The sequence below is a fragment of the Ectothiorhodospira haloalkaliphila ATCC 51935 genome, assembly GCF_000633935.1.
GTDB classification, from domain to species: Bacteria; Pseudomonadota; Gammaproteobacteria; order Ectothiorhodospirales; family Ectothiorhodospiraceae; genus Ectothiorhodospira; species Ectothiorhodospira haloalkaliphila.
The window spans coordinates 619,844-850,529 of the sequence record NZ_KK214998.1 but is presented as its reverse complement, the minus strand read 5'-3'; the positions used below and the strand labels follow the sequence as shown (position 1 = coordinate 850,529).

Sequence of the window (230,686 nt, the reverse complement as noted above, 5' to 3'; positions counted from 1 at the left end):
GTCCGTGCGTAATTCACGACGCACCAACTGCCTCGCCACGGCGATGGCCAGTTGTGCCAGTTCATCCTCGATCACGGCGTCCAGTTCCTCGTAGGGACTGACCAGACCCTGGAGCAACCGATCCCAGGCCTTCGTCCGTTGCTCGATGATCTTCTCGCCCGCTTTCACACCCTTGGCTTCGCCGTCCTTGTACCCCATCTCGCGTCCGGTGTTCAGCCCCTCCTCATAACCCGCCTCTCGTCCCCGCTCGAATCCAGCCTGATAGGCCTGATCCTCAATCTCACGGATACGCTCCGCGGTGGGCAACGTGAGTTCGACTTCCTCCGTGGATTCGGTCTCTGCGCCGGCCTGGGCCTCTGGTTCGGGCTCCGCAGAAGGATCCCCCACCTCGGGAATCTTCCACAACTGGGCCAGGCCCGCCTGGGCCTGGGGAATCACGCGCTCGTTGCCGCCCATGCTCTTGCCTCCTTACACCATCTGCTCGGAGCCCTTGTTGCCAAGGACGATCTCGCCGGACTCGGCCATGCGGCGAGCAATGCCAAGGATCTCCTTCTGGGCCGCCTCCACTTCGCTCAGGCGTACCGGTCCCTTGGCCTCGAGATCGTCCTGCAGCATCTCGCCTGCCCGCTTGGACATATTCTTGAAGATCCTGTCCTTCACGGTCTCGTCGGCGCCCTTCAGGGCCATCACCAGGGAGTCCGTCGACAGCTCTCTGAGCAGGGACTGGATGCTGCGGTCGTCCAGATCCGCCAGGTTGGCGAAGACGAACATGAGATCCTGAATCTTCTGACTCAAGGACTCATCCACATCCCGGACCTTGTCAAGGATGGAGCCTTCCTTGGAGGAATCCATGAAATTGAGGATGGTGGCAGCGCTCTTGACGCCGCCCACACTGGAAGACTTGACGTTCATGTTGCCGGCGAACTGTCGCTCCAGGATCTCGTCCAGTTCCTGCAGGGCGGAAGGCTGCACGCCATCGAGTGTGGCAATGCGCATGAGGATGTCCGGCTGCGTCCGTTCCGGCAGGAAGGACAGCACAGCGGCCGCATGATCGGGATCCAGATACGACAGCACGATGGCGATGATCTGCGGGTGCTCCAGACGGATCACCTCGGCGACTGCACGCGGATCCATCCACTTGAGGGATTCAAGGCCCTTGGAGTTACGCCCCAGCAGGATGCGGTCAATGACGCCATCGGCCTTGTCCTTGCCCAGCGCCCAGGTGAGCACGTTGCGGATGTAGTCGTCAGACCCCATGCCCAGGGCCGTCTGTTCATCCACCGTGGCGACAAAATCATCAATCACCTGTGCCACGTCCGACTTGGAGACGTTGGTGAGTGAGGCCATGGCGGTACCGACACTCTGGACCTCCTTGGGACCCATGTGCCGAAGCACTTCCGCCGCCGCCTCCTCACCGAGGCTCATCAGAAAGACCGCGGCACGATCCGGACCACTCAGTTTGCTTTTAGGCTCCATCTTCCGCCACCCAGTTCTTCACCACTTGAGCCACCAGTTTGGGATCATCCTTGATCAATTCACGCACCCGTTCCAGGTTCGTTTCATAGTCTCTCGGCCCCTTGCCGGGCAGTGCCATGGGCTCATCCCCCTGGCTGGTCAGGCTGAGTTGATCCTCACCCACTTCGCCCTCGCCTTCGGCCGCAGCCCTGGCCTCTTCGTCTTCCTCTTTTCCGGCGGCGCCCTGGGCAGCCAGCTGCCTGAGCAAGGGCCGCACCACCAGAAGGATGGCCAGCAGTCCCACCAGAGCCAACAATGCCGTGCGGGCCAGTTCCTGTGCCCAGGCCTGCTCCCAGATGGGCGGCTCGGGCAGCGGCTCGGGCTCCGGTTCCACCCGGAATGGTGCACTGATCACATTAACACTATCACCGCGCCGGGCGTCAAAACCGACCGCCCGCTGCACCAACCCCTCAATGCGCGCCAACTCCTCCGGCGGCACGGGCTCACGCACCATCTCACCTTCTTCGTTCATCCGCTCCTGAAAGTCGACCACCACGGCCACCGACAGGCGCCGCACCGTACCGGGTGCCTCGCGCACGTGACTGATGGTGCGGTCGACCTCATAGTTTCGCGTGCCACTGCGCCGCGATGAACCGGGCATTTCCATGCCAGGCTCCATGACCCCTTCACCCTCGGCGCCCAATTCACCGCCGCCCGGGGGCTGGTTGACCAGCGCGCCCGGAATGCCCATGGGCCCCCCCGGCGCACCGCGGGTATCCTCTTCCGAGAACTGCTCGCTGCGCAGTGCTGTGAGCTCCGGGTCGTAGTTCTCGATGGTGCGTTCAATCCTGGAGAAGTCCAGATCCGCGGACACCCGGGCGCGCACGCCGTCTTCGCCGACGATCGGTGCAATGATATCCATCACCCGCTGCGACAGATTCTCTTCCATCAAACGGGTGAACTCCATGTTGCGGGTGGACAACGTCATGCCGTCATCCTCGCCATGCTGGGTCAACAGACGTCCCCGCTGGTCCACCACCGTCACCCGCTCAGGCTCCATGCCCGGCACACTGGAAGACACCAGATGGACAATCCCGGCCACACGGCGTTCATCCAGGGTACGCCCGGGGTGCAGGGTCACCACCACTGACGCGCTGGGCTGTCCGCGATCGCGCACGAACACCGTCTCACGGGGCATGGCCAGGTGCACGCGAGCCGCCTCCACGCTGGATAGCGTGGCCACCGAGCGGGCCAGTTCGCCTTCCAGGGCCCGGTGATAACGGGCGGTCTGGACCAGACGACTGGTGCCGATCCCCTGATCCTCCTGCATGAGCTCGAAGCCAAAGCCAGCGGCGCGGGGCAGCCCCTCGGTGGCCATTTGCAGACGGGCCTCGTGCACCGAATCGGCGGGCACGGTCAGGGCACCGGTGACCGGATCCAGCCGGTAGTTGATCCCGTGCTGATCCAGGGCCTGCATCACCTCGGCACTTTCCCGTTGCCCCAGGTCTGGGTACAGGATGGTGTAGTCGGGTCGATTGAGCCAGATGAACAGGCTCACCACCAGCGCAATCGCAGCGGCCAGGCCGACCAACAGGCCGATCTGGCTCTGCGCCGGCAGCCGGTTGAAGCCTTCTACCTGCTGATTGAGTGTGGTGGTCAGTGAAGTGGCCATGATGGTGTCCTACCGGTCCTCAGACCTGCATGTTCATGATGTCCTGGTACGCGGACACCAGGCGATTACGAATCTGGGTGGTGGCCTCAAAGGCCACGCTGGCCTTCTGTTTCGCCACCATGACCTGGGGCAGATCCACATCCGGGTCACCCAGTTCAAAGCGCGTGGCCAGCGAGTTGCTCGACTTTTGAGTCTCGCTCACCTTATCCAGGGACTCACGCAGCATGGCGCGGAAATTCGGCTGGCCGGGCTGTATCTCCCGACTCACGGCAGGCTGTGCATCCACTCCCGCACTCGCTGCCAGCGAGCGCATCTGTTGCAGTACCTGATTGATTTGCTGTTCGCTCATGACCATGTCCTCCACGTCACGATTCAATTCACTATTGGTGTCGTCTCAAGTCACCTGCCCTGATGAGGGCGGTCACGGAATGGCGACACCCGCCTCACGCAGCCTTGCCAGCTTGTAACGCAGCGTGCGCGGGCTGATGCCCAGCCTGGCGGCGGCATCCTTGCGACTGCCGTCCTCCACACGCAGCGCATCCAGAATCAGTTGCTCCTCGCGGGAGCGCAGGTTGTCTCCCAGACGCTGATCACGCAGCACCGGAGCCGGTGCGGACTCACTCAACCCGGCAAACGGGGATTGCGATCGTGCATCCATGCCCATACCCAGACCCATAGCCGAACCCGCCTCGAATTGAACGGCATCCGCTTCGATATTCACGCCTTCTCTCAGGATCATGGCGCGCTGGATCACGTTATCCAGTTCCCGCACATTGCCAGGCCAGGGGTGGTCCACGAGACGGGCTGCCGCCGCCTGGGTGAGTTGCGCATGATCGATGCCACGCCCATGCACATGAATGAGTCGCCGTGCCAGCGGCAGAATGTCGCCAGGGCGTTCACGCAAGGGGGGGATGACCAGAGGAAAGACGTTCAGGCGGTAGTAGAGGTCTTCACGGAACTGCCCATCGGCCACCGCGCCCTGCAGGTTGCGGTTGGATGTGGCCAGAACACGCACATCCACCGCACGGGGATGACGTCCGCCCAGGCGCTCCACCTCCCGCTCCTGCAATACCCGTAGCAACTTGGCCTGCAGCCCGTGATCCATCTCGGAAATCTCATCGAGAAGCAGCGTGCCGCCCTCGGCCAGTTCGAACTTGCCCGGCCGGGATTCGTAAGCGCCCGTGAAGGCACCCCGCTCATGGCCAAAGAGCATGGCCTCCAGCATGTTTTCGGGGATGGCGGCACAATTGAGTGCCACAAAGGGGCCGTCTGCCCGGGAGGAGTGGTTATGGATAAAACGGGCGAAGACTTCCTTACCCACGCCTGATTCGCCGTTGATCATCACCGTTGCTTCGGAAGCGGCAACGCGGCGGGCCAATGCCAGGAGATCCCGACTTCGGGGGTCTTCGGCCACCAGATCCGGAACCTCGTCATCAGGTTCCGTGGTCAAGAGGGTCATTTGACTCATTGCACCTGCTCCACATCGTGTCCTGTTGTGACCTGTCAGCAACATCGAGCGAGACAGGCCTTTATCAGGACTAAAGCAGGTTACATGCCAATCTATTTAAGCTTTATTAATCAGTGACTTGAAGTTTACAAAAAAGAAATCGTCAAGATTCCGCCGCGTCTTCCGCGCGGGTGATGCCAAATTTTCGCATCCGCTCCACCAGAGTGGTCCGACGCATGCACAGAAGCTTGGCCGCCTGAGCGACCACGCCACCCGACTTCTCCAGCGCGTCCCGGATCAGTCGCATTTCCAGCTCGCCCATGTATTCCTTGAGGTCGAGCCCCTCATCCGGGATGCTACCGGCAGCCCCACCCGCCATCGTCACCGGATTGACCAGCTGCCCGGCCTCTTCCAGTTCATCGTCACTGAGATCACCCCGGAACTTGCGAGGCAGATCCATGGGTTCGACGGTTTCCCCGGGGTGCATGATGGCCAGACGCTCCATGAGGTTGGCCAGTTCACGCACGTTGCCCGGCCACTCGTGCCGGGCCAGTACCTGGAGCGCACCGGGCGACAGGCGCACACTACCCCGCCCTTCAGCATCCATGCGGCGAAGCAATTCACTGATCAATAATGGCAGGTCCTCGATGCGCTCCTTCAGGGAGGGTACTTCGATGGGGAACACATTGAGCCGGTAGTAAAGATCCTCGCGAAAGCCTCCGTCTTCAATGGCCGATTCCAGATCCCGGTGGGTGGCGGCAATGATGCGGGCATCAGTGGTCAGGGTCTTGGTACTACCCACCCGTTCGAAGGTCCGCTCCTGCAACACCCGCAGCAGTTTGACCTGCATGGGCACGGGCATGTCGCCGATCTCGTCCAGGAACAGGGTCCCCCCCTGGGCCAGCTCGAAACGCCCGGGGCGCGCACTGATGGCTCCCGTGAAGGCCCCCTTCTCATGACCAAACAGCTCGCTCTCCAGAAGCTCCCCGGGAATGGCGCCGCAATTCACGGCCACGAAGGGCTTGCCCCGGCGGGCGGAACAATTGTGAATATTGCGGGCCACCACCTCCTTGCCGGTACCCGTCTCGCCCAGGATCAGCACGTTGGCATCCGTGATGGCCACCTGTTCGATGTGATCACGGATGCGTTGCATGTGCCGATTGCAGCCCACCAGGGACTGATAAAGCATCTGGCGTACCCGGCCACTCAGATCCACGCCATTCACCACCAGATGCCGGGCACGCTGCAGGGTGTCCGACCACTGCGTGACCCGAGGCGGGTAATCCAGGCGGCGCAGCAAACGGGGAGCCACCCACTCAGGCAGCGTGCCGAACTCGCTCTCATCGCCGACCAGTGTCACGGGCAGTGGCTGCCCCTCGTGGTCCTTGAGCGCCTCCAGGGGCTTGAAATCCCGGGCATCTTCCGCGCAGCCACTGACCAGCAGCATCAGCCACGTGGTGTCCGCATGAAGCCTCGTAGCCACTTCTTCCGGTGGCACGACAACCGGTTCGCATTCCATGAATTCCAGCACGGTTCTGAGCTGCTGAATACGTTCCGGCTGGTTGGCAAGCACCATCACGCTCTGCGGCACCTGCGGCAGAGGCGTATCAGTCATGTCGGGTGTGCTTGAATCGTCAAGTGCCATGAAATCATCAGCCGAAATAAATCCCTGGGCCCGCAGGATAAACCCAGACCCTCACTCATGTCCCGCCACGCCTGCCTCAGACAGGCCGTTGGGCGTTATACAGTACCATGTCACCGACAAACGGAAGGTGTGCCCGAATCAGCGGGCCCGCGACTGGGCCACACTGCGGCGGTGTCGCCTGAACACCAGCTTCTGAATGCCATCCTCAAGCAACGGGCTGAGTCCACGAAACCCCACGGAAATATCGAATCCATCCGCCACCGCCTGACAGGAGGCAACCTCACCATAGAGTTCCAATGGCCGCGGGAACTGCGGGCAAAGATGCCAATGCATGCGCAGCATCTGCCCCGGTTCCAGGCGCTCTGCCTGCACCCACCCCAGACCCTCGGCGGAAATCCGCATGGTCACCGGGTCCGGTGATTTCACCTGTGTGTGCAGCAGTGAACCCAGCATCTCAAGTATCACATTGAGCTTGGTCTCGATGCGGGCCAGTTCATGGGAAATCTCGCTCCCGAGCTCTTCATTCACCCGCGGAGAGGCGTCGTCCAGGCTGACATACACCCTCAGCAGGCCCTCATTGGCCTCATTGACGCGAGCCAGTTCCTCGCTCGGCGGCAAGGCTTCCACGGTGCTGTGCAGGATCGGCAGACGATCCTGAATCACAAGCACATCCTGAAATGGATCACCAAGAGTCATGAGTGCATTTCAGCAACGACCGGCACGGAGCGCAACAGGCCGGGCACTGCCCAGTGGTGAGTGCCCGGCCGCGACGGCCTAGAAGCTGTATTCGATATTGGCCCGAAGGAAATGGGCATCACCCGCCCCTCGTTCATGATAATCACCGGGGTCCAGAAACTCGGCCCACAGATGACCACGCACATTCTCCGCCAGATTCACGCCCAATACTGCTGTGAGCAGATCACCCCGTAAATCCCCATTGCCAGGGCCATCCTTTTCATCCGCGTACATCCGATGATAGCGAAGTTTCAGGGAAGTGCGTGGTGAAGGTTTCATGTCCAGGCCCACAAAGGGCGCCTTCAGATTGCTCCAGCCGGCCACCCCGAACTCGCTGCCGATAAAGCCATAGGCATACAGTTCGCTGAACTGGGGCCAGCGGGAGAACACGGGACGCCAGCCTTCGTTATTGTCGGTACCGGCGTCGTTACCGGACAGGTAGTAGTAGCCAGCGGTGAACGCCGGGCGGGTATCACCCCAGATATCGGGCCGGAAGGTGACCGAGGCATCCAGCAGTTCGCCCTTGAGATCATCATCCTCCTGGCTGCCCCGCTGCAGGGCCAGTTCCAGGTTGGCGGCCCACTGGCCCCGGTCCGGGGCGGCACGCACGCCCACGGTGTGGAAGTCGGCATCGGCCCGGGTGCCCAGGCGCGCGTAACTGCGATTCTTCTCCTGCTTGTAGATCCAGTAATACTCCAGGGGCGTATCCTCCACCCCGGCATAACGCCCATACACACCCGCCGCCGCCTCGTCATGCTCGATCAGCGTCAGTTGCGGCTCCCGATTGATGGTCAGCGAATCCTTGGCCTCGTTATAGATGGCCAGCAAATCCACACTGTGCGCCGGCCCCAAGTCCACACTGGCCTTGATGGCGTTGTAGAATAGGCTGCGGGACCCATCCCGCGGGGTGCCATTGAGGAGGATGTTCCCGGTGCCGTAGATGAGTTCCTGGCGGCCCAGGCGCAGATCCACCCGACCTTCTGCCAGGTTGTTGATGTCCACATAGAGCAGGTCGGGGACGATCTCGCCCAGAGGGTCGTGATCGCGGGTGTACCCCCGTCCCTTGTCGTAGAAGCGGAACTCGTTCATCAGCCGGCCCGTGAAGCTCACGTCCTCGCTGAAGGCGTAACTGGCCCACAGGCGGGTACGGTTGCGATTGAAAAGTTGGTCAACCGGGTCTGCGCCACGAACCGAAATGGGAATATCCATCAGATCCGTCACCCGCACCCGCAGATCGCCCCCCCAGTCCCAGTCCGCCGTGGCCGCACCCGTGCCCATCCCCATGGACAACGCCAGCGCGCCCGCCACCATCGAAACCGTCTTTTTCCCCATACTCCCCCCGATCGCTCTTATGCTGGGAAACAACCCCAATGTTGTTGGAATGATTGCAAGGGGGGAGGTATTACCATGGTATATAACGATTTTCCAGCGACTTATGCCCGTCCCTTGATCTGTCCCGCCTGCCTTCCCGCACCTGTCATTCCTGTGGGCCGGATGCCTGGCCCGACTGCATCTGCAGTCCCACCCGGGCGGCGCGCCGGATGCTCTCCAGCAACGCCTGCTTGCCCGTACCGGTGCAGGGGATCCAGGGTCGGGGCGGGTCATTCAGGGCCTCGCGCAGGGCACGGCCCAGGGTGGTGCGCATCATGGTCATCAGCACCACCGCGTCGGCATCCACCGCCTGACGCTTGAGCACATCCACATCCCGGCCCCAATTGGACGACCAACCCGTGTGACGAAACGACACCACCACCCCCGGCCACTCCTCGGCCAGGGTGCGGCTGATGGCATCGGTGTAGCGGGCCTGGATCTCGTTGCCCCCCACGAACAGCACCTTCACCGGGGCGCCCGCCCGCAACTGCTCCTCCCCGCCGGCATCCTCATCCTCTTCTGCAGCGGTGCCCGGCAGGTGCAGGTCGGCGTAATACGCCTCCGGGGCATCACACTCCCGGAACAGATCCAGTGTCTGGGACGCTTCCATGGGGCGGGTGTCACGCAGGGCGTAGAACAGGGCGCGTAACTGGGCGAAGGCCTCCGGGTCCCGCCCCAGGCGCCGGTACAGACGAAACCGGGAGCGCAGGATCTCCACCTCCGACCAGGCCGGATCCAGGCGCTCCGGATGCTCCAGCCATTTCAGCATGGGCTCGCAAAAACGCGAGTCCTGGGCCAGGGCCTCCATGGCATCCAGTCCCTCCTGGGCCACGTCCACATGCCCCGCCAACAGGGCCGCCGGCACCAGCAACGTCCACACGCGCCACTGCTGCGCCCCGGACTTCTCCCCGCTGCTGCGCGCCAGCCTGAGGACTTCCCCCTGCAGGTACGCGGACCCGGCCAGCCACTCGGCCCGTTCGATCATCGCCAGCGAAGACTCGCCCCCCTGACGCCAGACGCACTCGGCAATCTCCGTGGCCAGACGCGGCTCCACCAGGTCGGCAGATTCCAGTAAACGCTGCACCCCCCAGCGAGGCAGACGTTCGGCCTCCCCCGCGATGGCCCGCCACGACTCCATACCCGCCCGCGCCGAGCCCTGATCCAGGCGGGCCATCATCAGCACCGCCTGCATGAACCGGCATTGACCGAGCAGCCCCAAGCGCTCGTAGGCCGTGGAGGCGGTATCGCTCAGCATGCCGATCAGGGCCTCGTTCACATGCACCAGGGCCCGATCGCGCACCGCATCCTGCCCATCCGGCCCGGCCCAGCGCAGGAATTCCAGCACCGCCAGGGCATGATGGGCATTGATGGCCCGTCGTTCGAATCGCGCCACCGCCTCACGAAAGTAGGTCTCGCCGTTTTCCAGTTGCGCCAGGGTGTTGCGGCAGCGTTCGGGATCTTCCGGCAACACCAGATCCGCCAGCGACCGAAACCCGGCGCTTACCAGGCCCCGATCTGCCAAAAGGCAGGGGGTGTCCACCCGGTCCTCTTCGATCAGTCGCGCGAAAACCTCCCGGGCGCCGATAAAATTCCCCTGGGCCTGCAAGGCCTGCCCCAGGCGACGTTCCAGAAGGGTATCCATGTGCTCGCGCTCTTCCGGATCCATCTGCACATAGGGCAACCCCTGGCGCAGTTCCACCAGCAGCACATTGGCCAGGGCCGGATCGCCCTCGCGGATGGCCGTGGTGGCCTTGTCCAGTATCAAGGAGAAGGTGGCCGGGCTGAGATGGCAGCGCTGGCCCCGCAGCAACTGCATGGCCTCGCGGTCATAACCCTGTTCCAGCAGATAGCCATACACCTCGTTGATGAGCCCCGCCCCGGCACCGCCGGGTGTCTTGGCGGCCTTGCGGAATACCCCACCATGGCCGCTCAACGCCGCCTTGACGGCGTCGTCATCCCGCTGGCGCACATGGGCACTGAGCATGCCCGAGAGATACCACTGGCGTTGCTCGTCATCCATCTCCCGACGGGCCGCGTCGGTCTCCCGCTCCGGCAACAGGGCATCCATGAACCCCAGATGGAAATAGGTCCGCTGCCGGGTGGTGTCCAGGGCATGGACCGATTCCACCAGGTCCACCAGCTCGTTGGGCTTGAGCGCTCGTTCATCGCCGCTCAGGGTGGCCAGGATCTGATCCAGGATCACCCGATCCAGCTGGGTGAAGTCTTCCGACACCTCCAGGCTGTCGGCCACCTGGGCATCCATCACCACCTCGTGAGCACGGGCGGCCTCCTCTTCCTCCATGGCGAGGGTCAGTTCAGGCAACACCGGATCCAGGAAACGCCACAGGTCCGGATCCATCTGGGTGAGCACGCAGAAGTAGATGGCCACCTCGCGCACCCCGAACTCCTCCACCAGGGTCTGCGTGGTGGCCTGTACATCCTTGGGGGCACGAATACGGGAATCCCCGCCCACCACAAAGCCGCGCTCGTCGTGGGGCACGCCACACAGATCCAGAAACCGGCACATGATGGGCGACTTGTAATCGGCAAAATACCCCAGGAACAGCAGCGTCCACTCCCGGGCACCGAACAGGGCCGGTGCATTTGGCAGCAGCACGCCGGCCAATTGGGGGTTCTTCATGCGCCGCAGGGTCTCCACACGGAAACGCTTGCGCCGCGCCAGGGTCTTGAGGGTGGAGTCACAGACCATCTCCAGGCGCGAAGCGGGATCCCGCAGCCGTTCAAGGAAGGACAGCATGGCGCGATGCTTGTCCCCTGGCTCCAGTCGGTTCCAGATGGCCTTCCAGTCGCTCAGGCCCGTGCAGGCCATGGGCTCTATCGCTGTCCTGACCATGGGGCCTCCTCCTGACCAGTGGCTGCCGCCCCGTGCCCCGACCGATGACCCGGACCACCTGGCCGACGAAGCGTTTTTCCTGACACTGGGAATGGATACATGCCCCGATCATACTAAGCCCTGCTCCATACAAGCCAGCGTGCATCTACCGGAACGGGCACCAGGGCAACGATGGCGAACACAGCCCCGGACTCAGTACACTAACGCAGCGAAAAAGAGCCAAGGATTCAGCGATGAACCATGACGACCTGAGGGACTGGTCCAAGCAGGCGGCGGACTGGATCCATGACTATCATGAGGGCCTGCGCGAGCGGCCCGTGCGGTCCCAGACCCGTCCAGGCGACACCCGTGCCCAGCTAGCCGGCCAGGCGCCGGAACAACCCGAGTCCATGGAGGTCATCTTCGAGGACTTCGCCCGCATCGTGCCCGATGCCATGACCCACTGGCAGCATCCGCGATTCTTTGCCTACTTTCCCGGCAATGCCTCACCGGCCTCCATGCTCGCCGAGCAACTGGCCAACGCCATGGCCGCCCAGGCCATGCTCTGGCAGACTTCGCCGGCGGCCACGGAGATGGAAGAGGTCATGGTGAGCTGGCTGCGGGACGCCCTGGGGCTGGACCCGCATTTCACCGGCACACTGCACGACAGCGCCACCACCGCCACCCTTTCCGCCATCCTTACCATGCGCGAGAAGGCGCTGAACTGGCTGGGCAACTCCCAGGGGCTGCAGGGGCAACCCACGCTGCGTCTCTATGCCTCCGAGCATGTACATTCCTCCATCGACAAGGATGTGCGCATCGCCGGCATCGGCCAGGAAAGCCTGGTCAAGATCCCCACCGATGCCGGACATGCCATGGACATGAAGGCCCTGGATGCCGCCATCCGGGCTGATCGCGAGGCCGGCCATCTGCCCGCCGGCATCATCCTGTGTGTGGGCGGCACCGGGATCGGCGCCTGTGACCGTATTGCCGACGGTGTGGCCGTGGCCCGGGTGCACGGACTGCCCACCCATGTGGACGCCGCCTGGGCCGGTTCGGCCATGATCTGCCCGGAATACCGCCACCTGTGGGAAGGCATCGACGGTGCCGACAGCATCGTTTTCAACCCCCACAAGTGGCTGGGCGTGCAGTTCGATTGTTCGGTGCAGTTCCTGGCCGACCCTGCGCCTCAGGTGCGCACCCTGGGCCTGCGTCCCGAGTACCTGAAGACCCTGGGCAAGTCATCGTCCATGACCGACTTCAATGAATGGACCGTGCCCCTGGGCCGGCGCTTTCGCGCCCTGAAGATCTGGTTCACCCTGCGGGCATATGGCCTGGAGGGCCTGCGCCAGCGCATCCGCAACCATGTGGCCTGGGCCGAGGAGCTGGCCGAGACCCTGGCCACCCTGCCAGGCGTCCAGATCGTCACCCACCCGCAGCTGTCGCTGTTCAGCTTCGCCCTGGATTCGGGCGATGCCGCCACCGAGGCCCTGCTCAAGCGCATCAATGATGACGGGCGGGTTTACCTCACCCAGACCCGTCATGACGGGCGCCTGGTCATCCGCGTCCAGGTGGGGCAGTTCGACTGCACCCGTGAGGATGTCATGTGCGTGCACGAGGTCGTGAAGGAACTGCTTTGACCATGGACATGAACGCCCCCCACACGGACGCCTGGCCCACGGGCTTCATGCTCATCCAGGGGAATCGCCTCGAAGCCCTGGGGGACCTGATGACCACCTGGATGCGCAGCCACCCGCTGCGCCCGCTGGAGGATGAGGTCATCCTGGTGCAGAGCAACGGCATCGGACAATGGCTCAAGCTCGCCCTGGCCCGGGATGCCGGGGATGAGCAGGGTGGCTGCGGCATCGCCGCCGCCCTGCAGGTCACCCTGCCCGCCCGGTTCATCTGGAACACCTACTGCCAGGTGCTGGGAGACCTGCCGGATGTCTCTGCCTTCCACAAGGCCCCCCTGGGCTGGCGGCTTTATCGCATGCTGGGGGATCTGGATGCCCTGGCGCCCGAGGCCACCGGTGATCTCCAACCGTTGCGGGGTTTTCTGCACACGGACGACGATGTGCGCCGACGTCATCAGCTCGCCATGCGCCTGGCGGACCTGTTCGACCAGTACCAGGTGTATCGCAGCGACTGGCTGCAGGCCTGGCAGGCGGGCGAGGATGTCCTGATCCGCCCCGATGGCCGGCGCGACCCCGTGCCCGACACCCAACGCTGGCAACCCCTGCTGTGGCGAGCCCTGCTGGAAGACATCACCCGGGACGCCAACGACCCCGGCGAGAGCCGCGCGGCCATCCATCAGCGCTTCCTTGAGGCTTCCCGGTCCTTCAGCCCATCCCACCGCCCCCAGGGGCTGCCCCGCCGGGTGATCGTGTTCGGCATCTCTTCCCTGCCCCGGCAGACCCTGGAGGTGCTGGAGGGCATCGCCCCCATCAGCCAGGTGATGCTGTTCGTGCACAATCCCAGCTGCCATTACTGGGGCGACATCATCGAGGGTCGGGATCTGTTTCGCCGAGGTTATCGCCGCCTGAGCGCCCGCAAGGTGCCGGACGGGGTGGAACCCGACGAGATGCACCTGCACGGCCACCCGCTGCTGGCGGCCTGGGGCAAGCAGGGTCGGGACTACATCCGCCTGCTGGATGAACACGACCAGCGGGAACAGTACGAGGCCCACTTTCAGGCCCGGAGCCTGTCCATCGACCTGTTCGAGTCCCCGGGCCAGGGCACCCTGCTGCAACAACTCCAGGACGACATCCTGGAATTGCGCCCCCTGAACGAGCGCCGCGAACTGGCCACTGCCATCGACCCCGACGAGGATCGCAGCCTGGAATTCCTGGTGGCCCACGGCCCGCAGCGGGAGGTGGAGATCCTTCACGACCAACTGCTGGATGCCTTCCAGCAGGCCCATGACCAGGGTCGCCCCCTGCCCCCCCGGGACATACTGGTGATGGTGCCGGACGTGGAGACCTATGCCCCCCATATCGAGGCCGTGTTCGGCCGCATCGGCCCGGAAGACCCGCGATACATCCCGTTTCATATCGCCGACCAGGGTCAGCGACACCGCAACCCGGTGCTGATCGGCCTGGAGCGCCTGCTCAACCTGCCCCAGGCCCGTTTCGCGGTCAGCGAGATCCTGGATCTGCTGGACATCCCGGCGCTTCGGGCGCGCTTTTCCATCGACGCCGCCGACCTGCCCCGGCTGCGCCAGTGGATACAGGGCGCGAACATCCGCTGGGGTCTGGATGCCCGCCAGCGCACCCACCTGGGCCTGCCGCCCGACCTGGAGCAGAACACCTGGCAGTTCGGCCTGCGCCGCATGCTGTTGGGCTTTGCCAGCAATGACGCGGGCCCCTGGCGGGGCGTGGAACCCTACGACGAGGTGGGTGGCCTGGAGGCCAGCATGATCGGCCCCCTGGACCAGTTGCTTCAAACCCTGGGCGAAGCCTGGCAGGCATTGCAGCCCCCCCGGCCACCCCAGGAATGGATGAGCGTGATCCTCCAGCTCGTTGAAGACTGTTTCGCCATCGACAGCGACGCGGATCACCGGGCCGTCACCCGAGTGGGCCAGGCCCTGGAGCAGTGGGTGACCGACTGTCAGGCGGCCGGTGCCGATGCCGAGTCCCTGCCCCTGGAGGTGGTGCGCGACACCCTGCTCGGTGCCGTGGACGAACCCACCCTGAACCAGCACTTCCTGGGCGGGGCCGTGAACTTTGCCACCCTGATGCCCATGCGCGCCGTGCCCTTCCGTCAGATCTGGCTGCTGGGCATGAACGACGGCGACTACCCCCGCAGCCACCGCCCGGCCGATTTTGATCTGATGGCCCGGGACTACCGCCCCGGCGACCGCTCCCGCCGGGAAGATGACCGTTATCTTTTTCTGGAAGCCCTGCTCTCCGCCCGGGAGCGCATGGTGATCAGCTGGGTGGGACGCAGCATCCGCGACAACAGCGAGCGCCCCCCGTCCGTGCTGGTGGGGCAATTGCGGGACCATATTGCCGCCGGCTGGTGCCTGGGGCCATCCCGGGAAGACGCGCCCCAGGGCGGCGAGGGCACCGCGCTGGTCAAGGCACTGACCACGGAGCACCCCCTGCAACCCTTCAGCGCCCGGTATTTCGACCCGCAGCGCCCCCCGCGGGTGTTCACCCATGCCCACGAATGGCAGTCCCTCACCACGGCGCCCATGCCCGCCGTACGCCAACGGCCCCAGTTACCACCGCCGACACTGGATGCCCCCATCGATCTGGGGTCGCTGGGGCATTTCCTGCGTTACCCGGCCCGGCATTTCTACAGCCAGCGCCTGGGGCTGTATCTGCAGGAGGCGGAGCGCCCTGCCGAGGACGAGGAGACATTCCATCTGGATGGACTGGGCAACTGGTCACTGCGATCCGCCATGATCGAACACCTCACCCGAACGACGCCAGACGGTCAGGTACCGGACCAGCGCGCCATGGACCTGTCCGCCAGTTCACAGCGTCTCAGCCGGGCCGGTGAGTTGCCCCTGCCCCCCTTCGACACCCACTGGCGGGATGAACTGCTCACCCATTTGCAGCCGCCCGTTGAGCAGTTCCAGTCCCTGCTGCGGGCCCATCCCGACACCTGCCCGGCACAGGGCATCCGTGTGAAGGCCCAGGGCATCACCCTGGAGGACACCCTCACCGGTCTGCGCCAGGATGCCTCGGGGGCCCGGTTACGGTTGGTGCTGCAAGCCAGCCGGCTGGTGAAGAAGGACGACGACTACCAATGGCATCACCTGATCCGGCATTGGCCCACCCACCTGGCGGCCCAGCTACAGGCCCCCACCACCACCTGCCTGCTGGGCCCGCAAAGCCGGGTGATCCTGCAACCCATGGACGCCAGCGCCGCCCAGGCCATTCTGATCCAGCTCATGGAGGGCTACCGGGAGGGCCTGCAAAGCCCCCTGCCCCTGCCCTGCCGCACCGGGTTCGCGGCCCTGATCGAATCGGAGGGAGAGAGAGTGAGCCCCGATCCCCAGACGCTGTACGAAGGCGGGCATCAGTTGAGCAGCGAGCGAGATGAGCACGATGTCTTCGCCCGCTTCTGGCCCGATTACGCCCGCCTGACCGAGGACCCGGACTTTGCCCGGGCGATCGAAACCCTCTACCACCCGCTGTATAGCCATCTGATCGCACCCAAGGGGGTTCAGCCATGAGTGCGCCGGCCACCCTGGACCCCCTGGGCTTTGCCTTTCGTGACAGCCGCCTCATCGAGGCCAGCGCCGGCACCGGAAAGACCTTCACCCTGGCCCTGCTCTATACCCGCCTGGTGCTGGGGCATGGGGATGAACATACCGCCTTCGAGCGCGGGCTGATGCCACCGGAGATCCTGGTGGTCACCTTCACCGAGGCCGCCACCCAGGAACTGCGCGAGCGCATTCGCAGCCGTCTGGTGGAGGCAGCCACCTGGTTCGAGGCCACGCCGGAGGCGGCCGAGGACGCTGATCCCAAGACCCGGGCCAACCCCCTGCACCGACTGCGCAGCGACTTCCCCCCCGAACGCTGGCCCGGCTGCGCCCGCACCCTGCGTCTGGCCGCCGAATGGATGGACGAGGCCATGATCTCCACCATCCACGGCTGGTGTCAGCGCATGCTCAAGGAACACGCCTTCGAGACCCGGGGGCTGTTCCAGCGGGAGGTGGCCACCGACCAGACGGACCTGATCAACGAGATCCTCAGGGATTACTGGCGGGTGCATTTCTACCCCCTGCCCGCCGCCGAGGCCCGCTGCGTGCGTCAGTCCATCACCTCGCCGGAGCATCTGCATGATCAGCTGCGGCCCTGGCTGCACCAGCGGGATGCCAGGCTCTCCTTCCAGGGCCGCCCCCTGCACTGCCCGGACCTGCGTCCAGCGCTGGATAAGGCCCTGGAACGTCAGGCCCGGCAGGACCAGGTGGATGCTCTGGAGCAGGCCGCCCGAGACCAGTGGCAGGCCGATCGGCAGGCCATCGAGAGCCATTTATGGACGCTGCAGCCTCATCTCAATGGCACCCGCCATGGCAGCAGCCAACCGGAGAAATTCACCGTCATGCTCAAGGAGATCCAGGCCTGGAGCGAGGGTGAAGCGGCCCCCAACCGGCTGGGCAATTTTGCCCAGGGCGCCTTTCACTTCAAGGCCAAGGCCCCGGTGCAGGAGGAGATGCCCCACCCGGCCTTCGCCGCCATCGCCCAGTGGCAACAGGCAGCCAGCGCACTCAAGCCGGCGGATGGGCACACCGAACCGACCCTGGAGGCCTGCATCCTGGCCCATGCCAGCGAATGGGTAGGCCATGAACTCACCCGGCGACTGCGCCAGCAGGCACAGATGGGCTTTGACGACCTGCTGCGGGAGATGGACATCGCCCTCACCCCGGGCGGCGATGACAACACCGCGGACCCGGCCCGTCACCTGGCAGCCACCCTGCGCCGCCAGTTCCCCGTGGCCCTGATCGACGAGTTCCAGGACACCGACCCCATCCAGTACCGGATTTTCGACCGGGTCTATGGGGCCGCGGCCACGCAGGACGCCCGGGACCCCACCGCCCTGGTCATGATCGGCGATCCCAAGCAGGCCATCTACGGGTTTCGCGGCGCCGACATCCACAGCTACCTGGCCGCCCGCAAGGCTACCCGGGGCCGGCATCACACCCTGGCCACCAACTACCGTTCCACCCAGGGCATGGTGGAAGCCTGCAACCGGCTGTTCACCCATGCCGAGGGTCATCCCCGGGGAGCCTTTCGCTTCCGCCCCGAAACCGGCAGCGATGCCGAAAATCCCATCCCCTACCAGCCCGTTTCGGCCCATGGCCGCGGTGAGACCCTGATCCTGGAGGGGGCCCCGCATCCCGCCATGAACTTCTGGCTATTCGACCCGGGCGAGGGGCCCGTCGCCCCCGACACCTATCGGGAGGCCATGGCCGCAGCCGCCGCCTCGCGCATCGTGCAGTGGCTGGAGGCCGCCCGCCGCGGTGAGGCCGGGTTCCGCCACGGGGATGGCAAAGACGGCGAATGGAAGCCACTGCGCCCCCGGGACATCGCCATCCTGGTGCGCACCGGCACCGAGGCCGCCGTCATGCGCCAGGCACTGGCGGCACGGCAGATACACAGCGTGTACCTGTCCGATCGCAATTCAGTATTCCGCACCCGCGAGGCCCGCGACCTGCTGCACTGGCTGCGGGCCTGTGCCTGCCCCACCGACGAGGGCCTGGTGCGGGCGGCGCTGGGCACCAACACCCTGGATCTGCCCCTGGAAACCCTGGCCGGCTGGCAGGAGGATGAGCTGGCCTGGGAGGAACAGCTGGAATGCTTCCACGGCTATCAGCGCATCTGGCGGCGCCAGGGCGTGCTGGCCATGCTGCGCCGCCTGATGCACGACCAGGCGCTGCCCCGCCAGTTGCTGGAGCAGGAGGAAGGCGAGCGGGTGCTCACCAACCTGCTGCATCTGGCCGAATGGCTGCAGCAGGCCGCCCGCAGCCTGGACGGCGAACAGGCCCTGATCCGGCATTTGAGCGAGCACCTGGATGCCGATGACGAGGAATTCCTGGTGCGACTGGAGAGTGATGCAGAGCTCATCCAGGTAGTGACCATCCACAAGTCCAAGGGGCTGGAATATCCCCTGGTGCTGCTGCCCTTCATCTGCAGCTGGCGGGAGGTGAACGGACGCACGGCCCAGGTTCCACTGCGCCGGGACGAGGGTCGGTATATCGAGACGGCGGGCCGGGATGGCTATCGCCAAGCCTGGGACGATGCCGATGATGCCCGCCTGAGCGAGGACATGCGCCTGCTGTATGTGGCCATCACCCGAGCCCGTCACGGCGTCTGGCTGGGCATCGCACCCCTGAAAAGCGGCAACACCCGCAAGATTCAATTGGAAAAGTCGGCCATCGGGCATGTACTCAATGGCGGCCAGGCCTTCGATGGCACGGAGGCTCTGAAGCAGGCCCTTGAGACCCTGGGCCAGGACATGCCCCACATCCAGGTGGAGCCTGCCCCAGCGCCCGCCGACACGCCTCTCTCACCGCCACCGCGACCCGCCCTGGATCCGGCCCGACCGGCGCCGGATTTCCGTCACGAGCCCTGGTGGATCGCCAGTTATTCCGGGCTGCGCGTCGGCCCGCTCGGGGAAGAAGCACCCGAACCGGTGACGGCAGCGGAGACCGCCGATGATGAGCTGGGGCGGGAGGAAGGCCTGGCCAATGAGCCCCCATGGCCATCCCAGGCCCAGGTCGCCCGAACCCCCACCGGGCAACCGATCACACCCCTGTCCGGTCTGCATGCCCTGCCCCGGGGGCGCCAGGTGGGCAACTTCCTGCACGGCATCATGGAATGGGCGGCCACCGAGGCCCGGGCCCAAGACCCCGCCGATCGGGCAGCGGGGTTTGCCGCCGCCGCCCACTGCCCGGAGGCACGCCGGGACATGCTGGCCCGGCGCTGCCAGCTCAGGGGCCTGACCGACTGGATCGAGCCCCTGGATGCCTGGCTGGCCGCCTATCTCACCACCCCCTGGGCCCTCCCCACGGCGTCCGGATCCTCAACCACCACGCTGACCCTGGCCGATCTGGCGCCCGAGTCACTGCAGGTGGAGATGGAATTCTGGTTCGCCGCCACCCGGGTGGATACCCGGGACCTGGATCGACTGGCCCAGGCCCATTGTCTGCCGGGCCGGCGCCGACCCGGACTGGACCCGGCCCGGCTCAATGGCATGCTCAAGGGCTTCATCGACCTGGTCTTGGAACACCAGGGGCGCTATTACGTCCTGGACTGGAAATCCAACTGGCTGGGCCCGGACGATCCGGCCTATTCCACGACCGCCATGGAGGACGCTGTCCTGCATCATCGCTACGACCTGCAGTACCTGATCTACCTGCTGGCCCTGCACCGACAACTGAAGCTGCGCCTGCCGGACTACGATTACGATCAGCACATGGGCGGCGCCACCTATGCCTTCCTGCGCGGCGGCGGGGGACCGGCCCGGGGCATTCATGCCCATCGCCCACCCCGGGCGTTGATCGAGGCCCTGGATGCCCTCTTCAAGGGGCAGCGCCCCACCCGGATGGAGGATCTGGCATGATGGCGCAACACTCCGAGGCCCATCAGAAATACCCGCCCCACCCCACCCTGGCCCTGCTGGGTGATTGGGCCGCCGCCGGCGCCATCCGTGCCCTGGATCTGTCGCTGACACGCTTCATCCACACCCAGGCCCCGGAGGATGATCCCGCCGTGCTGCTGGCCATTGCGCTCACCAGCGAACGCAATGGCCACGGCCATGTGTGCCTGGATCTCGCCCAGGCCCTGCATCACCCGCAGACCCTGCTCACCCGCCTGCGGGACGATCAGCCCCTGGCCCAGGGCATCCGTCTTGCCCTGGCCCGTGAGCTGGGGGCGCTGACCCTGACGGACTGGGTGGCGCGCCTGCGGGCCAGTTCGGCCATCAGCCGTGCGGAAGATGCGCGGGACCCGGTCGATCCGCGTCCCCTGGTGCTGGATGGCGACCCGGAACGTCCCCTGCTCTACCTGCGCCGCTACTGGGCCTATGAGCAGCGCATCGCCGAAGGGATACAGGGCCGCCTGCAGCAACCGCTGCCCCTTCCCGAGACGCCGCTGGCCGGACTGCTGGACACCCTGTTCCAGCCGGCCGGCGATCAGGCAGCAGCGCCCTCGTCATCGCCAGGTCCGGGACCGGACTGGCAGCGCCTGGCCTGCGCCCTGGCGGCCCGCAGCGGCTTTTTCATCCTCACCGGGGGACCGGGCACCGGCAAGACCACCACCGTGGTGCGTCTGCTGGCCCTGTTGCAGCGCCTGGCCGCCGTGCAGGGCCTGCCGGCCCTGCGCATCGAACTGGCGGCGCCCACCGGCAAGGCCGCCGCGCGCCTGAATGAATCCATCAACGCCCAGGTGAATGCCCTGCCGCCGCCCGAGGGCATCGCCGGCGAAGTGGGCCCGATCCCCACCCGGGTGAAGACCCTGCACCGGCTGCTGGGGCCCCGCCCCGACAGCCGGCGTTTTCGTCACCATCCCGGCAACCCCCTGGCCGCCGACGTGGTGGTGGTGGACGAGGCCTCCATGGTGGATGTGGAGATGATGGTGCATCTGCTGGATGCCCTGCGCCCCGAGGCCCGGCTGATCCTGCTGGGAGACAAGGATCAGCTGGCCTCGGTGGAGGCCGGCGCCGTGCTGGGTGATCTGTGCCAGCGTGCCCATCGGGCCCATTACACGCCCGACACCCGGGACTGGCTGGCACGGGTCAGTGGTCAGGACGTGCCGGAGGCGATGGTGGATGCGAACGGGGGGGCACTGGACCAGGCGGTGGCCATGCTGCGCACCAGTCATCGCTTCAGCGATCAGGGCGGTATCGGCGCCCTGGCGGCCCGGGTGAATGATCCACAGCAGGACCCACGGGATCCCGATGCCGCCCTGGCGGCGGTGCGTGCGGTCTTTGAACGATCGGCCGCGGAGCCCGACAGTCAGTTGGGCAGGGTGGCGGCGATTCAGCTGCAGGATGAGGCCGATCCCCGTTTCGATGAACAGGTCAGGGAGGGGTATGCGGGCTACCTGCAACGCCTGGAACAGGCCCCGGATGATCCCGACGCGTCGGCACGGGTCGATGCCTGGGCCCACGACATCCTTCAGGCCCAGCGGCAGTTCCAGTTGCTCACCGCCCTGCGGGATGGACCCTGGGGTGTGACCGGGCTCAACACCCGCATCATCCAGGTGTTGCGCGCCGCCCGTCTGCTGCCCGGGGAGTCGGACGCGGGCGCCCCGGCCCAGCGTCAATGGTTTGCCGGACGACCGGTGCTCATCACCCGCAACGACTACACCCTGAACCTGATGAACGGGGACATCGGCATCACCCTGCCCGTACCGGTGCGCCAGAACAACGAGGTGCGCACGGTATTGCGGGTGGCCTTCCCGGGCGAGGCCGGTCAGGTGCGCTGGGTGCTTCCCAGCCGCCTGCAGGCGGTGGAGACCGTGTTCGCGATGACTGTGCACAAGTCCCAGGGCTCGGAGTTCGAGCACACGGCGCTGATCCTGCCGGATGCCCCCAACCCGGTGCTCACCCGGGAACTGCTCTACACCGCCATCACCCGCTCACGCCGCCGCTTCACCCTGCTCTACAGCCAGGCCTCGGTACTGGGCGAGGCCATCACCCGCCGGGTGAACCGGGACAGCGGTCTGAGTGGGCGCCTGCTCAGAAGGCATCCCCCGGCACCCGCACCCAGCCCTCCATGAGCACCCGGGCACTGCGGCTCATCACCGCCTTGACCACCTTCCATTCGCCACCCTCCAGGGTGGCCTCAGCCCCTACCCGCAGGGTGCCCGAGGGGTGGCCAAAATGGACCGAGGTGCGATCGCCGCCGCCGGCCGCCTGGTTGACCAGCGTGCCGGGAATGGCCGCCGCTGTGCCGATGGCCACGGCCGCCGTGCCCATCATGGCGTGATGCAGCTTGCCCATGGAAAGGGCCCGCACCAGCAGATCCACATCACCCGCCGCCACCTGCTTGCCGCTGGAGGCCACGTAGTCCCTGGGCGGGGCCACAAAGGCGATCTTGGGGGTGTGCTGACGCTGGGCAGCCTCTTCCACCGACTGCACCAGGCCCATGCGCACGGCCCCGTGGACCCTGAGCGTCTCGAACATCTCCAGGGCCTTGGGATCCCCGTTGATGTCATCCTGCAGTTCCGTGCCGGTGTACCCGATGTCCGTGGCATTGACGAACACGGTGGGGATGCCGGCGTTGATCATGGTGGCCTTCAAGGTGCCGATGCCCGGCACCTCCAGATCGTCCACCAGATTCCCGGTGGGGAACATGGACCCGCCGCTGTCATCGGCCGGGTCCATGAACTCCACCTGCACCTCGGCGGCGGGAAAGGTCACCCCATCCAGTTCGAAATCCCCCGTCTCCTGCACCGCCCCATCGGTGATGGGGATATGGGCGATGATGGTCTTCTGGATGTTCACCTGCCAGATGCGCACGATGGCGGTGCCGTTTTGGGGGATGCGCCCGGCATCCACCAGGCCGGCGCTGATGGCAAAGGCCCCCACCGCGGCGGTCAGGTTGCCGCAGTTGCCGCTCCAGTCCACGAAGGGCTTGTCGATGGACACCTGACCGAACAGGTAATCCACGTCATGATCCGGCTGGGTGCTGCGCGACAGGATCACCGACTTGCTGTTGCTGGAGACGCCCCCACCCATGCCATCGATCTGCTTGCCATAGGGGTCGGGGCTGCCGATCACCCGCAGCAGCAGGGCATCCCGGGCGGCCCCGGGGGTCTGTGCCACCTCGGGGAGGTCATCCAGGCGGAAGAACACGCCCTTGCTGGTGCCACCCCGCATGTAGGTGGCAGGGATCTTCACTTGGGGAACATGGCTCATCAGGCGCTCTCCGCTTCCAGGAAGTCCTTGGCAAAGCGCTGCAACACGCCGCCCGCTTCATAGATGGAGACCTCTTCCTTCGTATCCAGGCGGCAGGTCACCGGCACCTCCACCGTCTCACCGTTCTTGCGATGGATCACCAGGGTGAGGTTCGCCCGGGGAGCCAGTTCACCCTTCACGTCGAAGGTCTCGGTGCCATCGATGTTCAGGGTCTTGCGGGTGGTGCCCGCCTCGAACTCCAGGGGCAAGACGCCCATGCCGATCAGGTTGGTACGGTGAATGCGCTCGAAGCCCTCGGCGACGATGGCCTCCACGCCGGCCAGGCGCACGCCCTTGGCGGCCCAGTCACGGCTGGAGCCCTGACCGTAGTCGGCCCCGGCGATGATGATCAGGGGCTGTTTGCGCTCCTGGTAGGTCTCGATGGCCTCCCACATGCGGGTGACCTGGCCTTCCGGCTCGATCCGGGCCAGGGAGCCCTGCTTCACTTCACCATCCACCACGGCCATCTCGTTGATGAGCTTGGGATTGGCGAAGGTGGCCCGCTGGGCGGTCAGGTGATCGCCCCGGTGGGTGGCGTAGGAGTTGAAGTCCTCTTCCGGCAGGCCCATCTTCGCCAGGTATTCACCGGCGGCACTGTCGAGCAGGATGGCATTGGAGGGCGAGAGGTGATCGGTGGTGATGTTGTCACCCAGCACCGCCAGCGGACGCATCCCCTTGAGGGCGCGCTCACCCGCCAGGGCCCCTTCCCAATAGGGCGGGCGACGAATGTAGGTGCTCTGGGGCCGCCATTCGTACAGGGGGCTGATCTCCTGGGCGGCTTCGGTCTTCACCTGGAACATGGGCTCGTACACCTGCCGGAAATGCTCCGGCTTGACGCTGCTGGCGATGATGGCATCGATCTCCTCATCGCTGGGCCACAGGTCCTTGAGGGTGACCTCATTGCCATCGGCATCCACACCCAGTACATCCTTCTCGATGTCAAAACGAATGGTGCCGGCGATGGCATAGGCCACCACCAGGGGCGGCGAGGCCAGGAAGGCCTGCTTGGCATAGGGGTGGATGCGCCCGTCGAAGTTGCGGTTGCCGGAGAGCACGGCGGTGGCATACAGATCCCGGTCGATGACCTCCTGCTGGATCTTCGGGTCCAGGGCGCCACTCATGCCGTTGCAGGTGGTGCAGGCAAAGGCAACGATGCCAAAACCCAGCTTCTCCAGTTCCGGCAACAGCCCGGCCTCCTCCATGTACAGTTGCACCGCCTTGGAGCCGGGGGCGAAGGAGCTCTTCACCCAGGGCTTGCGCAGCAGGCCCCGGGCATTGGCGTTGCGGGCCAGCAGGCCGGCGGCCACCACGTTGCGCGGGTTGCTGGTATTGGTGCAACTGGTGATGGCGGCGATGATCACGGCGCCATCGGGCATCTTGCCGGGTTCGTTCTCCACCTTGCCGGAGATGCCCCGGGTTGCCAGATCGGACGTGGCCAGGCGCTTGTGGGGGTTGGAGGGGCCGGCCATGTTGCGCACCACGGTGGACAGATCAAAGCGCAGTCGGCGCTCGTATTCCACGTTCTTCAGGTCATCGCCCCACAGACCGGCCTCGCGGGCGTAGGTTTCCACCAGCTTCACCTGCTCGTCTTCGCGGCCGGTGAGCTTGAGGTAGTCGATGGTCTGCTCGTCGATGTGGAACATGGCGGCGGTGGCGCCGAATTCCGGGGTCATGTTGGAGATGGTGGCGCGGTCGGCCAGGCTCAGCTCCTTCACCCCTTCGCCACAGAACTCCAGGTAGGCGGAGACCACCTTCTCCTGACGCAGGAACTCGGTCAGGGCCAGGACGATATCGGTGGCGGTGATGCCCGGCTTGCGCTTGCCCACCAGTTCCACGCCGATGATGTCCGGCAGGCGCATGTACGAGGCCCGGCCCAGCATGACGCTCTCGGCCTCCAGGCCACCCACGCCCACGGCCAGCACGCCCAGGGCATCCACATGGGGGGTATGGCTGTCGGTCCCCACCAGGGTGTCGGGGAAGGCCACACCATCGCGGGCATGGACCACCGGCGACATCCGCTCCAGGTTGATCTGGTGCAGGATGCCGTTGCCCGGCGGGATCACGTCCACGTTCTTGAAGGCCTTTTTGGTCCAGTCGATGAAGTGGAAGCGGTCCTCGTTGCGGCGATCCTCGATGGCGCGGTTCTTCTCGAAGGCATCCTCGTCATAACCGCCGTATTCCACCGACAGGGAATGGTCGACAATCAGCTGCGTGGGCACCACCGGGTTCACCTTGGCCGGATCCCCGCCCCGCTCGGCGATGGCATCGCGCAGGCCCGCCAGATCCACCAGCGCCGTCTGCCCCAGGATGTCGTGACACACCACCCGCGCCGGGAACCAGGGAAAATCCAGGTCCCGCTTGCGTTCGATGTGCTGCTTCAGGGCATCGGTGAGCAGCGCCGGATCACAACGGCGCACCAGATTCTCGGCCAGCACACGGGAGGTATAGGGCAGCCTGTCGTAGGCCCCCGGCGCAATGGCCTCCACGGCCGCACGGGTGTCAAAGTAATCCAGCTGGGTGCCTGGCAGTGGCTTGCGATAATCAGTGTTCATCATGGGCAACTCAGTCAAGGGTGGTCTGGCTGGACACCGCAGATTGTCAACATCCAGCGCGGGTGCCCGGGAGTATAAACCTTCGCAGCGAGGCACAAAAAGTGCCACGCCTTCAAAAGCAAAACCGGGGCAGACACCTTTTCCGGGAGAATCCCCCGTGGGAGCAGCCCCCGGCCGCGAAGCCCATGCCAGAAAGGACTTCAGTGGCAATCCCGGCACCACTCGCGGGCAGGCCCGCTCCCACAAAAAAACACTCCCCCGAAAACACTCCCCGGGAAAAGATGTCCGTCCCCTTTATCGGGAGTTCTTGAAAAGACGCGACACAGGGGATTGCCGAAACTGGGCATCATCACGCAGGCGCGGATCGGCCAGGTGTCCAACGCTCGCTCCAGGGCCTGCGGTGACATCCCCTCCACCGGATCCGTCGTGATCTCCAGGGCCCGCATCCCCAGCGACTCGATGGCCTGTATCGCTCCCTGTCATCCACCCACAATAGCGCTCCCATTTCACACCAAGCCAACAAGGAGCTCTCATATGACCGAGGCACTCAACGCGAACACCGGCACTCACTTTACGCAATACACACGCAGTTTCGCCGAATACTGGGACGATCTGGTGGGCTGGGAAGCACGCCTGGCCCGGGAAGGTGCCTTCTACAATCGTCACCTGCACGCCCACGGCGCCAAGCAGGTCATCGATATCGCCACCGGGACCGGTGTCAACGCGGTGTCCCTGGCCCAATACGGGTTTGAAGTCACGGCTGTGGATGGATCTGAAAACATGCTGGCCAAGGCCCAGGAAAACGCCAGGCACTACGGCGTCAGCTTTGCCGATGCCAAGGCCATCGACGGGCTCTCATTGGACGAGACCCTGGGCACCGAGCAGTTCGATGCGGCCGTATGCCTGGGTAACTCCTTCACCCATTTGTTCGATCATGAAGATCGTCGAACTGCCCTCAGGGCCATCTTTCGCATCCTGCGCCCGGGCGGCATGCTGATCATCGACCAGCGCAACTACGATGCCATGCTCGACCAGGGATACAGCTCCAAACACGCCTTTTGCTACACCGGCAACAACGTGGACGTAGGCCCGGTGGAACTGCACCGCAGCCTGGCCAAATTCAACTACGTCTTCCCCGATGGCGCCCGCTTTGAACTCAACATGTACCCCTTGCGCCAGGACTACCTCACCCACCTGCTGGAAGACGCCGGATTCGTCAACGTGGAACGCTACGGCGACATGCGCCGCCCCTACGACACCAATGAAGTGGACTTTGTCCAGCAAATCGCCTTCCGTCCCTGATCACGTTTGGAGGGGTGAATTCACGCTTGCACGTCAGGCATGAATCCACCCTCTTTTTTTGTCTGCACCTGGCGCATGATGTGAGCCTTCACTTCCCCATCCAGCGCCTTCCCCCAGCGCTCCGGTATACCCTCCGGCCCGTAGAGCGCGCCGGCCACCATCCCGGCGATGGCGCCGGTGGTGTCGGCGTCCCCGCCCCGGTTGACCACATCCACCAGGCAGTCCTCGAAGGTGTCGGTGTCGAACAGGGCCTGGAACACGGCGCGCAGGGTGTGGACGATGAAGCCGCTGGGATTCTCTTCGCGGCGTTTGCGGAAGTGGAATTCCGGGTGCTGCTGGATGAGAGCCTTCACCGGCCCCTGCAGCAGATCCCGCTGATCGGCGCCCTGCAGGGCCATCTGCACCATGGCCACGATGCACTCGGTGCCAGCGTCGGACAAGGGGTGGTGATGGGTGATATGGGATTGCAGGCGGCAGGCGGCGTTCACCGTCTCGCGGGGCTGGCCCAGGGTGACCAGCGCAATGGGAAGCACGCGCATGCAGGCCCCATTGCCGGCGTCGTTGTCGTTCAGGGGGACCTGGGTCTCGCCGGTGCGGCGATAGTGGATGATGCCGCGGCGCACCGTGTGACCGATGTCCACGGGACGGGAGCGCATCCACTGGCTGAAGGCTTCGGCGATGGTGGGCGCGTGAATGTCGCCCGCCTGAATGATGGCGTCACCCAGTGCCAGGCTCATCTGGGTGTCGTCAGTGATGGCGCCGGGTTTGAGGTGAAGCCAGCCGCCGCCAGTGAGGTCTTTGTGGATGCCGTGCTGGGACTGGATCTCCCGGGGGGTCATGAATTCCACGGTGGCGCCGAGGGCGTCGCCGATGGCCAGAGCGAAGTAGGCGGCTTGGGCTCGGTGGGGCGCTCCCCTCACCCCAACCTCTGTCCCCGGGAAGGAGAGCGGCTCTTTGTCTGGGGGGACGCCGCCGCCCCTCACCCCAACCCCTCTCCCCGGAGGGGAGAGGGGCTTCAGGAGGGATTTCAAGGAGAGACTCAAGAGACTTCGGCCATCAGGCTGTTGCTGCCCTCCTCCACCGGGGCCAGCTGGCCGGACTCCATCATCTCCCGGTAGACGGCCAGGATGGCATCCTCGATGGGCTCCATGGCGTGATTGGGGTTGGGAGTGATGCCGGCGGCTTCCAGGGTGGACCAGGGTTCGATGCCGATGCGGGAGCACAACAGCACTTCGCAGTCTTCCAGCGAGCGCAGCGTGCTTGCCATTACCTGCTCCCGGTCACCGCATTCATCAGGGCCGGAGCAGTAGAGATCGGCGCGCCGATGGCCTTCAAAACGCACGCCTTCGGGCGAGGCCCGGTAGACCAGGAATTCCCGGGCATGTCCGAAGTGCTGATTGATCACGCCACCGCCCTGGGTGGCCACGGCCATCAGCACCGGACGGGAAGCGGCCTTGCCGGTCGCCGATGCCACGGGTGCCCGAGCGGTGCTGGCCAGCCGCTTGGCCCCCATGGACTCGCGTATGGCCGCCTGCACCTGGTCGCGCCGTTCACGGGCGGCCGGGTAGTCCACCTCCAGCTCGTCGATGCGATCAGCGGTGAACTCGGCTCCCCGGTCCTCCCCCAACCGACCCACGGCGTCGGCGCGGCATTGTCTGCAATGGCGCATCATCTTCATGTCAGTTCCACAGGCATCGCGCAGGGCAGTCAGCTCGGCCTGGGTGGGGCCGCGCTGGCCATTGAGGCCGAAATAGGTGCCGTGTTCCGGCTCGGAGATCAGCGGCATGATGTTGTGCATGAAGGCCCCCTTGGCCTTCACCACCCGCGACACCTCCTTGAGATGCTCATCATTGATGCCGGGGATCATCACCGAGTTCACCTTCACCAACACGCCACGCTCCACCAGCATTTCCAGGCCCTTTTGCTGCTGCTGGATGAGCAGACGGGCACCTTCCACGCCGAAGACCCGCTTCTTGTTCCAGATCACCCAGGGATGGATGCGGGCACCCACCTCGGGGTCGATGCTGTTGATGGTGATGGTGATGTGATCCACGCCCAGGGCCGCCAGCTCTTCCACATGCTCTGGCAGGGCCATGCCGTTGGTGGACAGACACAGCTTGATGTCGTCGGCCTGCTCGCGGATGCCCCGGAAGGTCTGGAAGGTGCGGGTGGGGTTGGCCAGGCCATCCCCGGGGCCGGCGATGCCCACCACGGTCATCTCGGGGATGCTGGCCGCCACGGCCAGGGCCTTTTTCACGGCCTGGTGCGGCTTGAGCACCTCAGAGACCACACCGGGGCGGGATTCATTGGCGCAGTCATACTTGCGGTTGCAGTAATGACACTGAATGTTGCAGGCCGGCGCCACCGCCACGTGCATGCGGGCAAAGTGGTGATGGGCCTCTTCCGAGTAACAGGGATGATCCTGAATCTTCTCGCGAATGGCCTGAGGCAGTTCCGGGGTGGGGTCGTTGGCGCTGCCGCAGCCACTGGTTGAGCAGCCACCCTGCGGAGTGACGGCCTCCTTGATGACGGGAATGTCGCTGAGCTTTTTGATTTTCAGGTCCATCACGGTCCTCCCGTTGAGGGTGCCCGCCGGTCTCGCGGTGGGAAAGGTTGGTCTTGGGAGGAGTGATGCAAACGCCGTGCCTGAAATCAAATAAAGACAACCTCATGATTTTTATAGCTTTACCATCCCACTCTCAGAAACATGTTGCACATGTCACAGACATGGCTGTGGTGAAGGGCACAATCAGAACTGCCTGACCCTGATCTTGAGGGTCTGAATGCGGTAGGCGATCTGCCGGGGCGTCATGCCCAGCAGGCGAGCCGCCTTGGCCTGCACCCAACCGGCCCGCTCCAGGGCGGCGATCACCCGTTCGCGCTCATCCAGGTCGGGGTCGTCCAGGTCCACCTCCACCTCGGGCTCCGGCTTGCGACTCAAGGGGAGCTTGTCCTCCAGGCCAGTGAGGTTGATGGCATCCAGGTCGATGGTGCCGGTCTCGCTCATGATGGCGGCCCGCTCCAGGCAGTTTTCCAGCTCCCGCACATTACCGGGCCATTCGTGGCGCATGAGTGTGCGAATGGCACTGTCGGTGATGTCCAGGGGACGACCCTGGGCCTTGGCCAACTTATCCACCAGGAATCGGGCCAGATCCGGAATGTCTTCGCTGCGATTGCGCAATGCGGGCACGAAGATGGGCATCACATTGAGCCGGTAGTACAGGTCCTCCCTGAAATCCCCCCGTTCCACCTCTTCCTCCAGAGGCCGGTTGGTGGCGGCGATGACCCGCACGTCCACCTTGAGGGTGCGCGTGCCCCCTACCCGCTCGAACTCACCCTCCTGCAACACCCGCAACAGCTTGGCCTGAAAGGCCTGGGAGATCTCGCCGATCTCGTCCAGGAAAATGGTGCCACCATCCGCCTGCTCAAAACGCCCCTTGCGCTGGGACACAGCCCCGGTGAAGGCGCCCTTCTCGTGCCCGAAGAGCTCACTCTCCAGCAGATTGTCCGGCAGGGCTGCGCAGTTGAGCTTGACGAAATGACCGTTGGCCCGCGGTGAGTTGTAGTGGATGGCATTGGCGATGAGCTCCTTGCCCGTGCCGGTCTCGCCGCGCACCAGCACCGTGGTGTGCCACTTGGCCACCTGACGCACTTGCTCGAACACCCGGCGCATTTCCTTGGAATGCCCCACCACATTGTCCAGGTGATAGCCGCCACGCACCTCGCGGCGCAGCCGGTCGCGCTCATCGGTCAGCGCCTGGCGCTCCTGCTCCAGATCCCAGGCGCGGCGCACGGTCTGGGCCAGCAGGTTGGCCACCATCTCCAGGAAACGGGCGCGCTCTTCCAGCAGGCCGTCATCCCCGCAAATGGGCTGCGCGGCCAGCACGCCGATGGGGTTGTCTTCGCCCACCCGGATGGGCACGCCCACAAAAGGCAGATCCGGGGCGTACAGCCCCATGCGGTCCAGAAACCGGGGCTCATCGGCAATACGACCGACCATGACCGTGTCACCCTCCTTGAGGATGGCCCCCATCAAGCCCTCGCCGGGACGGTAGCGCACCTTGTCCACCCTTTCCCGGGTGCCGGTATGGGCGGCCCCTACCATGAGTTCGCCCGTGCCCGGATCCAGCAGCGACACCATCCCGCAACGCATGTCCGAGGATTCGTGCAGCACATGCAGCACCCCGGAGAGGATGTCCTGTAATCCGGATGAACAACTGAGCACCTGGCTGACCTGATAAAGCGTGTCCAGATGCATTTCGATCACTTGGGCGCGCGAGCGCCGCGTCGTGCCGACTGCCGTAGGAGAGATCACCATGGATGTTCCTGGAGTGATGTCAGAGTTTGCGCTGTGAAGCGTTGGGGAACTGCAAGCGGATGCGGCAGCCTTCCAGGCAGGTGGGGTCCACCTCCACCAGGCCGGCGTGCTGGTTCACCACCTCCTGCACCATGGGCAGCCCCATTCCTGCTCCGCTGCCACCACGGCCCTTGGTGCTGACGAAGGGTTCGAACACCCGCAGCCGCATGGACTCGGGGATACCCGGCCCGGAGTCCTGGATGACCACCTGAACCGCATCATCCAGGGCCTGGGTGGCAATGCGGATCTCCCGGCGACCGGTGCCGCTGTCATCCAGAGCGTCCAGGGCGTTGTCCACCAATTGCTTGAACATGCCCCGCAGGCGCCCTTCCCGACCCAGCACATTGGGCAACACTGGGGCCGGATCCCAGTCCACCACCACACCGGAGGTGAGCAAGCGACGGGTGGACAGGCCCAGCACCTCACGCAGCAGGGCGTTGAGGTTCACCGGGATGATGGCCTCGTCCCGCTCCTCCGGGATGCAGTTCTCCAGGGTCTGCAGGGCCTGACGGCCGGACGCCAGGGCTTCCTGCAACACATTCAACAGGGGATCGGCGGTGCCCTCCCCCTGGCGCCGCTCCAGCAACTGGGTGGCGGCGGCGATCATGTTGACAGGCCCCTGCATCTGATAGACGGCGCCGGTCAGGGTCTCGCGCATGCTTTCCACCAATTCGCTCTCGGCGGTGAGCGCCCTCAGGGCATTCATGCGCATTTCTTCCTGCTGCCGCTTGAGCTCGGTGACCTCCTTGGCCACCAGCATGAGATATTCCACCTTGCGGGGTTCGAAGAAGGCATCGGCGCTGCTATCCCGCTCACGAATCCAGGTACCCGAGCAGGAGAACCAGCGGGGTGCGTGACCCGCGCCCGGATCGAACTGCACCTCGTGATCCACAAAACCCTGGCCACTGCTGCGGGCCTTCTCAAAGGCCTCCCCCATGCTTTCGGAGAGGGCAGAGAGGAAGGCCTCGGCGGGTTCCTGGCCGCGCATGTCCCCCGCCAGCTTCTTGTACTCCTGGTTGTCCAGCACCACCTGGCCCGATTCGTCCAGCAGGGCGATGACCACCGGCTCGGCATCCACCACGGACTCGATCAGGGCCTTTTGATTGCGCACCTGTTCTTCCAGTTGATGCATTTCGGTCACATCCCGGTGCATGCCCAGGTAATGGGTGAGATGGCCCTGGGCATCCAGCACCGGAGCGATGCTCAGTTCCGCCAGGTAGCGCCGGCCATCCTTGCGACGATTCACCAGCACCCCGGTCCAGGGCTTGAGTTGGCGCAAACGACCCCAGAGGGTCTCGTACACCAGACTGGGCGTGCGACGATCCGACAGCAGGGATTCATTCACACCCATGACTTCCGATGCCTCGTAACCGGTCACCCGGGTGAAGGCCGGGTTGGCATAGAGGATGTTGGCCTTGGCATCGGTGATGGAGATGGCCACGGAGGATTGTTCCACCGCCTCGAAGAACAACCGGGCCGGCAACGCGCCCTCGCCAACGCGAATGGTATGATCGTTGGCCGGTTGGAACGGGTGATGGGGTCGGGTCATGGCGAGGTCTCGTGGCGATGCAGCTGTGTGACTTTCACTAATGCAAGAGCCGGGCCATACATCACCCTGATACCGCCCTCTCACTCGGAATACTGCCCTCAGGCCCCATGGCTCCCGGTGGAGGCATTGTCGGTTACCTCACATCGAGGTGAACCGGCGGCTCTGCCTGTCGCGATCCTCACAGCACCCACTGCACCATCATGGTGCACGCCCGCCGCAAATCCCCATAAAGGGTGCGCCTAAAGAGTGCATCCCCCTTGGCACGCAAGATGCAGATACCCCCTCAATCCAAGCGAGGTGAACACCGTGACGGAGTTTATGCTGCTACTTTTGGGCACAGCCCTGGTGAACAACGTGGTGCTGGTGCAGTTCCTGGGGCTGTGCCCCTTCATGGGCGTGTCCAACAAGCTGGATACGGCCCTGAGCATGGGCCTGGCCACCACCTTCGTGCTCACCCTGGCCTCGGTGGCCGGCTGGCTGCTGGAGTACTTCGTGCTCGCGCCCCTTGATCTGGGCTTTCTGCGCATCCTCTCCTTCATCCTGGTGATCGCCGCCGTGGTGCAGTTCACCGAACTGGTCATCCGCAAGACCAGCGCGGCCCTGCATCGGGTGCTGGGGATCTTTCTGCCGCTGATCACCACCAATTGCGCCGTGCTCGGCGTGGCCCTGCTCAACATCCAGGAAGGTCATGGTTTTCTGCAAAGCGTGACCTTCGGGTTCGGTGCCGCCCTGGGTTTCACCCTGGTGATGGTCATCTTCGCCGGTCTTCGCGAGCGCCTGGCCGTGAACAATGTGCCGGCGGCCTTCGCTGGTGCCCCCATCGCCTTCATTGTCGCCGGGCTGTTGTCGCTGGGCTTCATGGGGTTTGCCGGCCTCGACTTCGCCTGACGCCCCCCCGAACAGGAGATCACACCATGTACGCAGCCATCGTTGTCCTGACCGCCATGGGTCTGCTCCTGGGTTATTCCCTGGGCATGGCCGCCAAGTATCTGAAGGTGGAAAAAGACCCCTTGGTCGATGAGATCGAGGACATGCTGCCGGGCACCAACTGCGGCCAGTGCGGCCTGCCCGGTTGCTCCAGTGCCGCCCAGGCCCTGGCCGCCCATGAGGCCCCCGTGACCCTCTGCCCACCGGGCGGCAAGGCCCTGGCCCAGCAACTGGCAGACAAGCTCTCGGTGAGCGTGGATCTGTCGGGCATGGAGGAGGAGGCACCCGCCTTTGCGCGCATCAAGGAGGATCAGTGCAACGGTTGCACCCGCTGTTACAAGGTGTGCGCCACCGACGCCATCATGGGGGCCAACCGACAGATCCACACGGTGTTCACCGAGGCCTGCAACGGCTGTGGCAAATGCGTGGAGGTGTGCCCCACCAACGGTCTGGTGCTGGTACCCGAAACCCCCACCCTGCGCACCTGGCGCTGGTCCAAACCCGAAGCCCGCTGAGGTGACCACCATGCTCTCATTCCTCTTCAAGCGCCGGGCATTCCAGGGTGGCGTGCACCCGGAAGACCGCAAGCAGGCCACCAGTCACCTGCCCATTCAGACCCTGCCCTTGCCCGAGCGCCTGTATGTGCCGGTGCAGCAGCACATCGGCGCTGCCGCCCAGCCCCGGGTGCAGACGGGCCAAAAGGTGCTCAAGGGAGAGATGATCGCCACCGGCAGCGGACCTGTTTCGGCGGCGGTGCATGCCCCCACATCGGGCACGGTGGTGGCCGTGGAACCTCATCCGGCTCCTCATCCCAGCGGTCTGCCGGTGCAGACCATCGTCATCGAACCCGACGGCGACGACCGGTGGGTGGACGAACCCGAGCCCGAGCACGCCCTCAACCTGGAGCCGGAAGTGATTGCCCAGCGCGTCGCGGAGGCGGGTGTGGTGGGCATGGGTGGCGCCACTTTCCCGGCCGCCATCAAGCTCAACCTGGGCAGTCGCCACACCATCGACACCCTGGTGATCAACGGCTCCGAATGCGAACCCTACCTCACCTGCGACGACCGCCTGATGCGGGAACGCACCCAGGAGGTCATCGATGGCGTGCGCATCATGCGCCATGCCCTGGGCGCCCGGCATACCCTGATCGTGTTGGAGGACAACAAGCCCGAGGCCCTGGCCGCCCTCCAGGAACACCTCTACGAAATGGATCATCTGGAGGCCATTTCCGTGCCCACCCGCTACCCCATGGGCTCGGAAAAACACATGATCAAGGCGGTGACTGGCCGGGAGATCCCCGCCGGTAAACTGGGCGCCGACATCGGCGTGATCGTGCACAACGTGGGCACGGCCTACGCAGTACACCGCGCGGTGCGCATGCGCCGGCCACTGGTGAGCCGCATCGTCACCGTGGGCGGCGGTGCGGTGCAACGACCCGCGAACCTGCAGGTGCCTCTGGGTACCCGGGTGGAAGAACTTCTGGCTTATTGCGGTGGCACCCGTGAGACCCCGGCACGGCTGCTCATGGGCGGCCCGATGATGGGACAGATCATGCCCCATGCCCAGGTGCCCGTGGTGAAGGGCACCAACGGCGTGATCGCCCTCACCGCTGCCGAGATCAACATCGACGACCCCATGCCCTGCATCCGCTGCGGGCGCTGCGTGGCCGCCTGCCCCTGCGGCCTGATGCCCCTGGAGATGGCCTCGCGCATCCGTAGCGAAGACATGGACGGCGCCGCAGCCTACGGGCTGATGGACTGCGTGGCCTGCGGCTCCTGCTCCTACGTGTGCCCCTCCCACATCCCCCTGGTGCAGTACTTCCAGCATGCCAAGGGCGTGCTGGCGGATCGGCGCGAGCAGCAGCGTCGCCAGGAGGAGTTGAAGGAACTGGCCCAGCAGCGACGCGCCCGCCAGGAGGCCGAAGCCAAGGCCAAGGCCGAGGCGGCAGCCCGCAAGAAGGCGGAGCGGGAAGCGAAAAAACGCGCCCAGCAGGCCAAGGCAAAGGAAAAGCCCGCGCCCGCAAAGGACAACGAAAAGGCGGAGGCCTGACCCATGACCACCACGACCCCCGTCAGCGGACCCCACACCCACGCGCCCGGCGGCGTGACCACCCAGATGGGCTGGGTCATCCTGGCCCTGCTGCCCGCCACGGCCTTTGGCGTGTATCTGTTTGGCTGGCCGGCCCTGAACCTTTTGCTGATCACCGTGCTGGCGGCCATCGCCTTCGAGGTGATCAGCCTGCGCATCGCCAAGCGCCCGGTCACCCCCTTTCTTATGGATGGCTCGGCCCTGCTCACCGGGCTATTGCTGGCCCTGACCCTGCCACCCTGGGCGCCCTGGTGGATCGCCGTGCTGGGGGCCGGCTTTGCCATTGTGGTGGGCAAGCACGTGTTCGGTGGCCTGGGGCAGAACCTGTTCAACCCGGCCATGCTGGCCCGGGTGGCCCTGCTGGTGTCCTTCCCCCTGGAGATGACCACCTGGGTGACGCCCCAGCCGATGTTCGCGGAAGGCTCACCCGGCTTCATCGAAGGGCTGGCCATCACCTTTGGTCTGGCAGCCATCCCCGACGCCATGACCGGGGCCACCGTGCTGGGGGAGACCCAGACCGGCTTCAGTCGTGATCTGGGCCTGTCCGAAACCCTGCCGGGCGTGTACGACCCCATGCAGCAGGCGCTGGGCTTCATCCCCGCCAGCATGGGCGAGGGTTCGGCCTTGCTGCTGCTTGCCGGTGGGTTGGTACTCATGGCCCGGCGCATCATCAGCTGGGAGATCCCGGTGGCCATGCTGGGCACCCTGGCGGGTCTGGCCACGATATTCATGCTCATCGACCCGGAGCGCTTCGCCGGTCCGGGCCTGCATCTGATTTCCGGTGGGGCGATGCTGGCGGCGTTTTTCATCGCCACCGACCCGGTCACCTCCCCCAGCACGATGCGCGGCCGCCTGATCTTCGGCGCCGGCTGCGGCCTGCTCATCTACGTGATCCGCACCTGGGGCGGTTATCCAGAGGGTATCGCCTTCGCCATCATCCTCATGAACGGCCTGGCCCCGCTGATTGACCATTATCTGCGGCCACGCACCTATGGCCGCACCCGCGGTGGCAAGCCCCTGGAGCCGAAGGCCTCAGCCCCGGCCGCCCCCGTCACGGAGAAACGCCCATGACCACCGTGGCACAACCCAGTTATCGTCAGCGCGTTGGCTACCACTCCGCCCTGCTGGGCGGCATCGCCCTGATGGCCAGCGCCGTGCTGGTGATCACCGACATGCAGACCCGGGACACCATCGCCGAGCGCCAGGCGGAGGATTTCCGCCAGACCCTGGAGCAGGTCATCCCCGCCTCGGTGCATGACAATCAGCCCCAGCAGGACACCTACCAGCTGCAAACGGCTGACGGCTCCAGTCTTGAAATCTACCGGGCCCGGCAGGAGGGACGCGTTTCGGCGGTGGCCTTCCAGGTGACGGGGCGCGGTTATGCGGGCCCCATCGAGATCCTGATGGGGGTGGATGCGGAGGGTGAGGTCCTGGGTGTGCGGGTCCTGAGGCACAAGGAAACCCCAGGCCTCGGGGACAAGATCGAGGTGGCCCGGGACCCGTGGATTCTCTCGTTTGACGGCCTGAGCCTTGGCGACCCGCCTCGTGACGACTGGGCGGTGAAGAAGGACGGCGGCATCTTTGACCAGTTCACCGGCGCCACCATCACCCCTCGGGTGGTGGTGAACGCGGTACGCGATGGCCTGGAGTTGTTTGAGCAGCATCGCTCAACCTTGCTGCAGCGCGGTGATGAATCGGCTCCGTCGGCCCTCGCCCCACCCCCTGCCCTGCTCTCACCAGAGGAGCCCACGTCATGACCCATCCGGCCAAACTGATACTGGACGACTACCGCCGCCTGTTCCGGGACGGCATCTGGGACAACAACGTGGTCATGGCCCAGATGCTCGCCCTGTGCCCCCTGCTGGCGGTCACGGGCACGGCCACCAACGGTCTGGGCATGGGCCTGGCCACCACCTTCGTCATGGTCGCCGCCGCACTGCTCATCTCCATGTTACGGGGCATCATCACGCCAGAGGTACGCATACCGGTATTCATCCTGCTCATCGCCGCCCTGGTGACGCTGGTGGACCTGGTGATGAACGCCTATCTCTACGAGATGCACAAGGCCCTTGGGCTCTTCATCCCTCTGATCGTCACCAACTGCGCCATTCTGGGCCGCGCCGAGTCCTTTGCCTCGCGCCAGCCGGTGCACCGCGCCGTGGTGGACGGCCTGGCCATGGGGGTGGGCTTCACGCTCATCCTGGTGGTGCTCGGCGCGGTGCGCGAGATCCCCGGCAGCGGCACCTTGTTCGCCGACGCCCGACTGCTCCTGGGGGATGGCTTTGCCTGGATGGAACTGACCCTGATTCCCGAATATCGCGGCTTTCTGCTGATGATCCTGCCCCCGGGCGCCTTCCTGGCCCTGGGCTTCATCCTGGCCGGCAAGCGGGTGTTGGATACCCGGCTGGCAAACCGGGCGGCGGCTGTGAAGATGGCGCAGGCTTGAACGAACGGTGCCCCATGGAGGCTGGGCACCCGCAGCCCCCCTCATCCCCGGCGCTTCTCCCCAGAGGGGGGGAGCAAAAGACATAGCCCCTCTCCCGCTTGCGGGAGAGGGGTTGGGGTGAGGGTCGTCTTTCAACACAACACAGGAGCACTCCCATGCGCGTCGGCGTAGCCTACAGCGACCCCAACGACCGGGCCTGGCTCAAGGTGGACCTCCCCGAGGGGGCCACCGTGCAACAGGCCATCGAGCAATCCGGCATCCTCAAACGGTTCCCGGACATCGACCTGGACACCCAGAAGGTGGGGATCTTCGGCAAGTTCTGCAAGCTGGACAATCCCGTCCAGGACGGCGACCGTGTGGAGATCTACCGCCCCATCACCGTGGTGGATGATGATGACGACGACGACGACGATGATGATGACTGACCGGCAGAGACATCCCTGTCGCACAGCCGCAGGTCATCGCGCTTAGCAGCCGCAGGTCGCCCTGCGTATCAGCCTTGCCAACGAAATGGCAGCCGGGAGCGTCGCTGGCGCTTCATCTTGTGTTAGCCTGCCGTGCTGACTCACCCTGCAGCTCACCGCCCGTCCATGTCAAAATCACGCCGTCGCCCACCCCTCACGCTGGATATCATCAAGAACGCTGTCGACCATCGCACCTTCCAGCGAGGCAAGAGATATTTCCAGGAAGACCGAGTCATCTTCGTGGATGTGATACAGGACGACCCGGACGAGTTGTATTTCATCGCGGAAACCGAGGGAGGGCGGGATGAAATCTACCACCAGACCGTGGTGGCCAAGCCCGGACGTGATCGGCGGACCCTGGGCCTGTTCGGCGACTGCACCTGCCCCGTCGGCATCCAGTGCAAGCACATGGTGGCAGCTTGTCTGGCCTACATCGATGGCGAGGCCATCATTTCCATGCCGGATGAAGGGCACAACTTCACCGACTGGCTGCTGGAGATGGCACCAGACGCCCCGCCCACCCCCGCCGAACGCACCAGCGACGATTTCCTCATTTACCAGCTGGACCGGATCGAGACCGGCGCAGGCACCGGGTTCGGTGTGAGCTTTCGCGTAGCCAAGACAAAAAAGAACGGCCAGACCGCCCTGGGACGCGAAGTGGGCATGCACTCCCTGATGAATCCTTACGGAGTGCCTCCGGAATATCTGTGCCCCACCGATCGGGATATTCTGAACCAGCTCCATGTCAGTGACCCACGCTTCCAGGCACCCGTCAAACTTCAGGGCCTGGCGGGCGGGATTGCCATGGACCTGATGCTGGACTCGGGACGGCTGTTCCTGGGGCGGGACCGTGTTCAACCCTTGCACCGTGGGGAGCCTCGACCGGTGGAGCTGACCTGGGTGGAAGAGGCCGGCGAGTTCCGCCTGGTGGCCCAAACCGACCCAAAGGGCGGGCTGCCCATCAACCTGCGTCCGCCCCGCTATGTGGACCTGGAAACCCACGAAGTGGGCGGCCTGGAGATTCCCGATGGTCTTGATGCCAACTGGCTCAGTCGCATCCCGGACGCCCCTCCCGTTACCCCCGAAGAACTGCAGCAGGTGAGCGAGACCCTGGCGGTCTACTACCCTCAATTACCCAAGCCCAAGGCACTGAACGTGCGCTCGGTAAAGGATGTAAGCCCGATTCCACTCCTGACCGTGCGGGTGGACACGCTGAACCTGACCCGTTCAGCCCTGAACCTGCAGTTCATCTACGAGAACCTGACACTCACGCCCGATCACCCGGGTGCCATCGCCATGGGCAGGGTGAATGGGGTGATCGTGGAGATACACCGGGATCTGGCCGGGGAAGAAAAGGCCATCGAACGCCTTGGCCAGGAGGGACTGGTGCGCAACCCCAAGGTGTCCGGTGAATTCACCCTGGCCACCCTGGGCATCAGCCAGCAGGTGATCATGACCCGCTGGCTGGAAGTACTCAACCAGGCACTCCCCCGGCTGAAGGAGGAAGGCTGGCGCATCCATCACGAAGAAGGGGACATCCCGAGACTGGACGTGGCCGAGGACGTCCACGCCCAGGTGGACGAAGGCAACGGCTGGTTCGACCTGCACTTCGACCTGGAGGTGGACGGTCGCAAGGTGCCCCTGCTGCCCCTGGTGAGCGAACTCATCGGCAGTTATCAACCCGGGCGTCTGCCACCCACCCTGGCCCTGCCCATGCAGGATGGCAGTTACGTGCAGGTGACCCGCGAGCAGATCGAGCCCGTGCTGCAGGCCATTATCGACCTGTACGACCACCTGGCACCCGGGCAGCAGAGCCTGCGCCTGTCCCGCCTGGATGCGCCCCGGCTGCTGGAACTGGGAGATGCCAAGGTCCAGGGTGGCCAGGACCTGCAACACATGGCGCGCCGTCTCACCCAGTTCGAGGCCCTCACCCCGGTCGAGCCACCCCGGGATTTCCGGGGAGACCTGCGCGCTTATCAGCAGCAAGGCTTGAACTGGCTGCAGTTCCTGCGGGAATATCAGTTGGGCGGTGTGCTGGCCGATCACATGGGCCTGGGAAAGACCGTGCAGACCCTGGCGCACCTGGCCATCGAGAAGCAGGCCGGTCGCCTGGACCACCCGGCCCTGATCGTCGCGCCCACCAGTCTGATGAGCAACTGGCGTCGGGAGGCCGAACAGTTCACGCCGGATCTCAAGGTGCTCACCCTTCATGGGCCGGACCGCAAACGGTATTACGAGCAGTTGCCCGGGATGGACCTGGCACTGACTACCTACCCCCTGCTTCCCCGCGACAGCGAGGAACTCCTGGCCCAGGATTTCAGCTTTCTGATCCTGGACGAGGCTCAGCAAATCAAGAATCCTCGTGCCCAGGCCTCCCAGGTGGTGCGTCGCATCAAGGCCACCCATCGCCTCTGTCTCACCGGCACGCCCATGGAGAACCACCTGGGGGAGCTATGGGCCCAGTTCGATTTCCTGATGCCGGGTTTTCTGGGCGGCCAGGAGCAGTTCTCCCGCACCTATCGCACCCCCATCGAGAAACACAACGATGGCGACAAGCTTCGGCGCCTTACCCGGCGCACCACCCCTTTCATGCTCCGGCGCACCAAAGACATCGTTGCCAAGGAACTGCCCGGCAAGACCGAACTACTGCGCAGCACCCCCATCAGCGGCAAGCAGGCCGCCCTGTACGAGAGCATCCGTCTGGCCATGGAGAAGAAGGTGCGCGACGCCATCGCCAAGCGCGGCCTGGCCCGCAGCCACATCACGGTGCTCGACGCCCTGCTCAAGCTGCGTCAGGTGTGCTGCGACCCGCGCCTGCTGCCCGCCAGCGCCCAGGCCGGCTCCGCGCCTTCGGCCAAGTTGCAGATGCTCATGGAGATGCTGCCGGAGCTACTGGACGAAGGCCGCCGCGTGCTGCTGTTCTCCCAGTTCACCACCATGCTGGGATTGATCGAGCAGGAATTGAAAAAGGCCCATATCGGCTATTCCAAGCTCACCGGGCAGACCCGCAAGCGCGAGGAGGCGCTGGATATCTTCCGCAACGGTCACGCCAACCTCATGCTGATCAGTCTCAAGGCCGGCGGCGTGGGCCTGAACCTCACCGAGGCCGATACGGTGATCCACTACGACCCCTGGTGGAATCCGGCAGTGGAATCCCAGGCCACGGACCGGGCCCACCGCATCGGCCAGGACAAGCCGGTGTTCGTGTACAAGCTGATCACGGAAAACACCGTGGAAGAGAAGATCCTGGCCATGCAGGCCCGCAAGCAGAAGCTGGCGGACAATGTCTATGGGGATGAGAAACGGGATGCGGATGAGCCCCCGATCGACGCGGACATGATCCATGCCCTGTTTGCACCCGAACCGGGGTAGAAGGCTAGAACAACTCGATGTCATCGTCCTTGGATGAGGGCTCGGAGAGCTTCAGTGCCTCTTCGATACTGGCACCGGCCAGCATGGCGTCAAACATGGCCCGATCCGCCTCGTTGGTGTACTTGGCACGGATGGCGCTTTGCAGCCCACTCCATTCATAGGGGTTGTACAGCCGCCTTGAGTCGGACACCAGTTCTGCCAGCCCCTCAAGGCTGTTACCGATGTGAGTGAGGCGCTGGGACAGTCGGTCGTAAAACTGGAACGCCACGATGGCGTCGGACATGCTGGACTCCACGGCGCTGCAGTTCTCCAGGATACTTTGTTTCTCCTGGCTATCTTCCAGGCTATCGGCGGCCGCGTGAATCACCTGGGTATTCCCCACCATATGGGTGAACGACGCAGTCAGGGTTTCGACGGAGTCGTTACCATCGCGCATTGTCCGCTCGATCTGCGCCACCGCCAGTTGCAGCATCATCACGGTCTCGCGGACCTGGCTCCAGTCCAGATCCGGCCGCGCGGCGGTGGACGGTGTCTCGGGAAGGTCGGGCATGTGGCTCCTCGCCAGGGTTTGCGTGGTTTTCCGGCAGTATTGCCCCCACGCTGCAAACGGTCAACACGCGGAAATCAAGGAACCACCCGAAAATTTCTCCCCTCCTGGGCTTGACGCGGGGGGCCAGGATGAACATAATGCGCGCTTCCAATTCAGCGCGCCCGTAGCTCAGCTGGATAGAGTACCTGGCTACGAACCAGGTGGTCGGAGGTTCGAATCCTTCCGGGCGCGCCATATAAATCAAAGGCTTAGCATCGACGAGGTGCTAGGCCTTTTTCGTTTTTGGCCGAAATTCAAGAATTACCCCCACTTCCCCCCCCCACGCTTGTCAAAGCTGGAGATCAAGTCTTTTGCCACCCGCGACGAGCAGACGGCGCACAGATCGGCATCGTGTTTCAGACTGCAACACCCTTCGATACGCCCCGCCTGATGACCAGGCATCCAAATTCCGCAGGCGCCGCCCATCCCACGATTCTCCCGTGTCCGATGCGTCGCCAGGGTCCGTGACCCCCTTCTGTCCCGGCCTGGCAAGCGCTACGATGACCAGGATTGGAATCCAGGAGAGCCCGCCATGAAGATTGCAGTGTTTGGTGGTACCCGCGGTGTGGGTGCCCAGGTGGTAGAACAGGCAGTCAAGCGTGGCCATTCCTGCCGGGTGCTGGCGCGCAATCCAGAGTCTGTACCGGATCTGCCCGAGGTGGTGGCCATCAAGGGGGATGTACTGGACCCGGACGCTGTGTCACGCGTGCTCGAGGGCTGCGAGGCCGTGGTGATCAGCCTCGGGCCCACCCGAAAGAGTCCGCCCACCGTCTGTAGCGAAGGCACCCGACTGATCATTGAGGCCATGCAACGCCACGGTATCCAGCGGGTGGTGGCGGTCAGTTCCATGGGCGTGGGAGAAAGCGCTCAGCAGGTCCCCTTGTTCTTCAAGATCGTCAGCGCCATCTTCCTGCGCGGCGTGATGAAGGACAAGGAGGCGCAGGAAAAAATACTCAAGGAGAGCCCCCTGGACTGGACCATAGTGCGCCCCGGTGGACTGTTCGATGGCCCCCCCACCGGGAATTATCAGGCTGGTGTGGATGTCGATACCATAGCAGCCCGGATTTCACGGGCCGATGTGGCCTCCTTCGTACTCATTCAGCTGGACGATGAGACCTATCTGCGGCAGGCCCCGCACGTGACCTGAACCCTCACCCGACGGGAACCGGCAATCATTCATCCATGGCAGGAAACACCTCCTTGAATACACCAATGATTCTCACTGCGGGTGGCGCGTCCGTCCTCTGCATCGGGATCGGCCTGATCAGCGCCAAGCTGCACGCCGATCTCGAAAGCCATGAGCGCGGGGAGATACCCCTGAGTGACGAGGAACGCAAGCAGTCGCCACTGTGGAGCGTGCGCCGGTTCCCGGAAGACCGACTCGAACGCCTGGTGTACCGCATGCCGGGAGTGGAAGTGGCCATGCTGGCACTGGCCTTCTTCCTCTGGTGGGCTGCCCACGGGCCCATCGCGGCGTTCATTGCCTCCTTCGCGGTCATCGTCATCCGGCCCACCCTGGCCAACGCGTTAGGGCTGAGGCATTCCGGTCAGGGGGAACTTTAGAACCCCTTGGCGCCTGCCACAAACCGACCATGATGATTGCCCGATCACACAGGAACCAGTGACATGAGCAACAGCGCCCCTTCCAAGACCATCGACCTTGCCCTGCAGGGGGGCGGCGCCCATGGTGCGCTCACCTGGGGGGTTCTGGATCGCCTGCTGGAGGATCCCCGTATCCACATCAGCAGCGTCAGCGGCACCAGCGCCGGGGCCATGAACGCCGTGGTCATGGCCGACGGGCTGGATCGGGCCGGCCGCGAAGGGGCTCGCGATGCGCTCACCGCCTTCTGGAAGGCCGTGAGCGATGGGGCCAGGCTCTCCCCCATCCAGCGCACGATCTGGGATCGCCTCAGCGGCCGCTTCAGCATGGACCACTCCCCGGGGTATCTGTTCTTCGAACAGCTCACCCGGCAGTTTTCCCCTTACGAACTCAACCCGCTGAACATCAACCCCCTGCGGGATCTGGTGGCCGCCCAGATTGACTTCGAGCGGGTCAATCACTGCAGCGAACTCAAGGTGTTCGTCACCGCCACCAATGTGCGCACGGGTCGGGGGCGTATCTTCACCCAGCCAGAGCTCACCGTCGACACCGTGATGGCATCCGCTTGCCTGCCCTTCATGTTCCAGGCCGTGGAGATCAACGGCGAGGCTTACTGGGACGGCGGCTATATCGGCAATCCGGCCCTCTACCCGCTGGTGGAGGACACCACCACCCGTGATCTGGTCATCGTGCAGATCAACCCGATGGTTCGGGAAGAACTGCCCCGCACCGGTCGGGACATCATCAATCGACTCAACGAGATCACCTTCAACGCCAGCCTGATCAAGGAACTGCGCGCCATCGAGCTGTTGCATCAACTGATCGAGGCCGAAAAACTGGAATCAGAGCGCTATCGAGACATCTTCGTGCACCTGATCCACGCCCACGAGGAACTCAAGGACCTGGATGCCTCCAGCAAGCTCAACGCCGAATGGGAATACCTCACCTACTTGAGGGACCGCGGCCGCAACTGGGCCGACGCCTTCCTGAATGAACACTTCGACGACCTGGGCCAACGCTCCAGCTTTGACCTCAGGGGCCTGTTCACCGACACCTTCGCCCCACCGGACCTGGATCAGGGGGGCAACAAAGACACCTCAGGGGAACCACGCTCATGATGGACATCCTGGTCATCCTGATTGCCCTGGGCCTGCTCATGTACCTGGCCTACCGGGGCATCAGTCTGTTGATACTGGCCCCGGCGCTGGCCACCTTTGCGGTGCTGGCCACCCAGGACGGCCCGGTACTGGGCAGCTATACCCAGATCTTCATGGGGGCGACGGGCGACTTCATCACCCTGTATTTCCCCGTGTTCCTGCTGGGGGCCATCTTCGGCAAGCTCATGGAGGACTCAGGCAGCGCCGATGTGCTGGCCCGCGCCATCATTCGCTGGCTGGGCAGCAAGCGAGCCATGCTGGCCGTGGTGCTCTCCTGCGCACTCATGACCTATGGCGGGGTTTCCCTGTTCGTGGTGGCCTTTGCCGTCTACCCCATCGCCGCCGCCCTGTTCCGTCAGGCGGACATCCCCAAGCGTTTGATCCCGGCCACCATCGCCCTGGGGGCCTTCACCTTCACCATGACCGCCCTGCCGGGCACACCCGCCATTCAGAACGCCATCCCCATGCCCTATTTCGGCACCTCGCCGTTTGCCGCACCCGGGCTCGGTGTGATCACGGCCCTGGTCATGTTCGGCCTGGGCATGCTCTGGCTCGGTTATCGGGCCCGCAAACTGGCCCACGAGGGCTATGGGGATCACCCGGACGCCGAGTTCACGCCGGACAAGGAACTGCGTGAACGCTCGGCCGGCGAGGGCTTTGACCTGATGGAACTGCCGGTTGAACAGCGTCCGGTCGCGCCACCGTCGGTCTTCCTGGCCATGCTGCCCCTGGTGCTGGTGATCGCCATCAACCTGCTGTTCACCTTCCTGATCATCCCGCGCATGGACACCGACTTCCTCGCCCTGCCGATATACGGCGAGACCAGCATTGAGCAGGTTCGGGGGATCTGGTCGGTGATCGCCGCGCTCGTGTTGTCACTGATGGTGGTGATCGCCTTCAACTGGAAACGCCTGCCCAAGCTCAAGCAATCGGTGGACAACGGCGCCAATGCCTCGCTGTTGCCCATCTTCAACACCGCCAGTCTGGTGGGATTTGGCGCCGTGATCGCCTCGCTGGGCGCCTTCATGTTGATCCGCGATACGGTGGTGGGGCTGGGTGGTGACAACCCCCTGATCTCTCTGGCCATTGCGGTGAACATCCTGGCCGGTATGACCGGCTCCGCCTCGGGGGGCATGAGCATCGCCCTGTCCACGCTGGGCGAGACCTACATGGAGATGGCTCGGGCCCAGGGCATCGACCCCGAACTGCTGCACCGGGTGACCGCCGTGGCCACCGGTGGACTGGACACCCTACCCCATAACGGCGCGGTGATCACCCTGCTGGCCATCTGCGGCCTCACCCACCGCCAGGCCTATTTCGACCTGGCCATGGTGGCCATGCTGGCACCCTTCCTGTCACTGATTGTCCTCATCACCCTGGGAACGGTATTCGGCAGTTTCTGATTTGTATATCAGTGTTTTCTTATTTATAGTGCGCAAGGAAATATGGACCCGAGGCCACCCTCTCGACCCACCGATGCCACCAGGAGTCCCGCACCATGGAATCCCCTTCCAGCCAAACCAGTGAAGCACCCGGCCCCAGCCACTGGCTGATGCATGTGCCCATCCCCCTGTTCGCCATGGTGATGGGCATCACCGGACTGGGGCTGGCCTGGCGCAAGGCCCACGACGTGCTGGGACTGCCGGCCGTCATCGGCGAGGCGCTGCTCATCCTGGGGGCGGCCATCTTCGTGAGCATCACCCTGCTCTATCTCGCCAAGGCCATGCGGCACTTCGACGAGGTGGTGGCGGAGTTCAGGCACCCCATCCGTGTGAACTTCTTCCCCACCTTCAGCATTTCCCTGCTGCTGCTGAGTATGGCGGCGCTGGATCACTGGCCAGCGCTGGCACTGGTGCTCTGGGCCGTGGGCACCACCCTGCATTTCATGGCCACGGTGTATCTGATCGGGCGCTGGATCAATCAGTCCCACGAAATCAACATGATCAACCCGGCCTGGTTCATCCCGGTGGTGGGCAACCTGCTGGTGCCGGTAGGTGGCGTACAACTGGGGTTCGTGGAGACCTCCTGGTTCTTCTTCTCCATCGGCATGATCTTCTGGATCATCCTGTTCACCATCGTTTTCTACCGCATCGTCTTCCACAATCCGCTGCCGGCCAAGTTCCTGCCCACCCTGTTCATCCTCATCGCACCACCCGCCGTGGGCATGATCGGTTACATGGGGCTGATGGGGCACGAGGTGGACATGCTGGTACGCATGCTGGTGTATGTGGGCCTGTTCATCACGGTGCTGAATGTCAGCCTGACACCGCAGTTCCTTAAGGTGCCCTTCTTTGTCTCGTGGTGGGCCTACACCTTCCCGCTGGCGGCCATGTCCATCGCCACCCTGGAGTATCTGGACGCGATGCGAGGCATCGGCCTCACCCTGGTGGCCGGGGCCGTGCTCACCCTGACCACCTTTGTGATCCTGGCGGTGCTCGCGAGGACGACGACGGCCCTGGTGACCGGGAAACTCTTTGTGCCTGATTAACCCCCAAGTCGTATTGAAAAACATAGCCCCTCTCCCCCTTGGGGAGAGGGGTTGGGGTGAGGGGAGAGGCCTCTCCCCTCCTTCACATCAGTGCCGAATCAAATGATCAAAGGCCCCCAGCGCCGCCCGGGCGCCCTCGCCCACCGCGATCACGATCTGCTTGTAGGGCACCGTGGTCACATCACCCGCAGCAAACACGCCAGAGATCGATGTCATGCCATGGGCATCGGTGACAATCTCGCCGCGACCACTGAGCTCCAGACCCGACTCACGCAGCCACTCGGCGTTGGGCACCAGGCCGATCTGCACGAAGATCCCTTCCAGATCAATGCGCTTGGTCTCGTCGGTGTCCCGATCCTTGTAGGTCAGGCCATTCACCTTGTTGCCGTCCCCGTTCACCTCGGTGGTCTGGGCGTGGGTGATGATGTCCACATTGGGCAGACTGCGCAGCTTCTTCTGCAGCACCGCATCGGCCCGAAGTTCCGTCATGAACTCCACCAGGGTGACATGGGCCACCACGCCGGCCAGATCGATGGCCGCCTCCACACCGGAGTTGCCGCCGCCGATCACCGCCACGCGCTTGCCCTTGTACAGGGGGCCATCACAGTGGGGGCAATAGGCCACACCCTTGTTGCGATATTCCTGCTCGCCGGGCACGTTCATCTCCCGCCAGCGGGCGCCGGTGGCCAGGACCACGGTCTTGCTCTTGAGGCGGGCGCCGGACTCGAACTCCACCTCGTGCAGCCCATTCTCACTCTTGGCAGGCACCAGCTTCACGGCCCGCTGCAGGTTCATGATGTCCACGTCGTATTCCTTCACGTGTTCTTCCAGGGCCGCGGCCAGCTTGGGGCCCTCGGTGTGCGGCACGGAGATGAAGTTCTCGATGGACATGGTGTCCAGCACCTGCCCACCGAAGCGCTCCGCCGCCACACCGGTGCGGATGCCCTTGCGTGCCGCATAGATGGCCGATGAGGCCCCGGCGGGGCCACCGCCCACCACCAGCACGTCGAAGGCGGACATGGCATTGAGCTTCTCGGCATCGCGGGCGGAGGCGTTGGTATCCACCTTGGCCAGGATCTGCTCCAGGGTCATGCGGCCCTGATCAAAGGGCTGCCCATTGAGGTAGACGCTGGGCACGGACATGATCTCCCGCGCTTCCACCTCATCCTGGAACAAGGCACCGTCGATGGCCACGTGACGAATGTTCGGGTTGAGCAGGGCCATCACGTTCAGGGACTGCACCACGTCCGGGCAGTTCTGGCAGGACAGGGAGTAGTAGGTCTCGAAGTGCAACTCACCTTCCAGGGCACGGATCTGCCCCACCACCTCTTCACTGGCCTTGGGCGGGTGGCCACCCACTTGCAAAAGGGCCAGCACCAGGGAGGTGAACTCATGGCCCATGGGGATGCCGGCGAAGACGATGCCGGTGTCCTCGCCCGGTCGATTGATGGCAAAGGAGGGGGCGCGACCATCCTGGCCATCGGTGCGCAGGGTGATCTTGTCGGTGAGACTGGTCACGTCCTCCAGCAACCCCTTCAGTTCCCGTGACTTGTCGCCATCATTCAGGGTGGCAACGATCTCCAGGGGCTGACTCACCTTTTCCAGGTAGGCTTTCAGTTGTGTCTTGAGATTTGCGTCCAGCATGCCGGTGATACCTCAGTAATGGTGTCCAAACAAAAACGCCCGGGCGAGTGATCACCCGGGCGCCGGATCCTGCAATCTGCAGTGGGGGCGTGAGTTAGATCTTGCCCACCAGATCCAGGGACGGAGCCAGGGTCTGCTCACCTTCCTTCCACTTGGCCGGGCACACTTCGTTGGGGTGCGCAGCCACGTACTGGGCAGCCTTGACCTTGCGCAGCAGCTCTTCGGCGTTGCGGCCGATGTTGCCGGCGTTGATCTCCATGATCTGGATGCGACCTTCGGGATCGATCACGAAGGTGCCACGTTCGGCCAGACCGGCGTCTTCGATCAGCACTTCGAAGTTGCGGGAGATGGTCAGGGTCGGGTCGGCCAGCATGGGGTACTGCAGCTTGTTGATGGTCTCGGAGCTGTCATGCCAGGCCTTGTGGGTGAAGTGAGTATCGGTGGAAACGCTGTAGATCTCCACGCCCAGCTTCTTGAACTCTTCATAGTTATCGGCCAGATCACCCAGTTCGGTGGGGCACACGAAGGTGAAGTCGGCGGGGTAGAAGAAGAACACCGACCACTGACCCTTGAGGCTTTCCTCGCTCACCTGCACGAACTCGCCATTGTGGTAAGCGGTGGCATTGAACGGCTTGACTTCGGTGTTGATCAGGGACATGGACTTAGCTCCTTGGTTGCTTAGGGTTGCACTGCGATTTCGAGTTAGACGCATTCTAATATCGCAGTGCAGCGGAGTGCAATCGCTTGTTTTGATTCTATTGATAGTTTTTAGCTATCTACTTCAGCGTGTCCCTGATTCCCTTGGGCCAGGAGAAGGAGCGATTCCCTCCCTTGCCCTTGGCCTGCCCCCCAAGCTCCCTACCCTTCTCGGTCAACTCCAGCCCGCCCTCCGCGGACCGCGCCAGATAACCCCGCTCTTCCATCATTTCCAGGAACTGCGGCGTCTTCATCTTCAATGAGGCGGCAATACGGGAAGATGGCAAGGATTCATGGGGGCTCTGATCAGTGCCCTTGTCAGTGGGTTTGGCCGCGGCAGCCTTCGCACCCTCCCTGGCCGCGGATTCTTTTGGATCAGCCACCCCGGCGATCTCCCCTGGAGTCTCCGTCGGCGCAGGCTTGGCCTGAGTGGCATCCGCATCCTGAGCCTTCGCGGAGTCATCACCGGATGTTGCCCCGGATGCCGACCTGGAGGCCGCTTTGGCAGTGGTCGCGGCCTTGTCCTTGGCAGTCTTCTTCCGGGGTGTCTTGCTTTGTGTGGCCCTGGACCCTTTGGTGCCCTTGCCCCCGGCGGCCTTGCCCGTTGTGGATCGGCTACCTCGCCCCTTGCCCTTCCTTGCGGGTGCCGGAGCCTCCTCGGCGGGAGAGATTTCACTGTCCCCATCCTGGGGCTGGACGTCCGTCGCGGGTACGGGCGCCGGTGGCGTCTGCGCAGCAGGCTCGGGCTCAGGTGCCCATTCCGGTTCACTCTCCGGAGTCTGCCCCTCCCAGGCCGCCTCCCCCTCGGGGGCCATCTCATCCAGGCTGCGCGGCAGTTCATCCAGTGGCATGAACTCATCCAGCGCATCGGGCAGACCATGGCGTTTGAGGATGCGATTTTGATCCATGTCGGACCCGGACAAGTCCAGTTCCAGCCCCAGACGTTCGGAGTAGTTGGCCGGCTCGAACTCATGCAGATCCAGGATCAATTTGGCGGCCTTCTCCATAGTGGCCTTGCTCACGCGGTTCAGCCCCGTCTGGATCACGTTGAGCGGACCGTAAGTGAGGGTGAACTTCATCTTCGTCTTCTCGTAATGACGGATGAAGTCGGTGATCTTCATCACCCGGTCTTCCCAGCGGGTGGGGTTCTCGATGATCACCTCATCCTCGTCCGACAGCACCACGCACACCTCCACCGGGTGGGCCAGGCGCATGCCCAGCCGCTTGGGCCAGCGCTCGCGATCCAGTATCCGCTCCAGCTTGGCGGCCTTGTCGAAAAGCTCCTGAAAGGCGGCGCGCACACCCACCCACTCGTCGCTCTCCGGGGAACGAATGAACGCCTCGCCCAGCCGGTTCACCTTGACCGACTCGGCCCCCATGAAGCCGGAGTCCACCAGGGTGATCTGCAGGCTGCGGTTGATGAGCAGATGATCAATCTCCACCACCTCGTCACCCAGCGGCAGACGCAGGTCATGCAGGACCACCACATCCTCCAAAGGCTCCGCCAGGTGCAGGTTCACGGTTTCCGCAAACATGCGTTGGGCGTCCAACAAATAGAGTCGCAGGATCAGCGGGTCGATCTCCCCCGCATGCTCCGGGTAGGCCTCCTTCAACTGTTCCAGCTCGAACAGATGAGGGGATCGATCATCCGGTTGCTTCATCAACATGCAAGACTCCTTAACCCACGTCGCGGTGTCCGAAACCCCACAAAGGGTCGGATTTATCACAGGACATTAAAATAATTTCCGCACCTAATCAATCACTTATCAATTTCATTTTCGGCATGCCTCTTGCAACAAAGGCCCGCGCGACACACAAACCAACCAAGACTCGAGGAGAGCACGCCGTGGCAAGAGCCAAACTGACCTTTAAAGACATCAATCTCACCGTGAACGCCCCCGTGGGCGCCCGCGTCATCGACATCTCCGAAAAGGTGGGCACAGGCATCATCTACGGCTGCCGCGAAGGGGACTGCGGCACCTGCATGATGCAGGTGGAGGAAGGCTGGAACAATCTGACCGAACCCTCGGTGGTGGAGCATAAGGCCCTCAAGGAGAACAACGCAGGCCGCCACCAGCGCCTGGCCTGCCAGGCCCAGATCCTCGGCGACGTGACCGTTCGTCCCGCCTGATCCTGCCCTATTCCGGAGACCACTATCATGCCAAACATCACTTTTTCGCATCCTGACTACAAAGACAAGACCGTTTACGCCGTGGCCGGCAGCCACACGGAAACGATCCTCAAGATCGCCCGGGAGAACAAGCTGCCCATTCAGTTCGACTGCCAGGACGGCGAATGCGGCACCTGCCTGGTGCGCGTCACCCACCTGGGCAAGACCAAGCCCAAGGGCGGCCCCCTCACCGTGAAGGAACAGACCGTGCTCCAGGAGTTGGGCAAGCTCACCGCCGAAGAGATCGAGCAGATGTCCGTGGACGATTTCCCGCCCCAGTGGCGCCTGGCCTGCCAGATGATCGTGCGGGATGAGGATTTGCTGGTGGAGTATGGGGTGAACTAAGCCCTGAGGCGGGGCGGTTCACACACGGGGACTACCCTGGGGACGCGAGGGGCGAGCCAGACACTCGCCCCTCTGCATTTTCAAGGTATAACCCTTAGGTTATCCAAACAATCACAACAATTGATTATTAATTATACCCGCACTTATTGTAGTCTTTCTCACGTCGAAGCAAATGTTGTTGAGCTCCCGACACCGGCTCTGCCGGCAAGGGGCGCGCCAGAACCATAAAATCCAAAGGAGTCGACGATGGCAGTCAAGACCTACAGTGCTGGTGTAAAAGATTACCGCCAGACGTACTGGACCCCGGAATACACCCCCCGCGATACCGACATCCTGGCGGTGTTCAAGATCACCCCGCAGCCGGGTGTGGATCGCGAAGAGGCTGCCGCCGCCGTGGCCGCCGAGTCCTCCACGGGCACCTGGACCACGGTGTGGACCGACCTGCTGACCGACATGGACTACTACAAGGGCCGTGCCTACCAGATCGAAGACGTCCCTGGTGACGATGAGTGCTTCTATGCCTTCATCGCCTACCCCATCGACCTGTTTGAGGAAGGTTCGGTGGTCAACGTGTTCACCTCCCTGGTGGGCAACGTGTTCGGCTTCAAGGCCGTGCGTACCCTGCGTCTGGAAGACGTTCGCTTCCCCATTGCCTATGTGAAGACCTGCGGTGGCCCCCCGCACGGCATCCAGGTGGAACGCGACATCATGAACAAGTATGGCCGCGGCCTGCTGGGCTGCACCATCAAGCCCAAGCTGGGCCTGTCCGCCAAGAACTACGGCCGCGCCGTTTATGAATGCCTGCGCGGTGGCCTGGACTTCACCAAGGACGATGAGAACGTGAACTCCCAGCCGTTCATGCGCTGGCGTCAGCGGTTCGACTTCGTCATGGAGGCCATCGACAAGGCGGAGCAGGAAACCGGCGAGCGCAAGGGCCACTACCTGAACGTGACCGCGCCCACCCCGGAAGAGATGTACAAGCGTGCCGAGTACGCCAAGGAGATCGGCGCCCCGATCATCATGCACGACTACATCACCGGTGGTTTCTGCGCCAACACCGGCCTGGCCAACTGGTGCCGCGAGAACGGCATGCTGCTGCACATCCACCGCGCCATGCACGCGGTCATGGACCGTCATCCGCGCCACGGCATCCACTTCCGGGTGCTGGCCAAGATCCTGCGTCTGTCGGGCGGTGACCACCTGCACACCGGCACCGTGGTGGGCAAGCTGGAAGGCGACCGTGACGCCACCCTCGGCTGGATCGATCTGCTGCGCGAGGACTATGTCAAGGAAGACCGTTCCCGCGGCATCTTCTTCGATCAGGACTGGGGCTCCATGCCCGGCGTCTTCGCCGTGGCCTCCGGTGGCATCCACGTGTGGCACATGCCGGCTCTGGTCTCCATCTTCGGTGACGACGCCGTGTTCCAGTTCGGCGGCGGCACCCTGGGCCACCCCTGGGGCAACGCGGCCGGCGCCACCGCCAACCGTGTGGCCCTGGAGGCCTGCGTGCAGGCCCGCAACGAAGGTCGCGAGCTGGAGAAGGAAGGCAAGGACATCCTCACCGCCGCAGCCGGGCACAGCCCCGAACTCAAGGTCGCCATGGAAACGTGGAAGGAGATCAAGTTCGAGTTCGACACCGTGGACAAGCTGGACGTGCAGCACCGCTGATCGAACCCGTTCATTGAACCCTGCGCGGGCGGCGCCTGGTCGCTCGCACCACCTGATCAAGAGAGGATGACACCATGTCCGATATTCAGAGCTTCAAGGCTGAACAGAAGTACGAAACCTTCTCCTACCTGCCGCAGATGACCGACGAGCAGATCCGCCAGCAGATCCAGTATCTGATCGATCAGGGCTGGAACCCGGCCATCGAGCACAGCGAGCCCGAGAACGCCTTCGGTTCCTACTGGTACATGTGGAAGCTGCCCATGTTCGGCGAGCAGTCGGTGGACACCGTGCTGGCCGAAGTGGAGGCCTGCAAGAAGGAGAACCCGGGTCACCTGGTGCGGTTGATCGGCTACGACAACTACGCCCAGTGCCAGGGCACCTCCATGCTGGTGCACAAGGGCTGAGCCCGGGGCAACCGCCCTGCCCTCACCCCAACCCCTCTCCCGCCAGCGGGAGAGGGGCTTACCAGGAGACACCCATGCACGAACAAGTTCGCGATTATCAGGTCACCCAGGAGCCCTACTACCGCGCCGTGGGTGACGAGGTGGATCTCTACGAAGCCGCCTATGCCGTGCGCATGCCCATGATGCTCAAGGGTCCCACCGGCTGCGGCAAGACCCGCTTCGTGGAATACATGGCCTGGAAGCTGGGCAAGCCCCTGATCACGGTGGCCTGTAACGAGGACATGACCGCCTCCGATCTGGTGGGGCGTTACCTGCTGGATGCCAACGGCACCCGCTGGCAGGACGGCCCGCTGACCCTGGCCGCCCGTCATGGCGCCATCTGCTATCTGGACGAAGTCGTGGAGGCCCGGCAGGACACCGTGGTGGTGATCCACCCCCTCACCGACAATCGCCGCGTGCTGCCCCTGGAAAAGAAAGGGGAGCTGGTGGAGGCCCATGAGGATTTTCAGCTGGTGATCTCGTACAACCCGGGTTACCAGAGTCTGATGAAGGATTTGAAGCAATCCACCAAACAACGTTTCGGCGCGCTGGATTTCGCTTATCCGGAGGCCGATGTGGAGAAGGAGATCGTCTCCCACGAGACCGGCGTATCTGCTGATGTGGCCGGCAAACTGGTGGGCGTGGCCGAGCGGGCCCGCAACCTGAAGGGTCACGGCCTGGATGAGGGCATCTCCACCCGCATGCTGGTCCATGCCGGCTCCCTGATCGCCCGGGATGTGGCTCCCCTGGCCGCCTGCCGCATGGCCCTGGTGCGCCCCCTGACCGACGACCCGGACATGCGCGACGCGCTGGATGCGGCGGTGACTACATTTTTCTGAGTGCCCGTGGAAGCAGGATCAGCGCCCTTTAGAACTCAGCTTCCCTGTGAAGCCTGGTATCCCCCTGTGGGAGCTCGGCCCCGGTAGGAACTCGGCCCCTGTGGGAGCTGGCCTGCCAGCGATGCGCTGCGGCAGCAGCGCCTGGAGGAGTAGCTGCCCACCGCCTTCGCGGGCGAGGCCCGCTCCCACAAAGGCCTGCCCCCAGCACAAGGGGCTGGTTACACAGGGGGCCGGCTCCGAAACAAACCGGCCAATGAAACAAGAATGATCATCAGACCCATCAGAGGGGACTGCCATGAGCATCGATCTGGAAGATTATCGGGATCTGCTGGATGACCTGGGAGGTCATGCCGAAGAGGTGATGGGGGCCGCCTGGCAGGAAGCGGTGCGCACCTTCAGTCCCTTTGGCCTCAAGCATTACTACCTGGATGGCGCCGAGGCCCTGAAGAGCCTGGGCCGGGGCAGCGAGCCCGTGATCGACTTCATCCAGGAGGCCCCCAGTGTGGCCCGGGAACTGGGCGAGGAGGCGGTGCGCCACCTGCTGGAAGCCGCCGCCCGGCTCTCCTCCAAGACCAGCGGCGCTGTGGTGGGCCTGGTGATCGCCACCAGCCCCATCGCCGCCCGTCGCCTGGGCGACCCGGATCTGTTCCTGCGCTACCTGGGGCTGCTGGAAAACCTGGTGGCCCAGGCCCCCCGGGGCATCCGTCCCATGCTGGAACACCTGGACGTGCTGCTCACCCATCTCACCCTGGGCGGACTGCGCCGCTGGGCCCTGTGGGGGGCCAAGGTTCATGGGCGCGATTTCAAGGCCCAGGTGGCCTACTTCGCCCTGGAAACCCCCGAATCCCAGTCCGTGTTCCAGAAGGAGCGTCGCGGCACCCTGTTCGTGGATGTACATCGACGCATCAACATGTACCTGCGGGCATTGTGGGCCCGGGACTTCTTCCTGCGTCCCACCAGTGGCGACTTCGAGTCCAAGGAAGGGGTACGCCCCTATATCGAGGGATTCACCGTCCACGTCCCCGATGCCTACGACGACGAGCATGGCCTCAGTGGCCTGCAGATCTATCGGGCCACCGCCGCCCATGCGGCCGCCCATGTGGTGTACAGCCGTGCCCGCATGCCCGCCGATAACCCGGGCGGTATCACCGGGATGCTGGTGGGTCTGATCGAGGACGCCCGGGTGGAAACCCTGGCTTTGAACGCCTTCCCCGGTCTGCGCCAGATCTGGGCGCCCCTGCACGTGACCACCCCGGAAGATGGCGACCGGGTCACCCCGCTGCTGGGCCGCACCGCCCGGGCCCTCCTGGATCCCGACTACCAGGACGACCACCCCTTCGTGATCCGCGCCCGCGAGGCCTTCGCCGCCCAGGGGGACAACCTGGAACGCCATGGCCTGGCCTGGGAACTGGCCTTCGAACTGGCCCCTCATTTCCCCGGCTCCGCCCGCTTTCACGCGGTGCACGACCACATCCCTGTGCTGTACCGGGATGACAACCGCGACATCTGGGCCCTGGGCTCCGAGGAGGACTTCGACACCATCCGCCTCGGGCAACCCCAGCAGGAGCGTGTCCACGTCTCATTGATGGAGATGATCAACGAGCTGGACGTGCCCTTTGCCGGCGACGATGCCCAGCAGATCCTGATCCTGAGCTCCGAGTTCTTCCGGGACTCGGAGGACGTGAGCCTCAATGAGCAGGAGGGCAAGCCGCCCGTCTCCCTCCCTTATCACTATCAGGAGTGGGACTACCAGATGCAGCTGGAGCGGCCCCACTGGTGCACGCTGCTGGAGCGCCGCCCGCTGATGGGCGACCCGGCCGTGATCGACGCGGTGGCCGACAAGCACAAGCCGCTGATCAGTCGCCTGAAGTACCTCATCGAGGCCCTGCAGCCCCAGGGCATGGTGCGCCATCGCCGCCAGCCCGAGGGGGATGATCTGGACCTGAACGCCCTGGTGGAGTCCATGGTGGACCTGCGCATGGGGCGCCAGCCAGACCCTCGGGTGCACATCCGCCATGAGCGCAAGGTGCGGGATCTGTCCGTTCTGGTGCTCATCGATCTGTCCGAGTCCACCAATGATCAGGTGCGCGGCACCGACAGCACCATCCTGGAACTGGCCCGGGAGGCCACCGCCCTGCTGGCCGGCGCCATGGATCGCATCGGTGATCCCTTTGCCATCCACGGCTTTGATTCCGATGGGCGCCACGATGTGGAGTATTTCCGCTTCAAGGATTTTGAGGATGCCTACGACGATAAGGTGAAGGGTCGCCTGGCCGGCATGAAGGGGCAGTTGTCCACCCGCATGGGCACGGCCATCCGTCATGCCGGGGAGGTGCTGCGGCGTCAGCCCACGCGCAAGAAGCTGATGCTCATCATCACCGACGGGGAGCCTTCAGATACGGATGTGCGCGATCCCCAGTACCTGCGCCAGGATGCGCGTCATGCGGTGGAAGAGGTGGCCAAGCACGGCGTGGATGCCTTTTGCATGAGCCTGGATCCTCATGCGGATGACTATGTGGAGCGGATCTTCGGGGCCAAGCGGTATATGGTGGTGGACCATGTGGCCCGGCTGCCGGAGACGTTGCCGACGCTATATGCGGGGTTGACGCGGTAGGGGGTAATCTCCCCCTACGACCGACTCTCCCGATTCCGCCGCCGCAGATCCAGCAGCTTCTCCCGGATGCGGATCTCCAGCCCCCGCTCCACCGGCTCGTAATACCGGGGCTCCCCCATCCCCTCCGGGAAATAGCAGGCCCCCGCCGCAAAACCATCCACCTCGTCGTGGGCATAGCGGTACCCCTTGCCGTAATCCAGCTGCTCCATCAGCCGCGTGGGGGCATTGCGCAGGTGCATGGGCACCTCCTGGGTGCCGCGCTTGCGGGCATCCTCAAGGGCGGTGTTGTAGGCCACATACACCGCATTGCTCTTGGCCGCGCAGGCCAGATAGATCACCGCCTGGGCCAGGGTGAGTTCCCCCTCCGGGCTGCCCAGACGATCGTAGGTGTCCCAGGCCTGCAGGGCCAGGGTGAGCGCCCGGGGGTCGGCATTGCCGATGTCCTCGCTGGCCATGCGCACGATGCGTCGGGCCAGATAGCTCGGGTCGCAGCCGCCGTCGATCATGCGACAGAACCAGTACAGGGCCGCGTCCGGGTCACTGCCGCGCACGGACTTGTGCAGGGCGGAGATCTGGTCGTAGAACAGCTCGCCCCCCTTGTCGAAACGGCGCAGGCCCTGGCTGGTGACCTCCTCCAGGATGCCCTGGTCGATCACGGGCCCCTGCCCTTCATCCCTGGCCAGGTCGGCGGCAATCTCCAGTAGGTTCAGGGCACGACGGGCGTCGCCGTCGGCCATCTGCGCCAACAGGTCCCGCAACTCCGGGGCCATGTGCAGGTGACGGTCGCCCAGGCCCCGCTGGGCATCGTCCAGGGCCCGGTCGATGATGGCACGAAGATCCGTCGGCTCCAGGTTCTTGAGCACATAGGTGCGCACCCGTGAGAGCAGCGCGTTGTTCAACTCGAACGAGGGGTTTTCCGTGGTGGCCCCGATGAAGGCCAGGGTACCGTCCTCCACATGGGGCAGAAAGGCATCCTGCTGGGACTTGTTGAAACGGTGCACCTCATCCACGAACAGCAGGGTGGGCCGGTGTTCCTCCTGCTGGGTCTGCCGTGCCTGTTCCACGGCGGCGCGGATGTCCTTCACGCCGCTGAGCACGGCGGAGAGGGTGATGAAGCGGGCGCCGCAGTAGTGGGCGATCAGTCTGGCCAGGGTGGTCTTGCCGGTGCCCGGCGGCCCCCAGAAGACCATGGAGTGCAGGTGATCCTCCTCGATGGACCGGCGCAGGGGCTTGCCGGGGGCAAGCAGGTGCTGCTGGCCGGCATACTCCTCCAGATGAGTCGGCCGCATCCGGTCTGCCAGCGGGCGGGCGGGGTTGATGGAATCGGATACGGCCATGGCGTCAGAGGATGGATCAGGCGCCCTGGGCACCTTAGTTGTGCATCACGTCCACACCCGGCGGGGGCTCGAAGCGAAACCGGGAGGCGGGAATGTCGGGATTGATATCCATGTCGCCAAAACGGATGCGGGTCTGCTGACCGAACTGGTCATACAGCACCATCATGCGCACCTGACGCCCGTCCATGCCAATGAGTAGTTGTTCGAAATCCGAGCCTGCTTCCCGCGGGGTCAGGGCCAGCCAGCTCAGGCCTTCGATCTCGCCCTGCTCTTCCACGTGGAAATCCTCTTCCAGGGGTCGAGGCTGGGAGAGCAGCATGACCGGGGTGCGGCCCAGCACTTCATCCATCTCCTGCACCGTGGCCTGGGCCAGGTCTTCATCGTAGGTCCACAGGAACTGGCCATCGGCGATGATCTGCTGGGTATAGGGCTTTTCGTAGTCCCAGCGGAACTGACCGGGTCGCTTGAGATACACCCGCCCCTCGGTGGCCTGCATGACCTCGTCCTGTTCCGTGAGCACCACCTGCTCGAAATCGGCCTGGAAGCTCTCCATCTCCTGAAAGAAGTGGTTGAGGCGCTCGCGGGCATTGTCGGCCTGGGCAGGGGCGGTCATCAGCCCCAGCAGGGCCAAGAGGATCAAAAATCTGCGCATGATGCACTACTCCTGTGGCGCGGGCGCCAGTACTTCCCGATTACCGTTGGATTGCAGGGGGCTGACCACGCCGGCGTTCTCCATGTCCTCGATCATGCGGGCGGCGCGGTTGTAGCCGATCTTCAGGCGCCGCTGCACATAGGAGATGGACGCCTTGCGCGACTCCAGGACGATGGCCACGGCCTGATCGTACAAGGGGTCGGACTCCTCGCCACTGTCCACCGGCTCCAGTCCTGGTACGACCGCCGAACCGGACTCGGGTTCCTCCAGGACCGCGTCCACATACTCGGGCTCGCCCTGAGCCTTGAGGAAGTTGACCACCTCGTGCACTTCATGGTCTGCCACGAAGGCTCCGTGCAGACGTACGGGGTGGCCGCTGCCCGGCGGCAGGTAGAGCATATCCCCGTGACCGAGCAACTGCTCCGCCCCCATCTGGTCCAGGATGGTGCGCGAGTCCACCCGGGAGGAGACCTGGAAGGCAATGCGGGTGGGGATGTTGGCCTTGATCAGGCCGGTGATCACGTCCACCGAGGGGCGCTGGGTGGCCAGGATCAGGTGAATGCCTGCGGCCCGGGCCTTCTGGGCCAGGCGGGCGATCAGCTCCTCCACCTTCTTGCCCACCACCATCATCATGTCGGCAAACTCGTCCACGACGATGACGATGAAGGGCAGCGGCTGCAGCTCGGGGGCCGGTTCATCCGGGTCCAGGGCCGCCTGGGGGTTGTAGAAGGGATCGCGGATGGGTTCGCCCTTGGCCGACGCCTCCTTGAGCTTGCGGTTGTAGCCGGCGATGTTGCGCACCCCCAGGTGGGACATGAGCTTGTAGCGGCGCTCCATCTCCGCCACGCCCCAGCGCAGGGCGTTGGAGGCCTCTTTCATGTCGGTGACCACCGGGGCCAGCAGATGCGGGATGTCCCCGTAGATGGACAACTCCAGCATCTTCGGGTCGATGAGGATCAGGCGCACCTCTTCCGGGCGGGCCTTGAACAGCAAGGAGAGCAGCATGGCATTGATGGCCACGGATTTACCCGAGCCGGTGGTGCCTGCTACAAGCAGGTGGGGCATCTTGGCCAGGTCGGCCACCACGGGGGAACCGCCGATGTCCTTGCCCAGGGCCAGGGTGAGCGCCGATCCGGCACCATCGAAGACCGGTGCGCGGATGATCTCCGAGAGACTGACCAGTTCCCGCTTCTGGTTGGGGATCTCCAGGCCCACGGTGGACTTTCCGGGGATTACCTCGACGATGCGCACGCTGATCACCGACAGGGCCCGGGCCAGGTCCTTGGACAGGCCGGAGATACGGCTCACCTTCACGCCGGCCGCGGGTTGAAGCTCGAAGCGGGTGATCACCGGTCCGGGGTGGACCTCGACCACCTCCACCTGCACACCGAAGTCCTGTAGTTTTTCCTCCACCAGACGGGAGAGTTGTTCCAGGTATTCCTCGGTGAAGCCGCCCTCCTGGGCCTTGGGCTCGTCCAGCAATTTCAGCGGCGGCGCGGCGTTGGGATCGATGCTGTCATCGCCAAACAGCGACAACTGCATTTTGGGTTTCCTGGCCTTGGGAACCGCGGGCTGGGGTTCGGACACCATCGGTTCCAGCACCGGCTCGATCCTTGGCTTGTCGTTCTTGCGGGTCTTGCGGGAGGCCTTCTCGGCAGCCTGTTTCTCTGCCTGCTGGCGCTTTTCCTCCTTGCGGGCCTCGGCCTGCTTGCGTTTTTCCTCCTTTTTCACCTCGGCCTCGCGGGCCTTCTCGGCACGCCTGAGGGCGCGGCGTTCCATGATGACGGCCAGTTTCTCCCGGCCACGGGCCACCAGCCACAGCACGCCCCTGCCCACGGCATCCATCAGGGCCAGCCAGGACAGCCCGGTGAACAGGGTCACGCCAGTGAGGAACAGGGCCAGCAGGAACAGGGTCACGCCCACCAGGTCCAGCATGGGCACCAGCCCCTCGCCGATCACTTCGCCGAGGATGCCGCCGGCATTGAGCGGCAGCATGCCGGGCAGAAAATGCAGGGTGGCCAGACCACAGCCGGCGGCCAGGGTGATCACGAAGCCAAACCAGCGCACCCCCAGGGTATGCAGATCCAGTTCACCGGTATCCTTGCGCCCCCGGAAGACCAACCAGCCGCTATACCCCACCATCACCGGCGCCAGATAGGCCAGATAGCCGAACAGATAAAAGAAGACATCCGCGAACCACGCGCCCACACGCCCGCCCAGGTTGCTCACCTGCATTCCGGTGCCGGTCTGGGACCAGCCGGGGTCGGCGGGGTTGTAGCTTGCCAGGGCAATGAACAGATAGGCCGCGGCCGCCGTGAGCACCAGCAGCGCACCCTCGCGCAGGCCCCGGCGCACATGTGCGCTCATGGGGCGTCGGGGCGTCGGCTGCTTGCCGCGTACGGTCTTCTCCGCCTTTTTCTTTTGCCGTGCCTGAGCCAATTTGGAGTCTGGGTTGAAGGCTAGCCGCCTAGTGTACCGTAGGAGCGCCAGCGGGCGCACACCCACCATCACCGCCGGCGCCTTTACGCTCGCGGTCGCTTTAAGTAGATTGGCCATACTTTGAGGGAGACAGTATACGATGAGTGACGCCAAACACTGCCGCCTGCTGATCCTGGGCTCCGGTCCGGCCGGCTATACCGCTGCGGTTTACGCGGCCCGCGCCAACCTGAATCCGGTGCTGGTCACCGGTCTGGAGCAGGGGGGCCAGTTGACCACCACCACCGACGTGGACAACTGGCCCGGCGACGCAGACGGCGTGCAGGGGCCGGAGTTGATGGCCCGCATGAAACGTCATGCTGAACGCTTCGAGACGGACGTGATCTTTGATCACATCCATACGGCAGAATTGAGTCAGCGGCCCTTTCGACTCACGGGCGATGCCGGCAGCTACACCTGCGATGCCCTGATCATTGCCACCGGGGCCTCGGCCATGTACCTGGGCCTGCCCTCCGAGGAGGTCTTCAAGGGCCGCGGTGTATCCGCTTGCGCCACCTGCGACGGGTTCTTCTATCGCGGCCAGAAGGTGTCCGTGATCGGGGGCGGCAACACGGCCGTGGAAGAGGCCCTGTATCTGGCCAACATCGCCGACCATGTCACCCTGGTGCACCGTCGCGACAAGCTGCGAGCAGAGAAGATCCTGCAGGACAAGCTCTTCGAGAAGGAACGCGAGGGAAAGGTCACCATCGCCTGGGATCATGTGCTGGACGAAGTGCTGGGGGATCAGACCGGCGTCACCGGGATGCGCATCCGTCACGTGAATTCCGGTGAGACCCGGGATGTGGATCTGCAGGGGGTGTTCATCGCCATTGGCCACAAACCGAACACGGATCTGTTCGAGGGTCAGCTGGAGATGAACAACGGTTACATCCGCGTGCAGAGCGGTCTGGATGGCAATGCCACGGCCACCAGCATCCCCGGGGTGTTCGCCGCCGGGGATGTGATGGACCATGTGTACCGCCAGGCAGTCACCTCGGCGGGCGCCGGCTGCATGGCGGCGCTGGATGCGGAGCGGTTTCTGGACGAGGTTTGAGAAAGGCGCCGGGGGTGGGGCGCCCATGACAGGTTGACCAAGGAACACCGGCCGCCCCACCCGGTCCTAATCAGGGTGCCCACATCAAGGCTCCGACATGGCTGACGCCTCCCACGCTGCGCTGGAACTTCGCATCATCGATGCCCTGGATCATATCCAGCCGCAGGAATGGGATCTGTTGGGTGGCGGTGACCACCCCTTCCTCAGCCATGCCTTCCTCTCCGCCCTGGAGAGGCACGACTGCCTGGGCTCGAAGTTCGGCTGGTATCCCCGCCACATGATCCTGCGGGAGTCGGACGGTACGCTGGTGGCCGCCCTGCCCCTCTACGCCAAGACCAACAACTACGGCGAGTTCGTGTTCGACTGGGCCTGGGAACAGGCCTGGCAGCGCTCAGGGCTGCGTTACTACCCCAAACTGGTGTCCTCCATCCCCTACACCCCGGCCACCGGCCCGCGGCTGCTGGTCCACCCGCAGCGCGATGCCGGGACACTGCGCCAGACCCTGATCCAGCAGGCCATGGAGTTCACCGGCAGCCAGGGATTGTCCACCACGCACTTTCTGTTCACGGATACCGGGGACACCCAGGCCCTCAGGGAGATGGGGCTGGCCCTGCGCCTGGGCTGTCAGTATCACTGGCGCAACGACGGTTACCGGGATTTCGATGACTTCCTGGACTGCTTCAGTTCCAAGAAGCGCAAGAACGTGAAACGGGAACGTCGCCGTGTGCAGGAACAGGGGCTGGATGTGCGCATCCTGCATGGGGATGAGGTGGATGATGCACTTTGGGCGGTGTTCCACCGTTTTTATCTGGCCACCTTCGAGCGCAAGTTCGGCATCCCCACCCTCACCCTGGACTTCTTTCGGGAAACCGCCCGCACCCTGGGCCGACAGGTGATCATGGTGCTGGCCGAGGAAGATGATCGGCCGGTGGCGGCGGCCCTGTGTTATCGGAGCCGCGATACGCTCTATGGCCGTTACTGGGGGTGCGAGCGGGACTATGACGGGCTGCATTTCGAGGCCTGTTATTATCAGGGCATCGACTACTGCATTCGCCACGGTCTGGACCGGTTCGAGCCGGGCGCCCAGGGGGAGCACAAGATCAGCCGGGGTTTCCTGCCCACCCGCACCTGGTCGGCCCACTGGGTGGACAACGCCGGCCTGCGCGGCCCCGTGGCAGATTTCTGTCGTCGCGAAGAGGCGGCCATGCGGGAGCAGTGCGAGCAGTTGATGAGTCTGTCGCCTTTCCGGCAAACATGATGGCCGCATCCCTTGTGGGAGCGGCCCTCGGCCGCGAATGGTGTGGCAGGGAGTTTGGTTGCCCTCTCATTCGCGGGCAAGGCCCGCTCCTACAAACAGCAGCCCCAAAGACAACCGGCTTCCACAGGAAGTCTTCCCTACAGGAACGCCTGCGGCGATACTGAGGAACTGACGTTGCAGACTCAAGAGAATGGAGACGCCATGTCTGGCAACAACCAAGTGCAATCCCTCACCTGGCTGCGTCCAGGCCAAACAGACGAACCCTTTCCGCCGGTGGACCGGGCCCTGCGCGAACCCAACGGTCTGCTGGCCGCAGGCGGGGACCTGAGCCTGCCGCGGCTGCTCAATGCCTACCGGCACGGAATCTTCCCCTGGTACGAGGCCGGCCAGCCCATCCTCTGGTGGTCGCCGGACCCACGCACCGTGATCTACCCCGAGAATGTGCGCGTCAGCCGCAGCCTCGGAAAGACCCTGCGTCGCGGCGAGTTCACCGTCACCTTCGACCAGGCATTCAACGAAGTGATCAAAGGGTGCGCCGGCCCCAGGCGTGGCGTGGACGGCACCTGGATCACCTACGGCATGCAGCAGGCCTTCACGCAGATGCATCGCACCGGCTATGCCCACTCGGTGGAAGTGTGGCGGGAAGGGGAACTGGTGGGCGGCCTGTATGGGGTGACCGTGGGCCGGGTATTCTTCGGAGAGTCCATGTTCAGCCACGCCACCGACGCCTCCAAGGTGGCCTTGGTGGTGCTGTGCCGACACCTGCAGCACTGGGGCTATCCGCTACTGGATTGCCAGACCCCCTCCGACCACATGACACGCATGGGCGCGGAATCCATCTCCCGGGCACGGTTCAGCGCCCGGCTGGATCAGCTGTGCTCCGTGCCGGGACGCCCAGGCCCCTGGGAGGTGGAACCGGGGATTTGACCACCCCGCTCCCTACTGCTTGTCCCCCAGGGTGATGTTCACCTCCAGGATCTCGCAGTCTCCCTCGCTTTCCAGGTTCATCTGTACCGCATCGTCACCCACCTGGACATACTTGCGGATCACCTCCAGCAACTCCTTGTGCAGCGCCGGGAGGTAGTCCGGTCCCGAGCGGCTACTGCGCTCCCGGGCCACGATGACCTGCAGGCGCTCCTTGGCCACCTTGGCGCTGGTCTGTCGTGGGCTCCGGAAATAATCGAAGATACCCTTCATGACGATCAACCTCTGAACAGGCGTCCGAAGATGCCCTTTTTCTGCGTGGTGATGAAACGGTGTGGGCGATCTTCGCCCAGGAACCGGGCCACGGCATCCCGGTAGGCCTGTCCCGCGTCGGATTCCGTGTCCAGCACCACCGGCATGCCGGCGTTGGAGGCGTTGAGCACCGCCTGGGACTCGGGAATCACCCCCAGCATGCCGATGGACAGGATCTCCTGCACATCCTCCACGCTGAGCATCTCGCCCTTCTCCACCCGATCTGCCGAATAACGGGTGATCAGCAGATGGGCGGGCAACGGATCCTCGCCCTGCTCGGCACGACGGGTCTTGCTGGAGAGGATGCCCAGCATGCGGTCCGAGTCACGCACGCTGGACACCTCCGGGTTGGTGACCACGATGGCCTCATCGGCAAAATAGGCCGCCATCAGGGCACCGCGCTCGATGCCGGCGGGGCTGTCGCAGATGATGTATTCAAATTCCTGGGACAACTCCTCCAGCACCTTTTCCACCCCCTCCTGGGTGAGGGCTTCCTTGTCCCGGGTCTGGGACGCCGGAAGGATGTAGAGGTTCTCGGTGCGCTTGTCCTTGATCAGGGCCTGACGCAGGTTGGCGTCGCCGTTGATCACATTGACGAAGTCATACACCACCCGTCGCTCGCAACCCATGATCAGATCCAGGTTGCGCAGACCCACGTCGAAGTCCACAACGGCGGTCTTGTGCCCCTCCTGGGCCAGTCCCGTGGCGATGGCGGCAGATGTGGTGGTCTTGCCCACCCCTCCCTTACCCGAGGTAATCACTACAATGCGTGACATAAAGCCTGCATCTCCTAAAAAAGTTCAGCGCTAGATTTCCAAAATCCTGATGGTCTCACCGGACAGGGTGATCAGGCGATTATCACCCCGCTCGGTGTCCAGGATATCCTCTGCAATACGGTAATGTCCGGCAATGGATACCAGTTCTGCATCCAGACGCCGACAAAAGATTCGTGCCGAATCCAGCCCGCGCACGCCGGCAAGGGCCTTGCCCCGCAGCGGGCCATACACATGGATGTGCCCATCGGCCAGCACTTCTGCCCCCGCCGACACCGCACCGGTGATGATCAGGTCTCCACCGCGTGCATACACCTGCTGCCCGGAGCGCACGGGCTGGTTGACCACCAGGGAGGGTGTATGAACGGCCTGTACTGGGGGCACCGGGGCAGCTTCCGACGTCTCTTGGGGGGCACTCTCGATCGGGGGCTTGGGTGCGGGTCGCAGTGGCACCTCGCCACCGGCACGGGGGCCCAGCACGATCAGTGGCAGGCCGGTGCGATCAGCCAGCGGCGCCGAGACCTGGCTATACAGCAATCCAATCAGTTTCAATCCGTGCTGGCGCACCGTCTCCAGCGCCGAAAGCAGGTCCTGAGCCGGCGTGTCAGCCATGGCGTCCATATCCACCACCACGGGCATGTCGCGCATCAGGTCCGGCGCCTCATGCATGCGCGCCTCCAGGGCCTCCTGCAGCGCCACCGGCTCAGCCGGGTGCAGCCTGAGGATGGAGACCAGGATCATTCGGCCCTTGAACTCGATGGGCTGGATAGGGCTGGGGTTCGCACTCATGGGAAATGGTCCGGCAGATCGGCCAGCGTCGCCAGCCTTTGTAGGTTTGTTGAGTCTGTCGAGGCGCGCATTGTAACGGTTTGCTGGATTGTTCGCGCCGACAACATGCTAATATGCTTATACTATAAAGCGAACATTTCAGCCGCAGTGGTGAGCGTCTATACCACGCCCCCCGGGCGTTCGTTCGACCACCCCGGCTGACCACCCCGAGGTATGGAGCGAAGTACCGATGAACCATAAAGATAAGCAGATCCAATCGGCGGTCCAGCGCGCGCTGGGCGACAAGGGCCTCTCCCGACGCGACTTCCTGCGCCTTTCCGGCGGCGGCGCCCTGCTGGCCGGCGCCGCCACCAGCGGCCTGCTCTACCCGGGTACGGCACGTGCCGTATCCACCAACGCGCGCATTGTCATTGTCGGCGCCGGTGCCGCCGGCCTGTCCTGCGCCACGCGCCTGAATCGCGAACTGGAGGGCGCCCAGATCACCCTGATCGATCGGCGCGAAGACCACTACTACCAGCCCGGCCTCACTCTGGTGGCCACAGGGGTGTGGAACACGGCCAAAACCCTCGACAGCAACCGTCGCTACGTGCCCTCCGGCGTGAACTGGATTCATGACATGGTGGCCGAATACGACCCGGACAACAACCGGGTGATCACCGACGACGGGCGCACCGTTGAATACGATTACCTCATGGTCACCACGGGCCTGCAGGTCAATTATGATCAGGTGGAGGGCATGTCGGAGGAGTTGATCGGCCAGCGTGGCGTGGGCTGCGTATACGACAAGCCTGAACTGGCCGAGCGCACCTGGCGGGCCGTGGACGAGTTTGTCGACAACGGCGGCGTGGGGCTGTTCACCCGCCCGCGGGGCGACATCAAGTGTGCCGGCGCCCCGCTGAAGGTCACCATGCTCACCGAGAGCCGCATGAAGGAACGCGGCACACGGGACAAGGCCGAGATGCACTACCTGCCACCGGGTGCCAGCCTGTTCTCCCAACCGGACGCCGACGATTTCCTGAGCAAGAACTTCCCGGAACGCGGCATCCAGATTCACTGGGACCATCCCCTCACGGCCATCGACCCGGACGCCAAGACCGCCACCTTCGACACCCCCCTGGGCGATGAAACCCTGGATTACGACTTCATCCACGTGGTGCCGCCCATGAGCGCACCGGATTCGCTGCGCGAGAGTGAACTGGCGGCTCAGGAGGCCCCGTTCAAGGGCTGGCTGGAAGTGGATCGCCACACCCTGCAGCACAACCGCTATGCCAATGTCTTTGGCGCCGGGGACATCAACGGCGTGCCCATCGGCAAGACGGCGGCCAGTGTGAAGTCGCAGGTCCCGGTGGCCGTGGAGAACATGATCCAGGCCATTCAGGGCCGTGAGAACTCAGCCAGCTACGATGGCTACACCTCCTGCCCGTTGATCACCGAATTGGGCAAGGCCATCCTGGTGGAATTCGATTACGACCTGAAAATGAAACCATCTTTCCCCGTCATCAGCCCCTACGAGGAACACTGGGTGCCGTGGGTCATGAAGGATCGTCTCCTGCTGGCCGCCTACCGCGCGATGCTGCGCGGCCGTATCTGATTCACGTTGCAAACTTAGGAGCAAGCAATGGCCTTTTCATTCGTAGGCATTCTGGCTGTGGTACTGGAGTTTTTCCGTGGGTGGTTCTGGCTGCTGATCCCGCTGATCGTGCTTGATCTTGTGCTGCTGGGGCTCTTCTTCAAGCGCACCTCCGGCCGCCGTCGCAAATTTTCCCTGCCCTTCAAGGCCTCCATCGGCTTTGGTGTATTCACCTTCGTGATGGCCTTGATCACACTGCCGGGGATCACCCGTTCCAGTTGGGAGATGCTGGCGGGGGCTGTGGATTACCTTTCGCTCATTGGCGCCAGTGTCGGTTTTGGTGTGCTGTTCGCCATCCTGGCCTTCCCGGTGATGCTGCACATGCTGGGCATCGGCCCGAAGCACAAGCCTGAAAGCCAGGCCACTCGGCAGTCCCCGGCCCCGGAGACGGAGACGGGGGCGGAGGCTGAGCCTTCAACAGCCTCCCAGCAACCCCAGGGCTGACCACCTACCTGTGGGAGTCGGGCTGCCGGCGATGCGCTGCGACAGCAGCGCCTTGCATGAGTTTGTTGCCCGCCGCCTTCGCGGGCAAGGCCCGCTCCCACAGGAACATGGCAACCCCACAAGCAAGAAGGTCCTTCAGGGGAGGGCAACCAACTGGGCACTGCTTGACAGCCCAACGCCCCCCGGCTAGCTTTGCCACACCCCTGCTGCCACCGGGCCTGTCATGAAGATCAGCCATCACGAACTGCCCCTTGTCACCGAGGCCCCCATCCAGATCCTGGATGTCACCGATGCCGTCCGTGACCTGCACGCCACCAGCGGCATCCGCAATGGCATCGTCACCCTGATCTCCCGTCACACCACCGCCTACGTGAATCTCAATGAGCAGGAGCCCATGCTCCAGCAGGACATGCTCACCCACCTCAAGCGCCTGGTGCCCCGCGACGGGGATTACCGGCATAACGAGAATCCAGTGGATGGCCGCGACAACGCCCACTCCCATCTCATGGGGCTGTTCATGAACGCCTCGGAAACCATCCCCATCGTTGATGGCGAACTGCGTCTGGGAAGCTGGCAGTCCATCTTTTTCATCGAACTGGACGGCCCCCGACCGGAGCGCCGTCTATCCGTCCATTTCATGGGGACCGAGTAACGCCCATGCAGGCCTCCGACATCGACGGCTTCTTTGCCGAACCCCACCAGATCGATCTGGAAAAACACCTCATCCTGGACTACACCCTGGAGTGCGTGGGTGACCCGCGCACGGCAGCGGCCCATCTGTGCAGCGAGCAATCCACGGCCCAGTGGAAACGGGTGGACGTGGATGAGGATCTGCGCCCGCGGTTTGGCGCCAAGGTGCTGGAACTGGAAGTCATTGAGCAACGTCAGGCTCTGAGCTATCCCGTGCAGCACGCCGCCCAGGGAGACATCTTCGCCTGCCGTGTAAAGATCGCCCATCCCCACGAGAACTTCGGGCCGCGCATTCCCAATCTGATCTCGGCGGTGCTGGGCGAAGGGCCTTTCTTCACCCCCGGCATCCCGTTGATCAAGTTGCAGGACATCCACTTTCCGGACAGCTTCCTGGCCCATTTCCAGGGTCCGAAATTCGGGGTGCAGGGGCTCAGGGATCAACTCAATGCTCATGACCGCCCCATCTTCTTCGGGGTGATCAAACCCAATATCGGTCTCCCACCGGATGCCTTCTCCGCCATTGGCCACGAGGCCTGGCTGGGCGGTCTGGACATCGCCAAGGACGATGAAATGCTGGCCGACCCGGAGTGGTCACCCCTGACCGAGCGCTGCGAACATCTGGGGCGCGCGCGACGTGAAGCCGAAGAGGCCACCGGCACCCCCAAGATCTACCTGGCCAATATCACCGACGAGGTGGATCGGCTGGTGGAGTTGCACGATGCCGCGGTGGCCCGAGGCGCCAATGCCCTGCTCATCAATGCCCTGCCCGTGGGTCTGTCCGGCGTGCGCATGCTGCGCAAGCACACCCAGGTGCCGCTGATCGCCCACTTCCCGTTCATTGCCGCCTTCAGCCGCCTGCCCCATTACGGCGTGCACAGCCGGGTGATGACCCGCCTGCAGCGCCTGGCGGGCTTCGACACGGTCATCATGCCCGGCTTCGGCCCGCGCATGATGACCACCGACCAGGAGGTGCAGGACAACATCCGCGCCTGCCTGGAGCCCATGGGCCGGATCAAGCCCTGCCTGCCGGTACCTGGTGGGAGTGATTCGGCGGCCACGCTCAAACGGGTGTACGACAAGGTGGGCAGCGTGGACTTCGGCTTCGTGCCCGGCCGGGGTGTCTTCGGCCATCCCATGGGCCCGCGCGCCGGCGCCACCAGCATCCGCCAGGCCTGGGACGCCATCGGCGCCGGGGTGGATGTGCACACCCACGCAGAGCAGCACCCGGAACTGGCAGCGGCGCTGAAGGCCTTCGGTTAAGGCTGAAAGCCTTCGGTTAAGAAAGGTGATCAACGCTCATGCATCTGTTGCCTTTCTTCAATGAATACGATCCCAGAATTGCCCGGCCAGCACTTCCAGGTGCTCGGACAACCGGTTGAGTTCCTGGGCGGCCTGCTCGATCTGAACGATGGCGTCGGCGTTGCCATCTGCTGAATGGCGGATATTGGTGATGCTGCGGTTGATCTCCTCGCTCACGGCACTCTGCTCATCCACCGCCGTGGCAATCTGTACGCTCATCTCGGTGATGGAGCTGACATTGCGAGCGATCTCCTCCAGTGACTGTGCCGCCTCGTCGGCCTGACGGACACTGCGCTCGGCCTGCTCCTGACTCTGGCCCATCACCTGCACCGAAGACTGCGCGCCCGCCTGGAGCTTTTCGATCATGCCCTGGATCTCCTGGGTGGCGTTCTGGGTGCGGGCTGCCAGGCTGCGCACCTCATCGGCCACCACCGCAAAGCCCCGCCCTTCCTCGCCGGCACGGGCCGCCTCAATGGCCGCATTCAGGGCCAGCAGGTTCGTCTGCTCGGCTATCCCCTGGATCACTTCCACCACCGTGCTGATCTCCTCGGTGCGCTGCTCCAGCTCATGGATCGCGTGGGTGGCCCGTTCCACCTCATCCGACAGGTTGCCGATGGCCTCGCCGGTGGACACCACCACCCGGCGTCCGCTATCGGCACTGGCATCGGCCTGTTCGGCTGAACGGGCCGTATGCTGGGCATTGCGGGCCACCTCCTGCACACTGGCGGCCATCTCGTTCACGGCAGTGGCCACCTGGTCGGTCTCGGCCTGCTCGCGGAGGATCTCCTGTCGTGTCTGCTCAATGACGCCAGCCATTTCCTTGATCTGCCGGGAAAGCCGACGCGCCGCCTCCGCCACGCGACCCACGGCAGCACCGGTCTCGGTGGCCAGCATGCGCATGGCAAACTGGATCTCTCCCACCTCGTCCACGCGACCGGTGTAGACGTACTGACACAACGGATTGTGCACCACCGCGCGAGCCTGTGCCTGCAGTCGGGCCAGGGGACGGGTGACCCACCAGGCCCAACCGCCTGCCAGGGCCACGAACAGCAGGATGGGTACCAGGGTCTGGCCGGCGGGCGCCCCCATCAGGGCACTACCGAGCCAGCCCAACAGGCCGGCCAGCCCCACGGCACCCAGCAGGCGCATGCGCAGACCGGGCAAGGACCCTCTCAAAGCCAGGGGGGGCCGGCCGGCCATGACCTGGGCATACAGCCTGTCGGCGCGCTCCACGCACTCCCGGGGAGGGCGGGTGCGCACGGACTGGTATTCGGTGATCCGCCCATTGTTGCGAATGGGAGTGACGTAGGCACTCACCCAGTAGTGATCCCCGTTCTTGCAGCGATTCTTCACCAACCCCATCCAGGACTGCCCACTCTTGATGGTGTCCCAGAGATTCTGGAAGGCTGCCGGCGGCATGTCCGGGTGACGGACGATGTTATGGTTCTGGCGCATCAACTCGTCCACCGAGAAACCGCTGATGTCCACGAAGTCATCGTTTACATCGGTGATCGTGCCCTTGGCATCGGTGGTGGACAGGATGTTGGTATTGGCGGAAAAGGTCTTCTCCCGCCCGGTAACCGGCAGATTCTTTTTCATGGTTTGCCTCCGGCATGGGAGGGGGCCGGGTGATGGAATGTGTGCCTCGCGTGACTCATCAGTTGCGGCGCTCCCAGAATTGTCGGGACAGCAGTTTGAGTTCAGCAGAGAGTCCCGCCACCTGGCTGGCCGCCGACTCGATCTGCTGACCGGAATCGGCGTTGCCATCGGCATAGCCACGGATGCGGGTGATGCTCTGGTTGATCTCCTCGCTGACCGATCCCTGCTGATCCACCGCCGTGGCGATCTGGGCACTCATATCGGTGATGGCAGCAACGCTACTGGCAATCTCTTCCAGTGACTGGGCAGCCCGACCCGCCTGCTGGACGCTTTTCTCCGCCTGCTTGCGGCTGTTCTGCATCACCACCACCGAGGAGTGTGCACCGCGCTGCAGCTTTTCGATGGTGCTCTGGATTTCCTGGGTGGACTCATGAGTGCGGGATGCCAGGCTGCGCACCTCGTCGGCCACCACAGAAAAGCCACGCCCGTGCTCGCCCGCCCGGGCCGCTTCAATGGCGGCATTGAGGGCCAGCATGTTGGTTTGCTCGGCGATGCCGCGGATCACCTCCAGGACCGCACTGATGGATCCGGCACTTTCTTCCAACTCGTGGATGACCCTGGCCGCGCGCTCCACCTCGTCGGCCAGTTGGCCGATCACCTGCTCGGTGGAGCTGACCACCTGACGACCCTGACTGGCGCTGACATCCGCCGCCGTGGCCGCCTCTGCGGCATTCTGGGCGTTGCGGGCCACCTCCTGAACACTGGCCGTCATCTGGTTGACTGCCGTGGCCACCTGGTCGGTCTCCGCCTGCTGCCGCAGAATCTCGTCCCGGGTCTTGCGCACCGAGTCCACCATGGCGTCGGCATAGTCGGCCAACTGGCTGGCGGCATCGGATACCCGCCCCACGGCGGCGCCGGTCTCGGATCGCAACATGCGCATGGCGAACTCGATCTCCCCGAATTCGTCCGCGCGCCCGGTGTAGACGTACTGCTCCACCGGGTTATGGGTGATCTCCCTCGCCTGAATACGCAATTGACCGAGGGGTTGCAGGAGCCACATCCCCAGGCCACCGGCCAGCACCAGGGCCAGCAATACGGGCACCAACGCGGTGAGTGCTGGCGTACCCAACAGCGCGCCAACCCCAAGCGCCAGCATGGCCGACGCGGCCATGCCTCCCACCAGACGCACCGCGACCGGCGGCATGGGCAAACGCATGCCAAGGGGAAGTCGATTGTTCATGAGCCCGGCATACACACCGTTGGCTCGATCCACCCAGTCCCGTGCGGGACGGGTACGCACCGACTGGTACTCAGCCACCTGCCCGTCCTTGCGGATGGGCATGACATAGGCACTCACCCAGTAGTGGTCGCCGTTCTTGCAACGATTCTTGACCAGCCCCATCCAGGCGCGGCCCGCCTTGACGCTGTCCCAGAGGTCCTTGAAGGCTGCGGGAGGCATGTCCGGATGGCGGACGATGTTGTGATTGCGCCTGAGCAACTCGTCCTCGACGAACCCGCTGATGCGAATGAAGTCGTCGTTGACGTAGGAAATGGCGCCCTTGAGGTCCGTCGTGGACAGAATATTGGCGTGATCCGCTACCGCCTGTTCCCGGCCGGTGACCGGCAGATTCTTCTTCATGGATCATTCAACCCCTGGTTATGCAACGCGCATCCCTGACGATGAATCATCCGTCCCCACGGCATCTAGCCCAACACCGGTGCCCCGCCCCCCTGAGCGGAGCACCGGCGGTATTCAGACCATCACCGGCTTGCCGATCAGCAGTTCATGCAGGAACAGCGAGAAGGCGAAGTAGCCCACAAGGCCCACGACCACGGTGATCGCGTCCGCCTTCAGGTTAGCGGCAGCAGGCGCCGTTCCCTGAGCGGAATCTCTCTTGCGCGCGGCGCGGAAGGACAACACGGCCCAGACCAGCAACGAACCGAAGAGGATCACATCCGCCAGCGTGCCGTTGGAGAACAGGTGGCCCAGGGCCCACACCTTGACGGCAATGACCATGGGGTGCCCCACCCGGGCCTTGATGCGGTTGTTGGGCACAAAGGCGGCCGCCAGGAAGATGAAGGCCACCAGACTGAACAGGGCGGTGACGTGGAAGGTCCACAATGGCGGGAACCAGAGCCAGGTGGGGTCCATCCGGGCCATGCCATAACCCCAGACGATCAGGATGAAGCCGATCAGTGAAACGACGGATGCAAACCCCGTCCAGGCCTTCTCGCCAAACTGATCGATCCGGGCACGACGCCAGTCGTCCGCGAAGATGCGGGTGGAGTGCATGCCCAGGAAGAGCACAAGACCAAGGATCATCACAAACACGGTAAGGCTTCCTTCTTGTTGAGTGGATGAATTAAGCAATCCCTAATAATGCCCTTTTCACGGGGCGTGGTCGAACACCAATTCCCCATCGCGCAGGAAAAAGGCACCGCCCACCACCTCCTGATCGACACGCCGCACCCGATCACCCACGTGAACCTCCACACCACCGTAGAGCCGCTCCCGCACAAGGATGCAGGCATCCTGGGAGCGTTCCATCCGCTGCACCAGGGCCTCGCGTTCCAGGGTGAGCTCGGCCATCTCCTCCCGTGCCTTCACCAGGGTGTTCTGCACCCGTTGCACGAAGTTTTCATCCACCCGCTCCGGGTGCTGTCCGGCAAAATGCAGGGTGCGGGCCAGCTCGTCGAGCAATTTCTGTTTCTCCAGCAGGCGCGCATCCACCTGTTCCAGATGGTCCTGCCCTTCCGGATCGACTCCGACCATCACCACGGTGTGGGGGGACGTCGGCGAACCCAGCAGCATGCACTCGATGAGTTCCCTGGCCCTGACCTGTCCTCCAACGATCTGTCCCTTGCGCGCCCCGGTGGCCCCCACCGTCACCGACTGATGGGCACTCACCTGGCAATGCACCAATTGTTCCTGAGCCACCACCGTGGCGGCCTCAACGCGGGCGTTTTCCATGAATCGGGCCCTGACCGTGCCCCCCGCCTTGATCACCGCGGTGGGTTGGTGGACCTCCCCATGTTGCAACTGCCCCACCACACCATGACGGATGATCACGTCGCCGCCGGCCTCCAGTGTGGCGCCCTCCACCATGCCGCCCACCTCGATATCGCCGGTGGACCTCACGCGCATGCCATCGGCCACATCGTTGCGGATGCGCACACTGCCCTCGAAGTTAAGGTGCCCGGAGGACAGATCCACCTGTTTTACATCCAGCAACTCCTCGACCATGACCCCGTTGGGCACCACCACAGGCATGCCGGCAGCGGCCGCCCGAAGCAGATCGGGGTCTTCAGGGTCACGCTCCACGTTTCGCAGCCGGGTGGCGAACGATCGCTCCCGGCCATCCCGGGCCGGGATGGGAGCACCGAACAGGTTCAGTCCGGGTGTGCCAGGGGTGGCATGATGGCGACGCATGAGGGGCGTACCGGGGGAAACCTGCACCAGTTCACCCAGGTCCCGATAATCGGCGCGTCCTCGGTCATCGATGCTGGGGATCCGTTCGCGGGCCTCGGGGACCAAGGATTCGAACACGGTATCCGTGCCGTTCACGGGCGCCGTCGCTCGAGCGATCACGGCAACATCCGGGGCCAGTTCCGGTTGCCTGAGCAGGGCGAGGATGGCGTCCTGGTCAACCCCATGGGTCACCCCCCGCTCGGCGAGGACCTGCAGCACCTGCTCCACAGTGGCGGGACTTCCCCCGCGAGGACCCTCAACATGCAATGACGCCTCCAGGCCCTTGGCATCCACCTTCAGGACAAACCGGCCATCCAGTGCCTCGGCCAGCAGGAAGGGCTCCTGATGGCCCGCAGGGGCCGGTTGGCGCAGGGCCTGGGTGAGCGCCTTCACCCCCTCATCCACCACGGCCCAGTGGCCATAGCCCGCCTCGCGCAGGGCCACCACCACGGATGCCGCTTCCAGATCAGGGCAGTGCTGACCCGGTTCCGGGGTGCAGTACACCCGGGTACCCGACTCATCAAGGCGAAGATCCAGATCGGGTATGGAGGCTTCCGGGGATGCGTCGCCGCTCATGACAACTCCGTGCAAGGGATTGAAGGGCAGTGTAACAAGCGCCGGAGTCGCCCACGAGCAGGCCGCACCTGTATTCCACCCATTGTTTTGACATGGATGGAAAGAAACAGATTGGGAACGTACGGGGGCGTGCGGGATGCCACGGGTCAAGCACCAAGAAGTCGACGCGCCAGCGCGGACTGCATGTCCCGGCGACCATCGGTGATCAAGTAACTAACGACCCGGTCGCCCAGGACGCGATGGACCGCCCGGTAGGGTTTGAATGCCGTCTGACGGTAATCCTTGATGCCCAGTTCGCCGTGAACAGCTTTCCCGGTCGCGCATAGCTGATGCGCTGCAATCCCCCGGATGCAAAATCGGTGTCCTCGATCTCGACAGCGTGAGGGTCAGAATAGGGATTGCTGGTGATCTGACAGGCAATCCAGTCGCCACGCCCGGCATGGGCAATCAGCAGCGCAGGCCGATATTTGCTGCGGCTGAGGTCGGAAAATGGGAATGGCAGGACAACTACTTGCCCGGCTGCAAATGTGCCCATGCCTCATCCTCTTCGGCTTTGGACCAATCCTCGGCCAGGGCGGCTTCGGCCAGCAGGGTCGCCTCATCGGCAGGCGGGGTGAGCAGTGTCAACAGGCCCCTGCCCGCCGGAAGTCGGGGCATCGGCTCCAGCGGTTGGATGTGGCCTTGGCTGTCGATTTCCACTTCAATGGTGTGCAGCATGGATTACTCCTGAATTCCTTAACAGGCAGGATAATGGCTTGCAGGAAGTATAAACTCTGCCTTTGGGCCACCGCATCCGGGCGTCCCGTGCCACCCAGACCCCGGAACAGCCAAGCAAGCGGCAGCCAGGATTCTCTACGACCGCCTCACGCCGACAACTCCTCAATCATCCGCTTGATCCTATCCGTGCAGGCCTTCAGATCCGCGTCGATCTCCTCCAGCGGGCGGGGCGGGATGAATTGGTAGAAGTGCCGGTTGAAGGGGATTTCAAAGCCGACAATGCCGATCTCCCCGTCCAGTTCGTCGCGCTTGCTCTCGTCGATCCAGGCATCGGGGACGTGGGGCTTCACCTCCCGCTCAAAGTAAGGGACACGGTCACGTCCTGGCTGACCTGCTGGATGTATTCGTCACTCTCTGAGAGAAAACCCCCGGTCCCTGCCGTGGGGTCATAGACGGTGACGATCCGGTGCGGGGTGAATCAACGCCACCTGCAAACCCGCATCTTGAGGCGTCACGATAATCAGCAGCATACAGTGCCCAGGTACCGTCCTGCAGCGTCCCGTCGAAGACCACAAAGGCCAATACCGAAGTGTGGGTTAAAGTGTGGGCCAGGTGACGTAAAAAAATGACAAATCCATAAAATTCATAAATTTACGTTATAAATATGGCGGAAGGGGTGGGATTCGAACCCACGGATGGTCGCCCATCGCCGGTTTTCAAGACCGGTGCATTCAACCGCTCTGCCACCCTTCCGTGAACGCTGATCAGCGTTGCGAGGTCATAGAAGGCGGGTATTTTAACCGGCTTGGTCATGAAGCCACAAGAAATGTCGATGGCATGCTTTGATCAACCGCATGGAATCAAGTACCTTACCGTCATCGTACACTGATCGTTTCCAACCACTTTTCCGGAGGATCACCCATGCAGACGGAGCGCGCGAGCACCGTAACCCAGCAGGCCCAGAGTCAGGCTCTGGCCACCAACAAGGTTATCCGCAACACCTACATGCTGCTGTCCATGACCCTGGCGTTCAGCGCCATCATGGCCTTCGTGGCCATGGCGGTGGGGGCGCCGCCGGTGCACTGGATCGTGATGCTGGCCATCTTCATCGGTATGCCCTTTGGCATCCACGCCCTGCGTAACAGCGTTTGGAGCATTCCGCTCACCTTTGCCTTCACCGGCATCATGGGCTTCATCCTGGGCCCCATCGTCTCCCTGTACCTGAGCCTGCCCAACGGCCCGGCCATCGTCGGTGGTGCCCTGGCCTCCACGGCGCTGGTGTTCGTGGGACTGTCGGCCTATGCCCTGGTCACGCGCAAGGACTTCAGCTTCCTGGGCGGCTTCGTGTTCGTGGGCTTCTTGGTGATCCTGGCGGCCATCATCGCCAACCTGTTCCTGGCCATTCCGGCCCTGTCCCTGGCCATCTCCTCGGCTGTGGTGCTGCTGGTGTCCGCCGCCATCCTGTGGGATACCAGCCGCATGGTGCATGACGGCGAGGCCAACTATGTGGTGATGACGGTCTCCCTGTTCGCCAACATCTATGTGCTGTTCCTGCACATGATGAACCTGTTTGCCATGCTCAGCGGCGATAACTGATCCCCTGACTGAACGGCAGCACACCCGACCCCTCTACCCTCCCGGGAGAGGGGTCTTTACTTTCCTGAGGCAAGGAAATCGCGACCGATGATCGAACAGGGCGTATTTCTCGATCTGGAAACCCTGGATCGGGGGGATCTGGATCTCTCTCCCCTTCACGACTCCCTCACCCGCTGGACCTTTCATGACTACACCCGACCACCGGAAACGGTGGAGCGCATCCAGGGTGCCCAGGTGGTGATCACCAACAAGGTGGTGCTGGATGCCGATGCCCTGGCGGCCGCCCCGGATCTGAAACTGGTCTGCCTGGCGGCCACAGGGACCAACAATGTGGATCTGGAGGCCGCATCGCGCCTGGGTATCACTGTGTGCAACGTGCGGGACTATGCCACGGCCTCCGTGGTGCAGCATGTGTTTGCCATGCTGCTCTCTCTGACCGTACGCCTGTCCCGGTACCATGATGATGTGCGCTCTGGCGCCTGGAACGACAGCCGGCAGTTCTGCCTGCTGGATCACCCCATCCGGGAGCTAGATGGTCGGCGCCTGGGCATCATCGGTTACGGAGTGCTGGGCCGGGCCACGGCACAGGCGGCGCAGGCCTTCGGCATGGACGTGGCAGTGGCACAAAGCCTGACCGGTCGGGGACCGGAGCCGGGGCGCCTGGCGCTGGATGAAGTGATCGGCACCAGCGACGTGCTCAGCCTTCACTGCCCACTGACGCCAGAAACCCACCAGCTGATTGATGAGCACCGATTACGCATGATGAAGAGTGATGCGGTGCTGATCAATACGGCACGGGGGGCCATCGTGGATAACGCGGCCCTGGCCGAGGCCTTGCGGCGCGGCGAGATCGGTGGCGCTGGAGTGGATGTGCTGGAGAAGGAACCGCCCGAGGCGGGTCATCCCCTGCTGGCAGCGGACATCCCCAACCTGATCATCACCCCCCATATCGCCTGGGCGGCCGTCGAGGCCCGCCAGCGCATGGTGGATGCCCTGGCAGCCAATATCCAGGCCTTCAAGTCCGGCCAGCCCACGAATCAGGTCAGCCCATAGGTATCCGGCACATGTCCACCACGCCCATGAACGATCGCGTGATCGATCTTGAAATCCGTCTGGCCCATCAGGATGCCCAGCTGCAGGATCTCAACGAGGTGGTCACCCGCCAGCAACAAGAGTTGTTTCAGATGCAGCGGCAGATGGAGGATCTGCGCCTGCGTCTGGCCGAGGTGCTGGCCACCCAGGGTGGCGGTCAGGAAGGCCCCGAGCCTCCGCCGCCCCATTATTGAAAAAGCGAGAAGCTGTAAAGGGGGCAGCCCTCATCAAGACCATCGCCTGCGATAGCGCCGCCGATCGCCCTCGTGCCGAGGCCCTGGCCCGTGCCCTGGGCCTGGAACTCGCCGAGACGGATCCCGCCCCCGACACCTGGCACCTGGCCGTCACCCCTGAGCGCCTGGAGTTGCGCCAGTGCGGGCCCAAGGCCCCGGGGCCGGTGTTCGTGGACCTGGCTGGCGGCCGGCTGGGGTATCGGGGGCCACGGGTCAGCGCCCGCAAGGAGCCCTTGGCGCGGGCCGTGGGCATCAAGGGGGGGCATCGCCCCCATGTGGTGGATGCCACGGCCGGGTTGGGCCGGGATGCGTTCATACTGGCCCTGCTGGGGTGCAAGGTCACCCTGCTGGAGCGCCATCCGGTGATTGCCGCGCTGCTGGCTGATGGACTGGACCGTGCCGCCCGTGAACCAGAGCTGGCTGAGGCCGCGGGTCGCATGAACCTTGTCAGGGGCGATGCCGCCCATTGGCTGGCAGATCATCCCTGCGACGTGGTCACCCTGGATCCCATGTACCCGCACCGGGACAAATCCGCGCTGGTGAAGAAGGAGATGCGGGCATTCCGGGCTGTGGTGGGCGACGATGAGGATGCCGCCCAGGTACTGGAAGCGTCTCTTCAGGCGGCGCGGGAGCGGGTGGTGGTGAAGCGCCCCGTGCGAGCCGAGCCCCTGGGAGGCCAGGCACCGGACTTCCAGATCCCCGGCAGCAGTACCCGTTTCGACGTCTACCTCACCCGCCCTTGAACGGCAACAGACACTGTGGGAGCTGGCCTGCCAGCGATGCGCTGCGGCAGCAGCGCCCGGAGTGTGTGCCCGCCGCTTTCGCGGGCGAGGCCCGCTCCCACGAAAAACTTGCTCACTACCCCCTCTGCTGAAGGCCCTCTGACTGACGCGCCCCCGGCAAAGGCCTCCTTCGGGACGACAGGCTGATCCTCTATGGGGTCTGCCCCAGGATGAGGCGGTCGTCGGGCAGCAATCGGTAGTTGGGCACTTCCAGGTTGCGGCGGGCGTGTTGATCGCGGTAGACACGACCGGACAGGTCGTAGCGGGAGCCGCGGCATCGGTCGACGAAACCGCCGCCCCAGCCCTCCTCCGAAGCAACCTCGGGCGGCACCCAGGTGAGTTCGCAAGCCAGATCGGTGCCCAGGGCCACCACCACCAGCACCTCGGGAGAGGCGGACCGGTGCGAGTTGCGGTAATCCCGGGGCTGGCGACTCAAACGGGAATCGGCATCGTAGAGCTGGTCTGAGAACGCCGCATCCGCCTCCAGCATCTCGGGGGTGCGCCCGACAATCCAGATGGGACGACCTTCCCAGGTCATGGCCTTGACCTCCCCCGGGGCCAGGTCGGAAATATCCACGGATCGGCCGCCGCTCTGGCCGCCGTCGTCGTCAGGGTCTCCCAGCACACCGCTGAGCATCACATAGGCCAGCATGGCCACACCCAGCAGTGCCAGCATCTTGAGGGCCACGCGATAATAAATTCGGCGCTGGTCCGGCGGTACGTTGAAGGATTCAGGCATCATGGGCGAAGATTATGGACCACAATTGAGGAACCAAGATGAATTCCAGAACACAACAGACCTACGTAGGCATCCACAACGACCTGCACGGCGGCATGACTCCCATCGGCGGCATCATCAAGGATGCCTGGATCTTCGAGCTCCTCCCGGAGACCGAGACCTGTGAGGGCTGGACCACCGCGCAGATCCAGGTGCTGCATGACAAGGTCAATGCCACCTGGGACCAATACGGTCTGCGGGTGAGCAACCTGCCCCCGGAGATCCGCGAGCGCCACACCCGCATCCACGACCAGGCCATCGAGAAGGCCCGGTCCATGGGCTGGATGCCGGGCCGCGACTCGGATGCCGAGATGTAGTGAGCTCAATCCCGGAAGTTGTCGTACTGTAGCGGCAGGTCAAGTTCCGCCTTGCGCAGCAGGGCGATCACATCCTGAAGGTCATCGCGCTTCTTCCCGGTAATACGCACCTTCTCGCCCTGGATCGAGGCCTGCACCTTGAGCTTGCTGTCCTTGACCAGGCGGATGATCTTCTTGCCCATGTCCTGGTCGATGCCTTGGCGGATGGTGACGGTGCGGCGGGCCTTGCCGCCGCCCTCCTCCAGCTTGCCCGACTCCAGGCAGCTCACGTCGATGCCCCGCTTGGCCATCTTCTGGGTGAGGATGTCCATGACCTGATCCACCTGGAATTCGGAATCCCCGAACAGGGTCAGCTCGGCCTCGCTTTGCTCTACGTTGGCCGCGGAACCCTTGAAATCGTAGCGGTTCTCCACTTCACGCCGGGTCTGGCCCACGGCATTGCGCAACTCCTGCATGTCCACTTCGGACACCACATCAAAGGAAGGCATTGATCTCTCCGTCTGGATACCTGATTGTGCACGACTCAAACATGATAACGTGAAGCCTGGCCCACCACCCCACCCGAATACGAGGATCCCCGCCCATGAATCAAGTGTCCTTCAGCGTCCAGGCAGAGCAGACCCTGGAGGAACTCATGGAACGCATGAGCGCCGTGGACGAACTGACCGACCTGGACATGGACATCGTCGACGGCGTGCTCACCATCGAGTTCGAAGATCGCAGCAAGCTGATTCTAAATCGCCAGGAGCCGCTGCGGCAGATCTGGCTGGCCTCGCCCGAGGGCCCGGCCCATTTCGGCTACGATGCCCATTCCGACCAGTGGCTGGACGACAAGGAAGGCCATGAACTGGTGGCCACCCTCAATCGGGTGCTGAGCCTCAAGGTGGGCACCGACATCAGTCTGTAGAGGAGGCGTCCTCACCCTGCTTGCGCGCGGCCCCCACCTGCCCTTCCAGGTGGGCCAGCACCTGATGGGGCTTGTGATCATCCAGAGCCTTGTCCACCAGCAGCAGCATCTCCCGGGCCTCGGGACGCGGCGTGAACTTCACCCGCGCCAGATTCACCGACAGGCGCCGGAACTGGCGGAAGAACAGGTAGGACAGGGTGGCGATGATCAGGGCGGTCCAGGTGGCCCCTTCGAACCACACCCAGACCGCCGCACCATAGCCCACGAAGGTGATGCCGAACAGCAGCGCCGCAAAGCGGTGTACCGTGGCCACGAAGGCCTCGAACTGCTCCCGGTGGGCGGTGAATTCCTCTTTTGAAATCATCAACTGGGTTCCGCAAGGGCAAAGCCGTGGATTGTAGAGCACCGGGCCCGGGGTTTGAACCGGCGGTTCACTCGCCCGCCAAACGCTCGAGCAAACGTTCGTGCAGTCCGCCGAAGCCGCCGTTGCTCATGATCAGCACATGATCCCCGGGGCGGGCCTGCTCGGCTACGGAACGGGCCAGCGCATCCAGATCCTGCAGGGCGTGCGCTGAGTCGCCCAGTGCGGCCACCACCGGCGCCAGATCCCACGCCAGCGAGGCCGGTTGATGCATCCAGACCCCATCAGCCAGTCGCAGCGAATCCGCCAGGGTGTCCCGATGCACCCCCATGCGCATGGTATTGGAACGGGGCTCCAGCACCGCCAGGATGCGCGCCGTGCCCACCCGGGCCCGCAGGGCCTCCAGGGTGGCGGCGATGGCCGTGGGATGGTGGGCAAAATCATCAAGGACGGTCACACCGCGCACCTCACCCCGCACCTGCAGGCGGCGTTTCACCCCCGCAAAGCGCCCCAGGGCCTCCACCCCCGCCACCAGTGGCACACCTGCATGCCGGGCGGCCAGGAGCGCTGCCAGGGCATTGCTGAGGTTGTGCCGGCCCGGTAGCCTCCATTGCCCCTCGGCCACGGGCTCGTGTCCTTCATGGATGGCAAACCGGGTGGCATCGGGCGTGATGGGTTCTCCACGCCATGGCGCTGGCTCGCCCACCCCGAAACGCTCCACCGGCGTCCAGCAGCCCTGCTCCAGCACCGCCTCCAGGGCGGCATCGCCCACCCGACTGATGATGCGCCCTTCCCCCGGCACCGTGCGCACCAGATGATGGAACTGACGCTGGATGGCTGCCAGGTCAGGAAAGATATCCGCGTGATCAAACTCCAGGTTGTTGAGGATCAGGGTGCGCGGGCGGTAGTGGACGAACTTCGAGCGCTTGTCGAAGAATGCCGTGTCGTACTCGTCCGCCTCCACCACGAAAAAGGGCGATGTCCCCAGCCGGGCCGACACCCCGAAGTTGTCCGGCACCCCACCGATGAGAAACCCCGGATTCAGCCCCGCATCCTCCAGGATCCACGCCAGCAGGCTGGCGGTGGTGGTCTTTCCATGGGTGCCGGCCACTGCCAGCACCCAGCGATCCCGCAGCACGTGCTCGGCCAGCCACTGGGGACCAGAGGTATAGGGCAGCCCGCGATTGAGCACATGCTCCACGGCTGGATTGCCCCGGGTCATGACGTTGCCAATCACCACCCCATCCGGCGCCGGGTCCAGATGGGCCGGATCATGGCCCTGGGACACCTCAATACCCTGCTCCGCCAGCAAGGTGCTCATGGGGGGGTAAACATGCTCGTCCGATCCGGTCACCCGATAGCCCGCGGCCCGCGCCAACAGGGCCACCCCACCCATGAAGGTGCCGCAGATCCCCAGGATGTGAACGTGACTCACCGCATCACCACCGAATAGAGGATCTCACCGGCCACGGCCGCCAGCATCAGGTAGCCCACAGCCAGAGCCACGCCCCCGGCGGCGGTCTTGAGCCCCAGGGCGCTGCGCAGCACATGACCATAAGCGGTCAGCAACCAGCCCAGCAGCACCAGATACCCCACCGTGACCACCACCGGGATCTCCTCTGGAGCCTCGGCGCCGCGCAGGCTGTACACCAACGGCAGCATGATCAGACCCAGGACGATGCCCACCCCCAGGAGGGCGGTGAAGGTCTGCACGAAACGCTCGGGCACACCCTTGCCTTGCAGCAGCAGGGCCGTAAAGGCGGCCAGCAGTCCCAGTTCCATGCCCGCCTGCAGGATGGCGATCTGAAAGGGGTAGAAGGGCACGGCCACAATCAGCCCCACGAAGAGATACACCACGGCACATAGCCACAACAGGAAGGCCGAGGCCGGCAGATCCTCCGGCCCCTTTTGCAGGAAGGTCAGTTGCAGAAATGGTTTGATGAGTGCGTACATGCCATTCCCTTCTGGGAGAGGATCCCCGGTTTTGATCCGGTGTCGATGCAAGGAGTTTCGTGCGAGGATACCATTCCCCAAGGACACGAACGATGAACCGCCGACTGTTTCGCAGCCGACAGCCCTACCCCACCCGAGGCCCTCACGCCTTTCGCTGGCTGGTGGACGGTGGCGCGTTCTTTCCCGCCATGCTCCAGGCCATCGGTCGCGCTCGGCATCGAGTGCTCCTGGAGATGTATCTGGCCGAATCCGGCCCGCTTTTCAGTCGCTTCGCGGAGGCCCTGAGCGATGCCGCGCGCCGCGGTGTGCAGGTCCACCTGCTGCTGGACGGTTTTGGCGGCCTGGGTGTGAGCGACGCGGACCGGGAGCGTCTGCTGGAGGCCGGTGTTCACTTGGGCACCTTCAACCCCCTGGGCTGGGAACGCCTGCGCCTGTCCCTGTTTCGCGATCATCGCAAACTGCTGGCGGTGGACGGCCAGGTGGCCTTCGTCGGCGGTGCCGGTCTCACCGATGCCTTCGATCCCCGGGTGACCGGCACCGACGCCTGGCATGACGTCATGCTGGAAATCCGCGGCCCTTGCGTGCAGGACTGGGAGGCCCTGTTTGCCGATGCATGGCAACGCTGGCATCACCAGGACATGCCGGGCCTGGGTGATCTTTCCTGCGAGGGGACCCAGCCATCGGACCCGCGGGACGGTCGCGTGGTGGGTCACACCGACGTGGGTGGCCAGGCGGTCATGCGCAGCGTGATCGCCACCATGAAACGCTCACGCCGGCGCATCTGGCTGACCACCGGCTATTTCGTGCCCACCCGACGCCTGCGCCGCATCCTCACGAAGGCCGCCCGCCGGGGCATGGACGTCCGCCTGCTGCTGCCAGGCCCCAAGACGGACCACCCTGGTGTGTGGCATGCCGGACGACGTTTCTATGGACGTCTGCTGCGGTCCGGGGTGCGCATCTTCGAGTTCCAGCCCCGCTGCCTGCACGCCAAATACGTGATCTGTGATGACTGGTTGACGGTGGGCTCCAGCAATCTGGATCACTGGACGCTGCGCTGGAACATGGAGGCCAATCAGGAGGTGACCGACCCCACCCTGGTGGGTCAGGTGGCCGACAGCTTCTCCCGTGATCTGCTGCAGTCCCAGGAGTGGACCCTGGAGCGCTGGCAGGCCCGAGGCCTGTGGGCGCGACTCATGGAGCGCCTGTTCGGTGCCCTGGACGGCTGGCTGGTGGAACTGGGCTATCTGCGGGACCTCCGGGACGCGGACCGGGCCCTGCTCAGAAATCGTCGTCCCAGTCCTCCAGCTCCCTGAGCATGTCTCTTTGGGCGTCCGATGGGGCGCCATCGGTCACCAGGTACTCGCGACGATCCAGATAGGCGTTGCGGATGGCCATGTAACGATCGACGGCCATGCCTTCCAGGGCCCGCTCGGTGGGCAGCAGGCCGGCACGGATATCCACCAGGCGCACCCCCACCAGGACATTCCGCTGGGCCACATCGTCGTGGTAGTACAGCGGATGAATGCGGGCATCCACGATCTCCGCCGGGGCGTCCCGCACGGTGCTGGGCCCTCGGAAGGGCACCACGAAATACGGCCCGGAGGGCACGCCCCAGCTTCCCAGGGTCTGGCCAAAGTCCTCGTTGCTCTTCTCCAGGCCCATGGGGGTGGCCACGTCGAACAGACCGAACACCCCGAAGCTGGTGTTCATGATCAGCCGGGTCAGATCCGAAGCGGCGTCATGGAACTTGAACTGCAGGGCGTTGTTGGCCATGTTGTGCACGTCGCCCAGGTTGGAAAAGAAATTGCCGATGCCGGTGCGAACGGGCTGCGGCGTGACCCGGTCATAGCCCTCGGCCACGGGCTTGAGCACCGCCCGGTCCACCGCATCGTTGAACTGGAACATGGCCCGGTTGTAACTCTCCCAGGGATCGCGTGGATCCTTGGATTCCGGGGGCACCGTGGCACAGCCGGTCATCAGTAAGGCGCAGGCAAGCAGCGTCGTCAGGACACCCCCTGTGCGGCTACGCCGAACGACACCGTGAGCTTGCCCGGTCGTCAGTCTCCGGGGAGAATGTGCTTGCGTGTTCGGTGTAGGCACTGGGGGGTCCTTGTGGGAAAGCGTCTTTGGCCGCGGCCGTTCAACGCCCTCGCTGGGCTGCGATGCGCATGCGCAGGGCATTGAGCTTGATGAAGCCCTCGGCATCCTTCTGGTCGTAGGCCCCGGCATCGTCCTCAAACGTGGCGATATGGGTATCGAAAAGACTGTCGGTGGCGGATTGGCGCCCGGCGATGATGACATTGCCCTTATAGAGCTTGATGCGGACGATTCCGTTCACATGGGTCTGCGAGGCATCGATGAGGGACTGCATCATGCGCCGCTCGGGGCTCCACCAGTAGCCGTTGTAGATGAGGCTGGCATAGCGGGGCATGAGCTCGTCCTTCAGGTGGGCCGCTTCCCGGTCCAGGGTGAGGGATTCGATGGCGCGATGCGCCTTGAGCAGGATGGACCCGCCGGGGGTTTCATAGCAGCCCCGGGACTTCATGCCCACGTAGCGATTTTCCACCAGGTCCAGGCGACCCACGCCATGGGCGCCGCCCAGGCGGTTCAGGTGATCCAGCAGGGTGGCCGGGCTCATGGGTTCGCCATTGATGGCCACCGGGTCGCCCTGCTCGAAGGTGATCTCCACATATTCGGCCTTGTCCGGGGCAGCCTCGGGGGAGACCGACCAGCGCCACATGTCCTCTTCGGCCTCGAACCAGGGGTCTTCCAGTTGATTGCCCTCATAGGAGATGTGCAGCAGGTTGGCGTCCATGGAGTACGGGGACTTCTTGCCACGTTTCATCTCCACGGGGATGCTGTGCTTCTCGGCGTAGGCCAGGAGCTTTTCCCGGGAGGTGAGATCCCACTCCCGCCAGGGGGCGATCACGTGGACGCCGGGCTTGAGGGCGTAGGCGCCCAGCTCGAAGCGCACCTGGTCATTGCCCTTGCCGGTGGCGCCGTGGGACACCGCATCGGCGCCGGTCTCGTTGGCGATTTCCACCAGGCGCTTGGCGATCAGGGGCCGGGCGATGGAGGTGCCAAGCAGATACTCGCCTTCGTACACGGCGTTGGCGCGGAACATGGGGAAGACGAAGTCCCGCACGAATTCCTCACGCAGGTCCTCGATATAGATCTCCTTCACACCCAGGGCCTGGGCCTTGGTGCGGGCGGGCTCCACTTCCTCGCCCTGGCCGATATCGGCGGTGAAGGTCACCACCTCGCAGCCATAGGTATCCTCCAGCCACTTGAGGATGACCGACGTATCAAGCCCGCCGGAATAGGCGAGTACGACCTTGTTCACTTCACTGGCCATGTATGGCAACCCCTGCAACAGACGACGATTGGATCAAACGGCTGAGTATACTAAGGGAGGGCATGCCGTGGCCACGGGCTTGAGGGAGGCAGGCGCTACCGGGTCACCCAGATATCCACCCGCCGATTCAGCGCCCAGGCCGCCTCGTTGGAGTCCGGGTCCAGCGGCCATGTCTCGCCGAAGGCACGGGTTTCGATGCGATCGGCGGCGATGCCTTCCTGGCGCAGCAAACGCTGCACAGCCTGGGCACGGCGCAGGGACAGGCCCTGGTTGTACTGGACGCTGCCCTGCTCGTCCGTGTGGCCACCCAGCACCACCCGTCGATCAGGGTGGTTCATCAGGTGGCGGACCACCTGACCCAGAGAGAATTCATCCTCATCACGCATCTCGCTTTCGTCGAAGTCGAAATGCACCCGCCAGTCTTCCAGGCTGACGAAATCCAGGTACACGCGATCTCCCTGGCAGGCGCGGAAATCGGCCAGCACCTCACGAAAACGAACCGGGGAGAGGACCACTCGCACTGCATCGGCGCCACGTCCGGCATCCGGATGGGTGAGGATGACTTCATGACCGGTTTCCAGGGCGTAGTACACCTCCAGCGCCCGGTCCCGGCGGAGTGTCAGCAGGGTGTCCCCGGCGTGGAGGTGGACGGCTTCCAGGTCCCGGTTGCGCAGATCGTGGCGCCACCGGGGCGGCCTGAGGGCCAGATGACCCACGTCCGGCTCGGGGAGCGAGGTGCGCACTTCCACATTGAACTGAACTGGCTGCCCCGGGCGAGTCAGGAATCGGGCAGTGCCGTAGCGGGGGATGTCCTGGGCCAGCTCGCAAAGGTTGTCGTCGGTGGTCACCGTCCAACGGGCGTCGGCCATGCGGGGGGTGTATTCCACCGCGCCCAGGGTGGCCGGGGCGAGGGTCAGCAGCAGGGCAAGGGTGCGAGGCTTCATGACCTTGATTATCGGCCAGCGGCGGGAAAGATTGAACACTTCTCCAGGCCGAGCACCGTGACCTTGGGTCCGGCACCGTGGGAGCTGGCCTGCCAGCGATGCGCTGCGGCAGCAGCGCCCGGAGGTTTGGGGCCGCCGCTTTCGCGGGCGAGGCCCGCTCCCACAAGGGCCCGCCCCCCCCACAAGGTCTTGCTGGCAGAAGGCCTTGCTTCCGGGAAGGGCCTGGTTCCACAAGGGCTTGCTGCCAGGGAGGCAGGAGAAAGGCTACTTCTTCCTGGGTGGCAGGATATCCGTGATGGAGCCGTGAGCCACCTCGGCTGCGAAGCACACCGTTTCCGACAGGGTGGGATGCGGATGCACCGTCAGGCCCAGATCCTCCACGTCGGCACCCATCTCCAGGGCCAGGGTGGGTTCGGCGATCAACTCGCCGGCGTTGGGACCGACGATGCCGGCGCCGATCACACGATTGTGCTCATCCAGCAGCAGCTTGGTCACCCCGCTCTCGCCGCCCACACTGATGGCACGACCGTTGGCCGCCCAGGGGAACACGCCCTTGGTATATTCGATCCCCTGCTTCTTGGCCTCGGTTTCCGTCAGGCCCATCCAGGCCACCTCCGGGTGGGTGTAGGCCACGCTGGGAATGGCGCGGGCATCGAAGTGGGACTTCTGGCCCGCCGCCACCTCGGCGGCCACCTTGGCCTCGTGGGTGGCCTTGTGGGCCAGCATGGGGCCGCCCACCACGTCACCGATGGCGAAGATATGCGACACATTGGTACGCATCTGCTTGTCCACCTTGATGAAACCGTGTTCGTCCACCTGCAGGCCCGCCGCCTCGGCCTCGATCCCGCCGCCATTGGGCAGGCGCCCCACCGCCACCAGCACCCGGTCGAAGGTGTCCTGCTCCGGGGCCTTGCCCCCTTCGAAGGAGACACGGATACCCTCATCAGTGGCCTCGGCCGCAGTGACCTTGGTGCCGGTGAAGATATTCTCGTAACGCCCCTTGATGCGCTTCTCCAGGGGCTTGACCAGATCCCGGTCAGCCCCGGGCATCAGATCACTGGACAGTTCGCACACCGTGACGGCAGATCCCAGGGCATCGTACACACAGGCCATTTCCAGGCCGATGATGCCCCCACCCACCACCAGCAGGCGCTCGGGGATGTCGCGCAACTCCAGGGCGCCGGTGGAGTCCATCACCCGCTCGTCATCCCAGGGGAAGCTGGGCAGATGCACGGGGCGTGAGCCGACGGCCACGATGGCCTGCTCAAACCCGATCACCTGTTCACCCTCATCACTGGAAACGGCCAGGGTGTTGGGAGAGGTGAAACGGCCCACCCCCTGGACCACGGTGACCTTGCGCTGCTTGGCCAGGTGCTTGAGGCCCATGGTGAGCTTTTTCACCACGCCATCCTTGTAACCCGCCAGTTTCTTCAAATCGATCTCGGGCTTGCCAAACTGGATGCCATGACGCTCGAATTCCTCGGCCTCCTCGATCACCTGGGCGGAATGCAGCAGGGCCTTGGAGGGGATGCAGCCCACGTTCAGGCAGACACCACCGATCACCGGATAACGCTCCACCATGATCACGTCCATGCCCAGGTCGGCAGCCCGGAAGGCGGCGGTGTAGCCGCCGGGACCGGAGCCCAGCACCAGCAACTGGCAGCGCTGGTCCACGTCGCCCGTGTGGCTGGCGGCTTTCGGGGCAGACTTTCCGGACTTCGTGTCCCCGGACTGAGCCTCCGGGGCATCGCTCTTGTCATCCGATGATGACGATCCGGAGGCGTCACCCTGGGTGCCCTCGTCCGCCATCTCCAATTCCAGGATGTCGCCCCCCTTGGAAACCTTGTCACCGGCCTTGAGCAGCACCTTCTTCACCGTGCCCGCATGGGGAGACGGGATGTCCATTGAGGCCTTGTCCGATTCCAGGGTGATCAGGGAGTCCTCCACGTCCACGCTGTCGCCTGGCTGAACCAGGACCTCGATGACCTCCACATCCTTGAATTCGCCGATGTCAGGAACCGGGATCGTAACCACCTTTGCCATGAATCTCTTCCTCGTCTACAGCAGCATCCGCCGCATGTCGGACAGCAGGCCGCTCAGGTAACTGGTGAACCGGGCCCCCAGGGCCCCGTCGATAACGCGGTGATCGTAGGACAACGACAAGGGCAATACCAGCCGGGGGTTGAACGCCTTGCCATCCCACACCGGCTGCATCCTGGCCTTGGAAACCCCCAGGATGGCCACTTCCGGTGCGTTCACAATGGGGGTGAAATGAGTGCCGCCGATGCCGCCCAGGCTGGTGATGGTGAGGCAGCCGCCCTCCATGTCCTTGCTCTTCAGGCGTCGCTTGCGGGCCTTCTCGGAGATCTCGGCCAGCTCCCGGGCCAGCTCCACCAGGCTCTTGCGATCCACGTCGCGGACCACCGGCACCACCAGGCCGTCGGGGGTGTCCACGGCAATACCCAGGTGATAGTACTTCTTCACGATCAGGTTCTCGCCAGCGGCATCCAGCGAGGAATTCACGCGGGGGAACTCCTTCAGGGCCGAGACCACCGCCTTCATCAGGAACACCAGGAAGGTGATCTTCACCCCCTTGTCCTTGTACTCATCCACCAGGGAGCGGCGAAAGCCGTCCAGTTCGGTGATATCCGCCTCGTCGAACTGCGTGACATGGGGGATGGTCACCCAGTTGCGATGCAGGTATTCGCCGGTGAGGCGATTGATCTTGGTGAGGGCCTGGGTTTCCACCTGGCCAAAGCGGGAGAAGTCGATCTCCGGGGCTGGTGGCACACCGAGTCCGCTGGAGGCCCCCTGTGAAAGGGAGCGTTTGACGAAGGCCTGCACGTCCTCCTTGAGGATGCGCCCCTTGCGACCCGAGCCTTCCAGGCGCCCCAGGTCCACGCCCAGTTCACGGGCAAAGCGACGCACGGCGGGCGAGGCATGAGCCTTGCGAAAGCCCTCTTCATTCACCAGACCTGCAGTGGGCGATGGCCGCGGTCCGGTCGAGGCTGCCGATGACCCGCTTGCCTGTTCTGCGCCGCGTTGAGTGTCATCCGACCGGGCCGGTCCAGCCTCCTTCCCGGTCCCCTGGGCCGATTCCTTGTGTTCGTCTTTGCCCGAGGTTGTCGCCGTGTCCTCCTTCGCGGTGGAATCAGCATCTCCATCGCCTGAGGCATTTTCCACCTCCAGGTCCAGGATCGGGGTACCCTCCGACACGCGTTCCCCGGCCTTGAGCTTCACGCCCTTCACAATACCGCCCTGGGGCGAGGGGATGTCCATGGAGGCCTTGTCCGACTCCAGGGTGATGAGGGAGTCCTCCGGTTCCACCCGATCGCCCTCGGACACCAGCACTTCGATGATTTCCACATCCTTGAAGTCCCCGATGTCCGGGACCTTCACTTCAACCACGTTGCCCATCACGCAACTCCTGTCTGAAATTGAGGTTCACCACAGCCGGGGGTATCAGGCGTGCAGGGGATTGACCTTGTCCACGTCGATCTCGTACTTGCGGATCGCCTCCATGACCGTTTCCACCGGCAGCGCCCCCTCATCTGCGAGGGCCTTGAGGGCGGCCACGGCAACGTAGTAACGGTCCACCTCAAAATGGTGTCGCAGCCGCTGGCGCAGGTCGCTGCGACCGAACCCATCGGTGCCCAGCGTGACGTAGCGTCCGGGCACCCAGGCACGGATCTGATCGGCGTAACCCTTCACGTAATCCGTGGAGGCCACCACCGGACCCCGGGCATCCGCCAGACACCGGGATACCCAGGACTCGCGCGGGGATTTTTCGGGGTTGAGCATGTTCCAGCGGTCGGTGGCACGACCCTCCCGGGCCAGCTCGTTGAAGCTGGTGGCGCTCCAGATATCCGACTCCACGCCGAAATCATCCCGCAGCAGGTCGGCCGCGGCGATCACTTCCCGCAGGATGGTGCCCGAACCCATGAGTTGCACCCGGGCCTTGGCTTCCCCTCCCGCCTGCAGTCGATACAGGCCCTTGCGGATGCCTTCCTCGGCGCCCTCGGGCATGGCGGGCTGATGGTAGTTCTCGTTCATGGTGGTGATGTAGTAGAAGACGCTCTCCTGCTCCGAGTACATGCGGCGCATGCCGTCATGCAGGATGACAGCCAGTTCGTAGGCGAACGTGGGATCGTAGCTGATGCAGTTGGGCACGTTGGCAGCCATCATGTGGCTGTGGCCATCCTGGTGCTGCAACCCTTCCCCGGAGAGCGTCGTGCGCCCAGCCGTGCCGCCGATGAGAAAACCCCGGGCCTGCATGTCCCCGGCGGCGTAGATCAGATCCCCCACCCGCTGGAAGCCGAACATGGAGTAGAAGATGTAGAAGGGAATCATGCTCACGCCGTGCACGCTGTAGGCGGTGGCCGCAGCCATCCAGGAGGACAGTGCACCGGCCTCGTTGATCCCTTCTTCCAGGATCTGCCCCTTCTTGGCCTCCTTGTAGAACATGACCTCGTCCTTGTCCTGGGGCTCGTAGAGCTGACCCACGGAGGAATAGATGCCCAACTGCCGGAACAGCCCTTCCATGCCGAAGGTACGCGCCTCATCGGGCACGATGGGCACCACATGATGGCCCACCTTCTTGTCGCGGGTGAGCTGGGTGAGCATGCGCACTAGGGCCATGGTGGTGGAGAGCTCCCGGTCACCGGAATCCTCCAGCGAGCCAGCAAACAGGGAAAGATCCGGGATCTCCAGCGGCGCCACGATGGATTTGCGCACCGGCAGGTAGCCCCCCAGCGACTCACGCCGCTGGCGCATGTATTTCATCTCCGGCGCGTCCTCCTCGGGCTTGAGGTAGCGCAGATTTTCCACGTCGTCGTCGGTTGCCGGGATGCTGAAGCGATCCCGGAAGGCACGGATCTCGTCGATGCCCATCTTCTTCTGTTGGTGGGCCCGCATCTGCCCCTCGCCCGCCGAACCCATGCCGTAACCCTTCACCGTCTGCGCCAGGATCACGGTGGGCTGTCCGGTGTGGTTCACCGCCGCCTCGTAAGCGGCGTACACCTTGAAGGGGTCATGACCGCCGCGGTTGAGGCGCCAGATATCCGGATCGGACATGTTGGCCACCATGGCCTTGAGCTCGGGATACTTGCCAAAGAAGTGCTCGCGCACGTAAGCACCGTCCTTGGCCTTGTAGTTCTGATAGTCGCCGTCCACGGCCTCCATCATGCGATCCTTGAGCAGGCCCTTGGTGTCCTTGGCCAGCAGCGGGTCCCAGTAGCTGCCCCACAGCACCTTGATCACGTTCCAGCCGGCGCCACGGAACATCGCCTCCAGCTCCTGGACAATCTTGCCGTTGCCGCGCACCGGGCCATCCAGGCGCTGCAGGTTGCAGTTGACCACGAAGATGAGGTTGTCCAGCTTTTCCCGGGCCGCCAGGCTGATGGCGCCGAGGGATTCCGGCTCGTCGGTCTCGCCATCCCCCAGGAAGGACCACACCTTGCGATCCCGGCTGCTGGCCAGGCCCCGGTCGTTCATGTACTTCATGAAGCGGGCCTGCATGATGCTGGTGATGGGCCCCAGACCCATGCTCACCGTGGGGAACTGCCAGTAATCCGGCATCAACCACGGGTGGGGATAGGAGGGCAATCCATTCCCCGGGACTTCCTGACGGAAACCATCCAGCTGTTGTTCACTCAACCGCCCTTCCAGGAAGGATCGGGCATAGACACCGGGGGCGGAGTGCCCCTGGATGAAGACCAGGTCGCCGCCATGCTCGTGGCTGGGGGCGCGCCAGAAATGATTGAAGCCCACGTCGTACAAGGTGGCCGCCGAGGCGAAGCTGGCGATATGCCCGCCCAGCTCCGAACTGATACGATTGGCCTTCACCACCATGAGCAGGGCGTTCCAGCGGATGTAAGAGCGGATGCGGTGTTCCAGCTCCGCGTCGCCGGGGTATTCCGGCTCCAGGTGCGGGGGGATGGTATTGACGTAGGCGGTATTGGCGGAATAAGGCAGGAAGGTACCGGAACGCCGCGCCTGATCCACCAGCTTTTCCAGCAGGTAGTGAGCGCGTTCCGGGCCATCGGCCTGGATGACGGCTTCAAGGGCGTCCAGCCATTCCTGCGTTTCCTGCGCGTCCAGATCCTGCGGCATTGTCTGCGCGTTCATCAATCATTCTCCATCCGTTAGGCCCGGCTTTGGACACTCGTCATCGCCCCACACGAGTGGGTGGTTCATCACAAGCGCGGGAGGTGGTTTTGAAACACTGTTGTTATCGTTTTAATGAGGCTGGGCTGTACCGCCTTGGCCATTATGTTCGAACTTTTGACGCAACAGGTCAAGAAACCGGGCAAGGCTGAAAATGCTTCACTGCAACACGCCAAGTCCCGATTTAATCTAGGAAAATCACACAATGGCAACAATCGAAGAACTGCGTATCCGGCGCCCTGATGACTGGCATTTGCATGTAAGGGACGGTGACGTTCTGGGTGATGCAGTGCCGCATTCGGCGCGACAGTTCGCACGGGCGGTGATCATGCCGAATCTCAAACCGCCGGTGGTGAGTGTGGAGCAGGCCCTGCAATATCGTGAGCGCATTCTTGATGCCTTGCCGCAGGGTTCGAACTTCAATCCATTGATGACAATCTATCTCACCGACAGCACCTCCCCCAAGGAGATTCGCAAGGCGGTGGACAGTGGCCTGATCGTGGGTGTGAAGCTTTATCCGGCCGGGGCCACCACCCATTCCGATGCGGGGGTGACGGACATTCGCAATACCTACCCCACCCTGCAGGCCATGCAGGATCTGGGGCTACCACTGCTGGTGCACGGGGAGGCCACGGCCCCCTCGGTGGACATCTTCGACCGTGAGCAGGTGTTCATCGACAACACCCTGATCCCGCTGGTGGAGCAGTTCCCGGGCCTCAAGATCGTGCTGGAGCACATCACCACGGCCCAGGCGGTGGAGTTCGTGCGTGAGGCACCGGAGCGGGTGGGCGCCACCGTCACGCCCCAGCACATCCTCATGAACCGCAATGCGCTGTTCCAGGGCGGCATGCGTCCCCATCACTTCTGTCTGCCCGTACTCAAGCGGGAAACCCACCGAGTGGCCATCATGGAGGCCCTGGCAGAGGGGCATCCCCGTTTCTTCCTGGGCACCGACAGTGCGCCGCACCCCCAGGGGGCCAAGGAAAGCGCCTGCGGCTGTGCCGGCATCTTCAGTGCCCCGGCGGCCATCGAGTTCTATGCCGAGGCCTTCGAGCAGGCCGGCGCACTGGACAAGCTGGAAGCCTTTGCCAGCCTGAACGGCCCGGCCTTTTACGGTCTGCCGGTCAACGAGGACTTCATCACCCTCAGGCGCGAACCTCTGTCCCTGCCCGAGGCCTATCCCTTCGGCAAGGAGCGCGTGGTGCCCCTGCGGGCAGGTGGTCAGTTGAGCTGGCGACTGGTGGACTGAGGTAAAGCCCCCAGCCCCTCGAGAACTGATACCCTATGCCCATGACCGAAGATGCTGACTTTCGCCCCATGGGCAACCGCTTCCGTGGCTTTCTACCCGTGGTGGTGGACGTGGAAACCGGGGGCTTCAACCCGCAAACCGACGCGCTGCTGCAGATCGCTGCCGTCATCCTGCGCATGGATGCGCAGGGCTACATCCGTCGCCACCGCACCCTGTCCCATCATGTGCAACCCTTTGAAGGGGCACACATGGACCCCAAGTCCCTGGAGGTCACCGGCATCAACCCCTGGCACCCCCTGCGGATCGCCACGCCGGAGGACGAGGCACTGCGGGAGGTCTTTCGCGAGGTGCGCCAGGAGGTCAAGCTCAATCACTGTACCCGGGCCATCCTGGTGGGACATAACGCCGGCTTCGACCTGGCCTTCGTGAATGCCACGGCCGAACGCACCAAGCTCAAGCGCAACCCCTTCCATCCCTTCAGCAACCTGGACACGGTCACCCTCTCGGCCATGGCCTATGGTCAGACCGTCCTGGCCCGGGCCGCGCAGCAGGCAGGCCTTTCCTGGGACAACGCCGAGGCCCATTCGGCCACCTACGATGCCGAAAAGACCGCCGACATCTTTTGTGATGTGATGAACCGCTGGAACGGCCATGTGACACCGTTGGTGACGGAAAACGTGGACAAGGCCTGATGGCTTGCTTATAAGAGGGAGACGTAAGTCACACTTTTTTCAGTAGGTGATCGTCTCCAATGACCTCGTCCACACCGCCTGCGTTATCGATCCTCATCGTCGATGACATGCAATACAGCCGGACGGTATTGAAGAACACCCTTGAACGGGTGGGCTACGATGACGTCAGGTTGGCCGCCTCGGCCCCCGAGGCTCTGTCGCTGCTGGTGGAGCGGCGAGCGGACGTGGTGCTGGCAGACTGGGTGATGCCGGATATGAACGGTCTGGAGTTGACGGCGGCCATCCGCACGCGGGACGAGGAGGAAGAGCGCTACACGGCCATCATCCTGTTCACCGCCAAGGAGGGGGATGAGGCCATGCTGGAGGCCTTCCATCAGGGTGTGGACGACTATCTCACCAAGCCGATCCACAACATGCAGCTCGCCGCCCGCGTGTTCGCGGCGGGGCGCATGGCGACGCTGCAGAATCGCTTGCTGGAGACGTCTGCGGCCCTGAAGGCCGCCAATCAGCACATGGAAAACCTCTCCACTACCGATCCCATCACCGGCCTCGCCAATCAACGTGCCCTGAACCAGAGACTGGAGGTGTTGGTGCTGGAAACCCAGGCACGCGGGGGCGGTCTGTGCCTGGCGCTGGTGGACCTGGATCATGTGGATCAGGTGTCCCAGCACCTGGGCCACGACCTTGGGGATGAGGTATTGCTGGGGTTTGCCAAACGCCTGCGACTATCAGTACGCCCCACCGACCTGGTGGCACGGATCGGCGGTGAGGAATTCGCCCTGCTCCTGCATGTGCACTCTCCCCAGCAGTTCAACCGGGAACTGCTGGGACGCGTTCTGCAAAGTCTTTCCCAGGATGGCATCACCACGTCGGAGGGCAAGGTGCCCATCCGTGTGTCCATCGGCGCCCATTTCCACGACTACCAGCAGCCGCTAATGACCATCCGCGAACTCATGAAAAAGGCTGGCAGCAATCTGGAAGCGGCCCGCGCGGCCGGGGGTAATGAGGTGGTGGTCAGCTAAGCAGGCCTTACTCCCCCGCTGCTTCCGCCACCATGGTTTGCAACTCGCCCGACTCGAACATCTCCAGGGTGATGTCACACCCACCGATGAGTTCGCCTTTTACGTAGATCTGCGGGAAGGTGGGCCAGTTGGCAAAGCTGGGGAGACTCTGCATGATTTCCTGGTCGGCCAGCACGTTCACGTAGGCAAAGGGCTTGCCACATTCCTTGAGGGCCGATACCGCCCGATTGGAAAAACCGCACATGGGAAACTGCGGCGTGCCCTTCATGTAAATGACAACAGGATTTTCTTCCACCTGCTGACGGATGCGGTCAAGAGCGTCCACTGGCATCACCTCGTGTTGTCTTGTGTTGATGAGGGGGCGGGCCGGGCCGTTGTCACTGCGACCTGACCATACCTGATTAATTCCGTATGGTACCATGGAACAGAGGCTCGCACCCCCTGCGGAAGTTGGTCTCCCCAAAAGCGGTGGGCACACACTCCGGCCGCTGCTGCCGCAGCGCCCTGACCATGCTGATGTGCCCACCGCCTTCGCGGGCAAGGCCCGCTCCCACAGGGAGATCAGCCCCCACACGGTTCAGGAAACGCCCTGGCGCTGCAGCCAGAACTCCAGCAGGGCCAGATGCCACAGCTTGCTGCCCTGGATGCGGGTGAGGTGCTTCTCCGGCTCGGCCAGCAAGCGCTGCACGTAATCACGCTGATACAGCCCCCGCTCCCGACAGGCCTGGGAATCCAGGATGTCACGCATGAAGTCCAGGAACGGGCCGCGCACGTATTTCAGCGCCGGCAGCGGGAAGTACCCCTTGGGGCGGTCGATCACCGAATCCGGCAGCAGCCCGCGGGAGATGTGCTTGAGCACTCCCTTGCCGCCCTCGGCCAGCTTGAGTTCCGGTGGCATGCGTGCGGCCAGTTCAACCAGTTCGTGATCCAGGAACGGCACCCGGGCCTCCAGGCCCCAGGCCATGGTCATGTTGTCCACCCGTTTCACCGGGTCATCCACCACCAGGGTGGTCACATCCAGGCGCAGCACCGCGTCCAGCAGGGTGTCGGCCCCCGGTTCGTTCAGGGCCGCCTCGATGAGGGCACGGGTGTGATCCTCGCTCACCAGCTCCGGGGCCAGCATCTGCAGGAACTCGTCGTGATCCCGGTCGAAGTAATGCCGTGCGAAACGCTCCACCCGTGAGCCTTCCGTTTCCGCCACCATGCGCGGGTACCAGAAATAGCCAGCGAAGACCTCATCCGCCCCCTGCCCCGATTGAACCACCTTCACATGCTGGGACACCTGTTCGGAGAGCAGGTAAAAGGCCACGGCATCCTGGCCCACCATGGGCTCGGCCATTTGATCCACGGCCTCGGGCAGGCGCTGAAGCACCTGGTCGTTGGGTACGTGAAAGCGATGGTGCACCGTGGCGTAGCGTTCGGCCACCGGATCGGAAAACTCGAACTCGCTGCCCTTCTCCTCGGGTTGATCCTCAAAACCCACGGTAAAGGTCTGCAGGTTGCGCACGCCGGACTCGGCCAGCAGGGCCACCAGCAGGCTGGAATCCAGCCCACCGGAGAGCAGCACGCCTACCGGCACATCCGCCACCTCCAGCCGTTTTTTCACAGCCTGGCGCAGGCTGTCATGAATGGCCTGGGTCCAATCCTCGGGCGACAGTGGGGTATCGGGCCGCACGGCCTCCAGGGTCCAGTAACGCTGCTCCCGGACACGGCCATCATGCTCCAGCGTGAGGGTGTGGCCGGGCCGCAGCTTGCGCACGCCCTTGAACAGGGTGCGCGGCGCCGGCACCACCGCATGCAGGGTGAAGTGATGATGCAGGGCCACCGGGTCGAAGCCGGTGTCCACATCGCCGGCCGCCAGCAGGGCCTGAATATTGGATGCAAAGCGCAGGCGCTGATCGGTGAGGCTGTAATACAGGGGCTTGATGCCCATCCGGTCGCGGCCCAGGAACAGGCGCTGTTCACGCAGATCCCAGACGGCAAAGGCGAACATGCCATGGAAACGCTTGACGCAGTCTTCCCCCCAGGCATGGTAGGCCTTGAGGATCACCTCGGTATCCCCGGTGGAGAAAAAGCGATACCGGCCGGCCAGTTCCGCGCGCAGTTCCCGGAAGTTGTAGAGGGTGCCGTTGAAGACCACCGCCAGACCCAGCTCCGGGTCCACCATGGGCTGATTGGAGCGCTCCGACAGATCCAGGATGGACAGGCGTCGATGCCCGAAGGCCAGGGGGCCGTCGGAGTAACTCCCCTCGTGATCCGGCCCGCGCCGCTCCAGACGATCCAGCATGCGCCGGATGGAGGCCAGGTCGGGCCGCGTGCCCTTGAAATGCAGTTCGCCGCAGATGCCGCACATGAAGCGTGATTCCTTGTTTGATTCCAGGCTGAGCTCAGGGAGTCATTATTTCAGGCACCGCCCGCGTCGTCACCTCAGGGGCCCGGTTGCGTCCGCCCTGCCCCCCAAGGGCAAACACGATAGACTCAAGGGAATGGGAGGAAACCGATGAATCAGGCAGAGATCATTCAGCGACTGCAAGACCGGGTGCCGGGGCTCATGGGCATTTATGCCTTCGGCAGCCGCATTCACGGAACGGCCGGGCCCGAGAGTGACCTGGACCTGGCGGTTCTGGTGGCGGGATATGCCGATGTGCTGCTGCTCTGGGAGGTATCCGGCGAACTGGCAGATGTGGCGGGCTGCCCGGTGGACCTGGTGGACCTGCGGGCTGCCTCCACGGTGATGCAATATCAGATCATCACCCGCGGGGAGCGTTGGTGGGCCCTGGATACCCGCACCACACTCTACGAGGCCGCCATACTCAGCGAAAAGACCGAGCTCGACATGGCCCGCGCGGGCCTGCTGGAGGACATCGGCAAGCGGGGGCAAGTCCATGGCGGATGATGTCCTGATCAACAAGGCGGCCACCATCGAGCGCTGCGTGGCCCGGGCTCGAGAGGAATATGCAGCCAATCCCGAGGGGTTCCCCCAGGACTACACGCGCCAGGATGCAGCGATCCTCAATATCCAGCGTGCCTGCGAAGCAGCACTGGACATGGGCCAGCACCTGATCCGGCGCGAACGTCTTGGGGTACCCCAAAGCGCCCGGGACGTATTCACGCTGCTGCATCGCGGCGGCTGGATCGGCCCGGACCTGGCGGATGTCATGAGACGCATGGTGGGTTTTCGAAATATTGCCGTGCACGATTACCAGAGCCTGCAACTACCCATCACCATCAGCATCATCAAGCACCATCTGGATGATTTTCTGGCCTACTCCGGGCAAATCCTGAAACGCGATGCCAGGCGCCCCCAGGGTGACCAGGCCTGAGTCGTACGGTGCCTGGACACAAAAGACCCACCTATGAACTCAGGCTTTCCCGGATGGTCTCAAACGGGACAATCCGTGGAGGCCCCGTCATGATCCGATTCCTGTCCGTCTGCCTGCTGATCCCCTTGCTTGCGTCCCCGGCTTTTGCGGTGCAGGAACCGCCCGGCCATACAGATCTTTTCGATCACGACATGCGGCGCCTGCATTCCAGTGAGGTGGTGAACCTGAGGGAGCGATTCGCCGGCCAGCCGCTGCTGATCGTCAACACCGCAAGTCATTGCGGCTTTACCGGTCAGTTCTCGGGCCTTGAAGCGATCCATGAGAAATACGCCGACCGGGGGCTCAAGGTGATGGGATTTCCCTCCAACGACTTCAATCAGGAGGCCAGCGACGAGGCAGAGACGGCCCGGGTGTGCTTTCGCAACTTCGGGGTGAGCTTCGACATGTTCGCGCCCATTGGAGTCCGGGGAGATGACGCCCATCCCATCTTCCAGGAACTGGCGCGACAGAGCCGTGCGCCCCGCTGGAACTTCTACAAGTATCTGGTGGACCGGAACGGCCAGGTGGTCGCCGCCTATTCCAGCATGGTCTCGCCGGACTCGCAGCGTTTCCAGCGTGCCATTGAGGCGTTGCTGGGAGAGTGAATGTGCATTGATAAAAGCCATTGATCGGTTCTGGTCATATCACCATAATCTCCGAATATAACTAAATAAAGATTCGGGGAGATGGAGGGTGAGACACGCGGCGAGGTTCATGCCCGCGTCACCCGCTGATGGGCCGGCAACAGCCCAATGGTGGGTGCTGGGCACAGCACTATTATTGACCATATGGCTGGTGAGCGGCCCTCTGGCGGCCTCCACAGCCGATCACACCAAATTCAAGGAATTGGAAGGGCCGTTCGCGACGGGGCAGGAGGTCACCGAAGCCTGTCTGGGCTGCCACACCGAGGCGGCGGCCCAACTCATGCAGTCCCCGCACTGGACCTGGGAATACCAGGATCCGGTCAAGGGCAAGCCGCTGGGCAAGAAGACGATGCTCAACGCCTTCTGCATCGGCCATCAATCCAACGAAGCCTTTTGCGCAGCCTGCCATGCCGGCTATGGCTGGGAGGACGATCAGTTCGACTTCACGGCGGAGCGCAACGTTGACTGCCTCGTTTGCCATTCCGCAGAAGAGTACGTCAAACCCTTCGGTCTGGCCGGTCACCCGGCCTACGAACGCACGGAATATCCACCCGATTCGGGCAAGTTTTACGAACCCACGGACCTGGTGGCGGCTGCCCGAAGCGTGGGGGTCAGCAGTCGGGAGGCTTGCGGCAGCTGCCACTTTTATGGAGGGGGCGGCGATGGCGTGAAACACGGCGACCTGGATTCCTCCCTGGTCGACCCCGGTCGGGAACTGGACGTGCACATGGCCAGCGACGGGCTGAACTTCAGTTGCGCCCAGTGCCATGAAACCCGTGACCACAAGGTACCTGGCAGTCGCTTGTCCATGACCGCCAGTGACGCCCAGGGGCCCATCATGCGAGGCCGCAAGGACGATCGGAATCCAGCCTCATGCCAGGCCTGCCATGGGGAACGACCCCACAGCGGCGACCTTCTGCACGCCGAGCGCCTGAACAATCACGCCCACATCCTCGCCTGCCAGACCTGCCATATCCCGACCTATGCGCGTGGCGGTGTTCCCACGAGGATGGCCTGGGACTGGTCCGAGGCCACGCGGATGGATGGGGACGGCAAGCCCTTCATGCTGAGGAACGAACAGGGCCACCTGGTCTACGACAGCCGCAAGGGCAGCTTCGTCCCCAAGGAAAACGTGGTTCCTGAATACCTGTGGTTTGATGGCAGCGTGGACTACATCCAGCCCGACGCCCCGGTGGAACCGGGGCAGGTTTTCCACGTCAACCGTTTCCGCGGCACTCCCGGTGCCGAGGAGGCTCGCATCTGGCCCGTGAAAAAATTCAGCGGCCGCCAACCCTATGACACGGAACACCGCCAGCTGACAGTCATGCAGGTGGCCATCCCCAATGACACTTCCCTTTGGTTCAATTTCGACTTCACCAAGGCCATCGAAGCCGGCATGGCTGCCACGGGGCGTCCCTTCAGCGGCGAATTCGATTTTGTTGACACTCGCATGACCTGGCCCATTACCCACATGGTGGCTCCCGCCGAAGACGCCCTGGCCTGTGCAGACTGCCACCGGCCGGGCGGGCGTCTGGATGATGTCCCCGGCATCTGGCTACCGGGCCGAGACAGTCATCCCTGGGTGGATGGGATCGGATTCGGCTTGGCGGGTCTGATGCTGTTGGGGGTTGCCGCCCATAGTGGTACCCGTCTGGTCAGCCGCATGCGCAAGAGAGGCGCTCCCCATGAGTAAGCGAATCTACCTGTTCACCCGTTTTGAGCGTTTTTGGCACTGGTCTCAGGCAGCCCTGATCCTCACGCTGCTGTTTTCGGGGCTGGCCATCCACGGTACCCACAGCCTTCTGGATTTTCAGACAGCGGTGGAAGTTCACGAAATCGCCGCCTGGCTGCTGATCGGGCTATGGATCTTCGCCATCTTCTGGCACTTCACCACCGGACAATGGAAGCACTACATCCCGACGCTGCGCAATATTGACCGGATGGTGCGCTATTACGCCTACGGTATCTTCATCGGCGCCAACCATCCCTACCACATCACGGTGGAACGCAAGCACAACCCCCTGCAGCGCCTTGCCTATCTGGGGGTCAAGCTGTTGATCAATCCCCTGATCTGGATCTCCGGACTGATCTATCTTTTCTGGGGCAGCTTGAAGGGCTTCATGCCGGAGTTCATTGGGTTGCAGCAGGTGGCTGTGGCGCACACTCTGGGGGCCTTTCTCATGCTGGCCTTCGTGATCGTACATGTCTACCTGACCACGACGGGCCACACCCCGCTGGAAAAGATCAAGGTCATGATCACCGGCTGGGAGAAGGAACACGAAAGCGCCAAGTAGGCCCCGGTCCGTGGACCGCGGGGTTGTGGCATGGGTATCCTGACGGCAGTGATGGACGGCTCGAGATTATCATGAGTTCATTGCCAAAACGCATTTTCGGCAGCATCATTCAGGGCTGTCGTTAACGTGAAACTATTCCAATAGCGCCGGCCATCTTTTAGACTGAGTCCAGACTTTCAATGTCGCGCTCAGCGCGGCCAGCAAGGAGACGATGCATGAACCACGAACTGCCTCCCCTGCCTTACGACAAAAAGGCCCTGGAACCACACATCTCCGCCGAGACGCTGGAGTATCACCACGACAAGCACCACGCCACCTATGTGACGAACCTCAACAAGCTGATCGCGGGGACCGAATTCGAGAACCTGTCGCTGGAGGACATCATCAAGAAGGCCCCGGCCGGCGGCGTGTTCAACAATGCGGCGCAGGTGTGGAACCACACCTTCTACTTCAACTGCCTGAGCCCCAACGGCGGCGGTGAACCCACGGGCGCCCTGGCGGACGCCATCAACCAGGCCTTTGGTTCGTTCGCCGAGTTCAAGGAAAAGTTCGCCGCCTCGGGTGCCGGCAACTTTGGTTCCGGCTGGACCTGGCTGGTGAAGAACCCCAGCGGTCAGGTGGAGATCGTCAACACCAGCAATGCCCAGACCCCGCTCACCGACGGCAGCATGACGCCCCTGCTGACCATGGATGTGTGGGAGCATGCCTACTACATCGACTACCGGAATGCGCGCCCCAAGTACATTGAGAACTTCTTCAATGTGGTGAACTGGGAGTTTGTGGCGAAAAACTTTGGGTGAAGGGGCTCGCTCCCCTCACCCCAACCCCTCTCCCCTGGGGGGAGAGGGGCTACAGGCTCCATCGGTGACTTTGCGTGCAGGCGTGGGGCATCGTATGATTCCGGGCAGGAACAGGGAACCGTCGATCGTTCCGTGACGATCATCCGGCGCACGGAGCGCGATTCATGCCGGCAGCCATGGGCTGCCTTTTTTCGTTTTATGGAGGGAATTCACCCGATGTCAGACGCCCTGGTGCAAAACTACAAGCGCCAACCGGTGGCCTTTGAGCGCGGTGAAGGTGCCTGGCTGTGGGACAGCCAGGGCCGCCGTTATCTGGACGCACTCTCGGGCATCGCCGTGTGCGGCCTGGGCCATGCACACCCGGCAGTGGCCGAAGCGCTGTGTGAGCAGGCGCGCACCCTGGTGCATACCTCCAACCTGTATGAAATCCCCCTGCAGACCCGTCTGGCCGAGCGACTCACCCGGGCCGCGGGGATGCAGCAGGCTTTTTTCTGCAACTCCGGGGCCGAGGCCAACGAAGCAGCACTCAAGCTGGCGCGTCTGCACGGGCATCGCAAGGGCGTGGAACGCCCCACCGTCATCGTCATGGAAGGCAGCTTCCATGGCCGCACCCTGGCCACCCTCACCGCCACCGGCAACGCCGCCATCCAGAAGGGCTTCGCCCCCCTGGTGGAAGGATTTGTGCGCGTCCCTCACGGTGACCTGGAAGCGGTCCGGGCCCTGAGCGAGCATCCCGATGTAGTGGCCATACTGGTGGAACCCATTACCGGCGAGGGCGGCATCCGCATCCCGCCGGCGGGCTATCTCAAGGGCCTGCGGGCACTCTGCGACCAGGCCGGCTGGCTGCTCATGCTGGACGAGATTCAGGCGGGTATCGGCCGCACGGGGCAACTGTTCGCCTACCAGCACGAAGATGTGACGCCGGACGTGCTCAGCCTGGCCAAGGGTCTGGGCAATGGCGTGCCCATCGGCGCCACCCTGGTGGCCGGCCCGGCCACGGGTCTGTTCACACCCGGCACCCACGGCACCACCTTTGGCGGCAATCCGCTGGTTTGCGCCGCCGCGCTGGCGGTGCTCGACACCCTGGAACAGCAGGATCTTCCCAACCACGCGCGGCGCATGGGTGAGTATCTGACCGAGGGTTTCGCCAGGCGCCTGGACGGGCACCCTGCCGTTCGCCAGATCCGTGGCAAGGGCCTGATGATCGGCATCGAACTGGACCGTCCCTGCGCCGAACTGGTGGGCCAGGCCCTGGAGGCCGGCCTGCTGATCAACGTCACCGCAGAACGCGTGATCCGCCTGCTGCCCCCCTTGATCATTGACCAGGCCCAGGCCGACGAAATCATCGACACCGTCGCCACCCTGGTGGAACGCTTCGCGGCCCAGGCCGCCTGAGGAGTACCCATGGCTGTTCGTCATTTCCTGTCCCTGCTGGACCTGTCCACCGAGGAGCTGCGTCACCTGATCCAGCGCGCCATGCAGATGAAGGTGCAGCAGCGCGAGGGCATCCCCCACGCCTCCCTGGCCGGCAAGACCCTGGCCATGATCTTCGAGAAATCCTCCACCCGCACCCGGGTATCCTTCGAGGTGGGCATGCAGCAACTGGGCGGCCATGCCCTGTTCCTGTCCCCCAAGGACACCCAACTGGGTCGCGGCGAACCCATAGAGGACTCGGCCCGGGTGCTGTCGCGCATGGTGGATGCGGTGATGATCCGCACCTATGAGCATGAGAAGGTGGAACGTTTTGCCGCCTACTCCCGGGTGCCGGTGATCAACGGCCTCACCGATCTTGAGCATCCCTGCCAGTTGCTGGCGGACATGCAGACCTGGTTCGAGCTGCGCGGCGATATCGCCGGTCGTACGGTGGTCTGGGTGGGGGATGGCAACAACATGTGCCACAGTTACATCCATGCCGCCGAACGCCTGGGGTTTGAATTGCGCATCACCTGCCCCGAGGGTTACGACCCGGACCCGCTGATCCTGGCCTCGGGTGGACGGTCGGTGCACATGGTGCGCGACCCCATGGAGGCAGCCGAAGGAGCGCATCTCATCGTCACCGACGTATGGGCCAGCATGGGTCAGGAGCAGGAACAATCGGCGCGCCGTCGGGCCTTCGGGGATTACGTGGTCACCAGCGAACTCATGGCCCGTGCCGCCCCGGATGCCCTGTTCATGCACTGCCTGCCGGCACACCGGGAAGAAGAGGTGAGCACCGAGGTACTGGAAGGACCGCAGAGCGTGGTCTGGGACGAGGCCGAAAACCGCCTGCATGCCCAGAAGGCCCTGCTGGAGTTCCTGCTGGCCTGGGACACCCAGAGACTGCCTGAGTCCTGAGCCTGCGAGGTTGCCCGCAACCCTGTCATGGAATGTTCACATTTGTAAGCTAGGGTGCCGGCAACCAGAACCACCGGACCTCGCCCCTGTGGGAGCGGGCCTGCCCGCGAATGGGAGCCGGGATATTCACCGGAGTTCTTCCCGGCATGGGCTTCGCGGCCAAGGGCCGCTCCCGCGGGGGGCGGAATAAGGCGCCTGGACAACACAGGCGCTTGGCGGAACAAGGCCAATTGACAGGACAAGTCTACCGGGCAGAACAGGGGCGGGTGCCAGGGGCTGCCTCCTGCCGGGCAACAGCTGGGGATGATAAGCGTGAACGATATAGACCTGACCAACCCGGAGCTTTATCTCAACCGTGAGCTGAGCCTGCTGGGCTTCAATCAGCGGGTGCTGGAGCTGGCCAAGCAGGAGAACATGCCCCTGCTGGAGCGGCTGCGCTATCTGTGCATCTCGTCCACCAACCTGGATGAGTTCTTCGAGATCCGGGTGGCCGGGCTCAAGCAGCAACTCGCCCTGGGGGTGAGCAATCCGGGCGCCGACGGCTTGAGCGCTGGCGAACAGCTCGCCCGGGTCGGTCAGTGCGCCCACGATCTGGTGGACGACCAGTACAGCACCCTCAATGACATCCTCATCCCCGCCCTGGCCGAGGCCAACATCCGCTTCGTGCGCCGCACCCAGTGGACGTCAGACCAGGCCGCGTGGGTCAAGGAATTCTTCAACATGGAACTGTTGCCGGTGCTCTCCCCGCTGGGGCTGGACCCGGCACATCCCTTCCCGCGCATCCTCAACAAGAGCCTGAACTTCATTGTCACCCTGGAGGGCAAGGATGCCTTCGGTCGCGAGAGCCGCATGGCCGTGGTACAGGCGCCGCGCTCCCTGCCCCGCCTGGCCCGCCTGCCCCGGGAACTGGCCAAGGGCGACCACGACTTTGTATTCCTGTCCTCCATCCTGCATGCCCATGTGGGCGAGCTGTTCCAGGGCATGAAGGTGACCGGCTGTTACCAGTTTCGCCTCACCCGCAACTCGGATCTGTTCGTCCATGAGGAGGAGATCGACGACCTGCTCATGGCCCTGGAAGGGGAACTGCCCCAGCGCAATTATGGCGAGGCCGTGCGTCTGGAGGTGGCCGACAACTGCCCCGATAAGGTGGCCGACTTCCTGCTGCGCCAGTTCAAGCTGGGCCGGGAGGACCTGTATCAGGTGAACGGTCTGGTGAATCTGAACCGGCTCATGGCCGTGCATGAACTGGTGGACCGCCCGGATCTGAAATTCCCCCCGTTCGTGCCCGCCCTGCCCCCGTCGCTCACCTCTGCCTCGGACATCTTCCACACCATCCGCCGCGGCGATGTGCTGCTGCACCATCCCTATCAGTCCTTCGTGCCGGTGGTGGAGTTCATCCGCCAGGCCGCCCGTGACCCCAACGTGCTGGCCATCAAGCAGACCTTGTACCGCACCGGTGTGCGTTCCCAACTGGTGGATATCCTGGTGGAGGCGGCCCAGGCAGGCAAGGAAGTGACCGTGGTGATCGAACTGCGGGCCCGCTTTGATGAAGAGGCCAATATCCAGCTGGCCAACCGCCTGCAGGACGCGGGAGCCCACGTCACCTATGGGGTGGTGGGTTACAAGACCCACGCCAAGCTGCTGATGGTGGTGCGCCGGGAGAAGAGCCAGATCAAGCGTTACGTGCATCTGGGCACCGGCAACTACCACGCCGGCACCGCCAGGGCCTATACCGACCTGGGTCTGCTGACCGCCGACAAGGTGGTGGGCGAGGACGTGCACAAGATCTTCCAGCAACTCACGGGCCTGGGCAAGGTATCCAAGCTGCGCAAGCTCCTGCAATCACCCTTTACCCTGCATTCGGGCATGATCGAGCGCATCGACCGTGAGATCGAGCATGCCAAGGCCAACCGTGGCGGACGCATCATCGCCCGCATGAACTCCCTGATCGAGCCACGTCTGGTGCAGGCCCTGTATCGGGCCTCCCAGGGGGGTGTGAAGATCGATCTGGTGGTCCGGGGCATCTGCTCCCTGCGCCCCGGGGTCCCTGGCGTCTCCGAGAACATCCAGGTGCGCTCGGTGATGGGTCGTTTCCTGGAGCACTCCCGGGTGTTCTACTTCAAGAACGGCGATACCCCGGAGGTGTTCCTCTCCAGCGCGGACTGGATGCAACGCAACTTCTTCCGCCGGGTGGAGACCGCCTTCCCGGTGGATCATCCGGATCTTCGTGAGCGGGTGCTGAACGAGTCCCTGCTGGCCTATGTGGCCGATAACACCCAGACCTGGGTGCTGCAGAGTGACGGCACCTACCAGCGCCTGAAACCCACCGGCAACCAGAAGCCCCGGTCGGCACAACAGGAACTGCTGGAACTGCTCACCGGGCCCTGACGGAGGTCCGCTTCCAGGCGCGGCCCTTCCTTACTCGAACTTGAGCTTGAACTGCGCATTGCGCAGGTGTTCAGCCTCACGTTCCAGATCTGCCCGCGTCAGAGGATGCGCCTCCAGCCAGCCTTCTGCCAGGCGCAGCTTGAGACTCCGATCCTTGACCCTGATCTCCTGGATGGGCACTTCAATATCGGTACGGGCCCGGTGCAGCAGTACCGCCATACGCAACAGGATCGCCAATCGCTGCAGCACGCGGCGTTCCCGAGCAGGCAGGGCCTCAAAGGGCTTGGTGGGAAACTTGCGGCGATGGGCACGCACCAGCAAGGCCATGCGCTGCTGCCCCTGCAGGGTGAAGCCGGCCAGATCCGCGTTCTCCACCAGATACGCACCGTGCTTGTGGTACTGGCTATGGGAGATGCTCAGGCCCACCTCATGCAGCCGGGCCGCCCAGGCCAGGCTCTCGGCATCGTCCTGATCCAGCTCCCACTCCTCGCCCACGCGTTCCACCAGTTGCAGGCTGGTGTGCTCCACCCGCAGGGCGTGGGCCTCGTCCACCTGAAAACGCTTCATCAGACCATTGATGGTGCGGCTGCGCACATCCTCGTGGCCGTTGCGGCCCAGCAGGTCATAGACCAGCCCTTCCCGCAGGGCCCCGTCGGACACCCGCATGTGCTCGATCTGAAGGGCCTCGAAAATGGATACGAGCACCACCACCCCGCCCGGCAGTACCGGGCGTCGATCCTCGCTCAGGCCCTTGAGGTCGACACGATCCACATGCCCCGCTTTCAACAACGCCTCACGCAGCTTGCGTAACCCATCCATGGAAATCCCGTTCTCGCACCAACCCTGCTCACGCAGGATCCTGGCGACTGCCAGGAGGGTTCCAGAGGCGCCCAGGGAGTCCTGCCAGCCCACCCGCTTGTAATGGCCCTCAATGGGCTGCAACTCCAGCCGGGCCGCGATCTCGGCGGCGCGCCAGGCGGTGGTCTTGATCTCCCCGTTGGGGAAGTACCAGCGCCCCATGCTCACGCAGCCCATGTGCAGGCTCTCCATGTGAATGGGTTCGAAGCGCTCGCCGATGATGAGTTCGGTACTGCCCCCGCCGATATCCACCACCAGGCGACGTCCACCATCATCCGCCAGGGAATGGGCCACACCCAGGTAGATCAGGCGGGCCTCCTCACGTCCGCCGATGATCTCGATGGGATGCCCCAGGGCCTCGCGGGCGCGCTCCTGAAAGTCGCCCGCATCCCGGGCCTTGCGCAGGGTGTTGGTCCCCACTGCGCGCACGCTGCCCAGGGGCAATTCCCGCACCCGCTGGCCGAAGCGCTCCAGGCAGGCCAGGCCCCGCTCCATGGCCTCATCGCTGATATTGCCCCGATGATCCAGACCGCTGGCCAGGCGTACGGTCTCGCGCAGGCGGTCCAGCACGTGGACCTGGCCATCACGCACGCGTGCCACGATCATGTGAAAGCTGTTGGATCCCAGATCCACGGCGGCGATGGTGTCGAAAGGCTGGCGACGTCGAAACATGGCGGAATCCCTGTGGCGGACGGCTTCAGATCAGGCGCAGGTGCCGCTGGGTGAGCAGCCAGTGCAGGATGGCACGACCCGCCTGTGGCGGGCCATCAAAATGCAGGTAACAGGCGCCTCCCTTCTTCATTCGCACCAGGGAAACGGGTCGCCCGGCCACCAGCCAGCCCACCAGGCAGGACAGATGGGGCTCGTGCCCCACCAGGGTGAGGGTGCGCCCTGCCCGCTTGCGCTGGAGCGCGTCATCCAGGCTGCCGGGATGGGCCTCGGGCACCAGGGATTGATGGATCTCCAGCGGGCCGGTGGTGGGCAGGTATTCGGCGAGGATGTTCGCGGTCTGGCGGGCCCGCGTGTAGGGGCTGCTCAACAGGGTGGTCGGCCCCTTGAGCAACCTGGCCAGACCCTGGGCGGCCCGATGCATGCGTTCCACGCCCTGTTCGGTGAGCGGGCGCAAATCATCGGGTTGGCCGGTGCGGGCGAACTCCACCGCATCACCGGCCTGTGCGTGGCGCACGAGAATGAGTCCGAAGGTCTGTTCCATGGTGCTTGGCGTCTCCCCCCGATGGTGGCCATTCACACGGTCCCGCATCCCTCAGTATGCCTTCGCCTTGTTGCAATGAGATGAAGGCCCCGATCAGGCATCCTTGCCCGGGTAGAAATCCAGATCCTCCAGCCGCCCGAGCACGGCGGTGGCGATGTTGGCCAGGTGACCGGCCACGCGCTTGTAATGACGGGCCAGCAGGGAATAGGCCACGGCCTCATGGAACTCGATCTGGCCCTCGTCGCGGAATAGTTCCCGGATGATCTCATCGCAACGGCGGCGCATCTCGGCGGCCTGCATCAGGGCCTTGCCGGCATGGCCTTCGTCCGAGTTGCGGGTGGCCTCGATGACCGCGGAGAACATGACCAGCATCTGCTCGGCCATCTCGTCCAGGGGCTTCTGGTATTTCTCCACATGGAAGCCCTCGGTATAGAGACAGCCCACCTCGAACACGCTCTTGCAGTAGTCACCAATGCGCTCGGCGTCCTTGGCCACGCTCATCAGGGCCAGGCAGATGGCCACGTCGTAGCCCGGATTCACCGTCAGGTGCCGCAACACCTTGCGACGGATGGAGCGCTCCAGGGCGTTGATGGCCTGGTCCCGCTCATAGAGGCTGTCGCCCACCTGATCGGAGGGCGTGCGGCCATGCAGCACATCATTGGCCTGCTCGAACATCCAGCAGCCATGCTCCAGCATGTCCGTGAGGTTTTCAAAGGCCCGGTTGACCGTGTTTTCGGAGACCAGGGCGGTGTAGAGCTGTCGAAACATCGAATGAGAACCTCAACAGGGATCAGCGCAAGCTCAGGAACAATTCCGTGGCACCGATACCCACCAGGGGAATGATCAAGAATACGCCAAAAAGGAACAGGAACGCGTAACTGGGTTTACGACCGGCCAATCCACCGTACCAGATGGCCACCCGCAAGGGGATGCGTCGCAGCGGATACCAGATGGCGGTGCCCGTGAGATTGAACATCACATGGAACAGGGCCACCGTCATGGCTGCGGCCATGGGGTTGGCGGTGGCCGCCAGCACACTGGTGACCGTGGTGCCCAGGTTGGCGCCCATCATGAATGGCAGCACGCGGCGGATGCGCACCACCCCGGCCCCCGCCAGAGGCACCATCAGACTGCTGGTGATGGTACTGGACTGCACCAGCACGGTGGACACCAGCCCGACGCTGTAGGCCCGTGGATCGGTGCGGAAGAAATAATTGCGGAACAGCCCGTCCACGTGGCGCAGCAGGGCACCCCGCAGATTCTTGACCATAAGGATCAGGGCGATGAACATCAAGACCAGCCCCAGTGCCGCCACCACCAGTCCCTCGCTGGTGGCGGTGGAAGTCATGCTCGCGCCAATGAAATCCACGGTGTTGACCACCGGCGCGGTGATCACCTTGACCGGACTATCGGGGCGGGCCACCTCTTCCAGACCGATCACACCGCTCAGCCAGGCCGCCGCCTGAGTGAAGATGCCACGGCCGGTTTCATGGAACCAGCCGGTGATCCATTCCACGGGGAAGATGACCATGACGGTGAGGATGTTGAAGAAGTCATGGAGCAGCGCGGCAGTGAAGGAGCGGCGAAAATTCCGGCGGATGCGAATGTTGGCCAGGGCCACGATCACGCCGGTGACGGCGGTGCCGATATTGGCCCCCATGATGGCAAAGACCCCGGTGCCCAGCGACATCTCGCCGGTAGCCACCAGGGTCACGATGAGCGCCGAGGTGAACGAGGAGCTCTGCACGATCATGGTGACCAGCACCCCGGCCAGCAGGGCGATGAAAGGGTTTTCCCCGTAGGCAAAGGCCCGCTCGAGGAAGTCGCTCTCGCCGCCGAAGGTGCCCATGCCGCTTCCCAGGACGTTCAACGCCGCCAGGAACAGATAAAGGCAGATCCCGGCATAGATCCCGCGCATCCAGGCGGGAACTTCCCGTTGTGGCGTGCGGGTCAAGGCAGGCGTATCCGGAAAGGGAGTGTGTTTCTTGAACATCTGGAGTTTCCTAAATCCACGATTTCCGTAGGGTCGGAAAGGCATGCGAAACGCTGCGGGCGCTGAGGCGGCGGCGAATGGCGAGGGCCTGACACGCGATGACTGTCGGACGATGCCGGCGTCATGTCATGGACTGATGATGTGGATCCTGGATGAGGTGGGAATCAAGGCCCGCAGATGCTGGAACTCGCGGCATGAAAGGGTCTCCGAGGCGTCGGGAAGGTGCATGTTTTAGGCAGCCTGGCGTCTGAATCCGGATCTGGCCGGCATTGTAACGGAAGTGTCACGGCGGGAGGGAGTCGAGTGTGGTTTTTGTGCCGAACTGTGAGGTCAGGCCGGGCACGGTGGGAGCCGGCCTGTGGGGGCCGGCCTTGCCGGCGAAGCGCTGCGGTAGCAGCGCCCTGCCATGTGGCTGCCGCTTTCGCGGGCAAGGCCCGCTCCCACAGAGAGGCCTCATCCCACAGAGAGGCCTCATCCCACAGGGAGGCCAGTTACAAGGGAAGGGCTGCACTCATGACAGGGTGTTGCTGGATGGGGGTTTTTGGAGCGTGCGGTTGAGGGGGAAGTGGCAGGTGAAGGTGCTGCCCTGGTCGGGGATGCTCTGGATGTGGAGGGTGGCGCCGTGCCTTTGCAGCACGTGCTTGACGATGGCCAGTCCCAGGCCCGTACCGCCGCTGGCTCGGCTGCGATCCGACTCCACGCGGTAGAAACGCTCGGTGACACGGGAAATCTGCCCTTGGGGGATGCCGATGCCGGTGTCTTCCACCTGGAAGCGGGCGCCCTCGGCGTCGGCAAACCAGCGCAGGGTGATGGTGCCGCCATCGGGAGTGTAGCGGATGGCATTGGTCACCAGATTGGAAAAGGCACTCTGCAACTCACTGCGGGCACCGCGCAGCCACAGCCCGGCCTCGACCTCCACATGGACGGTCAGATCCCGCTCCGCCACCAGCATGTGGGCATCTTCCTCGATGGCCCCGATCAAGGCCGGCACCGGCACCGCCGTCTGCTCGGCCACGGTATCCTCCCGGGTCTCCAGGTGTGAAAGCGTGAGCAGATCGTCGATGATCCGGCGCATCCGCTCCGCCTGGGTTTCCACGGATTGCAGGGTGCGATGCACCTCCGGGGCCAGCGTCGGGTCGTCCACCAGGGTTTCCACATACCCGGCGATCACCGTGAGCGGCGTGCGCAACTCATGGGAGACGTTGGCCACGAAGTCCCGGCGCATGGACTCCAGGCGATGGATGCGCGTGACATCCCGCACTGTCAACAGTAACTGCCCATCACCATAGGCCACGACGCGAGCCGAAAGCTGTACCTGCCGGTCAGGCAGGCGCGGCATCTCCAGGGACTGGGTGTAAACGCCCCCTTCCAGATAGGCAATGAAACGGGGCTCCCGCAGCAGATGCGTGATGGGTCGTCCCACGTCCCCGGGTTGCTGCAGCCTCAGCAACTCTCCGGCAGCCTCGTTGAACCATTCGATCTCATAGCGCTTGCCCAGGATCACGGTGGCATCGGGCACGGCCGCGCTGGACTCATGGAAACGATTGAGCAGCCTGGCGATCTTCTTCTTGCGCTTGCGGCTGCGCTGGTGCAGGCGGTAAAGATCATAGGTGAGGTCATGCCAGATCCCGGAGGTATCCGGTGGATCACTGCGCTTGCCCAGGCGCACCCAGCGGTGGAACCGCCACAACTGGAAGACATGCCAGCCCAGGAAACCAAGCACTGCCAGGAACAGGGTGGCAAACACATGGCCGACCCACCAACCAATCATCGCCCCGGCCGTCAGCACGGCGCCAAACCGCCACGCCTCCAGTTTCCATGGATGGGGATCGCGGATCATGACATCGCTCCATGCATCACGGGCACTAAACCGTCACCCCTGCTGGGAGAAGCGGTAACCGGCGCCGCGCACCGTTTGCACATAGCGATCACAGCCATGTGGGCTCAGGGCCTTTCGCAACCGAAGGATGTGAACATCCACGGTACGCTCCTCCACGTAGGTATTGCGGCCCCACACCCGATCCAGAAGTTGCGAGCGCGAATAGACCCGCTCGGGGTGCGTCATGAAGAAATGCAGCAGGCGGAACTCGGTGGGACCAATCTCCAGGGGCTTGTCGTTTGCCATCACCCGGTGACTGGCGGGGTCCAGCGTGAGCCCGTCAACGCTCAGGGGCTTGGCCTGCTCTTCCGGCAGACTGCGACGCAGCACCGCCTTGATCCGGGCCACCAGCTCCCGGGGCGAAAAGGGTTTGGTGATGTAGTCATCGATACCCGCATCCAGTGCACCCACCTTGTCGTCCTCCTCGCCACGGGCGGTGAGCATGATGATGGGCACCTCGCGGGTGTAGTCCTCTCGCTTGAGGCGGCGGGCCAGTTCGATGCCGCTCACACCGGGGAGCATCCAATCCACCACGATCAGATCCGGCACCCGATCCGCCAGACGGGCATGCGCCTCGTGCGCATCACCGGCCTCGTCCATCTGGAATCCGGCACGGGTCAGCGCGAAGCCGACCATTTCACGGATGGCCGGCTCATCTTCCACGACCAGGATGGTCTTTTCATTCATGGTCTGCGATCCACGGTCAACTTGATGAGCGCCATTAGAGCGGATCTTTGTTACATGTTGGTGACAAGATGACGGACCGATGAAGATCCGGTTTCAGTGCAAGTTCACGCCCTGACTCGACCTGCCCCGCCTGCATTGAATACACTATCAGGCTGCCGCACACCTGCGGCCCGGGTATCCGGCTTTGGAGTAGGTCATGAGACGCGTCATATTCAACCAAAAAGGCGGGGTGGGTAAGTCCACCATCACCTGCAACCTGGCGGCCATCAGCGCCGCTTACGGCCTGCGCACCCTGGTGGTGGACCTGGACCCCCAGGGCAACTCCAGCCAGTATCTGCTGGGGCCTGCCTTTACCGAATGCGAACACACGGTAGTGGACTTCTTCGCCGGCACCCTCGGTGGCGGTTTCAGCTTCAAGTCACGCAAGCCGGTGGACCTGATCCCCTTGCAGACCCCCTTTGAGGAACTGCACATCGTACCGGCCAACCGGGAACTGGAGAACCTCCAGGGCAAGCTGGAATCCCGCTACAAGATCTACAAGCTGCGCGATGCCCTGCAGGGGATTGCCGATCGCTACGACGCGGTCTTCATCGACACCCCACCGGCCCTGAACTTCTTTACGCGATCTGCCCTGATTGCAGCGGATCGCTGCCTGATCCCCTTCGATTGCGACGATTTTTCCCGGCGCGCCCTGTATGAACTGTTGGATAACGTGCGCGAGATCCAGGAGGATCACAACGAGCAACTGATGGTGGAAGGGATCATCGTCAACCAGTTCCAGTCCAACGCGAACCTTCCCCGGGCGGTGGTGGACGAACTCATCACCGAGAACCTGCCGGTGCTGGGCAGTTATCTCTCCGCCTCGGTGAAGGTACGTGAATCCCATCAGGCGGCCCAGCCGCTGATCCACATGGCCCCCAATCACAAGCTTACCGGGGAATACGTGGCCCTCTATCGGCTACTGAACGGCGAGGCCGTGGAGCCCGCCTGAGGCGGGCGCCAGGGGCCCTGCCCTATTTGCGGGACTCCTTGAGGAAGTAAAGCCCCAGGCCGATGAAGATCCCGCCGATCACCAGGGCCGCCGTACCGCCGATCCCCTGCCCCTCACCCACCGTGAGACGACTGATCCAGATCTCGCCGCCAAACAGGGCGAAGCCGCCCACGCCCAGGAGCAGCAGGCCGATCACCACCAGGCCCGTGTCGGTCTTCTTGCGTCGTGTCATCGGTGTTCTTCCCCCTTATTCCCGTTGGCGGCGCACGGTGATGGTCTCACCCCCCACGCCCCAGTTGTCCGTCTCCACCTCGTCGATCACCACCACGGTGGTGTTGGGGTTCTTGTCCAGCACATCCACCAGCAACTGCGTGGCGCCGCGGATGAGTTCCGCCTTCTGCTCGGGGGTCGCTCCTTCGCGGGTGATCTTGATGTTGACATAGGGCATGAATCAGGACTCCAGGGTGGGCATGATGGGAAAGCCTCCGTGTCGCCCCCGGCGCTCGGGGGTGGTCACGTTCGGTGCTCTGCCTGTATGTTGAGCGTGTTGAGAGAGTACCAAACCGAACCTACCTGAACACAACAAGGAGTGACATCATGGGCATCGAAGTGGGTGGCCTGCTGGGTCTCGTACTGCTGATCGCGGTGATCTGGGCAATCGTGAGTACCGTTCAAAGCCGCGCAGGAACCGGAACCAAGGTCCTGTGGATCGTGTTGATTGTCCTGCTGCCGCTGATCGGCTTCATCCTCTGGCTGCTGCTGGGGCCGAAGGCGGGGCGCTGACCGCCTGAGTCATCCCTCACCTGGCCCTATGCCCGACCCTTCTTCCCACCGCATGGTGGAGTCTGGAGGGTAGAAAGGAGCATTGAGCCCCTCTCCCGCTGGCGGGAGAGGGATTGGGGTGAGGGCCGTCCAGGGAGGAGGGAGTTTCATCCCCTACCGGCGCCTTGTTCGTCCAGCCTGCCCGCGACCTCTGCCTGCTGCAGGGCGCCCTGAGGCCTTGGGCTGGCCCTTCCGAGCGGGCGTCACACCCCTGCCACGACGCCTACCCTCCCCCGACTGTCCCGTCCCCTCCGGCTGATAGCGGGGCACCAGGTGACGCTTGCCATTGCCGATGAGGTCCGCTCGACCCATGTCCTGCAGGGCCTTGCGCAAAAGCGGCCAGTTTTCCGGGTCGTGGTATCGCAAAAAGGCCTTGTGCAGCCGTCGCTGGCGCAGGCCACGGGCATTGCTGACCACCTCGCCCCCCTCGCGCCGAATGGGCTTGAGGGGATTTTTGCCCGTGTGATACATGGTGGTGGCCAGGGCCATGGGGCCAGGGAGAAAGCCCTGCACCTGGTCCGGACGAAAGCCGTTGCGCTTGAGCCACACAGCCAGGTGCAGCATGTCCTGGTCCGTGGTGCCCGGGTGGGCGGCAATGAAGTACGGCACCAGGTACTGCTCCTTGCCCGCCTCCCGGGTGTAGTGATCGAACAGGGCCTTGAAACGCTCGTAGACATCCATGCCCGGTTTCATCATCTTGGACAGGGGGCCACTCTCGGTGTGTTCCGGGGCAATCTTGAGATAACCGCCCACGTGATGGGTGACCAGTTCCTTCACGTACTCCTTGGAAAGCACCGCCAGGTCGTATCGCACCCCCGAGGCCACCAGGACCTTCTTCACGCCAGGGCGCTGACGAATGCGGCGATACAGGCTGATCAGGGGACCGTGATCCGTGTTCAGATTGGAGCAGATGCGCGGGTAGACGCAGGACAGGCGCCGGCAGCGGGCCTCGATGGCCTTGTCCTTGCAGCCCAGCTGATACATGTTGGCCGTGGGTCCACCCAGGTCGGAGATGATGCCGGTGAATCCCTCCACCCGGTCACGGATCTCGTCCACCTCGCGGACGATGGAGTCCTCGGAGCGGGACTGGATGATGCGCCCCTCGTGCTCGGTGATGGAGCAGAAGGTGCAGCCGCCAAAGCAACCCCGCATGATGTTGACGGAGAAGCGGATCATCTCCCAGGCGGGGATGCGCGCCCCCCGGTAGGCGGGATGCGGAGCCCGGGCGAAGGGCAGATCGAACAGGGTATCCAGCTCCGCCGTGGTCAGCGGAATGGGGGGCGGATTGACCCACAGATCCCGATCCCCATGTCCCTGGACCAGGGCGCGGGCGTTGCCCGGATTGGTCTCCAGGTGCAGCAGGCGGGCCGCATGGGCGTACAGGGCCGGATCGCCCGTGACGGCATCCCACTGGGGCAGACGGATGACGGTGCTCTCCCGTGGATGGGCGGCCACCGCCCGACGCTGCACCCGCACCACCTGGGCACCGGTGCCCGCCCGCCAGGCCACGGCCTGTCCAGGGCCACAATGTTCCGGGATGTCCTCGCAGTAGGGATCGCGGTGTCGGTCCACCGGGCCGGGTCGGTCCAGCAGGGTGGAATCCAGTTCCTGCCACCCATCCAGCAGGCCATCACTGAGAAACGCAGTACCCCGCAGATCCCGGAGGCTGCGCGGATGTTCGCCGCCGGCAATGCGATGCGCCGCCTCCACCAGGGCCCGCTCGGCATTGCCATACAGCAGCAGATCCGCCTTGGAGTCCAGCAGCACCGAGCGACGCACCTTGTCGGACCAGTAATCGTAATGGGCCACCCGCCGCAGGCTGGCCTCGATGCCGCCGATGATGATGGGCACATCCCGATGGGCCTCGCGTACCCGCTGGCTGTAGACGATCACCGCCCGGTCCGGGCGTCGCCCGCCCTCGTCATCGGGGCTGTAGGCATCGTTGCGGCGAATGCGGCGGTCGGCGGTGTAGCGGTTCACCATGGAATCCATGTTGCCCGCGGTGATGCCAAAGAACAGGTTCGGCGGTCCCAGGGCCTTGAAAGGGTCGGCGGAGCGCCAGTCGGGCTGGGCGATCACGCCCACCCGAAACCCCTGGGCCTCCAGCAGCCGACCGATGATGGCCACGCCGAAGCTGGGATGATCCACATAGGCATCGCCGGTGACCAGGATCACGTCGCAGCTATCCCAGCCCAGTTCGTCCATTTCGGCACGGGACATGGGCAGAAAGGGGGCCACGCCGAAACGCGCAGCCCAGTAGGGCCGATAGGAGAACAGCGGTTTGGGCGGTGCGGTCAGCGACATCATGGACAAATGGGCTTCACTCGTCCTCGCCCAGACGGATCTCCTGGCGCCGCCCGGTGGTGCGCATGGCGTAATCCACCGCCTCGTTCACCTGGGAGCTGATCAGCTCCCAGTCCTCGTCGGTGAGCCGCGTGGTCAGATCCACGGAAAAACGCACATACCGCGGCGGCAGCCGGTTGAGGGCCACGCAGGCCAGATCGTCCATGTGGGTGGTGTCCAGGGCATCCCCAAGCTCCAGCAGCACATGGCGAATCCGGTCGTAAACCAGGTGTTCGTAGTAGTTCTGTATGTTGCCGATCATGCGTTCGCTCCTCGAAACGTCGTTCAAGCCACGGTCTCTGTCGAGACATCGAGTCTCTTGGCCCATCCATCTCTCAAAACCCAGCGGTACCTGTCTTGTATTCTGACAGGACTTGAGCCGTTTGACTGCACGATGCGGGGCCAATCGTCATCCGTTGGCATGCAGCCAGTCGAGAATCCCATCCTGTATCCGGGTGCCCCGCCAGTGCTGCAACCCGGGGTGATTGATCATGAGCACCACGATGCGGTCCTCTCCCCGGGCGGTGCGCAGGTAACCGGCCACCGCCGAGACCCCATTGAGATACCCGGTCTTCATGCGCATGTCCCCCGCCCCTGGGGCATCCACGAAGCGCCGGCGCAAGGTGCCATCCTCGCCGGAAACGGCCAGGGAGGACAGATATTCGGGCATATAGGGGCTGTTTCGACCCACTTGCAGCACCTGAGCCAGCTGCCGGGCGGTGATGCGGTTGCTGCGCGAGAGACCGGCGGCGTTGTCCAGCTCCAGGCCCAGGGTATCCACCCCGTTGCGGGCCAGCATGGCCCGGATGGCCGCATGCCCCTTGTCCACGGTGGCCGGACCCTCGTACACCGCCACCCCCAGGGCCAGCTTGAGCTGCCGGGTCATGACATTGTTGCTGTACTTGTTGATCAGACGAATCAGGTCACCCAAGGGAGGGGATTCATGCACCACCCGGGGCTTGGCATCCTTGTGCGGTAGCGTGCCAACACGCCAGTTGCCATCAAGCGTCCCGCCCCATTGCTCCCAGAGTTCGCTGAACAGGCCGTGGGCATAGGCCTCGGGAGCCAGGGCCGTGCGCAGCAGGCTGTACTGATCGCACCCCCGGGGGAAGCTCCCCTCCAGGCGCACGCGACCCGCATCCTCCACGTGATAGGCCACGCCGCGCTGATACCCCTCGCAGGGCCCCGCTGCCAGGCGCAGGCGGTTATCCAGTTGCAAACGCGACAGCGGGGGGTCGGTGGTCACCTGCACCGAACGACCATCCTCCGCAGGACGAAACTCGAAACGGACGGCATTGAAATTCATCAGCAGGGCATGAGGCGGCTGGTTGTAGGCCCGGAAGGCCTGGCCATCGAACTCACCCGGATCTTCCGGGGCCACATCGTAATGACTGAGATCAAAGACCAGATCCCCTTCGATGCGCTCGATGCCGCTGCGCCTGAGGGCCCCTGCCAGCTTCCACACCTGCTCGGTCACCAGGAAGGGATCGCCGCCGCCAAGCACGTAAAGGTCGCCCTTGAGCACGCCGTTTTCCACCGGTGCAAAGGTGTGCAGGTGCGTCTCCCAGCGATGCGCGGGGCCCAGGATGTCCAGGGCCGCCAGCGTGGTGACCAACTTCATGGTGGAGGCCGGATTGCGGGGCATGTCCACCCGGTGGGCGATCGTGGGGGATGCCCCCGGAGGCTGCACCCAGAGGCTGACCGCGTCCTGGGGCACGCCGTGGCGTTCCAGCACCTGGACAATGGCATGAGGCAGACCGGCAGAGGCGGTTGATGACCCCAGGGCCATCATCAGCAGCAACACTGACAGTCGAAAAAGGAGATGGGATCTCGCGGGGATCATGATGGCCATGGGTGCAATGGAAGTGGAAGGTTCTTGAGGTCATTATTCTACTCCGACCGCGAACTCAGTAAGATGGTGGGTTACCAACCGTCGTCATACCGCCCATCGTCATACCGCCGGAGCCATTGCATGTCCGTCATCCGCCAGGAAGACCTGATCCAGAGCATTGCAGACGCCTTCCAGTTCATCAGCTATTACCACCCCAAGGATTACATCCAGGCCCTCACCCAGGCCTACGAGCGTGAACAGTCCCCCGCGGCGAAAGACGCCATGGCCCAGATCCTGGTGAACTCCCGGATGTGCGCCCAGGGACACCGCCCCATCTGTCAGGACACCGGCATTGCCCTGGTGTTCCTCAAGATCGGGATGAACGTGCGCTGGGAGGCGACGATGAGTGTTCAGGAAATGGTGGATGAGGGCGTGCGCCGCGCCTATACCGATCCCGACAACACCCTGCGCGCCTCGGTGCTGCTGGATCCCGCCGGCGAGCGCCGCAACTCAAAGGACAACACCCCTGCCGTGGTGCACATGGAGACGGTGCCCGGCGATCACCTGGAGGTGATCTGCGCTGCCAAGGGGGGCGGCTCCGAGAACAAGGCCAAGATGGCCATGCTCAACCCTTCCGACTCCATCGTCGACTGGGTGCTCAAGACCGTCCCCACCATGGGCGCCGGCTGGTGTCCGCCGGGGATTCTGGGTCTGGGCATCGGCGGCACGCCGGAGAAGGCCATGCTCATGGCCAAGGAATCGCTGATGGCCCCCGTGGATGTCCAGGAGCTTCAGGCCCGCGGGCCGGCCAACCGGGTGGAGGAGCTGCGCCTGGAGCTCTATGAGAAGGTGAACGCCCTGGGCATCGGCGCCCAGGGTCTGGGGGGTCTGACCACCGTGGTGGACGTGAAGATCCTGGACTACCCCACCCACGCCGCCTCCCTCCCCGTGGCCATGATCCCCAACTGCGCGGCCACCCGTCATGTGCACTTCCACCTGGACGGCAGCGGTCCGGCACAACTCACCCCACCCGCCCTGGAAGACTGGCCGGAACTGGATTACGACCCCAGCAAAGGCAAGCGCGTTGATCTGGACAGCATCACCCCCGAAGAGGTGGCCAGCTGGCAGCCGGGTGATGTGCTGCTGCTCAATGGCCGCCTGCTCACCGGACGGGACGCCGCCCACAAGCGTCTCACCCAGATGCTGGATGCAGGAGAAACCCTGCCGGTGGATTTCACCAACCGCTTCATCTACTACGTGGGCCCCGTCGACCCGGTACGCGACGAGGTGATGGGTCCGGCCGGCCCCACCACCGCCACACGCATGGACAAGTTCACCCGCCAGATGCTGGAGCAGACCGGACTTCTGGGCATGGTGGGCAAGGCCGAGCGCGGCCCCACCGCCGTGGAGGCCATCCGTGACAACAAGGCCGTGTACCTGATGGCCGTGGGCGGTGCCGCCTACCTGGTGTCCAAGGCCATCAAGGCCTCCCGGGTGGTGGCCTTCGAGGATCTGGGCATGGAGGCCATCTACGAGTTCGAGGTCAAGGACATGCCGGTCACCGTGGCCGTGGACAGCCAGGGCACCTCCGTGCATGAAACCGGTCCCAAGGAGTGGCGCATCCGGATCGAGCAGGCCTGACGGGCCGGATGCCGACACCAAATCCAACGCACACCGATCACAACCCGGAAGGACACGCCCCATGCAGCTTCGAGTGCTCGACTTCGGATCCCAGCCCGCCCTGCGATCCCAAGCGGTGTATCACGGCATTGCCCACCATATGCAACCCGGCGACACGCCGGTGCTCACCCTGGTGAATCCCTCATCACCCTATGTCTGCGTGGGTCTGCATCAGGACGTGACCCTCGAGGTGGACGAGGACTACTGTCGGGAGCATCAACTGCCGATCATCCGTCGCCATGTGGGCGGCGGAGCCGTGTTTCTGGACCAGAATCAACTCTTCTTCCACTTCATCTACCCCGCCGGGAAGGCCCCACGGCGGGTCAGCGACATCTATTCACATTTCATTGAGCCGGTGATCCAGACCTATCACCGACTGGGCGTGCAGGCGATCTTTCGCCCGGTGAACGACATCCATGTGGACGGTCGCAAGATCGGCGGCACCGGCGCCGCCTCCATCGGGGATGCCACCCTCATGGTGGGCAGTTTCATGTTCGATTTCGACGTGGATACCATGTCCCGGTGCCTGAAGGTGCCCTCGGAGAAGTTCCGCGACAAGCTGCGGGCCGGCATGTCCGACTACATCACCACCCTCACCCGGGAACTGGACACGCCCCCCTCACGGGAGACGGTGATCAAGACCTTCATGGAGGAACTGGCCATCCATCTGCAGGTGGACCCGGTGATGGATCAGGCCACGCAGGACGAGGAGGCGGCCATTGCCAGGCAGGAAAGGGAATTGCAGGACCCCGAGTGGACCTACCAGAAGGGGCGTCGATTCATCGAGCGGGGCGTAAAGATCTCCGCCGACACCCACCTGGCCGAAGGCGCCTTCAAGGCCCCCGGCGGCTTGATCCGCAGCCGTCTGCTGGCCAAGGACGACCACATCGTGGACCTGTCCCTGAGCGGGGATTTCACAGTCTTCCCGGAGGACGGCATGCAGCGCCTGGCCGACGCCCTCAAGGGCGTACCCCTCACTCAGGACTCACTCCAGGGCGCCACCCAGCAGGCCATGACCGATGTGGCCCTGGACATCCCCGGCGTCACCCACGTGGATATCGCCACCGCCATCACCGCCGCCTTCCGGGGCAGCTGACAAAGGGAGTTTTCCAATCCCCGCTTACCATGCTCGCCCGTGGGAGCGGCCCTCGGCCGCGAGGCCCATGCCGAAGACAACGCGCATGGCAATCCCCCCTTCGCGGGCAGGCCCGCTCCCGCAAAAACGACTCACCGTGGAGAAACGGAACCTGCTGGGCCGGGGCAAACAAAACGCCCGCCCTTTACTCTACTCTTCCGGGGGGCCCCCGGGCCCTTCGGCGACGCCGTAGAACCGAGCCACGCGCACCGCGAAATCATAGATGGGCTCGGGTCTCGGCGCGTCCGGCATGCCTTCCACAATGCGGCGACCGTCCGCCAGGTGCATGCAGACCACGTAACGATACCCCCGGTTGAAGGGATAGCGCTCGATGCTGATGCGCTGCACACGGGAGAGGTCATGCTCCAGCAACGGGTTACGACCGACAAGTCGCTGCTTCTCGATGGCCACATGGGCCGGCGAATGCCGGAACCGGTACAGGGTGAAGGGCGACAGGCGCCACAGGGCATAGAAAGACATGCCGCCCAAGGCGATCAGGATGGCGAGATTGGCCAACGGAGGGGGGTAGCCATCCAGGAACTGGCGCAGATAGATCGTGCCATACACCACCATGGCCACGATGGGCATGGCCTGCAGCAACATGGCCATGGGGTCGGGGTGACGAATTACCATGAACGAAGAATTCCCTCACAGATCAGGATCACCCGGCCGGGCCGGGACGAAACGTCGATACCTTCCAGCATCATGAGCGACCGGCGATCTCATTCATGGCGTGTTCAATGCGCGGATACAGGAAACTGTAACCGCCCTCCTCCTGCACCTTGCGCCCGGAAATGGCCTGGGAATCCAGAACGATATCCGCCATTTCTCCCATGGTGGCCCGCAGCATGAAGGCCGGAGCAGGCAGCAGGGCCGGACGGCCCAGGGCCTTGGCAAAAGCCTTGGAGAACTCCCGATTGGTCACCGGATGGGGAGCCACGGCGTTGTAGACCCCGCGCATCGAATCCTCCTTGAGGGCCCGGGAGAGAATCCCGGCCAGGTCATCCACATGGATCCAGCTCATCATCTGGGAACCATCGGAGACCGGCCCACCCAGCCCGGCCTTGAAGATGGGCATGAGACGGCCGATCACACCACCCCCCCGTCCCAGCACCACACCGATGCGCACGATGACCAGCCGCGTGCCCTCGTTCACACGCTCGGCCTCCGCCTCCCACTTCTGGCAGATCTCCGACATGAAGCCGGCGGCGGGCTCGCTTTCCTCCTCCAGCGGCTCCGGCTGGTTCACCGGGTAGTAACCAATGGCCGAAGCAGACACCAGGGCACGGCACTGGGGCGCATGCGCATTGATGCCCTCCACCAGGGCGCGGGTGGGTTCCACGCGTGAGTTGATGATCTTCTTTTTCTGTTGGGCGCTCCAGCGCTTGCTGGCAATGCTCTCACCCACCAGGTTCACGGCGGCCTCAACGCCCTGAAAGGCATCCGGGGGAATGGGAGAACGGGTGTCCCATTCGATGATGCGGAAGGTATCCATGCCCAGCTTGCGCCGGGCCTTCTCGGCATTGCGGGTGAGCACCACGAACTCGTGTCCCTGGGGCTGCATGCGGGCGATCAGCCGCGAACCGACGAAACCGGTCCCGCCGGTGATGAGTATTCTCATATAGCCTCCATGTGCTTGGGTCAGCGGGGGGCCGCGCCCCCCTGGTGTTACTTGTCCTTGTTCTCCCGGGCCTTCTCGTCCTTGCGGCGCTCTCGCTCTTCCCGATCGCGGCGCAGGGAGATGAACTGCCAGATACCAAAGGCAGCGACCACAGCAATGATCAATAGGCCTTCAAGGGCCTTGATGTCCGAACCCTCACCCATGGTCTGTCTCTCCTCAACTGGTATGGTCTGAAGCTACGCCGCGCCCCGTGGCCGGGTCAATCCCCGCGATTGCCCCCACCCTGCCCCTTGAGCAGATCCCCGAGGGCGGCGAAGGGATTATGGGTGGCCCCCTGGCCAGGACCATCCCCCTGCCCGCCACCATGACCACTCATGGCCTCGGTGAGGCGCTGATGCTCGTTATCGTGACAATACACGCACAACAACTCCCAGTTGGAGCCATCGGGCGGGTTGTTATCGTGGTTATGATCGCGATGGTGGACGGTCAGTTCGCGCACGTTCTTGTGATCAAAGGTGCGCCCGCAACGACCGCAGACCCAGGGGTACATCTTCAGGGCCTTGGCCCGGTAGCCCTTTTCCCGATCCTCGCGTTCCCGGTGGCTGTTGGCGACCACCTGATCCAGGCGGCCACCGCCGGATGAATTCACTGCCATGGTCTTGTCCTCGTCAATTCGTGTTGCCCGTGGTGCCGGGCCGGCCACGCCCGCTGCCCGCGCGCCACACCCAGCCATCGGGCCGATTGTAGCCCGTCACCAGGTAGCGCAGGGCCTGAACATCCCGCAGCAGGTGATGAAAACGATCCGCCACCCGGGGCTGGCCGCACAACAGCAGCCGATCGCCCGTCTGGATATCGGTCTCGGGCCCGGGGGTCAGCAAGGCTTCTCCCTCACGTACCCGCATCAGGGGCACGCAATTGAAGGAGTCCCGCCATGCATGGGTGGCATCCAGCAGCGCCCCCAGGGTGACGGACTGCTCCTGGAGCAGCCGGACCAGGGCCGGCGCTGACTTGTCGTTCACGTTCACCAGCCAGACCTCGGGCACCACCTCATCGGTGACGCCGGTGATCCGGCTCAGCAGTTCGTTGGCCCAGTCGTCGTCCTTTTCCCGAGACAACTCCAGAAAGCGGGCCAGCAAGGGGGCGCTCAGGTGCGCCAGAATGGCCTCGGCGATCATCTCGCTGGGGCGCATGATCAGGTCCGGTTTGGCGGCTCTGAAGATGTCCCGGTTATCGTAGTGGTTCTGCCGGGCCACGATGAACAAATCGGGGTTCAGGGCCCGGGCGGTCATCAGGCAGGAAAGATTGTTGGTGTCCTCATCGGTGCCGGCCAGCAGACCCACCGCGTTGGCAACGCCCGCCTGCTGCAGGGTGTCGGCCTCCGTGCCACGACCATGCAGGCTGGGGCCATCGGGATCCGCCCGCTCGGCGAGTTCCTCGATCACCACGGTACCCATGCCCAGGGATTTCATGCCCTGTTTCACTGCCCCTCCCAGACGACCGAACCCCACCAGGATCCAGGTGCCCCGGGGCGGTTCCACGGGCCGCTGCAGGGGCGTATCCGGCACGCTGGTGAGCCATTCCCTCAACAGGTACAGCCCCGGCGACTGCAATGCCAGGGTGAGGCGCTCGCCGAAGGCATCAAAGGGATTGACGATATGATCCGTGCCGAATGAGGCCATGTTGTCCCGGGTGGCGCGGGTGTGGGCGCGGCAAACCACCGGCAGGGTGGGATTGAGCAGCTTGACGGTGATGGCGATCTTCAGATTGGCATCGTCGTTATCCGTGACCGCCAGCACGCCCTGGCACAGGGGATGACGCAGACCGGCAGTACGCAGATGCCTGGACACGCTGGCATCCCCCACCATGGCCGGCACATGACTGCTCAGATCCGTGAGTTCCAGGTCATTGATGCGATCGAGATTCAAGTCGATCACCACTGCCCGCTGCCCCCGGTGCACCAGGGCCTTCACCAGCATGGACCCGGTATCCCCGTAACCGCAGACAATATAGAAAGGCTCCTGCATGCGCCTGACATGGCGCTCGAAGCCCTGATATCGGACGGCCTGCCTGAATGCGGGTTCCTGCACCAGGGCGAGGATCTTGCCGATGGCATACAGCCAGGCAATGATCGTGAGGTAAATGGAGAACATCACCCACAGTCGCTGGGCCTCACTGAAATCACGGGGGACCTCTCCAAAACCGGTGGTGGTGGCTGTGTAGCTGAGAAAATACAGCACATGCAGGATGTCCATGCGCCAGGTCTCGCCGTGCTCATCCACCCCCGGGATCAGCAACAACCCGAGCCCGGCCAGGGTGTAGGCGCCGATGAGAACCAGCAGCGGGGTTCTCATGCGCCGCAGAAAGAGGAAAAGGACCTTGTTCATGGGCGTGTGGGCGTGAGCCTGGAACCGTTGGCCATCAACGCCGCAGGTTCACGGTATCAATGATCACCAGCACCACCGAAACAATGTTGGCCAGCAACGCGCCAGCGGCCAGGGAGACGATACTGGCCATGAACATGGCGTCCATGCCCCCTGCATGCACGTGCACGGCATAGGCCCATACCAGGGCCGCCGCCAGTAACTGCAGGTCCGCCACCAGCGAACTGGCCAGCAGCAGGGCCCCGGTCTGTGTGCGGTCCCCGAACTTGAGAACGGTGGCGATCAGGTTGACGATGATCACGGCGAGCAGTTCGTAGGTATTGTGATGATCGGGATTGTCGAACTCCCCCAGCACGAACCCGAAATTCAGGGTCAGTGCCAGCAGGATGAAGAAACCAAAAAAGACCTTTTCCAGGCTCACCGGGGCGTCCCTTGGGATGGTTTGAGCCCCTATGTTCGGTGTTAATCTTGAAGGGATCAAGCGGCAGATGCGACATGCCAGGGGCATGATCACCACTTGCCGGATATTTGAAGATTGGAGCGGTACCGATGGATTCCAACACCCCGCAGAATGAAGATGACACCCACGAGAGCCCGGCCTGGCACGCCCAGGATCCCGACAAGGTGGTCCGGCATTGGGAGTCCCATGCCGATGGCTTGACCGCACAGGCGGCGGAACAGCGTCTGGAGCAATATGGCCCCAACGAACTGCGCCCGCCGGAAAAAGCCGGCCCGTTGATTCGGTTCTTCCGCCACTTCCACAACATCCTGATCTATATCCTGATGGTGGCTGCCCTGGGCACCGCCCTGCTGGGCCACTGGGTGGACACCGGGGTGATTCTGGCAGTGGTGCTGATCAATACACTGATTGGCTTCGTGCAGGAGGGAAAGGCCGAAAAGGCTCTGGACGCCATCCGCAAGATGCTCTCACCCCGGGCCCTGGTGCTGCGGGATGGTCATCGCCGCGAGGTGGAGGCCAGCAGCCTGGTGCCCGGGGATGTGGTCTATTTGCAGGCGGGCGACAAGGTGCCGGCGGACCTGCGATTGCTGAATGCCAAGAACCTGCGCATCGACGAGGCCGTGCTCACCGGAGAGTCGGTACCGGTGGAGAAGGCGGTGCCACCCGTTGAGAAGGATGCCCCCCTGGGCGATCGCCTCTGCATGGCCTACTCCGGCACCCTGGTCACCTTTGGTCGCGGGCGGGGCCTGGTGGTGGCCACCGGGCAGACCACGGAGGTGGGCCGCATCTCCACCATGCTGGGCGAGGTGGACAGCCTGCAAACGCCGCTGGTACGGCAGATGGAGCAGTTCGGGCGTTGGCTGGCGGGTGTCATCATCGTGGTCGCAGCAGCCACCTTTGCCTTTGGTTACTGGGTTCGCAGCTACCCCCTGGACGAGATGTTCCTCGCCGCCGCCAGCCTGGCGGTCTCCACCATCCCCGAGGGTCTGCCGGCCATCCTGACCATCGCCCTGGCCATCGGTGTGCAGAAGATGGCCCGACGCAATGCCATCATCCGGCGCCTGCCGGCGGTGGAGACCCTGGGCTCGGTGTCCACCATCTGTTCCGACAAGACCGGCACCCTCACCCGCAACGAGATGACCGTCTCCTCACTGCGCAGCCGTGAACGCCATGTGGAGGTGGATGGCGTGGGCTACGCGCCCCAGGGCGGGTTTTCCGAGGACGACCAGGACATCAATCCCGATGACGACCCGGTGCTGGCCCAGGCCCTGAGGGTGGGCCTGCTCTGCAACGATGCCCAGGTATTCGAAAAGGAAGGTCACTGGGTGATGGAGGGGGACCCCACGGAGGGCTCCCTGGTGGTTCTGGCCCGCAAGGCCGGCATGGACCCGCAGACCGAACAGGGACAGATGCCCCGGGTGGATGTAATCCCCTTCGAGTCGGATCACAAGTACATGGCCACCCTGCATCGAGATCACGACGGGCAGGGCGTGATCTACCTCAAGGGTGCGCCGGAGCGCGTGCTGGAGTTGTGTGAGCATGAGCAGACCCGCGATGGGGCACGCCCACTGGAGCGGGCCTGGTGGGAGCAGGCCATGGAAGAAGTGGCCGCCCGGGGTGAGCGCCTGCTCGCCGTGGCGGCGAGAGATGCCCGACCGCACCAGAACGACCTCAATTACAGCCAGGTGGAGGCCGGCGGATTTTCCCTGCTGGCCATCCTGGGCATCATCGACCCGCCCCGGGAGGAAGCCATCCGGGCGGTGGGTCAATCCCTGGAGGCGGGCATCCGGGTGAAGATGATCACTGGCGATCATCTCATCACGGCCCAGGCCGTGGGCGGGTTGCTGGGGATCGGCGGCAAGGACAAGGCCACCGCCATCGCCGGCCACGAACTTGATCACATGACCCCTGAACAACTCAGGGAGACGGCCCGCACGACAGACGTGTTCGCCCGCACCACCCCCGAGCACAAGCTGCGACTGGTGCAGGCCCTGCAGCACGGCGGCAGCATCGTGGCCATGACGGGGGATGGCGTCAACGACGCCCCTGCCCTGAAGCGCGCCGATGTGGGCGTGGCCATGGGCCACAAGGGCACCGAGGCGGCCAAGGAGGCCTCGGAGATGGTGCTGGCCGATGACAACTTCGCCTCCATCGCCCATGCGGTGGAGGAAGGTCGCACGGTGTACGACAACATCCGCAAGGCCATCCTGCACATGCTGCCCACCAATGCCGGGCAGTCCATGACCATCATGATGGCCATCCTCATGGGCCTGGCCTTGCCCCTCACCCCGGTGCAGGTGCTGTGGGTGAACATGGTCACCTCGGTGACGCTGGCCATGGCCCTCGCCTTCGAGCCCAGTGAGCCGGGGGTGATGAAGCGACCACCGCGCAACCCCAATGCCCCGTTGCTATCGGGCTTTCTGCTCTGGCGCATCCCTTTCGTGGCGGTGCTCCTGTGGCTGGGCACCTTTGGGCATTTCGTGTGGATGCAGGAGGTGGTGGGCAGTTCCGAGGAACTGGCGCGCACCGTGGCCATCAACACCCTGGTGGCCGGTCAGGCCTTCTACCTGCTGAATCTGCGCCTGATCTATCAGCCGGTGCTGCGCGGTTGGGCGATCTTCCAGTCCCGCGCCATGTGGCTGGCCATCGGCATCCTGGTGCTGTTGCAACTGGCTTTCACCTATGCCCCGGTGATGAACACCCTGTTCGGCACCACGGCCATCGGCTGGGAAGACTGGGCCCGCATCCTGCTGTTTGGTCTGGTGGTGTTCGTGATCGTGGAACTGGAGAAGACGGTGTTGCGGCGGCTGCCCTGGGTGAACACTGACTAACTCTCATGCACCCAGGTGGTAATGCACCCCAGACGAAGAAAGATACGTCACGAGCCCCTCTCCCCACGGGGGAGAGGGGTTGGGGTGAGGGGCGATGGCCGTTACAGTGCCTATCGCATCCCTAGCCCTTCCCACCCGTGGGGGAGGAGGGAGTGTCTGTAGCTGAACCCTTAGCTGAGCATGAACACCTTCAGGCTGCGGGGGCCGTGGGCGCCGAGCTGGATGGTCTGCTCAACGTCGGCGGTGCGCGAGGGGCCGGTGATGAGATTGACGGTTCGTGGCCAGGGCTTATCCCGCTCCCGGAGTCGCATCCAGGCATCCTCCAGGCGGTCCACCACGTTCGCTGACGCCAGCACCACGAAGTGGTATTCAGGCAGGAAGTTGATGGTGGTGGGGTCATCTGCACCTGAAGCAAGGACCAGGGTACCCGTCTCGGCCACGCCACAGACCGCCTGACTCAGGCCGACGGTTTCATCGCCCAGGGCGGGGCCGAAGCGGGGGGCCAGTCCGGCGCCAGCCCAGTCCAGGTGAGCCAGCGCCGGGGCCACGACGACCGGCCCATCAAGGCCCTGTTGCTGCATGACGCGGGCAAGTTGTCGGGGAATGTCATCTGGCTGATCCAGCCATTCAACGGTGCCGGCGGCCTGCTCCAGCGCACTTTCAAAGTCTCTCTCCCCTCCCGGGAGAGAGGTTGGGGTGCGGGGAAACTCAGGCACTGTGCTCCCCGTGCCCCTCATCCCCGACCCTTCTCCCCCGAGAGGAGAAGGGAGATCATGGGTGGAGCCCTCAGCCTCAGATCCAGAGCCCCTCTCCCCCCCGGGGAGAGGGGTTGGGGTGAGGGGTGTGGAGGGCACGGTATCTCCTCCGCCCAACATCTCCAGAAAACTGCGCCCCTCCGGTACCGGCAGATATCTCCCGCCCTTGAACCACCCGGACGCCATGGGCAAACGCTGGAGCACACCCTGCCCCCTCCCCAGCCAGCCCAGGGTCCGCGCCGACCATCGCGCCACCGGGCGGTACAACCCCGGCCGCCTGGCCACCTGACCCCATAGCCACACTGCCCAGCGGGGCCGTCGACCGATCACCCGCTGCTCGAATTGATACTCCCTCAGCCCCCGAAGCAGTTCCGGCAACGGAATCTTCACCGGGCACACCTCGGCACAATGACCATTCAGCGTGCAGGCCTGGGGGAGATCCTGGGCACTGCCCAGGCCGCGGGTCAGGGGGGTGAGCACCGAACCCATGGGCCCGGGGTACACCCATCCATAGGCATGACCGCCGATGGCGCCATACACGGGACAGTGATTCAGACAGGCCCCGCAACGAATGCAGCGCAGCATGGCCCGGTAACGCGGATCTGCCAGCATCCCGGAGCGGCCGTTGTCCACCAGCACCACGTGATGGGCCAGCGGGCCATCCGTGTCATCGGCGCGGCGTGGGCCGGTGGACAGGGTGGTGTAGCTCGTCATCACCTGTCCCGTGGCACTGCGGCCCAGCAGGCGCAGCAGGTTTGTCATGTCCTCCAGCGTGGGCACTACCCTTTCGATACCCGTCACGGAAACATGCACCCGGGGCAACGTGGCGGTCAGATCCCCGTTGCCCTCGTTGGTGACAATCACACTGGCGCCGTTCTCGGCCACCAGGAAGTTGGCACCGGTGATGCCCACATCGGCGGTGAGGAAGCGCTCACGCAGCACACTGCGGGCCTCGTTCACCAGGCCCGGGATACTGGTCACCCGCTCGGCAAAACCCAGTTTCCGGTGGTGTTCGTGGAAGAGTTCGGTGATCTGCTCGCGGGTCTTGTGGACCGCAGGCGCAATGATGTGGCTGGGGGTCTCATGGGCCAGCTGGATGATGTACTCACCCAGGTCGGTCTCCACCCGATCGTAGCCGGCATCATCCAGGGCCTCGTTGAGCCCCACCTCCTCGGCCACCATGGACTTGCCCTTGGTCACGCGCCGGGCACCCGCCTGCGCGCAGATATCCAGGACAATGCGCCGAGCCTCCTCGGCGTCGGCGGCCCGATGCACCTGACCACCCTGGGCCTCGAAGGCCTGAATGAACTGATCCAGGTAATCTTCCAGGTGATCCAGGGTGTGGTCCCGGATGGCCACCCCCTGGTCGCGCAGGGCCTCGAAGTCAGGACGGGCATCCACCGCCTTGCGGCGCTTGAGCACGAAGCCGTCTCGCGCGCGGCCCAGTGCCTGCTCCAGATGTCGATCGTTCAGTGCCACCCGGACCCGGGCCTTGAAATCTGTCGTGGACGTGTTCATGCCCTGCCCTCCCCGATGGCCTGCCCATCTGCCCGTCCGGCCAGCACCTCCGCCACATGAAAGACCCGGACCGGGCTGCCCTCATGGCGCAGCCGCCCGGCAATATTCAACAGGCATCCCAGGTCACCGCCCAACAGGAACCGGGCACCGCTCTCGCTCACCCGCCGACCCTTGTCGGCCACCATGCGTCCGGAGATCTCAGGATATTTCACGCTGAACAGGCCCCCGAACCCACAGCAGACCTGGGCGTCGGTCATCTCGTTCAGCTCCAGGCCCTGCACCGTGGACAGCAGGCGGCGCGGCTGATCCCGCACCCCCAGTTCGCGAAGCCCGGAGCAGGAATCGTGATAGGTGGCCACACCATCCAGACGCGCACTCACCGCTGTCACCCCCATCACATCCACCAGAAAGGACGTCAGCTCAAAGGTCCGGTCCGCCAGGTCCCGAGCCCGGACCTGCAACTCGGGGTCATCGGAAAGCAGCTCAGGATACGCACCTATCATGGCGCCGCAGGTGCCCGAGGGCAGCACCACGTAGTCAAAACCCTCAAATTCCTTCAACACCCGCAGCGCCAACGCCCGGGCGGTGGCGCGATCACCGCTGTTGTAGGCCGGCTGTCCGCAGCAGGTCTGGCCTCGCGGCACACTCACCCGACAGCCCGCCGACTCCAGTAACTGGATGGCAGAGAACCCCACATTGGGGCGATACAGGTCCATCAGGCACGTGGCATACAGGGCCACATGGGGCTGTGCGGGGGAATTCACGGTCATGGTCGCCATCACGAAATGAATGGGCAGGCTTTGCCAAGGATAGACGCTCCACACCGCGTTGGCAGCGTCTTGCTGTCAACCCACTATACTTTCAAGGGGGATCGCGTTCGTTCGGAGCGGGCGCCGGGCTGCCCCGCGGCATTCGACCGCTTTCATGGATCGGCGTGCGCGCGCCGGTTCGTTTCAGGAAGAACCTTAAGGGGAGTGACACCAATGAATGACTATCTGCTGTTTCGCAAGATGATCACCCCGCCCTTCATCCATATCATTTTCTGGATCGGTGTGGCCGCCATCGTGGTCAGCGCCTTGGGGACCATGTTCGGTCAAAACTTCTTCGCCGGGGTTTTGATGCTGGTGCTGGGCGTGGTGTTCTGGCGCATCACCTGTGAACTGATGCTGGTCCTGTTCAGCATTCACGACCGGCTCTCGGAGATCGCCAGAAAGCCTGACTCGAGTCCAGGCCCAGACACCCGGACCTGAACTCCACGCCCCCAGTGCCTCGGCAACGGCGAGGCACTGGGTATCTCCCTGCCCTCTCATGCCCGGGATGTGTGTGCCACACTATCACCTCGCACCCGAAGCTGTTTGATACTTCAGTTGATCAACGCGCCTGCCTCCCGGAGCAGATCATGGACTCGCTCCGCCAGGATGCGATAGCCCTCGGCGTTGGGATGGATGGGATCCGCCTTGAGGGAATCCCGGGAAAGAATATAGGCCAGGGCGTCACCCTCCAGGGTCACGCCCAGTTCATCGGCCAGATCCTGGTACACCTGGGCACCACTGAGCCGCCACAGGGCCGGTGTGGGCACGGCCGCCATCACCACCTGGATGTCCCGCTCGCGAGCCGTGAAGATCATGGCCTCCAGATTCTGCCGCTTGTGTTCGCTGTCGCCCCGCCTCAGCATGTCGTTGCCACCGTGGATCAGGATCAGCAGATCCGGTTGATACTGATCCAGCAACCCGGGCAAACGCGCCCGCCCCTGAGTGGTCACCTCGCCGGGCACGCCTGCGTTGATCACCTCAAGACCGGTCATCCGCGCCAGATGGGACGGGTAACTGGCTCCCGCCGGAGCCCCGGTGCCGTAGGTCAGGCTGTCACCAAAGGCCAGGATCACGGCATCCGGCGGCAATAGCAGCAGGGGCTCCGGCCGGGGGGAGCAGGCCCCCAGCACGAACAGGCACACCACCAGCATCAGTGACCACGGGGCACGACGGTATCCGGACAGCATGAAAACCCCTCTGAGGATATGGGTTGAGTGTCTCATGGCAGGCGCTTTGATCGAGGCTCGAATCCCCCGGATCAACTGGCCTGGATCTGCGCAAAATCTTCAGATTAAGTATAGTCTTAAGCTCGGAAAAGCCTCCGCCCACGCGGTGTCTGACCGAAAGATCCCTGTCATTGGAGCGAAGAGAATTGATGGATTCCTTTCACATTAGACGATTGCTCACTGCTCTGATCCTCCTGTGCCTGCTCCCCTGGCTGCTCAGCGGCTGTGAGCGGGGTTCCGGGGTCGCCCAGGTCCATCCGGACGAATCCGGGGTGTTGGTCGTGGTGACCCGAAATGGTCCCACCACCTACTACCTGGACCGTCACGAGCGCCCCAGCGGCCCTGAATATGACCTGGTGACCGATTTTGCCAAGGCCCATGGATGGGAGGTGGACTGGATGGTGGTCGACTCCACCGCCCAGGTGATCGACGCACTGGAGGCCGGCAAGGCCCATCTGGCTGCTTCCGGGCTGACGCACCTGGAATCCCGTAACCAGCGCTTTGAAAGGGGACCGGCTCACACCGAGGTCACTCAACAGGTGGTCTGCCATCGTGATCTTGCCAGCAAGCCCCGCCAGAACGCGGATCTGGCCAACGTGGAAATCGCAGTGACAGCGGATTCCAGCTATGCCGAGCGGCTGCGGACGCTGGCGAGCGATCACGAGGGGCTCAGTTTTCAGGAAGTGAACAAGGGCACCGAGCGACTGCTGGGAGAAGTCGCGGAAAAGGCCCTGCAATGCACTGTGGCCGACTCCAACATCGTCAAGGTCAATCGCCGATTCATGCCATCACTGAGCGTGGCCATGGATCTCACCGAGGGGCAGAATCTGGGCTGGTACCTGGCTGGAGGAGCCACGGAGCTGGCGGAACAGGCCTTTGGGTGGATGAACAGCCGGGAGGGTGATGAGGCCATTGATCGCATGGAGCGGCGCCATTACGCCTACATCACTGAGTTCGATTTCGTGGACTTGCGAGCACTGAACCGGCGCATCGAGGACCGCCTGCCTGAGTACAAGGAGCTTTTCCTGGCCGCTGAGGAGGAAACCGACATGCCAGCCGACCTGCTGGCGGCCCTGTCCTATCAGGAGTCCCACTGGAACCCCAATGCCCGAAGCCCCACCGGCGTGCGCGGCATGATGATGCTTACACAGAACACCGCACGCTCCCTGGGCGTCACCAATCGGCTGGATCCCGAGCAGAGTATCCTGGCGGGAGCGCGTTATCTGGAGGACCGCCACCGGCGGCTGCCAGAGCATATCCCGGAACCTGATCGCCTCTTCCTGGCCCTGGCCAGCTACAACGTGGGTCGCGGCCACCTCCTGGATGCCCGCCAACTGGCCCGGGACCTGGGGAAGGACCCGGACAGTTGGTCCGACATGCGGGAGGTGTTGCCACTACTCTCGGATGAGCGGTATTACCCTCAACTGAGATATGGCTACGCGCGGGGTTACGAGCCGGTGCATTTCGTGCAGCGCATTCGCAATTACCGCGACGTATTGAGTCAGGCGTTCGACTGAAACACGTCGCCCCTTAACGCTGCGGGCGCTCCCGAAGATCCCCTGCAGGAACGGCTTGATCCCGATCCAGCGTCGCCAGCGCCGGCTGGATCTCCTCGGCGTCTTCCATCAGGAACTGATCGCTGTCCATCCACGGCGGCGGGCCGCTGGGGCGCATTTCCATGATGTTGGACAGGGAAGGCATCTCCACGTGGGATATCAGCTCCGCGGCCGAGTCCCGCGCATCCGGGTTCTGCAGCGTGAGCACCAGCCCGGTGAACAGTACCAGTGCCCCCAGTTGGAACTGCTGGCGGTCGATCGAGTGTCTGGCAAGGATGCGGTCAAGCATGGATGAGGCCTCACAGGTGGCAAGTTGGTGACGTTATCGCTTCGTGCACCTTTGTGCAATGGACCCCTGCCTCAGGGGGTTTGTTCCCCGATGCGATCCAGAACCGCCTTGAGGGCGTCCGGATCTTGCAACACCGGATGATCCCGCCCCAGCGCCAGGAACGCCTCGATGCGATGCCTCAAGGTGCGGTAGGCCTGTTCAAAGGAGGCGTTGATTTGCTCCTCTGTGCCGGTGGCCTTGGCCGGATCATCCACACCCCAGTGGGTGCGCAGGGCCGATCCCAGGTACACCGGACACGTCTCCCCGGCCGCGCTGGCACAGACCGTGACCACCACGTCCGGGGGTTGAGGCAGATCTTCCCAGGATTTGCTGTGAAGCCCCAGGGTGGGAATGCCCTCCCGCTCCAGCAAGGCCAGGGAGCGGGGATGGACCGCCCCGGTGGGCTGACTGCCGGCACTCATGGCCTGCCAGCCCTCGGGGGCCAGGGCGTTGAAGGTGGCCTCGGCCAGGATGGAACGGCAGGAATTCCCGGTACACAGAAACAGCAGGTTCATGGAGCGTTACTCTCGTGACCAATGGAACGGGACAGGGGTATCAGCGAATGATGCTCAGCCAGCCAGCCAGGGCCAGCAGGGTCACCAGCAGCACCGGCGGCGTGATCATGATGCCAATCTTGAAGTACTGCCCCCAGGTGATGTGGATGCCCCTGCGCGCCAGCACATGCAGCCACAGCAGCGTGGCCAAGGAACCAATGGGCGTGATCTTGGGGCCCAGATCCGAGCCGACCACATTGGCATAGATCATGGCCTCCTTGATGACACCGGTCACCTGGGCCTCGTCGATGGACAAGGCAACCACCATCACGGCCGGCATGTTGTTCATGATTGAGGAGAGGAAAGCGGCAATGAACCCGGTCCCCACAGCGGAGGCCATGACGCCGTACTGACCGATCCAGTTCAATGCCCCGGCAATATCGGCGGTGAGTCCGGCATTGCGCAGACCGTAGACCACCAGGTACATGCCAATGGAGAAGATCACGATCTGCCAGGGGGCACTGACCACCACCCGCCGGGTGGAGATGGCCCGCCCCCGGGCGGCCACGGCCAGTAACACCGCAGCGCCCACACCCACGATGGCGGAGATGGGCACCCCCATGGGCTCGATCACAAGAAAGGAGAACAGCAGCAGGGCCAGCACACCCCAACCGGCCTTGAAGACGGCCGGGTCCTTGATGGCCTGTTTGGGCGTACGCAGCCCGGCCAGTTGATAGGTGCGCGGGATCTGCTTGCGGAAGAACAGATAGAGCACGGCCAGGGACGCGGCCACCGAGACCAGGTTGACCACCACCATCACCGAGGCGTATTCACGGAAACTGATCCCGAAGAAGTCGGCAGAAACGATGTTCACCAGATTGGAGATCACCAGGGGCAGACTGGCCGTGTCGGCGATGAAACCGGCGGCGATCACGAAGGCAAAGGCCGCCCCGGCGGAGAACCCCAGCGCCAGCAGCATCTCCAGCACGATGGGTGTGAGCATCAGAGCGGCGCCGTCATTGGCGAACATGGCGGCCACGGCAGCCCCCAGGAGGATGATGAAGGCATACAGCCTGGGCCCGCTGCCCGCGCCCCACCGGGCCACGTGCAGGGCCGCCCATTCAAAGAACCCGGCCTCGTCCAGCAACAGGGAGATGATGATGATGAAGACGAAGGTCAGGGTGGCATTCCAGACGATGTCCACCACGATGGGCACGTCGGAGAACTGCACCACACCGGTGGCCAGGGCCAGCGCGGCGCCGGCCATGGCACTCCAGCCGATGCCCAGGCCCTTGGGTTGCCATATGACGAGGGTGATGGTGGCGATGAAAATCGTCAGGGCGGTGAGGAGCATGAAAGTGTCCTAAGGTTCGGTTGGTTCATCCGGGTCTGTGTCCTGGGACACATGGTCGGCCCTCCCCCCCCGGAAAGGATTGCAACACCCCGGGTCTTCCGCGAGGCAGGCCAACAGGTCGAATCGGGAGATGATTCCCACGAGGCGTTCTCCCTCCACCACCGGCAGGGCCTGTACTCCATGTTCCAGAAACATGCGGGCCGCCAGGGTCATGTCGTCATCGGGGCCCAGTGTGACCAGTTTGCGGGTCATCACCTCACCGGCGGTGCGACCGCTGGCGCGATTCGGGCCCTCGTCCCGGGCGCCACCGATGGGCGACCGATAGTAGGACTCCTTCCACCAGGATTCCCGTTGTTCGATGCGCTCATCGGCCAGCCGATGGGTGAGATCGCCTGTGGTGACGATGCCCTCCAGATGCCCTTCCCCACTCACCACTGGCACGCCGTTGATGCGATGCTCAACCATCAGGCGAGCCACCTCGGGGATGGGTGTATCCGCGTGGATCTGCCGGGGATCCGCGGTCATTAAATCGCGTATGCGCATCAGCAATGCCTCTTCATTCTCAATCGCAGGTCTCGTCCAGAGCTCCACCCCCCACTCGCGAGCAGCACAAGGGTGGATCGAATCCGGTCACTTCGGTCATGATGAGCGCCTCCAGGAGAATGACATTGCTCATGAAGCATACGCTCTGCGATATATCTCATCAACCGCATATGTTCACGCAAACCATGAGAGACTCCACATGTTCACACCGGCGGTTCGCCCCCTCTGGCTCGCGATAGCCTTGCTCTGTGCCCTGGCGGCCAGCCTGAGCATTGTTCTGACCGAGTTCTTCAATCTTCACCCGTGTCATCTGTGCATCTTCCAGAGACTGATTTTCATGGTCCTGGCGGCACTGGCCCTGGGCGGCGTTCTATTCGGGGCCGCCTTGCCCGGCATGATCCTGGGCGTGCTGGTGGTCGCGACAGCGGGCACGGGGCTGGGGGCGGCTGGCTATCAGAGCTGGCTGGAACGCCAGCCCGCGGATCTGGGGTTTTCCTGCGTGGGCGTTGAACCGGGACCCATCGAACGCCTTGTGGAGTGGCTGGGGGACCAGGCACCCACGTTGTTCATGGCCACGGGCATGTGTGACGAGATGGGACCTCAGGTCCTGGGCATCACCCTGGCCAATGCGGCGGTTGTGGGCCATTTGCTGGTCATTGGACTGGCCATCTGGGCCCTGTGGCGGTCGCGACAACAGTTCTGACCGCTTCCGGGGAGGCTGGAGCAGTCAGGGCCCAGCCTCTTCGGGCCTGCCTGGAAGCACAACCAGAGCGCAGGCGGCCGGCAACCCGCGCCCGATGCTGCACCAAGCAGCGATGCAAAGTGCTTACCCTCTGGACTGATAATCCGACTTCCAGCCATCGTACTGACGCACCAGGTCATCCATCACCGCCTGTTCAAAGGGGCGCAGACCGGAGATGACCAGCTTCTTGCGACCACTCCCCACCACCTTCTCATCCGCCAGCAGATCGAAATCCAGGGCGACGTCGCCGCGCTTGCCGTTCACCACCAGCTCGGCGTTGGCAAAGCGCAGGCTCGGGGCCGGTGCCGGCCACTGATCAAAGGCAAAGGACATGCTGTCGTAGAACACCAGCGGGCGCTGCGGGTTGACCATCACGCCATGCTGTTTCATCAGCGGCACCAGGATGTGAGGAAAGTTCTGGCCGGAAAACGCAGCATAGTCCCGGGTGAGGGATTCGATCAGTTGGGGGTCCGTGGAGGGCTCACCCTCCCGCTCCACTTCCAGATAGGTCTTGCCCGCTTCATCCTGGATGGCAAGGCTGGACTCATCGGAGGGCGAGAACCTCAGGGCCACATCGGCGCCCACCATGTTGGTAAAGCGAAAGCCCATGCGCTGACTCACCCCGTAGTGGTTGAGCACGAGGCAGAACAGCAGGTCACCCGGCACACAGAAGCGCTTGGCATCCGGATTGTGAATCGGATTGAAGTCCCCGGCCACCTCCTTGGCAAAGCGGCTGGCCTGATCCGGCGTGACTCGGACAGCCCCGTTGTCACGGGCGTGAAATTCGTCAAGGTAGGAAGGCAAGGGGTCAATCTCCCGGGATGTGGGTTGTGATGCTGCAAAGCCGGTGGATTCTACTAAGCCCGTTGAGTCCAAAGCCAGTTCCCTGACCGACACCTGCCCCCGTGGGAGCGGCCCTCGGCCGCGAAGGGGGTTGCGGGGTTGCACGAACACCGTCACCCAGAGTTTTACATCTGCGGGAGCCTCGGTGGGGTGGACTGCCTGTCCGCGGGACGCCGTGAATACATCCCTGTAGGCTTGACCGCCGCATCCATGCAGCGAACACCCGCTCCCAGGCAGTCCACCCCACCGAGGCTCGGATACTTTGGTGGCTTTCGGTAGGCAAATCCCTTCGCGGCCGAGGGCCGCTCCCACAGGGCATGACCGGGCATGGTCAGTGTCATGTGGATACTGAATCACCGGCGGCCGCGGTGGCGCAGGAACAGGTGTCGGGCCACTGCGCCGATGCCCAGGAACAGGGCCAGCACCAATAGCGGGGCCACCGACTCCAGGCCCAGAGGTTCGGCGCCAGTACCGACATCCACCAAGGCATCCACGGCCGCGGCATACACCATCCACTTGACCCCAAGGCCGATCACCGCCGCCACCAGAAAGGTCTTCAATGGCAAATGCAGCATACCGGCGGCGTAGTTGACCACCGAATGGGGAAATCCGGGCGTCACCCGCAGGGTCAGTTGCGTGAGCAGATCCCCGCGCTCCCGCAACAAATTCAGCACCCGCCCATGGTCGACCTCTTCGGGGTGGGCGCCCCGCAGGCGCCGGGCGACCATGTAGGCCCCCAGGGCACCGAGCACGCTGCCGCAGGTGAGGATCAAGGCAGCCACCGGCGGTGCATAGACCGGGGCCACCACCCAGAGCATGAGGGTACCCGGCAGGGCCGCAGCCAGCAGCAGTGCCTGGAGCAGGATGATGCCCACGGCCACCAGGGGGTTGGCACTCATGGCGTGGCCCCAGTCCAGCAGGGCATCCAGGGAGATGGGCTGCCAGGCGGCCAGCACCAGCCCGGTCACGACCAGGATGATCAGGATCCACAGGCGCGGACGGGCGAGGGGGTGACGACGCGGCTTTCGATCAGTCACGGATGATGGGTTCATCCACCAAAACTACCCACTCCCCCCCTCCGCGACAAGCGGGCCACGTCAAGCAATGACCTATTGCCACGCCTCCAGGCGCTGGGCTGCAAACCGACCCTGCGGGGTCTGGGTGCCCACCTGCTGGACGAAACGCTGATACTCCCGGGCAGCCGCCTGGCGGTTCTGCATGCCCTCGTGGGCCACCCCCTTGAGAAAGATCGTGTTCGGGTTGCCGGGCAGCATGCGCTCGTATTGCTGGAAATGATCCAGGGCAGCGTCTGGCCGGTTCAGCGCCAGTTGATTGATGCCACTGAGATGGACTGCCTGCCCCTCCTCGGGGTAGGCCGCCCGTGCCTGCTCCAGATAGCGCCGGGCCTCCTGATGTTGCCCCTGGGCCGATTTGGCCTTGGACATGAGCACCAGGCCGGGATAGTCGTCAGGTACCTGGCGCAGGGCCTTGGCAAAGTGCTCCTCGGCCTGCCGAGGCTGTTCCCGGGCCAGACGCTCCTCTCCTGCCTGCATCTCCTTGATCGCCGGCTTGATGCGGCGCAGGTCACGGGTATTGTCCATGTACCGCTCGCGACGCACGTTGCGACCCATGGCATCGCCATGACGGGACCGGGCCTCACGCTGAGCGGTATCAAAGCGCTCCTGGCTCATGGGATGGGTGGAGAACATGGTTTCCAGGGCATTGGGCTGACGGTCGGACATGGAGCGCAGCATGTCCATGAGATCCACCATCCCCTGGGGATTCTGGCCTGCCTCGGCCATGTACTGCAGCCCCAGATCGTCTGCCTCACGCTCGTTCTGACGGCTGTAGTGGGCCAGCAGCGCCGTGGCGCCGACCGCGCTCACGGCGTAGATGAGATTGCTGTATCCGGAAAGCTGCTCGGACTGAGCCGCAGCAATGCCAAGCCCTCCCAGCGCCAGGGAGGCCAGCAAGCCGGTGGTCTGGCGTCGCGCCGTATGCCGGGCATTGACGTGACCGGTCTCATGGCCCAGCAGTGCTGCCAGTTGTGCCTCGTCCTCCATCTCCACCATGATGCCGCGAGTGCAGGCCATGGTGCCCCCGGGGAAGGTGTAGGCATTGATATAGTTGGCATTGACCACATTGTGACTGTAGGGCATGTGGGGACGATGGGAGACCTCGGCCACGGAAGTGCCCACCTCGCTCACGTAGCGGTTCACCCGATCGTCGCGCAACAACCCGAAGTCGTTGGAGAACTGGTGCGGCGAGTGCTGCCTGTCAATATTGATCTCTTCCTGCTCGGACATGAGCATGAGACGCTGTTGGCCGGTGACCGGATCGGTTGCGCAGCCCTGCAACTGGGGCACCACCACCGCACCGGCGGAAGCGGCAGACATCAGCCACAGGAAGTCACGTCGGGTCATGCGGCGCTGGAGAATACGGTTACCTGGGTGGGCGTCCATGGTGCAATGTCTCCGGGTGCTTGCGGGTAGGGATGTAAAATCTGAGTCTACTCCTGGATGCGGAGGTTCCCAAGTCTTGAAACCCACCACCCCATGGCGACGCTTCATGGACGCCGTACTCAAACCCGAACCGGATCCGGGCCTGGCCGCCGACATCCGTGCCCAGGCCCGCGCCCGAGCACCCGTGCTCTGGCTGCTGGGCAAGGTGCAGTCGGGCAAGAGCTCCATCGTGCGCAGTGTCACCGGCGACCCCCAGGTGGAGATCGGCAGCGCCTTTGAACCCTGCACCCGGGCCTCGCGCATCCATGAGTTCCCGGCGGATGTCCCGGTGGTGCGGTTTCTGGATACGCGCGGCCTGGAGGAAGCGGGTTACGACCCCAGCGATGATCTGGCCGTGGTGGAACGGGGCGCCCATGCGGTGATTGCTGTGGCACGGGCCATGGACCCACAGCAGGAGACCCTCCTGCGGGTGCTCAGGCAGGTGCGCCGCCGCCATCCGGACTGGGCCATCGTGCTGGTGCAGACCCGCCTGCATGACGGCTACCCGGATGACCGGGATCATCCAGGGCCTGAAGCCCTGGCCCGTGACCCCGACCTTGAGGATCTGCGGCGCTCCATGGAAACCCAGGCGCGGGCCTTCCGTGAACTGCCGGGCCACGGGCCATTCCACCAGGTGGCCGTGGACCTCACCCGCCCGGAGGACGACTTCAGTGACCCGGACTACGGCCTTGATGCCCTGCTGGACGCCCTGGAGGCGGCCTGCAGTGCCGGGCGCGCCGGCCTGATCCGGGAACTGGCACGCAACGCTCGCGACAGCCGCCAGGCCCGCATCCGCCCGCACATACTGGGCTATGCCACCGCTGCCGGGGTCACCGACATGGTGCCCGTGGTAGGCATGGTCACCGTACCCACCCTGCAGGGCAAGATGTTGCACAGCATCGGGGAATTCTATGCCCTCACCTGGGATCGGCCCACGCTCAAGGCCTTCATGGCCTCCCTGGGCTCGGGCACCCTGCTGGGCCTGGGGGCCGGGTTCGCCGCCCGGCAACTGGGCAAGCTGATCCCGGTGTATGGTCAGGCTGCGGGGGCGGCGGTGGCGGGAGCGGCCAGCGCCGCCGTCACCTACGCGCTGGGGCGCGCCGCCTGCTATTACCTTGAACAGGTGCGCATGGGTGTGAATACACCCGAGGGTGTGTCCGAGGCCTTCAATGGCGCCCTCAAGGAGGCTCACACCCTGTTCCGGCGACAAAACGGGCTTAACCCATCCCCGCCCTCGGGAGGACCCCACTCATGACCCGGCCCGGCACGCTCTGGACCCGTTGGGGCGCCCTGGCCGCAGCCTTTGCCGCCGCCACCCTGCCCTTTCTGATCCTGATCCCCCTGGGGGCCTTCTGGCTGTGGCAGCAGGGCTGGCTCCTGATCTGGCTGGGCATCGCCACCGGGCTGGGACTGGTCGGATACACCTTGTCCCTGTGGCTGCAACGGCGGGCCGAGCGCGTGGATGCCATCAGCGATGACAAGGATCAGGGCGCGGTCTCGGCACCGGATGCGGACTGGTCCCCCCGGGACATGGCCGCCTGGCAAAGCGTGCAACAGATCGCGGCCGACTCAGACCCCCATATCGTCGGCGATTACCGCCTGCTGTTGCTGGCCGGCCGGCAAACCATCGAGCAGGTGGCCCGCCACTATCACCCGGAGGAACGCCACCCCATGTGGCGTTTCACCGTACCCGAGGCGCTGTTGCTCACCGAGCGGGTGAGCGTGCGCCTGCGCCGGGTGATGCTGGACAAGGTGCCTGGCTCCCACATGATCCGCGCCAGTCAGTTGATGCGATTGTGGGACTTTCAGCCGGCTGCCAGCACCAGCATGCGCTGGTTTCGCGGTGCCACGCGGGTGTACCGGGCGGCCCGACTGGTCAATCCCCTGGGCGCCGTGATGGCCGAGGCCCGGGAACGCATGGTGTCCATGATGATGGGTGAGGCCGGGGATTATCTGCGACGGCGCGGTGCCCGCATCTGGGTGGAGGAAGTGGGCCGCGCCGCCATTGAACTGTATTCCGGGCGGCTGCGCATCGATACCGAACAACTGGACGAAGCCGCGGCCATGCAGGCCATGGGGCCGGGCGTGGCTCTGGCGGACCAGGGGGGGCCCATCCGCATCATGGTGGCCGGTCAGGCCAACGCAGGTAAATCCAGCCTGGTCAATTGTCTGCTTGACCGGGTGGCTGCCGGTGTGGATGTACTCCCCAGCACTCATGAGGCCAACGGCTATCTGCTGGAGCGTGATGGTCTGCCCGAGGCGGTGCTCGTGGACACCCCGGGACTCAAGGACAGGGAGGGCATTGATGCCCTGGTGGACACACTCTGCGAGAGCGACTGCATCCTCTGGGTGGTGGATGCCCACCGGGCCGATCGGGCCCTGGATGGACGGGCACTGGAGCACCTGCGACAGCGCTTTGCCGCCGACCCGCGCCGCATCCTGCCCCCGATCCTGGTCATCCTGAGCCACGTGGATCGCCTGTCGCCGCCGCGGGAGTGGGAGCCTCCCTATGAGCTGCAGGCTCCCACGCGCCCCAAGGCGCAGGCAATACGCCGCGCCATGGAGGTGATTTCCACTGATCTGGGCGTGTCCGTGGAATCCACCATTCCGGCTCGGCTGGATACCCGGGAGAAGGCCTACAACGTCGACGCCATATGGGACCGGGTCAATGGCCAGCTGGATCGGGCGCAGCGGGGCCGTGCCATGCGCATCCTGCTCAAGGCCTCGCCGGGGGAATGGAAAAGGGTGCTGAAGCAGACGGCTCGCGCCGGGGCCGAGGTCACACGGCGCTGGATGCGCTCGCGCTGATGTCCCGTCATAACCTCATTGGGGCTGCCCGAACAGATGCCAGAGCAGGAAGCCGCCGTAGACGCCCAGCAGGACGATGCTGAGCAGGGTGATCGGCCGGATACCCGTCTCCTCAGGCACCGGCTGCCCCTGCGCCTTGAGTTGCCGCACTCGCCACCAGCGCTTGAAGCGCCACCAGGCGAAGGCCAGCAGGATCAGCAGGGTGAGAAATTTGACCATGGATACAAGGCTCCGCCGGCTGCGTATGCCGGAACTGTGAATTCCATCCCGCTCAACGGGAGACAAACATTAGAATTTGATGATATGGTGTTCATCGTCATTCGCAAACAGGAGTATTGCTGACCATGAAGCATCTCAAGACCGGCATCATTTCCCTGGCCCTGCTGTTGGCCATGATTCCTCTGGCTGCCGCGGCTGACAGCAACCGCGTGGTGGTCACCGTCACCACCGACCAGCCTCAGACCCAGGCAATGGCCATGATCCTGTCCGGGCAGCTTGTAGAGCGCGGTGCCGAACTGCATGTACTGCTGTGCGACAAGGGCGGCGAACTGGCCACCCGTTCCTACGAAGGCCCCACCATGAAGGGCGCCGACGCCACTCCCCAGCAGATCATGCAGAACGTCATGCGTGGCGCTGCCAGCGTGCAGGTCTGCGCCCTGTTCCTTCCCAACAGTGACTACACCAAGGATGACCTGATCGACGGTGTTGGCGTGGCCACCCCGCCGCAAATGGGCGAACTGATGTTTGATGACGCCCGCTTCATGACATTCTAAGGCGACAGGTCGGACCCGCCTCAAAGGCCACCCCGGTCGTAACCGGGGTGGCCTTTTTTGTGGCAATCCCTGGCGCTTGAAAATGCCAATGCAGGCGATGGGGTCAGCCGCGCTGATACGTCCCCACCAGCCGATTCATGCCGATCACGGCCGGCTCGATCTTCTCCAGCAACTGCCACAGGGTGAGTCCCTCCGGCAGATCCATTTCCCGATCCAGCGCCAGCACCCAGAAGTAATACTGATGCACGCCGTGCCCCTCGGGCGGCATGGGGCCCCCATAGCCGGTACGGCCGAAATCGGTGGCGCCGCTGGTGTATTCCTCCACCCCCTCGGGCAATCGGGCCACTGATCCTGGGATGTTGTAGAGCACCCAGTGGACGAAGCCGTAGGTACCACCCGGAGAAATCAGTGGTGCATCGGGGTCGTGGCAGATGACGGCAAAGGCCTTGGTGCCCTGAGGAGCACCACTCCAGGCCAGCGCCGGCGAGACATCCTCGCCCTCCCCGGTATGCCGGCTGGGGATGGCGCCGCCCTGGGAAAAGGCGGGGCTGGTCAGTTGCATGTCGGACAGTGCAAAACCCATGGATTCCCTCCTGTTGCGTGAACCCGGCGCGAGAATGCCCCGGGCATGGCTCTTCCCCACCCGAGTCTAACAAAACTCAAAACGGGGACAGACCCCTTTTCGCCTCTTCCCTGGGTTCAGCATCCGGGCAAGGCCTCGGCGGGGTGGCATGCCTGTCCGCGGGACGCCGTGAATACCTCCCTGTAGGCTTGACCGCCGCATCCATGCGGCGAACACCCGCTCCCAGACATGCCACCCCGCCGAGGCCCGGACACTCAGGTGGCTCTTGGAAAAAAGAAAAAAGAGGCAGAAACTCCCAGTGGTTGGTGGTGATTTTTTTGTGGGAGCGGGCCTGCCCGCGAATGGGGGCCCGGGATCACCACAGGAGTCATCCCCGACATGGGCTTCGCGGCCGGGGGCCGGTCCCACGCGGGATGTTCCAGCGGGTCCGGCTTCCGTTCAGGGACTCCGTTTTGGCTGCTGGAAATAGTAGACTGACCCCATGCTGGGATTCCTGCAAGGTTTTGCCTACGGGCTGTTCATCTCCTGCCTGCCTTGGCTGATCATTGGGTTGATCGAGCCACGCATGGCCGTGCCTCTGGAGAACCCCACCCGCTGGCATGTGATGCTGCGCTACTGGCTCATCCTCCCCTTCATCGCCTTCATCCTCTGGGTCACTTCCCTGTTTGGCGGCTTTGGTCCCACCCTGGGTGGCTGGGTGGCGGGGCTGCTGGCCATCTTCGTGGCCATCCCGGCGGAGCGGTCCTGGCGTGGGTGGCTTCGGCGACGCGCCGAGCGACGTCAGGAGGCCGAGCAGGAGGCGGCGGCGCAGCGGGAGCGGGCGGCATTGGAACACAAGGCAAGGGAAGCCGGGTTGGCCATTCTGGATCCGGAGCAACCGCCGGTGGGTGCCGATGAACTGGTGCGAGCCCTGTGCGACACCAAGGGCGCTCTGCTGAAGGCGCGGCGGCCGGATCTGGCCAGCCAGGTGGATCGCATCTATACCCGCTACGCCCACGTGAACGAGGTGCTTGAGGGCAAGTTCGACGAACGTGAACTGACCTTCGAACGCTCCCTCAAGCTGGTCCGGGAAGTCTCCTGGACCGCAGTGGACAACCTGAACACCATGGCCTCGGTGGCACGCGGCGTACGAGGGGTGGACGTGAATCATGTACGGGGCCGCCTGGATCGGGAGTCCCATATGAGCGACGAGGAACGGCGCGCCCTGGAGCGACGCCTGGAACTGGTGCAGGAAACCGAAACCCGCCTGCGCGACCTGGGTGCCCGCAACGAGGCCGCCATCACCGCCCTGGACGATGCCGCCGTGGCTGTGTCCGCCGTCAACACCGACCGCCCCCGCGCCTCGGTGGCCGCCGAACAGGCCATGGAGGATCTGCGCCAATTCGTGGAAAAGGCCCACCACTACGGTCGCAAGGGTTAGTGAACCCGGGCTGCCGCATGCGTATCATGGGCATTCACGCCGCAGTCCCTAGCCGAGGCCCGAGATGAACGTCAGCCGCCATGATTCCGACCCTTTGAATCTCTCGCTGCCCACCACCGAGGAGATCGAGTCCCAGGTGAAAAAGGAGAGCGATCCGGAAACGGTGACGGATGATCCGGAACTGAATGCCCTGGCGGACCGTTTCCTCGATCAGGTGCTGGGAGGCGAACCGAAGGAAACACCAGACCATCGCCACCGTCAGGCGGTGGATGAGATGGGGCTGAATATCCAGCGCCAGGCGGCCCATCGCAGCCAGATGCTGCAGGCCCCCATCCGCAAACTGGCCCATCAGGGCGACGAGGGTGGTCCGGTGGCCAAGTCGCTGCTGGATCTGCGCGACCGGATGGTGGATCTGGATCCACGCCGACACAATCTCGGTGCCAGCGGCCTGAAACGCATGCTGTCCCGCCTGCCAGGGGTAGGCACGCCCCTGCAGCGGTACTTCCACAAGTTCGAGACGGCCCAGGAGGCGCTGGATGCCATCATCAAGGATCTGGAATCAGGCAAGGACATGCTTCACCGGGACAACCTCACCCTCAGCGACGACCAGAAATCCTTGCGCGAGAGCCTGGAGCAGCTCAAGCGACAGATCGCCCTGGGGCGCCTGATTGATCGGCGTCTCAGCGAAAAATCCCGGCAACTTCCGGAGGATGACGGTCGCAAGCGGTTTGTGGACGAAGAACTGCTCTTCCCGCTGCGCCAGCGGGTGGTGGATCTGCAGCAGCAACTGGCGGTGAGCCAGCAGGGCATCCTGTCTCTTGAGGTGGTGATCCGCAATAACCGGGAGCTGATGCGCGGCGTGGACCGGGCCATCAACGTCACCGTGTCCGCCTTGAATGTGGCCGTCACCGTGGCCATGGCCCTGGCCAACCAGCGCCTAGTACTGGACCGGGTGGAGGCCATCAACACCACCACTTCGGACATGATTGCCGGCACGGCCCACGCACTGCGCACCCAGGGGGTGGAAATCCAGAACCGGGCCGCCTCGACCATGCTGGACATGGAAAAGCTGGAGGAAGCCTTCGAGGACGTGGTGGGGGCCATCGATGAGGTATCCCGTTACCGTCAGGAGGCCCTGCCCAAGCTGGATGCGCAGATCGATCGCCTGGATGCCCTGGCCCAGCAGGGCAACGAGGCCATCGAGCGCATGGACAAGGGCGATTCCGCACGGGTGGACCAGGCCATTTGAGGTTGACCCGTGTCGGGGCAAAGGCCATGGTGCAAAGGCGTGTCCCGGTGGGAGCGGCCCTTTTCAAGATCTTTTCTCGGAGGTTGCATGATGAAACGATCGAATCACAATCGCTCGACGGCCCTGTATGTGGGCGTTGCCACGGCAGTGCTGATGGCTGGCCTGGCCGCTCCGCTCCAGGCCGATGAGCCCGTGACCCTGGCTCAGGCCGGAATGGGACAGGGGGGCATGCAGCAGCCCGGCATGGCGCCGGGGCAGCGGGGTATTGAGCAACTGGAGGCGTCCCTCGATCTCGACAATGAGCAACGGGCCCTGTGGAACGAGTTCGTCCAGCACATGGGACCTCGTCAGACCCCTGAGGATCGATCCCAGCGCCGCGAAGCCATGCAGGAGACGGATTTCCTGAGTCGCATGGAAACGCGCGTCTCGATGGCCCAAGTGCGGCTGGAAGAGGCCCGGGAGGCTCGAAATGCCGCACGGGCACTGTACCGATCCCTGGACCGCGGGCAACGGGACATCCTCGATAACTCACCCACCGCCCGGGAGTGGACGCGCTGGCAGGATCAAGACGGGACCCGGCCTCAACCCGGCATGGGCCAGCCCGGCATGGGGCAAGGCCGTGGCCTCAACCAACCCCCGGGCCAGGGTAGAGGCCTGAACCAACAGCCCCCTGGACAGGGACGCGGCCTTGAGCCACCCCCGGCTGGCGGTCTGGACCAGCCCGGCATGGGGCGATAGTCACCACCTCCAGGCTTCATCGGGCGGGCCGCCTCCACGCGGCCCGCCCGTTCCAGCGCTGCCCTGTCGGATCGCAACAGGCCCGCGTGATAACCTGAATGCCCCGTGACCTGCCCACCGGCCCCTTTGCGAGCAGCACCATGAATCAGACCGACCCAAAGAATTCGCCAGTCCACCATACCGTGCTGGCCTACCTGCTCGCCCCATGGCACCTCAAGGACATGCCCAAGGCCACGCCCGAAGAGAGGCTGGTCCGAGCAGCCTGGTGCCGGGACCACTGCGGGACCTTTGCCGGGCGCTGGATGCTCATTGCCCTGGGAGCCTGGCTGATCCAGGTCTCGCCCCTGGGTTTCTTGTTCGTGATCGCCGGCATCCCGATGCTGGCGCTGTTCTTCATGGTGGCCTTCATGACCGGCATCGCCCACCTGGTGGCGCAACTGGTCTCCCAGAAGCGGGCAGGCCCCCCTCGCATTGATCCCCCCGTGGACCGGGACGACCGCGACTGATCAGCCGCCCTGTTCCATCCGCCAGCGCTGGTAGGTGGGATAGTCCTCGTACCCCCGGGTGAGCACGTATTCCAGCACCGAACGCAGCCGGTGCAGCCGCACCACCGAATCGATGCGGATGATCTCCTCACCCGCCTCGTCAAAGAAGATCAGCGTGGGTGCGTAGAACAGGCCCAGATCCTCCGCCCAGGCGCGGGCCGTCATGGAACGGCCGTCCGGCGTGCGTACCGGCGTTTCCTCCGACCACATATCCAGTTGCACCACCTCGAACAGATCCAGCAACTCCAGCACCTGCTCGTCGCCCAGCGGCTCGGTATGCAGAATGTCGCAGGCGTGACACTCCCCCTGCTCGAAAAACACCGCCAGCGGGCGGTCGGCTGGGATGCGTGAGCGATCCAGGGCGAAGGGCTTGGGGGCAAAGAAATCCTGGTGATTCAGATCATCCGGATCGAATCTTGGCGGTGGATCCGCGCGAGCCAGATACTCGCGGAAGGTCTCGTTCTCGTAGTGACCATCGGCCACGTATTCCAGCGCGGCGCGGAAACGATAAGGTGAGTGATACCCGCGCAGACGAAACACCGGTGTGCCGTCCGGCTCATAGAAGATGAAGGCAGGCGTGAAATTCAGCCCCTTGCCCACGGCGAACTCCCGCTCCGTCATGGACTCACCCTCAAGCGTGGTCATCTCGCGGCTGCCCAGCACATCCAGCCCCACCACATTGAAATGCCGCCGCGTGTATTCAACGATGTCCGGCTCGGCAAAATTGACCTCGAACAGGGCCTCGCAATAAGGACAGTCATCCATACCCACGTACACGGCCAGGGCCCGCTTGCCCTGCTCCCGCACCCTCTCCAGATCCTCCCGCAGATCCAGCAGGGAGAGCTCGAACCAGTGGGGATGCTGCAGACCGATCAGGCGCGGCGTGTCATCAATGGGAGGCTGATCCTTCGCCACCGCCGGTGCCCCAAGGCCCAGGAACGCCACCAGGAGCCCGCAAAGCCATCCGGCCAGCGTCAATCGATGTCGCGATAAACAATGCCTCATCGTCCACTCCTTCGAATGCCCATCAGTGCGGCAAACCATCACCCTTCAATAGTCCGCGGCAAGACTCCTCACAACGCCCCACGATGACGACCCATCGAAGCCACACCAGTCTCCGGCCCCCACCCTGAAGCCAACCGAAGGAGCCGCGTGCCAAGGAGAAGGCGATACCCGCGGAATCAGCCGGCCCCCACCCCAGGATCCAGCACACTCAGCCCACCCATATAAGGCTGCAATGCCTCAGGGATATGGATGCGCCCCTCGGCATCCTGACCGTTCTCCACCACGGCGACCAAGGTGCGGCCCACCGCCAGACCCGACCCATTCAACGTATGCAGCAACTCCGGCTTGCCCGTCTCCGGGTTACGATAGCGGGCCATCATCCGCCGGGCCTGGAAATCCTCGAAATTGGAACAGGAGGAAATCTCCCGATAGGTGTTCTGCCCCGGCAGCCACACCTCCAGGTCATAGGTCTTGGCCGACGAGAAACCCAGATCCCCCGTGCATAGGGTGACCACCCGATAGGGCAGTTCCAGACGCTGCAGGATGCTCTCGGCATGCCCGGTCAACTCCTCCAGGGCACGCCAGGAATCACCCGCGGGCACCAGCTGCACCATCTCCACCTTCTCGAACTGATGCTGGCGGATCAGCCCCCGGGTGTCCTTGCCATAGGCACCCGCCTCCGAGCGGAAGCACGGCGTGTGACACACGAACCGGGCCGGCACCTGCTCGGCGGACAGGATGCTGTCCCGGGCCAGATTGGTCACCGGCACCTCGGCCGTGGGAATCAGGTAAAAGCCCGGATCATCGGCCATCCGGAACGAATCCGCCGCAAACTTGGGCAACTGCCCCGTGCCCCGCATGCTATCGGCATTCACCAGGTAAGGCACATAGACTTCCTGATAGCCATGCTCCCGGGTGTGCACGTCCAGCATGAACTGGATCAGCGCCCGGTGCAGCCGGGCCATGGCACCGCGCATCACCGCAAAGCGGCTGCCGCTGATGCGCGCCGCGCTGTCAAAATCCATCCAGCCATGGGGCGCCCCCAGGTCCACGTGATCCCGGGGCTCGAAGTCCAGCGCGCGGGGCTCACCCCAGCGACGCACCTCCTCGTTCTGATCCTCGTCATCCCCCTGGGGCACGCTCTCGTGGGGCAGGTTGGGGATGCCCATCATAAAGTCCGACAGTTCCTGCTGCAGTTCACCCAGGCGCCTTTCGCAGTCCTTGAGTTCATCTCCCAGACGCGACACCTCCGCCTTCAGGGGCTCGATGTCCTCGCCCCGCGCCTTGGCCTGACCGATGGCCTTGGAACGGGTGTTGCGCTCGTTCTGCAACTCCTGGGTACGCACCTGCAATTCCTTGCGGGCGGTCTCCATGCGATTGAAGGCATCGGTATCCAGCGCAAAGCCCCGGCGCGCCAAGCGGGCGGCGATGGTGTCCAGGTCATTTCTGAGGGTCTTGGGATCGAGCATGCGTCCGTATCCAGGATCAGGAAAAAGGTGGATGAAAACTGAGGGGATGGTAGCACAGGGTCCCTTGGCGATTGACCGCACGGGCCGGGGGTAGGACACTCCATGCAATGTCTTCGTGAGGAGGGTTTCATGTCCGCTCAACCCCAGACTCCCAAGGATCCGCTCTACCCCGATCCTCACCCTACCGTCAGCCCACAAGCGAAGGCGGATCTCATCAAGGCGCTGGAGCAGGCCCTGCAGGCGGACACCGTCCTCCACGAAGAAGAAGACCTGAGACCCTACGAGTGCGATGGCCTGTCCGCCTACCGGCGACTGCCGCTGGCGGTGATCATCCCCCACGACCTGGATCAGGCCCGGCAGGCCCTGGCCATCTGTCGGGAGCGGGGCATTCCCATCACCGCTCGCGGCGCCGGCACCGGGCTCTCCGGCGGCGCCCTGCCCTTCCCCAATGGCGTGCTCATGAGCCTGGCGCGCTTCAACGAGATCATCGATCTGGACCCGGTCAAGCGACTCGCCCGAGTTCAGCCCGGGGTGCGCAACCTGGCCATCTCCGAAGCGGCTGCACCCCACGGGCTCTACTACGCCCCCGACCCCTCCTCGCAGATCGCCTGCTCCATTGGCGGCAACGTGGCCGAGAACTCCGGCGGCGTGCATTGCCTCAAGTACGGCCTGACCGTGCACAACGTGGTGGCGGTGAAAATGCTCACCATTGAAGGCGACCTGGTCACCCTGGGGTCCGAGGCCCTGGACAGCCCGGGATATGACCTGCTGGCTCTCATCCACGGATCGGAGGGCATGCTGGGTATCATTGTCGAGGTCACGGTCCGGTTGCTGCCCAGACCCGAGCGCGCCCAGGTACTCATGGCCGCCTTCGACAACCCCCAGGTGGCTGGCGAAGCCGTGGCCGCCCTCATCGGCCAGGGAATCATCCCGGGTGGCCTGGAAATGATGGACAACGACGCCATCCGTGCAGCCGAAGACTTCGTCCATGCCGGCTATCCGGTGGACGCAGCGGCCATCCTGCTATGTGAGCTGGATGGTACCGACGCCGAAGTTTCCGAGCAGGTGCACGAGGTGCGCGAACTGCTGCTCGGGGCCGGAGCCACCGAGGTGCGCACCGCCACCGACGAGGCCGAGCGCATGCGCTTCTGGGCCGGCCGCAAGGCCGCCTTCCCTGCTGTTGGGCGTATCTCGCCGGACTACTACTGCATGGATGGCACCATCCCCCGGCGCCAGCTGGGCAAAGTGCTGGGCGGGATTGCCGACCTGTCAAAGGCCTACGGACTCAGGGTGGCCAACGTGTTTCATGCCGGGGATGGCAACCTGCACCCACTGATCCTGTTCGATGCCAACCAGCCGGGCGAACTGGAGAAAGCCGAAGAGCTGGGCGGTCAGATCCTGGAGTTGTGCGTGGAGGTGGGTGGCACCATCACTGGCGAGCACGGCGTGGGCATCGAAAAGATCAACCAGATGTGCGTGCAGTTCCAGCCTGCGGAGCTCACCCAGTTTCACGCGGTGAAGGCGGCCTTTGATCCCCAGGGCCTGCTCAATCCGGGCAAGGCGGTGCCCACCTTGCACCGCTGCGCCGAATTCGGTGCCATGCACGTGCATCGAGGGCAGCTACCCTTCCCTGACCTGCCCCGATTCTGACAAAGCACCGGGATTCGGGAGTCGACACATGACCCACATGCATGGTCCGGATTGGCCCATCATGCGCCCATACTCGCAACACCCCCCGGAAATTGTTGACACATTCGCCAAATCCTCTAAGGTCATGCCTTGACGAGATACGAACCAGGCCCTTCACGGGCTCACCATCGAAAAGGCCACCCACCAGAACGTGGCCATCACCCCCCCTGATGGGGGACACGCACAGCAGGAGCGAGTCATGGGTTACGCAGAGGTTTATAACCGCTCGGTCAATGATCCGGAGGGTTTCTGGGGTGAAGCCGCCGAAGGGATCGACTGGTACAAGCCGTATGACAAGGTGCTGGATGACAGCAAGGCGCCCTTTTACCACTGGTTCGCCGGTGGTGAACTGAACACCTGCTACAACGCGGTGGACCGGCATGTGGAGAGCGGCCGGGGCAAGCAGGCGGCCATCATCTACGACAGCCCCGTCACCCAGAACAAGCAGACCATCACCTATGCCCAGCTACAGCAGCAGGTTTCCCTGTTTGCCGGCGGCCTGGCGCGCCTGGGGGTGGAGAAGGGTGACCGGGTCATCATCTACATGCCCATGATCCCCGAGGCCCTGGTGGCCATGCTGGCCTGCGCGCGATTGGGCGCCATCCATTCCGTCGTGTTTGGCGGCTTTTCCTCCAACGAGTTGGCCACACGCATCAACGACGCCAAGCCCAAGGCGCTGGTCGCGGCTTCCTGCGGCATCGAGCCCAACCGTGTGGTGCCCTACAAGCCTCTGCTGGACAAGGCCTTCGAGATGGCCGAACACAAGCCGGACCATTGCGTGGTCCTGCAGCGCCCCCAGGGACCGGGCGAGATGACGGCGGGTCGCGACCTGGAATGGAACGAGTCCATCGACGGTGTGGAACCCCACCCCTGTGTGCCCGTCAAGGCCACCGACCCCCTCTACATCCTCTACACCTCCGGCACCACCGGCAAACCCAAGGGCGTGGTGCGGGACAATGGCGGTCACGCCGTGGCCCTGAACTGGAGCATGAAGAACATCTATGGCATGGAGCCCGGCGAAGTCTTCTGGGCCGCCTCCGATGTGGGCTGGGTGGTCGGACACTCCTATATCGTTTACGCCCCCCTGCTCTACGGCTGCACCACGGTCGTGTACGAAGGCAAGCCCGTGGGTACACCAGACCCGGGTGCCTTCTGGCGAGTGATTCAGGAGCACGAAGTCTCGGTCATGTTCACCGCTCCGACGGCGTTTCGAGCCATCAAGAAAGAGGACAGCAAGGCCGAGCACCTCAAGCGTTACGACATGAGCAAGTTCCGGGCCCTGTTCCTGGCCGGTGAACGCTGCGATCCCGACACCCTGGGCTGGGCTCAGGAGATCCTGGAGCGTCCGGTCATCGACCACTGGTGGCAAACAGAGACGGGCTGGCCCATCGCCGCCAACTTCCTGGGTATTGAACAGTTCCCCATCCGTCCCGGCACCGCCGGCAAGCCCGTGCCCGGTTACAACGTGCAAATCCTCGACGACCATGGTGCGCCCATACCTGCCGGTCAGATGGGCCGCATCATGATCAAGCTGCCGCTGCCCCCGGCCTGCCTGCCCACCCTGTGGCAGAATGACCAGCGCTTCCAGGAGGCCTATCTCAGTGCCCAGCCCGGCTACTATCTGACCGGCGACTCCGGTTACCTGGACGAGGAAGGGTTCCTGTACGTGATGGGCCGTATCGACGACACCATCAATGTGGCCGGCCATCGCCTGTCCACCGGTGCCATGGAAGAGGTGCTGGCCTCCCACCCGGCGGTGGCGGAATGTGCCGTCATCGGCGTGCAGGATACCCTCAAGGGGTCGCTACCCATGGGTCTGGTGGTCATCAAGAGCGGCGTGGAGCAGGATGAAGAGAGCCTGCGCAAGGAACTGGTGGCCCAGGTGCGCGACCAGATCGGCCCCGTGGCGGCCTTCAAGCTGGTGGCAGTGGTCAAGCGCCTGCCCAAGACCCGCTCGGGCAAGATCCTGCGGGCCATCATGCGCAAGATCGCCGATAACGAGCCCTTCCAGCCCCCGGCCACCATCGATGACCCGGCTATACTGGATGAAATTCGGGAGAACCTGACGGGCATCGGGTATGCGGAGGGAAAAAAGGGGTAACCGGCATGCCCACTGCCCTCCGCGCCCCTCTCCCCTCAGGGGAGAGGGGTTGGGGTGAGGGGTGAAGGCAAATTGTCAGCAAACCTTTCCCTTTACCCCTGCTTTCCATACTGTTAACCTAATATTGTTAACAATCCGGACCCACCCATGCCACCGTATACCGAGCAGCCAGGCGAACAGGGCGTGACCATTGCCGATCGGGTCTTCTCCCGCTTGCGCAAGGCCATCGTGGAAGGCCAGATCCCGGCCGGGAGCAAGATCAGCGAGCCGGAACTGGCCACTGAATACGGTATCAGCCGCGGTCCACTGCGGGATGCCATGGGCCGCCTCGAGGCCTGTCATCTGGTGGAACGACGCGCCAACGTGGGGGCCCGGGTGGTCTCCCTCAGCCAGGAAGACCTGCTGGAACTCTATTTGCTGCGGGAGGCCCTGGAGGGCATGGCGGCCCGGCTTGCGGCGGAGCGCATGCCCGCCACGGAAATCGACAGCCTGCGCCAGTTGCTCAAGCAGCACGAGCAACGGGCCGACGTGAAGGACGGTATCGCCTACTTTCAAAAGGAAGGCGATCTGGATTTTCATTACCGGATCATCAAGGCCAGCGGTAATGCCCGGTTGATCCAGTTTCTGTGCAACGAGCTGTACCACCTGATGCGCATGTATCGATACCAGTTCGGCATGGCCAGTTCCCGGGCGAGGATTGCCTTTCGCGAGCATCGCCACATCGTCGAGGCGATCGCCGACCGGGACCCGGAAATGGCCGAATTGATCATGCGCCGTCACATTCGCAGTTCACGGGTGAACGTGGAGATGCTGTTCGATGCTCAAGCGTCGCTGACCCGGCGTCAGGGTCAGGACCTGGGTGCCACCGGATAGCCCGCTACTGGAGCGGGTCTGCACGCATACCTTTCGTTTTTCATTCCTTTGGTTTCAGGAGTTCACATGAGCGATCCATCCACGCCCGGGGCGCGCCTGCGTGCCGCCGTACAGGAAGAGCAACCGTTGCAGGTGGTGGGCGCCATCAATGCCTATCACGCCATGATGGCCGAGCACGTGGGCTACAAGGCCCTGTACCTCTCTGGAGGCGGCGTGGCCGCCGGTTCCCTGGCCCTGCCCGATCTGGGCATCAGCACCCTGCATGATGTCCTGGAGGACGTGCGCCGCATCACCTATGTGACCGACGTGCCGCTGCTGGTGGATGCCGATACCGGATTTGGCTCCAGCGCATTCAATATCTCCCGCACAGTGAGGGAACTCATCCGCGCCGGCGCCGCCGGCTGCCACATCGAGGACCAGGTGCAGTCCAAGCGCTGCGGTCACCGCCCCGGCAAGGCCATTGTCACCCAGGAAGAGATGGTCGACCGCATCAAGGCCGCTGCCGACGCCCGCGACCAGGACTTCGTCATCATGGCCCGGACCGATGCCCTGGCCGTGGAAGGCATTGACTCGGCCATCGAGCGAGCCAAGGCCTGCGTGGAGGCCGGCGCGGACATGATTTTCCCCGAGGCCATGACCACCCTCGAACAGTATCAGCAGTTCGTGGACGCGGTGGACGTGCCCGTGCTGGCCAATATCACGGAATTTGGCAGCACCCCGCTGTTCACCACCGAACAACTCAAGAGCGTGGGCGTAGGCCTGGTGCTGTATCCGCTATCCGCCTTCCGCGCCATGAACAAGGCGGCGCTGAATGTCTACGAGACCATCCGCCGGGATGGCACGCAGGAAGCCGCCCTGCACACCATGCAGACCCGCGCCGAGCTTTACGAGCATCTGGGCTATCACGCCTACGAAGAGAAACTGGACCAGCTATACCGCAAAGGCGGCTAAGAAGACGGAGAACCGCAAAATGAGTGAAACCGAGAACAAGCCCAAGCCGAAGAAGTCCGTTGCCCTGTCGGGCACGGTCGCGGGCAATACCGCCATCTGTACCGTGGGCCGCACCGGCAACGACCTGCACTACCGTGGTTATGACATCCTGGATTTCGCCGATGAGGCGGAATTCGAGGAGATTGCCTACCTGCTGGTCCACGGCACCCTGCCCAACCGCGCCGAGCTTGAGCGCTACAAGGCCCTGCTGCGCTCCATGCGCGGCCTGCCCGCCGCGCTGCGCATCACCCTGGAGCAGATCCCGCCCTCAGCCCACCCCATGGATGTGATGCGCACCGCCGTGTCCATGCTGGGCACCCTGGAGCTGGAAAAGGAAGACATGAACGTGGCCGGCGCCCGTTTGATTGCCGACCGCCTGCTGGCTTGCCTGAGTTCGGCGCTGCTGTACTGGTACCATTTCGCCCACCACGGCCGTCGCATTGACGTGGAAACGGACGATGACAGCATGGGCGGCCACTTCCTGCACCTGATGCATGGTCGCAAGCCCCCCGAGGAGTGGGTGCGGGCAATGCACACCTCCCTGAACCTGTACGCCGAGCACGAGTTCAACGCCTCCACCTTCACCTCCCGCGTGGTCGCCGGCACCAACTCCGATATCTACTCGGCCCTGACCGGCGCCATCGGTGCCCTCCGTGGTCCCAAGCATGGCGGCGCCAACGAGGCGGCCTGCGACATCCAGCAGCGTTATCATGATGCGGATGAGGCCGAGGCAGACATCCGTGAGCGCATGGCCCGCAAGGAAATCGTGATCGGCTTTGGTCATCCCGTGTACACCATCTCCGATCCGCGTAACAAGGTGATCAAGGAAGTGGCCCGCCGTCTGTCGGAGCAGCAGGGTGACATGCGCATGTACGAAGTGGCCGAGCGTCTGGAAACGGTCATGTGGGATGCCAAGAAGATGTTCCCGAACCTGGACTGGTTCTCTGCGGTCTCCTACAACATGATGGGGATCCCCACACCGCTGTTCACCCCGATCTTCGTGATCGCCCGCACCGCCGGCTGGGCGGCCCACGTGATCGAGCAGCGCCAGGACGGCAAGATCATCCGTCCCAGCGCCAACTACATCGGCCCGGAAAACCGGGCCTGGGCGCCGATGAACCAGCGGGGTTGATGCTCTCCCCTCATCCCCGGCCCTTCTCCCCAGAGGGGAGAAGGGACACTGAAGCCCCTCTCCCCTTGGGGAGAGGGGTCGGGGTGAGGGCGCCGGCGGCCACATGACCACCCAAACCAGGGGGAATGACCGATGACCGCGAGCACCGCCGACACCAACCTTCGCCCCGAACCCGATCCGGAACTCGTCGCCATCGCCGATTACGTCTGCGGCGACCCCATCACCTCCCCTGAGGCCCTGGACACCGCACGCCACTGCCTCATGGACTCCCTGGCCTGCGCCCTGCTGGCCCTGCAATATCCCGAATGCACCAAACACCTGGGGCCCGTTGTCCCCGGCACCATCGTGCCCAACGGCACCCGCATCCCTGGCACCTCGTTCCAGCTGGACCCCATCCAGGGGGCCTTCAACGTCGGCGCCATGGTGCGCTGGCTGGACTTCAACGACACCTGGCTGGCGGCCGAGTGGGGACATCCCTCGGATAACCTGGGGGCCATCCTCGCCGTGGCCGATCACCTGAGCCGACAGGCCGTGGCCAACGGCCACCCTCCCCTCACCGTGAGCCAGGTACTCCAGGCCATGGTCAAGGCCCACGAGATCCAGGGCGTGCTGGCCCTGGAGAACAGCTTCAACCAGGTGGGGCTGGACCACGTGGTGCTGGTGAAGGTGGCCTCTGCTGCCGTCAGCGCCCATCTGCTCGGCGCCCGGCACGATCAGGTGATCGACGCCGTCTCACAGGCCTTTGTGGACGGACAAGCCCTGCGCACCTATCGCCATGCCCCCAATGCCGGCTCACGCAAGTCCTGGGCTGCAGGCGATGCCTGTGGTCGCGCCGTACGCCTGGCCATGATGGTCATGAAGGGCGAGATGGGCCTGCCCAGCGTGCTCAGTGCGCCGCGCTGGGGCTTTTATGACGTCCTCTTCAAGGGTCAGCCCTTCCGGTTCCAGCGGCCCTATGGCAGCTACGTGATGGAGCAGATCCTGTTCAAGATCAGCTTCCCGGCCGAGTTCCACGCCCAGACGGCAGTGGAGGCCGCCCTGGCGCTGCACGATGAGGTGAAAGATCGCCTGGACGAGATCGACCGGGTGGAACTCACCACCCAGGACTCGGCCATCCGCATCATCAGCAAACAAGGCCCCCTGTACAATCCGGCCGATCGGGATCACTGCCTGCAGTACATGGTGGCCATACCCCTGATCTTCGGGGAGCTGACCGCCCGTCACTACGAGGACGACGTGGCCGCTGACCCACGCATCGATGTACTGCGCGAAAAGATGCATGTGGTGGAGGATGAGCGCTATTCCCGTGAATACCACGACCCGGAAAAACGCTCCATCGCCAACGCAGTGCAGGTGTTCTTCAAGGACGGCAGTCACACCGACAAGGTGGAGGTGGAATACCCCATCGGCCACCGGCGCCGCCGCGACGAGGGCCTTCCGGAACTGGAACGCAAGTTCGAGAACGCCCTGCGTGGGCGTTTCCCCAAGGGGCAGGCCCAGGAGATCCTGGCCTTGTGCACCGATGCGAATCGCCTGAACAACACGCCAGTACATGAGTTCATGGACCGTTTCATGATCTGAACCCCGACCACCCTACCCCCAACGCCCACCTGCAAGCCCACCCACAAGACATTCCAGGAGGTTTTTCATGCCACCAGCAGCGACATACCAGGAACTGGGCCATGGCATCACCCTGATAGACGCACAGATCCAGCGCCCCGGTCTGGCCGCCTGCTATCTCATTCAGGAAGGGGATCGTGCCGCCTTCGTGGAGACGGGTACTGCCCTGTCCGTACCCGGGCTGCTGGAAGTGCTGGAGCACAAGGGCATCACCCGGGATCAGGTGGACTATGTGATCCCCACCCACGTCCACCTGGATCACGCCGGCGGTGCCGGCGCACTCATGAGCCACCTGCCCGAGGCCCGGCTGGTGATCCACCCACGGGGGGCGCGGCACATGATCGATCCCTCCAAGCTCATCGCCGGGGCCACGGCCGTTTATGGGGAAGAGGCCATGGCGCGCATGTTTGGTGAGATCCTGCCCATCCCCGAAGAGCGGGTCATTCAGGCCCAGGACGGTGACACGGTCTCACTCAATGGCCGCACCCTCACCTTCCTGGACACCCCAGGACATGCGAAACACCATTTCAGCGTGGTGGACGAGGCCGGGCATGGGGCCTTCAGCGGAGATACGTTCGGGTTGTCCTATCGTGAATTCGATACGGACCGTGGTGCTTTCGCCCTGCCCACCACCACCCCGGTGCAATTCGACCCCGATGCCCTGCATGCCTCAGTGGATCGCCTGGTGGATCAGGGGTTGGATTACATGTACCTCACCCACTACGGGCGCGTGAATGATCTATCGCGCCTGCAGGCGGAACAGCATGAGATGATCGATGCCTACGTGGACATGGCCCGTGCGCATGCGGACGCCGGCGAGGGTCGGCACGAGGCCCTGGTGGAAGGCATGATGGCCTTGCTGGTGAAGCGTCTGCGGACCCACGGCTGCGACATGCCGGAACCTCGGGTCAGGGAGCTGCTGGGGATGGATGTGGAACTGAATGTGCAGGGCCTGGAGTTCTGGCTGGATCACGAATGAGCCTCGACAGCCAGAACCGGACAATTGACCGGTCAACTGAATTGAACCATTGAAGAGATTGAACCATTGAAAAGGGGGCGGCCCATGGGCCGCCCCCTTTTTCGATACGCCAACATCGACACGTCAACATCGATGCGTCAACGCACAATCCAGCCTGCCGGCGCTGAGTCCATCAGACCCTTGCCTTGGCCTCGATCCGGCGCTGATGAAGTACCGGCTCCGTATAGCCGCTGGGTTGCTCGCGCCCCTTGAAGACCAGATCACAAGCCGCCTGGAAGGCCACCGAGGCATTGAAGTCTGCCGACATGGGGTGATAGGTGGGATCACTGGCGTTCTGCTCATCCACCACCCTGGCCATGCGCTTGAGGGTCTCCACCACCTGAGCCTCACTGCAGATGCCGTGATGCAGCCAGTTGGCGATGTGCTGGCTGGAGATACGCAGGGTGGCCCGGTCCTCCATCAGTCCCACATTATTGATGTCTGGCACCTTGGAGCAACCCACGCCGTGGTCGATCCAGCGCACCACGTAACCCAGGATGCCCTGGGCGTTGTTGTCCAGTTCCTGCTGGATCTCCTCGGCGCTCCACTGGGGATCGGCCTCCACCGGGATGGTGAGGATATCCTCCAGCCGCGCGCGGCGCTGACCGGCCAGTTGGGCCTGCACGTCGGCCACGTTCACCTGGTGATAATGCAGGGCATGCAGGGTGGCGGCCGTGGGGGACGGCACCCAGGCGGTGTTGGCACCGGCCTTGGGATGCCCCACCTTCTGCTTGAGCATGTCGGCCATCAGATCCGGCATGGCCCACATGCCCTTGCCGATCTGGGCATGCCCCTTGAGGCCACAGGCCAGACCCACATCCACGTTCCAGTCCTCGTAGGCCTGCAACCAGCGGGAGTTCTTCATGGCAGCCTTGCGGATCATGGGGCCGGCTTCCATGGAGGTGTGGATCTCGTCCCCGGTGCGATCCAGGAATCCGGTGTTGATGAAGACGATGCGCTCCTTCACCTCGCGGATGCAGGCCTTGAGGTTCAGGGTGGTGCGCCGCTCCTCGTCCATCACCCCCACCTTCAGGGTGTGACGGGTCATGCCCAGGGCATCCTCGACGCGCCCGAAGAGTTCGTTGGTGAAGGCCACCTCTTCCGGGCCGTGCATCTTGGGCTTGACGATATATACCGAACCGCTGCGGGAATTACGCAGGCCGGTGGTCTTGTTCAGGTCATGCAAGGCGATCAGGCTGGTGATCATCCCATCCAGAATGCCCTCGGGAACGGGCTGGCCATCCTTGTCACGCACGGCATCAATGGTCATGAGGTGACCCACATTGCGCACGAACATGAGCGAGCGGCCCTGCATCACCAGGCGACCGCCTTCCGGCGTGGTGTATTCCCGGTCCGGGTGCATGGAGCGCTCCACGCTCTTGCCACCCTTCTGGAAGGTGGTGGACAGGTCGCCCTTCATCAGGCCCAGCCAGTTACGGTAGACCACCACCTTGTCTTCCGCGTCCACTGCGGCCACCGAGTCCTCGCAGTCCATGATGGCGGTCAGGGCCGACTCCATGAGTATGTCCTTGATGCTGGCGGAATCGGTCTTGCCAATGGGGTGTTCGGCATCAAACTGGATTTCGAAGTGAATGCCGTTGTGCTCCAGGAGTACCGCCTTGGGGGCCGACGCATCGCCCTGGTAGCCCTTGAGCTGCCCGGGTACCTTGAGGCCGGTCTCGCTGCCATCGGCACACGTGACGCGCAGCACCCCATCCACCACGGCATAGCCCCTGGAGCCACCATGACTGCCCTGCTGCAGGGGTGCGGCGTCATCCAGAAACTGCCGCGCGAACTCCACCACCCTGGCACCACGGCGGGGGTTGTACTCGGCCCCGCGCTCACAGCCATCCGCATCGGCAATGGCGTCCGTACCGTAGAGGGCGTCATAAAGGCTACCCCAGCGGGCATTGGCGGCATTCAGGGCATAGCGGGCGTTCATCACCGGCACCACCAGCTGTGGCCCGGCCTGGCTGGCCACCTCGGCATCCACATTGGACGTGGTCACCTGGAAATCTTCGCCTTCGGGCAACAGGTAGCCGGATTCCCGCAGGAAATCCTGGTAGGCCTGCATATCCACAGGGCCGGGATGCGCCTTGTGCCAGTCGTCAATGGACACCTGCATGGCATCGCGCTTGTCCAGCAACTCACGGTTTCGGGGGGCCAGATCATGAACGATCCGGTCCAGGCCACCCCAGAAGGCCTCGGCAGAGACATTCGTGCCCGGCAGGGCTTCCTGGTTGATGAAATCGTGCAGTTGGGCGGCAACCTGCAACTGACCCGCCGTGACATACTCGCTCATATGCTGTCCTCTGCTTCCTGGGGCTTGGGCTTTCAGGGCGACGACTGGATCACGACCAGCGTGCCCTCTGGCATGGTTTCGAACAGTTCTATCACATCCGCATTGGTCATGCGCACACAGCCCTCCGAGGCAGGCTGACCGATCAGCCCCTCCTCGTCGGTGCCATGGATATAGATGTAGCGGGAAAAGGAATCGATCCCCTCTCCCCGGTTCACGCCATCCTCAAGCCCTTCAAGCCAGAGGATGCGGGTCGTGATGTAATCACCGGGAGTGCGCTCGGGCGCAGTCACGATGGGCGCAATCTTGCCCGTGTTCTCGCGGGCCCTGAACACCGTGCCCTTGGGCACGCCATCACCGAACTTGCTGTGGATCCGATGCACCCCCAGCGGCGTACGGAAGCTGCCGTCCTGATTGCCGATGCCGTGGCGGGATGTGGAAATAGGATATTCCCTCTGGATCTGCCCCTGGCGGATCAGATAGAGGCGTTGTTCATCAATCCGCACCACCGCCACCGGGTCGGCCACGAAGAATTCGGGGAAATCCGACTGCAATCGCTTGAGCACGGGTTGATACCAGGGTGACATCTCGCGTTCCGTATCGAAGGTTTCCACGTACCAGCCTGCGCCCGCCATGGGGCCGAAGGCAAACAGACACAACACCAGCATGGCCATGGTCTGGATGCGGCGCAACATGAGATCAGGCGTTGTTGTACAGATCAAGGTTGGCGTATTCGCGTTCCTTTTTCTTTTTGGCCAGGTCATTGCGACGTTCCTCCAGATGGGCCAGATAATCACGACTGACCTGGGTGACGTATTCACCCGTGAACACGGAACAATCGAAATCTTCCAGGCGCGGATTGCCCTTGCGCACGGCACCCACCAGGTCTTCCAGATCCTGATAGATCAATCTATCGGCGGCAACCGCCTGGCAGACCTCGCCCTCGCTGCGTCCGTGAGCGATGAGTTCCTGGGCGGCGGGCATGTCGATGCCATACACGTTGGGGTAGCGCACCGGCGGCGCGGCGGAGGCAAAGTAGACCTTACGGGCCCCGGATTCACGAGCCATCATGACGATCTCCCGGGAGGTGGTACCGCGCACGATGGAGTCATCCACCAGCAGCACGTTCTTGCCCTTGAACTCCAGCCCGATGGCATTGAGCTTCTGGCGCACCGATTTTCGTCGCTGGGTCTGACCCGGCATGATGAAGGTGCGGCCGATGTAGCGATTCTTGATGAAGCCTTCCCGGTATTTCACGTTCAGCTCATGGGCCATCTCGATGGCCACCGTGCGCCCGGTATCCGGGATGGGGATGATCACGTCGATGTCGTGATCCGGCCATTCCCGCAGGATCTTCTTGCCCAGACGCGTGCCCATGCGCATGCGCGCCCGGTGCACCACCACGTCATCGATCACCGAGTCGGGGCGGGCAAAATACACGTATTCGAAGATGCACGGCGAGAGTGTGGCCTGTTCGGCGCAGTGGCGGGTGTGCACGGTGCCATCCATCTCGATATAGACCGCTTCACCCGGGTCCAGATCCCGCACCAGTTCAAAACCCAGGGTGTCCAGGGCCACGCTTTCCGAGGCCACCATGTATTCGGGGCCCTCCGGGGTTTCCCGTCGACCGAAAACGACCGGACGGATGCCGTGGGGATCCCGAAAGCCCACCACACCCCGCCCGGCCACCATGGCCACCACGGCATAGGCCCCCTGGCAGCGGCGATGCACGCCGCTCACGGCGTTGAAGATCTCCTCCTGAGTGACCGCCAGACCGTCCTGGCGGATCAGTTCCTGGGCCAGCACGTTCAGCAGGATCTCGGAGTCCGATTCGGTATTGATGTGGCGGCGGTCTTCGAGGAAGAGCTCGCGCTTGAGGTCACTGGCGTTGGTGAGGTTGCCGTTGTGCCCCAGGGTGATGCCGTAGGGGGAATTCACGTAGAAGGGCTGGGCCTCGGCGGAGGAGGCACTGCCGGCGGTGGGGTAACGCACATGGCCGATCCCCATGGGGCCGGTCAGGTTGCGCATGTGCTGCTCGTGAAAGACGTCCCTGACCAGGCCGTTGTCCTTGCGCAGATGCAGATGACCCTCCAGGTCACAGGTGACGATGCCGGCCGCATCCTGACCCCGGTGCTGCAATACCAACAGGGCGTCGTACAGCGCCTGATTGACAGGGCTGCGACCGACGATTCCGACGATTCCGCACATGGGAAGGCCTCTTAAAGATTCAAAAAAGAGCGGGGGAACCCAATCCGGGGGTCAGTCCCCGAAGGAGAAATTATCTGCGATATCCTGGGGCAGGAAATCACGCATCCACAGTGCGATACGTTCAAACTGGGGCAGTAGCTGGCTTTCCTGCCACCAGGGCTCCTGGGGCACGACGGTCAGGCTCGCCATCAGGACCACCACGGCCACAATGGCCACGCCGCGCGCCAGGCCAAAAACAGCCCCGATGCTGCGATCGGTGCCCGAAAGGCCCGTCTTTTTCACCAACTGGCTCGCCAGCAGATTCACCACCCCACCCACAATCAGGGTAAGGATGAAGAGAATGGCAAAGGCGATCCCCACCAACAGGGTAGGATCTTCGATGCCCAGGGGGAGGTGTTCGGAGAAGGGGGTCGCGTAGGTCAGCGACACCAGGAAGGCCAGCACCCAGGTGGCCAGGGAAATGGCCTCCTTGATGAACCCTCGGAACAGGCTGATCACCGCCGAGACGACGATGATGGCCACGATAACCAAATCAATCCAGATCATTGTCTTGAAGATTGCAGGAACATGAACGGGATTTTAACAAAGATCGAAGGCGCGGATGGCCATTTGCCCGAAAAATAACCCGATCACGGATGGGTCACAACGATACCGGGTAGCTCCTGTTCCCGTTCGAGCCGCGCCTTGAGGGCCTGGGCAGCGCGCCTCTCCAGTTCGGGGCCCACCTTCACCCGGAAGAGAGATCGCCCTTCTGCCTCGGTGCGTTCCACAAAGGCCGGGAATCCTGCCTGCCTGAGGCGCTCGGCCTCGGCCCGGGCATTGGACTCCTGACTGAAACTGCCCACCTGCACCACCCAGCCGCCGGCCACCGGCGTGCTGCCAGGCTGAGGACGTGCCGGCGGACGGGATTCCGCCGAAGGCGCCGGTTGCGACGCGGCGTTATCCGGCAGGGGACGCGCCTGAGGCTCACGCGCCGACCCGGGGGCGGGCGCCTGAAGCATTCGCGGTGTGGATACATCGGGTGCCACGGTTGCGTCGCCACGGGGCGCTGCCGCCGTGGTCGGGCGATCAAAGACCGGTTCCGGGGGAATGGCTTGAGTGGTGTCCAGGCGAGCCTCCCGCCCGGAGCCATCCAGCAGCATGGGCAGGAAGATCACGGCCAGGGCCACCAGGACGGTGGCACCCAACAGACGTTGTTTCAGGGGTGCTTCCACGTGTTGCCCATCATCTCAAAAGCCACGGGCCGGGCCCCTCACCTCAAGGCAAGAGATCCGGCCCACGGGCACTGCAGCCAAAGGCCGCATGTTACTGGTTCAGTGCCCGCAGCATCCACGCGGTCTTTTCATGAACCCGCATACGATCCGACACCAGCGCGGCGGTGGACTCGTCATCGGCCTCCTGCGCCACCTTGAGGACATCGCGGCAGCACTTGACCACCTTCTCGTGACTGTCGGTGAGGATGTCCACCATCTCCCGACCAGCAGGTACGCCCTCCACCTCTTCGATGGAACTCAGGGAAGCCAGTTGCTTGTAGGTGCCTGGAGCCACCACATCCAGGGTGCGGATACGCTCGGCGATATCGTCCACCGCGGTCGCCAGCTCGGTGTAGTGTTCCTCAAACATCAGGTGCAGTTCGCGGAACTGCGGGCCCACCACGTTCCAGTGGAAATTGTGGGTCTGCAGGTACAGGGTGTAGGAGTCGGCCAGCAGGCGCTTGAGGCCCTCGGCAATACTGAGTCTGTCCTGTTCATTGATGCCGATATCGATCTTGCTCACTGGTTTGTTCTCCTTGCTAAACGGACGGATTTGAATCAACGAGAGGGATGGGTCAATCAAAAACCACCCTCACCCATACCAAGGTATGGGCGAATCAGGCGCTCTTCAAGGGTGCGTCGGCCCAGGGGAACGGGGCCTGCAACACGGCGGCCACGGTATGAAAGGAACCGAAGACGATAATGCGATCCCCGGGGCCAGCCTGCAACAGCGCTGCCTCGCAGGCCTCGGCAACGCTGGCCTGGATCTGCACTGGCGCTGCGCCCTCCAGATGGACAGCCAGTTCCTCGGGCGCCAGGGCTCGAGGAACATCCAGCGCCCCCAGGTACCAGGCATTCACCAACGATCTCAATGGCTCCAGAATTCCCGGCACATCCTTGTCGGCCATGACGCCCATGACGGCCAGAGTGCGGCCCTTGACGGGCTCATCCGCCAGGTGCCCCCCAAGGATGCGGGCGCCTTGTGGATTGTGCGCCACATCCACCCACACTGCGGGGTCCTGCTGAAGGCACTGATACCGCCCCGCCAGCCGTGCCTGGGCGATCCCCTCACGCACCGCCCGCTCGGTCAGGGGGACCTGATCCTCCAATAGCAGGGCTGCGGTGATGGCGGTGGCGGCATTGCCACGCTGCACCGATCCGGCCAGGCCCGGTGGCGGCAACGCCGTGAGGGTCATGCCCATGCCGTGATAATCCCACACACCATTTTCGGCCACGGGGCCGGCATGAAAGTCGCTGCCGGCCAGGGCCAGGGGGGTGTCCAGGCTGGCGGCGTGCTCCAGCAGGCGACGGGGCGGATCCATATCACCACACACCGCCGGCTGTTCACCGCGAAAGATGCCCGCCTTCTCGAAACCAATGGCTTCCCTGTCCTCCCCCAGCCAGCTTTGATGATCGATCCCCACCGAGGTGACCACCGCCACGTGGGCGTCCAGGATATTGACCGCATCCAGACGCCCCCCCAACCCCACCTCCAGCAGGATCACATCCATGGATTCTCGGCGGAACAGCCACAGGGCCGCCAGGGTGCCGAACTCGAAATAACTCAGGCTGATGTTGTCCCGGGCCCGGTCGATGGCGGCAAAGGCCTCGCACAGGGGGCCATCCCCCACAGGCTCGCCTTGCAGGCGAATACGTTCGTTATAACGCAGCAGATGAGGCGAGGTGTAAACACCCACGCGATAGCCCGCGGCCCGGTAGATGGCCTCCAGAAACGCCACCGTCGACCCTTTCCCGTTGGTGCCACCCACGGTGATCACCGGGGCAGAGGCCGGCCGCAGACCCATGAGGTCGGCTACGCGCCCCACCCGCTCAAGCCCCAGATCAATGGGGCGTATGTGAAAACGCTCCTGCCAGTCCAGCCAGTCCGACAGGTTGTCGAATCGCGGCCGGGGTGCGCCGGGTTCACTCATGAACTGGCCGGCCCCTGCGCAGCCTTATCCTGCTCCGAAGACGGATCGACCACACCCTCGGGAGATTGCCCCACCCGCTCCGGTTCGAGCTCCTCGTCGAAGGCCTCGGCCTCGGGAACCGGCTGGCCAGGCTGGTGGGTCAGCAGGCACAGCACCGAGGAGAGACGGTTTCGCATTTCCCGGCGATCAATGATCATGTCAATGGCGCCGTGTTCCAGCAGGAACTCGGATCGCTGGAAACCTTCTGGCAGGGTTTCACGTACCGTCTGCTTGATGACCCGTGGGCCGGCAAAGCCGATCAAGGCGCCCGGCTCGGCGGCATTGATGTCGCCGAGCATGGCCAGACTGGCCGATACCCCCCCCATGGTGGGATCAGTCATCACGGAGACATAGGGCAGGCGCGCCTCGCGCAACCGCGCCAGGGCGGCACTGGTCTTGGCCATCTGCATCAGCGAGAACAAGGCCTCCTGCATGCGGGCCCCGCCACTGGCCGAAAAGCACACCATGGGGACGCCCTGTTCCACGGCAGTATTCACGCCGCGCACGAAACGCTCCCCCACCACGGAACCCATGGAGCCGCCCATGAAGTTGAAGTTGAAGGCCGCGGCCACCACAGGCACGTCCCGCACCGTCCCCTTCATGACCACCAGCGCGTCCTTCTCGCCCGTGGTCTTCTGGGCCGCCTGCAGGCGATCCTTGTAGCGCTTGCTGTCGCGAAAGCGCAGCATGTCCACCGGCTCGATCTGGGCCCCGATCTCCTCGCGTTCGCCGGCGTCCAGGAAGGTTTCCAGGCGACGCCGGGCATTCATGCGCATGTGAAAGCCGCACTTGGGGCACACGTCCAGGCTGCGCTCCACCTCGGGGCGATACAGGGTGGCCGAACAGCCATCACAGCGCAGCCACAGGCCCTCGGGCACGGCACGCTTGTTGGTGGCGTCGGTGCGGATCCGGGAAGGGACGAGTTTTTCAAACCAGCTCATGGGCGTCGGTCATCCTGTTGGATCGATGATCGGCACGGGCACGTGGCCGACCTTGAAGACAATGGCGTATCCCGTCAGGCCTTGGGGGCGGCATCCATGGCCTGGCGCATCTCTCCCAGCAGATCTGCTGCTGCGGCACGGCCAGCCGGCAGATCCTGGGTGTTGGCGGCCAGCAGCTTGACCAGCGCACTGCCCACCACCACGGCATCGGCCACACGGCCCACGCGAGCGGCGGTGGGGGCATCGCTGATGCCAAAACCCACACCCACAGGCAGGTCCGTGTGCTGGCGGATCAGGGCAAGCTTCTCCGCCACGGCATCCACATCCAGGGTGGCGGCACCGGTCACCCCCTTGAGGGAGACGTAGTACACAAAACCGGACGCGGCTGCACAAATGGCCTTGATACGGCCCTCGTGGCTGGTGGGCGCCAACAGGAAGATGGGATCAATGCCGTTCGTGGTCAGGGTCTGCACCAGGTCAGCGCCCTCCTCGGGGGGGAGGTCCACGGTCAGCAGCCCGTCCACACCCGCCTCGGCCGCCTCCCGGGCAAAGGTCTCGTAGCCCATGATTTCCACGGGATTGAGATAGCCCATCAACACCACCGGCGTGGTGGTGTTGTCGCGGCGGAACTCGCGCACCATGCCCAGCACATCCCGCAGGCTCACGTGGTGCTTCAGGGCACGCTCGCAGGCCTGCTGAATCACCGGGCCATCGGCCATGGGGTCGGAGAACGGTACCCCCAGTTCAACGATGTCGGCTCCGGCGTTCACCAACTCGTGCATCAGCGGCACGGTATTGGCGGGCTCCGGGTCACCGGCGGTCACATAGGGGATCAGGGCCTTGCGACCCTGCGACCTGAGATATTCGAAACGGGCGGCTATGCGGCTCACAGCTCGATGCCCTCCATACGGGCCACGGTGTTGATGTCCTTGTCACCACGACCGGACAGATTGACGATGATCCCGCCGTCGGAGCGAAGCTGAGGTGCCAGCTTGATCACCTGGGCAATGGCGTGGCTGGTTTCCAGCGCCGGGATGATGCCCTCGGTGCGGGTGAGACGGTGGAAGGCGGACAGGGCCTCCTCGTCCGTGATGGGCACATACTGCACCCGCCCGGCATCCTTGAGCCAGGCATGCTCCGGGCCCACTCCGGGGTAGTCCAGACCGGCCGACACCGAATGGGTCTGGGTGATCTGGCCGTCGGCATCCTCCATGAGATAGGTGCGATTACCATGCAGGACGCCGGGCTTGCCGGCACACAATGGAGCGGAATGGCGGCCACTGTCGATGCCATCCCCGGCCGCCTCGGCCCCGTACATGGCCACGCCGGCATCGTCCAGGAAGGGGTGAAACAGCCCGATGGCATTGGAACCACCGCCCACACAGGCCACCAGGGCATCGGGCAGTTCACCGGTCTCTTCCAGATACTGGGCCCGGGCTTCGCGACCGATCACCGACTGGAAGTCCCTCACCATGGCCGGATAGGGGTGCGGCCCGGCTACGGTGCCGATGATGTAGAAGGTATTGTCCACGTTGGTCACCCAGTCACGCATGGCCTCGTTGAGGGCATCCTTGAGGGTCCGCGACCCGGAGGACACGGGCACCACCCGGGCGCCCAGCAGACGCATGCGATACACGTTGGGCGACTGGCGCTGGATGTCATCGGCGCCCATGTAGACCACGCATTCCAGCCCCAGGCGCGCAGCCACGGTGGCCGTGGCCACGCCGTGCTGTCCTGCGCCGGTCTCGGCAATGATGCGGGTCTTGCCCATGCGCTTGGCCAGGAGTGCCTGGCCGATGGTGTTGTTCACCTTGTGGGCACCGGTGTGATTCAGGTCTTCGCGCTTGAGGTAGATGCGCGCCCCCCCCAGTTCACGGGTGAGCCGTTCCGCCAGATACAAGGGGCTGGGGCGCCCCACGTACTGCGCCAGGTCACGGTCCAGTTCGGCCAGGAACTCCGGATCCTTCAGATAACGATGATAGGCCTCCCGCAATTCCTCCAGGGGCTCCATCAGGGTCTCGGAGACAAACTGGCCACCATAGGGCCCGAAATGCCCACGGGCATCCGGGAAGGCGCTCCAGTCAGGCGTCTGTTGGGGTTTGCTCACGGTCGACACGTCGTACCTCGCTGATGAATCGGATCATGCGTCGGGCGTCCTTCACGCCCGGCGACGACTCCACGCCACTGCTCACATCCACGGCCCAGGGGCGGGTCTGCCTGACCGCCTCGGCCACATTGTCGGGATGCAGCCCACCCGCCAGAACCAACGACTGTGGGCTGCCCGTGGGCCATCGGCCCCAATCGAATGTCTGCCCGGTACCCCCGGCCTGACCAGCGCCATGACTGTCCAGCAGGAAGCCCTGTGCCCCGGCATAACGGGCCATGAAGGCTTCCGGCGTCTCGGAACCGGCCATGGGAACCGCCTTGAGGTAGGTGCGGCCAAAGGCCTCGCAGTAGTCCGGCGACTCGCCGCCATGAAACTGCAACACCTCCAGGGGCACCCGGGCCATCACCTGGCGCACCCTTTCGGCATCCGCATCCATGAACAATCCCACCCGCGTCACGAACGGTGGCACGGCGTGAGCGACAGCCAGCGCTTGCTCCACATCGACTGCCCGGGGGCTTCGATCGTAGAAGACCAGACCGATGGCGTCGCAGCCGGCCCGGGCCGCTGCCCGGGCATCTTCGGCGCGGGTAATGCCACAGATCTTGATACGGGTACGCATGGCCGCCTGGGTTGCTGAACAGGATCGGCAAGATTAACAGAAATCCGGCCCCGGGATCAGCCTGCCGGGCGTCAGGCGTACTCGGGGACGACCGCCGGCGGATTCAGGTCGAAACGATCCTCATAACCCACCTGCACCAGGTACAGGCCGTCCGGCGGGGCCGTGATGCCTGCCTGGGAGCGGTCTCGCGCCGTGAGCACCTCGGCGATCCACTCGGGAGGGTATTCGCCGCGACCAATGGCCATCAAGACTCCGGCGATATTGCGGACCATGTGATGCAGGAAGGCGTTGGCGCGGATATCCAGGTGGATGAAATCGCCGCGCCGATGCACGGATACTTCCTGAACCGTGCGTATGGGTGTGCGAGCCTGACAGCCCTTGGCGCGAAAACTGGAAAAATCATGCTCCCCCAGCAGATGCGGCACGGCCTTCGCCATCAGCGCCGCATCCAGGGGTCGATGAATCCAGGTGACTCGACGGCGCAGGATGGCCGGTCGGGTGAGGCGGTTGAGAAAAATGTAGCGGTAACGACGCCACCGCGCAGAGAAACGGGCATGAAAGTCATCGGGCATGGGCCGCACCCACTGAAAACTCAGCTCCGGGGACAGATGGCTGTTGCCTCCCAGCAACCAGGCGCGCGGGTCGCGCACCGCACGGGTGTCGAAATGAATGATCTGGCCGGTGGCATGCACACCCGCATCGGTGCGACCGGCACAGGTCACGCCGATGGGCTCGTCCGCCACCCGGGAGAGGGCCTTTTCCACCTGGGCCTGCAGGGTACGGGCCTCTTTCTGGGTCTGCCAGCCGCGAAATCCGGAGCCGTCGTATTCGATGCCTATCGCCAGGCGATGAAGGGTCTCAGTCATGTGTTCCAGTCATTCGGAAGAATCAGGGGCGTTCAGTCCCTTCAAAGCACAGCGGCCAGGGCCATCAAGGGCAGGATGATCAGCGCCACACCGAGCCAGTCCCGCCACCCGGGTGCTGCCATGGGGGCCAGATGAATGGGTTCCAGCGGCGCCTGTTGCGCCTGGTTGAGCACCCCCTGAAACAGGCCCGCAGCCCGCTCGCCCAATGCCTGCAGTCGCTTTCCCAGCCCCCGTGGCGCCTCGTTGGCGTGGTCCCGCGCCTCCCGGGCCAGCAGTCCGACGCGGGGAAGCGCCTCAAGGGTCAGGACCAGGCGTACCGCGAACCGCTCGCGTGGAAACCCCAGGATCGCCAGGGGCCGGGTGAGCCAGAGCAGGCCCTTCACCAGGTCATCCCGTCGGGTGGTCTCCAGCAGCCAGACCACCGCTCCCACGGCCAGCACCAGAACCAGGCTGCGTTGCAGCCCCAGCAACAGGCCCTCCCGGCTGGGGGACAACTCCGGGGCCAGGGCGAGCAGCGGCGTCCCGGGAGTAAACCACCCGAACACCAGGATGATGGACAGGAAAAACCATTTCAGCCGCCCCACCATGGTCAGAAAGCGGTCGACCCCCTCCCTGCCCACATGCCAAAGACCCAGCGCCACCCAGCAACATCCACCGGCAATCACCGCCGGGTTGGCCCGAGCGACGCAGAGAATGAACAGGATAACGCCGAGTATCTTGGTGGCTGGGTGCATGAATCACGATGAAGACCACCCACTGGATGATCAGCGCCATCCGGTGGGTGGTCTTCCAGGGCTGGAAGAGGCGCCGGGTAACCGGCGGCTTACTGGATCTGACGCATCAGCTCCTCGGCCTCGCGGCGCTGCACGTCGTCACCATCGCTGATCACCTCCTCCAGGGTGGCACGGGCGCCTTCCGCATCCCCCATCTCGATGTAGGCCCGGGCCAGATCCAGCTTGGTACTGATCTCGTCGCCGAGACTGAAGTCATCATCCTCGGCGCTGTCCAGTTCGTCCGAGGTGCGGGCGGCATCATCCGCGTCAAAGGTGTCATCCAGCCATCGGGTATCGGCATCGGAGTCCAGATCCTCACCCAGCGCCCTGGGCGTGGCAGGCTCATCCTTGCCCATGGACTCCATGTCGTCCAGATCAAAGTTCAGATCGTCCGCATCCAGCTGCAGGGTATCGTCCTGCTCGCCCGTGCCTTCGGTCGTGGGGGGTTCGACACCACGATCCAGTGCCGGGGGTTCATCCAGATCAGGGAAGGGCTCGTCCGTCTGCAGCGTGGCGGTATCGTCCCCCGACCCGGCGCGCCGGGTCGGCTCATCCGCATCGATGTCAGCGCCCTCGTCCAGGTCCGGCCTGGACGCACCCTCACCCACGTCTTTCGCCCAGTCCTCGTCCAGGAAGTCACTGTCGTCCAGATCGAATTCCAGTGTGGCATCATCGGCGTCCTGGGTACGGGCGCGCTCCTCAGGCTTGTCCGGGGCGGATGTGGCCGTCTGCGCCGGAGGATGAACCCGGGTGGGGGCCTCGTCATCCATGCCCGGGGTTTCTTCCACCTGCATGGTGGGCGCATCTTCCGGCGCCGCCTTTCCTGAATCCTCGGGCACATCGGCACCGATATCCTCGGGCAGATCCAGGTCCAGCTCACCGATTTTGGAGATTTCTGTCTGATCCCCGGAGGCTGGATCTTCTCCCAGCCCCATGTCATCCATGTCATCACGGATCTCGAAGTCCACCTCGGAGAGCGAGCCTTCCAGTTCCGTGGTATCCAGATCGAAGTCGCTGGTATCAGGGCGCTCATGGGTGCCCTGACCCGAGGCGGCTGCACCGCGGAAAAGGGGGTTATCGGGGCTGATCTCCTGCCCCATGAGCACCACCCGGTCCCACAGCCTGGCAGGACGCTCACCCAGGGACTGGCGCATGTCTGCCGCCACACCCTCAAAGGCCTCCCGATTCTTGCTGGCGAAATAGGTTTCTGCCAGCTTGAAACGATAATCCACGCGATCCGGATCCTGCTTCACGGCATTTTCAAGCAGATCCTCCGCCTGCTGGTACAGCCCATAGGCCAGGTAGACATCCGCTTCGGCCACGGTATCGTCATTCGATACTTCGTCCCGATGGCGTGGGCCACCATCCTCGGGTTCGGCGGCATCACCGCCGGGGAGCGAGAGCTCCATGGTATCGGTCAACTCCGCAGAATCCCCCATGGGCCCTTTCGGGGAGGGCAACTGCGTTTCCATGGTGTCCATCATCGCCGTGGACAGGTCCTCTTTGGAGTCGGACTCGACACCAAAGGTGGGCCGCTCCCGATCCGCATCATCCCGGGCGGCAGCAACACCGCCGGCGGCCGCGCCGGCAGCCGCGGCGGCGGCGGTTCCCTTGCCCTGAGTACCGGCCTCCTGGCCCACCGAGGCATCAGCCAGGGGGGTTGCGACGTCCTCGCCGTCCTCACGATCACGCAGGCGACGGATCATCAGCCACAGCAGGGCCAGGATCAGCAGCAGACCAAAACCGGCCCCCATCAGCAGGGAAGGATTGTTCAGCAACTGGGTCAGCGCGGTGGGTCGCGGCTCCGGTTCGGCGGGTGTGACCGGCGCAGGAGGCGCTGGGGCCACTTCGGGAGTTGGAGCGGCATCCGGAGCCGGTGCGGGCGCCACCGCCTCGGGGGTCGTTGGCAAAGGCTCGCTTGGCAAGGCCAGAGGCAGGTGGTCGGGGTCGCGCCCCTCCATGCGGGCCAGCTGGTTCTGCAGATCTGCCAGCTGCTGGTTGGTGAGGGTCAGCAGACGGGACTGCCTTTCCAGCAATCCTTCCAGCTCTTCCACGCGATTACGCAGTTCCTCCGCCTCCTGGCGACGGGACTCGGTGGTTTCCCGCAACAGGGCCAGTTCCCGCTGCAACCGCTGGGCCTCGTCATCGGTGAGACCATCGCCAACAATCTCCAGGCGGGCATCGTCGTCCACCGGCGCGGGGGGTGCCGGCTCCCTGGCTTCGTCCGGGGCCGGATCACGCGGCGGTGCCGGCTCATCGGCAACGGCCACCTGGGGTTCAGGCTGCTCCGTGGCCCGCTCCCGGTATTCCCGCCAGAGTCGATTCTGACGCACCACTTCCTGGCGCGCTTCGCGGGGCGCCAGGCGGGTGATCTCATCGCGGGCCGGCACGCGCAGCACATGGCCGCTGCGCAGGTTATTGATATTGTCGTCCTCGAAGGCCTCGGGATTGGCTCTGAGCAGCGCGAGCATCATCTGCTCCACGCTCACACCGGTGTCGGGCCGCAGACGTTCACCCAGCTGCCACATGGTGTCGCCACGGCTGACCCGGTAAGTGGTGGGAGCGGTGTCGCGAGGGGCTTCGGCGCGGGTCACGCCTGGGGGGGCGGTCTCACGCCCGGGAGCCGGTGCCGAGGGGGCCGGGGTGGGCTGGCGGGTCTGTTCGAAGCGGGTGGGCGGATCCAGCAGGATGGTGTATTCGCGCACCAGGCGACCGCTGGGCCAGCTGGCTTCGATGAGGAAGTTGAGGAAGGGTTCGCGGATGGGATCGCGGGAGGTCACCCGAATCACATGGCGACCGTCCCGTGTGGTCATGGGCTCGAACTCGAGCTCGGTCAAGCGGTGATCCCGGTCGATGCCCATGCGCGTGAACAGGGCGTCGGGGGCCAGCCGAACCACCAGATCGTCCATCTCGCCTGGCTCCACGGAGACCAGTTCGATCTCCGCGCGGAGGGGCTGATTGAGCGCGGAACGGGGTTCGATTTCTCCCAGCCCCAGCCCCAGGCTCGCCCCCGGTACGATCAGGGCCAATACGGCCGTTCCCAAAGCCAGTCTGCGCACAGCGTAATCCCCTCTTTGACACGACCCGGGGACCGTCCTGCTTATCCGGCCCGGTCGCCGTTCCCCCGGTTGAGCCTCATCATGCAGCGGACCGGACGCGGCATCCGGTCCGCTGACTCAGGACAAGCCCACGTTATAGGTAATCTTTTATCAAAACTTCGGCAATTTGGATACTGTTGAGGGCGGCCCCCTTGCGCACGTTATCCGCCACCACCCACATATTCAGGCCTCGGGGATGGGAGATATCCTCCCGGATACGGCCCACAAAGACAGGATCGCGATTCGCGCCCTCGGTGACCGCCGTGGGATAACCGCCGTCGGCACGCTCGTCCAGCACTTCCACACCCGGCGCGGCGGCCAGCAGTTCGCGGGCCTTCTCGGCGCTGATCTTGTCCCGGGTCTCGATGTGCACGGCCTCGGAGTGACCGTAGAACACCGGCACACGCACCGTGGTGGGATTCACCTGAATCGCCTCATCCTCAAAGATCTTGCGGGTCTCCCAAACCATCTTCATCTCTTCCTTGGTGTAGCCGTTCTCCAGGAAGACGTCGATATGCGGCAGGCAGTTGAAGGCGATCTGCTTGGGATACACCTGGCATTCCACCGGCTGGCCATTGAGCAGCCGCGCCGACTGGCCGGCCAGTTCCTCGATGGCGTCCTTGCCGGTGCCCGACACCGCCTGGTAGGTGGCCACGTTGATGCGCTCGATACCCACGGCGTCGTGCAGGGGCTTGAGGGCCACCAGCATCTGGATGGTGGAGCAATTGGGGTTGGCGATGATGCCCCGGTTGGTGTGCTGAGCCACCGCATGGGGGTTCACCTCCGGCACCACCAGCGGGATATCGTCGTCGTAGCGGAACTGCGAGGTGTTGTCGATCACCACACAGCCGGCAGCAGCCGCCTTGGGGGCATATTCCTTGGAGACGGAGGCGCCGGGCGAGAACAGACCGATCTGCACCTTGGAGAAATCGAACTCGGCCAGGTCCTGAACCACCAGTTGACGGTCACCGAAGCTCACCCGGGAACCGGCGGAACGACTGCTGGCCACGGCATACACCTGCCCGACGGGGAACTTCCGTTCGGCCAGGATGGAGAGCATGGTCTCGCCAACGGCGCCGGTCGCGCCGACAACGGCCACATCATAGGTTTTGCTCATCTTTATGAATCCTTGAATCGAGTACTGATTATGGGTGCGCGGGCGAGGTTCGATCAGTCGGACAGAGCGGCCACCACCGCCTGCCCCATCTCCTGGGTGCCCACCTTGTCGCAGCCATGAGTCCAGATGTCCGGCGTGCGCAGACCATTGTCCAGCACCTGACCCACCGCAGCCTCCACGCGTGCCGCCTGGGCCTCTTCGTCGAGACTGTAGCGCAGCATCATGGCCACCGACAGCAACGTGGCCAGCGGATTGGCCAGGCCCTGGCCCGCGATGTCCGGCGCCGAGCCATGAATGGGTTCGTACATGCCCTTGCCGGCGGCATCCAGGGAAGCGGACGGCAGCATGCCGATGGAACCGGTGAGCATGGCGGCCGCATCCGAGAGGATGTCGCCGAACATGTTCTCGGTCACGATCACGTCGAATTGCTTGGGCGCGCGCACCAGCTGCATGGCGGCATTGTCCACGTACATGTGGGACAGTGCCACGTCCGGGTACTCCTTGGCCACCCGTTCCACCACTTCACGCCACAGTTGTGAGACCTCGAGCACATTGGCCTTGTCCACCGAGCACAGGCGCCGATCCCGCTTCATGGCGATCTCGAAACCGCTGCGGGCGATGCGCTCGATCTCCGGTTCGGAATAGATGATGGTGTTGTAACCCTGGCGTACGCCATCCTCGCGGGTATCGATGCCGCGGGGCTTGCCGAAATAGGCCCCACCGGTGAGCTCGCGCAGGATCATGATGTCCAGGCCGCCGACGATCTCCGGTTTGAGGGCGGAGGCGGACGCGAGTTGAGGGTAGAGGATCGCCGGGCGCAGGTTGGAAAACAGGCCCAGTTCCGAACGGATGGCCAGCAGGCCACGCTCCGGGCGTTTTTCCCAGGGCAGTTCGTCGTAGCGCGGCCCGCCCACGGCGCCCAGGAGCACGGCATCGGCCTCCCGGGCCAGTTTCAGGGTGTGTGCCGGCAGCGGCTCACCGGCCGCATCGTAGCCGGCCCCGCCGATGGGGGCCTCTTCCAGTTCGGCATCCAGGCCGAAACGATCACGCAGGGCGTTCAGCAGACGGGTGGCCTCGGAGACGATCTCGGGGCCGATGCCGTCACCGGGCATGACAAGGATTTTGTGGGTCATGGGATACTCGGAATGACAACAGGTGTAATGGGATCAGTGTGACAGCCGTGACCGCCTCCGGGGAGGCGGTCCGTCGGTGTGCATGATTCTTTTATCAGGCCGGAAACAGCCAGGGCGCCTCGGCGCGGCGTTTCTCCTCGTAGGCGCGGATATCATCGGCATGCTGCAGGGTGAGGCCGATGTCGTCCAGCCCGTTGAGCAGACAATGACGTCGGAACGGGTCCACCTCAAAGGAGAAGCTCTGGCCCGAGGGGGTTTCCACCGTCTGGGCCTCCAGGTCCACGGTCAACTGGTAGCCGGGCTCGGCCAGCACCTCATTGAAGAGCTGATCGACGATGGCCTCGTCCAGCACCAGCGGCAGGAGTCCATTCTTGAAGCTGTTGCTGAAGAAGATGTCCGCATAGCTCGGGGCAATCACGGCCCGGAATCCGTAATCGGTCAGGGCCCACACCGCATGTTCGCGGGAGGAGCCACAGCCAAAGTTCTTGCGGGCCAGGAGGATCTGCGCGCCCTGATAACGTGCATCGTTCAGCACGAAATCCGGGTTCTGGCGACGCTGGCTGTGATCCATGCCCGGCTCGCCCGGGTCGAGATAACGCCAGTCATCGAACAGCGTGGGGCCAAACCCCGTGCGCTTGACGGACTTCAGATACTGCTTGGGAATGATGGCGTCGGTGTCCACATTGGAGCGATCCAGCGGCGCCACCTTGGCGGTCAGTCTTTGAAATTTTTCCATGGGGTCACCTCACTCAGTTCATTTCCCGGACATCGACGAAATGCCCGGCCACGGCCGCGGCGGCTGCCATGGCGGGGCTCACCAGGTGGGTACGCCCACCCAGGCCCTGACGACCCTCGAAGTTACGGTTGGAGGTTGAGGCGCAGCGTTCACCCGGCTCCAGGCGGTCGGCGTTCATGGCCAGGCACATGGAGCAACCCGGATCGCGCCATTCAAAGCCGGCCTCCAGGAACACCTTGTCCAGGCCTTCCTGTTCCGCCTGCTGCTTCACCAGGCCCGAGCCCGGCACCACCATGGCGAGCTTGACGCTCTCGGCCACCCGGCGACCCTTCACCACCTCGGCGGCAGCCCGGATATCCTCCAGGCGACCGTTGGTGCAGGAACCGATGAAGACCTTGTCCACCGGGATGTCGGTCACGGCCATGCCCGCCTTGAGGCCCATGTATTCCAGCGCCCGCTCCATGCCCCGGGTCTTGACCGCATCACCGGCGGTGGCCGGATCGGGTACCCGACCACCGATCGGCGCCACCATCTCCGGAGAGGTCCCCCAGCTCACCTGGGGCTGGATGCTGGCGGCATCGATGTGCACCACATGATCAAACTTCGCGTCAGGATCGGACTTGAGTTCCTGCCAGACCGCCACGGCCTGCTCCCAGTGCTCACCACGGGGCGCGTAGGGGCGCTCCTTCACGTAGTCGATGGTGGTCTGGTCCACGGCCACCATGCCGGCCCGGGCGCCCGCCTCGATGGCCATGTTGCACACGGTCATGCGACCTTCCATGGACAGATCACGAATGGCCTCACCGCCAAACTCGATGGCGCAACCGGTGCCGCCAGCCGTGCCGATCTCGCCAATGATGGCCAGGACGATGTCCTTGGCGGTGACCCCGGGGCCCACCTTGCCGTCCACGGAGACCAGCATGTTCTTCATCTTCTTCTGCAACAGGCACTGGGTGGCCAGCACGTGCTCCACCTCCGAGGTACCAATCCCCACGGACAGGGCCCCGAAGGCCCCATGGGTGGAGGTGTGGGAGTCACCGCACACCACGGTCATGCCCGGCAGCGTGGCCCCCTGCTCCGGCCCGATCACATGCACGATGCCCTGACGCACATCGCCCATGGGGAAAAAGGTGATGCCCAGGCTGGTGACGTTCTGCTGGAGCGTTTCCACCTGGGTACGGGAGACGGGATCTGCGATCCCCTTGTCACGGTCCGTGGTGGGCACGTTGTGATCCGGTACGGCCAGCACCGTGTTGGTACGCCAGGGCTGACGGCCCGCCAGACGCAGGCCCTCGAAGGCCTGGGGTGACGTCACCTCGTGCACCAGGTGCCGATCGATGTAGAGCAGGGCCGTGTCGTCGTCCTCGCGGCGAACCACGTGGGCGTCCCAGAGTTTGTCGTAGAGTGTCTTTCCGGTCATGGGTGAATACCTCGATTGCCTCTGGTGATAAGGATAGAGACCGGAGTTGGATAACGCCAATTCATCTTATTCATGTAAAGTATTCCTGGCGAGAATTCCAAGCCCACACCCCTTGCGAGAAGCCTCATGCTCCCGGAAAACCTCAAGGCCTTCCTGGCGGTGGCAAACACCGGCTCCTTCTCCGAAGCAGCACAGACCCTGCACCTCACCCAGCCAGCGGTGAGCAAGCGTGTGGCGGCCCTGGAGTCGGAACTGGGCCAGCCCCTGTTCGACCGTATTGGCCGCCGCATCAGCGTGACGGAGGCCGGCCGGGTATTGCTGCCCCGGGCCAGGCTCATCCTGGAGGACCTGGCGGAAACGCGACGGCTGCTGGACAACCTCTCGGATCGCGTGGAGGGCCCCCTCATCCTGGCCACCTCCCATCACGTGGGTCTGCGCAGGCTGCCGCCCGTGCTCGAGGCCTTCGCGCGGCGTTACCCGGCGGTGGAACTGGACATCCGCTTCATGGAATCGGAAGAGGCCTGTCGGGCAGCCGAACTGGGGCAGGTGGACCTGGCCGTGGTCACCCTGCCGGAGCAGCCTTCGCCCCTGCTGACCTGGCAGCGCATCTGGGACGACCCACTGGCCGCCATGGTGGCCAAGGATCATCCCCTGGCCAGCCGGACCTGCATTCCTGAAGACCTGAACGGCTACCCGGCCATCCTGCCCCCGGAAGGCACCTTCACCCGCCGACTGGTGAATGCCGCCTTCTCCACCCAGGACATTACGCCGACACGGGTGCTGGAAACCCACTACCTGGAAACCCTGCAGATGATGATCAGTATCGGTCTGGGCTGGGGTGTGCTCCCCCTCTCCATGGGTGCGGAACTGCATCACCTGGAGTTGCCCGGTCTGACCATGCACCGGGAACTGGGCTGGGTGACTCACCGGGACCGCACCCGGTCCAACGCCGCATCGGTGCTGCTGGCCATGCTGGAGGGGGCCGATGCGCCTTCAGACCCTGCTTGAAGACGTCACGATCAGGGCGCGCTTATTGATTCACCGAATCCGGCCTCACGGAATACTGCCGCGAACCGCTACCCAGCAGGGCCGCCACAAAGCCCGCCGTGGCCAGGCCCGAGGCCATCACATACACCCACATGGGCCCCGCGCCATCCCAGATGTAACCACTGGCCAGGGCCCCCATGGCGCCGCCCAGACCAAAGCTCAGGGAGGAGTACAGGGCCTGTCCCCGCCCCTGCTGGCGCCCGACGAAGAACTGATGGATCAGCGAGATGGCCGCCGCGTGGTACAGGCCATAGCTGGCCGCGTGCATCAACTGGATGACCACCAGCATCGGCAGGCTGTCCACGAACCCCGCCAGCAACCCCCAGCGCACCGCGGTGATCAGCAGAGCCAGGGCAAGCAGGCGCCAGGCACCAAAACGCGGCAGCCAGCGATGCATCATGAGGAAAACCCCCACCTCCGCCAGCACCCCCAGCGCCCAGAGGTAGCCGGCCACCGTGCGGGTGTAGTCGTGCTCCTCCAGGTACAGGGTGAAGAACGCATAGTAGGGACCGTGACTGGCCTGCATTAGGAAACAGGCTATCAGCAGCAGGATCACCGCCGGGATCTTCAGGGTGGTCCAGAGGGATTCCGGCTCGGGGCCGGGCTGCACCCCGCCCCCGTCCCGCACCCGCAGGGTACTGAGCCACAGGGCACCCAGCAGGACCAGCACGATCCAGGGCAACCAGGCCACGTCCACGGTCTCGAACACGGCCCCCAGGCTGCCCACCGAGAGCACGAAGCCGATGGATCCCCACAGCCGGATGCGGCTGTAGGCATGGGTGCTCTTGCCCAGGTGGTTCATGGTGGTGGCTTCAAACTGGGGCAACGCCGCGTTCCAGAAGAAGCTGAACAGGGCCATGGTGACCGCCACCCACCAGTAACCGGAGTGGAACAGCAGCCCGGCAAAGCAGATCATGGCCATGCCCGCAGCGATGCGCACCACCAGGGTCCGCTTGCCGGTGTGGTCCGCCAGCCAGCCCCACACATTGGGGGCAATGATCTTGGTGGCCAGCACGATGGCCATGAGTTCGCCGATCTGCCCGGCGGCAAAACCCTGTTCCTTCAGGTACAGCCCCCAGTAGGGCATGAAGGCGCCGATGCTGGCGAAATAGAAAAAATAGAAGCTGGAGAGTTTCCAGTAGGAAGCAGGCATGAAGTTTCCGGAATCAAGGCGGTTGGGGCGAGGGTGGCGAACAGGGCGTCATGCCCGCCGCCCCCCTCCTCCCCGGCCCTTCTCCCCTGAGGGGAGAATGGAGAGTCGCTGTTGATCAGAGGGGGCAGCTGGAGCCCCTAACGCCCCCCCACCTGCCCCCGATGCCGCAACGCATGATCCATCAGCACGATGGCCAGCATGGCCTCGGCAATGGGCGTGGCGCGGATGCCCACGCAGGGATCATGGCGCCCGGTGGTGATCACTTCCACCGGCTCGCCATGCACATCCAGGGATCGCCCCGGCAAGCGGATGCTCGAGGTGGGCTTCAAGGCCATGCTCACGCGGATATCCTGCCCCGAGGAGATCCCTCCCAGCACCCCCCCGGCGTGGTTGGAGACAAACCCCTCGGAGGTCATTTCGTCACGGTGCTGGGTACCCTTTTGCTCCACACAGGCGAAGCCATCACCGACTTCCACGGCCTTGACGGCATTGATGCCCATCATGGCGTGGGCGATGTCGGCGTCCAGCCGGTCAAATACCGGCTCACCCCAGCCGGCGGGCAGACCCGTGGCCTCCACGTTGATGCGAGCACCGATGGAGTCCCCTTCCTTGCGCAGGGCGTCCATATAGGCCTCCAGCTCCGGCACCTTGGCGGCATCGGGACAGAAGAAGGGGTTGGTGTCCACCACGGACCAGTCCACGGCATCGATGCGGATGGGCCCCAACTGGGCCAGATAACCCCGCACCTGCACCCCGAAGTGCTCGCGCAGATATTTCTTGGCAATGCCGCCGGCGGCCACTCGCATGGCGGTCTCCCGGGCCGAACTGCGACCCCCGCCCCGGTAGTCCCGCAGGCCATATTTCCTGAAGTAGGTGTAATCCGCATGACCGGGCCGGAAGCGCTCGGCGATCTCCGAATAGTCCTTGGAGCGCTGGTCGGCATTCTCGATCAACAGCCCGATGGGCGTCCCGGTGGTCACGCCTTCGAAGACCCCGGAGAGGATCTTCACCTGATCCGGTTCACGACGCTGGGTGGTGTGCCGGGAGGTCCCCGGGCGGCGCCGGTCCAGGTCGCCCTGCAGATCGGCCTCGCTCAACCCCAGGCCAGGGGGACAGCCATCGACGATGCAGCCGATGGCCGGGCCGTGGCTCTCGCCAAAGCTGGTCACAGTAAACAGCTTGCCTATGGTGTTTCCGGACATGGATGCAGGGCCCCGAAGGATGGCCCCTCCCCCGCCGGGCGGGAGAGGGTTTGGGGTAAGGGCGGACGGACTGCGGAATCAGATCACGCGGGAGAAGCGCTGTTCCGTGGCCTCACGCAGATAACGGTCAAAGGTCATGCAGATGTTGCGGATCAGCAGACGACCGGCGGGCTGCACGGTGATGGTGTTACCGGAGACCTTGAGCAGACCATCGTCTTCCATTGGCTTGAGTTCCTTGAGTTCACGGGCGAAGTAGTCCGTGAACTTGATGCCGTGCACCTTTTCCACGTCCTCGAAGGCCAGTTCGAAGTGGCAGATCAGACGGGTGATCACATCGCGGCGCAGTACATCGTCGGCATCCAGTTCCACCCCGCGGAAGACCGCCAGCTTGCCGTCATCGATGCACTGGAAGTACTTCTCCAGGTCATGATGGTTCTGGCTGTAGCTGTTGCCCACCACGCCCACACTGGTGGAACCCAGGCCCACCAGATCACAGTTGGAGTGGGTGGAATACCCCTGGAAGTTACGGTAGAGGGTGTGGTCTCGCTGGGCCACGGCCAGTTCGTCATCGGGCTTGGCGAAGTGGTCCATGCCGATATACACATAACCGGCCTCGGTGAGCTGCTGGATGGTCTGCTGCAGCATGGCCAGCTTCTCGCCGGGGCTGGGCAGTGCCTCTTCTTCAATGCGGCGCTGGGGCTTGAAGCGGTCCGGCAGGTGAGCGTAGTTGAACACCGAGATCCGGGCCGGATCCACCTTGATGATCTTCTCGATGGTATCGCCGAAGGTCTTGCGATCCTGATGGGGCAGGCCGTAGATCAGGTCCACACTGGTGGAGCGGAAGCCCAGGCTTCTGGCCTCTTCCAGCACACCCAGCACCAGCGACTCACTCTGCACCCGGTTGACGGATTTCTGCACCTTCTCGTCGAAGTCCTGCACGCCCAGGCTGATGCGGTTGAAACCCAGCTTGCGCAGCAGACCCAGGGTGCTGTCGTCCACTTCCCGCGGGTCGATCTCGATGGAATACTCGCCGGTGTCGTCATCCAGCAGCCCGAAGTGCTCGGCGGTCTTGCCCATCAGCTCGGTCATCTCGTCGTGGGAGATGAAGGTGGGCGTGCCGCCGCCCCAGTGCAACTGGGTCACCGGACGGTTCTTGTCGAACAGCGCGCCCTGCATGGCCATTTCCTTGTAGAGACGGTCCAGATAGGGCTTGGCCTTGGTGCGGTCCTTGGTGACCACCTTGTTACAGGCGCAGTAGAAGCACACCGTGTCGCAGAAGGGGATGTGGAAATACAGCGACAGCGGACGCCCGCTGGCATTGGTCTCCCGGGCGATCTCCGCGTAGCGCTCCGCCCCGAAACCTTCGTGGAACTGCACCGCCGTGGGATAGGATGTGTATCGAGGACCCGCCGTATTGTAACGGTTGATCAGGTCCAGATCGAAATCAATGCTCTGCGACAAGCTCATGGCGGCTAGGTACCCGGGGATAAAGTGTTGATCGTCTATTGTAACCGCTCATCATAAACATGCCGAACCGGATTGGCACGCCTGAACGGCCATTTGCGTGACTTGTGCCATGTTGGGGCCATGTGAGCGCCACTCGAGCACCCCTGCACCCGGCATCACCTCAAAGCGACTGTACCTGCTCGAAGGTGAGCAGGAACACCCCCTGCCCCCCGTGCTCGAACTCCAGCCAGGTGAAGGGCACATCGGGCAGGCGGGCCTCCAGGGCCGGGGCACTATTGCCCACCTCCACCACCAGGATGCCACCGGGCTTCAGGTGTCGGCCGGCGTCCTTGAGGATGCGCACCGTGGCCTCCAGGCCATCGGGGCCGGACGAGAGCCCCAGCTCCGGTTCATGGCGAAACTCCGGGGTCAGTGCGGCCATGTCGGCGGCATCCACATAGGGCGGGTTGCTGACGATGATGTCGTACTGCCTGGAACCCAGTTCCGCCAGCAGATCCGACTCCAGGGCCTCTACCCGATCCTCAAGCCCGTGCAGACTGATGTTCTCCCGCGCCACGTCCAGGGCATCCCGGGAGATATCGGTCAGGTCCACCCGGGCATCCGGGAACACATGGGCGCAGGCAATGCCGATGCAGCCGCTGCCGGTGCACAGATCCAGCACCCGCTCCACCTGTTCGGGCTCGATCCAGGGGGCAAAGCCCTGGCCAATCAACTCTGCCAGGGGTGAACGCGGCACCAGCACACGCTCGTCCACCTTGAACTCCATGCCCATGAAATAGGCTCGACCGGTGAGGTAGGCGGCCGGTTTGCGGGTTTCCACCCGTTGGTGCAGCAAATCCAGCACCCGGCGGCGTTCGTCCCGGGTGAGGCGACAATCCAGCCAGGCGCCGGAGAAGTCATGCGGCAGGTGCAGGGCCTGAAAGACCAGCCAGGCGGCCTCGTCCAGGGCATTATCGGTGCCATGGCCGAAGGTCAGGCCGGCGGCACTGAACCGGCTCATGCCGAAGCGGATGTAATCACGCACCGTGACCAGATCGTCGGTGTCAGAAGCGATGTCCATGAGATTCATGCGGGTGATGGAGGGCTGTGGGATAATACCCTCATGAGCGATCAAGAGGCCAACTGGCGGGACTGGCTCAAGGCCCTGCCCCTGTATCTGCTGCCCCACCACGCCATCTCGCGCGTGGTGTACCGGTTGTCACGCTGGGAGACCAGCCTGAAGGACCCGGTGGCACGCTGGTTCATTCGTCAATACGGGCTCAACATGGCCGAGGCGCTGGACCCGGAGCCCGCCCACTACGCCAGTTTCAATGCCCTGTTCACCCGAGCCCTGCATCCAGAGGCCCGCCCGCTGGACACCCATCCGGACGCCCTGCTCAGCCCCGCCGACAGCCGTGTAAGCCAGTTCGGCAAACTGCACGATGGGCGGATCATCCAGGCCAAGGGGCGTGATTATTCGGCCCAGGAACTCCTGGGAGGCTGCCCGCAGCGCGCGGCGCCGTTCGCAAACGGCGACTTCATCACCCAGTACCTGTCTCCCAGCGACTATCACCGGGTGCACATGCCCTGGGATGGCGTGCTCCGGGAAACGGTCTACGTGCCCGGCAGGCTGTTCTCGGTAGCGCCCTTCACCACGCGTACCATTCCCCGGCTATTCGCCCGCAACGAGCGCCTGGTCTGCCTCTTCGACACCGACATGGGCCCCATGGCCATGGTGCTGGTGGGCGCCATCAACGTGGCCTCCATCGAAACCGTCTGGTCCGGCGAGATCACGCCACGCCTGCCACGAGAGATGGAGGTCAAGGCTCATCAATCCGAACCGGTGAGCCTGTCCCGGGGCGATGAGATGGGCCGTTTCAACCTGGGCTCCACGGTGATCCTGCTGCTGCCCGAGGGGGCGGTGGAATGGTCCAGCGAGCTGACCAGCGGGCGCAAGCTCAAGATGGGTGAGGCCCTGGGGTGGATGAAGCCGGTATCGATGCGTTAGGAATACCTCGGGAAGCCTATGCCCGCTCCCAGTCGAAGGCCAGCACGTCCCGGATATCGTCCACGCCGCCCAGGCACATGAGCAACCGATCCACACCCAGGGCCACCCCGGCACAGCCGGGCAAGCCGGCTTCCAGGGCCTTGAGAAGCCGCTCGTCCAGGGGCATGGGCGATAACCCCTGGCGCGCGCGGCGATCCTGATCCGCCTCAAAGCGACGGCGCTGTTCCGCGGCATCCCCCAGCTCGTGAAAGCCGTTGGCCAGCTCCATCGCCCCCCAATAGACCTCGAAACGCTCCGCCAGCGGCGGCTCTCCGGGACGGACCCGGGCCAGGGCCGCCTGACTGGCCGGATAGTCGTGAATGAGGGTCAGGCTGTCGGCCTGAAAGGCCTGGCAGACTACGGTGGACATGAGCAGATCCAGCCAGCCATCCCGATCCAGGCTGCCCTGCACATCCAGCCCCAGAGACCGGGCGCGCCGGGACAACTCCATCTCACTGGCCTGAAACGGATCCACCCCGGCGTGACGGAGCATGGCCTCGCGATAAGTCAGCACTTGCGCGCCAGCCGCCAGCCGATCACCAGCCACCTGGCGAATCAGCGCCTCCACTTCGGCCATGAGCGCATGATGATCAAAGCCCACCCGATACCATTCCAGCAGGGTGAACTCCGGATTATGGTGGCGCCCGGCCTCCTCACCCCGAAACACGCGGGCAATCTGGTAGATATCCCCACTGCCCGCCGCCAACAGCCGTTTCATGGGGAATTCGGGGGAGCTGTGGAGCCAGCGCCTGCCGCCCCCCAGAGGCACGGAAAGGCTCTGGATGGCAGGATCGGTGGCCCCGGCCATGGACAGGTACGGGGTTTCCACCTCCAGCACCCCACGGCCGGCAAAGAAAGCGCGAATGTCTGCCAGCAGGCGCGCCCGTTGGCGTAACCGCCCGAACGCGGCAGCCGGCTTCCAGGTCATGCCCGCGACACGTACTCGCCGCTACGGGTGTCCACGCGGATCACGTCCCCCTCGTTGACGAACAGGGGCACCTTGACCACGGCACCGGTTTCCAGGGTGGCCGGCTTGGTGCCGCCGGTGGCGGTATCACCGCGAATACCCGGGTCGCACTGGGTGATGGTGAGCTCCACGAAGTTGGGCGGTGCCACCGACAACGGAGAATTGTTCCACAGGGTCACCACGCAGGTGTCCTGTTCCTTGAGCCACTTCATGGCATCTGCCACGGCGGTCTCGCCGGCGGCATACTGCTCGAAGTTATCGGGCACCATGAAATGCCAGAACTCGCCGTCGTTGTAGAGATACTGCATCTCCGTATCCATGACGTCGGCGGCCTCTACCGACTCGCCAGACTTGAAGGTCTTGTCCAGTACCCGACCGGTCTTGAGATTGCGGATCTTCACGCGGCTGAACGCCTGACCCTTGCCAGGCTTGACGAACTCATTTTCCACGATGGTGCAAGGATCGCCGTCCATCAGGATCTTGAGTCCGCTCTTGAATTCGTTGGTGCTGTAGGTTGCCATGCTCAAAGTTCTCCGGGTCGAGCCCCTCGGCTCGCATTGGGGTAAGGGAAAACCGTGGATGCCGGGCGCATCCGGGGCGGAACACTGGCACCGGGCCCGGGAAACGCGGCAAAATGCCCGGTCGCCCCGTGTCCACCCTCTGGGTAAAACCGCTAATGATAACGCGATTGACCGCCGACCGTCAGGCTTGTGCCTGGCAGACGGCACTGGCAGAAGCCATCACCGATCCGGAGGCCCTGATTCGCCGCCTGAACCTGGATCCGGGACTGCTGTCCGCGGCCCGGCTGGCAGCACAGCGGTTTCGCCTGCAGGTGCCGGAAAGTTACGTGTCACGAATGCACCCGGGTGAACCGCACGACCCCCTGCTGCGCCAGGTGCTGCCACTGCAGGGCGAGTTCGAAGCAGCCCCCGGGTTCGTGGAAGACCCGGTGGGGGATCTGGATGCCATGGCGGCCCCTGGCGTCATCCAGAAATACGCCGGCCGAGCCCTGCTGATCACCACCGGCGCCTGCGCCATTCACTGCCGTTACTGCTTTCGTCGTCATTATCCCTACGGGCAGGCCTCGGCCGGACGCAGCCGCTGGCCAGAAACGCTGGCCTGGCTGCGCTCGCGACCGGATATCCATGAGGTCATTCTCAGCGGCGGCGACCCCCTGATGCTGACAGATGGCGAACTGGCCGCCATGACACGGGATCTTGCCCGCATCGACCACCTGCGCACCCTGCGCGTGCATACCCGGCTACCGGTGATCCTTCCGGAACGTATCGGACAGGATCTGATTGACTGGCTCACGGGCACCCGTCTGCGCCCGGTCATGGTGATCCACGCCAACCATGCCCAGGAGCTGGACGCCTCCACCTGCAGTGCCCTCGCCGCCCTGGACCGGGCCGGCGTGCGCCTGTTCAATCAGGCCGTTCTCCTGCGTGGCGTCAATGACAGCGTCGCCGCCCTGGGTGATCTTGGCGAGGCTTTGTTCGAATCGGGTGTGCAGCCCTATTACCTGCACTTGCTGGACCCGGTGAGCGGGGCCGCGCATTTCGCGGTGAAAGAAGCGCCGGCGCTCGCCATCATGAAGGCATTGGCGGCTCAGCAGCCAGGTTACCTCCTGCCCAGACTTGTCAGAGAGATCCCAGGCGCACCGGGCAAATCCTCGCTGACCGAGGCCGGATATCACACCTGAAAACGGCAAGCCCGGGATGCACTTATGCCACCCTGTACGAACCATGCGTCAAAAAATCATTTGTTACCCAGGTAGAGGTGCGCTATAAAATATAGTGAACTCCGTCACACATTTTTAATGTCTCACCCTGTATTTGAGAGACACGCTGGAGCACTCCGCCATGCTGGTCGGGACCCCGTCGATGCACCTGGAAACCGAGCCATTCCCCACTCAGCCCCGCAAGGTGAAGCGCTGGTTGAAGGAACTGCCCCTGGCCAACACCGGCGAGACCACCCGGCTGCTCTACCAGGGCCTGACCGAACTCAATCGGTTGCGGATGCCCGCTTACGATCGCCTGGAAATCCTCGAGCTTCTGCGCCCCACCCGGAGATTGATCCTCGATCAACTGAGCCGACACTTTGTCAGCCGCTCCCTGCCCCTGCCTGCCCGAAGCCAGCGCATTGCCAACATCAACACCGATTTGCTGTACGAGGTCGCCATGGGTTACCTCCAGGTGGTGCGCGAAGGCAGTTCCGGAGCCAACAGCCTGGCGCCTCGACACCTGGCCCTGGGCATTCACCGGGCCATGCGCGCCCTGGCAGAACGCCACTTTCACGCCGGGCGCCTCTATCAGCCCACGCCCGACGGGCTTTGGGAGCAGGCCCACTGGCTTTACCATCTGGCCGAACAGAGGCAGTTGGTCGCCCAGGAGATCAAGGATACGGAACTGAACGGTCAGCGGCGCAGCACCGTGGCGCATACCTACAAGCAGATGAGTCTCTACAGCCTGGCTGACCCGCTTACCCTGCACCAGGGGGATACCGATGCCCTGACCCGCTACCTGGAAGGTTCTGCCCAAGCGTGCGCCATCACCACCTCCCCCGTGGCCGACAACGCTGATTACCTGTACGTGCTCGACCTGAGCACCGATGAGCCACCCGCCTACGTTCATGGTTCAGAGGCTGGCCGGCATGAGGCCGTCCGTTACCTGAACCTGTTCCCCCTGATCCGCCAGATACGCGAGGAGCTGCGCGCCAACGCCCAGGACACCCCGGGCCCGCTCCACAGGGACATAGCGGCCCGCGTCCTGCAGGCGTGGACCAACAATGCCCGTCGTCGCTTCAGTCGCATGTCCAACGACGGTCACGTCGACGTCGTGCTGGGCATCACTGCCGCCCACGAGATGATCCGCCAGGCCGTCAACCCTGCCCCCCAAGCCAGTATGATCGGCAAGGCCCAGGAGCGGGACAGGGCCTTCGAAGAACTTTCCCTGGAACGCATGTCCGATTCCCCACGCTACGAAAGTGAGGGCATTACCGTGCGCTACCTGGCAGACATGCCCCAGGATGTGACGTCCAACGCCTGGGACACCATCGCCAAGGGCAACCTGGTCACCGACCGCACCACTGAGGATCAATCGAGGGCGTTGCATCCCGGCAAAGAGGCACCCGTTCCCACCTCCTGGGAAATCCTCGACACCAGCGCCGGAGGGTTTCGGCTGCGCTGGCGGGGCGATGTGAGCGTTCGGGCCCAAGTGGGTGAACTGATCGCCCTGCGGGATGCCACCTCTGGACGCGAGCATTGGCGCCTGGGCATGGTCCGCTGGATACGCAGCCCCAGCAACTCCGGCCTGGAAGTCGGCGTCAAGATGCTGGCTCCCAAGGCCATGCCGGTGGACATCAGTCCGGTGCGGCATGGACGCCCCATGGGGCGCAGGGTTCCGGGGCTGCTGCTGCCGCGGATCAAGGTGCTGGAGCAACACGCCACCCTGGCATGTCGGGCCGGTCTGTTCGAGGCGGGCGAGCAGGTGGCCGTCAACCTCGCGGGTCGCACACTCATCGTGGCTCTCTCCGCCATCGAAACCCAGTCCAGCCTGTTCACTCAATTCCAGTTCCGCCCAGCGCAGTCCACTGCGGCCCCTGAGGGCGAAACATCGCATAAGAACACTCCGCTCTGGCCCGACATCCTGTAGCACCCCAGGTCCGCTCGTTGGTGACCGCCCCGGCATTGTCTGTATAATCGCCGGCAGTATGGGTGATCGGCTTGACAGCCGATCATGGTTCCCGCCCGAGCAGGCCCGGATCGCATGGAAAATATCATCCGCCTTCTGATCATCGACGATGATCTCAACGACGCCGAGATGATGGTCAGCACCCTCAAGTCCGCTGGATTTGCGGTCAGACCAGAGCGCGCCGAAGACGAAGAAGAACTCCACGAAAAGCTCCGCAGCCACACCCCGGATGTGGTCATCTGCACCTTGAATCACCCTGAACTGTCACTGGAAAAGGTGGTGGAGGCCAACCAGCACATGGGGCGCCACGCCCCCATCGTGGCCGTAGCCACCTCCCCGGACCTGGACGTGGTGGACTGCATGGAACTGGGCGCCCACGACATGGTGCAGAAAAACCGCCTGGATCATCTGCGCCACGTAGTGACCCGGGCCGCCGAGTTCCAGCGGCAATGGCGCCGCCTGAAGACCTTCGAATCCGGCCTCAGGGACACGGAAAGGCGCTGCAAGACCCTCCTGGACAGTTCCCGTGATGCCATTGCCTACGTGCATGAGGGCATGCACACCTACGCCAACACCTCCTACCTGGAACTGTTCGGTTACTCCCACCTGGACGACATCGAGGGCATCCCCCTCATGGACATGGTGTCCCGGGACGACCAGCAAAAACTCAAGGATTTCCTGCGCGCCTATGAACGCAATCGGGGCCAGGACCAGGACGCATCCGACTCCGAGCCCCTGGACCTTCAGATCCGCACCGCCGGCGGCGAAGCACTGGCCGTGCAGATGGAATTCAGCCCGGCGACCATCGACGGGGAGCCCTGCACACAGATCCTGATCCGAAACCGCACCAGCAATACCCGGGAACTGGAAAAGCAGCTCAATTACCTGGCCCAGCGGGATCTGATCACGGGTCTGTACAACCGCCAGTACTTCATGGAGCGCTTGCAGGATGCATTCAGCACGGCCACTCAGGGCAACGGCAACGCCTCACTGATCGAACTTCGCATCGACCGATTCTCCAACATCCGCGAGACGGTGGGGGTGGCCGGCGGTGACCTGGTGCTGGGGGATATCGGCAAGCTGCTGGAGGAGGTCTGCGCAGAGGAAGATATCGTCGCGCGCTTTGATGGCGAGGCCTTCGCCATTCTCACCCGCCAATGGGAAAGCGAAACCCTGGAGCGTTTCACTCAGGGCATCCTGGAAACCATCTCCAATCACATCTGTGACGTGGAGGGCCGCTCGCTGACCTGCACCGCCTCCATGGGCGTTGCCCGGATCGACGAGAACGCCCCGGACATGAACGAGCTGCTTTCCCGCGCCCAGAAGGCCTGCCAGCAGGCAGCCCGGGAAGGCAACGGTCACCGCGTGGTCATCTATCGCCCCAAGGAACGGGAGATGACCCAAAAGCAACTGGACGAGACCTGGACCGCCCGCATCAGCGAAGCGATTCGGGACAACCGGCTCCACCTCCTCTATCAGCCGGTGGTGAGCCTGCACGGCGAGAGCGGTGAGCGTTACGAGGTGTTCATGCGGCTGCTGGATGAGGACGGCGAAGCCATCAGCCCAGCTGAATTCATGCCCAGCGCGGAACGCACCAACATGGCCAAGGCCCTGGATCGCTGGGTGATCGATCACGCGGTGCAGCGACTGGCCACACAACGCAAGGCCGGCCACGACACCATCTTCTTCATCAAGATCACCGCGGGCTCACTGCACGATCCGGGCATGCTGCCCTGGATCATGGAACGCCTGAAAGAGCACCGCATCCCGGCGGAATGCGTGGTCTTCGAGCTCAAGGAGAATACCGTGGTGGCCTATCTGAAGCAGGCCAAGGAATTTGCCAAGGCCCTGAAGAGTGTCCACTGCCAACTGGCCCTGGAGGACTTCGGCAACGGCCTGAATCCGTTCCAGGTGCTCAATCACTTCCCCGCGGACTATCTCAAGGTGGATGCCTCGTTTACCCGAAACCTGCCCAGCAGCGAAGAGAACCAGAAGGCCATGCGCCAGATCACGGACACGGCCCATTCGCAGAACCGCCTGATTCTGGCCCAGCAGGTGGAAGATGCCAACAGCCTCTCCATCCTCTGGGGTCTGGGGATCAATTACATCCAGGGCAACTTCCTGCAGCCCCCGTCGGAAGGTTTGGAATACGACTTTTCAACAATGGGATGAGGGGCAATACCTGCCCCTCATCCCGAGCAGCCATACAACCATCAACGCCCCGACTTCAGCGCCATGATCCGCTCTTCCAGGGGCGGGTGCGTCATGAACAGGCGCTTGAGGCCCTGGGTGACACCACCGCCGCGGATACCGAAGGCCTGCATTTGATCCGGCATCTGTGAAGGCTGTCCCTGAGCGGCACGCAAGCGCTCCAGAGCCGAAATCATCTTCTCCCGGCTGGACAGTTCGGCACCACCGGTGTCGGCCCGGAATTCCCGCTGACGGGAGAACCACATCACGATGATGGAGGCCAGGATGGCCAGGATGATCTCCGCCACGATGGTGGTAATCCAGAAGGCCGGGCCATGACCCTGCTCGTTCTTGAACACCACCCGGTCCACAAAGTGCCCGATCACGCGGGCCAGGAAGATCACGAAGGTGTTCACCACCCCCTGGATCAGGGCCAGCGTCACCATGTCGCCGTTGGCCACGTGACTCACCTCGTGACCCAGCACAGCCTCCACCTCGTCCTGCCCCATGTTCTGCATCAGGCCGGTACTCACCGCAACGAGGGCGTTGTTCCTGGACATACCGGTGGCGAAGGCGTTGGGATCGGGGGAGTTGAAGATTCCCACCTCAGGCATGCCAATGCCGGCCTGCTTGGCCTGCCGCCGCACGGTGTCCACCAGCCACTGTTCGGTGGGGTTGCCAGGCTGTTCAATCACCTTGACACCCATGGTCTTCTTGGCCATCCATTTGGAAATGGCCAGGGAGATGAACGAGCCACCGAAACCGAATACCAGCGCGAACACCAGCAGGTTGTTGAGATTCAGCCCGGTCCCGGTCTCGTCCAGGATCCGTTCAACGCCCAGAATCCGCAGGGTGATACTGAGCACCACAATGATGGCCAGGTTGGTGGCCAGAAAAAGGGCGATACGCTTCATGTTCTCTCCGTCGATGAGAAGATTGCCGACTTTGTCCGGCGTATTAGATGGGGTTTACCGTTAAAAATTCAAGCTCGGCAACAAGGATAGTCCCCTTGAATGGGTCCCCTTGAGTCCCCTGTGGGAGCGGCCCCCGGCCGCGAAGCCCATGCAGGGAAGGGCCACGGTGGTGATTCCACACCCCGTTCGCGGGCAGGCCCGCTCCCACCCAAAAACCTCAAAGACCGGGACAGATTCCTTTCGCTCCCAAGAGGAGGATCATTGGGGCCTCAGGGTGTCCACCTTCTGGAAACCTCGGGGGAGTTTTGTGCCGCGTTTGCCGCGTTCTCCCAGGTACTCCCGCCATTCATCCGGCTTGAGGGTCTTGAACTTCTTGCCCGCCACGACAGTGAGGCTGTCCTCGGGTTCCAGCAGGGTCAGGTCCGCCAGAGACTCTTCGCCAGCCTTGAGGCGGGCGGAGGGGATGTTGATGATCTTGTTGCCCTTGCCCCGGGGCATGCAGGGCAGCTCCGAGAGAGGGATCAGAAGCAGGTAACCGTCGGTGGTGGCGGCCGCCAGGTACTGTTGCCGGGGATCACGCACCCGCATCGGATGGCGCACGCAGGCGCCCTGGGGCACCGTGAGCACCGCCTTGCCGGCACGGTTGCGGGAGATCATGTCCTCCATGCGGCAGATGAAGCCATAGCCGTGATCAGTGGACATCAGGTACAGATCCTCCCCTGCCCCCATCATCACGCCCACAAAGCGCGCCCCATCGGGTGGCGACAGGCGCCCCGAGATCGGCTCCCCCTGCCCTCGGGCCGACGGCAGGGTATGGGCGGCCAGGGCATAGGTGCGGCCCGTGGAATCCAGGAACACCGCCTGCTGGTTGCTGCGTCCCTGGGCGTCGGACTGATAGGCATCGCCGGACTTGTAATTCAACCCTTGGGCATCCACCTCGTGGCCCTTGGCGGCCCGCACCCAGCCCATCTTCGAGAGCACCACGGTAAGGGGCTCGGCCGGCACCAGGGCGGATTCGTCCAGGGCCTGGGCGGCGGCGCGCGCAACAATGGGTGAGCGTCGATCATCGCCAAACTTCTCGGCATCCGCCTCGATCTCGTCACGCACCAGACCACGCAGCCTGACATCGGAACCCAGCACGGTCTGCAGGTGATCCCGTTCCTGCTCCAGTTCATCCTGCTCGCCGCGGATCTTCATCTCCTCCAGGCGGGCCAGGTGGCGCAACTTGAGTTCCAGGATGGCTTCAGCCTGAGTGTCCGTGAGCCCAAAACGTTCCATCAGCACGGGCTTGGGCTCGTCGTTTTCACGGATGATGCGGATCACCTCGTCGATGTTCAGGTAGGCAATCAGCAGGCCTTCCAGGATGTGCAGGCGCTTGAGCACCTTGTCCAGGCGCCATTGCAGGCGGCGGCGCACCGTCTCCACCCTGAACTCCAGCCACTCGGCCAGCAGCGCCGGCAGGCTTTTCACCTGTGGCCGCCCGTCCAGGCCGATCAGGTTCATGTTCACCCGGTAGCTGCGTTCCAGATCGGTGGTGGCGAACAGGTGGGCCATGAGGCCTTCCGGGTCGACGCGATTGGAACGGGGGGTGATCACCAGGCGGGTCGGATGCTCATGGTCCGACTCATCCCGCAGGTCCTCCACCATGGGCAGCTTCTTGGCGTTCATCTGTGAGGCAATCTGCTCAAGCACCTTGGCCCCGGACACCTGAAACGGCAGGGCGGTGATGATGATGTCGCCATTCTCCCGTTCAAAGCGGGCGCGCATGCGCAAACTGCCATGACCCGTGCGGTACAGGGCCATGAGATCCTGACGCGGGGTGATGATCTCCGCATCGGTGGGGAAATCCGGGCCCTGGATGTGCTCGCAGATCTGTTCCAGCCCTGCATCCGGGTCCTCAAGCAGACAGATGCAGGCGCGGGCCACCTCACGAAGGTTATGGGGCGGTATATCGGTGGCCATGCCCACAGCGATCCCCGAACCACCATTCAACAACACGTTGGGCAACCGGGCGGGCAGCACCTTGGGCTCTTCCATGGTGCCATCGAAGTTGGGCACCCAATCCGCCGTGCCCTGCCCCAGTTCCGACAGGAGCAACTGGGCATAGGGGGACAGGCGCGCCTCGGTGTAGCGCATGGCGGCAAAGGACTTGGGATCGTCCGGAGAGCCCCAGTTGCCCTGCCCGTCCACGAACGGATAACGGGAGGAGAAGGGCTGAGCCAGCAGCACCATGGCCTCGTAACAGGCCGAATCCCCATGGGGATGGTATTTGCCCAGCACATCGCCCACGGTACGGGCGGACTTCTTGTGCTTGGACAGGGCCGACAGGCCCAGCTCACTCATGGCGTAGATCAGGCGCCGCTGTACGGGCTTGAGGCCATCCCCAACATGGGGTAGTGCGCGGTCCAGGATGACGTACATGGAATAGTCCAGGTACGCCTTTTCCGTGAAGGTGTGCAGCGGTTGCTGTTCAACACCATCCAGGTTCAGTTCGAGATTGCTCATGGCTCAGCGGGACTCAGTCATCGGTCTTGGCATCCCGCATGTAAAGCCAGCCCATGGGGGCCATCATGAGATACCCGCCGATGATCATCACCACGGAGTAACCCGGGAATCGCCATTCAGGGGGATAGAAGCTGCCCACGCCACCGGTGGCCAGCTCCAGGATACCGGTCATGGCGATGATGATGCCCGCGAAGCTGAGCAGGATCAGCCCCAGGCGTGTTCCAAATCCAACCATTGGTTTTGCCACGTGTACACCTGTTGATTCCTGAAGTTAAGCCCCTCTCCCCTCCGGGGAGAGGGGTTGGGGTGAGGGGAGAGGGGCTTCTGGCCCCGCTCAATCCACTTCTGCCAGATGTCCCTTGGACTCCAGCCAGCCCCGGCGATCGGAGGCACGCTTCTTGGCCAGCAGCATGTCCAGCAAACCCATGGTCTCGTCGCCGGCGTCCAGGGTCAGTTGCACCAGGCGGCGGGTATCCGGGGCCATGGTGGTCTCGCGCAGTTGCAGCGGGTTCATCTCTCCCAGCCCCTTGAAGCGGGTGACCGCCACCTTGCCCTTTTTCTTCTCGGCCGCGATGCGCTGCAGGATGCCCTGTTTCTCGTCCTCATCCAGGGCATAGAAAATCTCCTTGCCCACATCCACACGGAACAGCGGCGGCATCGCCACGTACACCCGCCCCTGCTCCACCAGCGGGCGGAAATGCCGGACGAACAGGGCGCACAGCAGGGTGGCGATATGCAGGCCGTCCGAGTCCGCATCCGCCAGGATGCAGATCTTGCCATAGCGCAGATCCTTGAGATCCTCCGCACCGGGGTTCACGCCGATGGCCACACTGATGTCGTGGATCTCCTGGGAGGCCAGGATCTGATCCGGATCCACCTCCCAGGCATTCAGGATCTTGCCCCGCAGCGGCATGATGGCCTGGAACTCCCGGTCCCGGGCCTGTTTGGCGGAGCCGCCGGCGGAATCCCCTTCCACCAGGAACAGTTCGGTGCGACCCAGATCCTGGGCGGCGCAGTCGGCCAGCTTGCCCGGCAGGGTCGGGCCCTGGGTCACCTTCTTGCGAACCACCTTCTTGCCGGCCCGCATGCGCTTCTGGGCGCTGTTGATGGCCAGCTCGGCGATGCGCTCTCCGGCGCCCGGATGCTGATTGAGCCAGAGGCTGAAGCTGTCCTTCACCACGCCCGAGACGAAGGGGGCCGCCTCGCGGGACGACAGACGCTCCTTGGTCTGGCCCGCAAACTGGGGGTCGAGCATTTTGAAGGAGAGGATGTAGGCCACATTCTCCCAGACATCCTCCGGGGCCAGTTTCACGCCCCGCGGCACCAGGTTGCGGAATTCGCAGAATTCCCGCACCGCATCCGTCAGACCGGTACGCAGACCATTCACGTGAGTGCCGCCCTGGGCGGTGGGGATCAGGTTCACATAGCTCTCGGCCACGCCTTCACCGCCTTCGGGCAGCCATACCACGGCCCAGTCCACCGCATCGGTCTCGCCACTCATGCTGCCCATGAAGGGCTCATCAGGCACCCGTTCGGCACCGTCCAGGGATTCCACCAGATAGTCCCTGAGTCCGGCCTCGTAGCACCAGTCGCAGCGCTCGCCGGTGATTTCATCATAAAAGGACACCGCCAGCCCGGGGCACAACACCGCCTTGGCACGCAGGATGTGCTTGAGACGGGGTACGGAAAACCTGGGGGTATCGAAATAACCGGCATTGGGCCAGAAGCGCAGGCAGGTGCCCGTATTGCGCTTGCCCACCTCGCCCACCACCTTCAGGTCGGTGACCTTGTGGCCGTCGGCAAAGCTCATGTGGTGTTCCTTGCCGTCGCGCCGGATGGTCACCTCCAGCTTTTCCGACAGCGCATTCACCACCGAGACGCCCACGCCGTGCAGGCCCCCCGAAAAGCGATAACTCTTGTTGGAAAACTTGCCGCCAGCATGCAGCGTACCCAGGATCACCTCCACCCCGGGGCGTTTTTCCTTGGGATGCAGATCCACGGGCATGCCGCGGCCGTTATCGGTCACCGATACGGAACCGTCGGCATGCAGCACCACGTCCATGCGGTCAGCATGGCCCGCGATGGCCTCGTCCACGGAGTTGTCGATGACCTCCTGGGCCATGTGGTTGGGCCGGGAGGTATCGGTGTACATTCCGGGGCGCTTGCGCACCGGGTCGAGTCCGGAGAGGACTTCGATATCGGATGAGGTATAGGAAGATGAGGCGCTCATGCGCGTGCAATCGTCGTCTGCCAGGGCGCGGGTACTGTATGGGACATCATCGTGGGTGGCAAGCCCAAAGCCCCCGCAAGCCCGCCGCCCGAGGATGAAAACACCCGGCTCAGAACATCAGCGCCATCATCTTGCGACGATAGTCATTGACCAGCGGATGCCGGGCACCCAGCAATTCGAAGGCCGCCAGCAGACCCTTGTGTCCGGCATCCTCGCCATACGTGCGATGCTTTTTCATGAGCTGCATGAGCATGGCCAACCCCGCCTCATGTTCGCCCGCGAGGATTCTGGCGGCGCCCACCCGGTGCAGCGCTTCGGGATCATCCGGATTGCCGTCGAGGCGCTCTTCCAGTGCCGGGATTGCTGCCAGATCGCCACGCGCCCGGGCCAGCCGAAGCTGGGCGTCCACGCGGCGGCCCGCATCCTCCTGATGGAAATGCACGGGCACCGTCTTCATCACCGCCTCAGCCTCGTCCACGCGACCCAGCATCAACAGGGCCCCGGCCTGATCGATCTTGAGTTCTTCGTCTTCCGGGTTGGCCTGGCGGGCGACCTCCAGTTGAGCCAGGGCCGTCTCGGCGTCGCCCGCTTCCAGCGCCTCCCGGGCTGCCCGGCGCGATTCGGAACCCGGGCCGGGCAGGTGCTTGTCCAGCATCTGTCGGATGGTGGATTCCGGCTGCACGCCCATGAACTGGTCCACCGGCTCGCCATCACGGAAGACCAGTACCGTGGGCAGGCTGCGCACCCCATACTGGAGCGCCAGGTCCTGCTGCTGATCACTGTTCACCTTCGCCAGCAGGAAACCACCGGCGTACTCCTCGGCCAGCTTGGCCAGGATGGGCATGAGCATCTGACAGGGCTGACACCAGTCTGCCCAGAAATCCACCAGCACCGGGCGCTGCTGCGAACCTTCGATAACGAGGGCGTGGAAATTCTCCTGAGTGATATCGACGATGTGATCGGAAGTGCTCATGAATTGGCCTTGTACTGAAGTTGCGTGAGTCCCAGCCCGGAGGGCCGATGGGTGACCCTCTATTTTCGGGGTGAAGACTCAGGTTTCAAGAGGTTGACTGGATCAACGTCCGCCCGACACATGGTCGATCATCTGGGCAATCTCACCCGCCGGACGATAACCGGGGATCATGTCGCCGGTCTCCAGCAGGATGGCCGGCGTGCCGTTCACGCCCATCATCTGGCCCGCCCGCAGATGATCGCGCACTGGCGTATCGCACGCATTCTCGGAAATGGAGCGCCCCGCCTTCACCTGGTCCATGGCCTCGGCGCGGTCATCGGAACACCAGATGGACACCATTTTCTCGTAAGTGGGCGTGCCTTCACCGGAGCGAGGGAACATCAGGTAACGCACGGTAATGCCGTCCTCATTGAGTTTGGCCACCTCATCATGCAAACGCCGGCAGTAGGGGCAGTCCACATCGGTGAAGACGGTAATGGTGTGACGGGACTCGCCCTCGGCAGGGTAGATCACCATGCTGGTCTCGCTGAGCCCTCCCAGGATCTCCTGCCGACCTTCGGAACGGGCCGCAGCAGTGAGACTCCGTCGGGTGTCCAGTTCCACCAGGTCCCCCTCCAGCACATAGCGGCCATCCCCGCTCATGTAGAGGACCTGCGCGCCGAAACGCACCTCGTAAAGATCCTGGATGGGAGTTTCGCGAATGCTGCTGACCTGGGCATTGGGCACCAGAGCCTCAATGCGCTCTCGCAACTCACCGGGAGCGTCAGCATGGGAAAGGCCCGGCAGGGCCAGCAGGAGGATCATGACAAGGACAATGCGGTAGCTGGGCATGGTTCAACTCTTGGAATGGGTTGGGCCGCGATCGCGGTGTCGCCGGATTGAAACGCGGAACATATTACCCGGGGGACTGATTAAAAGACCATGCCAGGGGCTCTGGGTTCAGCCCCGTGGATGGTGCTCGGCGTGCAGCGTCTTGAGCCGTTCCCTGGCCACATGGGTGTAGATCTGCGTGGTGGAGAGACTGGAATGACCCAGCAACATCTGCACCACACGCAGGTCTGCGCCATGGTTGAGCAGATGCGTGGCGAAGGCGTGACGCAGGGTGTGGGGCGAAAGATGCTTGGTGATACCCGCCGTCCGGGCGTGGCGACGGATCATGTACCAGAAGGCCTGACGGGTCATGCCCGCGCCACGGCGGGTCACGAACAGGGCCTCGCACTGTCCGTGCCCCTGCATCAACCCCGGACGGGCTTCGGTCAGGTAGCGCTCCAGCCAGTCCATGGCCTCTTCCCCCAGGGGCACCAGGCGCTCCTTGCCTCCCTTGCCCTGGGTGCGCACCACACCATGGCGCAGACTCACCTGGCCAAGCCGCAATCCCACCAGTTCGGAGACCCGCAGCCCGGTGGCATACAGCACCTCCAGCATGGCCCGATCCCGCAGGCCGTTGGTGTCCTCCGTATCCGGGGCCGCCAGCAGGGCATCCACCTCCGTTTCCGTCAGCGTATCCGGCAGGGGGCGCCCCAGCCGTGGCGCGTCGATGCGCACCGTGGGGTCTTCACGGATCTGACCGACCTGCAGCAGGTGGCCATAGAATCGTCGCAGGGTCGACAGCAGGCGGGCCATGCTCCGGGGCCGGGCACCGCCCTCCAGACGCTGGGCCAGATAGCGCAGCAGCTGGTGGCGGTCCGCCCCGGCAAGATCACCACCCTGTCCATCCAGCCAGCGTTCCAGGCCCGACAGATCCGCCCGGTAGGCAGACAGCGTGTGGTCACTCAGACCATGCTCCATCCACATGGCGTCCAGAAACCGATCGATCAGCGACGACGCCTGTGTCATGCATCAATCTTGATCATTTATCGCCCTTGGAGCGACGCGGAAGCACACTGTCCTCTGCCGCACCCTCATCGGCCTCCACCGTGGTCTGGGCGGCCTCTTCCAACGTCTTGGCGGGCCGGCGGGCCTTGTCATTGTCGCCCCCCGGGCCCGAATCGTCGCCACCCATGAACGCTTTGAGCATGTCGAAGGGGAACGGGAAGACGATGGTCGAGGCGTTGTCGGTGGCCATGTCGCTCATGGTCTGAAGATAACGGAGCTGCAGGGCCTGGGGGTTGCCCGACATGATATCCGCCGCCTCGGTGAGCTTGACCGCCGCCTGCAGTTCACCCTGGGCGTGGATGACCTTGGCGCGCCGCTCACGCTCCGCCTCGGCCTGACGGGCAATGGCGCGGATCATGCTCTCGTTGAGATCCACATGCTTGATCTCCACGTTGGCCACCTTGATACCCCAGTTGTCCGTCTGCTTGTCCAGAATGCTCTGAATGTCGTCGTTGAGCTTGTCCCGCTCCGAGAGCATCTCATCCAGATCATGCTTGCCCAGCACCGAACGCAGGGTGGTCTGGGCCAGCTGACTGGTGGCGTTGTTGAAGTCTTCCACCTGAATGATGGCCTTTTCCGGATCCACCACCCGGTAGTACAGCACCGCATTCACCCGTACCGTCACGTTATCCTGGGAAATCACATCCTGACTGGGCACATCCAGGGTGATCACGCGAAGGTCCACACGGACCATCTGTTGAATCCCCGGGATCACGATGATCAGACCGGGACCCTTCACTGACTGGAAGCGCCCCAGGAAGAAGATCACGCCACGTTCGTACTCGGGCAGGATCCGGATCGACAGGATCAGCAGGCCCAGGATCAGGGCCAGCGGAGCCAGAAGGGCTGTCATCATGATGCAACTCCTGTTGAGGTTTCTTGATCAGACACGGGCTCCACGGTCAGCGTGAGACCATCCATACCGGTCACCCGCACCGCATCGCCCTTGGAGATGGCCACCCGGGACTGGGCCAGCCACGATTCACTGTGCACCCAGACCCGACCAGCCCCCTTGGAGAAGTCCTTCAGGGCCTGCCCCTGGGCCCCGATCAGCTCCTCCCGACCGGTTGTCACCTGCTTTCTTCGCAAATTCATCAGCTTGCTCATCACCCAGATGAAGAAGACCGCGGAAACCAGCGCCGTGCCGCCGATCAGGGGGATGGAAATATGCAGGTTGGTTTCATCCACCAGGATGATGGAGCCGAAGACGAAGGCGGCCACCCCGCCGATGCCCAGTATCCCGAAACTGGGCAGGAAGGCTTCGGCAATCATGAAGGCGATCCCCAGGATGATCAGCGCCAGGCCCGCATAGTTGATGGGCAGCACCTGGAAGGCATACAAGGCCAGCACCAGGCTGATGGCACCCACCACGCCCGGGAAGATGCTGCCCGGGTTGGCCAGCTCGAAAATGATGCCGTAAATGCCCACCAGCATGAGGATGTAGGCGATGTTCGGATTGGTGATCACCGACAGGAGCCGGGTACGCCAGTCGGGTTCGATCTCCACCAGTTCCAGATTTTCGGTGTTGAGCACCCGCTCACCCACGTCCATCTTCACCGTGCGGCCATCGATCTGCATCAGCAGATCCCGGATATCCTCGGCCACCACGTCGATCACATTCTTCTCGAGTGCATCGGTTGCCGTGAGGTTAACGGCCTCGCGCACCGCCTCCTCGGCCCAGTCGGCGTTGCGCCCGCGCAACTCGGCCAGCCCCCGGATATAGGCCACGGCATCCTCCAGCACCTTGCGTTCCATGGCGGTGCCACCCCGTCGTGGCTCGCTCGCAGGTTCCACATCATCTTCTCTGATTTCCGCCGCTTCGCCATTGGCTTCATCACCGTTGGCATCGACAGAACCGTTGTCCTCATCGGTGGCATCGTCCTCCTGACGATCCTCGGAGCGTGGCCGGCGAGGCTCGTCCTCATCCGGCATGCCGGGAGGGCCTCCCATCTGCACCGGGGTGGCCGATCCCAGATTGGTGGCCGGGGTCATGGCCGCCACATGGCTGGCATACAGGATATAGGTGCCGGCACTGGCGGCTCGGGCGCCCGAAGGCGTCACGTAGCTGGCTACCGGCACCGGGGACGACAGAATGGCCTTGATCATGTCCCGCATGGAGCTGTCGAGCCCACCGGGGGTGTCCATGCGGACCACCACAATCTCGGCGTTCATGTCCCGGGCCGATTGCAGCCCGCGCACAAAGTAATCGCTGGTGGCGGGGCCGATGGCACCATCCACATCCAGCACCACGGCCACCCCCCGTTCATTGCCATTGCCGTTCTCCTGGGCGTGACTGAACAGGGCCAGCCCGGCGCCCACCAACAGCAGCAGACACCAGAGCAGGATTCGGCGGGCAAAGGGGGTTGCGAGTCGTTTCATGGGGCCGGGACCAGCCTTTGAGCATTGAGCTGTGGAGCGTTGATGGGTTCGACCATGGGAGGCGGCACAAGGTTTCCTTTCTACTTGTCTACTTGCCGCTGTCCATCAGGGCCGCCAGGTCACGGCTGAGGAGTGTCTCATCACCCAGATTCAACTCCACCAGGCGGCGCAGATGCTGGGCGCTTTCCAGGTCCATCTGCGTGACCCGAAGCCCCAGATCGTGGGCATCCATGCGCACCACCTGCACCATCACCAGAATACTGTTCTCCGAATCCAGCGGCACACGCAGGTAACCGTAGTCCCCCATTCGGCGGGGCGCCAGCAGGGTGGGCGTTCGCACCAGCACACCCTGCAGCGACAGGTCCACCAGTTCCACCCGGATTTCATCAGGACTATCGAAGGTGAGAAAGGCCACGCCGTCGAAAGTCACCCGATGAAACTGCCGTCTTCCGTTCTGCTCTTCCTCTACCATGGATTGCCTCTCCATCGTGGCCATTGCGCTGATCCTGTCAGCATTCACCTCACGAGTATAGGAGTACGGACCCGGTTTGTAAGGGCCGGTTCTACTTGCAGGGGGGATGAGTATAATGGCCGCTCCTCACGCATTGCCCAGGCTCCACCATGACCGAGACCGCGAAACCCTACTCGCACGAACCCGTTGGACTGCTGCGCCGCATGGCCTGCTGGATGTACGACGGCTTGCTGGCCCTGTCGGCACTGATGCTCACCACCCTGCTGGTGACCGTGGCTACCGGCCTGACCGTGGAGCACCCCCTGTATCCGGCTTATGTGCTGCTCATCCTCGGGGTGGCCTTTTTGTATTTCGGCTGGTTCTGGACCCACAGCGGCATCACCCTGGCCATGCAGACCTGGCGGGTGCGCCTGGTGGGGTTTGATGGCTATCGCGTCACCTGGGTGCAGGCCATGCGTCGTTTCGTGCTGGCCATGAGTCAGTGGATGCTGCTGCTGGGGGGCCTGCAGGCCTGGCGCACGGGCCTGTGGCCCGTGGCCCTGGTGGTGGCCGTGATCGTGGTGGCCGGCCTGGTCTGGACCCTGATGCACCCACAGAAATTCATGCTCCACGACCGCTGGTCGGGAACACGCCTGATCCGGCTGCCGGATCACAAGGCCGGGCAGGTCTAGCGCACCCGCCGGATGGCCCACAGGGCGATCACCAGGAAGACGGCCATGGGCAGCACCGCCGCCAACAGTGGCGGCATGCCGTAGACCAGCCCCATGTGATTGAGCATCCGGTTGAGCAGGTGGAACCCCACGCCGATCAGGATGCCGATGAACAGGCGCTGCCCCGCACCGCCGGTGCGCAACGAGCCAAAGATGAAGGGGATGGCCAGCAGCAGCATCACCAGGCTGGATAACGGCGTGGTGAATCGCGTCCAGAAGGCCAGCTCATAGGGCGCCGACTCCAGATTGTTCTCGCGCAGGTAGCCGATATAGCGCGCCAAGGTCCAGGCGGACATCTGCCGCGGCTCCACCACGATCACGTCGAACAGCTCCGGCGCCAGCAGGCGGTCCCATGTTTCGGTGTCGGATTGCTCCACCTCCACGCCCTCCACCGAAACCTGGCTGCGTACCACGCCTTCCATCTGCCATTCCCCGTCGTGGTAACGGGCGCTGGCAATGCGGATGGACTCGGTCATGCGCTGCTCTTCGTCGAACCGGTACACCCGCAAATCATGCAGACGCAAACCGGGCATGATCACCCGCACATTCAGGTAATCGTTCCCGTCCCGCGCCCATAGACCAACCCCACCTACCTGAATCTGATCGGAATGGGAAAAGGTGCGCATGTTCTGGGCCTGACGCTCGCTGGCCGGGGCCACCACCTCGCCCAGCAGCACCGCCGCCAGCATCAGCACCACACCCGCCTGTAACGCCGAGGTGATGATGCGCGACACCGACACCCCCGCCGCCCGCATGGCCGTAAGCTCGCTATTCTCGGCCACCGTGCCCAGGCTGAGCAGGGCGCCGATGAGCACCGAGGTGGGGAAGAGTTCGTAAAGGCGGCGTGGCACGGTCAACGCCGTGTACATCAGGGCCTGAATCCAGCCGTAGGCACCCTCCCCCACATCGTCGATCTCGGCAATGAAGGCGAAACCCACGTCCAGTGCGGTGAGCACCAGCAGGGCCAGCAGGGTCCCGCCAATCACCTGCCGGGCAATGTAGAAGCGCAGGATCTTCATGCCAGTTTCGCCCGGCGCCAGCCACGCAAGATCCAGAAGCTGCCGTACTGTCGCCACAGCAGCACCAGCGCCAGTACCACCAGCCCCAGGTGCACCCACCACATGCCCAGCCAGGCCGGTGTGTCACCATCGGCAAACCAGTCCTTGGAGACCATCTGCATCTGCGCATAGACCACATAGATCCCCACCCCCGCAGCCAGCTTGGCGAACCGACCCTGGCGCGGCGAGGTGTAGGACAGCGGCAGGGCCAGCACGGCCAGCAGCAGCATGGACAACGGTGCGGCCAGGCGCCATTGCAGTTCCGCCCGGTGCTCCAGGCGATCCGACCCCCACAAATCGGCAGTGGGTACATTGTCCGTGCGGCTGCGCACGGTCACCGCTCTGGGATCGGGCATGCGCACGCCATGGGTGGCAAACTGAATGATGCGAAAGTCCGCATCTCCCGGGCTGCCCTCGTAACGATGGCCATCACGCAGCACCAGAAAGCGCTGGCCACTACCGGGATCGACCTGCTGCTCGGCACTGCGGGCCACCACCACCTCAGTGTCCTCGCCCTGGCGCCGCTGGATGAAGACGTTGTGCATCACCTCACGATCATCGGAAAACGACTCCACGAAGAAGACGGTGCCACCCACGCTGCCAGCCTGCAGGAAGCGCCCGGGGGTGATGCCCATGAGATCCGAACGCTGCGCGGTCTCGGCGCGGATCTCGTCCACCTGCAGGGTGGTCCAGGGCCCCACATACAACGACAGCACCGCCAGCAACGCGCTCAGCGGCAGGGTGATCGCCATCACGGTGACGAACAGGCGCCCGTAACCCACACCGCAGGCCTTGAGTGCCGCCATCTCGCTGTCCTTGTACAACCGCCCCAGAGTGAGCATCACCGCCAGGAACAGCGATACCGGCAACAACAGGATCAGGGCCCGGAAAGACCCCAGTGCCAGGATCACCGGCAACACATCGGCGGGAATGCGCCCCTCGGCCACCTCCCCCAGCAGGCGTGCCAGCATGCCGCCCAGGATGATCAGCAGCAGCACCAGGATCACCGCCATCTGCGTGAGCAGCATCTCGCGGATCAGGTAACGGTCCAGGACCTTCAACGGCATCTCGAATCACCCCGGCACGGGGTGCGTTAACGGTGGAAGAAGATTCCCTATACTACTAGCCCCGGCATCGGGTAGGCCAACCACCCGCCCCCTACCCCAGTGACCCAGGGCCCGGATTGCTGCATCATCGGGCTTTCCCAGTCTATTTCGAGGAATGGCATGGAATTCTCAGTCGCAAGCGGTCAACCCCAGGAACAGCGCAGCCCCTGCATCGTTGCGGGTGTATTCGAGCGTCGCAAGCTGTCCACCGCCGCCAAGGCCCTGGATCAGGCCACCGATGGCGCCATCAGCGCCCTGCTCAAGCGAGGCGACATGGATGGCGAACTGGGCCAGACCCTCTGGCTGCATCATGTGCCGGGCGACCTGGCCGAGCGCATCCTGCTGGTGGGCTGCGGCAAGGAGCGGGACCTGAGCGAAGCCTCCTTCCGCAAGCTCACCTCCCACATGATCGCTGCCCTCAAGCAAAGCGGCGCGGCCACCGCCCACAATTTCCTCACCGATGTGCCCGTCAAGGGCCGCGACCTGCCCTGGAAGATCTTCCAGAGCGTGCTGGTGGTGGAAGACGCCCTCTACCGCTTTGACGAGCTCAAGAGCAACAAGAAAAAGGACCGGACAGCCCTCAAGGAGATGGTGCTCAACGTGGAGGCCGAAGGGGAGCTGGACACCGCCGGACAGATCCTGAAACGGGCCACCGCCACCGCCACCGGCATGCAGCTGACCCGGGACCTGGGCAACCGCCCGGGCAATGTGTGCACACCGGTGTATCTGGCCGACCAGGCCAAGGGCCTGAAAAAGGCCTACAAGGACCTCAAGGTGGACATCCTGGACGAGGAGGCCATGGAGAAGGAAGGCATGGGCGCCCTGCTGTCCGTCTCCCGGGGCTCCGAGCAGCCGGCCCGCCTGATCGTCATGGACTACCGGGGCGGCAAGAAGAATGACAAGCCCGTGGTCCTGGTGGGCAAGGGCATCACCTTCGACACGGGCGGCATCTCCCTCAAGCCCGGCGAGGCCATGGACGAGATGAAATACGACATGGGTGGCGCCGCCGCCGTCATGGGCGCCATGAAGGCCTGCGCCGAGCTCAAGCTGCCCATGAACGTGATCGGTGTGATCGCCGCCGCCGAGAACATGCCCGATGGCCGCGCCACCAAGCCCGGCGACATCATCACCACCATGTCCGGACAAACCGTGGAAGTCCTCAACACCGACGCCGAGGGCCGCCTGGTGCTCTGCGATGCCCTGACCTACGTGGAGCGTTTCGATCCCGAGGTGGTGGTGGACATGGCCACCCTCACCGGCGCCTGCATCATCGCCCTGGGCCACCAGGCCACTGCTGTACTGGGCAACAGCGCCTCCCTCACCAACGACCTGCTCACCGCCAGCCGCCAGACCCTGGACCGCGCCTGGGAGCTGCCCCTGTGGGATGAATACCAGGAGCAGCTCAACAGCAATTTTGCCGACATGGCCAACATCGGCGGCCGCCCGGCAGGCACCATCACCGCCGCCTGCTTCCTGTCGCGTTTCACCAAGAAGTACAAGTGGGCCCACCTGGATATCGCCGGGGTGGCCTGGAAGAGCGGCAAGGAGAAGGGGGCCACCGGTCGGCCGGTGCCCCTGGTGATGCAGTTCCTGTTCAACCGGGTGAAGGAGGCATGACCCGAGTCGACTTCTACCTCCTCAAGGGCACCCACGCCCAGCAGCGCCTCACCACCGTCTGCCGCCTGGTGCACAAGGCCTTCGGCCTTGGGCACCGGGTGCATATCCACACCCGCTCGCAAAACGAGGCCCGGGCCTTGGACGACCTGCTGTGGACCTTCAAGGACGACGCCTTCATCCCCCACGGCATCAACCCTGACGATGCGCGAGTGCCCGTGAGCATCGGCCCCAATGCCCCGGAGGCTGCCCAGGTGCTGGTAAACCTGGTGCCCGAGGTGCCCGCGCAGTTCGAGCGCTTCGAGCGCGTGGCCGAGGTGGTCAACGAGGACCCCGCCATCCGCGACAGCGGCCGGGCGCGGTTCCGGCACTACCGGGAACAAGGCTGCGACCTGCATCACCACCCCTTGGGCAGGTGACCGGCACCCCAAAAAAAGATTAATATAATCCGTCACTTTCGCCCCGCATCCGATACAGGCCCCATGGAAAAGACCTACGACCCCCGCGCCATCGAACAAACCGTCTACCAGGAATGGGAAACCCATGGCTGGTTCGCCGCCAGTGGCGAGGGGGACCCCTACTGCATCATGCTGCCGCCACCCAACGTGACCGGCACCCTGCACATGGGGCACGCTTTCCAGGACACCCTGATGGACACCCTCATCCGCTACCACCGGATGTGCGGCGACAACACCCTGTGGCAGGGCGGCACCGACCACGCCGGCATCGCCACCCAGATGGTGGTGGAACGGCAACTGGCCCGGGAGGGGCAGTCCCGTCACGACCTGGGCCGCGACGCCTTCCTGGACAAGGTGTGGCAGTGGCGCGAGCACTCCGGCCACCAGATCCAGCAGCAGATGCGTCGCCTGGGCACCTCCATCGACTGGAGCCGGGAACGCTTCACCATGGACGACGGCCTCTCCGAGGCGGTGACGGAAGTCTTCGTGCAACTGTTCGACGAGGGCCTGATCTACCGGGGCAAGCGCCTGGTGAACTGGGACCCGGTCCTGCACACCGCCGTCTCCGACCTGGAAGTGCTCTCGGAGGAAGAACAGGGCAAGCTCTGGCACATGCGCTACCCCCTGGCCGACGGCTCGGGCCATCTGGTGGTGGCCACCACCCGACCCGAGACCATGCTGGGCGACACCGCCGTGGCGGTTAACCCGGAGGACGAGCGCTACCGGCACCTGATCGGCAAGGAAGTGGAACTGCCGCTCACCGGCCGGCGCATCCCGGTGATCGCCGATGACTACGTGGACCCGGAATTCGGCTCTGGCTGCGTGAAGATCACCCCCGCCCACGACTTCAATGACTATGCCGTGGGCACCCGGCACGACCTGCCCATGATCAACATCTTCACCATCGACGCGAAGATCAACGACGAGGCCCCCGAGGCCTATCGGGGCCTGGACCGCTTCGAGGCCCGTGAGCGGGTGATCCAGGATCTGGACGCCCAGGGCCTGATGGAGCGCATCGATGACCACAAGCTGATGGTGCCCCGGGGCGATCGCAGCGGCGCCGTCATCGAACCCTTCCTCACCGACCAGTGGTACGTGAAGGCGGGCCCGCTGGCCGAGCCGGCCATCCAGGCGGTGGAGGATGGCCGCATCCGCTTCGTGCCGGAAAACTGGAACAAGACCTACTTCGAATGGATGCGCAACATCGAGGACTGGTGCATCTCCCGGCAGATCTGGTGGGGCCATCGCATCCCCGCCTGGTACGACGATGCCGGCAACATCTACGTGGCCCGCAGCGAGGAAGAGGCCCGCAGCAAGTACGGTCTGGGCTCGGATGTGACTCTCACCCGCGATCCCGACGTGCTGGACACCTGGTTCAGCTCGGCCCTGTGGCCCTTCTCCACCCTGGGCTGGCCGGAAAAGACCCCCGAGCTCAAGACCTTCTACCCCACCTCGGTGCTGGTGACCGGCTTTGACATCATCTTCTTCTGGGTGGCTCGCATGATCATGATGGGCCTGAAGTTCATGGACGATGTGCCCTTCCGGGAGGTGTATGTCACCGGCCTGATCCGGGACGCCGAGGGCCAGAAGATGTCCAAGTCCAAGGGCAACGTGCTCGACCCCATCGACCTGATCGACGGCATCACCCTGGATGACCTGCTGGCCAAGCGCACCCAGGGCCTGATGCAGCCGCAGATGGAAAAGCGCATCGCCAAGGCCACGAAGAAGCAGTTCCCCGATGGCATCCCCGCCTTCGGCACCGACGCCCTGCGCTTCACCCTGGCAGCCCTGGCCTCCAGCGGTCGGGACATCAAGTTCGACCTGGGCCGCATCGAGGGCTACCGCAACTTCTGCAACAAGCTGTGGAACGCGGCCCGCTATGTGCTCATGAACACCGAGGGGCAGGACACCGGCGTGAACGGCGGCGAGGTGGAGCTCTCCCTGGCCGACCGCTGGATCACCTCCCGCCTGCAGGTCACCATTGCCGAGGTGCATCGCCAACTGGGTGAATACCGTTTCGACCTGGCCGCCCGTGCCCTGTATGAATTCACCTGGCACGACTACTGCGACTGGTATCTGGAGCTGTGCAAGCCGGTGCTCACCGGCGAGGACAGCAGCGAGGCCGCCCGCCGCGGCACCCGCCAGACCCTGGTCCAGGTACTGGAGACCCTGCTGCGGCTGATGCACCCCATCATGCCCTTCATCACCGAGGCCATCTGGCGCCAGGTGGCCCCCCTGGCCGGTCGCGAGGGCGCGACCATCATGCACCAGCCCTATCCTCAGGTGGACGAGAGCGCACGGGACGCCCAGGCAGACAAGGAGATCGAATGGGTGAAGAATTTCATCCTGGGCATGCGCCGCATCCGCGCCGAAATGGACATCAGCCCCGGCAAGCCCCTGCCCGTGCTGCTGCACAACTGGCAACCGGAGGATCAGACCCGCTTCCAGTCCAGCCGCGCCTTCATCGAATTCCTGGGCAAGCCCGAGTCGGTGCAATGGCTGCACGGCGAGGAGCCCCCGGAGTCGGCCATGGCTCTGGTAGGTGAGATGCACCTGCTCATCCCCCTGGCCGGCCTGATCGACAAGGAGGCGGAGATCGCCCGACTTGAAAAGGAAGTGGCCAAGGTGCAGAAGAACCTCACCCAGTGCCGGGGTCGACTGGAAAACCCCAGCTTCGTGGACCGGGCCCCCGCCGAGGTGGTGGAGAAGGAACGCACCCGGGTGGCGGAGATGAGTGCCAGCCTGCGGGAGCTGGAAGGGCAACTGGAGAAGATCCGGCGGTTGTGAGGTGTATGAGGGGGAGGGTCCGAGCGCCCTCCCCTCCTTGTCAGCTTTCCCACAATCCTCAGCAACCCACCCCCTACCCTTAAAAATATCCAATAAAAAAACAAGCACTTGAAAACCACGGCCTCCTGGCCCGCTCCTTGCTAAAGATTCGGCACAACACCGACTCAAGGAGCCCCTTCGTGACCCGCCCCAATCTCCATCCCGACGCCGCCAACGCCCGCTACATCAGCTTCAAGGACCTGGACTGTGACGGCAACGCCAAACTGGTCATGAACCTGATCGAGGAATACACCGCCGACCCCGACCAGAAATCCCCCTTCTGGGACTACTTCCTGGGCAAGCGCAATCCCAAATCCGGCCCCAAGCCCGACGACCTGTTCCTGATCCACGCCAACATCAATCAGATCCGCGAACTGTTCGAGGAGTGTGGCGACGACGATGCCCAGGCCCTACTCACCTGGGTGGAGGAGGCCTGTTGCTGAGTGGGTGCCCACACCCCGGGGATCTGCCGCCGCCTCGAAACGGCCATCCGTCTCCACAACCACCGCCTGCAGATTGCCCCAGGGTCGAGACCGGGCCTCCAGTACATGCCCATACGCTTCCAGTTGCGCCTTGAGCTCATCACTGAAGGCATCCGGTTCATATTCGATGTAGTCCGGCAGGTACTGATGGTGATGACGGGGCGACGACACCAGGCGATCGGCACCACCACCGGCATGAAAATCCAGGGCCGACAACAGCACCATGGTGATGATCCGACTGCCGCCCGGCGTACCCAGCGCAGCCACCCGATCATCCATCTCCAGAAAGGTGGGCGACATGCTCGACAGCATGCGCTTGCCCGGCTCGATGCGATTGGCCGACGACTGGATCAGGCCATAGGCATTGGGTGTACCCGGTGCGGCCGTGAAATCATCCATGTGATTGTTCAGGACCACCCCCGTCCCGGCAGGCATGAACCCTGAGCCAAAGGGATAGTTCAGCGACAGAGTGGCCGACACCCGGTTGCCCTGCGCATCAATGATGGAGAAATGGGTGGTATCCTCCCCACCCCGCAGGCCCGCCGGCCCCGGCAACTGCTCGCTGGGCCGGACCCGGCCCGGGTGCACCGTGGCGGCCAGCCCGGCCGCGTAGCGCGGATCGATGAGACGCTCCACCGGCACCTGCACAAAGTCGACATCCCCCAGATACCGGGCCCGGTCGTGATAGGCCAGGCGCATCGCCTCCACCCCGTGATGCAACCGATCCGCCTCGTCCATGGCCTCAAGATCGAAGCGTTCCATCATTTGCATGGCCTGGGCCAGGGCGATGCCACCCGAGGACGGCGGCGGCGCCGACACCACCCGCATGCCCCGGTAATCGAAGCTGATCGGCTCGCGCTCCACCACCTGATAGCTTGCCAGATCCTCCTGGGTCCAGATCCCCCCGGCCTCGCTCACGGCCTCGACGAGCCGCTCGGCCACGGGCCCCCGGTAGAACCCATCACGCCCCGAATCCGCCAGTCGCTCCAGGGTGAGGGCCAGGTCCGGCTGATGGATCACGAAGCCCTCTTCCGGCACCTCGCCATCATCCAGAAAGACCGCTGCCGACGCCGGCCACGCTCGCAAGGTGTCGCGCCGGAAGGAGGTCAACCGCTCATAGACCGGGTCCACCGGGAACCCTTCCCGGGCCAGACGGATGGCCGGCTCCAGCAACGTTGTCAGAGGCAGCGCCCCATATTCCCGGACGATATGATCCAGGGCGGCGGGCGTGCCGGGAATGGCGGCTGCCAGGGGGCCATTCATTACCCGATCCCTATCCACCTCGCCTTCATCATCCAGAAACATGTCTGCATCGGCGGCCAACGGCGCCCGCTCCCGGGCATCCACCATGACCTGACGCCCGGTGGCGGCCTCATGCAATAGCCAGAAACCACCCCCGCCCAGACCGGACCCATAGGGCTCCACCACCGCCAGCGCCGCACCCACGGCCACGGCAGCATCGAACGCATTACCGCCCCGGGACAGCACCTCCAGGGCCACCTCGGTGGCCAGGGGATGGGGCGTGGCCACCCCATGGGGCGGCGCATCCGCCAGCAGCGGCCCGGCACAGGCCAGGCAGATCAGAAGGACGAGGGATCGAGTGGAACGGGACATCGCGGTCTCCTGGGGAACGATGAGGGGCGGCGGAAACGGTTGGCCATCCACACCCATCATGTGGGTATCGATATCTTTTGGGATACGGATTTCCAGGGTCTGATAGTTTGGCTGCACAACATACTATAAAGCCCCGGCGCGGCCTTCCATGGACACCAGGGGCACACACCACCAAGGGAGTCCCACATGACCGTGCTTTTCAAACGTGCCACGCTCGCCCTGTGCATCACTGGCATCATGGGCGCATCCGCCACCGCACAGGCCACCAACGCCATGAACATGGACGCCTACGGGGCCATTGCCGGCGGCATGGGCGGAGCCGGCGTGGCCCACGAGACAGGCAATTCCGCCGTGATGAACAACCCCGCCACCCTAGGCATGCGCCGTGGCGAGGTGAATACCGTAGGGTTGGGCTACGCCCTGCTGGCCCCGCGGGTGACCGCTGAGCACCCTGACGCGGGCAAGGACAAGAGCCGCGCTCGCAGCTTTCACATGCCATCCGTATCCTACATCCGCACCCAGGATCGCTTCAGCTTCGGCGCCGCCGTGATGGCCCAGGGCGGCATGGGCACCGACTACCGCACCGGGTCATCCCTATTCTCCGGTGGAACATCCATGATGGGGGAGATGGTGCCCCTATCGGGCGAGCCCATCAAATCGGAGCTGAGCATGGGCCGCGTCATGTTCCCCCTGGCCTTCCGGGTGAGCGACCGGGTGGCCGTGGCGGCGCAGCTGGATTACGTCTGGGCGGCGCTGGACCTGCAGTTGGATCTGGACGGCCAGACCTTCGGCATGATGGCGCAACCGGGCGGCACGCCCAACCTGGGCTCGGCCAGCGGCAGCATGATCACGGAACGCTTCCAGCCGGCATTCCAGGCGGGGCAGATCCAGGACGTGAGCTATGCCCGCTTCGATTTCAACCGGGACGACCGCTTCCGGGGCGAGGCCACCGGCGACGGCCTGGCAGGCAAGCTGGGCATCGTGGTCCAGGCCACCGATCGCGTCACCCTGGGCGCCAGCTACCACACCCGCACCCGGCTGGATGATCTGTCCACCAGCAGCGCCAGACTGAGCCTCGGGGTACTGCCCCAGGGGAGTACGGAGTTCCAGACCCAGCCCGTCTCGGGCCGCATCCGGATCAATGACTTCCAGTGGCCGGAAAGCTATCACCTGGGCGTGGCCTTCCAGGCCACGGACCGCCTGCTGCTGGCCGGTGACGTTCGCCACGTGCTGTGGTCCGACGTGATGAAGAGCCTGGACATGACCTTCACCGCCGACAACACACCCGAGAACGGCGACTTTGCCGGGGCCGAACTGGACGCATCCCTCACCCAGCGCTGGAAGGATCAGACCGTGATCGCCCTGGGCGCCGCCTACCGGGTGAACGACCGCTGGACCGTGCGCGGCGGCACCAACTACGCCAGCAATCCCATCCCCGACGAGACCGTCAACCCGCTGTTCCCCGCCATCGTGCAGCATCACTTCAGCGGCGGCTTCAGTTACCGGTTCTCACCCCAGAGCGCCCTGCACGCCTCCCTCACCTACGCCCCCAAGGTCACCGTCACCCAGTCCGGCCCGGCCTTTGAGGGCACGCGGATCTCCCACAGCCAGACCGTGTATCGGGTGAATTATGGGTATCGGTTCTGACCCGGATGGCCTGGACGGCCGTTCAGATGACGCGGCAAACACCACCACGCCGGGGGTCCCCCGCCCCACGGAATCCCCCTTCGTAACGCTCCACGCAGTGGGCGCCGCCGAAGAAGAGGTTACGGTCCTGCCACACCTGGCAGGACCGGCCGCCATCCACCAGGGCCTGGCAGACGGAAGGCGCCAGACCGCCCTCCAGGTTCAGCAGACCGGCTTCATAGTGCAGGCGCGGCGCGCTCACGGCCGAGTCCAGCGGCAAATCATGATCAATGCAGTGCACCAGCACCTGCAGGATTGCGTTGCGCAACCGGTTGGACCCACCGGAGCCCAGGGCCAGCAGGCGGCCATCCGGCCATCGGGCCACGGTGGGGGCCATCATGGAGGTCATGCGGCTGTCCGTGGGCCACCGGTGGAACCCCTCTGGGTTCAGATCCTGCTCCCCCAGCATGTTGTTCATCATCACCCCCGTATGGGGAACCACCCAGCCACACCCTTCACCATTGGAAAGACTCATGGCCGCCGCGTTGCCCAAGGCATCCAGCACGCTCACATGGGTCGTGCCCCGATGGGCCGGCGGCAGGCCGGCGAGCTGACTCGCGTAGGCCTGCAGGGATTCCGGGGCCAGCACGCTCTCGTCCAGGGGGCCTGACCAGTCCGCCCGCAGGCGCTCGGTGAGTTCCATGACCCGCGACAGGCGCTCCACATGGGACAACGAACCCGGCACAGCCATGGCCGGATCCTGCGACTCCAGCAGATGAAGGGCAAAGGCCAGGAGCAGCCCGCCGGAGGATGGGGGCGGATTGATGAGCAGATCCACCCCCCGGTACATCCGGGCGATGGGTTCACGCCAGACCGGTCGGTAGGCCGCCATGTCATCCCGGTGCAGATGCCCGCCCTGCTCCCGACTGGCCTCATGAATCTGGTGGGCCACATCGCCCCGATAGAACAGATCCGGCCCCTCTCGACCCAGGTTGTCCAGCAGGTCGGACAGGGCCGGATTACGGTATCGATCCCCCGAGCGGAGCATGGCCGCCCCATCGGACGTGAACAGGTCGCGGGCCCCCGGGGTGGCTACATAGATGGGTGCAACGATGGAAAAGATGTACCCCTGAAGCGGGTTGAGCTCCACACCTTCCCGGGCCAGCTGGACTGCGGGTGCCAGCACCTCGGTCATGGGCAGGCGGCCATATCGGCCATGCAACCCGAAGAGACCGGCCACCAGCCCGGGCGTGGCCATGGACCCGAGACCAATGTGAAAATCCTGGGTGGTCGTGCCGAAATCCGCCGTGATGGGATGAAAATCCAGCTCTTCCAGCGGCCGCCGCTGCCGCGGCGTCTGCACGAAACAATCCAGCGCCAGGGGCTCCCCCTCACCCTCCTGACCCACCAGAAATCCACCGCCGCCCAGGGAGGCCAGCACCGGTTCGGCCACACAAGCCGCGAACACAGCGGCCACGGTGGCATCAAAGGCGTTCCCCCCCGCCTCCAGGATCATGGCCCCGGCCTCCACCGTATCCGGGTGGCCCGCCGCGATCACGCCACGCATCCACCTACTCCCCTATCCGATTCTGATGGCATCCGGGAACAGTAACACAGGCGCGAAAATTCTCTCCTGGATCACCGGCACATGGCTGCTCAATACAGATGCTGCTGAAAATCCACAAAGACTTCCCGAATATTGCCCACGGGTCCCAACTCCTGCACGGCATCGCCGACGCTGTGGTACTTCAACTCGATCAACTGCGGCAGCTTGGCAGTGTCCAGCTCGCTGACGCCCTGGACCACATAGTGATCGAGGACGAATCTCAGGAACTCCCGCTGCCTGTAGTCATGACCATGGAAGATGCGTTCCTTGTGGGCATCCACTCGCTGGGCCCGAGTCACCGGCGCCATGTTGAAGGCGATGTAGGCCAGCACATCGTAGAGATCACTGTGCTCGGCCTCGATCAGCTTGCCCACATCGGCCAGCTGTTGCCTGCCGTAGCCCTTCTCCTCCAGCCCCTCCAGGAGCTTCCTGCGGGTATCCGGGCGGCCCCACAGACGGCGTAGTTCGTCCTCGTCCTTGAACAACTCGGGCAGATCACCGAACAGACGCTGGATGAACTCGGCTGCGGAGATGGGCTTGCCGTCCGGACCCCAGAAGCTCGTGGCGGTCATGTGCTGGAGGGTGCGTTCCTTGCCATCGGCCAGCCGGATCTTCACCTTGCGGCGTTTCTCGCAAAGACAGGGCCTTTCGCCGCAGACCTGGCAAGGTTCCGGCGGCGCCTTCTCGCACACACAAGGCCGCTGGCCACAAACAGCGCAAGGCTCAGGCGGTGGCCTGGTGCAACTGCAAGGGCTGTTTCCGCATTGCTCGCAGGGCTCGGGGGGCAACGGCTCGCCATCCCATTCCGGATCACTGAAGTGCTCGTGGGCCTTCACGAAATCGTGGATGGTGAAATAATCCTTGCCATCGAACAGCCGCGTCCCCCGACCGATGATCTGCTTGAACTCGATCATGCTGTTCACCGGTCGCATCAGCACGATGTGGCGGACATTCCTGGCGTCCACCCCGGTGGAGAGCTTCTGCGAAGTGGTGAGGATGGTCGGGATGGTCTTTTCGTTGTCCTGAAACTGCTTCAGGAAGCGTTCGCCCTCCTTGCCATCGTTCGCCGTGACGCGCTCGCAATAATGGGGATCGGTGCTGGTCTTGAGCTGGTTGATCAGGTCGCGGACCGCCAGGGCATGTTCCTGGGTGGCGCAAAACACCAGTGTCTTCTCTCGCGGGTCGATCTGTTCCATGAACAGCTTCACCCGATACCGTTCACGTTCCGCGATCTCGATGACCCGGTTGAAGTCATCTTCCCGGTAGCGCCGCCCCGCGTCCACCTCACCCTCGATCACCTGGTCATCGGGCGTGTAGACGTAGTCATCCAGGGTCGTGGCGATCTGCCGGACCTTGAAGGGTGTCAGGAAGCCGTCGTTGATGCCTTCCTTCAGGGAGTAGATGTAGACCGGTTCGCCGAAGTAGGCGTAGGTATCGGCGTTGAGCGTGCGCCTGGGGGTGGCGGTCAGGCCGAGCTGCACGGCAGGCTGGAAATACTCCAGGATGCCCCGCCAGTGGCTCTCGTCGTTGGCGCCGCCCCGGTGGCATTCATCGATGATGATGAAATCGAAAAAATCCGATGGGTAGTCCCCGAAGTTGGGCGCAAGATTGCCCGCCGCATCGCGCCCGGTCATGAAGGTCTGGAAGATCGTGAAGAAAATGTTCCCGTTCTTGGGCACCCGGCCCTTCTTGCGGATGATCTCCGGATCGATACGAACCAGGGCGTCCTCGGGAAAGGCAGAAAAATCGTTGAATGCCTGATTGGCCAGGATGTTCCGATCCGCCAGGAACAGGATGCGCGGCTGCCGACCAGGCGTGCCCGTGGCGCGTGCCGCCAGACTCCAGCGGGCATGAAACAGCTTCCAGGCGATCTGAAAGGCGATGGCGGTCTTGCCGGTGCCGGTGGCCAGGGTCAGAAGGATGCGATCCCGACCCGCCGCGATGGCCTCCAGCGCCTGGTTGATGGCGTTGTGCTGATAATAGCGCGCCTGCCAGAACCCACCCTTGTCCTCGAAGGGCACCGCGCCGAAACGTTCCCGCCAGGTCTCTTGATCACCGGCACCCGTGCCAAAGGTCTCCACCCACAGCCCATCGGGAGAGGGCCAGGCATCCACCGGCCCCTCCGTGCCCGTGCCCATGTCCACCCGGTAGATGCCGTCGCCATTGGTGGCGTAGGCAAATCGGGTCTGCAAACGCTCGGCATACCGCTTGGCCTGGGCCAATCCCTCGGTCACCGGCAAGCTGCGTTTCTTGGCCTCGATCACCGCAAGCTTCTGGCCGCGATAGATCAGCACATAGTCGGCGATGTCCTGCCTGGCCCGTTTGCCGCCGCCCTGCAGCCGGCCGAGGGTGATCACCTCACGCCGCACCCGGCTGGCCTCCATCACACCCCACCCCGCCTCCTTCAGGGCCGGGTCGATGAGTTCAGCGCGGGTTTCGGCTTCGTTGAGGCCGGCTTCCTTCACTCTCGGGCTCCAGCCAGCATGTTCATGATCAGGCGGATCATGGTTTCCTTGTTGGCGGCATCGGACTCGGCCACCAGCAGGGTCAGGGCCGCGAGGCCCACATCATTGATCACCGGCTCACCTGCCGCATTCAGCAGCCGCCCATTGCGGTGGAGGAAGTCCACGAACAAGAAGGCCGCGCTGCGCTTGTTGCCATCGGAAAACGGATGGTTCTTGACCACGAAATACAGCAGATGCGCGGCCTTGGACTCCACGCTGGGGTAAGCGGGCTCGCCAAACACGCTCTGATCCAGATTGCCCAGCAGCGAGGCCAGACCGTCGCCCCGATCCCGGGCGAACAGATCGGTCGCCTCGCCGCGCGCCATGAGCTCGGATTTCAGACTGTCCAGCGCGGCCCGCGCCTGTTCCAGTGTGGGCAGGCTTCCACCCGGCTGGGCACGTGGCTCGGTCAGCAGGCCCTCGTCGTAGCGCTGCAGCAGCAGAAAGGTCTGGGCGTAGCGGCTGACGATATCCACCAGGCCACGACCGCTGCCCGCGTCCAGCGCCGGGCTTTGCGCGGCCTTGCGCACCAGCGCCAGGGCCGCCTCCAGTTCCCGGGCATTTTCCTCAAAGCGCTGGCGGTTCAGGGTCCAACCCTGGGTGAGGTGTTCGCGGAGGACGCGGGTGGCCCACTGGCGGAACTTGACGGCGCGGCCTGAGTTGACCCGGTAGCCGACTGAAATGATCGCGTCGAGGTTGTAGTGCTTGACGCGCCGCCGAACCTGCCGCTGGCCTTCCTGACGAAGGACCGAGGATTCCTCGGTAGTTGCCTCCTCGACCAGTTCATCGTCAGCGTAGATATTCTTGAGGTGCAGGCCGATATTGTCCGTCGAAGTATCAAAGACGTCAGCCATTTGCCGTTGTGAGAGCCAAACCGTCTCCTGATCCGTATCCAGACGGACTTCGACGGGGTTGTCGGCTGCGTCGTAGATGATAATCGGTGCCTGGTGTTCCTGGGTCATGTAACTGGCTCCTCCTTGAAAGCGTTGGTGAGGCTTATCGGGTCTGCTGTCAGCTCGCCCGAAAAGGCCTTTTGTAGCATGGATTGTTTGAGTTCAGCCAGAGCAGTGAGTTTTTTCTGATAGATGGCTTCGAGCTGCCTTACGGCCGATCTAATCTCTTGAAGGTTCTCGATGATTTCTAGCTGATTCTCTAGCGGCGGAAAGGGAAATTTCTCGCTCTCAAAAGTCGCAAGATTGATGTTGTCTTGTGCGCTACCTTTTCCTTTTGCCTTGAGAATACTCTTAACCTGAAGTTTCAGCGCGAACCATTCTCATGTTCTTGGTAAGTCGCTGGTGGTGTTCGAGTTTTCGGTGAGGTAGGTCAATTTTTAGTCGAAAATGTACCCATGTAAATCAATTTTTTTGTTTTTCATTCCATGGCGTTGGGCTATAATCAGTCCATGTACATCGACATTGTCCCCAATCGCAATTCGCCGCCCGCTATTCTGCTGCGCGAGTCCACCCGCGAAGGCGGTCGCATCGTCAAGCGCACCCTCGCCAATCTCTCGTCCCTGTCCCGCGAACAAGCCGAATCGATTCGTGCCGTCCTCAAGGGGGAGCCGCTGGCTCCCGTCGATAGCCTCTTCGAGGTGGTACGTTCACGGACACACGGCGCGGTGCAGGCGATCGGTCAGGCGATGCAGCGGTTGCACCTGGGACCCCTGCTGGATTCCAAGCCATCACGGCAACGGGATCTGGTGCTGGCGATGATCGCTGCACGGGTACGGGACCCGCAGAGCAAGCTGGCGACCAGCCGCAGTTGGGACCACAGCACGCTGGGCGAGTGGTTCGGGGTTGCCGATGCGGATGAGCATGAGTTGTACGGGGCGCTGGATTGGCTGCTCGAACGTCAGGACAAGATTGAGCGGCGCTTGGCCCGTCGGCACCTGG

At 63.9% G+C, this 230,686-nt stretch carries 197 protein-coding genes, 2 tRNA genes and 5 pseudogenes (1 of these 204 only partly in view); 85 read left to right on the top strand and 119 right to left on the bottom strand.

Going from position 1 to position 230,686, the window contains the following annotated elements; all coding sequences use genetic code 11:
* The 9 genes from ECTHA_RS0111755 to ECTHA_RS0111715 all read right to left on the bottom strand — a co-directional run.
* Window positions 1-456, bottom strand: the 5' portion of a protein-coding gene (locus ECTHA_RS0111755) for a flagellar assembly protein FliH (RefSeq protein ID WP_025281874.1). It extends 357 nt beyond the left edge of the window; only the first 456 of its 813 coding nucleotides appear in the window; it begins with the start codon at window positions 454-456; its stop codon lies off the left edge, out of view.
* 12 nt (window positions 457-468) lie between these two features.
* Complete coding sequence (gene fliG, locus ECTHA_RS0111750; RefSeq protein WP_025281875.1) at window positions 469-1,476, bottom strand: flagellar motor switch protein FliG; 1,008 nt, start codon at window positions 1,474-1,476, stop codon at window positions 469-471.
* Window positions 1,466-3,127, bottom strand: coding sequence for a flagellar basal-body MS-ring/collar protein FliF (gene fliF / locus ECTHA_RS0111745; RefSeq protein WP_025281876.1), 1,662 nt, complete (start codon window positions 3,125-3,127; stop codon window positions 1,466-1,468). The genes fliG and fliF overlap by 11 nt, the downstream gene beginning before the upstream one ends.
* Before the next feature lie 19 nt (window positions 3,128-3,146).
* Window positions 3,147-3,476, bottom strand: a complete 330-nt coding sequence (gene fliE, locus ECTHA_RS0111740) for a flagellar hook-basal body complex protein FliE (protein WP_025281877.1) — start codon at window positions 3,474-3,476, stop codon at window positions 3,147-3,149.
* Window positions 3,477-3,548: 72 nt separating this feature from the next.
* Window positions 3,549-4,595 carry a sigma-54 interaction domain-containing protein gene (locus ECTHA_RS18095; RefSeq protein ID WP_084306953.1) on the bottom strand — a complete coding sequence of 349 codons (1,047 nt, stop codon included), beginning with the start codon at window positions 4,593-4,595 and terminating at the stop codon, window positions 3,549-3,551.
* A gap of 142 nt (window positions 4,596-4,737) precedes the next feature.
* Window positions 4,738-6,189, bottom strand: a complete 1,452-nt coding sequence (locus ECTHA_RS0111730) for a sigma-54 dependent transcriptional regulator (RefSeq protein ID WP_029762500.1) — start codon at window positions 6,187-6,189, stop codon at window positions 4,738-4,740.
* A gap of 168 nt (window positions 6,190-6,357) precedes the next feature.
* Entirely contained in the window at window positions 6,358-6,915 is a 558-nt protein-coding gene (locus tag ECTHA_RS0111725; protein ID WP_025281880.1) for a PilZ domain-containing protein, read from the bottom strand.
* A 78-nt stretch (window positions 6,916-6,993) separates the two neighbouring features.
* The gene (locus ECTHA_RS0111720; RefSeq protein ID WP_275259702.1) at window positions 6,994-8,265 is read right to left on the bottom strand and encodes an alginate export family protein; all 1,272 of its coding nucleotides are present in this window, start codon (window positions 8,263-8,265) and stop codon (window positions 6,994-6,996) included.
* Window positions 8,266-8,431: 166 nt separating this feature from the next.
* Window positions 8,432-11,179 (bottom strand): hypothetical protein, encoded by a 2,748-nt coding sequence (locus ECTHA_RS0111715; protein ID WP_128571908.1) that lies wholly within the window; start codon window positions 11,177-11,179, stop codon window positions 8,432-8,434.
* Between the two features lie 233 nt (window positions 11,180-11,412).
* Between ECTHA_RS0111715 and ECTHA_RS0111710 the strand changes: the two genes are divergently transcribed.
* From ECTHA_RS0111710 to recD, 4 genes are read left to right on the top strand one after another with little or no spacing between them, the layout of a single operon-like run.
* Window positions 11,413-12,798, top strand: a complete 1,386-nt coding sequence (locus tag ECTHA_RS0111710) for a pyridoxal phosphate-dependent decarboxylase family protein (RefSeq protein WP_025281883.1) — start codon at window positions 11,413-11,415, stop codon at window positions 12,796-12,798.
* Between the two features lie 2 nt (window positions 12,799-12,800).
* Complete coding sequence (gene recC / locus ECTHA_RS0111705; RefSeq protein WP_238984742.1) at window positions 12,801-16,340, top strand: exodeoxyribonuclease V subunit gamma; 3,540 nt, start codon at window positions 12,801-12,803, stop codon at window positions 16,338-16,340.
* Entirely contained in the window at window positions 16,337-20,233 is a 3,897-nt protein-coding gene (recB, locus tag ECTHA_RS0111700) for an exodeoxyribonuclease V subunit beta (RefSeq protein ID WP_025281885.1), read from the top strand. The genes recC and recB overlap by 4 nt, the downstream gene beginning before the upstream one ends.
* Window positions 20,230-22,392: an exodeoxyribonuclease V subunit alpha gene (recD, locus tag ECTHA_RS18090; protein ID WP_025281886.1), complete on the top strand. Its 2,163-nt coding sequence runs from the start codon at window positions 20,230-20,232 to the stop codon at window positions 22,390-22,392. The genes recB and recD overlap by 4 nt, the downstream gene beginning before the upstream one ends.
* On the opposite strand, the gene prpF is transcribed toward recD, so the two are convergent.
* Both prpF and acnD read right to left on the bottom strand, forming a co-directional pair.
* Entirely contained in the window at window positions 22,352-23,533 is a 1,182-nt protein-coding gene (gene prpF, locus ECTHA_RS0111690; RefSeq protein WP_026623753.1) for a 2-methylaconitate cis-trans isomerase PrpF, read from the bottom strand. The two genes, recD and prpF, sit on opposite strands and share 41 nt — an antisense overlap.
* Window positions 23,533-26,124, bottom strand: coding sequence for a Fe/S-dependent 2-methylisocitrate dehydratase AcnD (acnD, locus tag ECTHA_RS0111685; protein WP_203225336.1), 2,592 nt, complete (start codon window positions 26,122-26,124; stop codon window positions 23,533-23,535). The genes prpF and acnD overlap by 1 nt, the downstream gene beginning before the upstream one ends.
* 534 nt (window positions 26,125-26,658) lie before the next feature.
* On the opposite strand from acnD, the gene ECTHA_RS0111680 reads away from it, so the two are divergent.
* Window positions 26,659-27,426, top strand: a complete 768-nt coding sequence (locus ECTHA_RS0111680; RefSeq protein WP_025281888.1) for a class I SAM-dependent methyltransferase — start codon at window positions 26,659-26,661, stop codon at window positions 27,424-27,426.
* A gap of 20 nt (window positions 27,427-27,446) precedes the next feature.
* Here ECTHA_RS0111680 and draG read toward each other — a convergent pair whose 3' ends face one another.
* The 4 genes from draG to nifL all read right to left on the bottom strand — a co-directional run bounded on the left by draG (window position 27,447) and on the right by nifL (window position 33,332).
* On the bottom strand, window positions 27,447-28,346 hold the full coding sequence (gene draG / locus ECTHA_RS18085) for an ADP-ribosyl-[dinitrogen reductase] hydrolase (protein WP_025281889.1): 900 nt from the start codon (window positions 28,344-28,346) through the stop codon (window positions 27,447-27,449).
* 119 nt (window positions 28,347-28,465) lie between these two features.
* Window positions 28,466-29,992 carry a nitrogenase cofactor biosynthesis protein NifB gene (nifB, locus tag ECTHA_RS18080; protein WP_025281890.1) on the bottom strand — a complete coding sequence of 509 codons (1,527 nt, stop codon included), beginning with the start codon at window positions 29,990-29,992 and terminating at the stop codon, window positions 28,466-28,468.
* A gap of 183 nt (window positions 29,993-30,175) precedes the next feature.
* Window positions 30,176-31,744: a nif-specific transcriptional activator NifA gene (gene nifA, locus ECTHA_RS0111665; protein WP_025281891.1), complete on the bottom strand. Its 1,569-nt coding sequence runs from the start codon at window positions 31,742-31,744 to the stop codon at window positions 30,176-30,178.
* Between the two features lie 19 nt (window positions 31,745-31,763).
* The gene (gene nifL, locus ECTHA_RS0111660; protein ID WP_025281892.1) at window positions 31,764-33,332 is read right to left on the bottom strand and encodes a nitrogen fixation negative regulator NifL; all 1,569 of its coding nucleotides are present in this window, start codon (window positions 33,330-33,332) and stop codon (window positions 31,764-31,766) included.
* Window positions 33,333-33,650: 318 nt separating this feature from the next.
* Here nifL and rsxA point away from each other — a divergent pair, with 318 nt between their 5' ends.
* The 8 genes from rsxA to ECTHA_RS0111620 all read left to right on the top strand — a co-directional run bounded on the left by rsxA (window position 33,651) and on the right by ECTHA_RS0111620 (window position 42,629).
* Window positions 33,651-34,220, top strand: coding sequence for an electron transport complex subunit RsxA (rsxA, locus tag ECTHA_RS0111655; protein WP_274520677.1), 570 nt, complete (start codon window positions 33,651-33,653; stop codon window positions 34,218-34,220).
* A gap of 26 nt (window positions 34,221-34,246) precedes the next feature.
* The gene (locus ECTHA_RS0111650; protein WP_025281894.1) at window positions 34,247-34,774 is read left to right on the top strand and encodes an RnfABCDGE type electron transport complex subunit B; all 528 of its coding nucleotides are present in this window, start codon (window positions 34,247-34,249) and stop codon (window positions 34,772-34,774) included.
* Window positions 34,775-34,784: 10 nt separating this feature from the next.
* Window positions 34,785-36,308: an electron transport complex subunit RsxC gene (gene rsxC, locus ECTHA_RS0111645; RefSeq protein WP_025281895.1), complete on the top strand. Its 1,524-nt coding sequence runs from the start codon at window positions 34,785-34,787 to the stop codon at window positions 36,306-36,308.
* 3 nt (window positions 36,309-36,311) lie between these two features.
* Window positions 36,312-37,418, top strand: coding sequence for an RnfABCDGE type electron transport complex subunit D (locus tag ECTHA_RS0111640; RefSeq protein WP_025281896.1), 1,107 nt, complete (start codon window positions 36,312-36,314; stop codon window positions 37,416-37,418).
* A complete protein-coding gene (gene rsxG, locus ECTHA_RS0111635; RefSeq protein WP_025281897.1) occupies window positions 37,415-38,104 on the top strand; it encodes an electron transport complex subunit RsxG in 690 nt (229 codons plus the stop codon). Before ECTHA_RS0111640 ends, rsxG begins: the two co-directional genes overlap by 4 nt.
* On the top strand, window positions 38,101-38,793 hold the full coding sequence (locus tag ECTHA_RS0111630; RefSeq protein ID WP_025281898.1) for an electron transport complex subunit E: 693 nt from the start codon (window positions 38,101-38,103) through the stop codon (window positions 38,791-38,793). The genes rsxG and ECTHA_RS0111630 overlap by 4 nt, the downstream gene beginning before the upstream one ends.
* Before the next feature lie 155 nt (window positions 38,794-38,948).
* Window positions 38,949-39,218, top strand: a complete 270-nt coding sequence (locus tag ECTHA_RS0111625; RefSeq protein WP_025282278.1) for an RnfH family protein — start codon at window positions 38,949-38,951, stop codon at window positions 39,216-39,218.
* A gap of 165 nt (window positions 39,219-39,383) precedes the next feature.
* On the top strand, window positions 39,384-42,629 hold the full coding sequence (locus tag ECTHA_RS0111620) for a DEAD/DEAH box helicase (protein WP_025282279.1): 3,246 nt from the start codon (window positions 39,384-39,386) through the stop codon (window positions 42,627-42,629).
* A 4-nt stretch (window positions 42,630-42,633) separates the two neighbouring features.
* Here the strand turns inward: ECTHA_RS0111620 and ECTHA_RS0111615 are convergent, their stop codons facing one another.
* Window positions 42,634-43,179, bottom strand: coding sequence for a hypothetical protein (locus tag ECTHA_RS0111615; protein WP_025282280.1), 546 nt, complete (start codon window positions 43,177-43,179; stop codon window positions 42,634-42,636).
* Between the two features lie 157 nt (window positions 43,180-43,336).
* On the opposite strand from ECTHA_RS0111615, the gene ECTHA_RS0111610 reads away from it, so the two are divergent.
* The 6 genes from ECTHA_RS0111610 (at window position 43,337) to ECTHA_RS0111585 (ending at window position 48,463) form a co-directional block, all read left to right on the top strand.
* Window positions 43,337-43,413 (top strand) — tRNA-Arg (locus ECTHA_RS0111610).
* A gap of 337 nt (window positions 43,414-43,750) precedes the next feature.
* Window positions 43,751-44,365 carry an NAD(P)-dependent oxidoreductase gene (locus tag ECTHA_RS0111605; protein WP_025282281.1) on the top strand — a complete coding sequence of 205 codons (615 nt, stop codon included), beginning with the start codon at window positions 43,751-43,753 and terminating at the stop codon, window positions 44,363-44,365.
* 53 nt (window positions 44,366-44,418) lie between these two features.
* Window positions 44,419-44,781 (top strand): hypothetical protein, encoded by a 363-nt coding sequence (locus ECTHA_RS0111600; protein WP_128571938.1) that lies wholly within the window; start codon window positions 44,419-44,421, stop codon window positions 44,779-44,781.
* 63 nt (window positions 44,782-44,844) lie between these two features.
* Entirely contained in the window at window positions 44,845-45,936 is a 1,092-nt protein-coding gene (locus tag ECTHA_RS0111595) for a patatin-like phospholipase family protein (RefSeq protein ID WP_025282283.1), read from the top strand.
* Entirely contained in the window at window positions 45,933-47,378 is a 1,446-nt protein-coding gene (locus ECTHA_RS0111590; RefSeq protein ID WP_025282284.1) for a GntP family permease, read from the top strand. The genes ECTHA_RS0111595 and ECTHA_RS0111590 overlap by 4 nt, the downstream gene beginning before the upstream one ends.
* Window positions 47,379-47,473: 95 nt before the next feature.
* Entirely contained in the window at window positions 47,474-48,463 is a 990-nt protein-coding gene (locus ECTHA_RS0111585) for an SLAC1 anion channel family protein (protein WP_025282285.1), read from the top strand.
* A gap of 87 nt (window positions 48,464-48,550) precedes the next feature.
* Here the strand turns inward: ECTHA_RS0111585 and ahpF are convergent, their stop codons facing one another.
* The 3 genes from ahpF to ECTHA_RS0111570 all read right to left on the bottom strand — a co-directional run bounded on the left by ahpF (window position 48,551) and on the right by ECTHA_RS0111570 (window position 52,470).
* The gene (ahpF, locus tag ECTHA_RS0111580; RefSeq protein WP_025282286.1) at window positions 48,551-50,107 is read right to left on the bottom strand and encodes an alkyl hydroperoxide reductase subunit F; all 1,557 of its coding nucleotides are present in this window, start codon (window positions 50,105-50,107) and stop codon (window positions 48,551-48,553) included.
* A 94-nt stretch (window positions 50,108-50,201) separates the two neighbouring features.
* Entirely contained in the window at window positions 50,202-50,765 is a 564-nt protein-coding gene (ahpC, locus tag ECTHA_RS0111575) for an alkyl hydroperoxide reductase subunit C (RefSeq protein ID WP_025282287.1), read from the bottom strand.
* Window positions 50,766-50,883: 118 nt separating this feature from the next.
* Window positions 50,884-52,470, bottom strand: a complete 1,587-nt coding sequence (locus tag ECTHA_RS0111570; protein ID WP_025282288.1) for a nuclease-related domain-containing protein — start codon at window positions 52,468-52,470, stop codon at window positions 50,884-50,886.
* Window positions 52,471-52,649: 179 nt separating this feature from the next.
* Here ECTHA_RS0111570 and ECTHA_RS0111565 point away from each other — a divergent pair, with 179 nt between their 5' ends.
* From ECTHA_RS0111565 to ECTHA_RS0111540, 6 genes are all read left to right on the top strand, one after another.
* Window positions 52,650-52,934, top strand: coding sequence for a 2Fe-2S iron-sulfur cluster-binding protein (locus ECTHA_RS0111565; RefSeq protein ID WP_025282289.1), 285 nt, complete (start codon window positions 52,650-52,652; stop codon window positions 52,932-52,934).
* Between the two features lie 27 nt (window positions 52,935-52,961).
* Window positions 52,962-53,318, top strand: a complete 357-nt coding sequence (locus ECTHA_RS0111560; RefSeq protein WP_025282290.1) for a 2Fe-2S iron-sulfur cluster-binding protein — start codon at window positions 52,962-52,964, stop codon at window positions 53,316-53,318.
* Window positions 53,319-53,564: 246 nt separating this feature from the next.
* A complete protein-coding gene (locus tag ECTHA_RS0111555; protein ID WP_025282291.1) occupies window positions 53,565-54,986 on the top strand; it encodes a form I ribulose bisphosphate carboxylase large subunit in 1,422 nt (473 codons plus the stop codon).
* A gap of 74 nt (window positions 54,987-55,060) precedes the next feature.
* On the top strand, window positions 55,061-55,390 hold the full coding sequence (locus ECTHA_RS0111550; protein ID WP_025282292.1) for a ribulose bisphosphate carboxylase small subunit: 330 nt from the start codon (window positions 55,061-55,063) through the stop codon (window positions 55,388-55,390).
* A gap of 74 nt (window positions 55,391-55,464) precedes the next feature.
* Window positions 55,465-56,268 carry a CbbQ/NirQ/NorQ/GpvN family protein gene (locus tag ECTHA_RS0111545; RefSeq protein ID WP_025282293.1) on the top strand — a complete coding sequence of 268 codons (804 nt, stop codon included), beginning with the start codon at window positions 55,465-55,467 and terminating at the stop codon, window positions 56,266-56,268.
* 295 nt (window positions 56,269-56,563) lie between these two features.
* A complete protein-coding gene (locus ECTHA_RS0111540) occupies window positions 56,564-58,882 on the top strand; it encodes a nitric oxide reductase activation protein NorD (RefSeq protein WP_025282294.1) in 2,319 nt (772 codons plus the stop codon).
* Between the two features lie 14 nt (window positions 58,883-58,896).
* On the opposite strand, the gene ECTHA_RS0111535 is transcribed toward ECTHA_RS0111540, so the two are convergent.
* Genes ECTHA_RS0111535 through ECTHA_RS0111525 form a run of 3 tightly spaced genes read right to left on the bottom strand, consistent with a single transcriptional unit; the run spans window position 58,897 to window position 63,379 of the window.
* Window positions 58,897-60,219: a replication-associated recombination protein A gene (locus ECTHA_RS0111535; protein WP_025282295.1), complete on the bottom strand. Its 1,323-nt coding sequence runs from the start codon at window positions 60,217-60,219 to the stop codon at window positions 58,897-58,899.
* Window positions 60,220-60,253: 34 nt separating this feature from the next.
* Window positions 60,254-60,871 carry an outer membrane lipoprotein periplasmic chaperone LolA gene (gene lolA, locus ECTHA_RS0111530; protein WP_025282296.1) on the bottom strand — a complete coding sequence of 206 codons (618 nt, stop codon included), beginning with the start codon at window positions 60,869-60,871 and terminating at the stop codon, window positions 60,254-60,256.
* A gap of 6 nt (window positions 60,872-60,877) precedes the next feature.
* On the bottom strand, window positions 60,878-63,379 hold the full coding sequence (locus ECTHA_RS0111525; protein WP_084306947.1) for a DNA translocase FtsK: 2,502 nt from the start codon (window positions 63,377-63,379) through the stop codon (window positions 60,878-60,880).
* A 70-nt stretch (window positions 63,380-63,449) separates the two neighbouring features.
* Between ECTHA_RS0111525 and trxB the strand changes: the two genes are divergently transcribed.
* The 3 genes from trxB to aat all read left to right on the top strand — a co-directional run bounded on the left by trxB (window position 63,450) and on the right by aat (window position 66,585).
* Window positions 63,450-64,400, top strand: coding sequence for a thioredoxin-disulfide reductase (gene trxB / locus ECTHA_RS0111520; protein ID WP_025282298.1), 951 nt, complete (start codon window positions 63,450-63,452; stop codon window positions 64,398-64,400).
* A 97-nt stretch (window positions 64,401-64,497) separates the two neighbouring features.
* Complete coding sequence (locus ECTHA_RS0111515) at window positions 64,498-65,658, top strand: GNAT family N-acetyltransferase (RefSeq protein WP_026623749.1); 1,161 nt, start codon at window positions 64,498-64,500, stop codon at window positions 65,656-65,658.
* 201 nt (window positions 65,659-65,859) lie between these two features.
* Window positions 65,860-66,585 (top strand): leucyl/phenylalanyl-tRNA--protein transferase, encoded by a 726-nt coding sequence (gene aat, locus ECTHA_RS0111510; protein ID WP_025282300.1) that lies wholly within the window; start codon window positions 65,860-65,862, stop codon window positions 66,583-66,585.
* 12 nt (window positions 66,586-66,597) lie between these two features.
* On the opposite strand, the gene minE is transcribed toward aat, so the two are convergent.
* The 3 genes from minE to minC are packed head-to-tail and all read right to left on the bottom strand — an operon-like array spanning window position 66,598 to window position 68,456.
* A complete protein-coding gene (gene minE, locus ECTHA_RS0111505) occupies window positions 66,598-66,855 on the bottom strand; it encodes a cell division topological specificity factor MinE (protein ID WP_029762572.1) in 258 nt (85 codons plus the stop codon).
* Between the two features lie 5 nt (window positions 66,856-66,860).
* Window positions 66,861-67,670 carry a septum site-determining protein MinD gene (gene minD / locus ECTHA_RS0111500; protein ID WP_025282302.1) on the bottom strand — a complete coding sequence of 270 codons (810 nt, stop codon included), beginning with the start codon at window positions 67,668-67,670 and terminating at the stop codon, window positions 66,861-66,863.
* 30 nt (window positions 67,671-67,700) lie between these two features.
* Window positions 67,701-68,456, bottom strand: a complete 756-nt coding sequence (gene minC / locus ECTHA_RS0111495; protein WP_025282303.1) for a septum site-determining protein MinC — start codon at window positions 68,454-68,456, stop codon at window positions 67,701-67,703.
* Between the two features lie 229 nt (window positions 68,457-68,685).
* Between minC and ECTHA_RS0111490 the strand changes: the two genes are divergently transcribed.
* The 4 genes from ECTHA_RS0111490 (at window position 68,686) to ECTHA_RS0111475 (ending at window position 72,480) form a co-directional block, all read left to right on the top strand.
* Window positions 68,686-70,047, top strand: a complete 1,362-nt coding sequence (locus ECTHA_RS0111490; RefSeq protein WP_025282304.1) for an NAD(P)/FAD-dependent oxidoreductase — start codon at window positions 68,686-68,688, stop codon at window positions 70,045-70,047.
* 27 nt (window positions 70,048-70,074) lie between these two features.
* Window positions 70,075-70,530, top strand: coding sequence for a hypothetical protein (locus tag ECTHA_RS0111485; protein ID WP_025282305.1), 456 nt, complete (start codon window positions 70,075-70,077; stop codon window positions 70,528-70,530).
* A gap of 223 nt (window positions 70,531-70,753) precedes the next feature.
* On the top strand, window positions 70,754-71,182 hold the full coding sequence (locus tag ECTHA_RS0111480; RefSeq protein ID WP_025282306.1) for a secondary thiamine-phosphate synthase enzyme YjbQ: 429 nt from the start codon (window positions 70,754-70,756) through the stop codon (window positions 71,180-71,182).
* A 5-nt stretch (window positions 71,183-71,187) separates the two neighbouring features.
* Window positions 71,188-72,480 (top strand): RuBisCO large subunit C-terminal-like domain-containing protein, encoded by a 1,293-nt coding sequence (locus ECTHA_RS0111475; protein ID WP_025282307.1) that lies wholly within the window; start codon window positions 71,188-71,190, stop codon window positions 72,478-72,480.
* 57 nt (window positions 72,481-72,537) lie between these two features.
* On the opposite strand, the gene ECTHA_RS0111470 is transcribed toward ECTHA_RS0111475, so the two are convergent.
* The 8 genes and pseudogenes from ECTHA_RS0111470 to ECTHA_RS0111440 form a co-directional block, all read right to left on the bottom strand.
* Window positions 72,538-74,118, bottom strand: coding sequence for a methyl-accepting chemotaxis protein (locus ECTHA_RS0111470; RefSeq protein ID WP_025282308.1), 1,581 nt, complete (start codon window positions 74,116-74,118; stop codon window positions 72,538-72,540).
* A 58-nt stretch (window positions 74,119-74,176) separates the two neighbouring features.
* Window positions 74,177-75,757, bottom strand: coding sequence for a methyl-accepting chemotaxis protein (locus ECTHA_RS0111465; RefSeq protein WP_025282309.1), 1,581 nt, complete (start codon window positions 75,755-75,757; stop codon window positions 74,177-74,179).
* Window positions 75,758-75,871: 114 nt separating this feature from the next.
* On the bottom strand, window positions 75,872-76,441 hold the full coding sequence (locus ECTHA_RS0111460) for an NnrU family protein (RefSeq protein ID WP_029762573.1): 570 nt from the start codon (window positions 76,439-76,441) through the stop codon (window positions 75,872-75,874).
* Window positions 76,442-76,507: 66 nt separating this feature from the next.
* Window positions 76,508-78,163 carry a flagellar assembly protein A gene (locus tag ECTHA_RS0111455; protein ID WP_025282311.1) on the bottom strand — a complete coding sequence of 552 codons (1,656 nt, stop codon included), beginning with the start codon at window positions 78,161-78,163 and terminating at the stop codon, window positions 76,508-76,510.
* A gap of 205 nt (window positions 78,164-78,368) precedes the next feature.
* The gene (locus ECTHA_RS19550; protein ID WP_084306945.1) at window positions 78,369-78,698 is read right to left on the bottom strand and encodes a MazF family transcriptional regulator; all 330 of its coding nucleotides are present in this window, start codon (window positions 78,696-78,698) and stop codon (window positions 78,369-78,371) included.
* Window positions 78,671-78,880 (bottom strand): hypothetical protein, encoded by a 210-nt coding sequence (locus ECTHA_RS0111450; protein ID WP_025282312.1) that lies wholly within the window; start codon window positions 78,878-78,880, stop codon window positions 78,671-78,673. Before ECTHA_RS0111450 ends, ECTHA_RS19550 begins: the two co-directional genes overlap by 28 nt.
* A 146-nt stretch (window positions 78,881-79,026) precedes the next feature.
* A pseudogene (locus ECTHA_RS0111445) lies at window positions 79,027-79,263 on the bottom strand (SAM-dependent DNA methyltransferase); the annotation flags it as partial.
* A 282-nt stretch (window positions 79,264-79,545) separates the two neighbouring features.
* Window positions 79,546-79,633 (bottom strand) — tRNA-Ser (locus tag ECTHA_RS0111440).
* 168 nt (window positions 79,634-79,801) lie between these two features.
* Here ECTHA_RS0111440 and ECTHA_RS0111435 point away from each other — a divergent pair.
* The 4 genes from ECTHA_RS0111435 to ECTHA_RS0111420 all read left to right on the top strand — a co-directional run bounded on the left by ECTHA_RS0111435 (window position 79,802) and on the right by ECTHA_RS0111420 (window position 82,544).
* Window positions 79,802-80,476: a Bax inhibitor-1/YccA family protein gene (locus tag ECTHA_RS0111435; protein ID WP_025282314.1), complete on the top strand. Its 675-nt coding sequence runs from the start codon at window positions 79,802-79,804 to the stop codon at window positions 80,474-80,476.
* Window positions 80,477-80,563: 87 nt separating this feature from the next.
* The gene (locus ECTHA_RS0111430; RefSeq protein WP_025282315.1) at window positions 80,564-81,529 is read left to right on the top strand and encodes a 2-hydroxyacid dehydrogenase; all 966 of its coding nucleotides are present in this window, start codon (window positions 80,564-80,566) and stop codon (window positions 81,527-81,529) included.
* 11 nt (window positions 81,530-81,540) lie between these two features.
* On the top strand, window positions 81,541-81,762 hold the full coding sequence (locus ECTHA_RS0111425; RefSeq protein WP_025282316.1) for a SlyX family protein: 222 nt from the start codon (window positions 81,541-81,543) through the stop codon (window positions 81,760-81,762).
* Between the two features lie 32 nt (window positions 81,763-81,794).
* On the top strand, window positions 81,795-82,544 hold the full coding sequence (locus ECTHA_RS0111420) for a class I SAM-dependent methyltransferase (protein WP_026623747.1): 750 nt from the start codon (window positions 81,795-81,797) through the stop codon (window positions 82,542-82,544).
* A gap of 190 nt (window positions 82,545-82,734) precedes the next feature.
* Here ECTHA_RS0111420 and petA read toward each other — a convergent pair whose 3' ends face one another.
* Window positions 82,735-83,325 (bottom strand): ubiquinol-cytochrome c reductase iron-sulfur subunit, encoded by a 591-nt coding sequence (petA, locus tag ECTHA_RS0111415; protein WP_025282318.1) that lies wholly within the window; start codon window positions 83,323-83,325, stop codon window positions 82,735-82,737.
* 35 nt (window positions 83,326-83,360) lie between these two features.
* Here petA and ECTHA_RS0111410 point away from each other — a divergent pair, with 35 nt between their 5' ends.
* The gene (locus ECTHA_RS0111410) at window positions 83,361-83,678 is read left to right on the top strand and encodes a hypothetical protein (protein WP_025282319.1); all 318 of its coding nucleotides are present in this window, start codon (window positions 83,361-83,363) and stop codon (window positions 83,676-83,678) included.
* 5 nt (window positions 83,679-83,683) lie between these two features.
* Here ECTHA_RS0111410 and ECTHA_RS0111405 read toward each other — a convergent pair whose 3' ends face one another.
* On the bottom strand, window positions 83,684-84,166 hold the full coding sequence (locus ECTHA_RS0111405) for a YajQ family cyclic di-GMP-binding protein (protein WP_025282320.1): 483 nt from the start codon (window positions 84,164-84,166) through the stop codon (window positions 83,684-83,686).
* A 95-nt stretch (window positions 84,167-84,261) separates the two neighbouring features.
* Between ECTHA_RS0111405 and cyaY the strand changes: the two genes are divergently transcribed.
* Window positions 84,262-84,585, top strand: coding sequence for an iron donor protein CyaY (gene cyaY, locus ECTHA_RS0111400; protein WP_025282321.1), 324 nt, complete (start codon window positions 84,262-84,264; stop codon window positions 84,583-84,585).
* Here the strand turns inward: cyaY and ECTHA_RS0111395 are convergent.
* From ECTHA_RS0111395 to ECTHA_RS0111385, 3 genes are all read right to left on the bottom strand, one after another.
* A complete protein-coding gene (locus ECTHA_RS0111395; protein ID WP_025282322.1) occupies window positions 84,575-84,949 on the bottom strand; it encodes a hypothetical protein in 375 nt (124 codons plus the stop codon). The two genes, cyaY and ECTHA_RS0111395, sit on opposite strands and share 11 nt — an antisense overlap.
* Before the next feature lie 67 nt (window positions 84,950-85,016).
* The gene (mpl, locus tag ECTHA_RS0111390) at window positions 85,017-86,381 is read right to left on the bottom strand and encodes a UDP-N-acetylmuramate:L-alanyl-gamma-D-glutamyl-meso-diaminopimelate ligase (RefSeq protein WP_025282323.1); all 1,365 of its coding nucleotides are present in this window, start codon (window positions 86,379-86,381) and stop codon (window positions 85,017-85,019) included.
* Window positions 86,378-86,899 (bottom strand): hypothetical protein, encoded by a 522-nt coding sequence (locus ECTHA_RS0111385; protein WP_025282324.1) that lies wholly within the window; start codon window positions 86,897-86,899, stop codon window positions 86,378-86,380. Before ECTHA_RS0111385 ends, mpl begins: the two co-directional genes overlap by 4 nt.
* A gap of 92 nt (window positions 86,900-86,991) precedes the next feature.
* On the opposite strand from ECTHA_RS0111385, the gene ECTHA_RS0111380 reads away from it, so the two are divergent.
* Window positions 86,992-88,212 carry a phospholipase D-like domain-containing protein gene (locus ECTHA_RS0111380; protein ID WP_025282325.1) on the top strand — a complete coding sequence of 407 codons (1,221 nt, stop codon included), beginning with the start codon at window positions 86,992-86,994 and terminating at the stop codon, window positions 88,210-88,212.
* On the opposite strand, the gene ECTHA_RS0111375 is transcribed toward ECTHA_RS0111380, so the two are convergent.
* The 7 genes and pseudogenes from ECTHA_RS0111375 to aceE form a co-directional block, all read right to left on the bottom strand.
* Window positions 88,178-88,876, bottom strand: coding sequence for an MlaA family lipoprotein (locus tag ECTHA_RS0111375; RefSeq protein WP_025282326.1), 699 nt, complete (start codon window positions 88,874-88,876; stop codon window positions 88,178-88,180). The two genes, ECTHA_RS0111380 and ECTHA_RS0111375, sit on opposite strands and share 35 nt — an antisense overlap.
* Before the next feature lie 163 nt (window positions 88,877-89,039).
* Window positions 89,040-90,254: an argininosuccinate synthase gene (locus ECTHA_RS0111370; protein WP_025282327.1), complete on the bottom strand. Its 1,215-nt coding sequence runs from the start codon at window positions 90,252-90,254 to the stop codon at window positions 89,040-89,042.
* A 95-nt stretch (window positions 90,255-90,349) separates the two neighbouring features.
* A complete protein-coding gene (locus tag ECTHA_RS0111365; RefSeq protein ID WP_029762575.1) occupies window positions 90,350-91,198 on the bottom strand; it encodes an OmpA family protein in 849 nt (282 codons plus the stop codon).
* 264 nt (window positions 91,199-91,462) lie between these two features.
* Window positions 91,463-92,908: pseudogene (lpdA, locus tag ECTHA_RS0111360) on the bottom strand (dihydrolipoyl dehydrogenase); the annotation flags it as partial.
* A gap of 92 nt (window positions 92,909-93,000) precedes the next feature.
* Window positions 93,001-93,241: pseudogene (locus tag ECTHA_RS20705) on the bottom strand (biotin/lipoyl-containing protein); the annotation flags it as partial.
* Between the two features lie 15 nt (window positions 93,242-93,256).
* The gene (locus ECTHA_RS0111355) at window positions 93,257-94,615 is read right to left on the bottom strand and encodes a dihydrolipoyllysine-residue acetyltransferase (protein WP_025282330.1); all 1,359 of its coding nucleotides are present in this window, start codon (window positions 94,613-94,615) and stop codon (window positions 93,257-93,259) included.
* A gap of 45 nt (window positions 94,616-94,660) precedes the next feature.
* Window positions 94,661-97,324: a pyruvate dehydrogenase (acetyl-transferring), homodimeric type gene (gene aceE / locus ECTHA_RS0111350; protein WP_025282331.1), complete on the bottom strand. Its 2,664-nt coding sequence runs from the start codon at window positions 97,322-97,324 to the stop codon at window positions 94,661-94,663.
* A 244-nt stretch (window positions 97,325-97,568) separates the two neighbouring features.
* Here aceE and pyrC point away from each other — a divergent pair, with 244 nt between their 5' ends.
* Genes pyrC through ECTHA_RS0111335 form a run of 3 tightly spaced genes read left to right on the top strand, consistent with a single transcriptional unit; the run spans window position 97,569 to window position 100,326 of the window.
* Window positions 97,569-98,612: a dihydroorotase gene (gene pyrC / locus ECTHA_RS0111345; RefSeq protein ID WP_025282332.1), complete on the top strand. Its 1,044-nt coding sequence runs from the start codon at window positions 97,569-97,571 to the stop codon at window positions 98,610-98,612.
* 41 nt (window positions 98,613-98,653) lie between these two features.
* Window positions 98,654-99,304 carry a ribonuclease T gene (rnt, locus tag ECTHA_RS0111340; RefSeq protein ID WP_025282333.1) on the top strand — a complete coding sequence of 217 codons (651 nt, stop codon included), beginning with the start codon at window positions 98,654-98,656 and terminating at the stop codon, window positions 99,302-99,304.
* 59 nt (window positions 99,305-99,363) lie between these two features.
* Window positions 99,364-100,326, top strand: a complete 963-nt coding sequence (locus ECTHA_RS0111335) for a diguanylate cyclase (protein ID WP_029762576.1) — start codon at window positions 99,364-99,366, stop codon at window positions 100,324-100,326.
* Between the two features lie 7 nt (window positions 100,327-100,333).
* Here the strand turns inward: ECTHA_RS0111335 and grxD are convergent, their stop codons facing one another.
* Window positions 100,334-100,651: a Grx4 family monothiol glutaredoxin gene (grxD, locus tag ECTHA_RS0111330; RefSeq protein ID WP_025282335.1), complete on the bottom strand. Its 318-nt coding sequence runs from the start codon at window positions 100,649-100,651 to the stop codon at window positions 100,334-100,336.
* A 252-nt stretch (window positions 100,652-100,903) separates the two neighbouring features.
* Entirely contained in the window at window positions 100,904-102,679 is a 1,776-nt protein-coding gene (locus ECTHA_RS0111325; RefSeq protein ID WP_026623742.1) for an N-acetylglutaminylglutamine amidotransferase, read from the bottom strand.
* 147 nt (window positions 102,680-102,826) lie between these two features.
* Between ECTHA_RS0111325 and mntA the strand changes: the two genes are divergently transcribed.
* The 9 genes from mntA (at window position 102,827) to ppk1 (ending at window position 112,148) form a co-directional block, all read left to right on the top strand.
* On the top strand, window positions 102,827-103,222 hold the full coding sequence (gene mntA / locus ECTHA_RS0111320; protein ID WP_025282336.1) for a type VII toxin-antitoxin system MntA family adenylyltransferase antitoxin: 396 nt from the start codon (window positions 102,827-102,829) through the stop codon (window positions 103,220-103,222).
* The gene (gene hepT, locus ECTHA_RS0111315; RefSeq protein ID WP_025282337.1) at window positions 103,212-103,649 is read left to right on the top strand and encodes a type VII toxin-antitoxin system HepT family RNase toxin; all 438 of its coding nucleotides are present in this window, start codon (window positions 103,212-103,214) and stop codon (window positions 103,647-103,649) included. Before mntA ends, hepT begins: the two co-directional genes overlap by 11 nt.
* An 89-nt stretch (window positions 103,650-103,738) precedes the next feature.
* On the top strand, window positions 103,739-104,293 hold the full coding sequence (locus tag ECTHA_RS0111310; protein ID WP_025282338.1) for a glutathione peroxidase: 555 nt from the start codon (window positions 103,739-103,741) through the stop codon (window positions 104,291-104,293).
* 109 nt (window positions 104,294-104,402) lie between these two features.
* Window positions 104,403-106,025: a tetrathionate reductase family octaheme c-type cytochrome gene (locus tag ECTHA_RS18075; protein ID WP_051582643.1), complete on the top strand. Its 1,623-nt coding sequence runs from the start codon at window positions 104,403-104,405 to the stop codon at window positions 106,023-106,025.
* Window positions 106,018-106,626: a cytochrome b/b6 domain-containing protein gene (locus ECTHA_RS0111300; protein ID WP_025282340.1), complete on the top strand. Its 609-nt coding sequence runs from the start codon at window positions 106,018-106,020 to the stop codon at window positions 106,624-106,626. Before ECTHA_RS18075 ends, ECTHA_RS0111300 begins: the two co-directional genes overlap by 8 nt.
* A 215-nt stretch (window positions 106,627-106,841) precedes the next feature.
* On the top strand, window positions 106,842-107,426 hold the full coding sequence (locus ECTHA_RS0111295; RefSeq protein ID WP_025282341.1) for a superoxide dismutase: 585 nt from the start codon (window positions 106,842-106,844) through the stop codon (window positions 107,424-107,426).
* A 216-nt stretch (window positions 107,427-107,642) separates the two neighbouring features.
* Complete coding sequence (locus ECTHA_RS0111290; protein WP_025282342.1) at window positions 107,643-108,821, top strand: acetylornithine transaminase; 1,179 nt, start codon at window positions 107,643-107,645, stop codon at window positions 108,819-108,821.
* Between the two features lie 9 nt (window positions 108,822-108,830).
* Window positions 108,831-109,760, top strand: a complete 930-nt coding sequence (gene argF / locus ECTHA_RS0111285; protein WP_025282343.1) for an ornithine carbamoyltransferase — start codon at window positions 108,831-108,833, stop codon at window positions 109,758-109,760.
* Between the two features lie 312 nt (window positions 109,761-110,072).
* Complete coding sequence (gene ppk1 / locus ECTHA_RS0111280) at window positions 110,073-112,148, top strand: polyphosphate kinase 1 (RefSeq protein WP_025282344.1); 2,076 nt, start codon at window positions 110,073-110,075, stop codon at window positions 112,146-112,148.
* A 30-nt stretch (window positions 112,149-112,178) separates the two neighbouring features.
* Here the strand turns inward: ppk1 and ppx are convergent, their stop codons facing one another.
* The 6 genes from ppx to phoB all read right to left on the bottom strand — a co-directional run bounded on the left by ppx (window position 112,179) and on the right by phoB (window position 118,778).
* Window positions 112,179-113,678, bottom strand: coding sequence for an exopolyphosphatase (gene ppx / locus ECTHA_RS0111275; RefSeq protein ID WP_025282345.1), 1,500 nt, complete (start codon window positions 113,676-113,678; stop codon window positions 112,179-112,181).
* 25 nt (window positions 113,679-113,703) lie between these two features.
* Window positions 113,704-114,219 (bottom strand): SixA phosphatase family protein, encoded by a 516-nt coding sequence (locus ECTHA_RS0111270; protein WP_026623741.1) that lies wholly within the window; start codon window positions 114,217-114,219, stop codon window positions 113,704-113,706.
* Between the two features lie 93 nt (window positions 114,220-114,312).
* The gene (locus ECTHA_RS0111265; RefSeq protein WP_025282347.1) at window positions 114,313-114,987 is read right to left on the bottom strand and encodes a phosphate signaling complex PhoU family protein; all 675 of its coding nucleotides are present in this window, start codon (window positions 114,985-114,987) and stop codon (window positions 114,313-114,315) included.
* Window positions 114,988-115,009: 22 nt separating this feature from the next.
* Window positions 115,010-116,212 carry a sodium:phosphate symporter gene (locus tag ECTHA_RS0111260; protein ID WP_084306943.1) on the bottom strand — a complete coding sequence of 401 codons (1,203 nt, stop codon included), beginning with the start codon at window positions 116,210-116,212 and terminating at the stop codon, window positions 115,010-115,012.
* 511 nt (window positions 116,213-116,723) lie between these two features.
* Entirely contained in the window at window positions 116,724-118,052 is a 1,329-nt protein-coding gene (gene phoR / locus ECTHA_RS0111255) for a phosphate regulon sensor histidine kinase PhoR (protein WP_025282349.1), read from the bottom strand.
* Between the two features lie 33 nt (window positions 118,053-118,085).
* Entirely contained in the window at window positions 118,086-118,778 is a 693-nt protein-coding gene (gene phoB / locus ECTHA_RS0111250; RefSeq protein WP_025282350.1) for a phosphate regulon transcriptional regulator PhoB, read from the bottom strand.
* Window positions 118,779-118,974: 196 nt separating this feature from the next.
* Here phoB and ECTHA_RS0111245 point away from each other — a divergent pair, with 196 nt between their 5' ends.
* Window positions 118,975-119,769, top strand: coding sequence for a ParA family protein (locus ECTHA_RS0111245; RefSeq protein ID WP_025282351.1), 795 nt, complete (start codon window positions 118,975-118,977; stop codon window positions 119,767-119,769).
* 22 nt (window positions 119,770-119,791) lie between these two features.
* Here the strand turns inward: ECTHA_RS0111245 and ECTHA_RS0111240 are convergent, their stop codons facing one another.
* Both ECTHA_RS0111240 and ECTHA_RS0111235 read right to left on the bottom strand, forming a co-directional pair.
* Complete coding sequence (locus tag ECTHA_RS0111240; RefSeq protein WP_025282352.1) at window positions 119,792-120,001, bottom strand: hypothetical protein; 210 nt, start codon at window positions 119,999-120,001, stop codon at window positions 119,792-119,794.
* Window positions 120,002-120,016: 15 nt separating this feature from the next.
* Window positions 120,017-120,217, bottom strand: coding sequence for a tautomerase family protein (locus ECTHA_RS0111235; RefSeq protein ID WP_025282353.1), 201 nt, complete (start codon window positions 120,215-120,217; stop codon window positions 120,017-120,019).
* Between the two features lie 149 nt (window positions 120,218-120,366).
* Here ECTHA_RS0111235 and ECTHA_RS0111230 point away from each other — a divergent pair, with 149 nt between their 5' ends.
* Window positions 120,367-120,552, top strand: coding sequence for a PLD nuclease N-terminal domain-containing protein (locus ECTHA_RS0111230; RefSeq protein WP_025282354.1), 186 nt, complete (start codon window positions 120,367-120,369; stop codon window positions 120,550-120,552).
* Between the two features lie 153 nt (window positions 120,553-120,705).
* Here the strand turns inward: ECTHA_RS0111230 and ECTHA_RS0111225 are convergent, their stop codons facing one another.
* The 3 genes from ECTHA_RS0111225 to dacB form a co-directional block, all read right to left on the bottom strand.
* A complete protein-coding gene (locus ECTHA_RS0111225; RefSeq protein ID WP_419397975.1) occupies window positions 120,706-122,898 on the bottom strand; it encodes a YgiQ family radical SAM protein in 2,193 nt (730 codons plus the stop codon).
* Window positions 122,899-122,911: 13 nt separating this feature from the next.
* The gene (locus tag ECTHA_RS0111220) at window positions 122,912-123,196 is read right to left on the bottom strand and encodes a late competence development ComFB family protein (RefSeq protein ID WP_025282356.1); all 285 of its coding nucleotides are present in this window, start codon (window positions 123,194-123,196) and stop codon (window positions 122,912-122,914) included.
* A gap of 147 nt (window positions 123,197-123,343) precedes the next feature.
* The gene (gene dacB, locus ECTHA_RS0111215) at window positions 123,344-124,738 is read right to left on the bottom strand and encodes a D-alanyl-D-alanine carboxypeptidase/D-alanyl-D-alanine endopeptidase (protein WP_238984759.1); all 1,395 of its coding nucleotides are present in this window, start codon (window positions 124,736-124,738) and stop codon (window positions 123,344-123,346) included.
* Window positions 124,739-124,906: 168 nt separating this feature from the next.
* Here dacB and ECTHA_RS0111210 point away from each other — a divergent pair, with 168 nt between their 5' ends.
* Together ECTHA_RS0111210 and ECTHA_RS0111205 are read left to right on the top strand one after the other, a co-directional pair.
* Window positions 124,907-126,406, top strand: coding sequence for a fumarate hydratase (locus ECTHA_RS0111210; protein ID WP_025282358.1), 1,500 nt, complete (start codon window positions 124,907-124,909; stop codon window positions 126,404-126,406).
* Between the two features lie 61 nt (window positions 126,407-126,467).
* Window positions 126,468-127,541, top strand: a complete 1,074-nt coding sequence (locus tag ECTHA_RS0111205) for a lipoate--protein ligase (protein WP_025282359.1) — start codon at window positions 126,468-126,470, stop codon at window positions 127,539-127,541.
* Window positions 127,542-127,730: 189 nt separating this feature from the next.
* On the opposite strand, the gene ECTHA_RS0111200 is transcribed toward ECTHA_RS0111205, so the two are convergent.
* From ECTHA_RS0111200 to ECTHA_RS0111175, 6 genes are all read right to left on the bottom strand, one after another.
* Window positions 127,731-128,213, bottom strand: a complete 483-nt coding sequence (locus tag ECTHA_RS0111200) for a hypothetical protein (protein ID WP_128571939.1) — start codon at window positions 128,211-128,213, stop codon at window positions 127,731-127,733.
* Between the two features lie 70 nt (window positions 128,214-128,283).
* Window positions 128,284-129,201 (bottom strand): TIGR01777 family oxidoreductase, encoded by a 918-nt coding sequence (locus tag ECTHA_RS0111195; protein ID WP_025282361.1) that lies wholly within the window; start codon window positions 129,199-129,201, stop codon window positions 128,284-128,286.
* A gap of 47 nt (window positions 129,202-129,248) precedes the next feature.
* Window positions 129,249-129,404, bottom strand: a complete 156-nt coding sequence (locus tag ECTHA_RS19925; RefSeq protein ID WP_156946836.1) for a hypothetical protein — start codon at window positions 129,402-129,404, stop codon at window positions 129,249-129,251.
* 56 nt (window positions 129,405-129,460) lie between these two features.
* Window positions 129,461-129,850: a YajD family HNH nuclease gene (locus tag ECTHA_RS0111185; RefSeq protein ID WP_025282362.1), complete on the bottom strand. Its 390-nt coding sequence runs from the start codon at window positions 129,848-129,850 to the stop codon at window positions 129,461-129,463.
* A gap of 19 nt (window positions 129,851-129,869) precedes the next feature.
* On the bottom strand, window positions 129,870-131,585 hold the full coding sequence (locus ECTHA_RS0111180; protein ID WP_025282363.1) for a potassium channel family protein: 1,716 nt from the start codon (window positions 131,583-131,585) through the stop codon (window positions 129,870-129,872).
* Between the two features lie 34 nt (window positions 131,586-131,619).
* Window positions 131,620-132,003 carry a DUF6394 family protein gene (locus ECTHA_RS0111175; RefSeq protein WP_025282364.1) on the bottom strand — a complete coding sequence of 128 codons (384 nt, stop codon included), beginning with the start codon at window positions 132,001-132,003 and terminating at the stop codon, window positions 131,620-131,622.
* Window positions 132,004-132,131: 128 nt separating this feature from the next.
* Here ECTHA_RS0111175 and ECTHA_RS0111170 point away from each other — a divergent pair, with 128 nt between their 5' ends.
* Complete coding sequence (locus ECTHA_RS0111170) at window positions 132,132-134,873, top strand: cation-transporting P-type ATPase (RefSeq protein WP_025282365.1); 2,742 nt, start codon at window positions 132,132-132,134, stop codon at window positions 134,871-134,873.
* 170 nt (window positions 134,874-135,043) lie between these two features.
* Here the strand turns inward: ECTHA_RS0111170 and ECTHA_RS18070 are convergent, their stop codons facing one another.
* Together ECTHA_RS18070 and ECTHA_RS0111160 are read right to left on the bottom strand one after the other, a co-directional pair.
* A complete protein-coding gene (locus ECTHA_RS18070; protein WP_084306941.1) occupies window positions 135,044-137,146 on the bottom strand; it encodes an LUD domain-containing protein in 2,103 nt (700 codons plus the stop codon).
* On the bottom strand, window positions 137,143-137,916 hold the full coding sequence (locus ECTHA_RS0111160) for a (Fe-S)-binding protein (RefSeq protein WP_025281560.1): 774 nt from the start codon (window positions 137,914-137,916) through the stop codon (window positions 137,143-137,145). Before ECTHA_RS0111160 ends, ECTHA_RS18070 begins: the two co-directional genes overlap by 4 nt.
* Before the next feature lie 213 nt (window positions 137,917-138,129).
* Here ECTHA_RS0111160 and ECTHA_RS20055 point away from each other — a divergent pair, with 213 nt between their 5' ends.
* Window positions 138,130-138,396, top strand: a complete 267-nt coding sequence (locus ECTHA_RS20055; protein WP_025281559.1) for a DUF4282 domain-containing protein — start codon at window positions 138,130-138,132, stop codon at window positions 138,394-138,396.
* 113 nt (window positions 138,397-138,509) lie between these two features.
* On the opposite strand, the gene ECTHA_RS0111150 is transcribed toward ECTHA_RS20055, so the two are convergent.
* Complete coding sequence (locus ECTHA_RS0111150) at window positions 138,510-139,145, bottom strand: arylesterase (RefSeq protein ID WP_025281558.1); 636 nt, start codon at window positions 139,143-139,145, stop codon at window positions 138,510-138,512.
* A gap of 149 nt (window positions 139,146-139,294) precedes the next feature.
* Here ECTHA_RS0111150 and mltF point away from each other — a divergent pair, with 149 nt between their 5' ends.
* Window positions 139,295-140,701 (top strand): membrane-bound lytic murein transglycosylase MltF, encoded by a 1,407-nt coding sequence (mltF, locus tag ECTHA_RS0111145; RefSeq protein WP_419397977.1) that lies wholly within the window; start codon window positions 139,295-139,297, stop codon window positions 140,699-140,701.
* Between the two features lie 13 nt (window positions 140,702-140,714).
* On the opposite strand, the gene ECTHA_RS0111140 is transcribed toward mltF, so the two are convergent.
* The 4 genes from ECTHA_RS0111140 to ECTHA_RS18065 form a co-directional block, all read right to left on the bottom strand.
* A complete protein-coding gene (locus ECTHA_RS0111140) occupies window positions 140,715-141,029 on the bottom strand; it encodes a hypothetical protein (protein WP_025281556.1) in 315 nt (104 codons plus the stop codon).
* Window positions 141,030-141,100: 71 nt separating this feature from the next.
* On the bottom strand, window positions 141,101-141,583 hold the full coding sequence (locus ECTHA_RS0111135) for an arsenate reductase ArsC (protein ID WP_025281555.1): 483 nt from the start codon (window positions 141,581-141,583) through the stop codon (window positions 141,101-141,103).
* A gap of 40 nt (window positions 141,584-141,623) precedes the next feature.
* The gene (locus ECTHA_RS0111130; RefSeq protein WP_025281554.1) at window positions 141,624-142,916 is read right to left on the bottom strand and encodes an arsenic transporter; all 1,293 of its coding nucleotides are present in this window, start codon (window positions 142,914-142,916) and stop codon (window positions 141,624-141,626) included.
* 9 nt (window positions 142,917-142,925) lie between these two features.
* Window positions 142,926-143,441, bottom strand: coding sequence for a CBS domain-containing protein (locus ECTHA_RS18065; RefSeq protein WP_244875627.1), 516 nt, complete (start codon window positions 143,439-143,441; stop codon window positions 142,926-142,928).
* A 217-nt stretch (window positions 143,442-143,658) separates the two neighbouring features.
* Between ECTHA_RS18065 and ECTHA_RS0111120 the strand changes: the two genes are divergently transcribed.
* On the top strand, window positions 143,659-144,162 hold the full coding sequence (locus ECTHA_RS0111120; RefSeq protein WP_025281552.1) for a disulfide bond formation protein B: 504 nt from the start codon (window positions 143,659-143,661) through the stop codon (window positions 144,160-144,162).
* A gap of 123 nt (window positions 144,163-144,285) precedes the next feature.
* Here ECTHA_RS0111120 and ECTHA_RS0111115 read toward each other — a convergent pair whose 3' ends face one another.
* The 3 genes from ECTHA_RS0111115 to ECTHA_RS0111105 form a co-directional block, all read right to left on the bottom strand.
* The gene (locus tag ECTHA_RS0111115) at window positions 144,286-145,005 is read right to left on the bottom strand and encodes a DUF3581 domain-containing protein (protein WP_025281551.1); all 720 of its coding nucleotides are present in this window, start codon (window positions 145,003-145,005) and stop codon (window positions 144,286-144,288) included.
* 392 nt (window positions 145,006-145,397) lie between these two features.
* Window positions 145,398-146,081, bottom strand: coding sequence for a TVP38/TMEM64 family protein (locus ECTHA_RS0111110; RefSeq protein ID WP_025281550.1), 684 nt, complete (start codon window positions 146,079-146,081; stop codon window positions 145,398-145,400).
* A 72-nt stretch (window positions 146,082-146,153) separates the two neighbouring features.
* Window positions 146,154-147,506: a M48 family metalloprotease gene (locus tag ECTHA_RS0111105; RefSeq protein ID WP_025281549.1), complete on the bottom strand. Its 1,353-nt coding sequence runs from the start codon at window positions 147,504-147,506 to the stop codon at window positions 146,154-146,156.
* A 106-nt stretch (window positions 147,507-147,612) separates the two neighbouring features.
* Between ECTHA_RS0111105 and ECTHA_RS0111100 the strand changes: the two genes are divergently transcribed.
* Both ECTHA_RS0111100 and ECTHA_RS0111095 read left to right on the top strand, forming a co-directional pair.
* The gene (locus tag ECTHA_RS0111100; protein ID WP_051582641.1) at window positions 147,613-148,800 is read left to right on the top strand and encodes a YcjF family protein; all 1,188 of its coding nucleotides are present in this window, start codon (window positions 147,613-147,615) and stop codon (window positions 148,798-148,800) included.
* Window positions 148,797-150,353: a GTPase family protein gene (locus tag ECTHA_RS0111095; protein WP_025281547.1), complete on the top strand. Its 1,557-nt coding sequence runs from the start codon at window positions 148,797-148,799 to the stop codon at window positions 150,351-150,353. The genes ECTHA_RS0111100 and ECTHA_RS0111095 overlap by 4 nt, the downstream gene beginning before the upstream one ends.
* 15 nt (window positions 150,354-150,368) lie before the next feature.
* On the opposite strand, the gene ECTHA_RS0111090 is transcribed toward ECTHA_RS0111095, so the two are convergent.
* Complete coding sequence (locus ECTHA_RS0111090) at window positions 150,369-150,572, bottom strand: hypothetical protein (protein ID WP_025281546.1); 204 nt, start codon at window positions 150,570-150,572, stop codon at window positions 150,369-150,371.
* A gap of 125 nt (window positions 150,573-150,697) precedes the next feature.
* On the opposite strand from ECTHA_RS0111090, the gene ECTHA_RS0111085 reads away from it, so the two are divergent.
* Window positions 150,698-151,126, top strand: coding sequence for a DsrE family protein (locus ECTHA_RS0111085; protein WP_025281545.1), 429 nt, complete (start codon window positions 150,698-150,700; stop codon window positions 151,124-151,126).
* Window positions 151,127-151,229: 103 nt separating this feature from the next.
* On the opposite strand, the gene ECTHA_RS0111080 is transcribed toward ECTHA_RS0111085, so the two are convergent.
* Window positions 151,230-151,709, bottom strand: coding sequence for a YbhB/YbcL family Raf kinase inhibitor-like protein (locus ECTHA_RS0111080; RefSeq protein ID WP_025281544.1), 480 nt, complete (start codon window positions 151,707-151,709; stop codon window positions 151,230-151,232).
* Between the two features lie 481 nt (window positions 151,710-152,190).
* On the opposite strand from ECTHA_RS0111080, the gene ECTHA_RS0111075 reads away from it, so the two are divergent.
* From ECTHA_RS0111075 to ECTHA_RS0111060, 4 genes are all read left to right on the top strand, one after another.
* Window positions 152,191-153,129 (top strand): hypothetical protein, encoded by a 939-nt coding sequence (locus tag ECTHA_RS0111075; protein WP_025281543.1) that lies wholly within the window; start codon window positions 152,191-152,193, stop codon window positions 153,127-153,129.
* A gap of 64 nt (window positions 153,130-153,193) precedes the next feature.
* Window positions 153,194-154,378, top strand: coding sequence for a toxic anion resistance protein (locus ECTHA_RS0111070; RefSeq protein ID WP_025281542.1), 1,185 nt, complete (start codon window positions 153,194-153,196; stop codon window positions 154,376-154,378).
* Window positions 154,379-154,465: 87 nt separating this feature from the next.
* A complete protein-coding gene (locus tag ECTHA_RS0111065) occupies window positions 154,466-155,116 on the top strand; it encodes a Spy/CpxP family protein refolding chaperone (protein WP_025281541.1) in 651 nt (216 codons plus the stop codon).
* Between the two features lie 140 nt (window positions 155,117-155,256).
* On the top strand, window positions 155,257-155,622 hold the full coding sequence (locus ECTHA_RS0111060; protein ID WP_025281540.1) for a hypothetical protein: 366 nt from the start codon (window positions 155,257-155,259) through the stop codon (window positions 155,620-155,622).
* On the opposite strand, the gene ECTHA_RS0111055 is transcribed toward ECTHA_RS0111060, so the two are convergent.
* Together ECTHA_RS0111055 and serS are read right to left on the bottom strand one after the other, a co-directional pair.
* A complete protein-coding gene (locus ECTHA_RS0111055; protein ID WP_029762413.1) occupies window positions 155,623-156,666 on the bottom strand; it encodes a thioredoxin family protein in 1,044 nt (347 codons plus the stop codon). It lies immediately after the preceding gene.
* 176 nt (window positions 156,667-156,842) lie between these two features.
* Complete coding sequence (gene serS / locus ECTHA_RS0111050) at window positions 156,843-158,135, bottom strand: serine--tRNA ligase (RefSeq protein ID WP_025281538.1); 1,293 nt, start codon at window positions 158,133-158,135, stop codon at window positions 156,843-156,845.
* Between the two features lie 129 nt (window positions 158,136-158,264).
* Between serS and ECTHA_RS0111045 the strand changes: the two genes are divergently transcribed.
* The 7 genes from ECTHA_RS0111045 (at window position 158,265) to ECTHA_RS0111015 (ending at window position 167,519) form a co-directional block, all read left to right on the top strand.
* Window positions 158,265-159,785, top strand: coding sequence for an FAD-linked oxidase C-terminal domain-containing protein (locus ECTHA_RS0111045; RefSeq protein ID WP_025281537.1), 1,521 nt, complete (start codon window positions 158,265-158,267; stop codon window positions 159,783-159,785).
* Between the two features lie 190 nt (window positions 159,786-159,975).
* Window positions 159,976-161,925 (top strand): propionyl-CoA synthetase, encoded by a 1,950-nt coding sequence (locus ECTHA_RS0111040; RefSeq protein WP_275260034.1) that lies wholly within the window; start codon window positions 159,976-159,978, stop codon window positions 161,923-161,925.
* A 147-nt stretch (window positions 161,926-162,072) separates the two neighbouring features.
* The gene (locus ECTHA_RS18060; RefSeq protein WP_025281535.1) at window positions 162,073-162,798 is read left to right on the top strand and encodes a GntR family transcriptional regulator; all 726 of its coding nucleotides are present in this window, start codon (window positions 162,073-162,075) and stop codon (window positions 162,796-162,798) included.
* Between the two features lie 66 nt (window positions 162,799-162,864).
* A complete protein-coding gene (prpB, locus tag ECTHA_RS0111030; RefSeq protein WP_025281534.1) occupies window positions 162,865-163,749 on the top strand; it encodes a methylisocitrate lyase in 885 nt (294 codons plus the stop codon).
* Window positions 163,750-163,768: 19 nt separating this feature from the next.
* Window positions 163,769-164,920: a bifunctional 2-methylcitrate synthase/citrate synthase gene (gene prpC / locus ECTHA_RS0111025; RefSeq protein WP_025281533.1), complete on the top strand. Its 1,152-nt coding sequence runs from the start codon at window positions 163,769-163,771 to the stop codon at window positions 164,918-164,920.
* Between the two features lie 132 nt (window positions 164,921-165,052).
* Window positions 165,053-166,501, top strand: a complete 1,449-nt coding sequence (locus tag ECTHA_RS0111020; RefSeq protein WP_025281195.1) for a bifunctional 2-methylcitrate dehydratase/aconitate hydratase — start codon at window positions 165,053-165,055, stop codon at window positions 166,499-166,501.
* Between the two features lie 67 nt (window positions 166,502-166,568).
* A complete protein-coding gene (locus tag ECTHA_RS0111015) occupies window positions 166,569-167,519 on the top strand; it encodes an MBL fold metallo-hydrolase (protein ID WP_025281194.1) in 951 nt (316 codons plus the stop codon).
* Window positions 167,520-167,691: 172 nt separating this feature from the next.
* On the opposite strand, the gene ECTHA_RS0111010 is transcribed toward ECTHA_RS0111015, so the two are convergent.
* The 18 genes and pseudogenes from ECTHA_RS0111010 to leuC form a co-directional block, all read right to left on the bottom strand.
* Window positions 167,692-169,860 (bottom strand): malate synthase G, encoded by a 2,169-nt coding sequence (locus ECTHA_RS0111010; RefSeq protein WP_025281193.1) that lies wholly within the window; start codon window positions 169,858-169,860, stop codon window positions 167,692-167,694.
* Between the two features lie 32 nt (window positions 169,861-169,892).
* Window positions 169,893-170,444 (bottom strand): L,D-transpeptidase, encoded by a 552-nt coding sequence (locus ECTHA_RS0111005; protein WP_026623736.1) that lies wholly within the window; start codon window positions 170,442-170,444, stop codon window positions 169,893-169,895.
* A gap of 112 nt (window positions 170,445-170,556) precedes the next feature.
* On the bottom strand, window positions 170,557-172,065 hold the full coding sequence (purF, locus tag ECTHA_RS0111000) for an amidophosphoribosyltransferase (RefSeq protein ID WP_025281191.1): 1,509 nt from the start codon (window positions 172,063-172,065) through the stop codon (window positions 170,557-170,559).
* Between the two features lie 51 nt (window positions 172,066-172,116).
* Entirely contained in the window at window positions 172,117-172,611 is a 495-nt protein-coding gene (locus tag ECTHA_RS0110995; RefSeq protein ID WP_025281190.1) for a CvpA family protein, read from the bottom strand.
* An 83-nt stretch (window positions 172,612-172,694) separates the two neighbouring features.
* The gene (locus tag ECTHA_RS0110990) at window positions 172,695-173,279 is read right to left on the bottom strand and encodes an SPOR domain-containing protein (RefSeq protein WP_025281189.1); all 585 of its coding nucleotides are present in this window, start codon (window positions 173,277-173,279) and stop codon (window positions 172,695-172,697) included.
* Between the two features lie 91 nt (window positions 173,280-173,370).
* Window positions 173,371-173,841, bottom strand: coding sequence for a Dps family protein (locus tag ECTHA_RS0110985; protein ID WP_025281188.1), 471 nt, complete (start codon window positions 173,839-173,841; stop codon window positions 173,371-173,373).
* A gap of 94 nt (window positions 173,842-173,935) precedes the next feature.
* A complete protein-coding gene (gene folC / locus ECTHA_RS18055; protein WP_025281187.1) occupies window positions 173,936-175,249 on the bottom strand; it encodes a bifunctional tetrahydrofolate synthase/dihydrofolate synthase in 1,314 nt (437 codons plus the stop codon).
* On the bottom strand, window positions 175,246-176,229 hold the full coding sequence (accD, locus tag ECTHA_RS0110975; RefSeq protein ID WP_026623735.1) for an acetyl-CoA carboxylase, carboxyltransferase subunit beta: 984 nt from the start codon (window positions 176,227-176,229) through the stop codon (window positions 175,246-175,248). Before accD ends, folC begins: the two co-directional genes overlap by 4 nt.
* Window positions 176,230-176,303: 74 nt before the next feature.
* Window positions 176,304-177,119: a tryptophan synthase subunit alpha gene (trpA, locus tag ECTHA_RS0110970; protein ID WP_025281186.1), complete on the bottom strand. Its 816-nt coding sequence runs from the start codon at window positions 177,117-177,119 to the stop codon at window positions 176,304-176,306.
* A complete protein-coding gene (gene trpB, locus ECTHA_RS0110965) occupies window positions 177,116-178,336 on the bottom strand; it encodes a tryptophan synthase subunit beta (RefSeq protein ID WP_025281185.1) in 1,221 nt (406 codons plus the stop codon). The genes trpA and trpB overlap by 4 nt, the downstream gene beginning before the upstream one ends.
* A pseudogene (locus ECTHA_RS0110960) lies at window positions 178,311-178,961 on the bottom strand (phosphoribosylanthranilate isomerase); the annotation flags it as partial. The pseudogene ECTHA_RS0110960 and the gene trpB, both read right to left, overlap by 26 nt.
* A 65-nt stretch (window positions 178,962-179,026) precedes the next feature.
* Complete coding sequence (gene truA / locus ECTHA_RS0110955) at window positions 179,027-179,821, bottom strand: tRNA pseudouridine(38-40) synthase TruA (RefSeq protein ID WP_025281183.1); 795 nt, start codon at window positions 179,819-179,821, stop codon at window positions 179,027-179,029.
* Window positions 179,822-179,862: 41 nt separating this feature from the next.
* Window positions 179,863-180,555, bottom strand: coding sequence for a CbiQ family ECF transporter T component (locus ECTHA_RS0110950; RefSeq protein ID WP_025281182.1), 693 nt, complete (start codon window positions 180,553-180,555; stop codon window positions 179,863-179,865).
* Between the two features lie 89 nt (window positions 180,556-180,644).
* Window positions 180,645-183,653, bottom strand: a complete 3,009-nt coding sequence (locus ECTHA_RS0110945; RefSeq protein WP_025281181.1) for a FimV/HubP family polar landmark protein — start codon at window positions 183,651-183,653, stop codon at window positions 180,645-180,647.
* A gap of 133 nt (window positions 183,654-183,786) precedes the next feature.
* On the bottom strand, window positions 183,787-184,809 hold the full coding sequence (locus ECTHA_RS0110940) for an aspartate-semialdehyde dehydrogenase (RefSeq protein WP_025281180.1): 1,023 nt from the start codon (window positions 184,807-184,809) through the stop codon (window positions 183,787-183,789).
* A gap of 53 nt (window positions 184,810-184,862) precedes the next feature.
* Window positions 184,863-185,942: a 3-isopropylmalate dehydrogenase gene (gene leuB / locus ECTHA_RS0110935; protein ID WP_025281179.1), complete on the bottom strand. Its 1,080-nt coding sequence runs from the start codon at window positions 185,940-185,942 to the stop codon at window positions 184,863-184,865.
* Window positions 185,943-186,036: 94 nt separating this feature from the next.
* Window positions 186,037-186,678, bottom strand: coding sequence for a 3-isopropylmalate dehydratase small subunit (leuD, locus tag ECTHA_RS0110930; RefSeq protein WP_025281178.1), 642 nt, complete (start codon window positions 186,676-186,678; stop codon window positions 186,037-186,039).
* Between the two features lie 13 nt (window positions 186,679-186,691).
* Window positions 186,692-188,098: a 3-isopropylmalate dehydratase large subunit gene (gene leuC / locus ECTHA_RS0110925; RefSeq protein ID WP_025281177.1), complete on the bottom strand. Its 1,407-nt coding sequence runs from the start codon at window positions 188,096-188,098 to the stop codon at window positions 186,692-186,694.
* 126 nt (window positions 188,099-188,224) lie between these two features.
* On the opposite strand from leuC, the gene ECTHA_RS0110920 reads away from it, so the two are divergent.
* Window positions 188,225-189,106 carry a LysR family transcriptional regulator gene (locus ECTHA_RS0110920; protein ID WP_025281176.1) on the top strand — a complete coding sequence of 294 codons (882 nt, stop codon included), beginning with the start codon at window positions 188,225-188,227 and terminating at the stop codon, window positions 189,104-189,106.
* A gap of 22 nt (window positions 189,107-189,128) precedes the next feature.
* Here the strand turns inward: ECTHA_RS0110920 and ECTHA_RS18050 are convergent, their stop codons facing one another.
* The 4 genes from ECTHA_RS18050 to prmB form a co-directional block, all read right to left on the bottom strand.
* Window positions 189,129-190,298 carry an MFS transporter gene (locus tag ECTHA_RS18050; RefSeq protein ID WP_025281175.1) on the bottom strand — a complete coding sequence of 390 codons (1,170 nt, stop codon included), beginning with the start codon at window positions 190,296-190,298 and terminating at the stop codon, window positions 189,129-189,131.
* Window positions 190,299-190,435: 137 nt separating this feature from the next.
* Window positions 190,436-191,500, bottom strand: coding sequence for a chorismate synthase (gene aroC / locus ECTHA_RS0110910; RefSeq protein ID WP_025281174.1), 1,065 nt, complete (start codon window positions 191,498-191,500; stop codon window positions 190,436-190,438).
* Window positions 191,501-191,578: 78 nt separating this feature from the next.
* Window positions 191,579-192,967, bottom strand: coding sequence for an oxygen-independent coproporphyrinogen III oxidase (gene hemN, locus ECTHA_RS0110905; RefSeq protein ID WP_029762321.1), 1,389 nt, complete (start codon window positions 192,965-192,967; stop codon window positions 191,579-191,581).
* Window positions 192,968-193,127: 160 nt separating this feature from the next.
* On the bottom strand, window positions 193,128-194,027 hold the full coding sequence (gene prmB, locus ECTHA_RS0110900) for a 50S ribosomal protein L3 N(5)-glutamine methyltransferase (protein ID WP_025281172.1): 900 nt from the start codon (window positions 194,025-194,027) through the stop codon (window positions 193,128-193,130).
* A gap of 42 nt (window positions 194,028-194,069) precedes the next feature.
* On the opposite strand from prmB, the gene asd reads away from it, so the two are divergent.
* Window positions 194,070-194,954, top strand: coding sequence for an archaetidylserine decarboxylase (gene asd, locus ECTHA_RS0110895; RefSeq protein ID WP_025281171.1), 885 nt, complete (start codon window positions 194,070-194,072; stop codon window positions 194,952-194,954).
* Window positions 194,955-194,970: 16 nt separating this feature from the next.
* On the opposite strand, the gene epmA is transcribed toward asd, so the two are convergent.
* On the bottom strand, window positions 194,971-195,921 hold the full coding sequence (gene epmA, locus ECTHA_RS0110890) for an EF-P lysine aminoacylase EpmA (RefSeq protein ID WP_025281170.1): 951 nt from the start codon (window positions 195,919-195,921) through the stop codon (window positions 194,971-194,973).
* Window positions 195,918-196,481 carry an elongation factor P gene (efp, locus tag ECTHA_RS0110885; RefSeq protein WP_025281169.1) on the bottom strand — a complete coding sequence of 188 codons (564 nt, stop codon included), beginning with the start codon at window positions 196,479-196,481 and terminating at the stop codon, window positions 195,918-195,920. Before efp ends, epmA begins: the two co-directional genes overlap by 4 nt.
* A gap of 155 nt (window positions 196,482-196,636) precedes the next feature.
* Here efp and epmB point away from each other — a divergent pair, with 155 nt between their 5' ends.
* From epmB to ECTHA_RS0110870, 3 genes are all read left to right on the top strand, one after another.
* On the top strand, window positions 196,637-197,662 hold the full coding sequence (gene epmB / locus ECTHA_RS0110880) for an EF-P beta-lysylation protein EpmB (protein ID WP_025281168.1): 1,026 nt from the start codon (window positions 196,637-196,639) through the stop codon (window positions 197,660-197,662).
* A gap of 160 nt (window positions 197,663-197,822) precedes the next feature.
* Entirely contained in the window at window positions 197,823-199,613 is a 1,791-nt protein-coding gene (locus ECTHA_RS0110875) for a hypothetical protein (protein WP_128571873.1), read from the top strand.
* Between the two features lie 114 nt (window positions 199,614-199,727).
* Complete coding sequence (locus tag ECTHA_RS0110870; RefSeq protein WP_025281166.1) at window positions 199,728-201,824, top strand: GGDEF domain-containing response regulator; 2,097 nt, start codon at window positions 199,728-199,730, stop codon at window positions 201,822-201,824.
* Window positions 201,825-201,865: 41 nt separating this feature from the next.
* Here ECTHA_RS0110870 and htpX read toward each other — a convergent pair whose 3' ends face one another.
* The 10 genes from htpX to ECTHA_RS0110820 all read right to left on the bottom strand — a co-directional run bounded on the left by htpX (window position 201,866) and on the right by ECTHA_RS0110820 (window position 213,190).
* Window positions 201,866-202,756, bottom strand: coding sequence for a protease HtpX (gene htpX, locus ECTHA_RS0110865; RefSeq protein WP_025281165.1), 891 nt, complete (start codon window positions 202,754-202,756; stop codon window positions 201,866-201,868).
* 258 nt (window positions 202,757-203,014) lie between these two features.
* Window positions 203,015-205,261 carry a DNA topoisomerase IV subunit A gene (gene parC, locus ECTHA_RS0110860; RefSeq protein WP_025281164.1) on the bottom strand — a complete coding sequence of 749 codons (2,247 nt, stop codon included), beginning with the start codon at window positions 205,259-205,261 and terminating at the stop codon, window positions 203,015-203,017.
* Window positions 205,262-205,274: 13 nt separating this feature from the next.
* Window positions 205,275-205,508, bottom strand: a complete 234-nt coding sequence (locus ECTHA_RS0110855) for a hypothetical protein (protein WP_128571872.1) — start codon at window positions 205,506-205,508, stop codon at window positions 205,275-205,277.
* An 87-nt stretch (window positions 205,509-205,595) separates the two neighbouring features.
* The gene (gene parE / locus ECTHA_RS0110850; RefSeq protein WP_025281162.1) at window positions 205,596-207,491 is read right to left on the bottom strand and encodes a DNA topoisomerase IV subunit B; all 1,896 of its coding nucleotides are present in this window, start codon (window positions 207,489-207,491) and stop codon (window positions 205,596-205,598) included.
* Window positions 207,492-207,600: 109 nt separating this feature from the next.
* Window positions 207,601-208,464 carry a thioredoxin gene (gene trxA / locus ECTHA_RS0110845; RefSeq protein ID WP_025281161.1) on the bottom strand — a complete coding sequence of 288 codons (864 nt, stop codon included), beginning with the start codon at window positions 208,462-208,464 and terminating at the stop codon, window positions 207,601-207,603.
* A 102-nt stretch (window positions 208,465-208,566) separates the two neighbouring features.
* Window positions 208,567-209,295 (bottom strand): DsbC family protein, encoded by a 729-nt coding sequence (locus ECTHA_RS0110840; RefSeq protein WP_025281160.1) that lies wholly within the window; start codon window positions 209,293-209,295, stop codon window positions 208,567-208,569.
* Window positions 209,296-209,403: 108 nt separating this feature from the next.
* Window positions 209,404-210,300 carry a site-specific tyrosine recombinase XerD gene (gene xerD, locus ECTHA_RS0110835; RefSeq protein ID WP_025281159.1) on the bottom strand — a complete coding sequence of 299 codons (897 nt, stop codon included), beginning with the start codon at window positions 210,298-210,300 and terminating at the stop codon, window positions 209,404-209,406.
* 13 nt (window positions 210,301-210,313) lie between these two features.
* Window positions 210,314-211,195 carry a slipin family protein gene (locus ECTHA_RS18045; RefSeq protein ID WP_025281158.1) on the bottom strand — a complete coding sequence of 294 codons (882 nt, stop codon included), beginning with the start codon at window positions 211,193-211,195 and terminating at the stop codon, window positions 210,314-210,316.
* Window positions 211,192-212,718, bottom strand: coding sequence for an NfeD family protein (locus ECTHA_RS0110825; RefSeq protein WP_025281157.1), 1,527 nt, complete (start codon window positions 212,716-212,718; stop codon window positions 211,192-211,194). Before ECTHA_RS0110825 ends, ECTHA_RS18045 begins: the two co-directional genes overlap by 4 nt.
* A gap of 88 nt (window positions 212,719-212,806) precedes the next feature.
* On the bottom strand, window positions 212,807-213,190 hold the full coding sequence (locus ECTHA_RS0110820; RefSeq protein ID WP_025281156.1) for a PilZ domain-containing protein: 384 nt from the start codon (window positions 213,188-213,190) through the stop codon (window positions 212,807-212,809).
* A gap of 149 nt (window positions 213,191-213,339) precedes the next feature.
* Here ECTHA_RS0110820 and ECTHA_RS0110815 point away from each other — a divergent pair, with 149 nt between their 5' ends.
* The gene (locus tag ECTHA_RS0110815) at window positions 213,340-213,861 is read left to right on the top strand and encodes an RDD family protein (protein ID WP_025281155.1); all 522 of its coding nucleotides are present in this window, start codon (window positions 213,340-213,342) and stop codon (window positions 213,859-213,861) included.
* On the opposite strand, the gene lptG is transcribed toward ECTHA_RS0110815, so the two are convergent.
* Both lptG and lptF read right to left on the bottom strand, forming a co-directional pair.
* Window positions 213,858-214,919 carry an LPS export ABC transporter permease LptG gene (lptG, locus tag ECTHA_RS0110810; RefSeq protein WP_025281154.1) on the bottom strand — a complete coding sequence of 354 codons (1,062 nt, stop codon included), beginning with the start codon at window positions 214,917-214,919 and terminating at the stop codon, window positions 213,858-213,860. The two genes, ECTHA_RS0110815 and lptG, sit on opposite strands and share 4 nt — an antisense overlap.
* A complete protein-coding gene (gene lptF / locus ECTHA_RS0110805; RefSeq protein WP_025281153.1) occupies window positions 214,916-216,025 on the bottom strand; it encodes an LPS export ABC transporter permease LptF in 1,110 nt (369 codons plus the stop codon). Before lptF ends, lptG begins: the two co-directional genes overlap by 4 nt.
* Before the next feature lie 159 nt (window positions 216,026-216,184).
* Here lptF and ECTHA_RS0110800 point away from each other — a divergent pair, with 159 nt between their 5' ends.
* From ECTHA_RS0110800 to cowN, 4 genes are all read left to right on the top strand, one after another.
* A complete protein-coding gene (locus ECTHA_RS0110800; RefSeq protein WP_025281152.1) occupies window positions 216,185-217,681 on the top strand; it encodes a leucyl aminopeptidase in 1,497 nt (498 codons plus the stop codon).
* Window positions 217,678-218,097 (top strand): DNA polymerase III subunit chi, encoded by a 420-nt coding sequence (locus ECTHA_RS0110795; RefSeq protein WP_025281151.1) that lies wholly within the window; start codon window positions 217,678-217,680, stop codon window positions 218,095-218,097. Before ECTHA_RS0110800 ends, ECTHA_RS0110795 begins: the two co-directional genes overlap by 4 nt.
* 63 nt (window positions 218,098-218,160) lie before the next feature.
* Window positions 218,161-220,923 carry a valine--tRNA ligase gene (locus ECTHA_RS0110790; RefSeq protein ID WP_026623731.1) on the top strand — a complete coding sequence of 921 codons (2,763 nt, stop codon included), beginning with the start codon at window positions 218,161-218,163 and terminating at the stop codon, window positions 220,921-220,923.
* A 179-nt stretch (window positions 220,924-221,102) separates the two neighbouring features.
* Entirely contained in the window at window positions 221,103-221,405 is a 303-nt protein-coding gene (gene cowN / locus ECTHA_RS0110785) for a N(2)-fixation sustaining protein CowN (protein ID WP_025281150.1), read from the top strand.
* Here the strand turns inward: cowN and ggt are convergent.
* Complete coding sequence (gene ggt, locus ECTHA_RS18040) at window positions 221,373-223,058, bottom strand: gamma-glutamyltransferase (protein WP_025281149.1); 1,686 nt, start codon at window positions 223,056-223,058, stop codon at window positions 221,373-221,375. The genes cowN and ggt overlap by 33 nt on opposite strands.
* A 186-nt stretch (window positions 223,059-223,244) precedes the next feature.
* Between ggt and ECTHA_RS0110775 the strand changes: the two genes are divergently transcribed.
* On the top strand, window positions 223,245-224,705 hold the full coding sequence (locus ECTHA_RS0110775) for an OmpP1/FadL family transporter (RefSeq protein ID WP_035369581.1): 1,461 nt from the start codon (window positions 223,245-223,247) through the stop codon (window positions 224,703-224,705).
* Window positions 224,706-224,727: 22 nt separating this feature from the next.
* Here the strand turns inward: ECTHA_RS0110775 and ECTHA_RS0110770 are convergent, their stop codons facing one another.
* The 4 genes from ECTHA_RS0110770 to ECTHA_RS19540 form a co-directional block, all read right to left on the bottom strand.
* Window positions 224,728-226,251, bottom strand: coding sequence for a gamma-glutamyltransferase family protein (locus ECTHA_RS0110770; RefSeq protein ID WP_025281147.1), 1,524 nt, complete (start codon window positions 226,249-226,251; stop codon window positions 224,728-224,730).
* An 89-nt stretch (window positions 226,252-226,340) separates the two neighbouring features.
* Entirely contained in the window at window positions 226,341-228,755 is a 2,415-nt protein-coding gene (gene hsdR, locus ECTHA_RS0110765) for an EcoAI/FtnUII family type I restriction enzme subunit R (RefSeq protein WP_025281146.1), read from the bottom strand.
* Window positions 228,752-229,756: a virulence RhuM family protein/type II toxin-antitoxin system death-on-curing family toxin gene (locus tag ECTHA_RS0110760; protein WP_025281145.1), complete on the bottom strand. Its 1,005-nt coding sequence runs from the start codon at window positions 229,754-229,756 to the stop codon at window positions 228,752-228,754. Before ECTHA_RS0110760 ends, hsdR begins: the two co-directional genes overlap by 4 nt.
* Window positions 229,753-230,055, bottom strand: coding sequence for a restriction endonuclease subunit S (locus ECTHA_RS19540; RefSeq protein WP_084306939.1), 303 nt, complete (start codon window positions 230,053-230,055; stop codon window positions 229,753-229,755). Before ECTHA_RS19540 ends, ECTHA_RS0110760 begins: the two co-directional genes overlap by 4 nt.
* A 117-nt stretch (window positions 230,056-230,172) precedes the next feature.
* On the opposite strand from ECTHA_RS19540, the pseudogene ECTHA_RS20050 reads away from it, so the two are divergent.
* A pseudogene (locus tag ECTHA_RS20050) lies at window positions 230,173-230,686 on the top strand (IS1634-like element ISMasp1 family transposase); the annotation flags it as partial.

Bases quoted from the DNA above. Each gene is read 5' to 3' on its own strand.
- fliG (WP_025281875.1), bottom strand. From the start codon at position 1,476: ATGGAGCCTAAAAGCAAACTGAGTGGTCCGGATCGTGCCGCGGTCTTT.
- fliF (WP_025281876.1), bottom strand. From the start codon at position 3,127: ATGGCCACTTCACTGACCACCACACTCAATCAGCAGGTAGAAGGCTTC.
- fliE (WP_025281877.1), bottom strand. From the start codon at position 3,476: ATGAGCGAACAGCAAATCAATCAGGTACTGCAACAGATGCGCTCGCTG.
- ECTHA_RS18095 (WP_084306953.1), bottom strand. From the start codon at position 4,595: ATGAGTCAAATGACCCTCTTGACCACGGAACCTGATGACGAGGTTCCG.
- ECTHA_RS0111730 (WP_029762500.1), bottom strand. From the start codon at position 6,189: ATGACTGATACGCCTCTGCCGCAGGTGCCGCAGAGCGTGATGGTGCTT.
- ECTHA_RS0111725 (WP_025281880.1), bottom strand. From the start codon at position 6,915: ATGACTCTTGGTGATCCATTTCAGGATGTGCTTGTGATTCAGGATCGT.
- ECTHA_RS0111720 (WP_275259702.1), bottom strand. From the start codon at position 8,265: ATGGTGGCGGGCGCGCTGGCGTTGTCCATGGGGATGGGCACGGGTGCG.
- ECTHA_RS0111715 (WP_128571908.1), bottom strand. From the start codon at position 11,179: ATGGTCAGGACAGCGATAGAGCCCATGGCCTGCACGGGCCTGAGCGAC.
- ECTHA_RS0111710 (WP_025281883.1), top strand. From the start codon at position 11,413: ATGAACCATGACGACCTGAGGGACTGGTCCAAGCAGGCGGCGGACTGG.
- recC (WP_238984742.1), top strand. From the start codon at position 12,801: ATGGACATGAACGCCCCCCACACGGACGCCTGGCCCACGGGCTTCATG.
- recB (WP_025281885.1), top strand. From the start codon at position 16,337: ATGAGTGCGCCGGCCACCCTGGACCCCCTGGGCTTTGCCTTTCGTGAC.
- recD (WP_025281886.1), top strand. From the start codon at position 20,230: ATGATGGCGCAACACTCCGAGGCCCATCAGAAATACCCGCCCCACCCC.
- prpF (WP_026623753.1), bottom strand. From the start codon at position 23,533: ATGAGCCATGTTCCCCAAGTGAAGATCCCTGCCACCTACATGCGGGGT.
- acnD (WP_203225336.1), bottom strand. From the start codon at position 26,124: ATGAACACTGATTATCGCAAGCCACTGCCAGGCACCCAGCTGGATTAC.
- ECTHA_RS0111680 (WP_025281888.1), top strand. From the start codon at position 26,659: ATGACCGAGGCACTCAACGCGAACACCGGCACTCACTTTACGCAATAC.
- nifB (WP_025281890.1), bottom strand. From the start codon at position 29,992: ATGGACCTGAAAATCAAAAAGCTCAGCGACATTCCCGTCATCAAGGAG.
- nifA (WP_025281891.1), bottom strand. From the start codon at position 31,744: ATGGTGATCTCTCCTACGGCAGTCGGCACGACGCGGCGCTCGCGCGCC.
- nifL (WP_025281892.1), bottom strand. From the start codon at position 33,332: ATGACCCGACCCCATCACCCGTTCCAACCGGCCAACGATCATACCATT.
- rsxA (WP_274520677.1), top strand. From the start codon at position 33,651: ATGCTGCTACTTTTGGGCACAGCCCTGGTGAACAACGTGGTGCTGGTG.
- ECTHA_RS0111650 (WP_025281894.1), top strand. From the start codon at position 34,247: ATGTACGCAGCCATCGTTGTCCTGACCGCCATGGGTCTGCTCCTGGGT.
- rsxC (WP_025281895.1), top strand. From the start codon at position 34,785: ATGCTCTCATTCCTCTTCAAGCGCCGGGCATTCCAGGGTGGCGTGCAC.
- ECTHA_RS0111640 (WP_025281896.1), top strand. From the start codon at position 36,312: ATGACCACCACGACCCCCGTCAGCGGACCCCACACCCACGCGCCCGGC.
- rsxG (WP_025281897.1), top strand. From the start codon at position 37,415: ATGACCACCGTGGCACAACCCAGTTATCGTCAGCGCGTTGGCTACCAC.
- ECTHA_RS0111630 (WP_025281898.1), top strand. From the start codon at position 38,101: ATGACCCATCCGGCCAAACTGATACTGGACGACTACCGCCGCCTGTTC.
- ECTHA_RS0111625 (WP_025282278.1), top strand. From the start codon at position 38,949: ATGCGCGTCGGCGTAGCCTACAGCGACCCCAACGACCGGGCCTGGCTC.
- ECTHA_RS0111620 (WP_025282279.1), top strand. From the start codon at position 39,384: ATGTCAAAATCACGCCGTCGCCCACCCCTCACGCTGGATATCATCAAG.
- ECTHA_RS0111615 (WP_025282280.1), bottom strand. From the start codon at position 43,179: ATGCCCGACCTTCCCGAGACACCGTCCACCGCCGCGCGGCCGGATCTG.
- ECTHA_RS0111605 (WP_025282281.1), top strand. From the start codon at position 43,751: ATGAAGATTGCAGTGTTTGGTGGTACCCGCGGTGTGGGTGCCCAGGTG.
- ECTHA_RS0111595 (WP_025282283.1), top strand. From the start codon at position 44,845: ATGAGCAACAGCGCCCCTTCCAAGACCATCGACCTTGCCCTGCAGGGG.
- ECTHA_RS0111590 (WP_025282284.1), top strand. From the start codon at position 45,933: ATGATGGACATCCTGGTCATCCTGATTGCCCTGGGCCTGCTCATGTAC.
- ECTHA_RS0111585 (WP_025282285.1), top strand. From the start codon at position 47,474: ATGGAATCCCCTTCCAGCCAAACCAGTGAAGCACCCGGCCCCAGCCAC.
- ahpF (WP_025282286.1), bottom strand. From the start codon at position 50,107: ATGCTGGACGCAAATCTCAAGACACAACTGAAAGCCTACCTGGAAAAG.
- ahpC (WP_025282287.1), bottom strand. From the start codon at position 50,765: ATGTCCCTGATCAACACCGAAGTCAAGCCGTTCAATGCCACCGCTTAC.
- ECTHA_RS0111570 (WP_025282288.1), bottom strand. From the start codon at position 52,470: ATGTTGATGAAGCAACCGGATGATCGATCCCCTCATCTGTTCGAGCTG.
- ECTHA_RS0111560 (WP_025282290.1), top strand. From the start codon at position 52,962: ATGCCAAACATCACTTTTTCGCATCCTGACTACAAAGACAAGACCGTT.
- ECTHA_RS0111555 (WP_025282291.1), top strand. From the start codon at position 53,565: ATGGCAGTCAAGACCTACAGTGCTGGTGTAAAAGATTACCGCCAGACG.
- ECTHA_RS0111550 (WP_025282292.1), top strand. From the start codon at position 55,061: ATGTCCGATATTCAGAGCTTCAAGGCTGAACAGAAGTACGAAACCTTC.
- ECTHA_RS0111545 (WP_025282293.1), top strand. From the start codon at position 55,465: ATGCACGAACAAGTTCGCGATTATCAGGTCACCCAGGAGCCCTACTAC.
- ECTHA_RS0111540 (WP_025282294.1), top strand. From the start codon at position 56,564: ATGAGCATCGATCTGGAAGATTATCGGGATCTGCTGGATGACCTGGGA.
- ECTHA_RS0111535 (WP_025282295.1), bottom strand. From the start codon at position 60,219: ATGGCCGTATCCGATTCCATCAACCCCGCCCGCCCGCTGGCAGACCGG.
- lolA (WP_025282296.1), bottom strand. From the start codon at position 60,871: ATGCGCAGATTTTTGATCCTCTTGGCCCTGCTGGGGCTGATGACCGCC.
- ECTHA_RS0111525 (WP_084306947.1), bottom strand. From the start codon at position 63,379: ATGGTGGGTGTGCGCCCGCTGGCGCTCCTACGGTACACTAGGCGGCTA.
- trxB (WP_025282298.1), top strand. From the start codon at position 63,450: ATGAGTGACGCCAAACACTGCCGCCTGCTGATCCTGGGCTCCGGTCCG.
- ECTHA_RS0111515 (WP_026623749.1), top strand. From the start codon at position 64,498: ATGGCTGACGCCTCCCACGCTGCGCTGGAACTTCGCATCATCGATGCC.
- aat (WP_025282300.1), top strand. From the start codon at position 65,860: ATGTCTGGCAACAACCAAGTGCAATCCCTCACCTGGCTGCGTCCAGGC.
- minE (WP_029762572.1), bottom strand. From the start codon at position 66,855: ATGAAGGGTATCTTCGATTATTTCCGGAGCCCACGACAGACCAGCGCC.
- minD (WP_025282302.1), bottom strand. From the start codon at position 67,670: ATGTCACGCATTGTAGTGATTACCTCGGGTAAGGGAGGGGTGGGCAAG.
- minC (WP_025282303.1), bottom strand. From the start codon at position 68,456: ATGAGTGCGAACCCCAGCCCTATCCAGCCCATCGAGTTCAAGGGCCGA.
- ECTHA_RS0111490 (WP_025282304.1), top strand. From the start codon at position 68,686: ATGAACCATAAAGATAAGCAGATCCAATCGGCGGTCCAGCGCGCGCTG.
- ECTHA_RS0111485 (WP_025282305.1), top strand. From the start codon at position 70,075: ATGGCCTTTTCATTCGTAGGCATTCTGGCTGTGGTACTGGAGTTTTTC.
- ECTHA_RS0111480 (WP_025282306.1), top strand. From the start codon at position 70,754: ATGAAGATCAGCCATCACGAACTGCCCCTTGTCACCGAGGCCCCCATC.
- ECTHA_RS0111475 (WP_025282307.1), top strand. From the start codon at position 71,188: ATGCAGGCCTCCGACATCGACGGCTTCTTTGCCGAACCCCACCAGATC.
- ECTHA_RS0111470 (WP_025282308.1), bottom strand. From the start codon at position 74,118: ATGAAAAAGAATCTGCCGGTTACCGGGCGGGAGAAGACCTTTTCCGCC.
- ECTHA_RS0111465 (WP_025282309.1), bottom strand. From the start codon at position 75,757: ATGAAGAAGAATCTGCCGGTCACCGGCCGGGAACAGGCGGTAGCGGAT.
- ECTHA_RS0111460 (WP_029762573.1), bottom strand. From the start codon at position 76,441: ATGATCCTTGGTCTTGTGCTCTTCCTGGGCATGCACTCCACCCGCATC.
- ECTHA_RS0111455 (WP_025282311.1), bottom strand. From the start codon at position 78,163: ATGAGCGGCGACGCATCCCCGGAAGCCTCCATACCCGATCTGGATCTT.
- ECTHA_RS19550 (WP_084306945.1), bottom strand. From the start codon at position 78,698: ATGGGCACATTTGCAGCCGGGCAAGTAGTTGTCCTGCCATTCCCATTT.
- ECTHA_RS0111450 (WP_025282312.1), bottom strand. From the start codon at position 78,880: ATGCTGCACACCATTGAAGTGGAAATCGACAGCCAAGGCCACATCCAA.
- ECTHA_RS0111435 (WP_025282314.1), top strand. From the start codon at position 79,802: ATGCAGACGGAGCGCGCGAGCACCGTAACCCAGCAGGCCCAGAGTCAG.
- ECTHA_RS0111430 (WP_025282315.1), top strand. From the start codon at position 80,564: ATGATCGAACAGGGCGTATTTCTCGATCTGGAAACCCTGGATCGGGGG.
- ECTHA_RS0111425 (WP_025282316.1), top strand. From the start codon at position 81,541: ATGTCCACCACGCCCATGAACGATCGCGTGATCGATCTTGAAATCCGT.
- petA (WP_025282318.1), bottom strand. From the start codon at position 83,325: ATGATGCCTGAATCCTTCAACGTACCGCCGGACCAGCGCCGAATTTAT.
- ECTHA_RS0111410 (WP_025282319.1), top strand. From the start codon at position 83,361: ATGAATTCCAGAACACAACAGACCTACGTAGGCATCCACAACGACCTG.
- ECTHA_RS0111405 (WP_025282320.1), bottom strand. From the start codon at position 84,166: ATGCCTTCCTTTGATGTGGTGTCCGAAGTGGACATGCAGGAGTTGCGC.
- cyaY (WP_025282321.1), top strand. From the start codon at position 84,262: ATGAATCAAGTGTCCTTCAGCGTCCAGGCAGAGCAGACCCTGGAGGAA.
- ECTHA_RS0111395 (WP_025282322.1), bottom strand. From the start codon at position 84,949: ATGATTTCAAAAGAGGAATTCACCGCCCACCGGGAGCAGTTCGAGGCC.
- ECTHA_RS0111385 (WP_025282324.1), bottom strand. From the start codon at position 86,899: ATGTACGCACTCATCAAACCATTTCTGCAACTGACCTTCCTGCAAAAG.
- ECTHA_RS0111380 (WP_025282325.1), top strand. From the start codon at position 86,992: ATGAACCGCCGACTGTTTCGCAGCCGACAGCCCTACCCCACCCGAGGC.
- ECTHA_RS0111375 (WP_025282326.1), bottom strand. From the start codon at position 88,876: ATGACCGGCTGTGCCACGGTGCCCCCGGAATCCAAGGATCCACGCGAT.
- ECTHA_RS0111370 (WP_025282327.1), bottom strand. From the start codon at position 90,254: ATGGCCAGTGAAGTGAACAAGGTCGTACTCGCCTATTCCGGCGGGCTT.
- ECTHA_RS0111365 (WP_029762575.1), bottom strand. From the start codon at position 91,198: ATGAAGCCTCGCACCCTTGCCCTGCTGCTGACCCTCGCCCCGGCCACC.
- ECTHA_RS0111355 (WP_025282330.1), bottom strand. From the start codon at position 94,615: ATGGGCAACGTGGTTGAAGTGAAGGTCCCGGACATCGGGGACTTCAAG.
- aceE (WP_025282331.1), bottom strand. From the start codon at position 97,324: ATGAACGCGCAGACAATGCCGCAGGATCTGGACGCGCAGGAAACGCAG.
- pyrC (WP_025282332.1), top strand. From the start codon at position 97,569: ATGGCAACAATCGAAGAACTGCGTATCCGGCGCCCTGATGACTGGCAT.
- rnt (WP_025282333.1), top strand. From the start codon at position 98,654: ATGACCGAAGATGCTGACTTTCGCCCCATGGGCAACCGCTTCCGTGGC.
- ECTHA_RS0111335 (WP_029762576.1), top strand. From the start codon at position 99,364: ATGACCTCGTCCACACCGCCTGCGTTATCGATCCTCATCGTCGATGAC.
- ECTHA_RS0111325 (WP_026623742.1), bottom strand. From the start codon at position 102,679: ATGTGCGGCATCTGCGGCGAACTGCATTTCAAGGGCACGCGGCCCGAC.
- mntA (WP_025282336.1), top strand. From the start codon at position 102,827: ATGAATCAGGCAGAGATCATTCAGCGACTGCAAGACCGGGTGCCGGGG.
- hepT (WP_025282337.1), top strand. From the start codon at position 103,212: ATGGCGGATGATGTCCTGATCAACAAGGCGGCCACCATCGAGCGCTGC.
- ECTHA_RS0111310 (WP_025282338.1), top strand. From the start codon at position 103,739: ATGATCCGATTCCTGTCCGTCTGCCTGCTGATCCCCTTGCTTGCGTCC.
- ECTHA_RS18075 (WP_051582643.1), top strand. From the start codon at position 104,403: ATGCCCGCGTCACCCGCTGATGGGCCGGCAACAGCCCAATGGTGGGTG.
- ECTHA_RS0111300 (WP_025282340.1), top strand. From the start codon at position 106,018: ATGAGTAAGCGAATCTACCTGTTCACCCGTTTTGAGCGTTTTTGGCAC.
- ECTHA_RS0111295 (WP_025282341.1), top strand. From the start codon at position 106,842: ATGAACCACGAACTGCCTCCCCTGCCTTACGACAAAAAGGCCCTGGAA.
- ECTHA_RS0111290 (WP_025282342.1), top strand. From the start codon at position 107,643: ATGTCAGACGCCCTGGTGCAAAACTACAAGCGCCAACCGGTGGCCTTT.
- argF (WP_025282343.1), top strand. From the start codon at position 108,831: ATGGCTGTTCGTCATTTCCTGTCCCTGCTGGACCTGTCCACCGAGGAG.
- ppx (WP_025282345.1), bottom strand. From the start codon at position 113,678: ATGTTTCGACGTCGCCAGCCTTTCGACACCATCGCCGCCGTGGATCTG.
- ECTHA_RS0111270 (WP_026623741.1), bottom strand. From the start codon at position 114,219: ATGGAACAGACCTTCGGACTCATTCTCGTGCGCCACGCACAGGCCGGT.
- ECTHA_RS0111265 (WP_025282347.1), bottom strand. From the start codon at position 114,987: ATGTTTCGACAGCTCTACACCGCCCTGGTCTCCGAAAACACGGTCAAC.
- ECTHA_RS0111260 (WP_084306943.1), bottom strand. From the start codon at position 116,212: ATGTTCAAGAAACACACTCCCTTTCCGGATACGCCTGCCTTGACCCGC.
- phoR (WP_025282349.1), bottom strand. From the start codon at position 118,052: ATGATCCGCGATCCCCATCCATGGAAACTGGAGGCGTGGCGGTTTGGC.
- phoB (WP_025282350.1), bottom strand. From the start codon at position 118,778: ATGAATGAAAAGACCATCCTGGTCGTGGAAGATGAGCCGGCCATCCGT.
- ECTHA_RS0111245 (WP_025282351.1), top strand. From the start codon at position 118,975: ATGAGACGCGTCATATTCAACCAAAAAGGCGGGGTGGGTAAGTCCACC.
- ECTHA_RS0111240 (WP_025282352.1), bottom strand. From the start codon at position 120,001: ATGACACGACGCAAGAAGACCGACACGGGCCTGGTGGTGATCGGCCTG.
- ECTHA_RS0111235 (WP_025282353.1), bottom strand. From the start codon at position 120,217: ATGCCCTATGTCAACATCAAGATCACCCGCGAAGGAGCGACCCCCGAG.
- ECTHA_RS0111230 (WP_025282354.1), top strand. From the start codon at position 120,367: ATGGGCATCGAAGTGGGTGGCCTGCTGGGTCTCGTACTGCTGATCGCG.
- ECTHA_RS0111225 (WP_419397975.1), bottom strand. From the start codon at position 122,898: ATGATGTCGCTGACCGCACCGCCCAAACCGCTGTTCTCCTATCGGCCC.
- ECTHA_RS0111220 (WP_025282356.1), bottom strand. From the start codon at position 123,196: ATGATCGGCAACATACAGAACTACTACGAACACCTGGTTTACGACCGG.
- ECTHA_RS0111210 (WP_025282358.1), top strand. From the start codon at position 124,907: ATGTCCGTCATCCGCCAGGAAGACCTGATCCAGAGCATTGCAGACGCC.
- ECTHA_RS0111205 (WP_025282359.1), top strand. From the start codon at position 126,468: ATGCAGCTTCGAGTGCTCGACTTCGGATCCCAGCCCGCCCTGCGATCC.
- ECTHA_RS0111200 (WP_128571939.1), bottom strand. From the start codon at position 128,213: ATGGTAATTCGTCACCCCGACCCCATGGCCATGTTGCTGCAGGCCATG.
- ECTHA_RS0111195 (WP_025282361.1), bottom strand. From the start codon at position 129,201: ATGAGAATACTCATCACCGGCGGGACCGGTTTCGTCGGTTCGCGGCTG.
- ECTHA_RS19925 (WP_156946836.1), bottom strand. From the start codon at position 129,404: ATGGGTGAGGGTTCGGACATCAAGGCCCTTGAAGGCCTATTGATCATT.
- ECTHA_RS0111180 (WP_025282363.1), bottom strand. From the start codon at position 131,585: ATGAACAAGGTCCTTTTCCTCTTTCTGCGGCGCATGAGAACCCCGCTG.
- ECTHA_RS0111170 (WP_025282365.1), top strand. From the start codon at position 132,132: ATGGATTCCAACACCCCGCAGAATGAAGATGACACCCACGAGAGCCCG.
- ECTHA_RS18070 (WP_084306941.1), bottom strand. From the start codon at position 137,146: ATGAACACGTCCACGACAGATTTCAAGGCCCGGGTCCGGGTGGCACTG.
- ECTHA_RS0111160 (WP_025281560.1), bottom strand. From the start codon at position 137,916: ATGACCGTGAATTCCCCCGCACAGCCCCATGTGGCCCTGTATGCCACG.
- ECTHA_RS20055 (WP_025281559.1), top strand. From the start codon at position 138,130: ATGAATGACTATCTGCTGTTTCGCAAGATGATCACCCCGCCCTTCATC.
- ECTHA_RS0111150 (WP_025281558.1), bottom strand. From the start codon at position 139,145: ATGCTGTCCGGATACCGTCGTGCCCCGTGGTCACTGATGCTGGTGGTG.
- ECTHA_RS0111140 (WP_025281556.1), bottom strand. From the start codon at position 141,029: ATGCTTGACCGCATCCTTGCCAGACACTCGATCGACCGCCAGCAGTTC.
- ECTHA_RS0111135 (WP_025281555.1), bottom strand. From the start codon at position 141,583: ATGAACCTGCTGTTTCTGTGTACCGGGAATTCCTGCCGTTCCATCCTG.
- ECTHA_RS0111130 (WP_025281554.1), bottom strand. From the start codon at position 142,916: ATGCTCCTCACCGCCCTGACGATTTTCATCGCCACCATCACCCTCGTC.
- ECTHA_RS18065 (WP_244875627.1), bottom strand. From the start codon at position 143,441: ATGACCGCGGATCCCCGGCAGATCCACGCGGATACACCCATCCCCGAG.
- ECTHA_RS0111120 (WP_025281552.1), top strand. From the start codon at position 143,659: ATGTTCACACCGGCGGTTCGCCCCCTCTGGCTCGCGATAGCCTTGCTC.
- ECTHA_RS0111105 (WP_025281549.1), bottom strand. From the start codon at position 147,506: ATGGACGCCCACCCAGGTAACCGTATTCTCCAGCGCCGCATGACCCGA.
- ECTHA_RS0111100 (WP_051582641.1), top strand. From the start codon at position 147,613: ATGGACGCCGTACTCAAACCCGAACCGGATCCGGGCCTGGCCGCCGAC.
- ECTHA_RS0111095 (WP_025281547.1), top strand. From the start codon at position 148,797: ATGACCCGGCCCGGCACGCTCTGGACCCGTTGGGGCGCCCTGGCCGCA.
- ECTHA_RS0111090 (WP_025281546.1), bottom strand. From the start codon at position 150,572: ATGGTCAAATTTCTCACCCTGCTGATCCTGCTGGCCTTCGCCTGGTGG.
- ECTHA_RS0111085 (WP_025281545.1), top strand. From the start codon at position 150,698: ATGAAGCATCTCAAGACCGGCATCATTTCCCTGGCCCTGCTGTTGGCC.
- ECTHA_RS0111080 (WP_025281544.1), bottom strand. From the start codon at position 151,709: ATGGGTTTTGCACTGTCCGACATGCAACTGACCAGCCCCGCCTTTTCC.
- ECTHA_RS0111075 (WP_025281543.1), top strand. From the start codon at position 152,191: ATGCTGGGATTCCTGCAAGGTTTTGCCTACGGGCTGTTCATCTCCTGC.
- ECTHA_RS0111070 (WP_025281542.1), top strand. From the start codon at position 153,194: ATGAACGTCAGCCGCCATGATTCCGACCCTTTGAATCTCTCGCTGCCC.
- ECTHA_RS0111065 (WP_025281541.1), top strand. From the start codon at position 154,466: ATGATGAAACGATCGAATCACAATCGCTCGACGGCCCTGTATGTGGGC.
- ECTHA_RS0111060 (WP_025281540.1), top strand. From the start codon at position 155,257: ATGAATCAGACCGACCCAAAGAATTCGCCAGTCCACCATACCGTGCTG.
- ECTHA_RS0111055 (WP_029762413.1), bottom strand. From the start codon at position 156,666: ATGAGGCATTGTTTATCGCGACATCGATTGACGCTGGCCGGATGGCTT.
- serS (WP_025281538.1), bottom strand. From the start codon at position 158,135: ATGCTCGATCCCAAGACCCTCAGAAATGACCTGGACACCATCGCCGCC.
- ECTHA_RS0111045 (WP_025281537.1), top strand. From the start codon at position 158,265: ATGTCCGCTCAACCCCAGACTCCCAAGGATCCGCTCTACCCCGATCCT.
- ECTHA_RS18060 (WP_025281535.1), top strand. From the start codon at position 162,073: ATGCCACCGTATACCGAGCAGCCAGGCGAACAGGGCGTGACCATTGCC.
- prpB (WP_025281534.1), top strand. From the start codon at position 162,865: ATGAGCGATCCATCCACGCCCGGGGCGCGCCTGCGTGCCGCCGTACAG.
- prpC (WP_025281533.1), top strand. From the start codon at position 163,769: ATGAGTGAAACCGAGAACAAGCCCAAGCCGAAGAAGTCCGTTGCCCTG.
- ECTHA_RS0111020 (WP_025281195.1), top strand. From the start codon at position 165,053: ATGACCGCGAGCACCGCCGACACCAACCTTCGCCCCGAACCCGATCCG.
- ECTHA_RS0111015 (WP_025281194.1), top strand. From the start codon at position 166,569: ATGCCACCAGCAGCGACATACCAGGAACTGGGCCATGGCATCACCCTG.
- ECTHA_RS0111010 (WP_025281193.1), bottom strand. From the start codon at position 169,860: ATGAGCGAGTATGTCACGGCGGGTCAGTTGCAGGTTGCCGCCCAACTG.
- ECTHA_RS0111005 (WP_026623736.1), bottom strand. From the start codon at position 170,444: ATGTCACCCTGGTATCAACCCGTGCTCAAGCGATTGCAGTCGGATTTC.
- purF (WP_025281191.1), bottom strand. From the start codon at position 172,065: ATGTGCGGAATCGTCGGAATCGTCGGTCGCAGCCCTGTCAATCAGGCG.
- ECTHA_RS0110995 (WP_025281190.1), bottom strand. From the start codon at position 172,611: ATGATCTGGATTGATTTGGTTATCGTGGCCATCATCGTCGTCTCGGCG.
- folC (WP_025281187.1), bottom strand. From the start codon at position 175,249: ATGAGTGAACCCGGCGCACCCCGGCCGCGATTCGACAACCTGTCGGAC.
- accD (WP_026623735.1), bottom strand. From the start codon at position 176,229: ATGAGCTGGTTTGAAAAACTCGTCCCTTCCCGGATCCGCACCGACGCC.
- truA (WP_025281183.1), bottom strand. From the start codon at position 179,821: ATGACTGAGACCCTTCATCGCCTGGCGATAGGCATCGAATACGACGGC.
- ECTHA_RS0110950 (WP_025281182.1), bottom strand. From the start codon at position 180,555: ATGCACCCAGCCACCAAGATACTCGGCGTTATCCTGTTCATTCTCTGC.
- ECTHA_RS0110940 (WP_025281180.1), bottom strand. From the start codon at position 184,809: ATGAGCAAAACCTATGATGTGGCCGTTGTCGGCGCGACCGGCGCCGTT.
- leuB (WP_025281179.1), bottom strand. From the start codon at position 185,942: ATGACCCACAAAATCCTTGTCATGCCCGGTGACGGCATCGGCCCCGAG.
- leuD (WP_025281178.1), bottom strand. From the start codon at position 186,678: ATGGAAAAATTTCAAAGACTGACCGCCAAGGTGGCGCCGCTGGATCGC.
- leuC (WP_025281177.1), bottom strand. From the start codon at position 188,098: ATGACCGGAAAGACACTCTACGACAAACTCTGGGACGCCCACGTGGTT.
- ECTHA_RS0110920 (WP_025281176.1), top strand. From the start codon at position 188,225: ATGCTCCCGGAAAACCTCAAGGCCTTCCTGGCGGTGGCAAACACCGGC.
- ECTHA_RS18050 (WP_025281175.1), bottom strand. From the start codon at position 190,298: ATGCCTGCTTCCTACTGGAAACTCTCCAGCTTCTATTTTTTCTATTTC.
- aroC (WP_025281174.1), bottom strand. From the start codon at position 191,500: ATGTCCGGAAACACCATAGGCAAGCTGTTTACTGTGACCAGCTTTGGC.
- hemN (WP_029762321.1), bottom strand. From the start codon at position 192,967: ATGAGCTTGTCGCAGAGCATTGATTTCGATCTGGACCTGATCAACCGT.
- prmB (WP_025281172.1), bottom strand. From the start codon at position 194,027: ATGGACATCGCTTCTGACACCGACGATCTGGTCACGGTGCGTGATTAC.
- asd (WP_025281171.1), top strand. From the start codon at position 194,070: ATGAGCGATCAAGAGGCCAACTGGCGGGACTGGCTCAAGGCCCTGCCC.
- epmA (WP_025281170.1), bottom strand. From the start codon at position 195,921: ATGACCTGGAAGCCGGCTGCCGCGTTCGGGCGGTTACGCCAACGGGCG.
- efp (WP_025281169.1), bottom strand. From the start codon at position 196,481: ATGGCAACCTACAGCACCAACGAATTCAAGAGCGGACTCAAGATCCTG.
- epmB (WP_025281168.1), top strand. From the start codon at position 196,637: ATGATAACGCGATTGACCGCCGACCGTCAGGCTTGTGCCTGGCAGACG.
- ECTHA_RS0110875 (WP_128571873.1), top strand. From the start codon at position 197,823: ATGCTGGTCGGGACCCCGTCGATGCACCTGGAAACCGAGCCATTCCCC.
- ECTHA_RS0110870 (WP_025281166.1), top strand. From the start codon at position 199,728: ATGGAAAATATCATCCGCCTTCTGATCATCGACGATGATCTCAACGAC.
- htpX (WP_025281165.1), bottom strand. From the start codon at position 202,756: ATGAAGCGTATCGCCCTTTTTCTGGCCACCAACCTGGCCATCATTGTG.
- parC (WP_025281164.1), bottom strand. From the start codon at position 205,261: ATGAGCAATCTCGAACTGAACCTGGATGGTGTTGAACAGCAACCGCTG.
- parE (WP_025281162.1), bottom strand. From the start codon at position 207,491: ATGAGCGCCTCATCTTCCTATACCTCATCCGATATCGAAGTCCTCTCC.
- trxA (WP_025281161.1), bottom strand. From the start codon at position 208,464: ATGAGCACTTCCGATCACATCGTCGATATCACTCAGGAGAATTTCCAC.
- ECTHA_RS0110840 (WP_025281160.1), bottom strand. From the start codon at position 209,295: ATGCCCAGCTACCGCATTGTCCTTGTCATGATCCTCCTGCTGGCCCTG.
- xerD (WP_025281159.1), bottom strand. From the start codon at position 210,300: ATGACACAGGCGTCGTCGCTGATCGATCGGTTTCTGGACGCCATGTGG.
- ECTHA_RS18045 (WP_025281158.1), bottom strand. From the start codon at position 211,195: ATGATGACAGCCCTTCTGGCTCCGCTGGCCCTGATCCTGGGCCTGCTG.
- ECTHA_RS0110825 (WP_025281157.1), bottom strand. From the start codon at position 212,718: ATGAAACGACTCGCAACCCCCTTTGCCCGCCGAATCCTGCTCTGGTGT.
- ECTHA_RS0110820 (WP_025281156.1), bottom strand. From the start codon at position 213,190: ATGGTAGAGGAAGAGCAGAACGGAAGACGGCAGTTTCATCGGGTGACT.
- ECTHA_RS0110815 (WP_025281155.1), top strand. From the start codon at position 213,340: ATGACCGAGACCGCGAAACCCTACTCGCACGAACCCGTTGGACTGCTG.
- lptG (WP_025281154.1), bottom strand. From the start codon at position 214,919: ATGAAGATCCTGCGCTTCTACATTGCCCGGCAGGTGATTGGCGGGACC.
- lptF (WP_025281153.1), bottom strand. From the start codon at position 216,025: ATGCCGTTGAAGGTCCTGGACCGTTACCTGATCCGCGAGATGCTGCTC.
- ECTHA_RS0110800 (WP_025281152.1), top strand. From the start codon at position 216,185: ATGGAATTCTCAGTCGCAAGCGGTCAACCCCAGGAACAGCGCAGCCCC.
- ECTHA_RS0110795 (WP_025281151.1), top strand. From the start codon at position 217,678: ATGACCCGAGTCGACTTCTACCTCCTCAAGGGCACCCACGCCCAGCAG.
- ECTHA_RS0110790 (WP_026623731.1), top strand. From the start codon at position 218,161: ATGGAAAAGACCTACGACCCCCGCGCCATCGAACAAACCGTCTACCAG.
- ggt (WP_025281149.1), bottom strand. From the start codon at position 223,058: ATGTCCCGTTCCACTCGATCCCTCGTCCTTCTGATCTGCCTGGCCTGT.
- ECTHA_RS0110775 (WP_035369581.1), top strand. From the start codon at position 223,245: ATGACCGTGCTTTTCAAACGTGCCACGCTCGCCCTGTGCATCACTGGC.
- ECTHA_RS0110770 (WP_025281147.1), bottom strand. From the start codon at position 226,251: ATGCGTGGCGTGATCGCGGCGGGCCACCCGGATACGGTGGAGGCCGGG.
- ECTHA_RS0110760 (WP_025281145.1), bottom strand. From the start codon at position 229,756: ATGACCCAGGAACACCAGGCACCGATTATCATCTACGACGCAGCCGAC.